Consider the following 225159-nt stretch of genomic DNA (forward strand, 5'->3'; position numbering starts at 1 on the left):
ATGACGCCGACCGTTTCGTCGGCCCCTTCCTGTACGAAGGTGGGTACTGCTCGATGAGGCGAACGGCGTTGTTCATTCGCGGTCGCGATCATCCACTACCGTGGCAGTCGTGCTCAGGCTCGCGAACCTCGCGCCTCTCACGACTGGTGAAGTGGTCGAAGCAGCCCCGGCGCTGCCAAACCTGATCGTCGGTCCGCTGACCATCGCGATTGGAATCGCGGTAATTCGATATCGCGTCGAGATACACCGAAACGTGATCCAGCAGCAGAGGTGGCTGGTCGGCGACACGGTAGCCCGGAGGCTAGAGCGTCTCCAACACCCGTTTTGGATCGGGTTCGTCGGGATATCGACGATTCTCATGGGCATCCACTCAATCGGCTACGGCGTAGTGAAGCTGGTGTCCGATCTCTCGTAGCGGGAGCGTCAGCCCTGATAGCCGATGAGCCAGCGGATGCCGTACCTGTCGCGGACTATGCCGTCGTAGTCGCCCCACGGGCGCTGCTGCAACGCATCCACGATCTCGCCGCCGTCGGCCAGCGCCTCGAACCACGCGTTCAGCTCCTCGGCCGAGGCGGTTCCGAGCAGCGAGAACTCGATACCGGCCATCGCGACGGACTCCTCGCTGGGGGCGGCATCTGAGGCGAACAGGGTCACCAGACCCGAGAGCCCTCCGTGGGCGATCGCGTCCTTGGGCCCATCGGTGCGTGAGAACTCGCCGTAGGTGAACAGCTCCAGCTCTCCGCCAAACACTGATTGGTAGAAGGTCAGCGCCTCTCGCGCGGTGCCGTCGAAGTGCAGGTACGGGACCAGTCCGCTCATGCTGAAGCCTTTCTCGCCAGCGACCGGCGGATCAGTTTGTCTACCTCGACGACGATCGGGGGGATGAGGGCGAGGCCGATCGCCAGCCACCATTGCGCGGCTTCCAGCGGCGTCGTCATGAGCAGCGCGTTCATGAAGTCGAGCTCGACCGAGAGGATCGTCAGCACGATCGGGATCCACATCCACTTCAGGGCGTTGGTGATCGGCGCGGCAAGACCGGATGCGGGATCGCGGCGCATCGCGAACCCGGCGAGGACCATGCCCAGGCTCAGCACGACGAAGGTCATCGTGACGGGGACCGACGGCTCGGTCTGACTCGGGGTTCCCGGCGAGAGCAGCATTGCGGCAAGCGCGGCGCCGAAGATCGCGACGCCGTACAGCAGCCACTGGCCGATCGAGCGGGGGTTGGCCAACGGAATCTTCGTGTTCCGTGGCGGCTGTGACATGAGTCCTGCCGGGCTCGGGTCGAGCGTGATGACGAGCACGGGGAAGAAGGTGATGAAAAAGCTCAGGAACAGCACCATCAGTGGTGTGATCGGTGTGCCGTTGTTGATGTCGAAGATGCTCGAGACCAGGAACAGCAGCACGAGCGAGAACAGGCCCGCCATCTGGTAGCGGATGTAGCTGACGATCTTGTCGTAGATCGTGCGACCGAGCCGGATCGCCTCGACGAGCGTGCCGAAGTTGTCGTCGGTGAGGATCATCTTGCCGGCCTGCTTCGTCACCTCGCTTCCCGAACCCATCGCGACACCGATATCGGCTTGCTTGAGGGCTGCGGCGTCGTTGACGGCATCCCCGGTCATCGCGACGACATCGCCGCGCTCTTGCATGAGGCGGGCGATCCGCAGCTTGTCTTCGGGGGTGACGCGGCCGAACACGTGGAGCTCGGGCAGGCGCGCGGTGAGTTCTTCGTCGCTGAGCGCCCGCAGCTCGGGGCCGCTGATCGCGCCGGGGCCGAGGCCCAGCTCTCGCCCGATTGCGGCTGCTGTCACGGCGTGGTCGCCGGTGATCATCCGCACCTCGATGCCTGCCTCGCCCGCGATGCGGACCGCCTCGATCGCCTCGGGGCGCAGCGGATCGATGATGCCGACGAGAGCGACGAAGGTGAAGTCCTCGGCAAGCGACATCGGGTCTGACTTGGCTGCCGCCTCCTTGCCGGCGAGGTCTCGCACGGCGATCGCAAGAACGCGCAGGCCATTACGGCTGAGCTCGGCGTTCGCTTCCAGGATGCCGTCCTTCGCGTCCGCGATAGGGACGACCCCGTCGGCGGTGACAGCGTGCGAGCAGCGGTCGATCACGACATCCGGCCCGCCCTTCATCGTCGCCAGGAACGTCTCGGTGCCCTGCAGCGGGGCGTGGTGGAAGGTCACCATGAACTTGTAAGCCGAGTCGAAGGGCACTTCGGCTTCGCGCGGGTAGGCGCGGCGGCTCTCTTCGGCATCCACTCCGAGCTTCGCAGCCAGCACGACCAGGGCAGCCTCGGTCGGGTCGCCGACCACGACTCCGGCATCCGAAACCGTCGCGTCGGAGTTCAGGCACAGGCCGTAGGCGAGCGGTGTGAAGTCGGGAACCTCTTTGCCGGCGGCGTGACGAAGCGCGCCTGTCTTGCGGTAGCCCTCGCCCTCGACGGTGAACCACTGCCCGAGCGCGTAGAGCTTGGTGGCGGTCATCTGGTTGAGGGTCAGGGTGCCGGTCTTGTCGGAGTTGATCGCGGATGTCGCACCGAGCGTCTCGACGTCGCTGAGGTTCTTGACGACGGCGCGGTGTTCGGCCAGCTGGCGCGCACCATAGGCGAGCATCCCCTGCACGAAGGTCGGCAGGGCCGACGGGATCGCCGAGACTGCCATCGCGATCCCGACGAGCAGCACCGTCGCAAGAGTCTCGCCGCGCAGGAGACCCAGGATGATCATGATCGCCACGGCACCCCACGCGACGAAGCCGAGCACCTTCGTCAGGCCGTCGAGCTCGCGCTGCAGCGGCGACTTGGAGGGCGCGACCGCGGTGAGCATTGCCGCGATCTGGCCCATCTGGGTCGACATCCCGGTTCCAGTCACGACCATTGCGGCGGTGCCGCGCGTGACGGTCGTGTTCTGCCACAGCATGTTGGCGCGGTCGCCGAGAGCAACGTCGTGGCCGTCGATCGTCGCGACATCCTTGTCGACCGGCGCGCTTTCGCCGGTCAGCGCCGCCTCCTGGGTTTGCAGGTTCGCGGAGCGCAGGATGCGGCCATCGGCCGGCACGAGATCGCCGGCCTCGAGTTGCACGAGGTCGCCCGGCACGATCTCGGGCGCGGGAACCTCGCGCAGCGAACCGTCTCGCACGACCTTCACGTGCGGGATCTGGAGCTTCGAGAGGCCATCGACACTCGCACGGGCGGCGAGCTCTTGCCGCGTGCCCAGGACGACGTTCAGCACGATGAGGGCTGCGACGATGAAGGCGACGGCGAACTGGGCAATGACGATGCTCACCACGACGACCGCGACCAGCATGAGGTTCATCGGGTCGGCGAGCAGGCGCAGGGCAATCGTCCAGGCGCTCGGCGCCGGGGGAGCGGGGATCGTGTTGGGGCCGCCCGTGGCGAGGCGCCGCGCTGCATCCGCCGAGGTCAGACCGGACGCGGCATCCGTCCCGAGACTGCGCACGATGGAGTTCGGATCCAGGGTCCACCACGCAGTGGTGTCGGATGTCCGTACGGGTGCTGCCGCTGTGGTTTGCGGTCTGGTCTGCTCGGTCATGCCGATCCCTTCGCCGCGCCCGATCCTATCGAGGCGTGAGCGTTCGTCGACAGCCTCACCGCCGTGCATTCCCGGTGCAACGCCCAGCATTCTCACGGGTGGTCTCCGAGCCGCTTCATAACTGCCGGTCGTACCGTCGAAGAGTGCGTTTGGCAGTACACGAGTTCGGCAGCGGCGACCGTACCGCCGCCATCGTTCACGGCATCAGCGGATCGGGCCTGCTCTGGCAGGATTTCGCCGAGCGGCTCTCGCGCCGGCACGGGATGCGGGTGCTCGCCGTCGATCTGCGCGGTCACGGATCCAGCCCCCGCTCCGAGCACTATCGCCTGCGCGACTTCACGGATGACCTCGTCGAGACCTTGCCGACGGAGCTCGACCTGGCGATCGGGCACTCGCTCGGCGGGCGAGCCCTCGCCGATGCCGCCGAGCGCCTCCAGCCGCAGCGCGCGATCTACCTGGATCCGGCACTCGACGTCGACGCCGGGGTTGCTGGTCGCCGCCTGCTGACGTACCGGATGGCAGGTCCGGTTGTGGCGCGGATGCTCTCCGTCGTCGACCCCGCAGTGCCGGCGCCGCTGCGTCGCCGTCTCCGGGCCAGCACTCGTCGCTGGGACCGCTTCATGGCTCTGTCGGTCGTGCAGGAACTGGATGCCCACCGCGTCGAACCCGCACCTCCTCCGGTGCCGTCAACCATCGTGAAAGCCACGAAGTCGCGGCTTCTTCGGCCCCGTTACCTCGAGAGGCTAAGAGGATATGGCTGGGACGTGCGGGAGTTCCTCAGCCGCCACGAGATGCAGCTTCTGAAGCCCGAGGCGCTGCTCGACGCTCTCGAGGATGTGCTGCGCGCCCCCGTGCGCGCGCTGACCACCATCTGAATCGTCGCCGCCAGGTCCTCAGTCGAGGTCGATGCGTTGACGTGCCTCCGGAATACCCAACGTGTTGGGTGCAGCATCCGCTGATTCGGTCGCGGCAACCCCGGGGCACCAGCCAGTGATCGCCATCGCCGCGAGCAAGAGCGCGCCAAGTGACGCAGGAAGAGCCAGAGCCCACACGCCCGTGGTCGCCGCGCTCCCGGCGATGGCTGCGACGAAGACGGCCGCCGCCCACCGCGCAATGCGCTCGCCGCGCGTGATCGTGCAGACCCGGAGGAGGCTCACGGTGCGCTCGGCGCGTCCTGTGTCGCGTTCTGCTCCGCGATCTGGCGACGGACGTCATCCATATCCAGGCCTTCGACCGCGGTGATCACCTGCTCGAGCTGGGGAGCGGCCAGCGCGCCCGGCTGAGAGAAGACGAGGATGCCGTCGCGGAAGGCCATGAGCGTCGGGATCGAGGTGATGCGGAAGCCTGCCGCGAGTTGCTGCTGGGCTTCTGTGTCGACCTTCCCGAAGACGATGTCTGGGTGCTCTTCCGACGACTTCTCGAAGACGGGACCGAACATGCGGCACGGTCCGCACCACGCGGCCCAGAAGTCGAGCAGCACGATGCCGGATTCGTTGATGGTCGTCTCGATCGTTTCGAGGGTGATCTCTCGGGTTGCCATGATCTGTATCATACCCTAGGGGGTATACCCCTGGGGCTTCTCCCATGCACTCACATCGGGATGCCGCCCGCGCCGCTCAGAAAGGACACCTCATGCGACGCATCCGTCTGATCCTGGCCGCACTGGCCGCCGCCGTTCTCGCCACGAGTCTCGCCGCGTGCTCGGCGACGCCGTCCGTCGAGGTTCCCGACAGCGCCGTGATCATCGACGTGCGCACGCCTGAGGAGTATGCCGAAGGTCACCTCGAAGGCGCGATCAACGTCAACCTACAGTCGGGCTCGTTTGAGCAGGAGATCGCCGAGCAGCCCCTCGATGGCACATACATCGTCTACTGTCGGACTGGCAACCGCTCAGCGCAGGCCGTGGCGATCATGAACGAGCTGGGCTTCGGTGATGTCACGGATGCCGGCGGCGTCAGCGACGCATCCTCGGCCACGGGCATCCCGATCGTCACCGACTGACGTTCTCAGTCCGCGCGCCCCGACCGTGGCACGAACCGGGGAACCCACCGCACGAACGCCGCTGCACCGACGAGACCGAGCACGCCGACGGCGCCGGTCGCAAGCGACAACGATGACAGTGCGGCGATCCCCGACACCAGCAGCGGTGCCGCGGCCCCACCGGCGTCGGTGAACATGCGCCAGGAGCCGAGGAACGGGGCCGGGTCCGTGCGCGGAGCGACGTCGGCGCCGAGGGTAAGCAGGATGCCGCTGGAAAGCCCATTGCCGACACCGAGGACTGCGGCGAACATCGCGAACCACATCGCCGACGAGTCGAGGTCGTGGGTGAACGAGAGCGCGAGGAATCCGAGGCCCATCAGCAGCATCGCGGGAAGCGCTGCCCACAGTCGCCCGAAGCGGTCCATGACCTGTCCGCTCGCATAGAACAGGGCGAAATCGATCGCGCCCGAGATTCCGACCACCAGCGCAATGCTCTGCGCGTCCAGCCCAATGGACACGCCCCACAGCGGCAGAACCACCTGACGGGCAGACCTCACGGCAGCCAACGACGCCGCCGCAACCCCAAGCCGAGACAGCACCGCGCGGTAGCGCCAGGCGACAGCGAAGACGCTCTCGCGACTCCCTGGAACCCGGATGCTGCCCGTGATCGCCTCGCCGGTGTCCTCTTCCTCGAGCTCATCCGGGTTCGCATCCGATCCGGCGCGTGCTTCGATCGGCGCGAACTGCTGCTCGGGGTCGGGCCCGAAGACGACAAGAACCACGGTTGCGAGAAGGCACACGCCGAAGAACCAGATAGCCGCGTGCTCGTCGCCGAAGAAGGCCAGTAGTGCTGCGGCGACGAACGGTCCCACGAACATCCCGAGTCGGAACGTGCCGCCCAGCAGTGACATGGCGCGCGAGCGGAACGAGAGCGGCACGCGCGTGGTCATGAACGAGTGCCGGGCGAGACCGAACGCCGCCGCGCACAGTCCGATGAGAAGCACGGATGCCGCGAACACGCCGAGCATGGGCGCGACGACCATGCCTGTGACTCCCACCATGGCCAACGCGCCGGCAACGCCCATCGTGATGCGCTCACCGAAACGCGCGACTGCCCAGCCGGCGGGGAGATTCCCCGCGAGTTGGCCAACCACGAGAGCCGATGCGACCAGCGCGGCGCCCGCGACATCGGCGCCCAACTGCGCCGCGATCACCGGAATGAGGGGGATGACCGCTCCCTCGCCCAGAGCAAACAGCACCGTCGGCAGATAGACCATCGGCCCGAATCGCCACAGCACGTCCCGCGCGCGGATCGGGGCTGGGGGATCGGACATCGGTTCCACGTTAGTCTGGACTGTCATGCTCGAACTCGATCTGTCCGCCGACATCCAGGCCCTGCGCTCCACCTTCAACGACATCCAGTCCGTCGTCGACGTCGATGCGCTCGCCGCAGAGATCGCGCGGCTGAGCGATGAGGCCGGCGCGCCCGACCTCTGGGACGACCCCGAGCAGGCGCAGAAGGTGACCAGTGCCCTGAGCCACCGGCAGGCCGAGATGTCCCGGATCACGGCAGTTGCCCAGCGCCTCGACGACCTCGAAGTACTCGTCGAGCTTGCCAACGAGATGGAAGACGAGGAGTCAGCCGCCGAAGCGCGACGCGAGCTTGTCGACCTCGAGAAGGTCATCGGCGATCTCGAAGTGCAGACCCTGCTCGACGGCGAATACGACGATCGCGCCGCCGTCGTGACGATCCGTTCGGGAGCCGGCGGTGACGATGCTACGGACTTCGCCGAGATGCTCATGCGCATGTACCTGCGGTGGGCAGAGCGGCACAAATACCCCGTGAAGGTCATGGACACCTCCTACGCCGAGGGCGCCGGCATCAAGTCGGCGACGTTCGAAATCGACGCTCCCTACGCCTACGGCACGCTCTCGGTCGAGGCCGGAACCCACCGTCTGGCACGCATCAGCCCGTTCGGTGCCGCCGACAAGCGACAGACCTCCTTCGCGGCTGTCGAGGTCATTCCTGTCATGGAAGAGGCGGTTGAGGTCGACATCCCCGAGGGCGACATCCGAGTCGACGTGTTCCGCTCATCCGGTCCCGGCGGGCAGTCGGTGAACACGACTGACTCGGCCGTTCGTATCACCCACATCCCCACCGGGATCGTGGTGTCGATGCAGAACGAGAAGAGCCAGATCCAGAACCGCGCCGCAGCCATGCGTGTTCTGCAGACCCGCCTGCTGCTGCTCAAGCGCGAAGAAGAGGCAGCGAAGAAGAAGGAACTTGCAGGAACCATCACGGCCAGCTGGGGCGACCAGATGCGCTCCTACTTCCTCTACGGCCAGCAGTTGGTCAAAGACCTGCGCACCGGCCACGAGGTCGGAAACCCCGCCGTGGTGTTCGACGGCGACCTCGACGGGTTCATTGCGGCGGGCATCCGGTGGCGCAAGCGCAAGGATGACGACGACTGACGCTCCGCTCCCGCGCCGATGGCTGCGAGCCTGAACGTTCTCGATGAAGACTGAGCCGCCACGGGTGTCGCACCCGGCGGTGCTCGCCTGCGCGCTTAGGCTCAGATCGCCATGATCCGGTTCGAGAACGTCACCAAGCGATACCGGGGCACCGCGAAACCCGCCCTCGACCAGGTGAGCTTCGAAGTGCTCCGCGGCGAGTTCGTGTTCCTCGTGGGTGCGTCGGGATCGGGTAAGTCATCCTGTCTGCGCCTCATTCTGCGAGAGGACATCGCCACCTCCGGCAATGTCCTCGTGCTGGGGCGCGACCTGCGCACCCTCGCAAACCGCAAGGTGCCCTACTTCCGCCGCCACGTCGGCGCCGTCTTCCAAGACTTCCGGCTGCTTCCGAACAAGACAGTTTTTCAGAACGTCGCGTTCACACTGCAGGTCATCGGTTCTTCGCGTGGCTTCATCAAGCAGGCAGTTCCCGAGGCACTCGCCCTGGTCGGACTCGCCGACAAGCAGAAACGGATGCCGCACGAGCTCTCGGGTGGTGAGCAGCAGCGCGTCGCGATCGCCCGCGCGCTGGTGAACCGCCCTCAGGTGCTGTTGGCCGACGAGCCCACCGGAAACCTTGACCCGGCGACATCCATCGACATCATGCAGTTGCTCGCGCGGATCAACGCCGGCGGCACCACGATCGTCATGGCAACCCACGAGGCGGGCTTCGTCGACCAGATGAAGCGGCGCGTCATCGAGCTGCGCGGCGGCCAGATGATGCGTGATGAGCGCCACGGTGGCTACGGCGACACGTCGGGTCTGCCGCGGCTGCAGCCCGAGCAGGTCCGTGGTGCCGCTGCTGCTGCGGCGCTCACCGCGGTGCTCGAACTCCAGCGTGAGGTCGGTATCGAGCCGACCGTGACGGATGCCGAGATTGCCGTCGCCGCTGCGGTGGATATCACCGACGACCCGTCGACGGCATCATTGGTCTCTGCCCTCGCTGCAGTTAGGCCCGCTCCCGTCGATCCCGAGGTGCCCGCTCCGGCTGTCGCCGAGGCCCCGACGGCGGACGCTCCGGCGCCTGCGCCCGCAGAGCGACCGGCTCCCGCGTCGAGCGCACCGTCAGCGCCGCCCGAATGGCAGGTGTCTGCGGCCCAGCCCGCGCCCGCACCGCGACCCACAACCCAGCCCGTGCCGGTCATCGACATCCCCGAAGTCGAGGTCGAAGAGCTGGGACTGGCAGACCGGTTGGGCCTTGCGGGCGAGCACCGCGACGATGAAGTCGGACCTACCTCATGAGGGCCGGGCTCGTCTTCGGTGAGGCGCTCAGCGGCCTGCGCCGCAACGCGTCGATGGTGATCTCCGTCGTTCTTGTCACTTTCGTCTCGCTCACCTTCGTGGGTGCAGCGATGCTCATGCAGCTACAGATCGGCACGATGCAGAGCTTCTGGGCCGATCGCGCCCAAGTGCAGATCTACATGTGCAGCTCCTTGTCTCAGGTCGACACCTGTGCGAACGGGGTTGCGACGCAGGAGCAGATCGATGCGGTCCAGGCCAAACTCGACTCCGATTCGCTCGCTCCGCTGATCAGCGATCTGCAATTCGACAGCGCAGAGCAGGCCTACCAGGATGCGCTCGAGCTGCTCGGTGACGAGTACGACGGCATCCTTACCGCCGATCAGATCGGTGCGCAGTTCCGAGTCACGCTTGCAGACCCGACGAAATCAGCAGTCATCTCCGAGGCGTTCGGGGGGTCGGACGGGGTGGAAGAGGTCAAGAACCAGCTGCAATACCTCGAGCCTCTGTTCTCCGCCCTGACCGTAGCGACCTACGTCGCCGTAGGGATCGCCGGGCTCATGCTCATCGCGGCCGTGCTGCTGATCTCGACGACGATCCGTCTATCGGCCTATGCGCGACGACGAGAACTCGGCATCATGCGGCTCGTTGGAGCATCCAACCGGTTCATCCAAACGCCGTTCATTCTCGAGGGTGTGTTCGCGGCACTTATCGGCTCGGTGCTGGCGAGCATCGCGGTTGTGGCGGGTGTGCAGTTCGGTGTGCAGGACTACCTGCGCTCGCGCATCACGTTCGTGGCGACCTGGGTCGACACCGCTGATGTGCTGGTCGTCATCCCCGTCCTCATCGGGATTGGCATCGTGCTCGCCGCGTTCTCGGCGGGATTCGCGATCCGGCGGTGGCTCCGGGCCTGAGCCGGCAGGAGCGAGGAGAACAGCGATGGCGCAGAATCCGCGAGCAGCACAACCAGTAGGGTCAGCGCCGGCCTGGGGGACTGCCGGCATCATCCTCGGGCTCGGTCCGCTGCTGCTCTTCGGTGTGGCCGCGGCTGCGAACCTCGGTGGCCCGCTCATCTCGGTTGCCGTGTTCGGGCTTCCGGTACTCGCGACGACCGTGTTCGCCGTGCTCGTCATCCGTCGCCTACTGCGGGCCCGACAGATCGGCTGGGGCTATACGGTCGCGGCCGTCACGATCTTCGCCGGCGTCGTCGGATACCTGCTGTGGTTCTTCCTGGCACTCTTGGCGATCCAGTTCGGCAACGGGCCGGGCTGACCCAGCCGACTGCCGCGCGGCCCGCGCTTGGTACACTGGTGGGCTGCCGTCGAAAGGAGGAGCCATGCCACGCGAACGCGGAGAGAAGGTCATCGCGACCAATCGTCGTGCGCGCCACGACTACTCCATCGAGAAGACGTATGAAGCGGGCCTCGTGCTCACCGGCACCGAAGTGAAGTCGCTGCGCCAGGGACGCGCCAACCTCACCGACGGTTACGCGTACATCGACGGCGGTCAGGCGTTTCTGGATGCCGTCCACATCCCCGAGTATTCGCAGGGGCACTGGACGAACCACGCTGCCAAGCGTGTGCGCAAGCTGCTGCTGCACAAGGACGAGATCATCAAGCTCAGCCATGCTGTCTCTGCGGGCGGCTACACGCTCATCCCGATGAAGCTCTATTTCTCGGACGGGCGCGCCAAGGTCGAGATCGCGGTGGCCAAGGGTAAGGCCGAATACGACAAGCGTCAGACGCTGCGCGAGCGCCAAGACAAGCGCGAGGCCGAACGCGCCATGCGCACCAAGAACCGCCTGGGGGAGTAGCTGGCGCGCCCGGTCAGCGGGCGCTGAAACGCGCTTCGACGGCTGCGCTGATCACGATGTCGGCGGGCTGCAGCTCCAGGGCGCTCCCGGAGTCCATCGGGCTCGCCGCGAGCATCATCCGAGGAGATGGGCCGGATGCCGCAGCCGGCGATCCGCCACCGAGCAGGCCCACGTCTGCTACTTCGACCGCGGTGACCTCGGCGAGTCCGAGGGCCGCGGCGTAGTCGGTCGCGCGGGTCATCGCGACCCGGACCGCGTGGGCAGCGACATCCGCCTCGACGACTGCGCGCGTTGCGTCGGTGAGCATCCACTGCACCCCGTCGATGTGGACCGCGTCGAGCTCGGCGATCTCGCCAAGCCAGCCCGAGAGCGCCTCGAGATCGGCGAACGTCGCCGACACGTCGAGGGAGGCGTGGTGCACCAGCGGCAGCTGTTTACCCTCGCTGTTCCAGGGGCGCTCGGAGCGCACGGTCAGGCGACCGGTGGACCACTCGCGGATCTCGCCCGCGTCCTGTCGGGCGGTGAGCGCGGCACGAAGCATGCTCGCGGCATCCGTCGCTCTGCCCATGACGTCGGTACGTTCGCCGCCCTCGGTCCTGATCGTGAGACGTGCCACAGCCTCTTCGGGAGCGACCCGGGTCTCGTGTTCGCCGCGGACGGTGATGATGACATCGCGCATGAGTGCGACTCTACGTCGTGCGGCTGAGGCCGGGGAATGCGCAGGATGCGGCATCCGTTGTATCCTGTAACGCTCGGGTGCTTTGCATCCTGAACCTTCGAAACTCCACAGTGTGACAGCGGCCCTTCGCAAGAAGGACTCACGGGGATGATCGGTTTCGACATCGTCTGCGAATTCGCGAGAAGCGGGCCGAGGATGCGGGGTTATCTCGTAAACGCCCCCTGCAAACAAATAACTGCCAATAAGAAGCAGTCTGACTTCGCCCTCGCTGCCTGAGCAGCGAGCCCGAGTCCGTTAGCCCGTAGGCGATCCCGCTACGGTTCCTAGCGTCATCTAAGGGATCTTGCTGCGTGACGGCGCCTGGACGTCACGCGGGACTTCTCCCAGGCTGGGCTTGTCGACTTAGGTGTCTGTGACAAAGGTCGGAGCCGAGCAGAACGCTTTCACAGAATGCGCCCGGAGAAGGCGCGATGACCCAGCGATGGACGGGGGTTCGATTCCCCCCATCTCCACAACGGCACACAGAAGATGGATGCCGAAGCCGCTGTCACACTGTCGGAGCGAGCCTCCGATTGGATGAGGTTGTCGCTGAGAGCAATTTGCAAAAAACGCAAACTGCTTCCGCGGATAGGGTCGTGACTCTTGGTTTTCCAGCGCGTGCGAGGATGCTGCTATGCCCGGCTCCCCGCTCATCTCAGCCCACGAACTTCACGATCTACTCGAGGCCGGAAGCGGCATCCGGCTTCTTGACGTTCGCTACCGACTCGACAAGCCGGACGGTCGTGACGACTACCGCGCGGGGCACCTCCCGGGTGCCGTATACGTCGACATGGATACCGAGCTCGCGACGCACGGCGCCCCGTCGGACGGCCGGCATCCCCTGCCGTCGCGTGAGACGCTGCAGGATGCCGCCCGCCGCTGGGGTCTGCACGCGGGTGACGCGGTGGTCGTCTACGACGACTACCGCTCGGTCTCGGCGGCTCGGGCCTGGTGGCTGCTGCGCGGCGCTGGGGTGAGCGGCATCCGCGTTCTCGACGGCGGGCTGTCGGCGTGGCGATCGGCTGGGCTTCCGCTCGAGATGGGCGACGTTTCACCCGAACCGGGATCGATCGATTTCGATGACCTAGATCAGGGCATCTCGATCGACGAGGCTGCAGCCTGGCCGCAGCGCGGAGTGCTGCTCGATGCGCGTGCGCCGGAACGCTATCGCGGAGAGTCCGAGCCGTTCGATCCGGTCGCCGGGCACATCCCCGGCGCGGTGAACCTGCCCGCCGACGCAGTGCTCGACGGAGCGAGCTTCGCATCGCCCACGGCGATTCGCGCAGCGTTCGAGAGCGCCGGGGTGAGCGACCTCACACCCGTCGCTGCCTACTGCGGCTCGGGTCTCACCGCAGCGCACACGGCGCTTGCGGGAGCGGTGGCGGGCCTGGATGTTGCTGTGTATCCCGGTTCGTGGAGCCAATGGTCCAACACGGCGGGGCGCCCGGTCGCGACCGGCGCCGAGCCGGGAGCCTGAGGAGGACGCACAGCAGCGAAAGGGCTGGATCGCGATAACGCCCGGTGTCACACTGCCTCCATGACGAAGTTCATGATCTCGTTCCCGAGCTCGGCCATGGTGGTTCCCGACGACGAGTGGGAGGCCGTGGGAGAGGCTGCCCATGCGGTGATTCGGGAGGCGAAGGCCGCCGGAGTGTACGTCTTTGGCGGCGGCATCAATGAGAGCATCCCGCCCGTGACTGTCGACGGTGATGGCGTCGTGACTGAGGGCACCTATCCGATCACCGGTGACCTATTCGGCGGCTACACGATCATCGAGGTGCCGACGGCCGCCGAGGCATACGAGTGGGCCGCGAAGATCGCCGTCGCGTGCCGCTGCCCCCAGGAAGTGCGCGAATTCCAGTACGACCCCGAGTCCTGACGGCCCGCTTCCGCGTCAGCTCCAGAGGGTCTCGATCGGGATGTTGCGGCCGGCGATTCGCTCGGCGGCGCGGTGGCCCGAGAACATCGCGGCGGGGACTGTCGCGGGATCGTCGGTCCAGGTCGCCTCGCCCGCCAGATGCAGCACGCCGCCGATCGGAGTTGCGAGATCGTCGTGGTCAGCGGTGGTCGAACCGAGCGTCATGTAGGCGTACGAGCCGCGCGCGAACGGGTCATCGTGCCACGACGTGATCGCGACACTCGTGGGCTCGACGACGCGATCGCCGTAGAGTCGGCGCAGTTGCGTGAGGATGTCGGCGACGATGCGCTCGGCATCCCACCCGGCGACCTCGCGCGCCGTGGGGCCGGCAGCGAAGGTCAGCAGCGTCGGCGTGCCGTGGAGCGCCGTCAGGTCGTACCAGGAGTGCCAGGCGCGGCTCTCGGGGCCCTGCTGACGAATGGCATACACACCCTCGTCCCAGAACTTCGTCGGGAAGCGCAGAAACACCTTCTCGAACGCGTTCATCGTCAGGCGTGACAGCGCGCCCGCGACGGGCTCGGGCAGCGGCGGACGGATGACGAACTCGTCCGACCGCAGCACGCCGACCGGTACCGTGATCACCGCCGTCTCGCCGCCGAACACGCCCCGATCGGTCGAAACCTCGGCACCGTCATCCGACCACTCGACGCTCGTGACAACGTGTTCGAGACGGATGTCGAGCCCGTCGGCCAGCCGCGTCGCGAGCACGTCATAACCCTCCGGGAACACGACCTCATCTCCCTCGATCGCGTCGTCGTCGAGCCCGTGGGCTGCGAGATCCTCGATCCAGGCGCCGTACTGCTCCTCGGCCCGGTGCTCCAGGTACTCCCGTACCCGCTGGGTGCGCTCGGCACTCCATCCCTGGTCCGCCAACGCCTGCTCGGTGACGTCGCGGTACGAGGCCTCGGGTGCCGATGCCGCGATCACCCCGAGCAACGCCGCGTCGACTGTGTGTACGTCGTCCGCGAAGGCGCGGGCCTCAGCATCCGAGAGTCGCACGCCGTCCGGGCCGTAGTAGGCGATCGGTCGGCTGTCGGGCTGGTAGCCACCGACGGTGAACTCGACCGTGCGCATCCCAAACGCCTCGGCCGCCGCGGCGACGGGGCTGTCGGTGATGCCGTGGATCCAGGACGCGCCGAGGTCGGTCACCTCACCATCCGTGCGATCGGTCTGCACGCGTCCGCCGACGCGATCCCGGGCCTCGAGGACGACGACGGAGCGGCCGGCCGCCACGAGCAGTCGCGCTGCGGTGAGCCCCGAAATCCCGGCGCCGATGACAACAGTGTCGAAGCGTTCCATGCCCTGATTCTGCACTGTTCGGGTGCTCACGGGCAGCAGGATGTCAGGGGCGGCGCCCCAGCAGCGCATCGACCGCGGCCGTGACAAAGGATGCCGCGGCGCCGATCGCCAACGCGACCCCGGCTGTGACCGGGGAGAGCGAGCCACCTTCGAACGGCGGAAGCACGAACATCACGAAGGACGCGACGGTCAGCATCCCGCCGAGGATCACAGTCGAGACGCGGCGGATGACGCCCGTGACGACTCGGCGATCGCGATCGTCGGCGAACAGGCGGATCTTGACGGTGAGTTTGCCGTCGGCAAGATCCCCTACGATCGTTTCGATCCGATCGGGAAGCCGCCGCAAGCGGGGGAACGCGCCGAGCGCGGAGCGCCCGATCGCCCCAGCCAAGGCCCGCGGCCGCAACTGCGACAGGATGAGTGCCTGCGCGGCGTCCCGGGACTCGCCGATGACATCCATCGTCGGCGCTGCGGTGCGGAGGGTCCCCTCGAGGATCGCGAAGGCACGACCGGCGGCGACCAGATCGGGCGGGAGCGCGGTGCCGTATCGGGTGAACAGGTCGCTGGCGTTGTCGATCGTACGCAAGGTGACCCGGGACCCGCTGCCGAGATCGTTGGTGACGAACTCCGCCAGCGCACGCCGGAACGCCGGCTCATCGGCGGGGTTTGCCAGCGGCATGATCGCCAGCGCGGCATCCGCAACGCGCCGCGTGTCGCCCTGCAGGAACGCGATCGCAAGGTCTTGCACCGTCTGGCGCAGGTCCCGGTCGAGCCGCCCGACGGAGCCGAAGTCGATAAGTGCCGGCGTGCCGTCGGGATCGATGATGACGTTTCCCGGATGCAGGTCGGCGTGAAAGACGCCGTCGATCACGAGCTGGCGCAAGAAGCTCCGCAGAACCGTGCGCAGGGCATCCTCGATCTCATCGGTCTGCCCCTCCCGCCGCAGCGCCGTGATCGTCTCGCCCTCGACGAACTCCATCGTGAGCACGCGATCGGTGGAGAGGTCGGGGAAGAACCGCGGGATGCGCACCTCGTCGCGTGCCGACTTCGCCGACTGGGCGAGGCTTTCGAGGTTGCTCGCCTCACGCGCGAAATCGGCCTGATTGCGCAGATCCTGGGCGTACTGCTTGGCGATATCGAGCGCACCGAACTGGCGGGCCTGCTTGATGCGACGCGTCGCCCAGCCAGCCAGGCGCAGCATGATGTCGATATCGCAGTCCAGCAGGGCACGGATGCCGGGGCGCTGCACCTTCACGGCCACGACGGTGCCGTCATCCAGCGTCGCCCGGTGTACCTGGGCGATGGATGCCGCAGCCAGCGGTTCCACGTCGAAGGTTGCGAACCGGCTGCGACGCTCGCCGAGTTCGCGCTCGAGGAGTTCTTCGATCTGCGCGGCCGGAGCAGGGTTGACTTCCTTCTGCAGGCGCGAGAGCTCGCGAACCCATTCGGTCGGCAGGATGTCGTCGCGTGTCGAGAGGAGCTGCCCGGCCTTGATGAAGCCGCCACCTGCTTCTTCGAGCGCTTCGCGAAGCCCCCGTGCCTGGCGCGCGCGAAGATCGGCAGTAGCCGGGTCGTAGCTGAAGTCGAGCTTGCGGAAGGGGAGGAGACCGTGGCGCCGAGCCAGCCCCCAGATCTGCCGGAACCGGGCGCGACGCTGCCGCCAGGTCAGGGGCTTCTCGCCCGCCGCCGCAGCGGCGAGGTCGGAAAACCGAGGTGGCGCAAACAGCGACGAGCTCACGGTTCGATTCTTCCGTGTCTTGCGGTATCCGGGGTCATCCGGGTTACGGTGGGGCGATGACCGATACGCAGACGCAGGTCGGGGTGCGTCGGAATCGGGCATGGAACTCGCCATCGGCGATCTTCCTGCTCGGTGTCGTGATCATCCCGACGATTCTCGCGATAGCGACCACTGCCCGGACCTCGCCGGATGATGCGGACTACGTTCGCATGGCATTCGCGACGGTGATTGGCGCCACCGTTGCCATCGTGACCATCGTCGGGCTCTGGGTCTTCTTCCTGCGACGCCGCAGCCCGTACCTGTTCTGGTACACGCTGGGAGCCCTCGCGGTCGTCGCGTTTCAGATCAGCGCGATATCGTCCGCCGCCGACATGCTCCTCGGCAGATTGGCGATGTCATGACGGATGCCGACACCCAGACATCCGTCACCGGAAGCTCGGTGCTCCCCGGTGTTGAGATCGTCGCGGCCATCCGCCGTGTCGCGACGGTGACGGCTCTCGCTCTCATGGTCTACGTGACGTTCACGCGAGGCAGCGCTGGCACATGTGCCGGCGGGATCGGGGCAGACGGGGGCTACATCGATTCGAACGGCAACCCGACCGACACGGTGCCGCAGTGCATTTCGCTGACGCTGGAGCCGAGCCCGGTGGTGATCATCGCCGTTGTGCTCACCTTCATCGTCGCGCTTACTCTCGTGATTCGACGAGCACAGACAGTCCCGGCGGCGCTGCGGATCCTCGACCGCGCGACCATTGTGATCCTCGCTATCGCGGCGGTGTCGCTGGTCGTTTCGCTCGTCTGGTTCGGACTTCTCCCCATTCGCGACTGGAGCCCCGACGGTCCGTGGGGATTCCTCTTCCCCTTCCCGTTCGGGTCGGTCGATCTCTCGATCAGCCCGATGCAGGCATCCGTTAGCGGTTAGCCTCTGCCCGGTCGCGGTGCGGCGTGGCGAACCACGTCGCAAGGATGAACGCGCCGACCACGCCGAAGACCAGCCAGGTCAGCGCAGCGCCGACCCAGCCGGTGACGAAGAAGCCGAACATGAGCGCGGCGAACCACAGCAGCGCCACCAGCGCGAGCGTCATGAGTGTCAGCAGGATGCCGCGCAGCGGCGCCCGTGCGAAGAGGCCGAAGCCCCACGCCGTGCGCTGCGGAATCCCGAAGACGGCAGGCAGCAGGATGGCGGCGACTGCGAGCGCCGGGATCACGAGCCACGAGGCGACCAGAGCGCTTGCCGAGACGGCGACCGTGAGCAGCAGCACCGCAAGCCACTCGCCCCAGGTTGGCCAACGTCTGCCGCCGCCGAGCGCCGCCCGGTACCCCGCACCAATCAGCGCGACGCTGGCTACGACTCCGGCGAGCGACGCGAGCGCGAGCAGCACGAAGACCACGGATGCCGCGGGCGTCGCGAACGGCACCACGAGTAGCGCCTGCACCGCGGTGTTCAGCAGGGCGACAGGGACCCACACCCGCCAGGCGCGTCCGAGCAGCATCCACGTGCTCACAGGTCACCCCGCACGGCGTCATCCAGGATGTCCCAGTACTTCCCGCTGTAGATCGTCTCGTCGCCGACCGTCACCGTGACGGTGTCGGTTGCGTCGGCAGGCGAGGTGACGGTGATCGCCTGGCCGTCTGCCGTCTCACCCGTGCACGACACCGCCTCGCCGTCCTGCTCACACACGGGCGCAACCAGCACGTCGATGTTCTTCGCAAGCAGAACGTCGATAGCGGCGTACCGGATCTCGGTCATGTGGTTGCCGCCGACGGGCGCCAGAGCCTCGACCTGCGAGCATCCGGCCACCGCCATCAGGCTCGCTGCGAGCACGGATGCCGTGATCAGTCGCCGCTTCACAGTCCACGCTCCGTCTCATACGCCAGAATCCGCGCGTTCTCGGTCAGGTGCTGCTTCTCGAGTGCGGCATCCGTGATTCGCGAGAGATCAAACGGAGCCTTCAGTAGGAGTTCGGTATTGCGATCCAGCGGCGAGCCGCGGCGCATCATCGGGCTTTCTGCCCAGTCGTTCGATGCGAACTCGCGCGAGCGTGAGGCGAGGTCGGCGACGCTGCCGCTGGAGCCGGGAACGGCGGGGGACGCATGATCGAGCACCGTCGTGAACAGCGACAGGGTGCCGTCGCGGTTGTCGACGATCTCGACGACCTGCTGCTGCTGCGGGAAGTCGATGCAGGATGCCGTCGTGATCTCCCAGAAGCCGCGCTCGCCGTCTGAGTGCGCGAGGATCTGGTTCAGATGAGTATGGCCGTTCAGCCATCCGATCACCACGGGGTACTTCAGCAGCATCGCGACGAACTCCTCGGCGCCATAGAGCTTCTGCGGATCATCGAACCGCTGCGCCTTGTTCTCGAGCGTCAGGCTGTTGTGGTGGCTGAAGATGAGCGCCAGCTTTTTCTCGGCCTGCGCCTGCTGCAGCTGCGCCTCAAGCCAGCGGAACTGCACGTCGGGAACCCCGCCGTCGGGCCCGGCAACCTGGTTACAGGTGTCGAGGCCAAAGCCGCGAACGTTCGGGGAGAGGTCTGCTGACCACCAGGTCTCGCCCGAGTCGAGGTTGTGCTGGGTGAAGCCGTGCCCCACGGGGCCGGGGGCCGGTTGGGTGTTGAAGTGCTCGGCCATGAACTCGCGCTGCTCGAACAGGTAGCGCTCGGGGCTGGCGGCGACCTCCTTGAAGCCGGGCCGCCCCCACGCGAGTCCCAGCGCATCGACTGCCTGTTGCAGGATGCCGGTCGCAGCCGCCCACCCGCCGAGTGCCATTCCCGCGGTGCCTTCGAGCGCGTAGGACTTCTGGGCGCCGATCGCCAGGGCGTGCAGCTGTGGGCTGAGATTGAACGTGCCGAGCAGCAGCGTGTCGTGGTTTCCGTACACGGCGTACCAGGGGGCGGGCAGGCCCACGGAGTCCACGGGCTTCGCGATCGCCTGCGCGAGCAGATCGGGTAGCTGCGGGAAGCCGTAGTCGCCGAAGGCCCCGCCGCTCGGGTCACCGGGCCGGTACGCCCAGGTGGCTTCGGCCCAGGCCTGCACTCCCTGGTAGGTCGAACTCGCGTAGGCGGGGTCGACGCTCAGGCCGTCCATGAGATCGATGTACCACCGCAGTTCCATGTGGGAGTGCATGTCCGCGGAGTCGCCCGTGACGATCGCGGCGCTCATGGGCGCGCCCGTGAGGGGGCTGTACCGGGCATCCGAGAACGCCTGCACCATCGCCGCTGTCGCGTGCGGGCTGAGGGGGTCTTGCGGGTGGAACGCGGAGCCCCACGCCGAGTGGTCTTGCACGATCATCGGCTCGATACGCCCGGGGGACTGCGCATCGATGACGTGGAGGTCAGAGAGGTGCCCGAGGTACAGCAGCGACCGCCGCGCGCTCGTGCGCGCGCTCGAGGGCGCGGCACGCAGGATGTCGAGACGAGGGATATAGGGCTCGCCGGGCCCGGTCACCAGTCCTCGGTACGAACCCTGGATGACGCTGCCCTGCAGGATCGTCTGCTGCAGGGTCGTTGGGATGCCGGCAGCGGTCTGTGCAGTGGTCTGCGCACGGGCGGCGAGGCCGCGTCCGAGCACGTCGATGTTGAGTCCGGTGGCGGCAGCGAGCGCTGCGACGCCGGTGAGGAAGTGGCGGCGGGACAGTCCGGGCATCGATGCCGTCCGTTCGGGTCAGGCGACAGTGCCTCTGACTTTATCGGAACAGCACGCGTCCCTACCGGAGCGAACTCAGGCGTCGGGTCGCTCGATCAGTATGAGGCCTTGCTTGGTCAAAGCGACAGTCACCCAGCCGTCGCCGAACAGGTAGGTCATGCCGTACCCGTCCTCATCGACCGCGACCGCGTACTGCGGGTCTGTCGTGATGTAGGTGCCCTGGGCGCCGTCCTCGCGCAGCCAGCCCTGACTGATGAGCTCCGTCTGCAGGCGCGTTGCCTCACTTGCAGCGATCGGGGCCCACCCGAAGACCAGCAGGTTGTCGGTCGCGGGGCCGTCGAAGTCTGCCCACGTGCACTGCAGGCCGCCCTCGACGACCGTTGCGCCGACGAGGAAATCGTCGGCCCGCGAGGTCCACCCGTAGCTGGTGAGTTCGTCGACGAGCGAGGAGGAGATGAGCGTGTCGCACGTCGGTGCTGATGCCTCCGCGCTCGCGCTGGGGGAGGCATCCGGGGTCTCGACCGGCGCTGCGGGAGGGGCAGACTCCGTTGTTGTCGGAGTGGGCGAGGGCGCGGCGCTGGCCGAGCATGCGGCAAGCGCCAGCGCGCCCAGCAGGAGTGGAGCCAGGAGGCTCGCGTGCAGTGCCCGCGAGGTCATGACGCCGCCTCGTCGCCGCGAAGCAGGTCGATGAACGCGTCGTGCAGGATGCCGTTGGTGGCCAGCCCAGATCGATCGCTCAGCGTGTGGGTGCCATCGACAGCCGTGAACCGGCCGCCCGCCTCCTGAAGAATCGGGACGTAGGGGGCGATGTCGTACTCCTTCACGCCGAACTCGGCGACCATCTCGAGGCGGCCCTCGGCCAGCAGCATGTAAGGCCAGGCGTCGCCGTATCCGCGGTCCCGCCACACGGCCCGGGTCAGGCGGATGAGGTCCTCGACACGTCCGACCTCGTCCCACTGCCCGATGCTCTGAAAACTCACGCTCGCCCTGTCGAGGGAGTCGATGTCGGATACCTGCAGCCGAGTCGCTTCACCCGATGGGTTCGCGGTCCACGCACCGAGCCCGGTAGCGCCCCACCAGCGGCGCGCGATCGCGGGCTGACTGACGACGCCGACGCGGGGAACGCCGTCGACGGCCAGGGCAATCAGCGTCGCCCACATCGGGATGCCCTTGAGGTAGTTCGCTGTGCCGTCGATCGGATCGATGATCCACTGCCGCGCCACGTTGCCCGACGACCCGAACTCCTCGCCGAAGATCCCATCCGCTGGCCGTTCGGCCTCGAGGATGTCGCGGATTGCCCGCTCGGTGGCCAGGTCGGCCTCCGTCACGTGCGTGGCATCAGGCTTGACACGGATGTCGAGATCAGCCGCGTCGAACCGGGCCATCGACACCGCGTCAGCAGCATCCGCGAGCCGCAGCGCGAGGTCGAGCTCTGCGGAGAGATCGCCGTCGAACGGTGCGTCGAAGCTGTTCATCGCGGGGGAAGAGATCACAGGATCAAGGATAGGCGGCAGCGCCTCGCGCGATTTCCCGGTGACGTAATCGTGATGCTAGAGTTGACCCTCGGTTCGCCGCGCAATCTGAGCGTCGCAAACCTCTGCACCTCTAGCTCAATCGGCAGAGCAACTGACTCTTAATCAGTGGGTTCAGGGTTCAAGTCCCTGGGGGTGCACCATCTTTTCTCCGCAGTCGCGTGTTCGTTCCGCGAAGGTCGTGCTGCCGCATCCGGCCGCCTCGCGTGAGAGTGCTCTCACATAGCGTTCGCATCGTGGGCGCCAAGGGTAGGTTTGTTAGCAGAGCAACACCTTCGCGGTATTCGGGTAACCGCGAAGATGGCGGCCCGGGTGAGAGTTTCTCCCCGGGCCGCATTTCTGTCCGCGAGCGAACCCGTCGGCAGGATGCCTCAGCCGGCGTCTCCGATGAGCACTGCGGCGCCTTCCTCTTGCGCATCGGCGACGTGACCGTCGATGCGGGTAAGCGCGCCGCGCCCGAGCAGGATGATCAGCCCCGACAGCAGTACCGCGACGGCCGCGACGTAGTACGGAACGCTCGCGGAGAACGCGTGCCATAGGAGTGCGGCCAGCGGGGGAGCCGCAGCGCCACCGAGAAAGCGCACGGCGGAGTACGCCGAGGATGCGACGGCTCGCGGGTGATCTGTGGCTTCCATGACCGACTCCGTGAGCACTGTGTTCATGACGCCCAGAAGCAGGCCGCCGATGACGATGCAGGTGACGAGCGCCGCCGCCGACGAGACGAGCAGCCCGGCGACCAGCAGGTCGACGGCAAGCAGCACCAGGACGATCTGCATGATCGTCGTGCGCGGCATCCGTCGTGCCAAAGCCGGCGCGACCCAGACGCTCGTGACCGCCAGCGCAACTCCCCACCCGAAGAAGGTCAGGCCGATGCCCATGGCACCGAACCCGAGGGGGAATGGCGAGAATGCGAGCAGGATGAAGAACCCGATGTTGTAGAACAGGGCAGCCGTTGCCAGCACGGCAAGGGCGGGGGTGCGCAGTGCGCGAATGGGCGCAGACAGTGGGATGGGAGCCCGGCGCTCGCCGGTCCCGCGAACGAGCACGGCGACCGCGATGAAGGCGATCGCCATGAGCACCACAACACCGAAGAACGGCCCGCGCCAGCTGACCTCACCGAGAAGACCGCCGAGGAGTGGCCCGATCGCGATTCCCAGACCGAGCGCCGCTTCGTAGAGGACGATCGCCGCGCCGCTCCCACCTGCGGCGGCCCCGACGATCGTCGCCAGGGCCGTCGAGATGAACAGGGCGTTGCCCAGCCCCCAGCCGGCGCGGAAACCGATGATCGCGTCGACGCTGCCGGACAGAGCCGACAGGAGAGAGAAGACCACGATGAGTCCGAGCCCCGTCATGAGCGTGGCCTTGGTGCCGATGCGGCTCGAAACCCAGCTGGTCACGAGCATCGCAAGCCCGGTGACCAGCAGATAGCTCGTGAACAGCAGCTCGGTTTCCACGGGCGTTGCGTCGAGCGAGGCGGCGATCGCCGGCAGGATCGGGTCGACCAGGCCGATCCCCATGAATGCGACAACGCAAGCGAACGCGACAGCCCAGACCTGAGCTGGCTGGCGCCAGACCGACGAGGCGGATGTCGGGGCGTGCGTGGATGCGGTCATTGGTTCAGTCCTGAGGTGTTGAGGGGCACATCGATCGTGCGCTCGCGCAGCAGCTGAGCGGTGCGCTCGAGCGCGGCACGGTCGTCGTCGGTGAGATCGGCGAAGAGGGGAGCGAGTGTCTCGCTCAGTTGCACCCGCCAGCGCGCAAGCTCTGCTCGTCCATCAGCGGTGATGCGCACCACGGTCGCCCGGGAGTCATCGGGATCGGGGGATCGGGTCACCAGCGCCTCATCCGCCATCTGGCCGATCAGCCGCGTCATCCCGGGCTGCGTCGTTCGCGCAGCCGAGGCGAGTTCGCCGATCCGAAGCGCACCCTCCCGCTCCAGGGTGGCAAGAGCGCGCCACTGCGCCGCGGGGGTGTCGTTTCCGGTGCGGTGTGCGGCGATGCGACTCAGCGAGTAGGCCGCGCTGATGATCGTTTCGATGGGGCCGGCGTCTGTCACGATCTCGACTATATACCTCATATATATAACTAAGGCATGTAATGCGGATCCGATCGCGAATCGGTAACGGATGCCGACATTCCGCCGCCACGACTTGCCCCTTGTTCGCCTGTCGCTTACTGTAGGTGCCACCTGAATCGGCTTTCAGGTATGCCCCCTTCCAACGGTGAAAGGCACGCAGATGCGGGTTACGAAGAAGTTGCTCCTGGGCACGGTGGTCGCCACCAGCGCCCTTGTTATGGCGGCCTGTGCGCCGCAAACCGGCGGCGACGCCGGCGGCGGCGAGACGGCTGGACCCTCAGAGGTCACTGTCGGCATCGTCTCGAGCGAAAGTGGACCGCTGGCCAGCTACGGCGAGCAGTACCTCTGCGGGTTCCGCGCCGGAATGTCGTACGCGACCGACGGGACCAACGAAATCAACGGCACGACCATCAACGTCGAATACCGCGACGACGCCGGTGATCCTGACAAGGCAGTGACCGCCGTGAAGGAACTCATCGGTGACGGCGTCAACATCATCGCGGGCACCGCATCATCGGGTGTTGCGCTCGCCGTCGCCGAGCAGGCGGCCCAGAACAAGGTGCTCTACATCTCCGGCCCCGCGGCTGCCGACGCGATCACCGGCATCAACGACTACACGTTCCGCTCGGGTCGCCAGAGCTCGCAGGATGTCGCGACCGCCGGAACCTTCCTCGACGACATTTCGGGCAAGACGGTGACCGTCTTCGCACAGGACACCGCGTTCGGGCAGGGCAACGTCGCGGCGGTCGAGACGATCCTCGGTGGCCAGGGCGCGACGGTCAACTCGGTGCTCGTTGCCGAGGACGTCACGGAGTTCACGCCGTTCGCACAGCAGGTGCTCGCCGGCAACCCCGACCTCGTGTTCGTCGCGTGGGCTGGGGCGACCTCGGGTGCGATGTGGCAGGCGATGAGCCAGCAGGGCGTGCTCGACGCGATTCCCGTGGTCACCGGGCTCGGTGACTCCGCCACGTTCGGCGCCTACGGTGAGGCATCCGAAAAGATCAACTTCCTGAACTACTACTTCCCGGGCGCCCCCGACAACGCCGTCAACACCGAGATGATCAGCCTGCTCGAAGAGGACGGCTGCACGCCCGACCTCTTCAGCCCCGACGGCTTCAACGCGGCACTCATGATCGTGCACGCGATCGATGAGGGTCAGGGCGATGTCGACGCGATGATCGCAGCCCTCGAGGGCTACTCCTTCGACGGTCCGAAGGGCACGCTGACGGTGCGCGCTGGCGACCACGCGCTGCTGCAGGAGATGTATCAGGTCAAGCTCGTCGCCGACGGCGGCAGCTTCGTTCCCGAGCTGATCGACACGGTGCCTGCCGACGCGGTAGCCCCCGCCGAAGCGCAGTAAGGCCCAGAACCAATGAGCACTCCGGTTCCGTCCGCGCCCGCGCAGCATCCGGCTCCCTCCGCCCTGCGGGTGGAGAAGCTGGGTCTGCAGATCGGCGGCGCGACGATTCTGAAGGATGTCGACCTCGATGTCGCCCCAGGTTCCCTGGTCGGCGTCATCGGGCCGAACGGCGCAGGCAAAACCACGCTGTTCAACGTCGTCTCCGGCATCATGACCCCCACAGCAGGTCGGGTCCTGATGAACGGCGAAGACATCACGAGGATGTCGGTGCCTGCCCGGGCGCGGGCGGGACTGGGGCGCACCTTCCAAACCTCGAGCCTGTTCCCCAAGCTGAGCGTGCTCGAGAACGTCCGGCTCGCCGCGCAGGTCGCGGTGGGGCGTGACTACTCCCTCTTCCACTTTCCATCGAAGAGCGGTGGCGCGAAGAAGGATGCCGCAACCCAGCGCGCCCTGCAGAATCTCGAAGAAGTGGGCCTGACCCACAAGCTCCTCACTCCGGCGGGAGACATCTCCCACGGCGACAAGCGCAAGCTCGAGATCGCGGTGCTCCTGGCCATGGATTCGAAGATCGTGCTGCTCGACGAGCCGATGGCTGGCGTCGCATCTGGCGATGTGGCGGGCCTCGTCGACAACATCCGCGAGCTGCAGGCGAGAACCGGATGCACGGTTCTCATGGTCGAACACCACATCGACGTACTGATGGGGCTCGTAGAAAAGGTGGCAGTGATGTACTTCGGCTCGATCATCGCGTTCGACTCACCCGCTGAGATCATGGCCAACCCGCTCGTGCAAAGCGCCTACCTGGGCAACGCCGCATGAGCGCCATCCTCGAAGTCAGCGACCTGCGCTGCTCGATCAGCGGCCAGCCGGTCGTCGAGAGCGTGACCTTCTCGGTCCCGGCCACCGGCATCACGGCGGTCCTCGGACGCAATGGTGTCGGCAAGACCTCGACGCTGCGCGGCATCCTGGGATTGATTCATCGCCGCGGCGAGGTGCGCCTTGCCGGAGAGCGGATCGACACGCTCCCCACCCATCGGATCGTCAAGCGGGGCGTCGGCTACGTTCCGGAAGACCGTGAGGTGTTCGCCAAGCTCACGGTCGCCGAAAATCTCGCCCTGGCCGAACGGCAGCGCAATCCGCGCCGTGAGTTCGTCGCCGAGCTCTTCCCCGACCTCGTGAACCGTCGCGACCAGATGGCCGGCACCCTCTCGGGCGGACAGCAGCAGATGGTCTCGGTCGCCCGCGCGCTCATGAACGACAACCAGCTGCTGCTGGTCGACGAACCGACCAAGGGGCTCGCCCCCAAGATCGTCACCGAGGTTGCAGACGCCCTCGAGGAGGCAGCAAAGACGGTGCCGATCCTGCTGGTGGAACAGAACCTCGAGGTCGTCAAACGACTCGCGCACGACGCGATAGTCATCGACAGCGGCCGCGTCGTCCACGTCGGGCCCGCCCGCGAGATCCTCGACGACGAGGAGCTCACCCAGCGACTGCTCGGTGTTCATGCCGAGCGGCCCGCGGATCCCAAGCCTGCACCGTCCTCGGAGGCCCACTCGTGAGCACCATCATCCTGACCCTGGTGACCGGTGTCGGTCTCGGGGCCCTCTACTTTCTCGTCGCCTCGGGCCTGAGTCTGATCTACGGCCTCATGCACGTGCTCAACTTCGCGCACGGGGCGTTCCTGACTCTGAGTGCTTTCCTCGGATGGATGGTCGCGCAGGCGCTCGGGACCGAGTCGTGGTGGTCGTTTCTCGTCTCGATCCTTGTCGGCGCTGCGGTCGGCGCTCTGTTTGCAACCCTGACCGAACTCGTGCTGATCCGCCCGCTCTATGAGCGACACATCGAGCAAGTGCTCGTCACGGTCGGACTCTCATTCGCCGCGGTCGCCCTGTTCGAAGGGGTGTGGGGCACCGACGCGATTCCGATCTCGGGTCCACCCTGGCTCAAGGAGACCACCGAGATCCTCGGAGCCCGGATCCCCAACGTGTACTGGATCCTGATGCTCGCCGCGGGGCTCGTGCTGGCAGCACTGGTGCTGTTCCTCCAGAAGACGCGGTACGGCATGATCATCCGCGCTGGCGTCGAGAACCGTTCGATGGTGACGGCTCTCGGAATCGACGTGCGGCGCTCCTTCACTCTCGTCTTCGCGATCGGCGGGGCAGCTGCCGGCATCGGCGGCGTGCTGGCGATGCACTACTCGACGTTCGTGTCAGCGCACCTCGGATCCACGCTGCTGATCTTCGCGTTCATCGTCACGGTCGTCGGTGGTCTCGGCTCGCTGACCGGGGCCGCAGTGGCATCCGTGCTGGTTGCCGTGTTGCAGCAGTTCGCGAACTTCTACCTCGGCGGCACCGGAGACTTCATCGTCGTCATCCTGCTGGCGGTCGTGCTGCTCGTGCGACCTTCTGGACTCCTCGGGAGGAAGGCATGAGCATCCGTCGATACTGGCCGGCGCTCGTCGGCGTCGGGCTCGTGATCTTCATGGCGGTGCTGCCGCTCCTGAACATCTCGATCCCCGGCATCCTGCCTACCCCCACCTACCAGCCGGGAACCCTGGCGCTGCTCTCGCTGTGCATGGTGTTCGCATCCCTCGCGCTGTCGTACAACCTGCTGCTGGGCACGTCCGGGATGCTGTCGTTCGGGCACGCGCTCTACTTCGGCGCCGGCGCGTATGGCCTCGGCATCGCGCTCGAGCACTTCGGGGTGCCGCTCTTTCCCGGCGTGTTCGCGGCCCTCATCGGCGGGATGATCATCGCCTTCGTCACGGGTGCTGTCGCGATGCGCGTCTCAGGGATTCCCTTCGCGATGGTCACGCTCGCTTTCGCTCAGGCAGGCTCCGTGCTCGTGCGTCGCAACTCCGCGATCACCGGCGGTGAGGAGGGTCTGAGCCTGAACACCGACCAGGTCCCGGACTTCCTCGTCGGCGTGATCAACACGCGAAACCTGTACTGGTTCGCCCTGGCGGTGCTGGTGATCGTGTACCTGGTGACGCTCTGGGTCGACACCTCTCGCCTCGGGCACCTCGCCCGGGCCACCCGCGAGAACGAGCAGCGGGTGCGGGTCCTGGGCCTTCGGCCCTACCGGGTGCGACTCATCGTCTTCGTGATCGCCGCGGTGCTCGCGAGCCTTGCCGGGGTGGCGTACATGCTGCTGCAGTCGGGAACGGTGCCGCGGTCCGTCTCCGCCGATCTCACCATCACCGTGCTGGTCATGGTCGTCCTCGGCGGGGTCGGATTCCGGTGGGGTGCGATCGTCGGGGGAGTGCTGTACACCCTGCTCGATCAGCGGCTCACGGTCCTCGCCGGGTCCGAGGCCATCGAGTCGCTCCCGGATTTCCTGCGCATTCCGCTGTCGGAGCCGCTGTTCCTGCTCGGTGCGCTGTTCATCATCGTGGTGATGTTCCTCCCCGGGGGCATCGCCGGCACGATCGATGGCTGGTGGCGTCGTCGTCACGGCGAACGTCACGTGCGCGATAGTCTGCGGAGCATCGACGACGCGGAGGCAGATGCCGATGCGGTCGGTGCCTCGGAGGTTCGAGCGTGAGCAACGACGTACAAGACGAGTCGCACACGATCGGCCGGTGGCTGGTCGAGCGCGCCGCGCACACACCGCATCGTGTTGCGATCGACGATCGCGGGGTGACGATCACCTACGGCGAGCTGGCCGACCGGGCGCGAGAACTCGCCGAGAGCCTCGCAGGAGCGGGCTTCGGCCCGGGAACGCGCATCGCAACGCTCGTGGGAAACTCCATCGACCACGTCGTGCTCTTCTTCGGATGCGCGCTTGTCGGTGTCGCGTTCGTTCCGCTCTCGTGGCGTCAGAGCACGCGTGAGCTCGTCGACACGCTCGGCCGCAGCGACCCCCAGCTGCTGGTGGTCGATGACGAGTTCGCCGCGTCCGCGGCCGACGCCATCCGTGAACTGGCGGAGCCTCCGCTGGTTGCCGCCCTGGGGACTGCCGGCATTGAGCGCGCCGTCCCCCCGGCGCGCGACCCGCGGCCAGCCCGCGCGGTCCGCGACGATGACCCTTTGCTGATCGTGTTCACGTCGGGGAGCGAAGCTGCGCCCAAGGGCGTCATCCTCACCCACGCCAACTGCTTCTGGAACAACCTGGCCCTCGGGCGCGCGCTGCCACTGGGTGAGGGGGATGTCGTTCTCACCGTCTTGCCGCAGTTCCACGTTGCGGCGTGGAACTGCCAGCCGCTGCTCGCGTGGTGGGGCGGCGCGACTGTCGTGCTGGAGCGTTCGTTCGACACCGAGCGCGTGCTGCAGCTCATCCGAGAGCGCCGGGTCACCGCGATGATGGGCGTTCCGACGCAGTATGCGATGCTCGCCGAATCCCGAGGGTGGGACGCCAGCGATCTGTCGTCGATCCGCCTCGCGCTCGTGGGTGGAGCCACCCTACCCAGCGCGGTTCGAGACGCGTGGCACGCCCGCGGCGTTGAGCTGGTCCAGGGTTACGGACTCACCGAAGCAGGCCCCAATGTGCTGCACTGCCCGACCGGCAGCGCCGGCGGCCACGAGGGCGCGGTGGGGCGACCGTATCCTCACGTCAGCGTCCAGGTCGTCGACCCCCACACGCTGCTTCCGCTCCGCGGGGACGCGACGGGGGAGCTCTGGGTCCGAGGACCGAGCGTGTTCGCGGGCTACCTCGGTGACCCGGATGCCACCGCGCGGGCCATGCACGGCGACTGGTTGCGCACCGGCGATCTCGTCCACCGCGACCGAGACGGCGTCTTCACCGTCGTCGACCGGCTCAAAGACATCTTCATCTCCGGCGGCGAGAACGTCGCCCCCGCCGAGGTCGAGCACGCGCTGTGTCTGCACCCTCTGGTGAGCGGCGCAGCCGTGGTCGGCGTCCCCGATCCGGTGTGGGGCGAACGGGGCGTCGCCTTCGTCACGATTCGCGCGGGAGCGGTCATTTCTCGCGACGAGATCCTCGCGCACGCCCGGCGCACCCTTGCGGCCTTCAAAGTCCCCATTGCCGTCGAGGTCGTCGAACGACTGCCCCGATCCTCGATCGACAAGTTGGCGAGGTCGCGGCTGCGTGAGCGTGCCAGAGCGACCGTGGCATCGACTCAGGAGGTGTCGCATGAGCGTTCCCATTGAGGACGAGGACGTCACGCCGGTCTCGTCGGCGACAGGCCGGCCGTTGACCAAGCGGGGCGAGGCCACGCGGAGCCGGCTGCTCGAGGCGGCCGAGACGGTGTTCGCCGATCAGGGGTACCACGAGGCATCCATCGTCAAGATCACCGAGCGCGCCGGTATCGGGCTCGGAACGTTCTATCTGTACTTCGACAGCAAGCAGACGATCTTCGAAGCACTCGTGATCGATCTGAACCGGCGGGTACGGCACTCGATGTCGGAGGCGATGGCAGGAGCGTCGAGCCGTCTTGAAGCCGAACGCGCGGGGTTTGCCGGGTTCTTCCGCTTCACTGCGGCGCATCCCGCGTTGTACCGGGTTGTGCGCGAGGCAGAGTTCGTCTCACCCGACACTCTGCGACTGCATTACACGCGCATCGTCGAGGGGTATGAGGCGGGGCTCCGTGCCGCCCAGGGAAGCGGGGATGTCGATCGCGCGCTCGATCCCGAGGTCACGGCGTGGGCGCTCATGGGCATGGGAGAGCTCATCGGCATGCGGTTCCTGCTCTGGGAACGGGATGCCGAGGGCAGGCCGCCTGCCGAGCTGGACCCCGCCGTGATGGCGTCGATGTCGACGCTCATCGACAACGCGCTCGCTCCCCGAGCGGAACCGAAGAAGGAGGAGCCTCGATGACCGAGAACGACCTTGCGGGGCGACGCGCCCTGGTCACCGGCGGCGCGAGCGGCATCGGTTTCGCATGCGCGACAGAGTTCGCCTCTCGGGGCGCAAGTGTCGTCGTTGCCGACCTCAACGCGGACGCCGCTCACGCGGCTGCCGAACAGATCGGCGGCGAAGCCTGGGTCGTCGACCTCTCCGAGACCGAAGCGCTCGATGACCTGAGCCTCGAGGTCGACATCCTGGTCAACAATGCCGGCATCCAGCGGGTGAGTCCCATCGCCGAGTTCGACCCGGCGACCTACCGGATGATGATGCGCCTCATGCTCGAATCGCCGTTCCTGCTGGTGCGTGCCGCGCTGCCGCACATGTACGCGAACGGATGGGGCAGGGTCGTCAACATCTCCAGCGCCCACGGGCTGCGCGCCAGTCCCTACAAGGTCGCCTACGTCGCGGCAAAGCACGGCCTGGAGGGACTGTCGAAGGTGACAGCGCTTGAGGGCGGCCCGCACGGTGTCACCAGCAACTGCATCAACCCGGCCTATGTGCGAACCCCGCTCGTCGAGAAGCAGATCGCCGACCAGGCGAAGGTGCACGGTATCCCCGAAGACGAGGTCGTCGAGAAGATCATGCTCACCGAGACCGCCGTCAAGCGTCTCGTGGAGTCTGACGAAGTTGCATCCCTGGCCGGCTGGCTCGTCTCAGACAAGGCCGGGATGGTCACTGGCGCCTCCTACACGATGGACGGCGGGTGGACCGCACGATGAGCGCGCACACCTATCGCACTGTCGACGTCGTCGTCCCCGGGGGTGACCTGCACGTTGGTGTCTGGGATCCGGTGGCCCCGCAGACCGGCCAGGTGCTGCTGGTCCACGGCGTCACCTCGTCGCACCTGGCCTGGCCGTTCGTCGTCGAGGAGCTTCCCGGGATTCGCGCGATCGCGCCAGACCTTCGTGGGCGCGGACGCAGCAACGAGGTAGCCGGGCCAGCTGGGCTTGCTGCGCACGCGGACGACCTGGCCGCTGTGCTCGATCACCTCGGCATTGAGAAAATCCCGGTCGTCGGGCATTCGATGGGCGCTTTCGTGTCTGTCGTGTTCGCTCACCGGCATCCGTCGCGGGTCGAAAGCCTGCTTCTTGTCGATGGTGGGTTGCCCCTCGACGTTCCACCGGGGTTGGATGCGGATGCCGTCGTCGCGCATGTCCTCGGCCCCACCGCGGCGCGCCTGTCGATGCGGTTCGGATCCATCGATGACTATCTCGAGTTCTGGCGGCCCCACCCCGCCTTCGCGCAGGCGTGGTCGCCCGAACTCGAGAGCTACTTCGCCTACGACCTCGTCGATGACGGGTCCGGGATGCTGCGACCGGCCACAAGCTACGAGACGATGGTCGACGACACCATCGACATGAACACGGGGTCTTCGTTGCCGGACGCACTCGCCGATCTGCAGCATCCGACAACCCTTATCACGGTGCCGCGGGGATTGCAGGGTGAGGAGCCGGGGCTGTACGCACCGGAGTACCTCGAGGGGGTCCTCGCGACGTATCCGAGCATCGAGCACACGCGGCTCGATGACCTCAACCACTACACGATCGTGATGAGTGAGCAGGGTGCGCGCGTCGTCGGTGAGGCGGTGCGTTCGGTGCTCGCCCAGCCGCGCAGCGTTGCGTGACCAGCACCGCCGCGCAGCGTTGCGTGACGTCGTGGATCGATCACTGGCGGCCGCGTGCTGACTCGAAGGCGAATCGGCGGTTGCGTGCAGCAGCAAGGACTCGTCCGATTGCCTTTATCACCTCGATGGCGAGGAAGCACGCAAGGGCATATCCAATCGCGGTCGCCCATTGCGCGAGGCTTAGCGGGACGGAGCCGAACCACGCATGGAACGGTGGCAGGTAGGTGTATCCCGTCTGGAGTGCGGCAAGTATGGCGATGGAGATCCAAATCGCGTGATTCCCGGTGAGTGCACGCAGGGTGAAGCTCGATCGGCGTAGGAGGCGAACGTTGAACAACACGGCCACCTGAGCGACCACGAGTACTGTCACTGCTTCGGCGCGCGCCGTCTCGAGGTCAGCACCGCGAGCGAGTTCGGCGAAGAAGGCAATGATCGTCGCGGCTGATACCACAATGCCCATTCCCGCGAGCATGAGCAGCTTTCCTGAGAGGATCGACTCGCCGGCGGACCGGGGTCGTCGTTTCATCGTTCCGGGCTCGACTGGTTCGTAGGCGAAGGCGAGAGAAAGGGTAACGGCGGTAACGAGGTTCACCCAGAGAATCTGAGTGGGCTGCAGAGGGTCGGGGAAGCCAACCACGACGGCGGTGAAGACGACCAGGGCTTGCCCGAGTGTCGTGGCGAGGATGAAGACCACGGACTTGCGCAGGTTGTCGTAGACGCGTCTGCCTTCGCGTACGGCTCGCTCGATGGTGGCGAAGTTGTCATCGGCGAGGACGATATCGGAGGCGTCTTTGGCGGCTTCTGTTCCCTTCATTCCCATGGCGACGCCGACGTCGGCTCGGCTCAGCGCGGGAGCGTCGTTGACTCCGTCACCGGTCATCGCGACCACGCCACCGCGGGACTGGAGTGCAGCGACGATGCGCAGTTTGTGTTCTGGGCTGGTACGCGCGTACACGTCGACGTCCGCGACGACATCCCGCAGCTGTACGTCGTCCATCCCGTCGATCTCGGCCCCGGTCAGCACTGTCGCGCCGTCGTCGACGACCCCCATCTCGGCGGCGATGGCATGCGCGGTGCGGGCGTGGTCACCGGTGATCATCTTCACGCTCACGCCGGCCTCCTGGCATTCGGCGATCGCGGCCGTCGCTTCGGGTCGTGGCGGGTCGGCGATGGCGACGATGCCCAGCAGCACCAGTCCGCGAAGATCCTCAGACTCGACGGTCAGGACATCCGGTGACACGTCACGACGAGCTGCGGCGAGGACCCGCATTCCCTGCGCGGTGTACTCGTCGACGAGCGCCTGCCACCGGTCGTGCTCCACCGGGTCCTTCCCTCCGTCGGTGGCTCGCTGGTGCTCGCAAAGGGTGAGCAGACGGTCGGGCGCACCCTTGACGAAGATGACTTGCCTTCCCGCGATCGATCGGTTGAGGGTGGCCATGTACTTCACGCTGGCTTCGAACGGGATCTCGTCCTGGCGCGCGAAGTCGGAGGCGTCGATGCCAGCCTTGCGACCCAGGGTGATCAGTGCGCCTTCGGTGGGATCCCCCACGACCCGCCACCCGGCGGTCTCTGTGTGGTCGAGCCGCGCGTCGTTGCACAGGGTGAGCGCGAGCGCCAATTCGCGCAGATCCGGCATACCCGCGGAATCCAGGTCGCCGTTTCGCAGGATCGCTCCCGTGGGATCGTAGCCTTCGCCGGTGACCGTGTACCGGGCGGCCGCGGTGGTGGCGGCCCTCACGGTCATCTCGTTCTTGGTCAGCGTGCCGGTCTTGTCGGAGCAGATTACGGTGACCGACCCGAGGGTCTCTACCGCAGCCAGTCGGCGGGTGATCGCCCGCTGTGCAGCCATCTGCCGCACGCCCAGTGCAAGGGTGATCGTCACTACCGCCGGCAGCCCCTCCGGCACCGCGGCCACCGCAAATGCGATGGCGGACGATAGTAGCAACTCCGGGGAGTTCCCGTGCAGGATCGATCCGAGCGCGACCATCACGACGACCAGCACGAGCACGGTGACCGTCAGCTGACGTCCGAGCCGGTTGATCGAGCGGATGAGCGGGGTGTCCGTGCGCTCGACATCGCGAACCAGCTGCTGGATACGGCCGAGTTCAGTACGGATTCCGGTCGCGGTGACCACGGCCACAGCTCGTCCGGCGACCACGATCGATCCGGCGTGTAGCATATTGTGCCGGTCGCCGAGGGCGGCATCGTGCGGCACAGTGTCGGTGTGTTTGGCCGCAGGAACCGCTTCGCCCGTCAGCGCAGCCTCATCTGCCCGCACATCACGCGCTTCGACCAGCCTTGCGTCCGCGGGCGCTCGATCGCCGGCGTGGACTCGAATGATATCGCCGATGACCAGCGTGGCAGCGTCGATGTCGTGCCAGCTGCCATCTCGCCGCACGGTGGCGTGCGGCGAGAGCATCTTGCGGATTCCGCGCAGGGCCTTCTCGGCTTGCCCCTCCTGGACGAACCCGATGATCGCGTTGATAAGTGCGACCGCGAGGATCACCGACGCGTCGATATAGTCACGCGACGCGAGCTTGATCACCGCAGCCGCAAGCAGAACGTAGATGATTGCGTTGTTGAACTGCGCCAGGAACCGCAAGACCGGATGCGTCGGCGACGGTTCTGGCAGACTGTTCGGCCCGAAGTGCGCATGGCGCCGGTCTACCTCCCCCGAGGCGAGCCCCGCACGAGTCGTTTCGAGTCCCTCGAGCACGACACCGGCAGGGTGACCATGGGGATCGTTCGGCGAACCCGATGCCGCGGCCGGGTGATGGGTGAGTTCAGCCGGTGTCCGTCCCCGCGGCGCATGAGGCTCCCGAGACCCTTCGCGGCTCACAGCGGACATTTGATTCTGCTCCCGTCACTCCTCGTCCGGGCGTTCCTTCCACCGTGCCAAACCAGGCGGACGTGAGGTAGGGCCCATGGTCCCCGCCGATGGGACCTCCGCCCCTACCCGAGTGGCGCCCGGCAGGGGATGCTGCGATCAGCAGATCCGGGGCGCGACAGCGCCAACCGGACTCCGGGCCCGAACAAAGGAGTACGAGATGCAGGAGAAGATCATCGTCGGGGTGACGGATGCTGCGGTATCGCGCCGCGCCGTCGACTGGGCCACCGAGCGGGCGACGATCAGGGGCGACCGGCTCGAACTGGTGTCGATCGTCGGCGGTGCCGCCGGTGTCATCGGTGAAGGCAACATCATCGATCATGCGCTCGAGCTGACACAGAACATGCTGGATGAAGAGGCCGAGCGTGTGCGTGCACGTGGCGTGCCCGCCCGGACACGTGTCGCACGCGGCAAGCCGGTCGAACAGCTCATCGAAGCCTCGAAGGATGCCGCGCTGCTGGTCATCGGTAGCGACTACCGCGGCCCGCTATCAGGGCCGGCTCGAGGTCCGCACGGGATCCGCATCACCGCCGCCGCACAGTGCCCCGTGGTCGTCGTGCCCGACCTCGACCTCACTGGCCGGTCCGGGGTGATCGTTGGCGTCGATGGGTCAGACGTTTCCGAGCTCGCTATCGCCTTCGCCGCCGTCGAAGCAGACCGATCCGGAGAACCGCTCACCGCGGTGAGCAGCTGGTCTCCGGTGGCGCTTCCCCTCTACGTTCGGTCATACCCTGACGACTACCTCCAGATCATGCAGAAGCTCACCGAGGAAGCGCTCGCGATTTCGATCGCCGGTATTCCGCAGCTGTATCCCGACCTGGACGTGCGCCGCGTGGTCGAGAGGAGTGATAGTCCGGACACGCTGATCAATCGACTCGCCTCGCAAGCTCGCCTTACCGTCATCGGGTCACATGGCTACGGCCGAGTTGCGCGTTTCCTGCTCGGATCCACCAGCCAGCAGGTACTCGCCCGCCTCGCCACGGTGACAGTCGTCGTACGGTGAACAGACCGCGCTGGAGGCGCAGGTCAATCCGGAGGTCGCCTGAGCGCGGCTGACAGCGCCTGTTGCGGCAGCCCGGGCGGTCTCAGCCCCGGGATGCCGCGACGCGTGTCGTCAGCTGGTGCGCGTGGGCCAGCAGGATGCGGCCGAGCTCGGGGAGCCGGTCGGGTCCGAATCGGAACTCGACTCCCGTGAGACTCAACGCCCACTGCGGGTGCCCTTCGCGTGTGAAAACAGCGGCCCCGACGCCGAAGCTTCCTTCGACGATCAGGCCCGGGTTGACGGCGTACCCGCGCTCGTGCGTCTCGCGCAGACGGCCCCGAAGCCGCGTCGGGGCGTGAGCGGCACCCCACCGCTCCGGGAGCTCAGGATGCCGCTCGAAGTATGCGTCCACATCGTGGTCTGGAAGGAAGGAGAGGATCGCGAGCCCCGCCGACGCGACGCCCAGGGGAAAGCGCACACCCTCGGACAGTACGAAGGATCGGATGGGAAAGCTCCCCTCCTCGCGCAACAGACACACTGTCTCGTCGCCGCGTCGCACCGAGAGGAAGGCGCTTTCTTCGGTGCGGACGGCGAGCGAGCGCACGATGTCGCGAGCGAGGCTCGTGATGTCGTACCGGGATGCTGCGGCCGTACCCATCAGGTAGAGCTCGGGCCCCGGCATCCAGGTGCCGAGTGCTTCGTCCTGGTCGACGAGCCCCTCGTGGCGCAGCGCCGTGAGGAGTCGGTGGGTCGTCGGGCGGGTGAGATCCGCCCGACGGGCCAGCTCCGAAACGGTGAGGCCCGCAGCGCCTCCTGCCGACACCAAGCGCAGCAGAGATGCCGCGCGCGCGATTGCCTGCGCGCCCGGTACGGAGGGAGGGCTGTCCATGATGTGGACGGTAGTCGTGGTGATGTCCACATCGCAAGCGGATGCTGGCGTCGGCGGGCGCCAGGCGGAGACGATGGTGGTGCGGCGAGCCATTCATGATGCGCCCCGCACCCGAACCGGCAGACCGAAGGAGTTCATCCGTGATCGACAAGACGTGGGAGTCGCCGGCCGCAGCCGTGGCCGACATCCCCGACGGCGCTACCCTCGCCGTCGGCGGGTTCGGACTGTCGGGCAACCCGATGGCATTGATCGAGGCGCTGCACGCGCGCGGCGTCGGCGACCTGTCGATCGTGTCCAACAACTGCGGGGTGGATGACTGGGGCCTGGGCATCCTGCTCGCCGACAAGCGCATCCGCAAGATGATCTCGTCGTACGTGGGCGAGAACAAGGAGTTCGAGCGGCAGTTCCTCTCTGGCGAACTCGAGCTCGAGTTGACGCCGCAGGGCACGCTCGCCGAGAAGCTCCGCGCGGGCGGCGCCGGGATCGCCGCCTTCTACACGCAGACCGGCGTGGGGACCCAGGTAGCCGAGGGTGGATTGCCTCGGCGCTATGACGGGTCAGGCGGCGTGGCCGTCGCTTCGCCGGTGAAGGATGTCCGCACCTTCGAGGTGTCGGGGCGCGAGCGTGAGTATGTGCTCGAGGAAGCGATCGTCACCGACTACGCCCTCGTCCACGCGCTGCGTGGTGACCGTCACGGCAACCTCGTCTTCAACAAGGCAGCTCGAAACTTCAACCCCCTCGCGGCGATGGCCGGCCGCATCTGCATCGTGCAGGTCGAGGAGCTGGTCGAGCCGGGCCAGATCGACCCGGATGCCGTGCACCTGCCCGGCGTGTACGTTCACCGCATCGTCGAGGTCGGTTCCGACATCGAAAAGCGCATCGAGCGACGCACCGTCTCGGTGACCCCGGAAGGAGCCTGAGATGGCACTCACCCGCAATGAGATGGCTGCCCGCGCCGCCCAGGAGCTCGCCGACGGCGCCTACGTCAATCTGGGGATCGGACTGCCGACCCTCGTGCCCAACTACGTTCCCGACGGCGTCACCGTCGTGCTGCAATCCGAGAACGGCATCCTGGGCGTCGGGCCCTACCCGCAGGAAGATGATGTCGACCCCGACCTCATCAACGCCGGGAAAGAGACGGTGACGACCCTGCCGGGCGCCGCGTTCTTCGATTCCGCGACGAGCTTCGGCATGATCCGTGGCGGCAAGATCGATGCCGCCATCCTCGGTGCGATGCAGGTGTCGGCCTCCGGAGATCTTGCCAACTGGATGATCCCCGGAAAGATGGTCAAGGGCCCCGGCGGCGCGATGGATCTCGTGCACGGTGCAGCGAAGGTGATCGTCCTCATGGAGCACGTCGCCAAAGATGGCACGCCGAAGATCGTCAACGACTGTTCGCTGCCGCTGACGGGCAAAGGCGTCGTCGACCGCATCATCACCGACCTCGCGGTTCTCGACGTGACACCCGAGGGCCTCGTCCTCGTCGAGCTCGCGCCGGGCGTCAGCGTTGCGGATGTCGCGGCTGCGACAGAGCCCGAGATCACCGTTTCGAGCAACCTTAAGGTGGAGGCATGAACCACGAGGATGTCGTCATCGTCGGTGCCGCGCGCACCCCGCAGGGCCGGTTGAAGGGGCAGCTGTCATCGCTGCCGTCCACGGCGCTCGGCAGCATCGCGATCCGCGGCGCGCTTGAGAAAGCCGGGATCAGCCCCGAGGCCGTCGATGCGGTTCTGGTCGGGCAGGTGCTGCCCGCGGGCGCGGGTCAGAACCCCGCGCGCCAGGCCGCGATCGGCGCCGGCATCGGCTGGGATGTGCACGCATCCTCGATCAACAAGGTGTGCCTGTCGGGACTGACCGCTGTCATCGATGCCGCCCGCATGGTGCGCCTCGGCGATGCCCGGGTCGTCGTAGCGGCGGGGATGGAGTCGATGTCGCAGGCACCGCACCTGCTCATGGGCTCGCGCGAGGGCTGGTCGTACGGATCGATCGAGGTGCTCGACCACATGGCTCACGACGGCCTCACCGACGCCTTCGACCGTGAGAGCATGGGCGGCTCCACCGAGCGCCACAACGCCCGTTACGAGGTCACGCGCGAAGACCAGGATGCCGTCGCCGCTCGCTCTCACCAACGCGCGGCAGCCGCGTGGGAAGCGGACGTATTCGCCGACGAGATCGTTCCGGTGGAGATTCCGCAGCGCAAGGGCGAACCGAAGCTGGTCACCCGCGACGAGGGCATCCGCCCCGAGACGACTGTCGACACCCTCGCGGGGCTTCGTCCGGCGTTCTCGAAGGACGGCACGATCACGGCGGGCAACTCGTCACAGATCTCCGATGGCGCGTCGGCAGTGATCGTCACGAGCCGAGCGCACGCGGACGAGAACGGGTGGCCGGTCCTTGCCGTCCTCGGGTCGGCGGGTCAGGTCGCGGGCCCCGACAACACCCTTCACGCCCAGCCCGCGCGGGCGATCCTCGCCGCCTGCGAGCGGGAGGGGATCGCCGCCGCCGATCTGGACTTCGTCGAGATCAACGAAGCGTTCGGTGCCGTGGTTGCGCGCTCGCAGGCAGAACTCGGACTTCCCGACGACGTCGTCAACATCCACGGCGGCGGCATCGCTATCGGTCACCCGATCGGGGCCTCGGGCAATCGACTTGTGGTTCATGCCGTCCACGAGCTGCTGCATCGCGGGAGCGGCACGGCAGCTGTCGCGCTGTGCGGTGGCGGTGGCCAGGGTGACGCGCTGATCCTCAAGCGCTGAGCGAACCCTGTCACGCAACCAACGCCGACATGCGATGAGCGGATGCCGCAGTTTCGGCATCCGCTCGGTCGTTCCCGCGGCTAGTCTTCGAGGCGTCGCGCGGCGGGGGAGTCGGCCGGAACGGGCTTTCCCTGGTCGATGCGACGCATGTCGACGATCGCGCCGATCGCCAGAGCAACGGTGATGCCCCAGTTGATCCACGCCAGCGCGGTACGCCAGGTGAAGGTGTCCTCCCGGAGCGCGCGAAGGAGCGAGAAGCCTGAGATGACTGCTCCGATGATGCCGGTGCCAAAGAGGTACTTGCCCATGCGAACCACGCTACACATCAGCTCGCCGCTGTCCACCCCCGGGGGTCAACCCGGCGAAGCGACTAGCCTGGAAGTGCCCGCGTCCGCCATTGTGAAGGAGCTCGCGTGTCGCAAGCTGATTTCGTCGTCGTAGCCAACCGCCTCCCTGTGGACCGTGATGACGACGGCGGATGGCGGCGTTCTCCCGGTGGTCTGGTCACAGCGCTCGAGCCCGTGATGCGCAAGACCGAGGGTGCCTGGGTCGGGTGGGCCGGCAAGCCGGGGCTCGAACTGGAACCCTTCGACTTCGAAGGCACACATCTCGTCCCCATTACTCTCAGCGCCGACGAGGTGCAGAACTACTACGAGGGGTTCTCGAACGACACGATCTGGCCGCTGTATCACGACGTGATCGCCGCGCCGCGGTATCGCCGCGTGTGGTGGGATGCCTACGTCGACGTCAACCGACGGTTCGCTGAAGCTTCGGCCACCGCAGCCGCCGAGGGCGCGACGGTCTGGGTTCAGGACTACCAGCTGCAACTCGTGCCGGCGATGCTGCGCCGGATGCGTCCCGACCTCACGATCGGCTACTTCCATCACATCCCGTTCCCGGCATACGGCCTGTTTTCGCAGCTGCCGTGGCGTCGACAGGTCATCGAAGGACTCCTCGGCGCGGATGTCGTCGGGTTCCAGCGGGTGGCGGATGCCGGCAACTTCGCCCGGGCCGTCAGGCGCCAGTTCCACTACACGACCAAGGCCTCGGGCATCACGGTTCCCCTCGAGGACGGCAGTACGCGAAACGTCCTCGCGAAGGCGTACCCGATCTCGATCGACGCGGAGTCGTACATCGAGCTCGCGCAGCGCCCCGACATCCAAGCCCGTGCCAAGGAGATCCGCGAGAGCCTCGGCAACCCCAAGACCGTGATGCTCGGGGTCGACCGGCTCGACTACACCAAGGGCATCCGACACCGCCTCAAGGCGTTCGGTGAGCTCCTCGAAGACGGCAGACTCAGCGTCGAAGACGCGACCCTCGTGCAGGTCGCAAGCCCCAGCCGCGAACGGGTGGAGGCCTACATCCAACTGCGCGACGAGATCGAACTGACGGTCGGGCGCATCAATGGCGACTTCGACACGATGGACCACACCGCCATCCGGTACCTGCACCAGGCCTTCCCGCGCGAAGAGATGGTCGCGCTGTACCTGGCCGCCGACGTCATGCTCGTGACGGCGCTGCGCGACGGTATGAACCTCGTCGCGAAGGAATATGTCGCCAGCCGCATCGACAACCGCGGGGTGCTGCTGCTGAGCGAGTTCGCCGGGGCTGCCGACGAGTTGGGGTCGGCGATCCGCATCAACCCCCACGACATCGACGGTATGAAGGATGCCATCATGCGCGCCGTCGAGATGCCGGGGACCGAACAGGGCCGCCGGATGCGCACGCTTCGCCGCCGCGTGCTCGATCACGACGTGAGCGACTGGTCCAAGTCCTTCCTCGAGGCTCTCGCGGCGGCGAAGCGCTAACCGCGAGTTGTCCTTCCCCCATGCGAGTTGTCCTTCCTGACCGCGAGTTGTCCCTCCCTCACGCGAGTTGTCCTTCCTGACCGCGAGTTGTCCCGCCCGATCACCCGAACGGAAAGAACCGAGATGACGAATCCCGACGCCAATCCCGTCTCCGACGCCCTCCCCGCCCCGGTGCTCGAAGCCCTCTCATCCGTCGCGGGTGTCCCGACCCTGCTGGTCGCCCTCGATTTCGACGGCACACTCTCGCCGCACGTGGAGGACCCGATGACAGCGCGGATGCTGCCCGCGGCCCGTGACGCGGTCCATGCGCTGGCCGCGCTGCCGAACACGGTGGTAGCCCTCGTGTCGGGGCGCAGCCTCGTCGACCTGCGGATCATTGCCGAGCACACGGATGACTCACCGATCACTCTCGCTGCCTCCCACGGTGCTGAATACTGGTTCCCCGGCGAGGGGCCGGTTGAGCCCGCCGAGGATGACGCCGAGCGCGGTCTCCGCGATCTGCTGCGCGCCCGCGCCGAAGAGATCGCCTCGGACTACGAGGGCGTGTGGATCGAGCCGAAGACCTTCGGGTTCGGTGTTCACACCCGCAACGCAACTGAGGAGGCGGGGGAGAAGGCAGCAGCCGCCGTGGATGAGATGGTCGCTTCCGCAGCCCCCGACTGGCGTCGCCGGACCGGCAAGAAGATCGTCGAGTACGCCTTCCGGCACGAGGGGAAAGACAGCGCCATCGCGAACCTCCGCGAGCGGGTTCACGCCGACGCCGTGCTGTTCGCCGGTGACGACACGACCGACGAGGATGCCTTGCGCAGCCTGCAGTCGCAGGATCTCGGCATCCACGTGGGCGACGGCGAGACGGCGGCTCGAGTGAGCGTGCCCGACATCCCCGCGATGGCCGCCACCCTGGCCGAGCTCGCGGATCAGCGGCGCCACGCGCAGGAATAGACTTCGTGCATGGCCCCGCACGACAGCACCATTGACATCAAACCTCGGAGCCGGGTCGTCACCGACGGCATCGAAGCCACCACCTCCCGCGGAATGCTCCGCGCGGTCGGTATGGGTGACGAGGACTGGGACAAGCCCCAGATCGGCATCGCCTCGAGCTGGAACGAGATCACCCCCTGCAACCTGAGCCTGGACCGCCTCGCTCAGGGCGCGAAAGAGGGTGTGCACTCCGGTGGCGGGTACCCGCTCCAATTCGGCACCATCTCCGTCTCTGACGGCATCTCTATGGGGCACGAGGGAATGCACTTCTCTCTCGTGAGCCGTGAGGTCATCGCCGACTCCGTCGAGACCGTCGTCATGGCCGAGCGCCTCGATGGCACAGTGCTGCTGGCGGGCTGCGACAAGTCCATCCCCGGGATGCTGATGGCAAGCGCCCGCCTCGACCTGTCGAGCGTCTTCCTCTACGCCGGCTCGATCGCGCCCGGGTGGGTCAAGCTCTCGGACGGCACCGAGAAGGACATCACGATCATCGACTCGTTCGAGGGTGTCGGCGCGTGCCTGTCGGGCCGGATGAGTGAGGCCGACCTCAAGCGCATCGAGTGCGCCTTCGCGCCCGGCGAGGGTGCGTGCGGTGGCATGTACACCGCCAACACGATGGCATCCGTCGCTGAGGCGCTGGGGCTCAGCCTTCCCGGCTCTGCCGCCCCGCCGTCAGCCGACCGCCGGCGCGACGCGTTCGCCCACCGCTCGGGCGAGGCAGTCGTGAACCTGCTGAAGCTCGGGATCACGACGCGCGACATCCTCACCAAGGAGGCTTTCGAGAACGCGATCGCTCTCGCGATGGCTCTCGGGGGTTCGACCAACGTCGTGCTGCACCTGCTGGCGATCGCGCGCGAGGCTGATGTCGACATCACCCTGCACGACTTCAACCGCATCGGCGACAAGGTTCCGCACGTCGCAGACATGAAGCCGTTCGGGAAGTACGTCATGAACGACGTCGACCGCCACGGCGGCATCCCGGTGGTCATGAAGGCGATGCTCGACGAAGGACTGCTGCACGGCGACGCGCTCACCGTGACCGGCAAGACCCTCGCCGAAAACCTCGCCGACTTGAACCCCGACCCGGTGGATGGCACCGTCATCCACGGGTTCAACAACCCGATTCACGAGACCGGTGGCATCACGATCCTGCACGGCTCGATGGCCCCCGAGGGTGCGGTCGTGAAGTCCGCGGGCTTCGACAGCGACGTCTTCGAAGGCCCCGCACGCGTGTTCGAGCGTGAGCGGGCCGCCATGGATGCGCTCGAGGCCGGGGAGATCTCGGCCGGCGACGTCGTCGTCATCCGGTACGAGGGCCCGAAGGGCGGCCCCGGCATGCGGGAGATGCTCGCGATCACAGCTGCCATCAAGGGCGCTGGGCTCGGAAAAGATGTACTACTCTTGACAGACGGCAGATTCTCGGGCGGCACAACCGGCCTGTGCATCGGCCACATAGCACCCGAAGCGGTCGACGCAGGTCCGATCGCCTTCGTGCGCGATGGTGATCTGATACGGGTCGATATCGCAGCTCGCTCCCTCGACCTACTCGTCGACGAGGCTGAGCTGAGTTCCCGCCGGCAGGGCTGGGAGCCGCTTCCTCCGCGCTATACCCGTGGCGTCCTCGCCAAGTACACGCGACTCGTGCGTTCGGCATCCGAAGGCGCGACGACGAACTAGGCGTTCCTCTCTCGCAACTCTCGACATCCATCGCAAGGAATCATCATGTCTTCCGACATCGCCACGGCCGTGCCCCGGCCCCCCGCTCGCAGCGCCTCGGCGCCTGTGATGACGGGCGCTGAGGCGGTCGTCCGTTCGCTCGACCTCCTGGGAGTGTCCGATGTCTTCGGCCTTCCCGGCGGCGCGATCATGCCCGTCTACGACCCACTCATGGACGACGAGGCAGTTCGTCACATCCTCGTCCGACACGAGCAGGGTGCCGGTCACGCAGCCGAAGGGTACGCGTCGGCATCTGGCAAGGTCGGTGTTGCCATCGCGACGTCGGGGCCGGGGGCCACGAACCTCGTCACGGCGATCGCGGATGCCTACATGGACTCCGTGCCGCTGCTGTGCATCACGGGCCAGGTCTTCTCGAGCCTCATGGGCACTGATGCGTTCCAGGAAGCCGACATCGTGGGGATCACGATGCCGATCACGAAGCACTCCTTCCTGGTCAAGCGTGCCGAAGACATCCCCGGCGCGATCGCGGCTGCCTACGAGATCGCCTCGACGGGTCGCCCCGGTCCCGTGCTGGTGGACATCACGAAGGATGCCCAGCAGGCCGAGGCGCCGTTCATCTGGCCGCCGCAGATCGATCTGCCGGGGTACCGGCCGGTGACCAAAGCCCACGGGAAGCAGATCCAGGCTGCGGCTCAGCTGATCGCGGAGGCCGAGAAGCCGGTGCTCTACGTCGGCGGTGGCATCATCCGCTCCCGCGCTTCGGAGCAGTTGCTCGCCCTGGCAGAGGCTACCGGCGCGCCGGTTGTCACCACGCTCATGGCCCGGGGTGCGTTCCCCGACTCGCACGAGCAGAACCTCGGCATGCCCGGCATGCACGGCACGGTCCCCGCTGTGCTGGCGCTGCAGGAGTCCGACCTCATCGTGGCGCTCGGTGCCCGGTTCGATGACCGGGTCACCGGCAAGGCATCGCACTTCGCGCCGCACGCGAAGGTCATCCACGTTGACATCGACCCCGCCGAGATCTCCAAGATCCGTGCCGCTGACGTTCCGATCGTGGGTGATCTGCGCGAGGTTCTCGTCGATCTGGATGCGGCGTTCCGCGCGAACGCCGACGCGGGCCGTGCCGACACCAGCCAGTGGTGGGCCTACCTCAAGGGTCTGCGCAGCGAGTTCCCGCTCGGATACGCCCCGACGACCGATGGACTCCTGGCGCCCCAGAAGGTGATCCAGCGGATCGGTGAGCTCACCGGCCCCGAGGCCGTCTACGCAGCGGGCGTCGGACAGCACCAGATGTGGGCTGCCCAGTTCATCAAGTACGAGCGCCCCAACGCCTGGCTCAACTCGGGTGGGGCGGGCACGATGGGCTACGCGGTTCCGGCGGCGATGGGCGCGAAGGTTGCCGAGCCCGACCGTGTGGTGTGGGCGATCGACGGTGACGGATGCTTCCAGATGACCAATCAGGAGCTTGCCACCTGCGTTCTCAACAACATTCCGATCAAGGTTGCGATCATCAACAACTCGTCGCTGGGGATGGTGCGCCAGTGGCAGACGCTGTTCTTCAACGGCCGCCACTCCAACACCGACCTGAACACGGGCCACGGCACCGCACGCGTGCCCGACTTCGTGAAGCTGGCTGAGGCTTACGGATGCCTCGCCCTGCGCGTGGAGAAGGAAGACGAGATCGACGACGCAATCCGCACTGCGCTGGAGACCAACGATCGCCCTGTCGTCATCGACTTCGTCGTGTCGGCAGACGCGATGGTGTGGCCGATGGTGCCCCAGGGTGTCGGCAACAGTGAGATCCAGTACGCGCGTGAGCACGCCCCGACCTTCGATCAGGAGGACTGAGCCATGACAAGTCACGTGCTGAGCCTTCTGGTCGAAGACAAGCCCGGCCTGCTCACCCGCGTTGCGGGCCTGTTCGCCCGCCGTGGATTCAACATCGAATCTCTCGCCGTGGGCGTCACCGAGGTGCCGGGCTTGTCCCGGATCACGGTGGTCGTGGATGTCGAAGGGCTCCCGCTCGAACAGGTGACCAAGCAGCTGAACAAGCTCGTGAACGTCATCAAGATCGTGGAGCTCGACCCCGCGGCATCCGTGCAGCGCGAGCACATGCTCGTGAAGGTGCGTGCCGACAATGCGAGCCGTTCCAGCGTGCTCGAGGTCATCAACCTGTTCCGCGCATCGGTGGTCGATTACGCTCCCGAGGCGATGGTCGTCGAGATCACCGGCGATAAGGGCAAGGTTGAGGCGTTCCTGCGCGCGATCGAGCCCTTCGGTATCAAGGAGCTCGCCCAGTCGGGCATGCTCGCGATCGGCCGCGGCGGCAAGAGCATCACCGAACGGGTCCTGCGGGGCTGAGAAGACCACGCCGATCCGCTCCCGGTCGTTGAGCGGGCTCGGCGAGAACAAACGACCACAATCGCACAGTCAAGGAGAGACACCCCCATGGCCGAAATGATCTACGACCAGGATGCCGACCTCGCCCTCATCCAGAGCAAGAAGGTCGCCATCGTCGGCTACGGCTCGCAGGGCCACGCCCACGCGCAGAACCTGCGTGACTCGGGCGTCGAGGTCGCCATCGCGCTGAAGGATGGCTCGAAGTCCGCGCCCAAGGCGCAGGAGGACGGCTTCGAGGTCAAGTCCGTCGCCGACGCCACCGCATGGGCCGACGTCATCATGATCCTCGCGCCCGACCAGCACCAGCGCGGCATCTACAACAACGAGATCAAGCCCAACCTCGCACCGGGCAAGACCCTCGCTTTCGCGCACGGTTTCAACATCCGCTTCGGCTACATCGAGGCTCCCGAGGGTGTGGACGTCATCCTCATCGCCCCGAAGGCTCCCGGCCACACGGTTCGTCGTGAGTACGTCGCAGGTCGCGGCATCCCCGACATCATCGCTGTCGAGAAGGATGCCTCGGGCAGCGCCTGGGAGCTCGCGAAGTCGTACGCGAAGGCCATCGGCGGTACGCGCGCCGGCGTCATCAAGACGACCTTCACGGAAGAGACCGAGACTGACCTCTTCGGCGAGCAGGCAGTGCTGTGCGGTGGTGTGTCGCAGCTGATCCAGTACGGCTTCGAGACCTTGACCGAGGCCGGCTACCAGCCTGAGATCGCCTACTTCGAGGTGCTGCACGAGCTCAAGCTCATCGTCGACCTCATGTGGGAGGGTGGCATCGCCAAGCAGCGCTGGAGCGTCTCGGACACCGCCGAGTACGGCGACTACGTCTCGGGCCCGCGCGTCATCGACCCGCACGTCAAGGAGAACATGGCGGCGGTTCTCGCCGACATCCGTTCCGGTGCGTTCGCCGAGCGGTTCATCAACGACCAGGACAACGGCGCCGTCGAGTTCCTCGAGCTGCGCGAGAAGGCTGCGAAGCACCCGATCGAGGCCGTCGGCAAGGACCTGCGTTCGCTGTTCTCGTGGAAGCAGCAGGACAAGGACTACGTGGAGGGCTCGGCCGCGCGCTGATCTTCACACCCCTCTTCCGCCGAACCCACACCTCCGGCCCCGAACCCACCTGTTCTGCGCGAGCAGCTCAGTGGGTTCGGGCCGGGACGTGTGGGTTCGGTCGTGGGTAGGCTGAACTCGTGAGCACCGACCGCGACGACGACGCCCTCTCGTGGGGGGATGACGACCCGACGCTCGACGCGGGTCCCTCGCTGCCCCCGGGTTACGTCGCCGTCGGCAAGGGGAGCGAGGCGATCGCCCCGACGTCAGCGCCGGCCGCGGATGCCGAATCCGACTCTCGCTCGGATGCTGCAGCTCCCGCGCCGGAAGCGGAGCGGGCGGATGCCGACACCGACGACGCACCCGCAGCAGGCCCGAGCAACGCTGCGCTCATCATCCTCGGCGTCTTCGGCGGCGTGTACGCCCTCGAGAGCATCGGGTGGATCATCGGGGGCCTGCGGCTGCAGCAGTACGCCGAGTTCCTCGTCGCGCCGCTGGCCTATCAGGTGAGTCTGTGGCTAGCGGTGCTGACCCCGCTCATCTGGTTCGTCACGGTGTTGCTGCTGACGCGAGGCGGTCGGTCCTGGGTTCGGATACTGCTTCTTGTCCTCGGGGCGCTGCTCGTGCTGCCGTGGCCGTTCATCATGGTGGGGGCGATCGGACAGTGAGCGAGAACACCAACGAGCCGACCGAAACCTCGGTGTCGTCATCCTCGACGGCGTCTGCACCGGCCGTACGTCGCACCGCCCTCCCGGTGTGGCTCATCGCCACGATCGCCGGCTTCTTCGGCCTGTTCTACGCCTATGCCGTCTGGAACGCCGTCGCCTTCCTGATCTCGCAGGCCACCGGCCCGCTCGGACTCAACGGCGGCGGCTGGGCCCTGCTGCTGACAGCCATCGCCTTCCCGATCATCGTGTTCGCCCTCGCCTTTGCCATCGGGTGGAAGCGACGCGCCGGAGCCTTCGCGCTCATCATGCTGTCGGGCCTGGGGATCGTCGCGGTGTTCTGGATGAACGTCATCGCCTATGCCGCCGTCTACGGCGCATCGCTTCTCGGAGGCTGAGCCGACGGGACCATCGGCACGTCATCTGGTCGGGACGGTGGGCGCGCCCGCGATAGGCTGGCGAAGGCCCGTCGTCATGGCGTGCGGCGTGGCATTACCGTCATCCTGCGTGCGATTCACTCGTGCGCGTCTGCTCCGAAGGATCCACCCGTGTCCAAACCGGTCGTGCTGATCGCCGAAGAACTGTCCCCCGCCACGATCGAGGCCCTCGGTCCGGACTTCGACGTCCGAAACGTCGATGGCACCGACCGGCCCGCATTGCTTGCTGCTCTCGCCGACGCGGACGCCGTCCTCATCCGTTCGGCGACGAAGATGGATGCCGAGGCCATTGCATCCTCGCAGAAGCTTCGCGTGATCGCCCGCGCGGGCGTCGGGCTCGACAACGTCGACATCAAGGCAGCGACTGCCGCCGGCGTCATGGTCGTCAACGCACCGACGTCCAACGTGATCTCGGCCGCGGAACTCACCGTCGGGCACATCCTGAGCCTGGCCCGCCACATCCCCGCCGCCCACGCCTCCCTCGCACAGGGTCAGTGGAAGCGCAGCTCGTTCACGGGCGCGGAACTGTTCGAGAAGACCGTCGGCATCCTGGGCCTCGGCCGGATCGGCGCCCTGGTCGCCGAGCGTCTGCGGGCCTTCGGTGTGCGTCTGGTCGGGTACGACCCTTATGTCACCCCTGCGCGTGCCCAGCAGCTGGGTGTCGAGCTGTTGAGCTTCGACGAGGTTGTGCGCGAGAGCGACTTCCTCACGGTGCACATGCCGAAGACGCCCGAGACGACGGGCATGATCAGCACCGAGCAGCTCGCGGCGATGAAGCCCACGGCGTACGTCGTCAACGTCGCTCGCGGTGGACTGTTCGACGAAGAGGCGCTGCTCGAGGCTCTCACCGCCGGCCAGATCGCCGGTGCCGGACTTGATGTCTTCACCGCCGAGCCGCCCAAGCCCGACTCGGCGGCAGCGAAACTCGTCGCCCTTCCGAACGTCGTCGCAACGCCACACCTCGGAGCTTCGACCGATGAGGCGCAGGAGAAGGCCGGCGTCTCGGTTGCGAAGTCTGTCAAGCTCGCGCTCGAAGGCGATCTCGTCCCGGACGCGGTCAACGTCGCCGGCGGCGTCATCGACCCGTTCGTGCGTCCCGGTATCGGGCTTGTCGAGATGCTCGGGCAGTACTTCACGGGCCTGACCCACAGCGCGTTGACCTCGCTGGACATCGAGGTTCGCGGGGAACTCGCCGCGTTCGATGTCAGCGTGTACCGGCTCGCGGCGCTCAAGGGCATCTTCACGAACATCGTCAGCGAGAACGTGTCTTACGTGAACGCGCCGCTGTTCGCTGAGCAGCGCGGCATCGAAACCCGCATGATCGTCGAGGCCGACAGCCCTCAGTACCGCAACCTCACCGTTCTGCGCGGCACCATGTCGGATGGCACGACGTTGAGCGTCGCGGGAACGCTCGCCGGGACGCGCATGGTCCCGAAGATCGTCGCCATCAACGGCTACGACATCGAGGTACCGATCGCCGGCCACCACGTCGTGATGCGCTACCAGGACCGTCCGGGCATCGTCGCGATCTACGCCAGGAAGCTCGGTGACGCCGGAATCAACATCGAGGGGCTCCAGGTCGCGCATCCGGATGCCACCGGGCGTGCTCTCTCGGTGCTCACGGTCGACGCAGCAGTGCCGGACGAGCTGCTCGACCAGATGCGTGAGGCGGTCGGGGCCGACCTGTTCCGTCAGATCGAGATCGTCGAACCCTAGCGCGGAGCGGTTGCCTGCGCGATGAGCTGAACCAAGGCATCCATCTCGGCATCGCGGGGGACCGGCGTTGCCAGGCCATCGTGCTGGAGCGCGTTGTTGTAGTAGACGCCGTCGCTGATCAGCATGACGAGATCGAGCGCGGTCTTGTCGGCGACATGCGGGCGGAGAGTGTCGGCCCAGCGCTCCCGGACAGTTCGGAGGGCATCGCTCGCGGCGCCCCGGCCGGCCTGCGCGAGGCGAGAGACGGCGAGGATCGCTCTGTCGAGCGCGGTGCCGTCCATCGCCGAGGTGCGCACGTAATAGGCGACGGGACCTTCCTCTGAGGAGGTCATGCGGGCGAGGTCTTCGTCGACGCACTTCTCGAGTCGGATGAGCAACGCCGCCTCGAGCGCCTCCTTCGACGCGAAGTGGTAGAGCAGGCCACCCTTGGAGACCCCGGCGGCGCGCGCGATGGCATCCATGGTGGCGGCGCGCTCGCCCTCGGCGATGAGGAGTGACTCGAATGCGTCGAGCACCTTCTCACGGGCGTGCGGGGGACGACTCATGCGTTCGATGCTAGCCAGGCAGTCTCCATGGCTGTTACTATACCAGCCAGACGGTATAGAAATTCTGACGGTGACATGATGACGACCCTGACCGAAGACATCCGCATCGCCGAAAGCGAGGGGCGTCCGGTGACCTGGCGTGGCTGGGCTGCGCTGGTGGTGCTGATGCTGCCCGTGCTGTTGATCTCGGTCGACAACACGGTGCTGAGTTTCGCACTGCCCGAGATCGCGCTCGCACTCGAACCCACCGCGGCGCAGCAGCTGTGGATCATCGATGCCTACCCGCTCGTGCTCGCCGGCCTCCTGGTGACGATGGGAACCCTCGGCGACCGGTACGGTCGGCGACGGATGCTGCTGATCGGCGCCACCGGGTTTGCCACAGTGTCGGCGCTGTCGGCCTTCGCCCCCTCCGCAGAGTGGCTGATCGCGGGACGCGCCGCGATGGGTCTGTTCGGTGCGCTGATCATGCCCTCGACACTTGCGCTGCTACGCAGCATCTTCACCCTCCGCAGTCAGCGACGCCTCGCGATCGCCATCTGGGCATCGATGTTCTCGGCCGGTGCGGCGCTCGGCCCGATCGTCGGGGGAGTCCTCCTGGAGCACTTCTCGTGGGGATCCGTGTTCCTCATGGCGGTACCCGTGCTCGTGCCGCTGCTGGTGCTCGCGCCGCTGCTGGTTCCCGAGAGCCGCAACCCGGATGCCGGACGCGTCGACGCCGTCAGTATCGTGCTGTCCATGGCGATGATGGTGCCGATCGTGTGGGCCATCAAGGAGTTCGCGGTCCACGGATTCTCACCGACGATCGTCGTCGCTGTGGCCGCGGGCATCGGATTCGGCATCCTGTTCGTGCGGCGGCAGTTGCACGCGCGCTCCCCGATGCTCGACATGCGGCTGTTCACGCGAGGCACCTTCAGCGGTGCTCTGCTGGTGAACCTGCTGAGTGTCATCTCGCTCGTCGGCTTCATGTTCTTCATCGCTCAGCATCTGCAACTGATCGTCGGCCTGTCGCCGGTGCAAGCGGGCTTCGCGCTCGTGCCGTCACTGGCGTCGGTCATCGTCTCCGGGCTTCTCGTCGTGCCCATTGCGTCGTGGATTCCACCGCGCATCGTGGTTCCCGCGGCGCTCATGTTCTCGATGAGCGGCTACCTCCTCGTCGCGGCGACAGCGGGGAGCGGTGACCTCGGCTGGCTCTTGCTGGCCAGTGTGCTGCTCGGCATCGGAATCGGTGCCGCCGAGACAGTGTCGAACGAGCTCGTCATGGCGAGCGCCCCGCCGAGCAAGGCGGGGGCGGCAGGCGCTGTCTCTGAGACGGCGTATGAGCTCGGCGCCGTGCTCGGAACCGCTGTGCTGGGCAGCATCCTCACCGCCTCGTACCGGTCGGGACTCGCGATCCCCGCGGGAGTGCCCACTGACCTCGCCGCGCAGGCGCGGGAAACGCTCGCCGGCGCCTACGTCACGGCGGGCGAGCTCGCTGCCCCCATCGCCGACGCGTTGCGTGCTGCCGCGGCAGCTGCCTTCGACTCGGGCGTTGCGGTCACTGCCGCGGTCGGGGCCGGTCTCATGGTCCTGGCTGCCGTTATCGCGGCCACTACGCTGGGATCGGCGCCGTCATCTGTGAATCAGGCGGCGCGATCCGAGAACGAGGAGAGCAATGTCGCGCGAGGTGAAGCTAGCCGTCATCCCCGGTGATGGCATCGGTGTCGAGGTTGTCGCCGAGGCCATGAAGGTTCTCGATGCGGTGACCGCAGGCGGCGACATCCGGTTCACGAAGACCCCGTTTTCGCTGGGTGCCGCGCGTTACCTCGAGACCGGCGACACGCTCACGGATGCTGACCTCGAGGCCATAAAGCAGCACGATGCGATCGTGCTCGGCGCGGTGGGCGGCGTTCCGGGAGACGTTCGCCTGAAGGATGCGAACATCGAACGCGGACTGCTGCTCAAGCTGCGTTTCGAGCTCGACCACTACGTCAACCTGCGGCCCTCGAAGCTCTACCCTGGTGCGCCGGGCCCGCTTGCGAACCCCGGTGAGGTCGACTTCGTGGTCGTCCGCGAGGGCACAGAGGGTCCCTACGTCGGCAACGGCGGCGCGATCCGCAAGGGCACGCCGCACGAGGTCGCGAACGAGACATCCGTCAACACGGCCTTCGGTGTTGAGCGGGTCGTGCGCTACGCGTTCGCGTTGGCCGAACGACGCCGCAAGAAGCTGACGCTCGTGCACAAGACCAACGTGCTCGTGCACGCCGGCGGAATCTGGCAGAGAATCGTGCGCGAGGTGGCAGAAGAGCACCCCGACGTCGCCGTAGACTATCTGCACGTCGATGCGGCCACCATCTTCCTGGTCACAAACCCTGACCGCTTCGACGTGATCGTCACCGACAACCTCTTCGGCGACATCCTCACCGACTTGGCCGGCGCCGTCACCGGAGGCATCGGCCTTGCCGCTTCGGGGAACATCAACCCCGACGGCGCGTTCCCCTCGATGTTCGAGCCCGTCCACGGATCGGCGCCCGACATCGCGGGTCAGCAGAAGGCCGACCCCACTGCTGCGATTCTGTCCATCGCGATGCTTCTCGATCACCTCGGGTTGCACGACGATTCCGCCCGCGTCACCCGCGCGGTGGAAGAGGACATCGCTTCCCGGGGCGAGGCCGCTCGCACAACAGCGCAGATCGGTGACGCGATCGTCGCCCGCCTGCAGGCGTAGCCTGGAAGCACTCGGCTCCTTGCCGCGCCGGACGGATCCGCCACCGCCGCGCACGAACGACTGGATTTCGACATGACTCTTCTTGACGCCGACCCCGACGCTGGCCTTGCACCCCTGCAGTTCCAGGTGATGCGGAACCTGCAGGCCAAGACGGATGCCGAGCGCGAGGCGATTCTCGCCAACCCCGGCTTCGGTCAGCACTTCACCGACCACATGGTCGACATCTGCTGGTCGGTCGGCGGCGGGTGGCACCGCCCGCAGGTGAAGCCTTACGGTCCGCTCTCGCTCGACCCGGCAGCAGCTGTTCTGCACTACGCGCAAGAGGTCTTCGAGGGCATCAAGGCCTACCGTCACGCCGACGGATCGATCCACACGTTCCGTCCCGACCAGAACGGTCGCCGGCTGCAGCGATCCGCGCGGCGGCTGGCCCTTCCCGAGCTGCCGGTGTCGTACTTCATCCAGTCGCTCGAGGAGCTCGTCGCGGTCGACGGCGCCTGGGTTCCGTCTGGTGAGAACCAGAGCCTCTACCTGCGCCCGTTCATGTTCGCCAAGGAGGCCTTCCTCGGCGTGCGTCCTGCCAACAAGGTCGGCTACTACGTCATCGCCAGCCCCGCTGGCGCGTACTTCAAGGGTGGCGTCACCCCCGTGTCGATCTGGCTGAGCGAGGACTACTCCCGCGCCGGCAAGGGCGGAACCGGGGCCGCCAAGACCGGCGGCAATTACGCGTCGAGCCTGCTGCCGCAGTCGGAGGCCTACGAGAACGAGTGCGACCAGGTGGTCTTCCTTGATCAGGATGGCAACGTGGAAGAGCTCGGTGGAATGAACATCGTGTTCGTCTTCAAGGACGGCACGGTCGTGACGCCGCAGTCGGACTCGATCCTCGAAGGTGTCACGCGCGACTCGATCCTGCAGCTGGCGGTTGACCGCGGGCTTCACGTGCAGGGTCGCAACATCTCGTTGCGAGAGTGGCGCGAGGGTGTGGCATCCGGTGACATTGTCGAGGTCTTCGCATGCGGCACCGCCGCCGTCGTGACTCCGATCGGTGTGCTCAAGGGACGCGATTTCGTCGACCAGCAGCCCGTCGGCTCACTCGCGCTTGAGCTGCGACAGGAACTCACCGACATCCAGTACGGCCACGCCGAAGACCGCCACGGCTGGATGCACCGCCTCGACGCCCGCTCCCAGGCATGAGAATCGCGCGGTTCCGACACGAGGATGCGATCGCCTACGGCATCCTCGACGAGGGCGAGCTCGTGGTGCTCGCGGGTGACCCGATGTTCGCCGGCTACGAGACGACGGGGGAGCGCGTGCCGGTCGGCGAGGTCACGCTGCTCGCTCCGGTCATTCCGCGCTCGAAGGTCGTGTGCGTCGGTAAGAACTACCTCGATCACGCCGCGGAGATGGGGAGCGAGGCACCCGGCGAGCCGCTGCTGTTTCTGAAGCCCAACACGGCGGTGATCGGGCCGGACGAGCCGATCGTGCGCCCGTGGCAGTCGGAGCGCACGGACTACGAGGGGGAACTCGCCGTTGTCATCGGCCGGATTGCGAAGAACGTGTCGGCGGATGCTGCGCTGGACCACGTCTTCGGATACACGATCGGCAACGACGTGACAGCGCGGGACCTGCAGCGTTCTGACGGCCAGTGGTCGCGTGCGAAGGGCTTCGACACCTTCTGCCCGCTCGGACCCGTGATCGAGACCGAGTTCGACCTCGCGGGCGGCGCGACACTGACCACACGCGTCAACGGCGAGGTCCGTCAGCGCGGCGCGATCACCGACATGATCCACTCGGTTCCGGCGATCATCGAGTATGTGTCGGCTGCGTTCACACTGCTGCCCGGGGACGTCATCCTCACCGGCACGCCGGCCGGTGTCGGCCCGTTCGTGTCCGGAGACGTCGTCGAGGTCGAGATCGATGGGCTCGGCATCCTGCGCAACACCGCGCGGGATGCGGAGCCGCGCCGGTGACACTGTCTGACGGCTGGGTCGACGATCGCCAGGAGGCGAGCGAACTCGCCGGCATCCAGCGTCGGACCGTCTGGGTGCTCTCGGCAGGCCAAGTGCTCGGCGGGCTCGGGTTTGGAGCGACAGTCTCCCTCGGTGCGGTGCTTGCCGCCGACATCGCCGGTGACGAGTCGCTCTCGGGGCTGGCTGCGGCGGGTGTGACCCTCGGCACCGCCGCGCTGGCGGTGCCGCTTGCTGCCCTCGCGCGTCGGCGCGGCCGACGGATCTCGCTCGCGTCAGGAATGGCGATCGCGCTCGTAGGCGTTTCGCTGGTCGTGGTGGCGGCGGCCGTTCGGTCGTTCCCGCTGCTTCTGCTGGCCTTCGGGCTCGTCGGAGCGGGTCAGACCGCGAACCTGCAGTCGCGTTTCGCTGCCGCCGATCTCGCCACGGATGCCACGCGTGGCCGCGATCTGTCGATCGTCGTGTGGGCGACGACCATCGGCGCCGTGCTCGGACCGAATCTTGTGCAACCCGGCCAGGCGATCGGAGACGCCCTGGGGATGCCGCCCCTGACGGGACCGTACGTCTTCACGATCGTCGCGCAAGCGCTGAGCATCATTGTGTATCTGTTCGCTCTTCGGCCGGATCCGCTGCTGGTCGCGCAGACGGTGGCGCAGCGGCGCCGCGACCGGGTGGTCGAGCAGATCGTCAAGCCCGACCGTCCGGTGTCGGCTCGCTACGCGATCTTCACGAATGCCGCCGCACACGGCGTCATGGTCTCGATCATGGCGATGACGCCGGTTCACATGCTCCATCACGGCGCGAGTCTGACCATCATCGGTCTGACGATCAGTCTGCACATCGCGGGGATGTACGCGCTCTCGCCGGTCTTCGGCATCCTGGCAGACCGCGTGGGCCGCATTCCGACGATCATGGTCGGTCAGGCGCTGCTCGCGGCATCCCTGGTGACGGTCTTCTTCGGCGCGGAGTCGAACACGGCGGTCACCGTCGCGCTCATTCTGCTCGGCCTGGGGTGGAGCGCTGCGACTGTGGCCGGATCGGCCCTCCTGACCGAATCGTCGTCGGAGGAGCGACGCACCACGCGTCAGGGGCGCAACGACCTCTCGATGAGCCTCGTCGGTGCCGTCGGTGCGATCACCTCGGGCGTCGTCCTCGGGTGGATCGGTTTCACGGGGCTCGCGCTGGTTGTCGGTGTCGCCGTGATCGCGACAGTGCTACTCGCGCCGTACGGCCGCATCCGTCAGGTCGCGTAGTCGTACCGAGGCGCAGGTGCAGCATCCGCGCCGGACTTAGACTTGATATCTATGCCCGGGACGCCGCATCCAGCCACCACGACCGCCACCGGATCCGACATTCGGGTCCGCTTCTGCCCGTCACCGACGGGTCTACCGCACGTCGGGCTGATGCGCACGGTGCTGTTCAACTGGGCCTACGCGCGGCACAACGGGGGAAAGCTCATCTTCCGCATCGAAGACACGGATGCCGCCCGGGACTCCGAAGAGAGCTACAACCAGCTGCTCGACGCGCTGCGGTGGCTCAGGATCGACTGGGATGAGGGCGTCGAGGTCGGCGGTCCCCACGCGCCCTACCGGCAGTCCCAGCGCCACGAGATCTACCGCGGCGTGCTCGACAAGCTCATCGATGCCGGCGTCGTGTACGAGAGCTATTCGACAGCCGAAGAGATCGACGCGCGCAACGAGGCGAACGGGCGTGCCAAGCAGCTCGGCTACGACAACTACGACCGCGACCTCACTGACGAGCAGAAAGCAGCGTTCCGCGCCGAGGGCCGTGAGCCCGCGTGGCGTCTACGCGTACCCGATCACGACCTCACCTACGTCGACCTCATCCGCGGCGAGGTCACCTTCCCGGCCGGGTCCTTCCCCGACTTCGTCATTGTGCGGGCCGGCGGCGTGCCCCTGTACACGTTCGTGAACCCGGTCGATGACGCTCTCATGGGCATCACTCACGTCATCCGTGGCGAAGATCTGATGCCCTCAACCGCACGCCAGCTCGCTCTCTATGACGCGCTCGTGACCGCCGGCGTCACCGACTTCGTGCCCCGGTTCGGCCACATGCCGCTCGTGCTGGGGGAGGAGGGCAACAAGAAGCTCTCCAAGCGCGACCCGAAGGCAGACCTGTTCTTGCAGCGCGAGAAGGGCTTCATCCACGAGGGGTTGCTGAACTACCTCGCCCTGCTCGGCTGGTCGATCGCTCCCGACCGCGATGTCTTCTCGCTCGACGAGCTCGTCGCCGCGTTCGATATCGCCGACGTCAACCCGAACCCCGCTCGCTTCGATCAGAAGAAGGCAGAGTCGATCAACGGCGACCACATCCGGATGCTGGAAGCCGAAGACTTCGCTTCCCGTCTGATTCCGTACCTGGTCGCCGCCGGGGTCGTGTCGGATCCGCTGACTGACGCGCAGCTGGAGATGCTCGCGGCATCCGCCCCGCTCGTGCAGGAACGGATGCAGCTGCTCGGTGACGCTCCCGGGTTGCTCGGGTTCCTCTTCACGGATGCCGTCACCTATGAGGACGACGCCCTCGCGTCTCTGCCTGCCAACGCGGGTGAGGTGCTGGTGGCCGGTGTGGGTGCGATCGAGTTGATTCCCGAGGCGGAGTTCACTGCCGCCGCGATTCAGGAGTCCCTCGCTGCTGCGCTCAGCGAGGGCCTCGGTCTCAAGCCGCGCGTCGCCTACGGACCGCTGCGGGTCGCACTCAGCGGCCGTCGCGTCTCGCCGCCGCTGTTCGAGTCCATGGAACTCTTGGGCAAGGATGCGTCGGTCCGCCGCTTCGGGGCACTCGTCGATCACCTCGCCGCGAGCTGAGACGCGCCGCTGCCGGGTCTGGTTTGGCGGGGCCTTTCGCGTCGTCTAGACTTGACCCTTGGCGCCCGTTCCGGCGGGAACCCTTGGGGTATGGTGTAATTGGCAACACGGCTGATTCTGGTTCAGTTGTTCTTGGTTCGAGTCCAGGTACCCCAGCAGTAGTTTTCGCAGGATTCCGCAGGTTTCGTCGTTTATGATGACCCGCGCGTGCGACGCACCCCCGTCGAGGGCGCGCCGTCGCGAGCCCTCGGGGGCGCCTAGGCTGAGCCCGTGACAAGTCGTGAGTCGCAGGCGTGGGAGTGCCCGACGTGCGGCGACCGGCTACGGTACGAGATCCTCGACGATGAACGTTTCCTCGTCGCATGGTCGTGCGTCAGGTGCGGGCTCGTACGCACGACGGAACCCACCTAGGCCGATCGAACCGGACCGGAACGATCGGGCGCGCGCGGGGTCGACTCTCGCAGGCTGGATGTCGAAGGAGGCCCCATGATCGCGGAACTCAATCGACTGATCGATGTCATCGACGACGATCTATCCGAAGACCTCGATGTCGCGTCGCTGGCGCGGGAGTCGGGCGTGACGGAGTACCACCTGCGGCGGATGTTCTCGTCTTTGGTCGGGATGCCACTGTCGGAGTACGTGCGGCGGCGACGGATGACGGTGGCAGCTGCGGCGGTCGTCGCCGGTGACCCGCTGCTCGACATCGCGGTGCGGTTCGGGTACGGGTCGACCGAAGCCTTTGGCCGGGCGTTTCGCGCCGTCCACGGCTCGACGCCCGCCGAGGTGCGCGTGAGTGGCGGTCCCCTTCGTACGCAACCGAAACTCAGGCTCCGCCTGACCGTCGAAGGGAACACCACCATGGACACGCGCATCGCCGAACGCCCCGCGTTCCGTCTGGTCGGACACGCCGCTCGCGTGCCGCTCATCAACGAAGGAATCAATCCGCACATCCAGACGTACATCGCCGCACTGCCTGAGAGCGAACACGCCCGACTCAAGGGGCTCAGCAGCACCGAACCGAGCGGCTTGCTGCAGGTGAGTGACGGCGTCGATCCGGACTACCGGGAGGGAACCGAGCTCACCTACCTGCACGGCGTCGCACTGGATGCTGAGGCCCCCGTGCCCGACGATCTTGATGTGATCGAGGTCGAGGCAGGGGAGTGGGCGGTGTTCCGCACGTCAGGACCGTACCCCGCAGCGCTCCAGGAGGCCTACGCGGCCTCCGCGTCGGACTGGTTCCCCGCCAACCCCTGGCAGCTGCGTCCCGGTCCCTCGATCGTCGCCGTCCTCGAACGCGCCGACGACTTCAGTACCGCAACGACGGAGCTCTGGATGCCGATCGCACGCCGCTCATAGGTCACCTGCTCGGCGCCTACCGCATCGCGGTCAGCAGTCCTGCGGCATCCAGCTCGAACTCAGCGTCCAGCCTCAGCCGATCCAGGAATCCGCGGTCATGACTGACCACGATGATCGCCCCGCGGTAGGCGCCGAGCGCATCGATGAGTTGCTCCGTGGTCTGAAGGTCGAGGTTGTTGGTCGGTTCATCGAGCACGATCAGCTGAGGTGGCGGGTCGGTGAGGAGCACCTGCGCGAGCGCGACGCGAAAGCGCTCGCCGCCCGAGAGGGCTCCGACGGGCCGATCCACCATGGTGCCGCGTACGAGGAGCCGCGCGAGCCGGTTGCGAAGCTCAACTCGCGGAACGTGGGGGGCGACCCGTGTCACGTTCTCCATAACGGATGCAGCGTCGTCGAGGTTGTCGAGCCGTTGTGAGAGCTTGCCGATGCGGTGAACGTGCGCGACCGCCGCGGCCGTCCCAGGCGCCGCCGCCACGCCGGAAATAAGCCCCTCCAGCAGGGTCGTCTTGCCGACCCCGTTCTGTCCCGTAATCGCGATGCGCTCCGGTCCCTGGATGATGATCGTGCGCCCGTCGCTCCCCGTGAACTCGGCGATCCGCTTGCCTGGAGGGACGGCCGGGTCGGGAAGGTCGATGCCAAGGCGGTCGTCATCACGGATGCGTGACTCGGCCTCCTGCAACGAGCGCTGCGCCGACTGCATCCGATCATCGAGCAACGAGCGCTGCTTTCCTTGGGTCTTTTCGGCAGAGTTGCGTCGGTCATTGACGACGGCGCCGATGTACTTGCGGTTGGCGGCATCCTTCTTCCCCTGCCGCTGGCTGTGCGCGATACGCTCGGCTGCGGCGATGCGCTGCCGCTTCTCGACGCGCACCGCGTGCTCCGCGGAGCGTACCGCGCGCTCGGCCGCCTCCTGGTCCCGCGAGACCTGCTCTCGGAACGCGGAGTACGGACCGCCGTACAGCGTCAGCGAACCGGCCCGCAACTCAGCGGTGTGCTGCATCAGCTCGAGCAACTCGAGATCGTGACTGACGACGATCACCGGACCGCCCCATGCGCCGATGAGGTCGTGGACTCGCGTCCGTCCGTGGGCGTCGAGATTGTTCGTCGGCTCGTCAAGCAGCGCAATGTCGGCTCCACGCATCCGGATGCCGGCGAGCGCGGCGACTGTCGCTTCCCCGCCCGAGATCGTCGTGACGGGTCGGTTCAGGTCGTCGATGTCGACGCCCGCAGCGCTCAGGGTGGCGATCGCTCGCTCTTCGATGTCCCAGTCTGCGCCGATCGTGTCGAACAGGGCGGGGTTGATCGCTCCCCGTTCGATCGCGGCTATCGCGTCCACGATCGAACGGATGCCGAGAAGATCGACGAGGGTATGGCTAGGGTCGGCATCCGTCCGTTGGGGCAGATAGTCGACGACGCCTGCCGCCTGGACGGATCCCGACGTCGGCCGGAGTTTCCCGGCGATCAGGCGCAGCAGCGTCGACTTGCCGACACCGTTGAGGCCGACCAGTCCCGTCGAGCCGGGTGGGAACGAACCCGACACGGCGTCGAGAACGCGGTGGCCGTCGGGCCAGCTGAATGTGAGGTCGTGCAGAACGACGGAAGGAATGGGGGCAGGCATGCGGAACTCCAGAACGTGTCGGTTCCTGACGAAGTCAGGGGTGACGCTGACACGGGTCCGCAGAAAGGGAGGATGGTCCGGTCAGCAGGGGATGCTGAAGCCCGAACCTGTCATGTCTCTTCCTTGCCGTTCACTCCCTCTCACGAGCAGCGGATGCCGCAGGAGTGCGACCTCAGTATGCCACTGCCGCCGCTGTACGCAAACGCGCCTTTCGCGTTCCCTAGTGGGACAGGTGCTTCGCGAGGAACTCACGGCACCGTTCGAAGGCGACGTCACCCTCGGGATGGACACCCGGGAAAAAGTAGAAGCCGTGCGGCATCCCCGCGGGCCAGTAGCCGTCGGTGGGAGAGCCTGCCTTCTCAACCAGGGATGCGAACTCCCGCGCCGAGTCGCCGGCGACGGCGACGCGCGACGGATCGCCGCCGACTCGGCCCGCCTCCCGCACGAGCCACGCATAGACGTCGGCGACATCGTTCAGGGGCGTGGGGAAGGGATACTCCGGAGCCATCCGATAGTTCGTCGACACGACGACGACGGAGTTATCGCGCGCCAGACGCCGAGTGATGTAGGCGGTGTCGAAGTCTGAGCCCACCGTGAACCCGCCGCCATGGGCATACAGGATGACGGGCAGCGCGGCATCCTGGTCAACGGCGTGCGGCCGGTAGACCTGAGCACTGACATATCCGTTGCGCACGGGGAGGTAGACCGTCGTCTCCTCCACGTCGGGGACCGCTTCCTCGGCCGAGGGTGGGATGAGCGCCGGATCGGGCTTGCGGATGCGGTCGGCACCGATGTAGCCCGTGCGCACCGGGAGGATCATCATGTCGCGGAGCGCAACGGGCTGGCGATTGTTCGCAATGACCCGGTATGACGGCATCGCGGGATCGTCGGGGGAGATGTAGCTCAGCCCGTCGATCTCCTTTACGACAGTGACATCTTCGGCAGCGTGAGCAGTGCAGCGTCAATCATGTGACCTCCCCGATCCGGGGCGATGCTATCCGACCTGCGCGGCTGGGTCCATCCCCGCGTCTGGTCCGTCGTGTAGGTCTCAGCGCGTGCCCGCAGCCAGACGGATCTGCACGATGTTCTCGGTTTCGTCGATCTCGGCGACCTGCGGATGCGCCTTGATGAACTCCGTGAAGCTGCGGAAGCCCAGGGCGCGCTCGCTGAAGCCGGGATCCAGGCGCGTTATCAGGCTCTTGACCACGTTCGCGTGCTGCCAGTCCGTGCCCTCGCGGTCGCCCTCCAGCCGCAACGCCCGCTCGAGAAGCTCGGCGCCCGGATCTGCGGACTTCTTGCGGCTGCGGCGCGTCTTGCCGGACGCCTTGTCTTCGGCATCCTTCGCCGGCTGGCGCTCGATGCCGGGGAGAGCGTCATAGGTGTCGAAGCGGTCACAGGCCGCGGCGAGGGAGCGGGCGCTGGAGCCTGCAACGCCGACTCCCACGACGAAGCGACCGAGGCGCTTGCAGCGCTGCGCGAGCGGCACGTAATCCGAATCACCGGCGACGATCACCACGTGCGAAAGGTCGGGCAGCCGAAACATGTCCTCGACGGTATCCACGGCGAGCCGAATGTCGGCACCGTTCTTCGCGTACGCAGCGGCCGGGAACAGCTGCACGAGATCGACCGCGCGAGCAACGAGCTGCGAACGGTACTCGGCGTTGACAGGCGACGACCAGTCCGCGTATGCCCGCGTAAGCACGAGTGTGCCGAAGGATGCCGCGTAGTCGATGATCGCGCCGAGATCCACGGTGGCTGCGGCCAACCGCTCCGCGATCTCCGGTTCGGTCGGATCGGATGCGATGCGCTGCCGGTCCCTGCCGTAGGCGTTGCGGCCATGTACGGTGTCGTACCAGGACATCACGATGTTGTCGAAGTCCAGATACACGGCTACGCGTGGGTCGGTTCTCTCAGCCATGCTCACTCCTCGTGGGTCCACGGGCGCCCGCCTGCTTCCCCCCGAGCCTAGTCTCGACATCCGTCGGCCCACACGGGTCGCGCTTTTCCGCAGATCGCGGAGGATCCGTAGGATGCCAGCATCGGTGGTGGAGCGGAGGACGCCCATGTCGCCCGTGTCTCGCGGTTTCGGTGCTCGTCGGCGCGGAACGAACGACCGGTTGCCGCCGGGGCAGTACCTGACGACCGACTTCCCGGTGCTGTCGGCTGGCCCGACGCCGCGCATCGACACGAGTGCGTGGAGCTTTACTGTTCGTGACGAACGGGGTGGATCGCGGGCATGGACGTGGGATGAGTTCCGTGCGCTTCCGTTCGAAGACATCCACACCGACATCCACTGCGTGACGCGCTGGTCGAAGCTCGACACGACCTGGCGAGGCGTCTCGGTCGACACGCTCCTGGCGGGCGTCGAGACGGATGCCGAGGCGGCGATGGCGCACAGCTTCGGCGGGTACACGACGAACGTGCCGATGTTGGACCTGCTCGGCGGAAACGCCTGGGTGGTGACGGAGTTCGACGGCGCACCGATCGACCCCGAACACGGTGGTCCCGCCCGGCTGCTGGTGCCGCACCTGTACTTCTGGAAGAGCGCCAAATGGGTCAGTGGTCTGTCGCTGCTGCGCCGCGACGAACCGGGTTTCTGGGAGCAGAACGGCTACAACATGCACGGCGATCCGTGGCGCGAGGAGCGGTATTGGTGACGGTTGGGGCCTGGCTTGCGGCATCCGTGCTGGAGGTGCGCCCCGCCGGGTTCGGCGCCCGCACTCTTGTCCTCGACGTTCCTGAGTGGCCGGGGAACCTGCCAGGACAACACCTGGATCTTCGCCTGACCGCCGAGGACGGTTATCAGGCGGTGCGGTCGTACTCGATCGCGTCGTTCGGTTCCGGCACCGCCGTTGAGCTGGGCGTCGACGAGGTCGAGGACGGTGAGGTCTCTCCCTACCTGGTCGAGGACGTGCGCGCCGGTGACCAGATGGAAGCGAAGGGACCGCTCGGTCAGTACTTCGTTTGGGACGCGACCGACCCGTCGCCGGTTCAGCTGATAGCCGGCGGATCAGGAATCGTGCCGCTGATCGCCATGGTGCGCGCGCACGTGGCTGCAGACGCCTCGGCGTCGATGCGTCTCGTGTATTCGGTGAAGGATGCCGACCGGGCGATGTACCGAGACGAACTGCTCGCGCTCGATGCGCCGCGGATCTCGGCAACCTGGGCGTACACGCGCGCGGCTCCCGACGATTGGTCTGGTACCGTCGGCCGGCTCAGCGCTCCTGCGCTCGCCGATGCGCTGCACCCGGCGTCCGTCGACCCGGTCAGCTTCGTTTGTGGGCCGACGCCGTTCGTCGAGTTCGTCGCCGGGGCGCTCGTCTCGTTGGGGTATCGAGCCGAGCGCATCCGCACGGAGCGGTTCGGAGGAGGATCATGACCGCCACCACACATCCGCTGCCCGATCTACCAGCAGCCACGCGGCCGAGCTTGGTCGATGGGAACGCCCTCGTCGGCATTCTCGAGGAGGCCTTTGGCGCTGCAGCCGAAACGCTCACGCTCACCTGCGGGGCATGCGCCGACGCTGTAGCGCTCGCCGAAGCGGCGGTCGAGCTGGCACCGACATCCGCGATCGTGCGGTGTCGCCGCTGCACGCACACCACGCTCACCGTGCGCTGGAGTGCGCACGACCTCGTCATCGATGGCGCAAGCTGTCAGATGACGGTGCAGCGTGGCGCGCGCTGAATCCATGGATCCTCCGCTCCCCGACGGTTACGGAGCGCAGTCGTAGACGACGTCGGGTGCGTCGGCGACCGTCTCGCACGTTGCCTCGACCCACTCGCGGATCTGTGCCGAGGTCGTCGACGTTCCGCCTGAGGGAGTGCTCGCACCCTGTCCTGCCATGCCGGTGGCCAGCACGTACCGCAGGCTGCCGTCGGCGATGAGTGCCCGGAACTCGTCGAGCGTGGGGACTGCATCGTTGCCGTTGAAGCCACCGATCGGCAGCACCGATCCGCCATCGGTCGCGAGAATGATTCCTGCAGCGCTTTGAGCACCGAAGGACGCGACCAGGTAATCCGCGTCATCCTGGTTCTGCTGTAGCCAGGCGATCAGGTCGTTGGATGCCGCGCCGCCCCGGCTGGTTATGCTTCCGGCGGCGCCGTTGGTCGCTTGTCCGGATGCCGCACCTCCCTGTCGCGGCCCGAGCCCGGGGCTTTGTCCCGGAACGCTGTCAGCCTGACCCGGTGCGTTACCCGGGGCCGCTCCCGCCCCCTGTCCCGGACCGCCGCCGGGGACGCTTCCGAATCCGGGTGCTCCACCGCCCTGCCCGCCCGGCCCCATGCCGCCCATGTCTGAGACGCCCCCGGCAACCGGATTGATATCGCTGGGATAGGCGATGGTCACCACCTCGGCGGCCAGGCAATCCAAGACGGACGACACTGCTGACACGCCGCTGACGACGTCCGGCGGCGGCGTGCTCTCAGGGGCAGACGGGGCCGGTGCATGCGATAACCCCTCGCTGGGGACCGAGACTTCAGCCGAGGAGCCGCTGCTGCCGCCTCCGGCAGCAGCGTGGTGGCGGCACCCGGGAGTGTTCGGTGCGGCCGGACTCGCGCTCGCGGTCGGGCTCGGACTCGGGCTTGCGCTACCTGCTGTCTGGACGGATCGACCCGACTTCATTGCCGGCGTCGACCGCGACGCTCCGGTTGACCCGACCGAGGCGTGGATCCGTCAGGCGGAACGGGCTCTTGACGTGGACGCAGGCAACCTCCGGCAGTACGAGCAGGTGCAAGGCGTGACGATGTGGACGGGCACGAACGCTGTCGGTGCACGGTGCCTCATTGTCGCCTGGGGGGAGCTGTGGGGGAACGGGAGTTGCACGCCCGCACCCCTGGACCCGGTCGTCGACTTCCGCGTGAATCCCGACATCCCCATGCCGCTGGCAGCGCCCCTGGACGAGGGCGGCGTCGTGCGCTTTGTCGCTCGCGGCGACGTCGTCGAGATCTGGGTGCGCGAACCCACCGACACGGGAAGCGACCTCAGCGCGAGCTGATCGGGAGCGGCGGCCTCAGATGTCGACCGAGGCTCCGGCATCCAGTTCGAGGAACTCGCCCCCGCCCTGCTCGGTCGCCCACCGCAGACGCTGACGCCCCATCGTGCGTCCGATGATCGAGAGCGTCATGTCGTGTGTTCCGAAGCACATCCGTGGAGCGACAGCGAGGACGAAGTCCATGGCCTCCCCGATCTTCAACCACGGCGCGCCGACAGGAGCCGCCAGAAGCTTCACGTTCCGTCCTTCCGGCACCTCGTACGAGTCGCCCGGATAGTAGAGACGGTCGTTCACCAGCACACCGACGTTGTCGATGACGGGGATCGATTCGTGGATGACGGCGTGCTTGCCGCCGAAGAACTCGAGCTCGAACGGGCCGACTTTCATGCTGTCGCCGGGCGAGACCACCGTGACATCGAACCCCGCGGCGGCGTCGGCGAGGCCCTGGGGCCCGATGATCTGCGCCTTCGGTGCGTTGCTGAGGATGCGACGCAGATGCTCCGGTGTCCAATGGTCGGGGTGCTCATGCGTGAGCACGATGGCCACGACATCGCCGTCATCCGGGAGCGGATCGGTGAACGATCCCGGATCGACGATCAGCGTCTTACCGGAGTCGCGGATCGTGAGGGCAGCGTGCTCGTGCTTCGTGACTCGCATATCCCGAGTCAACCCTCGCGACGGGGCTCGAGGCAACCCCGCTGCGGTCTTCGCGTCGATTTGGCCGGCCGTTCGGATGCATGGCATAATCGAACGGTTGTCTTGCGGCCCCATCGTATAGCGGCCTAGTACGCCGCCCTCTCACGGCGGTAACGCGGGTTCGAATCCCGCTGGGGTCACCAACACACGAAAGCCCGGTCTCGTACCGGGCTTTCGTGCGTTCGGGATGCCTGTTGTTGTCTCGCAACTTATCCGGGTTGGGCCCACGCCGCCGGAGGCTCCGCGAGGCGCGCAGCGGCTCGCGGAGTGGCGGCGGGTTCGAATCCCGCTGGGGTCACCAACACACGAAAGCCCGGTCTCGTACCGGGCTTTCGTGCGTTCGGGATGCCTGTTCGCGCAGCGGCGCCCTCTGCGGATGAATCTCGCAGGTAGGCGAACTCGCGGGCGTAGGACGTTTGAGGGCTCAGTCGTCCTACGCCCAGGATTCCTCCTACCTCGGAAAGTCCATGCGAAGCATCCTGCCTCTGCCTGAGAGCGTCGGAGCGCCGACGTAGGCTGGCGGCCGTGCTGACCACATTGGCAATCGAGGGCTACCGCTCCATCCGAAGCCTGGTCCTGCCGCTCTCGCCGTTGACGGTTGTAACCGGCGCGAACGGAAGCGGAAAGTCGAGCCTGTATCGCTCGTTGCGTCTGCTGGGGGCCGCGGCGCGGGAAGGCGCCATCCGTGCCCTCGCCGCTGAAGGCGGTTTTCCGGGTACGTTGTGGGCCGGGCCTGAGGCCGGCGCACCGACGAGCGGTCCCGTGCAGGGCACGGTGCGGAAAGGACCGATCGCGCTGCGACTGGGTTTCGGGTCGGATGCCGCAGGCTTCGGCTACGCCATGGATCTTGGCATCCCGATCCCCGCCACAACGATGTTCTGGGCAGACCCCGAGATCAAGGCCGAGGCCGTCTGGGGTGGGTCGGTGCTTCGCAACGGCTCGCTCGTCTGCGAGCGACGCGGCGCGATCTACCGTGTTCGCACCGACGCCGGTTGGCAGATGGCGCAGAGAGGGCTCGCACCGTGGGAGAGCATGCTGGCGGAATTCGGCGACATGGATGCCGCGCCAGAGGTCTTGGGCCTTCGCTCAGGCCTGCGCGACTGGCGTTTCTATGACGCGGTCCGTACTGACGCTGACGCTCCCGCTCGACGTCCCGCCATCGGCACACGGACTCCGATCCTGGCGTCCGATGGGAGCGATCTGGCCTCGGCGCTGCAGACCATCCGGGAGCAGGGTGATCCCCACGCACTCGACGCAGCGATTGAGCTCGCGTTCCCCGGCAGCAGGCTTGTCGTCACTGACCACGCGGGGAGGTTCGAACTCTCGCTGCGACAGCCGGGGATGCTGCGGCCCCTGTCTGCGCCCGAGCTGTCCGACGGGACGCTGCGCTACCTCGTGTGGGTGGCGGCTCTCATGAGCACACGGCCCGCGAGCCTCATCGCCGTCAACGAACCCGAGACCAGCCTGCATCCCAGCATCCTGGAGCCACTCGCGGCGATGCTCACGGATGCGGCGACCCGATCCCAGATCATCGTCGTCTCGCACTCGAAGACGCTCGTCGACGCGCTGGAGAGGTCCGGCGCGACGGTTCACACGCTGGAGAAAACAGGCGGGGAGACGCGACTTCGAGGTCAGGGGTCGCTCGACGCTCCTGCGTGGGTCTGGCCCACGCGCTGATCGCCCGCGAGCGGGCGGTGCCCGCGAGTCAGTCCTCCGAAGCCGGGCTGCGTCGCCGGCGAACCAGAACGACGACTCCCCAGACCAGCCCGCCGACTACCGCGACGACGGCAATCCAGGGGACGAGGAAGCCGAGCGCAACAACGATGCCGTTGAGCGTTGCGACCAGACCGTTCCAGCCGGCCACCAGGCCGTCCCAGAACCCCGCGGGGTTGGCGTCGACAGCCTCGTGACGCACGGTGAGTGACACGCTCAGCGACGACATCGCGACCTGGTCCTCGAGCGTCTCGAGCTGCTGCTGGTAGGACTCGAGCGTCGCCTGCCGCTCGGCGAGCGCAGACTCGGCGGCGATCAGGTCCGACACCGACCCCGCCTGCGCCATGAGTTCCACCAGGCGGTCGACTGACGCCTGTGCGGCATCCACCCTCGCCTGCAGGTCGACGACCTGGTCGGTGACATCGAACCGGTCGATCGAGGATGCCGTCACCTCACCCACCTGCTCCAGGTCGGCCATGGCGGCAGTGAGCTCATCGGCGGGTACGCGCACGGTTATCCAGCCGTTGGTCACCGCGACGGTGGGGTCTGCCAGGTCGACGGGCATTCCGGTGTATCCCGATCCAATGCTCATCGACTCGACGTACCCGCCGCGCGCGTCAGCTCCCGCCGCGATCTGGTCTGCGGCGGCGCGCACGTCGTCGACGACGACTGTTGCAGATGAGGAGGCGATGATCGAGCGGCCGGAGTCGTCGACTGCCGATTCCGCGCTTTTGGCGCCGCCCGAACTGTCGACGACCGCTCCGTCCGTGAGCGCGATCTCGCCGCCCGACATGCCGCCATCCATGGACATGTCGGCTGACATCATGCCGCTGTCCGCGCTCTCGTTCGCACTCAGTCCGCTGAGCACGGCAGGCGAGATGATGGCCGCGAGTGCGACAACCGCCGCAGCTGCTGCTCCCGTCATCCATACCCGGCCGCGCCGCACGGAACGGCGAACGGATGCTGCACGCTCACCTTCGATGGCCGTGAAAACATGGTCTTCCATCACTGCGACGCGGTCATCGTCAAGCGGCGGAAGGGCGGGGCGTGTCTCGGTTTCCGGGAGTCGGTCCGCGCCGGAAGGCTGGGGGTTTTCGGTGTTCATGTGCTCTCCTTGGCAACGGTCCGCAGACGCGTGCGGATGCGGGAGAGACGGTTACGGACCGATCCGTGCGGGATGCCGAGCTGTTCGGCTGCCGCACTGTACGCGTAGCCCTCGGCAGCGCATAGGCGAAGGATCTCGCGGTCGGTGTCCGAGAGGGTGGCGATCTCTGCGGCGATCAGGCGGAGGTACTCCTGGTCGATCACCTGCTGCTCGACGTCCACCGTCGCCGGGATGGTTTCATCCACGACGGGCCCGGTGTGATCGCGGTCTTTCCGTTGCGCGCGCATCCGGTTCGCCGACTGGAATCGGCAGATCGTCGCCAGCCACGGCAGCAGCGACTCCGACGCCAGATCGAGCTCCGGAAGCTTGCGCCATGCGACGACGAAGGTCTCCTGAACGACATCCTCGGCATCCGAGGAATCGCCGAGGAGACGGTGGGCGATCCAGTACACCGGTCGGACGTAGGCCCGATAGAGCATGCGGAAGGCCTGCTCGCTGCCGCCGGCGGCGCGGGCGACGAGCTCGGCGTCACCCGTGGTCACTGCATCGGTCATCGCTACCCCTCGCACCGTCCATCGGCGCGCCTCATTGTCTCTCACTCGCTCAGTGTCGGCATCCGGCCATTCGTCTCACGTATCCTGGAGCGGCGAGAGGGAGTATCCCGTTCTTGCGCGTTCGTCATCACGGGCCGACTGCCCCGGGCGCGCACCGCGACACGCGGGGGAGAGACTTTCGGTGACCGCAATGCCCTCCTGCCGCGAAAGGCTCCCGTGGATCTCACCCTCCCGCTCTGGTTCGAGATCGGTTCGCTCGTCGCGCTGACGCTGATCCTTGTGGCCGACCTGCTCATCATCTTGAAGCGGCCCCACATCCCGTCGACGCGGGAATCGACCCTGTGGGTTGTCTTCTATGTGACCCTCGCGCTGATCTTCGCGGGCCTCATGTGGCTGATCGCCGGCGGCGAATATGCGGGTCAGTTCGTTGCCGGGTGGCTCACCGAGTACAGCCTGTCGATCGACAACCTGTTCGTCTTCGTGCTGATCATGAGTCAGTTCGCGGTGCCGCGCCGGTATCAGCAGGAAGTGCTGATGGTGGGGATCATCATCGCTCTCATCCTGCGGGGACTGTTCATCCTCGCCGGCGCCGCGATCATCGAGAACTTCAGCTGGGTCTTCTACATCTTCGGAGCGTTCCTCGTGTGGACCGCGTACCGACAGGCTTTCCCCGGCGCGGACCATGACGAAGACGTGAAAAAGGAGAACTTCGTCGTGCGGTTGGTGCGGCGCACCGTCGACATCAGCGACCACTATGACGGCGCGAAGATCCGCACGACGGTCGACGGAAAGCGGATGTTCACGCCGATGATCATCGTGTTCGTCGCGATCGGCGTGACCGACCTCATCTTCGCGATCGATTCGATCCCCGCGATCTTCGGAATCACCCAGAGCGCCTTCATCGTGTTCACCGCGAACATCTTCGCCCTCATGGGGTTGCGCCAGCTCTACTTCTTGCTCGGCGATCTGCTCGACCGTCTGCGTTACCTGCATTACGGCATCGCCTTCATCCTCGCCTTCATCGGCGTGAAGCTGTTCCTCCACGCGATGCACGTGAACGAGCTTCCATTCATCAACGGGGGAGAGCCGATCGACTGGGCGCCTGAGATCTCGACGCTCATGTCGCTCGGCGTGATCGTGATTTCGATGGTCGTCGCCACCGGGGCAAGCCTCCTGGCGTCTTCGCGCGAGCGTCGAGCTGGGGCCCAGGTAGAGCCCGCGGGGGCGGCGGATGCGGCATCCGTCGTCGCACAGGAGAAGGGCACGCCCTCGACGGTGGACGCCCCCGCACCGACCGAGAGCCCCGACGAGCGCGCCTGACACCGGTGGTAGTCTGAGCGAATGCGGATCGCTCGCCTCCTTCTTAGCGGCCGCGACGGGTCCTAGTTCTCAGGCCATCCCCGTCGCGGAGTTTCGTCGCGGGCTTGAACCACACTTTCCTGGAACGAAAGAGCTCATGAGCGAATCCATTGACGTCGGCATTCCCGATCACCCCCGTACCTTGGCTGAAAAGGTGTGGGACGACCACCTGGTAGTGAAGGGCGAGAACGGCCAGCCCGACCTGATCTACATCGATCTGCACCTGGTGCACGAGGTCACGAGCCCGCAGGCCTTCGATGGCCTGCGGGCCGAGGGGCGTCCGGTGCGCCGTCTTGATCTCACGATCGCGACCGAAGATCACAACACGCCGACGCTCGACATCGACAAGCCGATCGCCGATCTGACCAGCCGCACCCAGATCGAAACCCTGCGTCGCAACGCCGAAGAGTTCGGTGTGCGCCTGCATTCGCTCGGCGACAAGGAACAGGGCATCGTCCACGTCGTGGGACCGCAGCTCGGCCTCACGATGCCCGGCATCACGGTCGTCTGCGGCGACTCCCATACCTCGACCCACGGCGCTTTCGGTGCCATGGCGTTCGGCATCGGCACGAGCGAGGTCGAGCACGTGCTCGCGACCCAGACGCTGCCGCTCAAGCCCTTCAAGACGATGGCGATCACGGTCGAGGGCGAGCTGAAGCCCGGCGTCACCGCCAAGGACATCATCCTCGCCGTCATCGCGAAGATCGGCACCAACGGCGGCCAGGGTTACGTGCTCGAGTACCGCGGCTCCGCCATCCGCGCCCTCTCGATGGAGGGACGGATGACGATCTGCAACATGTCGATCGAAGCCGGTGCCCGCGCGGGAATGGTCGCCCCCGACGAGACGACGTTCGCATACCTCAAGGGTCGTCCGCACGCCCCTAAGGGGCAGGACTGGGACGACGCGGTCGCCTACTGGCGCACCCTTCCCAGCGACGAAGGCGCCGTCTACGACGCTGAGGTCTTCATCGATGCGAACGAGCTCGAGCCCTTCGTGACCTGGGGTACCAACCCCGGCCAGGGCGTCTCGCTGAGCGACCGCGTTCCCGCGCCTGAGTCGTTCACGGACCCGAACGAACGTGCCGCCGCCGAACGCGCCCTCGAGTACATGGATCTGGTTCCCGGCACACCGCTGAAGGATGTCGCCGTGGATGCCGTCTTCATGGGATCGTGCACCAACAGCCGCATCGAGGACCTCCGCGCTTTCGCATCCATCATCAAGGGCCGTACCAAGGCGGAGGGCGTGCGCGTCATGGTCGTGCCGGGGTCTGCCCGCGTCCGGCTGGAGGCAGAGGCCGAGGGTCTCGACAAGGTCTTCACCGATTTCGGCGCAGAGTGGCGGTTTGCCGGGTGCTCGATGTGCCTGGGCATGAACCCCGACCAGCTGGCTCCCGGTGAGCGGTGCGCGTCGACCTCCAACCGCAACTTCGAAGGTCGCCAGGGCAAGGGCGGGCGCACCCACCTGGTGTCGCCCCTGGTCGCGGCGGCGACCGCAGTGCGAGGCACGCTGTCGAGCCCGAGCGATCTCGACCCGATCGAGATCAGCGATTCGGTCGTGACAAGCGGAGCGGAGGCCTGACATGGACAAGTTCGTCACCCACACCGGTGTCGTCGCTCCACTGAAGCGCTCGGCCGTCGACACCGACCAGATCATCCCCGCCGTCTACCTCAAGCGCGTCACGAAGACCGGCTTCGAGGATGCGCTGTTCGCCAACTGGCGTCAGGACCCCGAGTTCATCCTGAACCAGCCGACTTTCGCGAACGCTTCCATCCTCGTTGCCGGCCCCGATTTCGGCACCGGATCCAGTCGTGAGCACGCCGTCTGGGCGCTGCGTGACTATGGCTTCCGGGTGGTCCTCAGCCCCAAGTTCGCGGATATCTTCCGCGGCAACTCGGGCAAGCAGGGCTTGCTCACCGGCGTCATCAGTGAGAGCGATCTTGAGGCGATCTGGGGCGTGATCGATGCCGACCCGGGCGTGCAGATGACCGTCGATCTCGAGGCGCGCACCGCGACGATTGGCGACCTTCAGGTCGCTTTCGACATCGACGATTACACTAGATGGCGGCTCCTGGAGGGGCTCGACGATATCGGGCTCACACTGCGAAACGAAGAAGCGATCACGCAGTTCGAGTCGCGCCGCGCATCCTGGCGGCCGCGAACCCTCCCCGTTCCGTAGCCGACTACCGAGGCATCAGCAGACCCGATCGGTCTCGCGGTGCCGAGATATAAGTGAGGTCCATCCCGGATGAAGACGCTTCTGAGCGACGAAGCCGCGCAGGCGGCAGGCACCGAACCGACCGGCGAGGTGCTGCTGGTGCGCGGCGGGCGCCCGCTGCGCGGACGGGTGACCGTCACGGGCGCGAAGAATCTCGCAACCAAGGCGATGGTCGCATCGTTGCTCGGCGACTCTCCGAGCACCCTGCGTGATGTGCCCCAGATCAGCGACGTCCGGGTGGTCCGTTCCCTCCTCGAAGTCCACGGGGTGAAGGTCACGGACGGAGCAGAGCCGGGCTCGCTCGTGCTCGATCCGACGGATGCCGTCTCGGCCCACATGGAAGAGATCGACGCCCACGCCGGTGCTTCCCGAATTCCGATCCTCTTCTGCGGCCCGCTGCTGCACCTGCTCGGCGAGGCGTTCATTCCCGACCTCGGTGGGTGCCGCATCGGCGACCGTCCGATCAACTTCCACCTGGACGCACTCCGCCAGTTCGGCGCGGTCGTCGAGAAGTTGCCGACCGGCATCCGTCTGTCGGCGCCGGAGGGGCTGCACGGTGCGAACATCGAGCTGCCGTACCCGAGTGTCGGCGCGACCGAGCAGGTGTTGTTGACTGCCGTTCGCGCTGCTGGTGTGACCGAGCTTCGGGGTGCGGCAATCGAGCCCGAGATCATGGATCTCATCGCGGTGCTTCAGAAGATGGGCGCGATCATCTCCTACGAGCCCAATCGCGTCATCCTCATCGAGGGTGTCGATGCGCTCTCCGGCTACGACCACCGGTGCATCTTCGACCGCAACGAGGCCGCGTCCTGGGCGTCGGCTGCGCTCGCGACCGACGGTGACATCTTCGTCGAGGGCGCGAAGCAGCAGGAGATGCTGACGTTCTTGAACATCTACCGCAAGGCTGGTGGCTGGTTTGATGTGCGCGAGGACGGCATCCAGTTCCGTCGCGGTGGGCCACTCAAGCCCGTGATCGTCGAAACGGACGTGCACCCCGGGTTCATGACGGACTGGCAGCAGCCACTGATCGTCGCGCTCACGCAGGCGGAGGGTGAGTCGGTCGTGCATGAAACCGTGTACGAGAACCGGTTCGGGTTCACTGACGCGTTGAACAAGATGGGCGCCAGTATTGTCGTGCACCCCGATGGTCTGGATGCGCCGTACCGTCGCGTTCCGAGGCGCGCTCTGGAGCAGGCTGCTGTCGTGACCGGCCCCACACCGCTGCACGGCGCTGATGTCGTCGTGCCTGACCTCCGCGGCGGCTACAGCCACCTGATCGCGGCCCTGGCGGCCGACGGCGAGTCAACCGTCCGCGGCGTCGGGATCCTGAGCCGCGGCTACGAGAAGCTCTTCACCAAGCTGTCGGCACTCGGCGCAGATTTCGATATCGTCGGCTGATATGGGCGACCCCAAACCGCGAGCCTCCTCGGAGAAGACGCGGCCGAGTCTCTTCTGGCCGCTGGCAGCGATTGTGGTGCCGCTGCTGGGCATCGTGGCGCGGGTAGACATCGAGGATGGGCACAAGCTACCCCGCGCGGGTGCCTTCGTCCTCGCGCCCAACCACATGAGTGAGTTCGACCCGATCATCGTCGCGCGAGCGGTGTGGGGGATGGGGCGGGCGCCGCGCTTCATGGCCAAGGAGAGCCTGTTCCGCGTGCCTGTCCTCGGCGGGATCCTTCGGGCAACAGGCATGATCCCCGTTGCGCGGGCGTCGTCTGCCGGCTCTGCCAAGCAGACCATGGCCCAGGCAGAGCATCTGGTGGAGGAAGGTCGCGGGGTGATCGTTTATCCCGAGGGCAGCCTCACCCGAGACCCCGACCTGTGGCCCATGCGCGGCAAGACCGGCGCGGTGCGGTTGGCCCTGGAGGGCGGCATCCCGCTGATCCCCGTCGCCCACTGGGGCGTGCAGCGCATCCTGCCGCGCTACGGCAAGCTCAGTCTGTGGCCGCTTCGCAAGCGCGTGCGCGTTCTCGTGGGAGACCCGCTGGATCTCTCGGCTTTCGTGGGACGCACCCGCGAGGCATCCGCCCTTGTCGCGGCGACCGACCTCCTGATGGCCGAGATTGCCCGTCTCGAGGGTGTGCTGCGCGAACAGACTCCGCCCGCCGAGCGCTGGGATCCGGCATCCCACGGGCAGAAGGAGACCGGGCGCCTTGAGTCGTAAAGCGGATGCCGCACGTCCTCGGGTGACGGTGGTCGGTGCTGGAAGCTGGGGAACCACGTTCGGCAAGATCCTCGCCGACGGTGGCGCCCAGGTCACGATGTGGGCTCGGCGCCCTGAACTTGCCGCCGAGATCACGGAGGCCAAGCGCAACAGCCACTACCTCCCGGGCATCAATCTCCCTCGGTTCATGACAGCGACCTCTCGCCTGGAGGAGGCCCTCGCGGGAGCAGAGCAGATCTATCTGTCAGTGCCGAGCCAAGCGCTTCGTCAGAATCTCAAGACGATCCGTCCCCTCATCGCCGACGCCGGCGTTCCCGTCGTGTCGCTCATGAAGGGTGTCGAGCGCAAGAGCGGCCTGCGGATGAGTCAGGTGATCGAGCAGGAGTTGCGCTGCGATCCCGATCTCATCGCGGTCGCGTCGGGCCCGAACCTCGCCCTCGAGATCGCGAAGGAACAACCGACCGCGGCGGTGATCGCCTCCCGGAGTCAGGAGACCGCGGATGCTGTCGCCCGTCGCGCGCGGAACGCGTACTTCCGGACCTTCGTGAACACCGATGTCATCGGTACCGAGTTCGGCGGGGTGCTCAAGAATCTCATCGCCGTGGCGATCGGGATCGTCGACGGGGTGGGGTACGGCGAGAACACGAAAGCATCCATCATCACGCGCGGGCTCGTCGAGATGACGGATTTCGCGGTCGCCCAGGGCGCGCACCCCGAGACGTTGCAGGGGCTGGCGGGGCTGGGCGATCTGATCGCCACCTGCCAGTCGCCGCTCAGCCGGAACAACACGGCCGGCCGTCTTCTCGGTCAGGGCTACAGCTTCCAGGACGTGGTGAAGCAGATGGAGCAGACCGCTGAGGGTCTCGCATCCGTCGCCCCGATCCTGTCGCTTGCGGCGGAGGCCGGTGTCGACATGCCGATCGTGGAGCAGGTGAAGATGGTTCTGGACGGCACGATGAACCCCAAGGACATCGCGCCGCACCTGACAACCGATGACGACGAACCCCAGGGTGAGAGGACGCAGAATGGCACAGGCGACGGTGGCGGTGCTGTTTGGCGGTCGCTCCAGCGAGCACTCGATCAGCTCCGTCACGGCGGGCGGGGTGCTGCGGGCCCTCGATCGTGACCGGTTCCGGGTGATTCCGGTCGGCATCACCCGCGACGGCGTCTTCGTCCTCGAGGAGGACAACCCCGACAAGTTCGCCCTGGATGCTGCCCACCTTCCCGACGTCGTCGACAACGGCACCCGGGTGCTGTGGCCCGAGGGCGGTGCCGATCGTGTGCTGCGCGTTCGCCGCGCAGACGGCACTGTTGACACGCTCGGCTCGCTCGACGTGGTCCTGCCGATCCTGCACGGAGTCCACGGCGAAGACGGCACAGTCCAGGGCTTTCTCGACACACTCGGCATCCCGTACGCGGGGGGCGGCGTGTTGGATTCGGCGCTGTGCATGGACAAGCACTTCATGAAGATCGTGCTGCAGGCATCCGGTGTGACTGTCGCGCCGTGGGTGACGATCACGCGCGATTCCTGGGCGGCGGACCCCGCTGCTGCGCGGCAGGCTGCCCGCACGCTCGGCGTGCCGAACTTCGTGAAGCCGTCACGGGCCGGGTCTAGCGTCGGTGTCTCGAAGGTTCACGACTGGGATGAGTTCGACGCCGCAGTCGAGCTCGCGCTCGCCGAGGATGACAAGGCGCTCGTGGAGACCGCCATCGTCGGGCGCGAGATTGAGGTAGCCGTGCTCGAGACGCCGGGAGCCGCGCCCGCGCGTGCGTCGCTGCCGGGCGAGATCGTGCTGACAACACGCGAGTTCTACGACTTCGAAGGCAAGTACCTCGGTGGCGACGGCGCCGAGGTCGTGTGTCCTGCCGTGCTTACGGATGATGAGATCGCTGCCTTGCAGGCGGCGGCGATCCGCGCCTTCGATGCCGTCGGTGGACGGGGACTCGCGCGCGTCGACTTCTTCCTTACTCCGGCGGGGATCTATGTCAACGAGCTGAACACGATGCCCGGTTTCACACCGATCTCGATGTTCCCGAAGTGTTGGATCGCCTCGGGAATGACCTACGCCGAGTTGATCAGCGACCTTCTGGATACCGCCCTCGCTCGCAGCTGACGGCCACGCATCGAGGCCTCCGCGCGGTCAGCCCTCTGCGGATGAGGAACTGGTGACCTGGTCAGTGCATTGCAGGCCGTTGACGGGAAGTGTGTCGACGATGATGTTCCCGAGCACGTCGAGAACTTCCGCGCTCGAAACGGTCTCGCTGTCAAGGTAGACCTCGACGGCAGGATCGGTGCCGAAAGACGTGATCCGGTAATACGGTGCGTCGGCGTCGTCAACGATCCAGTCGACACCGCTGAGCGTTGAGCAGGGGAGTGTTGTGGGACCGGGAACGGCGACACCGCACGCGACGATGATGTTGCTGCCTCCGCCGTCTACTCCCCACGCGCCCGTCGCCTGGGCATCCGTCCAGCGGCGATCGAAACCATCGAGGGTCTGGGGGAACCGCACCGTCACGTCAGCGCAGTGCGGGTTGTTCGCATCGGGCGCCGGCTGCAGCGAAACCGTTGTGCTGCAGGCCGCGAGGGTAACCAGGCTCGTCGCACAGACGACCAGCACGGCGATGGCGCGGCGGGCACGAGGCATTCGTCCAATCTACCGCCGCGGTAGCGTGGGACGATGCAGGATGCGTCGGTCGGTGAGCTCTCCGAGGGCGAGATTCTGTCAGTGATCCTGAACGAACTCGGGCCTTCTGCGGCAGAGGTGGGGCCGGGGGATGACGCAGCAGTGCTGACCGCGGATGACGGACGCGTCGTCGCGACGGTCGACACGCTCGTGCACGGTCCGGACTTCCGCCTTGCCTGGTCGAGCGGGTTCGATCTCGGGTGGAAGGCCGCGGCGGTCAATCTCGCCGATATCGCAGCGATGGGCGCTCGCCCGACCTCGCTTCTGGTCGCCCTCGCGATGCCAGACGCCACCCGAGTCTCTTTCGTGGTCGACTTTGCCCGCGGGCTTCGCGCCGGGTGTGAAGCTCTTGCACCGGGTTGCGTCGTGGAGGGCGGCGATCTCACCGTGTCTGACGTGCTCACCATCGCCGTGACGGCGCTCGGCACCCTTGAGGGTCGCCCCGCGGTGCGTCGATCGGGAGCACGGGTCGGAGACATCGTCGCCGCCACGGGAGAGCTGGGGGATGCCGCTCGCGGCTTGCGCCTGCTTTTCGACCGCTTCCGGGATGCCGCCGGCAACCCGATCGCGGTTGACCGGTCCGGTCTTACGGGCGAGGAAGCTCGGGAGCTCGACGCGCAGCTTCGGCCTTCACCGCACATCGCCGACGGGGTGCGGGCAGCAATGGCGGGTGCGACGGCCATGATGGATCTCTCGGACGGCCTCGTCCTTGACGCCGGGCGCATGGCGGCGGCATCCGGTGTCACCCTCGACCTGCACCGCGAGGCGCTCGGTCCACACCCCGACGACGCGCTCTCCGGCGGCGAGGACCACGGACTCCTTGCGACATTCCCGACGACGGATGCCGTGCCCGATGGCTTCCGGATCATCGGGATGGTCCGGGAGCGCGGGGAGGCTCCGGTCGTGGTCGACGGTGCCCGCTATGAGGGCAACGGCGGGTGGGATCCCTATCGCGACTGGGATGCGTCGCGCGGTTGATCGTCCGCGTCAGCGACGCTGGGTGCGCACCGGAGCCACCAGATCGCGGTGTCACCGTACCGGCGGTGACGCGCGAGCGTGAGTCCGGCCGGAAGAGCGGGTTCGGGCGATCGTGCGGCACGCTCGGTCACGACGATCGCATCCGGCGTGAGCGACGGGATGAGCAGTCCCAGAACCTGGGCGAGGTCCTCCTCGCCCAGGTCGTACGGCGGATCGATGAAGACCAGCGCGTACGGTTCGCGCGCGGCAGCGAGGTAGGCATCCGCTGAGGTTCGGTGCACGCGGTATGCGCCGCCGGCAGCGTGCCGTACCCGCTCGGCGTTGCGTTCGATGACGCTCGCGGCCCGCGGAGATCTCTCGACGAGGTCGACGGATGTCGCGCCCCGACTGAGCGCCTCGAGTCCGAGCGCTCCCGACCCGGCATAGAGGTCGAGCACCCGGGCGTCGGCGATGGCGCCGGCGGCGTCGAGCGAGCCGAAGATCGACTCGCGGACCCGGTCGCTGGTCGGTCGCGTGCCGCTTCCCGGAACCTCGAGGGTCAGGGAGCCGGCGGCGCCGGCGATGATCCGTGTCACCCGTCCACTGTACAAACCGGCACGGCGCCGCCCCGGGCGCAGCCTCGGCATCCGCGCGTCGGATGCTCTGCCTAAACTCAGGAGCATGGTCGCCCTCACGCTGTCGTCGCGGCTGGATGGCGCGCTTGGCGGCAAGACGGCCAAGGCTCTCGAGCGTGCCTTCGCGATGCGAACGGTAGGTGACCTGCTTGAGCATTACCCTCGTCGCTACGCGCGACGGGGAGAACTCACCCCCATTGCGTCCCTGCCCATCGGTGAACCTGTCACGATCGTCGCTGAGGTTCGCCGGGCCTCCGAGCGGCGGATGCAGAACCGCCGGGGATCTCTGCTCGAGGTCGTGATCAGTGACGGCAACGGGGAACTCACCCTGACCTTCTTCAACCAGTCCTGGCGGATGAAAGAGCTGACACCCGGCAGGCGTGGGGTGTTTGCAGGCAAAGTGGGGGAGTACCGCAGGTCGCTGCAGCTCGCGCACCCCGACTATGAGCTGTTCGACGACGAGGACCGCGCGAGGGCGACGGCCGAAGCAACGGCGAATCTTCCCGTCCCGATCTACCCGGCTACGGCGTCCCTGGCGAGCTGGCAGATCGCGAAGTTCGTGGGGATGGTTCTCGACGGGCTCGACGATCTGCCGGAGCCTCTTCCCGAAGATCTGCGGCGGGCTCATGGTCTGCTGTCGTATCGCATGGCTTTCGATCGCATTCACCGGCCCGACTTCCCGGATCAGGTCGAGCCCGCTCGGCGGACCCTGCGCTGGCATGAAGCGCTCGTGCTTCAGACCGCGCTCTTGCAGCAGCGCCAGTTCGTCCGGGCCATGTCGGCGACGCCGAGAGAGCCAGGCGCTCTGCTTGAACGATTCGACGCAGCGCTACCGTTCACTCGCACGCCCGATCAGGTGTCGGTCGGCGATGAGATCTCCCGCGACCTGGTGGGCGAGTGGCCCATGAATCGGCTCCTTCAGGGCGAGGTCGGGTCGGGCAAGACGCTCGTTGCGTTGCGTGCAATGCTGCAAGTAGCCCAGAGCGGCGGACAGTCCGCTCTCATCGCTCCGACCGAAGTTCTCGCATCCCAGCACCTGCGCTCGATCGCGCGGATGCTCGGCCCCGACCTGGCGGTCGAGCTCATGCCGACGCTGCTGACCGGTCAGTTGACAGCGGCCGAGCGGCGTCGGGCGGCATTGCGCGTCGCATCCGGGCAGTCGCGCATTGTCGTGGGCACGCACGCGCTCCTGAGCGAGGCGACAACCTTCGCTGACCTCGGACTGGTCGTTGTTGACGAGCAGCATCGGTTCGGTGTCGACCAGCGTGAGGCGCTGCGAGCGAAGGGGACGACGCCGCACGCGCTCGTGCTCACCGCGACGCCGATTCCCCGAACCGTTGCGATGACGGTCTTCGGTGATCTCGACGTCTCCACGATCCGCTCGATGCCCGCGGGTCGTGCCGGTATCGAATCATTCGTTGCGCCGATAGCCGACCGCCCCGCGTGGTTCGCGCGCGTGTGGGAGCGCGTGGCCGAAGAGGTAGCCCAGGGTCGTCAGGCCTTCGTCGTGTGCCCGTCAATCGATGCCGCTGCAGCGGGCAAGCCAGCAGCAGACGAGGTAGCCGATGTTCCGGCGGGCGACGCTGCCGAAGCGACGGCAGAGGAATCGTCGCGCAAGACGCGCTGGGGCGTTGTCCAGGTCGCTGAACTGCTGTCGCGTCATCCGGCTTTCGAGAACCTCTCGGTCGAGATCCTCCACGGCAAGATGCCGGCGGAACAGAAGGATGCCGTCATGCAGGCCTTCGCCGCAGGGCGCATCGACGTTCTTGTCGCCACGACCGTCGTCGAGGTGGGTGTGGACGTTCCGAATGCCTCGACGATGGTGATCCTCGAGGCTGACCGCTTCGGCGTGTCTCAGCTACACCAGCTGCGCGGACGCGTCGGGCGCGGTTCCGTGCCGGGCCTATGTCTGCTCGTGACCGAGAGCGAGCAAGGAACGTCGGGGCGTGCGCGTGTGGAGGCGGTGGCTGCGACCCTCGACGGGTTCGCCCTCGCCGAAGTCGATCTCGAACTGCGCGGCGAGGGTGACGTGCTGGGTGCGGCGCAGTCCGGCGCAAGGTCGTCGCTGCGCCTCCTGCGCGTCGTGACAGATGCCGATCTCATCGCCCGCGCCCGCGCGGCTGCCGAAGACATCCTCGCGGCTGACCCGGCGTTGCTGTCTCACCGTCCTCTCTCTGACGAGATTGAGCGGCGGGTCGGTCAGCAGGAGCGGGCAGCTCTCGCCAAGAACTGATCCTGCCCCCGATAGGCTTGACTCATGAACAGTCGGATCGCCGTGGTTCCGGGTTCCTTCGATCCGCCGACGAGGGGTCACCTCGACGTCATCCGTCGCGCTGCGCGCCTGTATGACCAGTTGCACGTGGTCGTCGTCCACAACCCGGGCAAAGAAGCAATGTTGCCGATCGCCCAGCGTCTGTCTCTTCTGGAGCAGTCCATCGCCGAGGCTGACATCGAAGGCAGCGTTGTCGTTGCCTCCTGGAGCGTGGGCCTGCTCGTCGACTACGCACGCGACGTCAACGCCGGCGTACTGGTCAAGGGCATTCGTTCGCAGGCGGATGTCGTCTACGAAGTGCCCATGGCCGTCGTGAACCGTGATCTCGCAGACGTGGAGACGGTCTTTTTGCTGCCGGATCCGTCGCACGCGATGGTGTCGAGCTCATTGGTGCGGCAGGTAGCGGCCCTCGGCGGTGACGTCTCGGCGTACGTACCGCCCGCGGTCGCTCGATTCCTGCACACCGGCGGCCACGACCTCTGAGCCGTCATCGAGCCCGTTCCCTCTCACGCGGGTAGCATGGTCCCCCGTGAGTAGGCAGCACTCCGGACCGTTCGTGGTCCCCGTCCGTGACATCACGCACCGTCCCGGCGAGATGCGAGAGTTCTCCCTCGAGATCCCGGCGCCGCAGAAGTGGGGCGAAGGGTTGGTCTCGGTCGCGGAGGGCGAACCGATCGTTCTTGATGTCCGGGTGGAGAGCGTGCACGAGGGGATCCTCGCCACCGGCGAGGTCGACACCGAGTACACCGGCGTGTGCGGACGGTGCCTCAATGAGGTCGCCGAAGGCGTCCGCGTCGCGTTCCAGGAGCTTTTCGCGTATCCTGGGCAGGAAGAAACTGACTTCGAGGTTCAAGACGACCACGTGGATCTTGAAACTCTGGTCAGGGATGCGGTAGTCCTGTCGCTTCCATTTCAGCCGGTGTGTCAGCCGGATTGCCCCGGCCTTGATCCGGTCACGGGTGAGCGACTGACCGAGAGCACCGGTTCGCCCGCGAGCGAACCCATCGATTCCCGGTGGGCGGCGCTCCAGCGCTACACCACCCAGGACGACACCACAGACCACGGCGACCACGACGCACGCGCGTGAGTGGCTGCCGAGAAGAAAGAGAAGAGCTGAACAATGGCTGGTAACCCCCCGAAGCGCAAGGTCTCGCGTTCGAACACCCGCTCGCGCCGTGCGCAGTGGAAGGCCGATGCGCCCACCCTCGTCAAGACCGTCGAGAACGGCAAGACCGTCTACAGCCGTCCGCACCAGGCGAAGGTCGTCACCGACTCGCAGGGCACCGAGCTGTTCCTCGAATACAAGGGCCGCAAGGTCGCCGACGTCTGAGCGTCGCAGAGACGTGACGACTCGCGAGTCCGCTGAACTCGCGCAGAAGCTCGGGGTCGACATCGACCCCGAGCTTCTCGCGCTGGCACTGACCCACCGGTCCTGGGCCTACGAGAACGGCGGAGTGCCCCACAACGAACGGCTCGAGTTCCTCGGCGACTCCGTGCTCGGCCAGGCCGTGACCGTGCGGCTGTTCCGCGCGCATCCCGAACTCGACGAGGGTTCGCTCGCCAAGCGGCGCGCAGCCGTGGTGTCGACTGTCGCGCTGGCAGAGGTTGCCCGCGGCATCGATCTCGGCGCGTACGTCAAGCTCGGGAGAGGCGAGGAGCAGACCGGAGGCCGGGAGAAGGACTCGATCTTGGCCGACACCATGGAAGCCGTCTTCGGGGCCACCTATCTGTCGGCGGGCCCGGATGCGGCATCCGACCTCGTTCTTCGCCTGATCGAGCCGCTGCTGTCCGATCCAGACCGCTACGGAGCCGCCGTCGATCCCAAGACGGCGCTGCAGGAGCTTGCTGCCCGTCGTAGCGTTGCCCCGCCGGCGTATGAGGTCTCATCGACGGGGCCCGATCATGACCGCCGCTTCACCGCGATCGTGGTCGTCGGTGATCACCGCGCTGAGGGCGTCGGGACCAGCAAGAAGCACGCCGAGATGGCTGCTGCCCTCCGGGCCTGGCGCGACCTCACCGCGCGCACGTGATCTCGCTCCCCGAACGCGATGCCTGAGCACGATGCCCGAGAACGATGCCTGAACTTCCTGAGGTCGAGGTCGTCCGCGCCGGTCTCGCGCCGGCGGTTACGGATGCCGTCATCGAGTCAGCCACCGTCATCGATGGTCGCGCGCTGACGCGGCATCCGCCGGGAGCATCGGACTTCGAGGCTCGGCTCCTCGGCCGCACCCTGGGGGGCCCGGCAAGACGGGGCAAGTTCCTGTGGATCCCGCTAGCACCCGGCGCTCCGGGCGCGGTGCCCGCCGAAGCTCTGGTCGCGCACCTCGGTATGAGCGGGCAGATGCTGCTGCGGCCTTCCGGGGCGCCTCCAGAGCGGCACGAGCGCGTGCGGCTCGACATCCGGCATCCGGAGCATGGCGATCTCGCGGTGGTGTTCGCTGATCAACGCACGTTCGGTTCGCTCGCGATCGATCCTCTTCAGGACACTGCCGACGCACGTGCGGGCGGATACGGCACTGACGACGCACTCGTCCCGGCTCAGGTCGCGCACATCGCGCGGGATCCTCTGGATCCGGGATTCGACCTTCGGGCCTTTCGCCGCACCCTGGAGCACAAGGCGTCGGCGATCAAGCGCGTGCTGCTTGACCAAACCGTGGTCTCGGGCATCGGAAACATCTACGCCGACGAGTCGTTGTGGGCAGCGCGAATCCACCCCGACACGCGGGCTTCGGACCTGAGTACTCGCGCCGTCTACCGCCTGATCGCCGAAGTGCGGGCCGTGCTGGAGAAAGCTGTCGCGGAGGGCGGCACGAGTTTCGACGCACAGTACGTCAACGTGAACGGGCAGGCCGGCTACTTCGCGCACTCCCTGAACGCGTACGGTCGCACCGGCCAGCCGTGCGCACGGTGCGGTGCCCCGATCGTGAAGGTATCGTTCACGAACCGCTCAAGCCATTTCTGCCCGCACTGCCAACGACCGCCCCGGCTCACAGCGTAAGCGTCTTCTTCCACGCGCCGATGTAGGCGACCGGGCGGAACCCGATCTCTTCGTTCACGGCCAGCATCGGCCGGTTCTCTTCGGCGTTGTAGGTGAGAATCCGCTGCGTGTGCGGCGCGAGATCACGCCACAGAAGAAGCGCAGCGGTCTTGATCAGCATGCCGAGTCGGTGACCGCGGTGCTCGCGCAGCACGAGCGTGTCCTCCTGGTGCGTCACGGGGTGACCGGGGCTCGACGCCAGCTCGGTGAAGGCCACGAGTCGGCCGGACCCGCGATCGCGTGCCGCGACGATGAGCACGTCGCGGCCCCCGTCGATCCAGTGAGTGTCGTGTTCGACAATCCTGGCAGCGTCCCAGCTCTCCTCCGCCATCTCCATTCCCGCGCTCGGTGCGTCCACACTCATCCGCGACTTCATCCAGGCGTAGTCGGTCACGAACTCCGGAGGAGTCGGTGGGTGCCACGAGACGATGTCGTATCCGGCTGCGGCCGCCGATGCCTGCTCATGGAGCTCGCCCACCAACTCGACGCTGGTGGCCGAAATGTCGAGGATGCTCTTACGTTCGACCTGCTCCAGTGCGTAGCCGTGGCGGAGCGCAAATCGGGCAGCGTGATCGAGGGGAATCCGCCCGAAGCCGGTCGGCGGTGTCACCTGCTGACCGTCTGCCGTTGGATGCTCGATCCACGACTGAATGATGCGGCGGCCGTTCGCTGCGGCGGCTGCCTCCAGGATGCCGAGCGCCGTGCTTCCGATGCCGCGGCTCCACGCGTGGCGGCGGAGTTCGATCTGCGCGTAGGCGACGGTGGCATCGCCATCGTTCGGAAGATCAAGCCCTGCGCGTCCCACGAGCTCGTCGCCGCTCCAGACGCCCCAGATGAGCCGCTGCTCGAACGGGGACGGCTGGTAATGGGGGAGGAGGACGGCGGGTTCGAGTTCCTCGTCGCGATTGCCGCTGATCTCGTCGTAGACGATGTTGCGGACCCTCACCATCTCGAGAAAGTCCGCGGCCTCGGGGGCGTTGAGACTGCTCGGGATGGTGAGGGGCCGGATATCGGCTGTTGCGGTGGTCACGTCGGATCCTTCGATCAGCGGGCGTTCAGGTGCCAAGCAGCCAGGCGCAGGGCGTGAGCCGCACGCTCTTCGCGTGCCCGCTCCTGTTCGTAGCGGAGGCGTGCGACCTCGCGCTGTTCCCGGGAAGCCGCACGACGAAGGTGCTGCGTGAGAACCCAGACGGCGATCCGCAGACTTGCGCGCTCGGCAACCGTCAGATGTCGACGGACCTGGGGGTGGGTGGTGAGAGCCTCGACGGGCTCGAGTGTGGTGTACATGAGAGACCTTTGGTCAGCTGCGGATGCCGGTGTTCTTCCGGCATGCAGCGGGGAGGCATCCGTGGTCTGACGTAACGGTCAGCGCAGATGCGGAGAAGTGAACGGACGGTGGGTCCGTGTGACCGGAACCGATGAGGTCCGGTGGCTCAACCAGCGCGCTTTAGGCGGCGGTGGGAGCGGCGAGCAATCCCGGGGAGGTCAGTCCCATGGGTACGCGCAACGGGGTGTGTCCAAACACTGCAGTGCGAATCATCATGGCTGTCCTCCTCTCGTGACGTGTCGCGATCTGAGACGCTAGCGGGTCGAACCCGTCTTCGTCAAGCAAGCTCCCAGAATTCGTGGTCATCCGGGCGTGTCGCCCGTCCTGGGCCTGGCTCCCTCGGGGAAGCGTCGCAGCAGGGTACCGTAGGTCGACGGTCGGACGTGGGGTCGATACGCCACAGGTCGGGAAGGAACGCGCATGCACCTGAAGAGCGTCACGCTCAAGGGGTTCAAGTCGTTCGCCCAGCCGACCACGTTCGCTTTCGAACCGGGGGTCACCGCAATTGTCGGCCCCAACGGTTCTGGCAAGTCCAACGTCGTCGATGCGCTGGCCTGGGTCATGGGGGAGCAGGGCGCCAAGACCCTGCGCGGCGGAAAGATGGAAGACGTCATCTTCGCCGGTACCTCGACGCGCGGGCCGCTGGGTCGCGCCGAGGTGCAGCTTACGATCGACAACAGCGACGGTGTCTTGCCGATCGAGTACTCCGAGGTCACGATCAGTCGAACGCTGTTCCGCAACGGAGCGAGCGAGTACGCGATCAACGGCGAAGGATGCCGCCTGCTCGACGTGCAAGAGCTCCTGAGTGATTCGGGCCTGGGCCGTGAAATGCACGTCATCGTGGGGCAAGGCCGCCTCGACACGGTCCTGCAGGCTTCACCCGAGGATCGGCGCGGCTTCATCGAAGAAGCCGCCGGCATCCTCAAGCATCGGCGCCGGAAAGAGAAGACGCTTCGCAAGCTCGAGGCGATGGAAGCCAACCTCACACGCCTGAGCGATCTTGCCGGTGAGCTTCGCCGACAGCTCAAGCCTCTGGGGCGTCAGGCCGAGATTGCCCGGGAAGCTGCCACGATCGCCGCCGTTGTGCGTGACGCGAAGGCTCGCCTGATCGCCGATGAACTCGTCGGTCTGCGCGCGGAACTGGCTGACCACATGCGCGCCGAGCACGAGCGCCATGCCGAACGCCTCGTGCTGCAGGACCGCTCGGACCAGCTGCGGATCCGGATCGCGCAGCTCGAGTCGGAACAGCGGTCCGAGGCTGTCGACGGTGCGCGGCGAGTGCTCTTCTCGCTCGAGCGCGTGCAGGAGCGCCTGCGCGGACTGTATTCGCTCGCCGGGCAGCGGCTGACGCTGCTCGGAGAATCGGCCGACGACGACAGTGCGGCAGTTCGTACCGTCACCAGCGCGATGATCGATGACGCGCGGGCTGAGATCGACGAGGTGTCTGCAGGGCTCCTGGAAGCCGAGGATGCGGCATCCGATGCTGCCCGCGACGTCATCCGGGCTCGTGCTGAGCTGGATGCGCTGGACGTCGATATCGCCGAGCAGAGCGCGCTGGTTTCGCAGCATGAGATGAAGCTCACCGCGCTGCGGGGATCCGCGGACGCCGCCGAATCTGCCCTGGCGGCCATCGACGATGCTTTGGCCCGCCAGCAACGCGCGCTGGACGCCGCGACGGCCCGCCGTGAGTCTGCAGCAGCCGAGCTCGCCGGCGTTGATCCAGAGCTCGTTCCCGAGGGCAGCGCAGCGCAGTACGCGGCCGAGTACGACGAAGCGGGCCGCCGGGCGACGGATGCCGAGACCCGGGTTTCGGAGTTGCGTGACCGCCTTCACGGCGCCGAGCGCGAGATCGAAGCGCTCACCGCCCAGACCACCGCGCTGACGCGTGCACTGGGCGTCAAGAACGCCTCTGCCGACCTCATCGCTGAGGGAGCTCCCGGAGTTCGGAGTCTGGTCGGCGACGCCATCCAGATCACGCCCGGCTACGAGGCTGCCATTGCCGCTGTGCTCGGTCCCCGCGCCGAAGGTGTGCTGGTCGACAGCCTCAACGATGGCTTCGCACTTGCCGAGCGCGTGCGCGACGCCGATCGCGGGGTGGTCGACTTCGTCATCGGTGAGCTCTCGGCGCCCCAGGACGATCTGTCAGGTTTCGACCCGTTGCGCCCCGCCGCGGATGTCGTCACGGGTCCCGCCGGCGTGCTGGCGCTTCTGACGCGCGTTCTCATCGCGGATGACCTCGACGCGGTTCGCAGGAGCGCGCCGTCGGTCGTTGCCGACCCCCGCACGATCACCGTCGTCACCCGCGCCGGAGAGGTGTTCACTGGTTCGTCACTGCGCGCCGGTGCCGGAGCCTCACGATCGCGCCTCGAGCTTCTGGCCGAACGGGATGCCGCTGCCGAGCGTCGCGATGAACTCGTCGTGGTGGCCGACTCCCTACGCGAAGCGCTCGCCGATGCGCGGGCCGCGTCCGAAGAAGCCAAACGGTACACCAGTGCTGCGCTGACACGGTTGCGCGAGCACGATGCGGCAGTGGCCGCGCACGCAGAGCACGTCAACCGCGCCACAGTGCAGCTGGAGGCTGCCAGCGCGGAGTGCGAGCGACTGGAGGCAGGGCGCGCGCAGGCGCAGACCGCGCGGGACGACGCAGCCGCTGCCGCCGCATCGGCGCAGACACAATTGCAGCACGCGCTTGAGGCGCCACGCCCCATCCTGGACGCCTCTGCGCGCGACGGGCTACTCGAGGCGCTCGAGAGAGCACGAGAGCACGAGATGCGGGCGCGACTGGAGGTCGAAACGCTCCGCGAGCGTGTTCGTGCCGGGCAGGCACGTGTGCAGCAGCTCGAGCGCCAGCGTGAACGTGAGGCCGCGGCCGCTGCCGAAGCAGCTCGTCGTGCGGTCATCCGTCGACGCCAACGCCAGGTAGCCGCCGACGTCGCCGCAACCCTGCCTGCCGTGCTCGACTCGGTCGACCGGTCGGTCTCGGCGGCGCGTCTCGAACTCGCCGAGGCAGAGTCTGCGCGCTCAGCCGTGACGTCGGAGTTGTCGGCAGTCCGCGCCGACGAGGCGGCGGTGAGGGAGCGACTGGCGGGACTGACCGAGAGCGTTCATGGGCTCGAGCTGCAGATGCACGAGAAGCGCCTGCACGTCACGAGCATTCTCGACCGGGCACGATCAGAACTGAGTCTTGAGGAAGACATTCTGATTTCCGAATATGGTCCCGATCAGCCGATTCCCGCCGATGAGGGCGAGGAGCCGGTGGCTTTCGACCGCGCGAGTCAGCGCAAGCGGCTCCAGGATGCTGAGCGCAAACTCGCCCAATTGGGTCGGGTGAATCCGCTCGCGCTCGAGGAGTTCGCTGCGCTTGAGCAGCGGCATACGTTCCTCACCGAGCAGCTCGCCGACCTCACGAGCACGCGCAAAGACCTCGTGACGATCATCGACGACCTCGACGAGCGGATGCAGACGATCTTCCTCGCGGCATTCGAGGACACACGCATCGCTTTCGACGAGGTCTTCCCCGTCCTGTTCCCCGGGGGGTCTGGAAGCCTGAGCTTGACCGATCCCGACAACCCGTTGACCACGGGAATCGAGGTTTCGGTGCGACCGGTCGGGAAGAAGATCGAACGGCTCTCGCTGCTGTCCGGTGGCGAGCGATCGCTGGCTGCGGTGGCGCTGCTGACGGCGATCTTCAAGGCGAGGCCGAGCCCGTTCTACATCCTCGACGAGGTGGAGGCTGCCCTCGATGACGCGAACCTCGGTCGCCTCCTCGGTGTGTTCGAGCAGCTGCGCGGCAGCAGCCAGCTGATCGTCATCACCCACCAGAAGCGAACAATGGAGATCGCCGACGCGCTCTACGGTGTCTCGATGAGACAGGATGGCGTGTCCGCGGTCGTCGGGCAGCGGATCGCCGATCGCGCGGCCAGCTGACCCTAGGCTGGAGATATGGCCGAATCATCCTGGTCGCTCGGACGAGCGCTTCGCGGCATGTTCGTCAAGCCCACGATCGATGAGACGACGTGGGAGGACCTCGAGACGGCGCTTCTGACTGCCGACTTCGGTCCCGACATCACCGAGCGCATCGTGGATGAGCTTCGCGAGAAGGTCGACCGGTACCGCACCACCGATCCGCGTGACCTGCAGCGGATGCTCAAAGAAACGCTCGAAGAGCACTTCGCGAAGTTCGACACCACGCTCAAGCTCACCGAGCGCCCGGCCGTGGTGCTCGTGGTCGGGGTCAACGGCGTGGGAAAGACCACGACGATCGGCAAGTTCGCGAACTTCTTGCGCCGCTACCAGCGCAGCGTTGTGGTGGGCGCCGCCGACACCTTCCGCGCGGCAGCCGTCGACCAGCTCGCGACGTGGGCTGAGCGCGGAGGCGCGCACATCGTCCGCCCGCAGCACGAGGGGCAAGACCCGGCATCCGTGGCGTATCAGACGATCGAGTACGCGAAGAACACCGGCACCGAGATCGTCCTTGTCGACACAGCAGGGCGCCTGCACACCAAGGGTGGCCTGATGGATGAGCTCGGCAAGATCCGCCGGGTAATCGAGAAGCAGGCGCCGATCAGCGAGGTCCTCCTCGTCCTCGATGCGACAACGGGCCAGAACGGCGTCGTGCAGGCCGAGGCGTTCCTGGAGCACGCCGGCGTCACCGGTCTCGTTCTCACGAAGCTCGACGGCTCGGCAAAGGGCGGCTTCGTGCTCGCCGTGCAGGAGCGCACCGGGATTCCCGTCAAACTCCTCGGGCAGGGCGAAGGAATCGGCGATCTCACCGGGTTCACCCCGCACGTCTTCGCTGCTGCGCTCGTCGATTGACGCCGCGCCGGGCGCTAGGACTATCGGTCTGCGCCTGAGGCTGGTTTCATGGGGATATGGCGATCGAGCACGACTTCTTCGGCCTGCTGGAATCTGGCCCCGACGGTTCGATTTTCTGGTCTGAGAACGTGGAGTTCGCAGATCAGTCGGTCACCGTCGATCTGACTGCGCCCGACCAAGACGACGTCTCGCCGGCCGCGCTCGACGTTGCCGCAAGTCTCATCTCCTCTCTCGAGACGATCGATCGGATCGCTCGCGAGGCGATGGTGTCGCAGCTGAGCGAGCGCACGAGCGAGGTGACCGAGTACATCCTGCAGCAGCAGGAAATACTGGGCGAGGAGTTGGAGTCGTTCCTTGTCGACGTTTCGGGAGACACCCACATCGACGTCATCCGTGCCCTGCAACTGATGAGCATGACGATCCTCGCCGATGAGCACGGCGGATCCGATCCCTTTGCCGTGCTCGAGTACGCACTCGATCCGGACGCCACGGACGACGTGCTGCTGGTGAACATGGCCTCCGACGGCACGGTGCTCTCGGTCACCAGCGCGGACTGACTGCGCGGCGCCTCACACAGCCTGGGCGAAGCTGAGGCCCTCTCGCGCGATGTCATCGGCGAGGTGTGACAGGTTCTCGGGGATCTCCCGCCCCTTCGAGAGCATCGACTGTGCCCACAGTCTGCCGGCCCGGTAAGACGAACGCACGAGGGGGCCTGCCAGCACTCCGAGGAATCCGATGCGCTCGGCTTCCTCCTTGAAGGCGACGAACTCGTCAGGCTTGACCCAGCGCGCGACCGGAAGGTGCCGCGGGGACGGGCGGAGGTACTGGGTGATGGTGATGATGTCGGTACCGGCCTCGTGGAGATCGCGTAGCGCCTGCACGACTTCTTCAGGCTCCTCACCCATCCCGAGGATGAGATTGGACTTGGTGATCAGTCCTGCCCGCCGAGCCTGAGTCAGCACGTCCAGCGAGCGCTCGTAGCGGAAGGCGGGGCGGATCCGCTTGAAGATCCTCGGGACTGTCTCAACGTTGTGTGCGAAGACTTCGGGGCGTGCCGCGAAGACCTCATCGAGCAGCGCCGGCTCTCCGTTGAAGTCTGTCGCGAGTAGTTCGACACCGGTGCCCGGGTTCACGGCGTGAATCTGCCGCACCGTCTCAGCGTTCAGCCACGCACCCCCGTCGGGAAGATCGTCCCGGGCGACACAGGTGACCGTCGCGTAGCGCAGCTGCATCCGCTGCACGCTCTCGGCAACCCGCCGCGGCTCGTCGGTGTCGTACGCCGCGGGCTTGCCCGTGTCGATCTGGCAGAAGTCGCAACGGCGGGTGCACTGGGACCCGCCAATGAGGAACGTCGCTTCGCGGTCTTCCCAGCACTCGTAGATGTTTGGGCAGCCGGCCTCTTGGCAGACCGTGTGAAGACCTTCGTCTTTCACCAGACGCTGCAGTTGGGTGTACTCCGGCCCCATCTTCGCCTTCGTGCGGATCCACTCTGGCTTTCGCTCGATGGGCGTCAGCGCATTGCGGATCTCGAGCCGCAGGAGCTTTCTCCCATCCGGTGCGGTCTGCGTTCCAGCCCCGCCGATGTCGCCCGTCGATCCCGTCCCGCATGTACTCACGCTGCGACCTCCGCGTACTCTCGCTCGAATTCTCTGATGACGGCGGGAAGGATGTCGGCCGGGCTCACCGATGCGCCCGCAACTTCGCTGACGGTCGTGACACCGGCATCCGTGATCCCGCAGGGGATGATGCCGCGGAATCCGGCGAGCGTGTTGTCGCAGTTGACGGCGAATCCGTGCATCGTCACGCCCTTCTCCACACGTACGCCGATGGCCGCCACCTTGTCTTCCGACAGGGGGCGTCGCACCCAGACCCCACTGCGGCCCTCGACCTGGTAGCCCTCGACGCCGTGGTGGGAGAGGGCGGAGATCAGCAGCCGCTCCAGACGCCGCACGTGAGCGACGACATCGATCGGATCGGAAAGTCGCAGGATCGGATAGCCCACGAGCTGCCCCGGACCGTGCCAAGTGATTTTGCCACCGCGATCGACGTCGATCACCGGCGTCCCGTCGGTGGGCCGCTCGTGGGCCTCCGTGCGCTTACCTGCCGTGTAGACCGGGTCGTGTTCGAGCAGGATGAGCGTGTCGGGGCGTGAACCAGCGACGACCTCGCGATGGATGCGGCGTTGCATCTCCCAGCCGTCCAGATAGGGCACCGTCGCGGGAGACAACCCCGCCACCACGACATCGATCACGAAAGCCTCCGGCGTATTATTGGACTCCGTCTAACAATACGCCGGATCCCGGCAACACCGAGCGTGTACCCTTCCCCCATGTCCGGAGGACGACCACACGCGGTATCGCGGGAGTTGATTGCCGAAGCGGCGTGCGAACTCTTCCTCGAACAGGGATATGAGCGCACGACTGTCGCGCACATCGCTCGCCGGGTCGGAGTGAGCCGTTCGAGCTTCTTCAACTACTTCGAGTCGAAGTCCGAGGTCTTCTGGTCGGGCCTGGACGAGAGGATCGGGTTCCTCGACGCGTTCCTTGCCGCTGCGTGCCCGTCATCGCAGCCCGCTGCGGTCGTGGCGGATGCCGTGCGTGAGGCCTTCTCGCGGTTTGCCCCCGATGCACTGGCGCTCGCGCTTGTGAACTCGGACGCGATGGGGATCGTTCCCGAGCTCACGCAGGAGATGGCGACGCGACAGTGGCGCATCGCCACCGCGATCAGTCCTTACCTGCGTCGGACGGGGCAGGATGCGCTCGCAGCCGAAGTATATGCAGCTGCCTATGCGGGCGCGGTGATCGCTGCGCTGCGCGCCTGGGCTCTGGCTGGTGCGGGCCGGGAGCGGCTCGACGATCTCCTTCGTCGCGCCCTGGGAGTGCTTCGCTGATCCCGCAGGGTACCCTCCCGTAGAATCGGACGATCATGGCAACCTTTGGCACGCTCTCGGATCGCCTTACCGAAACCTTCCGCAACCTCCGTACCAAGGGCAAGCTCACGCCTGCGGATGTCGACGGGACCGTCCGTGAGATCCGGCGCGCGCTCCTGGATGCCGACGTCGCCCTGCCTGTGGTGAAGGAGTTCACCGCGAAGGTGCGCGAACGCGCGCTCGGCGACGAGGTCAATCGTGCCCTCAACCCGGCTCAGCAGGTTGTGCAGATTGTCAACGAGGAGCTCATCGCCATCCTCGGCGGGCAGCAGCGCCGACTGCAGTTCGCCAAGACGGCCCCGACTGTCATCATGCTGGCGGGCCTGCAGGGATCGGGAAAGACGACGTTCGCGGGAAAGCTCGCGAAGATGCTCGAGAAGGATGGGCACACGCCGCTTCTTGTCGCGTGTGACCTCCAGCGCCCGAACGCCGTGAACCAGCTCCAGGTCGTCGCCGAGCGGGCCGGAGCCGCGATCTACGCACCCGAGCCGGGCAACGGCGTCGGAAACCCCGTCAAAGTCGCCAAAGACGGCGTCGAGTTCGCGAAGCAGAAGCAGCACGACATCGTGATCATCGACACCGCCGGCCGGCTCGGTGTGGATGCCGAACTCATGAAGCAGGCTGCCGACATCCGGAAGGCGACTGACCCCGACGAGGTGCTCTTCGTCATCGACGCACTGACCGGTCAGGACGCCGTGAACACGGCGAAGGCGTTCCAGGAGGGTGTCGACTTCACGGGGGTCGTGCTTTCGAAGCTCGACGGTGACTCGCGCGGCGGTGCGGCACTGTCCGTTGCATCCGTCACCGGCCGTCCCATCATCTTCGCGTCCACTGGCGAAGGGCTTGATGACGTCGAGCCGTTCCACCCCGACCGGATGGCAAGCCGCATTCTGGACCTCGGCGACATCCTCACCCTCATCGAACAGGCTCAGAGCGCCTTCGACGAGGCCGAGGCGGCCAAGATGGCCGAGAAGCTCGCGACGGAGCAGTTCACGCTCGAAGACTTCCTTGAGCAGATGCAGCAGCTCAAGAAGATGGGCTCGATGAAGAAGATGCTCGGGATGCTCCCGGGCATGGGGCAGATGAAGCAGCAGCTCGACGACTTCGACGAGCGCGAGATCGACCGCACCGAGGCCATCATCCGGTCGATGACCCCGGGTGAGCGGCGCAACCCGAAGATTCTGAACGGATCGCGCCGCCTGCGTATCGCGCGCGGCTCGGGGATGACAGTCACCGATGTCAATCAGCTGGTGCAGCGGTTCGACCAGGCGGCGAAGATGATGAAGACCGTCGCGCGCGGCGGTGTTCCCAACATCCCCGGTATGGGTCCGGTCCCCGGGGGCGGTCGGCCCGGTGCAACTGCTAAGCGCGGTAAGCAGTCCAAGGCACAGAAGGCGCGTCAGGGTTCTCGCTCGGGTAACCCCGCAAAGCGTGCCGCCGAGAACGCCGGGCTCACGACGCAGAATGCAACGCCGACCGGCTCGGGCTTCGGACTGGGCGGAGGATCGCAGGCGCCGAGCGAGGCTGATCTTGCCGAGCTCCAGAAGATGCTCGGCAAGAACTGACGCCCGCGCTGACATCGCGGCGTTGACGCCTCGCCACGGGCCGGCGCTTTCGCTACAATCCGCACGTCATCTGTCTTCATCGGCGAGCGGAACCGAGAATGTCCGTGCTCAGCGGCCAGCACCTGTTCGACCGCGATGTGCCGCGCTTCCTGGAGAGTCCCGCAGGTGTCCTGCCGCCCTATCCTCGGCGCACGTGGCTGCGCTGGACAATGCGCGGCATCCTCGCTCTCCCTCTGGTCATCGCCGTCGTGCGCTACGCGCTGCTGGCTCCCGAGCCGTGGCACGACACTGCCAATCAGTCGCTCCTAGCCCGTGTCCGCGACGGCGCAGGTGCAGCGGATTTCGGGCAGCTCCTCACGACCTTCTCGCCGCCGCTGGGCACACTGCCGGCCGTGGTCCTTCCCTCGGAGTTGCTCCTCGCCCTCGCCGGGGCACTGCTCGGAGGCTTCTTCCTTCAGGGCCTTGATCAGGCGATGTTTCGCCGCGGGCTGCACGGCATCATTCGCCTCGTCGTCCTGGTCTCTCTGCTGATCTCGCCGGTCTTCGTGCTGCTCTCTGCAACCGACATCACGATGTTCGGCGCTGTCGTCCTCTTCGGCTTCGGGCTCATCGACATCGTGCGTTTTGAGAATCTCGCCAACACCCAGGCGGGGTTTCGTGCGGGGCTGCTGCTCGGGGCAGCGGCGATGACCGATGTGCGGGCCATTCCTCTCGTGCTCACCGTCGCGATCGTGGGAACTCTGCTCATCCATTCCCGCCCACAGGCGCGCGCTGCCAACGCGGTAATCGTCGCGTTTCCGACTGTTGCCGTCACCGTCGCGCTTGCCCTTGCCGGCGTGATCATCGGCTCCGGCCCGCTGACCTTCCTCCGTACCGACACGACAAGTGCCGCCCGCGCGATCGAGGCGCTGGTCTCGGATCCGCTCAGCGAGCCGCTCATGCTGTACCTGGCTCCCGTGCTCGTCGTCGCGATCACTGCCGGCGTCTTCGGCTTCGCGCGCTCGGGAGTCATGATGCTGCTGATCGCGGTGGGTGCTCTGGCCGGCGTTCTGGTGGGTTCGCCGCTGATCGCTGTTGCAGCACTCGCCTATCTGCTCGTGCATATTTCGGTCGCCATCCTGCCGACCGAGTCGCCGGCGCAGCACGCGGCGATCGTCGTGATGTGTTCGGTGCTCGTCGGCATCGTCGGGTGGGTTGTCGCCTCGCGACTTCCCGAAGCCCAGGAGTGGTCGGTCGTCTTCACCGGGTTCGGCATCACTTCGCCCAGCGGGGCAACGGATGACAGACATCGATGTGAGCCTCCTGGATGTCGGTTTTCGCGCGGTCGACGCCCGCGAGGGATGGATTCCGCTCGCGGCCGGCGAGGACGGCACGATTCTGGTCGGCGCGTCCCGCGAGCTGAACCCCACGCAGGAGGAAGCGATCTCAGACGATCTTGGGGCGCCGATCGAAGTCGTGCCGGTGAGTCAGCAGTTCATCGTCGACGCCGTGATCGAGGTGTTCGCGGCAGAGTTCGCTGCCGAGGCGGCAGATGGGCTCGCCAACGCGAATCCGGTGCGTTCGGCGCGCACCGTACTCTCGCGCGGCCAGGTGATCGGTTTCGCGATTGTGGCCAGCGTCGCGGTGCTCGGTGCAGTCCTGCTGACCGGAGTGACACTTGTCGTCATCCTCGCCGCCATCAATCTCTTCTTCCTGGCGAGCGTCCTCTTCAAGTTCGTCGTCGCCTTCCGGGGATCCCGCTACGACCTGGTGAACAAGGTGTCGCGGTTCGAGCTGGCGATGCTCGACGAGGACGAGCTCCCGTTCTACACCGTGTTGGTGCCGGTCTTTCGCGAAGAGAAGGTCGTCGCCCAGCTCATGACGAATCTCGGGCGTCTGGACTATCCGCGTGACCGCCTCGAGGTGCTGATCCTCGTCGAAGAGGGCGATGACGCGACCCGGGCGGCGATCGCCCGCTCAGCAGTCCCGGAGCACTTCATCGTCGTGCCCATACCTGCCGGAGTGCCACAGACCAAGCCACGCGCGTGCAACGTCGGCCTCGAGCTGGCGCGTGGCGAGTTCCTCGTGATCTTCGATGCCGAAGATGCGCCTGAACCCGACCAGCTGAAGAAGGCGGTCATCGTGTTCTCGCGCACCGACGAATCGACGGCCGTCGTTCAGGCGTCGCTCAACTACTTCAACGCCCGCGAGAACGCCCTCACCCGCCTGTTCACCCTCGAGTACGGGGCATGGTTCGACTACATGCTCATGGGCCTCGAAGACTCGGACCTCCCCATCCCGCTCGGGGGGACATCGAACCACTTCCGGATGACGGCGCTGCGGCGCCTCGGAGGATGGGACCCCTACAACGTCACCGAGGACGCCGACCTCGGCATCCGCGCCAGTGCGCTCGGCTACCGCGTTGGTGTCGTCGATGCCACGACGATGGAGGAGGCGACCTCGCGCATTCCGCAGTTCATCAAGCAACGCAGCCGGTGGATCAAGGGATATATGCAGACGGCCCTGGTCCACTCGCGGCAGCCCATAGCGCTGATCCGCCGGATCGGCCTCCGCCGGTTCGCTGCGTTCGCGCTGCTGATCGCCGGCACACCCTTCACGTTCCTGAGCGTGATCCCGTTCGCGATCCTGCTCGTGCTCGCCCTTGCGTTGCCGTTCTACGTCGTTCCGGTCGAGGTTCCGCCGATCGTGATCGTCCTGAGCGCTTTGAACTTCCTGCTCGGCTACTCCCTGTTGATCTACATGAACATGATGGGGCCGTACAAGCGGGGGCTTTTCGGACTCGTGCCGTGGGCTCTCCTGAAGCCCCTGTTCTGGATCCTGCACTCGATTGCCGCGTACAAGGCTCTGTGGCAGCTGGTCACCAGGCCGCACTACTGGGAGAAGACCGAGCACGGCACGTCCCGGTTCGCTGCGCCACACGCCGGCCCCGCGGGGCATCCCGATCCGGTGCCGCCCGAGGAGCCATCCGCCGACGAAGAGTCGGAGGTCGAACTCACCCCGGAGGAGCGGGAGGAGCGCAGCGCCGGTGAGCGTCAACGCCGGATGTCGTGGTGACCCGGCCCGCTAACGCAGGGCGTTCAGATGGTCGCGCAGGGTCGGCCCGTCACGGAACTCCGTCACAAGGTGTCGCACTACCGCTCGCAGGTCGCCACCGTTCTCGTCCGCGACCCGCAGTTGCCGCTCGTAGCTCGCTCCGCTGGCGAGGATCTGCTCGACTCCGGCGAATTCTTTGGCGCACTTGAGCTCGACGGAGATCTCGGCGAGATCGTCGAGGACCTCGCGCAGATGCTGGCGAACGGGCGTAAGCGTTCCCTGACGGTCGACGATGATCTCGGCATCCAGGCCGTACCTGGCAGCGCGCCACTTGTTCTCCCTGATGAACCAGGGCTGGATCCCGGTCAGGTCCTCCCCGTCGTCCAGCCGCCGCGAGAAGTGCTCCACCAACACCTGGACGAGGGCGGCGACCGCTGCAAGCTCGGGCAGGGTCGACATCCCGTCGCAGGCGCGCACCTCGATCGTTCCCCAGCGCGGTGCGGGTCGGATGTCCCACCGGACCTCGGTCGCGTCGGCCATGACGCCGGTGCTCACCATGTCACCCAGGTACGCCTCGAAGCTCTCCCAGTCATCGAGCAGCCACGGCAGGCCCGCGGTGGGGAGCTGCTGGAAGACGAGCGCCCGGTTCGAGGCATAGCCGGTTCGGTCTCCTGCCCAGAAGGGACTCGACGCCGATAGCGACTGAAGGTGGGGGAGATAGGTCGACAGGGCACGGATGAGTGGCATGACCTTGTTGACGTCCTCGACACCCACATGGATATGGATGCCCCAGATCATCATGTTCCGACCCCACCACTGGGTTCGCTCGATGAGTGCCTGGTATCGCGTCTTGTTGGTGACCTCCTGGTCATACCATTGCGCGAACGGATGCGAGCCGGCGCACAGCAGGTCGAGGTCTCGCGGCTCGGTCGCTGTCCGCAGGGCGCGGATGCCGTCCACCATGTCTTCGGCTGCTTCGGCCACGGTCGACCCGATCCCGCTGGTCACCTCCACCGTGTTGGTGAGCAATTCGCTTGTGAGCGAAAAACGCTCGAGCTCAATCGTGGGCGCGAGTTCATCGAGGACCTCGGGAGCCCGGCCGGCAAGGTCACCCGTGCTGCGGTCGGCGAGCATGAGCTCCCACTCCAGGCCGACGGAGGAGCGAGCGGATGTCGCAAAGCCGAGCGTCATGGCGTCAGTTTGGCATGCACCGACACTCTCTGACCCGATTGCGACACGGTGCGACGAGTACCCCTCGAGGGCACCTGCGCGTCGTCGGTTCTCGGCATCCGGTCGGATCTGGCAGAATAGAGGGTCGGACCGCGCTCGACCCTCTATCCAGCGCATCCGCCCCCTTTGAGCTTCCGCCGGGTGTGCACCCCACGCTCCAGGCGATCAGTTCGTTCGAATCCACCACACAGGAGAATCGTGGCTGTCAAGATCCGCCTCAAGCGGCTCGGTAAGATCCGTGCCCCGTACTACCGCATCGTCGTCGCAGACTCGCGCACCAAGCGCGACGGACGCGTCATCGAAGAGATCGGCAAGTACCACCCGACCGAGGAGCCCTCGTTCATCGAGGTCGACTCTGCTCGTGCCCAGTACTGGCTGAGCGTCGGCGCCCAGCCGACCGAGCAGGTGCGCGCCATCCTCAAGATCACCGGCGACTGGGGGACCTTCAAGGGTGACAAGAACGCTGTCTCCACGTTGAAGACCGCCGAGGCAAAGCCTGTCTTCGAGGTCGAGACCTCCAAGAAGTCGGTCGTCAAGCCCAAGGCTGAGAAGAAGGCTGAGGAGGCCCCCGTGGGCGACGCCGACGCTGCACCCGAGGCCGCTGAGTCGGCCGAGACCGCAGAAGCCTGAGTCCGTGCTCGCCGCCGCGCTCGAACACGTCGTCAAGGGGATCGTCGACAACCCGGATGACGTGCGTATCCTTTCGTCGGAGTCCTCACGCGGTGAGGTGCTCGAGGTGCACGTGCACCCCGACGACCGAGGACGCGTCATCGGTCGCGGCGGTCGCACGGCCAAAGCAATCCGCACCCTGATCTCGGCACTGGCCGACGGGCGCCGCGTGCGGGTTGACGTCGCGGACGACTGAGGTGGTCGATTCGGACGGGCGCCCCGCGCCGCCCCCTTCGGCAGGAACCCAGCTGCGGGTCGGACGCCTCGTGAAGGCGCACGGCCTGAAGGGTGCGCTGAAGCTTGAGCTGTACACCGACAATCCGGACGGCCGGTTCGTCCCGGGAGCGACGTTCACCCTCCAGGTTCCCGACACCTCGCCCTGGCACGGCAAGCCGTTGACCGTTCGGGAGTTCCGCTGGATGAACTCCCACCCGGTCGCCTTCTTCGAGGGGGTCGACGATCGGACAGCCGCCGAAAGCCTCGTGCGTGCCATCCTCTGGGTCGATGAGGCAGCTGACGCGGCATCCGAGGAAGAGGATGCCTGGTTTGATCATCAACTCGTCGGCCTTGACGTTCGCCGTGATGGCGCCTCGGTCGGCCGCGTGATCCGGGTCGAGCACCTGCCGGCGCAGGACCTGTTGATCGTCCGCGCCGACGCTGATCGCGAGGTGCTCGTGCCTTTCGTCAAGGCGATCGTGCCGGTGGTCGATCCCGCCGCGGGTTACGTCGTCGTCACGCCACCGGCGGGCCTGTTCGAAGACCTCGTCGACGAGGATCCCGAACCGGCGGCATCCTCCGACGATTCCCCCGAGGACCCGGCTGCCGACACCGACGGGAACTGACGTGCGGATCGACGTCGTCACGATCTTCCCCGCGTTCTTCGACGTCCTCGAGGTTTCGCTGATCGGCAAGGCTCGCGAGCGTGGCCTCCTCGATGTCCGCGTTCACGATCTGCGTCAGTGGACGCACGACCGTCACCGCACCGTCGATGACACGCCCTACGGGGGCGGTGCCGGGATGGTCATGAAGCCCGAACCCTGGGGCGAGGCGCTGGACGAACTCGCTCCAGTCGATGCGTCACCTCGGCCGACGATCGTGTTCCCGTCGCCGGCTGGGGAACTGTTCCGCCAGTCGACCGCGCGTGAGCTCGCCCTCGAAGAGCACCTCGTCTTCGGCTGTGGGCGATACGAGGGCATCGACGAGCGCGTGTTCGAGGAGGCCTCCGCGCGCGGCTCGGTTCGCCTCATAAGCCTCGGTGACTACGTTCTCAACGGGGGCGAAGTGGCGGCCATGGCGATGATCGAAGCCGTCGGACGCCTCATTCCTGGGATGGTCGGCAACCCGGCGAGCATCGTCGAGGAGTCCCACGAAAATGGGCTCCTGGAGTATCCGTCGTACACGAAGCCCGCCGTTTGGCGAGATCGCGCCGTGCCCGACATCCTGCTCAGCGGCAATCACGGTGCGATTGCGCAGTGGCGCGCAGAACAACAGATCGAGCGCACCCGGACGCGCCGCCCTGATCTGCTGCCGGAGTGAGGATGTGCCGCTGAGGCGACCCCTCGAGAGCGCTGTGAGTCACCGACTTGTCACACGCGAAAAACCCGCAGGTGTCGTCAGGGCGCCAGAGTGAGAGCGACTCACCCGCCGAAGGGATCGTTGCATGCGCCGCGCCAAGATCGTCGCCACTCTGGGACCTGCGACATCGTCATACGACCAGATCGAGGCCCTCGTTCGCGCGGGGATGGATGTCGCCCGGCTGAATATGAGCCACGGCGAGTGGGACATTCACGAGCAGTCGTACGCCAACGTGCGACGAGCCGCCGACTCCACCGGGCGACCGGTCGGCATCCTCGCAGATCTGCAAGGTCCCAAGATCCGGCTCGGACGCTTCGCCGACGGCCCGCACCATCTCGAGCCGGGAGACATCTTCACGATCACCACCGAGGATGTCGAGGGCACGCGCGAGGTCTGTGGAACGACGTTCCCGCAGCTTGCCTCCGACGTCTTAGCCGGAGACACGCTGCTCATCGATGACGGCGAGTTTCGGCTGCGCGTGCTCGATACCGACGGCATCCGGGTGCGCACCGAGGTCGCGCTCTCGTTCGTGCGCTCGCCCAAGGACGCGCAGCGCGCTCGAATCATCATGGCCGAGGAGAACCGCCGGATCCCGATCATCGCCAAGATCGAGAAGCCGGAGGCTGTCGAGCACCTGCAGGAGATCATCGACGCGTTCGACGGCATCGTGATCGCGCGTGGCGATCTTGGCGTCGAGCTGCCGCTGGAGACCGTGCCGATCGCGCAGAAGAGAGCGATCGAGCTCGCCCGCCGCTGGGCCAAGCCGGTCAGCGTCGCGACCCAGATGCTCGAGTCGATGATCGAGAATCCGGTGCCGACGCGCGCAGAGACCTCGGATGTCGCCAATGCGGTTCTCGACGGCGCTGACGCGGTCATGCTCTCTGGTGAGACAAGCGTCGGCGCGCATCCCGTTACGGTGGTCGAGACCATGGCCCGAATCGTCAGGTCAACCGCGAGGAGACCGGGCTCGAGCGCGTGCCTCAGCTCGGGACGAAGCCACGGACGCAGGGCGGAGCGCTGACCCTTGCCGCCGCCACGATCGCCGACTTCGTCGATGCGAAATTCGTGTGCGTGTTCAGTCAGTCCGGCGACTCGGCCCGACGGATGGCGCGGCTGCGCCACCGCGTGCCGATCCTCGCGTTCACCGATCTGCCGGGAACCCGATCCCGGCTCGCGCTCCGCTGGGGTGTGGAGCCGTTCCTTGTGCCCCGAGCCATCTCGACTGACGGGCTCATCGAACTTCTGGACCGTGTGCTCATCGAGGCCGGTCGGGCCGCGCCCGGGGACGTCGTGATCATGACCGCCGGTGCGCCTCCGGGAACCCCGGGGTCGACGAACAACGTGCGGGTCCACCGCGTCGGCGCCTCCGACGGGTCGTGAACCCGGGTCGAGGTGCAGGCTCAGCTGACCCCGAGGAAGCTCCGGTCGGTGAGGATGACGGGGCCGTCCTCCGTAATGGCGATCGTGTGCTCGGAGTGAGCCCCACGCGAACCGTCGGCGCTGCGTAGCGTCCAGCCATCGGCATCCGTTCGCAGCTGGTCCGTCGACTGCAGAAACCAGGGTTCGAGTGCCAGCACCAGTCCGGCCCGCAGGGGGTACCCCCGGCCGGGCTTGCCGTCGTTGGGAACGTGCGGGTCCCCGTGCATTTCGCGACCGACGCCATGGCCGCCGAAATCCGTGTTGATCGAGAGGCCCTCGCCGTGAGCGACGGCGGCGACGGCGGCCGAAATGTCACCGATGCGGTTACCGATGACCGCTGCACCGATCGCGGCATCCAAGGCTCGCTCGGTCGTGTCGATCAGGGCGAGGTCTTCGTCGCGCGGCGTTCCCACCACGAAAGAGACCGCGGAGTCGGCGACCCAGCCGTCGACGGAGACAGCGAAGTCGAGGGTCACGAGGTCGCCGTCTCGGATGGCGTAGTCGAAGGGAAGCCCGTGGAGCACGGCGTCATTGATCGACGTGCAGATGACCTTGCCGAAGGGGCTCGCACCGAAGGACGGGTGATAGTCGATGTAGCACGACTCGGCGCCGGCCTTGCGGATCATCTCGTGCGCTCGCCGATCGATGTCGAGCAGGTTCGTTCCGACGCGGGTCTCATCGCGCAGGGTCGCGAGCACTTCGGCGACGAAGCGACCAGCCGGTTTCATCGCCTCAATCTCGGCAGGGGTGCGCAACTCGATCATCAGTTTCCTCTCGACCGGTCCATTCTGTCCGATCCGCTCTCGATCGGCTGTGAGGATGCCTCGCATCGCGTGCCTCGGCCACCGGTGGCATGAGCCGGGCGTAGCATCGAAGCATGTGGCTGCGACGCGCCTACTACGGCTGGATGATCCCCGCCGCCTTCGTGCTGCCGCTGTGGCTCTTTGTCGGCTGGATCGCCTTCAATGCCGGCGCGTGGGCCTTGCTGTGGGTCTTGCTCATGGCCATTCCCTCGGTACTCATCGGCCAGCTCGTGCTGACACTTTTGGTCAGGGCGCGTCCCACGGCTCGGGCTGCGCGAGCAGTGTCGTGGTGGGATGTCGCAGGCTTCACGGTGTGGCACGCCCTCACCATCGCGCTCGGCTTCTTCGTGGCTGCCTGGTGGTTCCCGGTCTTCCTGCTCACGGTGGCCGTCGGGCTGTCGCTGTTCTGGCTGATGCTCTGGCAGCTGTGGCGCGAGGCGCGTCCGGGACTGTCGACGCTGCGAAGCGCGTCTGGAGTGTCCTACATCCCGCCGTCGCCGTCGACTCCGCCGCGCCGTGAGGACCCCGAGGTCATCGTCATCACCGAGCAGCAGCCGCGTTCCTGACGGTTTTGTTCGCGGCGGCTGTCGTGGCAGAATAGCTGTTTGTGCCTTGACGGATTCTGCCTCAGGGGAATCCACCGCCGGTCTCGACCGCGGTTCGGCACGCCTCATCCTTTTCTATCCACCCGCGACCGACCTGTGGCGGCCGCAGAGAGTAGCGATCATGCAGACCCTCGATATCGTCGACGCAGCTTCCCTGCGCAGCGACATCCCCGCTTTCGGCCCCGGCGACACCGTCAAGGTGCACGTGAACATCGTCGAAGGAAGCCGCTCGCGCGTCCAGGTCTTCCAGGGTGTCGTGCTCGGTCGCTCGGGCGACGGCGTGCGAGAGACCTTCACCGTCCGTAAGATCAGCTTCCAGGTGGGCGTCGAGCGTACCTTCCCCGTGCACAGCCCGATCATCGACAAGATCGAGCTCGTGACCCGCGGTGACGTGCGTCGCGCAAAGCTCTATTACCTGCGCGAGCTGCGCGGCAAGAAGGCCAAGATCAAGGAGAAGCGCGACAACTGAGTCTGTGCCTCTCCACGTGTGCCCCGGTGCCCCTCGGTGTCGGGGCACACGTGTCTGTCCGGGCGTTGCACGTCCCCCGGAAGACCCATCGTGTGACACCCTTGTCTGAGCGTCCGGTATCACCTCGGACGGATTGGATTGCTGCATGACTTCCGACGCTGAGGCACCCGCGGAACCCGTAACACGGGCACAGCGGCGTCGACAGGGGGGCAGACGCGGCGGTTGGGTTTTCCTGCGCGACGTACTGGTCATCATCCTGATCGCCGTCGTCGTTTCGGCGCTGGTGAAGACGTTCCTGGTTCGCTCGTTTTACATCCCGTCGGGGTCCATGGAGGACACGCTTCAGATCGACGACCGCATCCTTGTCGACGAGCTCACACCGCGCTGGAACGGGTACCAGCGCGGTGACATCGTCGTGTTCCAGGATCCGGGTGGGTGGCTTCCTCCGAGTGTGCGCCCGGCCCAGTCTCCGTTCGTCGAGGGCATCGACTGGCTCCTCACTCTCGTCGGTCTCTCGGTCTCGGATTCCGAAGACCACCTCATCAAGCGGGTCATCGGGGTTCCGGGCGACCATGTCGTGTGCTGCAACGCTCTCGGACAGATCACGCTCAACGGTGTTCCGATCGACGAGTCGGCGTACGTCAAGCTTGACCCGGGTCAGACGGCGCCAAACCCCGTGCCGTTCGATGTCGTGGTTCCCGACGGGAGCCTCTGGGTTCTCGGTGACAACCGAGACCACTCCAAGGACTCGCGATTCAACCAGGACCAACCTGGCGCCGGGTTCGTGCCGATGGAGAACGTCGTCGGTCGCGCATTCGTGACCACGTGGCCGATCTCGCGGTGGGGAATTCTTGCTCCGCACAGTGAGGTATTCGCTGGCGTTCCCGCAGGCGAAGGAACCGGCGCGCAGTGACCGGGGCGTCGCGAGCGGTCCCGCGCCTCACCCTGGAGCGGCAGCTGTTGCGCGAGTACGACCTCGTCATCTCGTGCGACGAGGTGGGTCGTGGTGCCCTCGCTGGTCCGGTCGCCGTGGGTGCCACCGTGACGGATGCCGCGCTCTCGCGCCGCCGGGTTCCCGAGGGCCTGCGCGACTCAAAGCTCATTCCCGAACCGCGCCGCGCGGAATTGGCTCGACGCGCTGCGAGCTGGGTCGTCGACAGTGCTGTCGGGTGGGCCAGTTCAGCCGAGATCGACGAGGTCGGCATCCTGCCCGCCCTCGGGCTCGCTGCCAGGCGTGCGCTGGCGGAGCTCGCCGCCCACGGTGTGGACATGTCGCGCGCGATCGTCGTCCTCGACGGGAACCACGACTATATCTCGCGGGCTGCGGGCCCTCGACTGACGGTCCGCCCCGTGATCAAGGCCGACCGCGACTGCGCCGGCGCGGCGGCAGCATCCGTGATCGCCAAAGTCGCGCGGGACGAGCTCATGGTGGGTCTCCACGGCGATCTGCCCGCCTATCAGTGGATCCGGAATAAGGGCTACGCGAGTTCCGAGCACCGTGCCGCGATTCTCGAGCACGGGGTGAGCGACCACCATCGGGTGTCGTGGGCCTTCGCGGGAGCTCCAACGCTCTTCTGAGGCGCCCGTGCGTGCTCGACCGTGGTCGCGCGCCGCATCCCGGGAACTAGGATGAAAGCACCATGGATGACGAGGTCTTCGAGGACTACGACCGCGAACTGGAACTGGCGCTGTATCGCGAGTACCGGGACGTCGTACACCAGTTCCAGTACGTGATCGAGACAGAGCGACGCTTCTACCTCGCCAATGACGTCAACGTCGTTCGCCGGGACACGGAGCACGACTTCTACTTCGAGATCACGATGAACGACGTCTGGGTGTGGGACATCTACCGCGCCGATCGTTTCGTGAAGTCCGTGCGCGTGCTCACCTTCAAGGACGTCAACGTCGAGGAACTTCAGCGGGGCGACTTCCAGCTGCCCGACGAGCTCACGCTCGACAGCTGAGCGTCCTTCCTCCCCAGGCGCATAGTTCCCGAGCTTCTTCGCGTCTCGCCCCGATCCTCGCTGTCGCCGATGAGCGCGCGGCGACGCTGGAGGAATGGCACGCAAAGACGAACTCGGCAGAGCGGGTGAAGACGCCGCCGAGGCCTACTTTCGGGCTCGAGGCTTCGAGATTCTCGATCGCAACTGGCGCTGCCCCATCGGTGAGATTGACCTGGTGGTCGCCGATGCCGACACTGTCGCGATCGTCGAGGTCAAGACGCGACGATCCGCGGCCTTCGGGCATCCGTTCGAGGCGATCGACGCGCGTAAGCTCCACCGGCTGCATCAGCTGGCGCGCGAGTGGCGCACCGCCCACCGCGATCTAGCCGGCAACCGCCACGTACGCGTGGACGGGCTTGCGATCACCGGTGATCCCGCGGCGCCGCTGCAGATCGAACACCTGCGAGACCTCGCATGAGCCTCGCCCGCACCTGGGCGATCTCGCTCGTGGGAATCGAGGGGGTCGCCGTCGAAGTCGAAGCCGATCTTTCCGATCAGCTTCCCGACTTTCGCATCATCGGGCTTGCCGACCGTGCGCTCGGGGAGTCCTCTCAACGCGTGCGCAACGCCTGCGCCAATAGCGACGTTCCGCTCCCGAGCAGGCGCCTGACGGTCAATCTTTCGCCGGCGAACCTACCGAAACACGGCTCGGGGTTCGATCTCGCGATCGCTGTCGCTGCCCTGGCTACACAACTGCCGCTGTCTGCTGATGCGCTCATGCGTACTGCGCATATCGGTGAACTCGGCCTCGACGGAAGATTGCGACCCGTGCCCGGCATCCTTCCCGCCGTCATGGCCGCAGCTCGCGCAGGTCTCGAGACCGTCGTCGTGCCGCGAGCGAGTGAAGATGAGGCGGCGCTCGTTCCCGGAATCACGGTGGTAGGTGCGACGAGCCTCGGCGATGTGTTGTCGCGCCACGGGATCGATGCGCGACTCCCCGAGGCCGACCCGGTTGACTCGTTTGCCGGCGGCGATACAGCGGAGGAGACCCTGGACCTGTCCGATGTGGTCGGACAGGATGACGCTGTGGCCGCCCTCCTTGTCGCGGCCGCCGGTGGCCACCATCTGCTCATGACCGGTCCGCCGGGCGCCGGAAAGACGATGCTTGCGCGGCGACTCCCCGGGATTCTGCCGCCGTTGGATGACGAGGCCGCCCTGGCTGCGGCATCCATCCGTTCGCTCTCGGGAAGAGCTGTCACCCAGCTCTCGCGCGTCCCGCCGTTTGAGGCGCCGCATCACAGCACAAGTGCTGCAGCTCTCGTCGGGGGTGGATCTCGTACGCCGCGCCCCGGCGCGATAGCACGAGCAAGCGAGGGCGTGTTGTTTCTGGACGAGGCTGCAGAGTTCGCCACCTCGGTGCTTGATGCGCTGCGTCAACCCCTCGAATCCGGGCACATCACCGTCCATCGGGCCGGATACACGGCATCCTTCCCCGCGCGCTTTCAGCTTGTCCTGGCGACCAACCCGTGTCCGTGCGGAAACCGCGGGCTCCGGGATGCCGTGTGCGAATGCCCATCACAGGCGATCAGGCGCTACCAGAACCGACTGTCGGGGCCGCTTCTTGATCGCGTCGATATCGAGCTGACTCTGCTGCGGGTAGGTCGCGTTCCTGAGGCACGAGGATCGCTGGACTCGGCCCAGGCCCGGGCTCTGGTGGTCGAGGCTCGAGATCGGGCTGCGCGACGCCTCTCGAATACCCCGTGGCGGCGGAATGCCGACGTACCTGGCACGTGGCTTCGCTCCGGCGCTGGGGCGCTCCCGCCCGCGGTTCGCGCCCCGCTCGATGGTGCCCTGGCGCGGGGCAGTCTGACGCTGCGCGGCTACGACAGGGTTCTGCGGGTGGCCTGGACGCTCGCCGACCTCGAGGGGGAACGGATGCCGACACCCGACCACATCGGGCGCGCACTATTCCTGAAGAGAGGAACCGTTTCGTGATCGATCCACAGCGCGCTCGCGATGAGCTCGGGCCGCTCGTGACAGGCCCACTCTCCGACGACGACATCCTCGATCGGTACGCCCGCGTGGTCTGGAACAGCCTCACTGAGCCGGGCGACGCGGCAGCCGGGATCCTGACGGGGTCGCTCGGAGCTTTTGACGCGCTCGGGCGGGTGCGGCGAGGGGACATCAGCGACAGCATTCTGGAGCCGAGCGAGGCTCGTGCGGCACTGCAACGGTGGGAACCGAGGATGCGGCCGGGTACGGTGTCCGGGGTCTTGCGCACCGCCCGTGCCGCTCGACTGCGTCTCGTGATCCCTGCCGACGAGGAGTGGCCTGATGCTGTCGACGACCTGGGGGTGCACGCACCCCTGGCGCTCTGGGTTCGCGGTGACCCGCGATCCATCGCGGCGGCGTGCGCTGGTGTAGCGATCGTCGGAGCGCGTGCTGCCACGTCCTATGGCGAGCATGTCGCGGGGGAGTTCGCCGCGGAACTGACCGCTTCCGGAATCCCCATCGTGTCGGGCGCGGCCTTCGGTATCGACGCCGCCGCTCACCGGGCGACCCTCGCCGGTGGCGGCTGCACGATCGCCCTCATGGCTGGCGGTCTGGAACGGGCTTATCCGCAGGCTCACACCGATCTTGTCGAGCGCATTGCCGCGACCGGTGCAGTCGTGAGCGAGGTTGCGCCGGGCTCTGCTCCCACAAAGTGGAGGTTTCTGCAGAGAAACCGGCTTATCGCAGCCCTCTCAGCTGCGACAGTCGTCGTAGAAGCCGGGTGGCGCAGCGGCTCGCTTAACACCGCGCATCACGCGAGCGCCCTGGGCCGCCCGATCGGAGCAGTGCCGGGGCCGGTCACCAGCGCAGCGTCGGCGGGTTGCCACCGGCTCCTGCGCGAACTCGAAGCGACCTGCGTCACCACCGCCGCCGAGGTTCGCGAGCTGATCGGCTGGGGGGAACTCCTTGGCGCAGGCGACGGCGAATCCGCCGCGCGCACCACTGACGCCACCCGCATCCGCGACGCTCTCAGCGTCAGGGTTTCGCGGACGCCTGTCGAGATCGCACGGCGCAGCGGTCTCGCTATCGCCGACGTCCAGTCTCACCTGGGAATCCTGCACCTGGACGGAGTCGTGACGGCTGACGCGGGAGGCTGGCGTCTGGCGTGAGAGGCTCGGGGTGAGGAGGTCAGGCAGCGATGACACAGCAGACAGGCAAACGGTGGCGTCCGGTGATCGCCGCGCTAGCGAACCCCGACGTTCGCGTCGCCTTCGGCTTGTTGCTCATGGCCGGAGACGTTGCTGGCTATCTCGATGCGAAGTCACCGTCGCGGCGCGAGCACATCGTCCGGGTGCTGACCGCGTCGGGCGCAGTTCGCGTGGAAGAGGGCGGGCTGGAGCTTGAGCCGACGGTGTTCGCCGACATCCTTGCCGATGCGTCGCCACGAAAGGCAACGGATATCGGAAGGTTCCTCGTCGACGGGCGCATCACGCAGTACCCGGCGTCGCTACGCGAGCGTGATGATCTGTTGCGATGGGTTGTAGGGCGCGTTCTCGAGCACGGTGAGACGGTCTCGGAACCTGTTCTCACCGGCCGGTTGCGCGTGCTCGTCGATGACACCGCACTCTTACGGCGCTACCTCGTCGATGCCGGCCTTGTTGACAGGAGCCGGGATGGGGCTGCGTACACGCTCCGGGGTGACGCCGCGGATACTCCGCCTTCTTGAGCTGGCGACTGCGGCACCTCGCGCCACACCGCCTTGGCCGCCGTCGCCGCTTAGTCAGCTGAGGCATCCTGTCTGCATGGACATCTCCGAGGCGGCAGAGCGCTACCTGCGCTACGTCGCCGACGTACGCCGGCTGTCTTCCGCAACAGTGCGCGCGTACCGGTCGGATCTCGCCAACCTCGCCGATGCTGTGGGCCCCACCCAGGTACAGGATGTCGATCTCGAGATGCTGCGGAACTGGATGTGGCGCGCGAGCGAGCGCGGCGACGCTCGGTCCACCCTCGCGCGGCGTGCTGCTGCGGTGCGCACCTTCTTTGCGTGGGCACTGGATGCGAACCTCATCGACACGGACCCTGCGGTGCGCCTCGTTGCGCCCAAGCGCGGGCGCACCCTCCCGAAGGTTGCTTCGGCCGACGGGCTCGCGCAGCTGCTCGATGAGCTCGGGCGGTCAGCAGGAGCCGGCGGCGACGCGGTTGAGCTGCGCGATCACGCCATGCTCGAGCTGCTCTACGGGGCAGCGCTGCGCGTCTCAGAGCTGTGTGCTCTGGATCTGACGGATCTCGACAGAGGGCGCCGGACCGCCCGCGTCTGGGGGAAGGGGGCGAAAGAGCGGGTCGTGCCGTACGGGGGGGCTGCGGCGCGCGCACTGGACGCCTACCTTGTGCGAGGCCGGCCGGCACTTGCCGTCACCGAGACCGCCCGCAGTGCCCTCTTTCTCGGCGTTCGCGGTGCACGCATCGGCTCGCGTACGGTCTATGACGTCGTTGCTCGACGCGTCGGCGCGCTTACCGGGGGGAACGTCGGCCCGCACGCTCTGCGACACTCTGGTGCCACCCACCTCCTCGATGGTGGCGCCGACCTGCGCTCGGTTCAGGAGATGCTCGGCCACGCAAGCCTGGGTACGACGCAGATCTACACTCATGTCTCGAGCGAGCGACTGACGGCGAGCTACCGTCTCGCGCACCCACGGGCGTAGGCGGGCATAGCACCACCCACTGCGTCTCGGACGATCCGCACTTCCCGCGTAGGGTTATCGCATGCATGCTCCGCGCCGTACGCTCGGTGTCGCCCTGGCCGCAGGCTTGATTTTCGCGCTCGCCGGATGCATCACGCTCCCGGGACCCCGTGCCACCGTTATTCCGACGCGTGGAGCTGTGACCCCGGTTCCCTCGCCCTCCTGGGAGACGCTGGCACCGACTCCGGCGCCGACAGCAACGGTCTCTCCGACATCGGCGCCAGATGCGCTCTGCGTGAACGGGAGGGCTGTCCTCGCAGGCAACGATGTCGTGTTCTCACTGACGGGCGACTGCGCCGACGTGACGATCGCCGGTAACCGCATCGTCGTGCAGATGAGCGGGTCAGCGGACACCGTGTTGCTCCAGGGAAGCAACAACGATGTCACGATCGGCGCCATGGGCAAGGTACGCATCGAGGGCAACGACAACACCTTCGTCAGCGGCCCGATCGAATCGCTGCAGATCGCTGGAGACCGCATGCGGATCGACGCCGACGGTGCGATCGGCGACATCACGGTCAACGGCAACGACAACACGTTCAGCGCGCCCGGGTACGGCACGATTCAAGACAACGGCGGCAGAAACGTCTTTGGTTGATCCGGTCGCCCACGGCTGATCTTCTCTCGGCTAGCCACAGCACGGGAGCAGAACAGCTCGGGGCACGCCGCCCAGCAGCACCATCGGATTGATGTACTCGCCATTCCAGCGCACACCGAAGTGCACTGCTCCGGCGGGCGTGTGGCCGCCCTCGCTCACGGCACCGACCTCTTCACCTCGCGCGACGCGGTCGCCCGCTGACAGGGGCGAGGTCACGGGTTCCAACGTCGTCACGAGCCCGTCACCGTGGTCGATCGTGATCAGATCCCGGTCGACCACGCGGCCGGAGAACTGCACGACCCCTGCTGCGGGCGCACGGACAGTTCGGACGCCGAACAGCGCCAGATCAACGCCACGGTGACCCGGCCCGTAACGATGCGCCGGGGCGACGTACGCGGTGAGGATGCGAAACCCGGAGACGGGCCAGACCCATTCATCCGCCACCAGCGCAGGGTCCGCTGATCGCATCGCGTGTGTGTCCGCTGCGATCGCTGGCGCAGCCGACGCAGGGACGGATGCTCCTAGTGCGACCGCAAAAGTAAGCGCGAGGACGGTGGGCAGAACGAGTCGAGAGGGTGACATGTCAGTCAGCATTGACGCTGCGCTGATGGCCTCGGGCTGCCGGTGCCGCGCCGGGGAACAGGCGCCGGCGGGAGTAGGGCTGGGGAGGAGGCCTCGCGCCAACGCATCGCGTATCTGGCGGCCGCCGCCGCTGGTACACTGGGAGGGCATCCCGATCTCGGGGTGACTTCGCGTGCCCAGAGCCTGGCTATCAGTCAGGTGGCACGACTTCCATCGGTCTGAGCTCGCCTGAGCACAGCCGAAGCGTGTCGGGCGCCAGGATCGTCGGTCGCCGACTGACGAGATCAACCGTAAGAGACGCGGATCCGCGTCAGCAAAGGAGTACGGCCATGGCCGTCGTTACGATTCGCCAGCTGCTCGACAGCGGCGTGCACTTCGGACACCAGACCCGCCGGTGGAACCCGAAAGTCAAGCGCTTCATTCTCACGGAGCGCAGCGGCATCCACATCATCGACCTGCAGCAGTCGCTGACCTACATCGACAAGGCGTACGAGTTCGTCAAGGAGACCGTCGCCCACGGTGGCACGATCCTCTTCGTCGGCACCAAGAAGCAGGCGCAGGAGGTCATCGCCGAGCAGGCGACCCGCGTCGGTCAGCCCTACGTGAACCAGCGGTGGCTCGGTGGCCTCCTCACCAACTTCGTCACCGTCTCCAAGCGCCTTCAGCGCATGAAGGAGCTCGAAGAGCTCAACTATGACGACCCGGCTGCGAGCGGCTTCACCAAGAAGGAACTGCTCATCAAGAAGCGCGAGCTCGACAAGCTTCACAAGTCGCTCGGTGGTATCCGCAACCTGCAGAAGACTCCCTCGGCAATCTGGGTCGTCGACGCCAAGCGTGAGCACCTCGCGATCGACGAAGCCAAGAAGCTTGGCATCCCCGTGATCGGCATCCTCGACACCAATGCCGATCCCGACGAGTTCCAGTACCCGATTCCTGGCAACGACGACGCGATCCGTTCGGTGGGCCTGCTCACGCGCATCATCGCGGATGCTGCCGCTGACGGTCTCATCCAGCGCCACCAGCCGGCAGGCGAGGCCGAGGCTGCTGAGCCGCTCGCCGAGTGGGAGCGGGAGCTTCTCGAGCAGGGCGCGCCGATCGTGACCGACGTCGCCGAGGTCGAGACCATCGCGACCGAGTCCGAGGCCGACGAGGCCGGCGCAGCGGCGCACGAGGCCGTCGCCGGTGACGCGGACCCCGCCGCCGACACCGAGGCCAAGTAAGCCGATCGACATCGCTCCGGTGGCGCCAATGCGCCACCGGAGCATCCACGAGAACTCACCACGAACAAGGAGCCACCACCCATGGCAAACTTCACGATTGCCGACATCAAGGCGCTGCGCGAGCAGCTGGGCACGGGAATGGTCGACACCAAGAAGGCACTCGAAGAGGCTGACGGCGACGTCGAGAAGGCCGTCGAGATCCTGCGTCTGAAGGGCGCGAAGGGCAACGCGAAGCGTGCCGACCGTTCCACGAGCGAGGGCCTGATCGCCGCCCGCGAGCTGGGCGGCAAGGTCACGCTGATCGAGCTCGCGTGCGAGACCGACTTCGTCGCGAAGAACGAGCGCTTCGTCGCTCTCGCCGACAAGGTCGTCGATGCTGCAGCCGCGATCGGTGCGAACTCTGTCGAGGAGGCCCTGGCTGCTTCCGCAGGTGCGGGAACCGTCGAGCAGCTCATCTCGGACGAGGCAGCGATCATCGGCGAGAAGGTCGAACTTCGCCAGGTGCGGACGATCGAGGGCGAGAAGTTCGAGATCTACCTGCACAAGACCAACAAGGACCTCCCGCCGCAGGTGGGCGTCGTGTTGGCCTACACCGGTGACGACGCAGAGACCGCTCGCGCGCTGGCGCAGCACATCTCCTTCGCGAACCCGTCGTACCTCTCGCGCGATGACGTTCCGGAAGCCGACGTCGAGAAGGAGCGAGAGATCGTCACCGAGATCTCGCGCAACGAGGGCAAGCCCGAGGCTGCACTCCCGAAGATCGTCGAGGGCCGTGTGAACGCCTACTTCAAGCAGGTCGCCCTGCTCGACCAGGACTACGCCCGAGACAACAAGCTCTCGGTCGCCCAGGTGGCGAAGGACGCGGGCCTTACGCTCACTGACTTCGCTCGATTCAAGGTCGGCGCGTAAGCATTATGTCGAAAGGGTCCGCACCATCCAGTGCGGGCCCTTTCTGATGTGCTTCGGTAGGTTGTAGTCGACAAGAGGAGACGTACGTGGCGGATGAATCAACGGGGCGCCGGCGCGTCCTGCTCAAGCTTTCGGGGGAAGCTTTCGGGGGAGGGCAGCTCGGGGTCAATCCCGATGTCGTCAGCCAGATCGCGCGTGAGATCGCTGCGGCGGTCGACGAGGTGGAGATTGCCGTCGTCGTCGGTGGCGGTAACTTCTTCCGTGGTGCCGAACTCAGCCAGCGAGGTATGGACCGCGGCCGGGCTGACTACATGGGGATGCTCGGCACCGTCATGAACGCGCTGGCGCTGCAGGACTTCCTCGAACAGGCCGGGGCGGCGACGCGCGTGCAGTCGGCGATCTCGATGACTCAGGTGGCTGAGCCCTATATCCCGCGCCGAGCAGAGCGTCACATGGAAAAGGGGCGCGTCGTGATCTTCGGAGCAGGCGCCGGACTTCCCTACTTCTCAACTGACACGGTTGCGGCCCAGCGTGCGCTCGAGATCGGTGCGAGCGAGGTTCTCGTCGCGAAGAACGGCGTAGACGGCGTCTACACCGCGGATCCGCGGAAGGACCCGACCGCGACCCGCATCGACCGGATCACATACCTTGACGCGCTGCAGCGAGGCTTGAAGGTCGTCGACTCGACAGCCTTCAGTCTCTGCATGGACAACGGCATGGACATGCGAGTATTCGGCATGGAGCCCGAGGGGAACGTCACGCGTGCCCTCCTCGGCGAATCGATCGGCACGGTCGTCACGGTCGGCTGAAGGCCTGCCGACTAGACTGTGCAGGTCACACGCAGTAAGGAGTCGCCGTGATCGCGGATGTCTTGACCGATGCCGGAACCCGCATGGATCGTGCTGTGGAGGCCGCGAAGGATGACTTCGCGACCGTTCGCACGGGACGCGCAAACCCGCAGCTGTTCCAGCGGATCATGGTCGACTACTACGGCTCGCCGACCCCGCTTGCTCAGCTCGCGTCGCTGAACAATCCTGAGGCACGCACTCTGGTGATCAATCCGTACGACAAGTCAGCGCTCAAGGCAATCGAGCAGGCGATTCGGGATGCCCCGAACCTCGGCGCGAACCCCACGAACGATGGCACGATCGTGCGCGTCACGATGCCGGAGCTGACCGAGGAACGGCGCAAGGAGTTCGTGAAGCTCGTTCGCACCAAGGCCGAGGATGCAAAGGTGCACGTGCGCGGCATCCGTCGTAAGGCCAAGGACGACCTCGACACTCTGAAGAGCGACATCGGGGAAGACGAGCTTGCTCGCGCCGAGAAAGAGCTGGATGCGCTCACGCGCGCCCACGTCGACCAGATCGACGAGGCGCTCAAGCGCAAAGAAGCTGAGCTACTCGAGGTGTAACGGTCGACATGACCGCTGACCGTTCCGAGGCGCGCGTCCCTGGTGATTCTGCCGGGGATGCGACGGAAGACGCCGGCCCCGGCTTCCAGACGCAGATGCGCACTGCGCGAACCGAGTTCGAGCAGCATGTGGCACACGCACGTGCGGAGTTCGAAGAGGCCAACGAGCGCATCAAGAAGCGCACCGGCAGGGACTTGATCCTCGCGATTCTCATCGGTGTGGGTATCGGGGCCGTCGCACTTCTGTCACTGATCTTCATCAAGTGGGCCTTTGTCTTTCTGGCTCTCGGAGTCGTCGTTCTCGGCGTTGTCGAGTTCTCGCGTGCGCTGGCGGGCTCGGACCGCCGCATTGATCTGGCTCCCCAGATCGTGGCGGCAGTCGTCGTGCTCCTGTCTGGCGCATTCCTCGAGCTGTGGCTGCATTGGGTAGCGCTGTTCGCCGCTTTGGCGTTCGTTGTCGTGTGGCGGCTGATCGCTCAGATGGCAGCTGCCGAGGGCCGTCCATACACGGCGGTCACCAGTGACGTGCTCGCGAGCACGTTCGTGGTGTTCTATGTTCCGTTCCTTGCGAGCATGGCGATGGTGCTGCTGCGGCAAGACGGCGGCGAGTGGTGGATCATCGCGTTCATCGCCGTCGCTGTCGTCGCTGACACCGCGGCTTACGCTGCCGGCCTGACCTTCGGGAAACATCCGATGGCGCCTCGGATCAGCCCGAACAAGACCTGGGAGGGCTTCGCGGGAGCCGTCGTCGGCGCCGTTGCTGCAGGCATCCTGCTCGGGATCTTCCTGCTGGGTGTCCCCTGGTGGGCCGGTGCCATCTTGGGGGCGGTGATTCTCGGCACCGCCACGACCGGTGACCTTGGCGAGTCGATGGTCAAGCGGGATCTCGGTATCAAAGACATGAGCTCATGGCTGCCCGGACACGGAGGAGTCCTCGACAGGCTCGATTCGATCCTCCCGTCGGCGACAGCAGCGCTGGCGCTGTACTACCTGTTCGCGCCGCTGGTGGCAGCATGATGTGGTGTAGCAGCGTGAGGCTGGTATTCGAATGACCATGACTACTTCTCCTGAATCGGCAACGCCCGCCGTTCCCGAACCGGCCCGCGCGCTGTTCCCCGTCACCCGCGGACGGGTGAAGGGCTACGAGCGCGCCGCTGTCGACAGCTTCCTCTCGCACGCACGGGATGCCTTCGAGGCTCCGGGACACCCGTCGATGACGTCGGGCCAGATCCGTGCTGCTGCTTTCCCACTCGCGCGTCGCGGGTACGAGATCACGAGCGTAGACGCGGCGCTCACCCGAATTGAGGATGCCTTCGCCCGTCGGGAACGCGATGCTGCCATTGCCCGAGTGGGGACTGACGTCTGGATCGCCCGGACACGGCGGGACGCGCAGACGGTCCTCGACCGGCTGCAGCGGCCCTCTCGTCGTCGCTTCCAGCGGACCGGAGCTCTCCGTTACGGGTACCGGATCGACGAGGTCGACTTCGTCATGAACAAGCTCGCGCGGTATCTCGAGACCGGCAGTGGCGCGACCATCGAGCAGGTCCGTGGTGTCGCGTTCCGTATGCAGCGCGGGGGATACCGCGAGGTCCAGGTCGATGCCGTCCTGGATGCTGTCGTCGAGATCATGCTCGCTGTGGAGTGAACCCGCGCGTGGCTCAGGGCGCAAGCGCGGCTGGGCCTCGATAGAATCGGGTCATTGTGACCGATGAAAGCCGTGGCGCCGAGGTAACCGCACGGGCGAGCGCTGATCTCGCCCAGCGGCGTCCCAGCGTGCCGCCCCGGGCAGCCGCAGCCCCAGTCGGACATTGGTCGAAGCGCCGCGGCGTGCTCGCCGTGTTCGCTGCTTTCGCGGCACTGGGCTTCGTCGCGGCGAACGCCGGCCCCAGCGGGATGGCTTTCGCGACTGCTGAGGATGAGACGCCCGAGGCGGTCTCGCTCTACGCGAGTTCGATCGTCGACGCGCAGTCGATCGTCGTGGATACGGATGCCGAGCCGGTCGCTTTCGATCCCGACCGCGGCAGCTATGAGGTGTACGTCAAGCCCAAGCCCACTCCGACTCCGGTCGTCGCATCCGGCGGCGGGGCAGCGGCGCCGTTGTTCTACTCGGGTGGTGGCTCACCCGCGGAGTGGATGTCGGCGGCGGGGATCGCCGAGAGCGATTGGGGATACGTCGACTACGTCGTCTCGCGAGAGAGCGGTTGGAATCCCAACGCGACGAACCGTCGCTCGGGGGCCTGTGGTCTCGTTCAGGCGTTGCCGTGCAGCAAGGTCCCCGGTAGCGGCTACAACCCGGTCGACAATCTGCGGTGGGCCAATGGCTACGCCGTCGGGCGCTACGGCAGCTGGGCCGGCGCTTACAACTTCTGGGTCAACAACCACTGGTGGTGACCGGCGAGGATGCCACGATCTCATCGTCGCCGACCCGAGCCTGCCGGCGATGACGGGCTCGAGCGCCTGATCGCGGGCTGGAAGCGAACGGAAGTGCGCCGCGGCGTGGAATGGACGGTGCAGCCGGTCTCGGCGGCCCAAGCCACGAAGTCCTATGCGTGCCCCGGGTGCGTCCGCCCTATCGAGCCGGGGACCGCCCACATCGTCGCGTGGCGCGCGGACGGCGTACTCGGTGACGCCGCGGACCTCGCGGCGCGGCGCCATTGGCACTCACATTGCTGGAGGATCAGCTGACATGGAGATTCGCGGACCGATGCTGCTTCCCGCTCGGCGGGAAGAGATCGAGCTTCACACGCACGACGGTTTGCGGCTGGTCGGTGAACTCGCCCTGCCCGCAGAGCGCGCGCCGCACGCGACTCTGGTCACGCTGCATCCGCTGCCGACGGCGGGCGGGTTCATGGACTCGCACATCTTCCGCAAGGCTGCGGCACGACTGCCCGCCCTCGCCGACCTTGCGGTGCTTCGATTCAACACCCGGGGGACGACCTCGCCGCGCGGGACGAGCGATGGCTCCTTCGACGGCGGTGACTCCGAGCGGTGGGATGTCGCCGCGGCGATGTCGTTCGTGGCCGAGCGTGGTCTGCCCCGTCCGTGGATCGTCGGATGGTCTTTCGGGACGGAACTGGCGCTGAAGTACGCCGCCGACCACGATGTCGAGGGAATCATCCTGCTGTCGCCCCCTCTGCACCGAACCACCGATGACGAACTCGCGGGCTGGGCCGAAGACCCGCGGCCGATCATCGTGCTCGTTCCGGAGTTCGATGACTTCTTGCGCCCCGACGAGGCTGCGAAGCGCTTCTCCGTTATCCCGCACGCCACGCTCATTCCGGTCGAGGGCGGTCGTCACCTGTGGGTGGGCGAGAACCAGACCAGGACGGTGCTGACCGAGATCGTCGCGGCCATCAACCTAGACGCTTTGCCGCTGCCGACCGAGTGGGATGGCGATCTCGGCGCGCCCGCCTGAGCATCAGCGCTCGTTCTGCCGGGGGATCACCACCTGGCGGTAGATGATCAGGACGCTTGCCGCCGCCGGGATGGCGATCAGGGCACCGAGGAGCCCGAGAAGCGAGCCGCCGGCGAGGGCCGCGACCACGACGACTGCCCCGGGGATCGCGACGGCGCGACTCATGATGCGGGGCGAGATGACATAGGCCTCGAGCTGCATGTAGATGAGGTAGTAGATCGCGGCGATGAGCGCGATCGTCGGCGAGCCCAGGCCCGGGATCAGACAGGTCAGCACGATGATCGTCGAGCCGGTGAGCGTGCCGACGAGCGGGATGAGCGAGAACAGCAGGGCCACAACGGCAAGCACCGCCGGGAAAGGGGCCTCGATGATGCTGAGGAAGATCCAGCTCAGGATGCCGTTGATGACGCCGAGGCTGACCTGACCGATCACGTAGTAGCCGACCGAATCGGTGATCTGCTCCGCGAGATCGACGAACCGCTGCCGCTTGGATGCCGCGACGAGTTGGTACACGGCCTTCTTGAGCGAGGGGATCGACGCTGTGAAGTAGATCGTCAGGATCAGCACGATGAAGGCGCCGAACAGGCCGCTGGCGATGGTGGCACCGATCGCGAGGATGTTGCCGCCGATCGACCCACCGATCGACGCGAAGTCCAGATTCTGAAGCCACTGCAAGATGTAGGCGAAGATGTCATCCCAGGCGAGCATGGGGAACACCGTCTCGAGCCACGCCTGCAGCTCGTCCGGCCACGAGGGGTTCTGGAGGATGCGGGTGACTTCGACGACCAACTGCGTGATCTGCTCCACGATGATCGGGAGCACCATCAGGATCACGCCGGCGAAGATTCCGAGCACGACGACGATGGTGGTGAGAACCGCTGCCCACCGCGGCACGCGGCGTCGGATCAGCCACGAGACCATCGGTTCGAGGCCGAGCGCGAGAAACAGTGCGGTACCGACGTAGAGCAGGATGGTTGACAGCGTCTGGACGCTCGCGATGAGCAGGAGTCCGAGGCCCACGCCGAGGGTCGCGACGAATGCGACGCGGAAGGGGTTCTGCAGCTTCACGGCACCTCGTTCTCTCTGACGCGACTCGCCTGGCGATCAGAATACGCATAGCCGGGGCTGAGACGGTGATGCGCCCCTTCCCTGGGGACTTTCAGCACATGTTCGCTAGTCTGAAATGTCGAGTTTTCCGGTGTGCGACGACGTCCGCGCGCCGAGGAAGGTTTTTCGTGCGTTTCGTATGGGCTGTGGTCGCGCTGGTTCTGGCGACCGTGATGATCGGGGCGGGAATCGCCCAGCGGACGATCTTCCAAGGCCCCCGGTCGACGACAGCCGATGTTTCGATAACCGAGGACGAGCCGTACCTGGTCATCGACGGTGCGTTGCTGACAGAGAATCCCGGATCCCAGACGCTGCGTGTGCTCGGCGATGGTCCTGTTTTTGCCGCCTACGGTCGGACAGCTGACGTGCAGGCGTGGCTTGCTGACGCTACCTACAACCAGGTCGTGCAAACCGAGGACGGGTCGCTGGTTACCGAGGAGGTCGAGCCGGCTCCTGAGCCCGAGGCGACCGTCGCCCCCACCGCCACACCGGCAACCGAGGCGCCCACCGGTGACGGGGCAGCGACAGGGGATGCAGCAACCGATCAGGGATCCGCCGAGGAAGCGATTCCCGGGCGGAACCCGGCAGGATCTGACCTGTGGCTGGATGAATACCAGCAAGACGACCTTGTCATCGCGCCCCTGCAGCTTCCAGCCGACATGAGCGTCATCATTGCCTCGGATGGAACGGAACCTGCCCCGACGACGGTGAGCGTCACCTGGCCGATCGAGAACTCCACGCCATGGGCGGGCCCCCTGATCGTCGGTGGCGGCATCCTGATGGCCGTCGGTGTCGTGCTGTACGTGCTCGGCATCCGTCACGTGCGCCGTTCGCGCGGTCCACGCCGAAAAGGCTTGCCGCTGCCGGTGACCGAGCCGATCGATCTGTCTGTCGCCGAGGCCGACAAGGGCGTGATCAGCGCCGGCAAGCCGCGTCGCGCGTTGGGACGCGGACGCACCTCCTTCCTGGCGATCCCGGTTGTGGCGGTAACCGTTGGTCTGCTCTCTGGCTGCACGTCTGACGCGTGGCCGCAACTGGTGCCGTCCGAGACACCGAGTCCGACGGCGTCGGTCATCGTGCCCGAGGGTCAGCAGGCTCCAGCCGTCACCAAGCAGCAGGCCGAGCGGATCGTCGAGCAGGTGGCTCAGACGGTAGCGCAGGCCGATGAGGCTAAGGATGCTGACCTCGCAGCGACCCGGCTCGACGGTGCGCTTCTGGCAGAGCGCAAGACGAACTACACCCTGCGGTCAGCCATCGCCGACTATGCGATGCCGACCGCGGTTCCTGGCAAGCCCGTCGAGGTCGTCCTGCCGCAGGCCTTCAACGGCTGGCCCCGGTCGTTCCTGGCTGTCGTCACGGATGACGAGGCCAACACCTCGAGCATCATGGTGCTGACGCAGGCTGATCCGTGGACGCCCTACAAGCTGAGCTATATCGGCAACCTCGGGGGCAACACACTGATGCCCGAGCTTGCGCCGTCGTACATCGGCGCGAGTCAGCTTGCCCCGGATTCACCGTTCCTGCTGCTTCCACCCGATGAGCTTGCAGCCGCATACGCTGACGTGCTCGATAAGGGCGACGAGTCGGCGTTCGCGGGAATGTTCGACGAGCAGAGCGACCTGTTCCGTGCTGGTGTCATTGCCGATCGCAAGGAACGTCTCGACGACTTCAATCAGACCGGTGCTGAGACCGGCAGCCTGACCTTCAGCGCCGCCGCCGGTGAATTCGCTCCGTTCGCGATCGCGACGCTCGAAAGTGGCGCCATCGTCGCGGTGAGCATCGCCGAGACCGACACCGTCAAGCCGACCAACGAAGACGCCGTCATCAAGCTGGACAACAACGCGACGGTGAAGACGCTCGCGGGCGCTGACCAGTCGGCATCCGGGTTCTCGACGACCTTCAGTGACCAGCTCTTCTTCTACGTGCCCGAGAAGGGATCGAGCGAACCGATCCGTCTTCTGGGCTACTCGAGTTCGATTCTGAAAGGCTCTGTGCTGTGACACTTCCCGGCTCCAACGTTCCTCTCCGGGGCGCCGTCGACCTCTCAGCCCTGCGCAACCGTCCGGCGGCTCCATCCCCGAGCGAGCCTGCTGCCGGCGCTCCTGCAGACGGGAACGCCACGCGCCTGGTGATCAACGTCACCGACGCGATGTTCCCCGACGTTCTGGAGCTGTCCAAGACGGTGCCCGTGGTCGTTGACCTCTGGGCCGAGTGGTGCGGGCCTTGCAAGCAGCTCAGCCCGGTCCTCGAGCGCGTTGTCACCGAGTACGCGGGTCGCGTGGTCCTGGCAAAGGTCGACGTCGACGCCAACCCGCAGCTTGCTCAGGCATTCCGCGCCCAGTCGATCCCGATGGTCGTGGCCCTGGTCGGCGGGCAGGCCGTGCCCCTGTTCACGGGCGCCGTTCCCGAGCAGCAGGTGCGCGAAGTCCTCGCCCAGTTGCTGCAGCTCGCTGCGCAGAACGGCGTTACCGGAACAGTCGGGGCAGGAGACCCGGGCGCTACCGATGACGATGCTGCTGTCGAACCGGCGCTGCCGCCGCTTCACGCGGAGGCCTTTGCTGCGATCGAGTCCGGGGATTATGCGGCGGCGATCTCTGCGTACGAGCGTGCTCTCGCCGAGAACCCGCGCGACGCAGAGGCGCGGGCGGGTCTTGCGCAGGTGCAGCTTCTCTCACGCGTCCAGGATGCCGACCTCCAGGCTGCGCGTGCGGCGGCAGCCTCTGCACCCACCGACGTCGATGCTCAGCTCCTGGTCGCCGACCTCGATCTTTCCGGCGGCCACGTTGAGGATGCCTTTGATCGACTGCTGGACCTCTTCGCGGCATTGCCCGACGATGTGCGCGCGCCCGTGCGGGAACGCCTGCTCGAGTTGTTCGGAATCGTGGGCGACGACGACCCGCGCGTCATCCGGGCGCGCAGTCGCCTTGCGTCGCTCCTCTTCTGACCCGTCCCAACAGGTCCGCGCTGTGTCAGTCGCGGATGGTGGAGGGAACCCGCGCCTGCGGGTCATAGCGCAGCCAGATGACACTCGTTGCCGGCAGCACCATCGAGGCTCTGCCGTCCTCGCCGGCAACGACCATCCCGAGATTGCCGACGCCGGCGCCCCCGTATTCGTGCGCATCGGTGTTGAGGATCTCGCGCCAGACTCCGCCGTAGGGTAAATCGAGCGCGTAGTTCGAGAGGGTCGACCCCGAGAAGTTGCACACTGCGGCGACGATGTTGCCGTCCCAGTCCCGTCTGGTGAAGGCGAGCACGTTCGGGTTCCAGGACGGAGCGCCGATGCGAGAGAAGGCAGACCCGTCGTTGTCGCGACTCCACAGGGCCGGGTTCGCGCGGTATGTGCCGTTCACGGCACCGACGAAATCCTGGAGCTGGCGGTGGGTCGGCTGGTCGAGGGTCCACCAGTCGAGCCCGCGTGATTCGGACCATTCCGCCATCTGCCCGAACTCCTGCCCCATGAACAGCAGCTGCTTACCAGGGTGCGCCCACATGTAGGCGAGGAACGCGCGCATGTTCGCCAGCTTGGCTGCGTGATCGCCCGGCATCCGAGAGAACAGACTCCCCTTGCCGTGGACCACCTCGTCGTGGCTGATCGGGAGCACGTAGTTCTCGCTGAATGCGTAGACGAACGAGAAGCTCAGCTCACCCTGGTGGTAGGAGCGGTACAGCGGGTCCCGCTTGATGTACTCGAGGCTGTCGTTCATCCACCCCATGTTCCACTTGAACCCGAATCCGAGCCCGGCGTGGTCTGTGGGGGCGGTGACCCCCGGGAAGCTCGTCGACTCCTCGGCCATCATGCTGATGCCGGGGAACGTCTTGTAACACGTGGCGTTGACCTCTTGCAGGAACCGGATGGCCTCGAGGTTCTCGCGCCCGCCGTGGATGTTCGGTTCCCACTCGCCCGCGTTGCGGGAGTAATCGAGGTAGAGCATGGAGGCGACGGCATCCACGCGAAGCCCGTCGACATGGAACTCGTCGTACCAGTACAGCGCGTTGGCGACCAGGAAGTTACGGACCTCGTTGCGGCCGTAGTCGAAGATGAGCGTTCCCCAGTCCTTGTGCTCACCGCGACGTGGGTCAGGATGCTCGTAGAGCGCCCTGCCGTCGAACTTCGCGAGCGCGAACTCGTCTTTGGGAAAGTGTCCGGGGACCCAGTCCATGATGACGCCGATGTCCGCCCGGTGCAGGCGATCGATGAGGTACTTGAGGTCGTCGGGGCTGCCGAACCTGCTCGTGGGTGCGAAGTAGCCCGTGACCTGATAGCCCCAGGAACCGCCGAACGGATGCTCGGCGAGGGGTAGGAACTCCACGTGGGTGAAGCCGAGTGCGTTGATGTGCTCGATGAGCGGGTCGGCTGCGTCGCGATACGACAGGCCGGGGCGCCACGAACCGAGATGCACCTCGTAGATCGACATGGGCTCAGTCACGGGGCGGCTCTGGGAGCGCCGCGCGATCCAGCCCGAATCATCCCAGCGGTAGGAGGATACGGTGACGACCGATCCGGTGGCCGGTGGAACCTCGGCTCGCCGGGCCAGAGGGTCCGCTTTCAGCCGCCACTGCCCGTCCGGTCCCTGGATCTCGTACTTGTAGACGGTTCCCTCGCCGGCTGCAGGGATGAACAGCTCCCAGACCCCGGAGTCGCCCATCGAGCGCATCGCGTGGGCGGCGCCATCCCATCCGTTGAAATCGCCCACGACGCGCACCGCGCGCGCGTTCGGCGCCCAGACGGCGAACGAGGTGCCATGGCTGTCTTCGTGGGTGCGGACGTGAGAACCCAGGACGTCCCAGAGTCGTTCGTGACGTCCCTCGCGAATCAGGTGCAGATCGAGTTCACCGATCGTCGGGGAGTGGCGGTAGGGGTCGTCAGCCCGGTAGTCGGGCCCGTCGTCGTAGGACGCGTCGATTCGGTACGAACCGAGCGGTCCGGTGACCGTGCCCTCCCAGATGCCCGCAGCGACGTGTTCGAGCCTGGCGCGTTTGCCCCCATCGAACACGGCAGTGACGGTCGCCGCGAGGGGCCGGCGGGTCCGAATCACCCAGGTGTTCTTGCCCGCGGGATGGATGCCGAGAACGCTGTGCGGGTCGTGATAGCTGCCGTGCGCGACGGCGTCGAGCGTGGCGGGGTCGATCGTGGTCATCGCTGTGCCTCAATCCGAAGGATGTGCACGGGCTCGCGGAAAGCGTCGAGCCGCACGTAGTTGTGGTCTGCCCAGGTCCACTGCGCCCCCGTGATCAGGTCGGTGACACCGAACTGCTCGCCCGGCTCGACGCCCCACACGCGAGTGTCCAGGTGGACCGTGGTCTCGCGCACAGAGTGGGGGTCGACGTTCACAACCACCAGGATCGTGTCGGGCTCGCCGGATGGGGAGAGCGCAGCGTCCAGGTGCTTCGAATAGACGAGTATCGCGTCGTCATCGCTCCAGTGGACGGTGAGATTGCGCAGCTGACGCAGCGCCGGGTGTTCGCGGCGGATCGCGTTGAGCCGCGTGAGGAACGGCGCGAGGGACGAGCCCGACGCATCGATCGCGTCCCAGTCTCGGAACTTGTACTCGTACTTCTCGTTGTCGATGTTCTCTTCGGACCCGGGTCGGGCGACGTTCTCGAAGAGTTCGTAGCCGGCATACACCCCGTAGACGGGCGCCGCGGTCGCGGCGATAGCGGCGCGGATGACGTACGCTGCGTGCCCGCCATACTGCAGGTACTCGGTGAGGATGTCGGGGGTGTTCACGAACAGGTTCGGCCGCAAGAAGTCGGCGGTCTCGTGGGCGAGAGAGGAGAGGAACTCCTCGAGCTCCTCCTTCGTGTTGCGCCAGGTGAAATAGGTGTAGCTCTGCTGGAAGCCCGCCATCGCGAGCCCCTGGAGAGGAGCCGGGCGTGTGAAGGCCTCGGCGAGGAAGACGACCTCCGGGTGCTCGGCGTTCACCGTGCGGATCAGCCATTCCCAGAACTGGAGGGGCTTGGTGTGGGGGTTGTCGACGCGGAAGATGCGGACGCCCTGCGCGATCCAGTGGCGAACGATGCGCAGCACCTCTGCGCGAATTCCCTCGGGATCGTTGTCGAAGTTGATCGGGTAGATGTCCTGGTATTTCTTCGGGGGGTTCTCGGCGTACGCGATCGACCCGTCGGGAAGGGTCGTGAACCACTCCGGGTGGCTTGTCACCCACGGGTGATCGGGGGATGCCTGCAGCGCGAGGTCGAGGGCGACCTCGAGTCCCTCGGCGGCAGCCGCTCGGACGAACGCGCGGAAGTCGGCGAGAGTGCCGAGGTCGGGGTGCACCGCGTCATGCCCGCCCTCTGCTGCGCCGATCGCCCACGGTGAGCCGGGATCGCCTGGCCCCGGGGTCAACGTGTTGTTCGGGCCCTTGCGGTTCTTTTGTCCGATGGGATGGATCGGGGGCAGGTACACAACGTCGAAACCCATGCGCGCGACCGCAGGAAGGCGCTTGCTTGCGGTGCGAAAGGTGCCGCTCTTGACGGTGCCGTCCTTGCGGAGCTTCGCGCCCTCGGAGCGGGGGAAGAACTCGTACCACGCCCCGACTCCGGCGCGCTCGCGCTCGACGAGCAGCTCACGGTCGCGGCCGATGGTTACGAGGGACTGCAGCGGGCGAGCCGTGAACGCCGCCTCCAGACGCGGATCGTCGATGAGGCTGAGCGGGTCGCTCACGACATCCGAACGGAACTGGTCTGCCATCTTGGTGAGCATCCGGCGCTCGGCTGCCGGTCGGCCGCGTTCGTCGGCACCCCGCTCGCACAGCAGAGCACCCATCTCCAGCATGAGGGGGACATCGACGCCGGCGAGCACCTTGACGTGGGCCGCGTGGTGCCAGGTGGCGAAGTCGTCGGCGAAGGCCTCGAAGTGGAACCTCCAGATCCCTTCCTCGAGGAGCACGACATCGGTCCACCAGCGGTCGAAACCGTCACCTGCGGGCTCCAGACGGTGAAGGGACTCGTCGCCCGACGGTGAGGTCAGGCGTAGGTGAACACCGATGCGATCATGACCCTCGCGGAATGCCGTGACGCCGAAGGTGACGGCTTCCCCGTGAAAGGCGCTGGGGTTATAGCGTTCGTCAGGGGTGTCGGGGCGGGGGAGCACCATCGGGATGCGTCCCATCGCGGCGTCAGCTGGCGGTGCGAGCGGTGAGGCGGGGCGCACCGGGATTGCGGTGGCGCTTCGCCACGGTCGAGAAACGGGGGAGCGTCTGCTGGTTGCCACGTTTCGAACCTACCCCGCGCACCACCGGCGGGAACAGGTGTGGACAGGCGCCGCGCCGTCGGCAACAATGCGCGCCCGACAGGGCTCAGGCCGGGTCGGCGACGAACAGGCGCATCGAGGTCGGGCCGAGTTCGACGGATGACCCGGGCTCGTGCGAGCTGATCTCGGTCGACGGATGTTCGTCTTCGCTCGACCAGACTGTGCGGTAGCGAGCGACGCCGTCGACGCGCGGCAGCAGCACAGTCGCCGAACGTTCGGTGCCGTGCACCACCAAGAGAGTTCGGTTGGGTTCCTCCACCTCGGGAGTGGAGGTAGCCAGGTACTGCAACGTGCGATGCGTCGGATCAGCCCACCGCGCGCCCGACATCATCTCGCCGTGCTCGTCATACCAGTCCATGACGGATGCCGACGGCGTCTCCTGGTCGTCGCGCGCGAACCGACTCGGACGCAGCGCGGGGTTCTGTGCGCGCAGGGCCAGGAGTCGCTGGACGTGGGCGAAAAGGTCTGCCTGCCACGGCGCGTGCTCCCACGGCAACCAGGTCAGCGGGCCGTCGTGACAGTAGGCGTTGTTGTTGCCGTGCTGCGTTCGTCCGAACTCGTCACCCGCGGTGATCATCGGGACTCCCGCAGAGAGCAGTAGGGTGCCCATCAGATTGCGCATCGCCCGGCGGCGTGTGGCGAGGATGAATGGATCGTCCGTCTCCCCTTCGGCGCCGTGGTTGAACGACCGGTTCGTGTCCGCGCCATCGCGATTGTGCTCGCCGTTCGCAGCGTTGTGCTTGACGTCGTAGGAAACCAGATCGTGGAGGGTGAAACCGTCGTGCGCCGTGACGAAGTTCACACTGGCAAGTGGGCCACGCTCGGCGCTGAACGTATTCGATGAGCCTGCGAGGCGCGTCGCGAACCCGCCGACCCCCACGGGTGCAGTCGTGGCGCGACGGCCATAATCGACATCGCTGAGCCAGAAATTGCGCACGCGATCGCGATAGCGGTCGTTCCACTCCAACCAGCCCCGACCGAAATTGCCGGTCTGCCAACCACCCATCCCGACGTCCCACGGTTCGGCGATCTTCTTGACATCCGCGAGCGCGGGGTCGTCAACAATCGCCCGCAGCAACGGATGCTCGGGCGTGAAGGCATGTTCGCGGTCGCGTCCGAGGGTCGTGGCGAGGTCAAAGCGGAAGCCGTCGACCTGCACGTCGTTGGCCCAATACCGCAGCGAGTCGAGGACCAGGCGGGAGGCGGCATCCGTGGCAGTATCGACGCTGTTCCCGCAGCCAGTGACGTCGATGTAGGAGCCGTCGGCGTGCTGGCGGTAGTACCCGCGGTTGTCGATACCGCGGAAGCTCGACCGCGGCCCGCCGATTTCGGCTTCGGAGGTGTGGTTGTAGACGACGTCGAGGATCACCTCGAGGCCCGCCTCGTGCAGGAGCTTCACCATCCCCTTGAACTCCCGCAGCACCGCCTCAGGACCCTTGCGCCGGTTCTCTTCTGTTGCGTATGCGGCGTGCGGGGCGAAGAAGCCGACCGTGTTGTAGCCCCAGTAGTTCGTGAGTCCCAGTTCGAGCAGGCGAGGCTCGGTCGCGAACTGGTGGACGGGGAGCAGCTCGATGCTGGTGACACCGAGTGTCGTGAAATGCTCGATCATCGCCGGGTGCGCGAGTCCCGCGTAGGTGCCGTGCAGGGCGGGGGGCACCTCGGGATGACGCTTGGTCATCCCCTTGACGTGACCCTCGTAGATGACCGTGCGGTCCAGAGTGATGAGGGGCTTGCGCGCGCCGCACCAGTCGAAGTCGCCGGCGACGACGACCGACCGCCATCCGCTGGAGCCGCTGTGCGCGAGACCGCGCGCATAGGGATCGATCAACAGCGATGACCGATTGAAGGTGTTGCCGGGACCGGCGGGTCCGTCGACCTGGATCGCATAGTGCGTTCCCGGTCGAAGCCTCCGCGAGAATCCTGACCAGATATCCCCGTCGGTCCGCGAGAGCGCAACGGTTTCTATGACCCAATCGAGGTCGTCGCCGTCGAAGATGAGAAGGTCGATCGAGGATGCGTGCGCTGACCAGATTCGAACTGTGCCGCCCCCGTCATGCAGGCGAATACCGAGGTCATCGAACCGCGGCGACAACAGACCGGCGTCGGTCGTGTCGGCACGCGAAAGTACAGCTGACTCGGGGATCGGCATGCGTAGAGCATAACGACGGCGCAGGGCCCCGAGGCGCGCCCTCGGCGGCTGTCGCGCCGCAGTACCGGGGTCGGTGGCACAGTGGATTCCGTGAGTATCTATCTGGATCACGCCGCGTCGACTCCGCTGCGTCCTGAGGCGCGCGAGGCGTGGCTGGAGGCGACTGAGGTCGTCGGCAATGCGTCGTCGATCCACGCGAATGGCCAGAGCGCGCGGCGAGTCCTGGAGGATGCGCGGGAGCGGCTCGCTGCCGCGGTCGGGTGCGATCCGATCGAGATCGTGATCACCTCCGGCGGAACCGAAGCCGTGAACCTCGCCCTGAAGGGGCTCTGGCAGACGCGCCGCCCGGGAACATCTGACATCGTGCTTCCCGACGGCGAGCACCATGCATCGATCGACCCGGTGGAATGGATCGCACGGCGCGACGGGGCCGGCATCCGGAGTGTGCCACTCACGACCAGCGGGGCGATCGACGCCGCCGAGTTCGCGGCGGCTCTCCCAGGCGCTGCGCTGGCGACGGCCCTTGTCGCCAACAACGAGGTGGGTACGGTCAACCCGGTTGCCGCTCTCGCCCAGGCCGCAGCCTCCGAGCGCGTGCCGATGCATCTGGACGCCATCGCGGCGTTCGGACATGTGCCGGTGTCTTTCGCGCAGCTGCGAGGCGACGCTCGCCCCGGAGCCGGGCTGCTCGCCATGAGTGTTTCGGCGCACAAGGTCGGTGGCCCCATCGGAGTCGGCGCACTCGTGGTCGCCCGGTCTGCCCGATTGGATCCGCTGCTGCACGGCGGGGGCCAGCAGCGAGGGTTGCGTTCGGGGACGCAGGATGTCGCTGGAGCCGCAGCATTCGCGGTGGCTGCTGAGCTCGCGGTCGCGGAGCTTGCCGAGGAGTCAGAGCGCCTGTCGGTGATGCGCGACAGGTTGATCGCGGGAGTTCTCGCGACGGTGCCGGGCGCCGAACTGCTGGGCGATCCGGTCGATCGCCTGCCGGGAAACGCGCACATTCTCTTTCCTGGCTCGTCGGGGGAGTCGCTTCTGTTCCTCCTCGACATGGCGGGCGTCTCGGTATCGACGGGGTCGGCGTGTCAGGCGGGTGTTCCCGAGCCGTCCCACGTCGTAATGGCCATGGGCAGAAGCGAGCGGGAGGCGCGCGAGGTACTGCGATTCACGCTGGGGCGCTCGACGACGGATGCCGATATCGCCGCAGTCCTTCGCGTGCTCCCCGATGCGGTCGAGCGCGCGCGGGCGGCATCCGGGCCCCGTCCAGATGGCCGCTCGTAGACTGGGACCATGCGTGTTCTGGCGGCGATGAGTGGCGGAGTCGACTCCGCTGTCGCCGCTGCGCGCGCCGTGGATGCCGGACACGAGGTCGTTGGGGTGCATCTCGCGCTTTCGCGTGCGGGCGGCACGCTGCGTACGGGAAGTCGCGGCTGCTGCACGATCGAGGACGCGATGGATGCCCGTCGTGCCGCCGATCGCCTGGGCATCCCGTTCTACGTGTGGGATTTCTCGGAGCGGTTCCGCGACGAGGTGATCGACGATTTCATCGCCGAGTACCGCGCCGGACGCACCCCCAACCCCTGTATGCGCTGCAACGAGAAGATCAAGTTCGCGGCGCTGTTGGAACGCGCAATCGAGCTCGGCTTCGATGCCGTCTGCACCGGTCACTATGCGACGCTCGTGGAGACGCCAGAAGGCCGCGAGCTGCACCGCGCCTCGGATGCCGCCAAGGATCAGTCGTACGTGCTCGGCGTGCTCAACGCCGAGCAGCTCGCGCACTGCCTCTTCCCGCTCGGATCGACACCCTCCAAGGCTGTCGTCCGCGCCGAGGCCGAGGAGCGAGGCCTGACCGTGGCGCACAAGCCCGACAGTCACGACATCTGCTTCATCCCGGATGGCGACACGAAGGGCTGGCTCGCCGAGCGCGTCGGTATCGCGGAGGGACCGATCGTCGATCGCTCCGGTGCTCAGGTCGGCACCCACGATGGTGCCCACGCCTATACGGTCGGGCAGCGGCGCGGACTCGCTCTCGGCACGCCCGCGCCAGACGGCAAGCCGCGGTTCGTGCTCGAGATCCGACCTGTGACGAACACGGTGGTCGTGGGGCCCAAGGAAGCTCTCGCGACCGCGGAGATCGCCGGATCGCGGGCGAGTTGGGCGGGGCGGACGCCGGATACGGCATCCTTCCCGTGCGACGTTCAGATCAGGGCTCATGCCGATCCCGTGCCTGCACGCGCGGAGATCGTCGACGGCGAGGTCGTCGTCACCCCCGATGAGCCCTTGGACGGTGTCGCGACCGGGCAGACCGCTGTGCTCTACGACGGCACCCGCGTAATCGGCCAGTTCACGATCGATCGCACCCGCTCGGCCGTCCCCGTCGACGCTTGAGGGTCGGCATCCGTCGTCGGCCTGCCATGTCGTGGGTGGTGCCTAAACTGCACTCGTGGCCACGAACGACGTCTCCTCTGCATCTGTGACGACCTCGGATGCGGAGCTCGCGCGGCTCGGGCTCGACGACGCCCGTGCCGAGGCTGCACGGCTGACCGACCTGATCATTGATGCGCGCGACGCGTACTACGGCCGCGATGAGGTTCTCGTCGACGACGCCACCTACGACGGGTGGATGCAGCGACTCGAGGCGTTGGAGCGCCTGTACCCCGAGGTTCAAGGGCAGGACTCTCCGACTCTGTCGGTGGGCGCGGCATCCGGAACGCTCTTTGCGCCGGTCGAGCACGCCGAACGGATGCTGAGCCTTGACAACGTCTTCAGTGAGGACGAGTTCCGCGCTTGGGCAGCGCGGGTAGAGCGAGATGTCGGCGCAGGAGTCGACTATCTCTGCGAACTGAAGATCGACGGTCTCGCCCTGTCGCTGCGCTACGAGCGTGGGCGCCTCGTGTCGGCTGCCACCCGCGGCGATGGGCGCATCGGCGAGGACGTCACCGAGAACGTTCGGGACGTTGCGGGGATCCCGACCGTGCTCGCCGGCTCGGGGCATCCGGAGCTCGTTGAGGTGCGCGGAGAGGTGTTCTTCACCGTGGCTGACTTCGAGTCGCTCAACGCCTACCAGGAGTCGATGGGGGACCGGCTGTTCGCGAATCCACGGAACGCAGCGTCAGGGTCTCTGCGGCAAAAGCGCGAGGGCAAGAACGAGCGCCAACTCGAGGCGATGCACGAGCGGCTCTCGCGATTGCGCCTGACCGTTCACGGCATCGGTGCCTGGCCGGATCCTCCCGTGGCGACCCAGAGCGAGGTCTATGGCCTGCTGGCATCGTGGGGGCTACCGGTGAGTCGGTACTTCACGGTCGCTGAATCAGTCGATGCCGCTGCCGACTACATCCGTCACTACGGCGAGCACCGCCACGACGTCGAGCACGAGATCGACGGGGTCGTCGTGAAGGTCGACGAGTTGGCGCTACACGACGAGCTGGGGGCGACAAGCCGCGCACCGCGGTGGGCGATCGCGTACAAGTACCCGCCCGAGCAGGTGAACACGAAGCTGCTCGACATCGTGGTGTCGGTCGGGCGCACCGGTCGGGCGACACCTTTTGCCGTCATGGAGCCCGCGCGGGTCGCCGGCAGTGTCGTGCGCCAGGCGACCTTGCACAATCAGGACGTCGTTAAGGCCAAGGGTGTGTTGATCGGCGACACGATCGTCATCCGCAAGGCCGGAGATGTCATCCCCGAGGTGCTCGGCCCCGTCGTCGAGCTGCGCGACGGGAGCGAACGCGCGTTCGTCATGCCGACGCACTGCCCCGAATGCGGCTCTCCGCTCGCCCCCGCGAAAGAAGGCGACATCGACTTGCGGTGTCCGAACACGCGGTCGTGTCCGGCGCAGGTGCGGGGGCGGGTGGAGCACATTGGTTCACGTGGTGCTCTCGATATCGAGGGGCTCGGCGAGGTGTCAGCCGCCGCCCTGACGCATCCGCTGCGGCCCGAGGTGCCGCCGCTGGTCACCGAGGCTGCCCTCTTCGATCTGCGCGCCGAGGATCTGTTTCCGATCGACGTCGAAGTCCGGGATGCCGAGACGGGACTGGTTCGTCTCGATGCTGACGGCGAGCCGGATGCGCGCAGCCCGTTCCGTCGTCAGCGCAAGGCTCCCCTGGAAGGCCGTGCGCCGACCGCGTCGCGCCCCGATCCCGTGTTCGATCCCGACGGGCCGTTCGATGGGGATGCCGAGTTCATCCTGTCCGCGGCGGCGCATGAGCTGCTCGACAATCTCGAACGCGCCAAGACGAAGGAGCTGTGGCGCTTTCTCGTCGCGTTGAGCATTCGTCACGTCGGCCCGGTCGCCGCCCGCGCGCTGGCGCAGTGGTTCGGGTCGATCGATGCGATTCGTGCAGCGTCCCGTGAAGAGCTCGCCGCAGTCGAGGGCGTCGGCCCGATCATCGCCGATGCGATCATCGACTGGTTCGAGGTCGACTGGCACGTGGAGATCGTTGAGCGGTGGGCGAATGCCGGAGCGCAGCTTGCCACTCCCGGGCATCCGGGTCCGGGTGCTGCTGTCGCCTCGGGCGGCGTTCTCGAGGGTGTCACGGTTGTGGCTACCGGGACTCTTGAGGGATACACCCGCGAGGGTGCGCAGGAGGCGATCATCGCTGCCGGTGGGAAGGCTGCCTCGAGCGTGTCGAAGAGGACTGATTTCGTCGCGGCGGGGCCAGGCGCGGGCTCGAAGCTCGCGAAGGCCGAGGAGCTCGGCATCCGCATCATCGACGCCGCGCAGTTCCGCGTCCTTGTCGAGCAGGGTCCTGCGGCGCTGGGGGAGTAGGGACTAAACGACGAGGGGTAGTGCTGGCGCTTGAGTGCGCGGGGCGGGATCGCTCGCAAGTCGCGCATGCGTCTCGACGTCGTACCGGTTGTCGCCGTACCTGAGCTTCTCGCGCTCGATTCCTTCGGCGTGATACCCGGCGGCGGTGGCGACTCGGCATGAGGCAGGGTTGTTGACGCGATGCCCGAGTTCGAGGCGGTAGAGACCGGTGCGGAAGGCCCAGTCGGAGACGGCGAGGAGGCCGCCCGTGGCGTATCCCTTTCCGCGAGCTTCGGTTGCAAGCCAGTAGTACACCCAGGCCGTTTCGTGTCGAAACTCGATTGCTGATGCGCCGACGTTTCCGACGGCGATCCCGTCCTCAACGATTGCCCAGTTCTTTGCTGTCGCGTCGAAACGCAGGGACTTTTCAATGAATGTCTCGGCGGCCTCGGGGATGCTCAGGTCGACGCCGCCGAATTGGTGGGCGAGGTCCGGACTGCTCGCGGCGGCTGCAACGAGCGCCGGTGCATCTGCGCGGGTCCAGGGACGCAGCATGACGTTCATCATTCACATCATTGCCCAAGCGCACTGATCTAGGGCAGCGTGCAGCGTCGTGGTGTCGCCGCCGACGTCAGAACGGTGCGGTCTCGTTCAGAATGGCGGTGATAGTTGCGTCGGGTACGAATGTGACGACCCCGGGTGGTCGGTCGCGGTGGGTGCGGCCGGTGGGGCTGGTCCATTCGAGGATGCCACCGGGGAGCTGCTTCACGCGCCATGCGGTTTCGTGTTTGAGGGTGTGGTGTCGTCGGCAGAGGTGGGCGAGGTTCGTGTGTTCGGTCGGTCCGCCACGGGCGGCATCCACGGTGTGGTCGACATCGGTCCCTCGTGCGAGCCTGACGCATCCCGGGCACCGGCATCGTTCGTCTCGGGCGCGGAGGTATTGTTCGAGGTCTTTGTTCTTTCGGTATCGGTCGACGCCGAGCACGGCGCCGGTGTAGGGGTCGGTCATGACCCTGTCCCAGCCGGGTGCGTTCGCGGCCAGGCGGCGGGCGGTTTCGGCGTCGATGGGCCCGTACCCGGCCAGGAGTGCCGGCTGGTTCCCGACCCCCGCAAGGGTCAGGACCGGAACGGTGATGGCTACTTCGCCGCGGATGGCGTCCAGGCCCGCCCCGTGCGCCACCGGTGCGGCGGCTAGCAGCATGTCGGCCAGCAGGTCGGCGCGTTTTTGATCCATCGTCCTCGTGTCCACGACGTGCCGTTCTGGGGTGATGTCGTGAAGTTCGGCGTCACCACGGGCGTCTCCGGCCGGGCCAGTTCGCACGCGCACCACGTTCCCGTTCCGCTGCTCATCAACGGCCGAATCGGTCGCAGCATCCGGCTCCGACCCATCGACCAGCAAGGGGACGGTCGAGGCAGTATCGGGCGCGGCGGTATCGGGTGTATCCGGGACGCCCTTCGCCATGCAGGTGAGCCGGTCGTAGATCGCGTAGATGAGGGTTGCGGGGAGGTCGGCGATTAGCCGCGCCATATCGTCCGGGAGGTCGATGACGCGGATGTGCCGGTCTGCTTTCGCGGCACGCTGGCGGCGGGCCGCAGCCTCGGGGTCAACGCGGGCGGCGATGATCCGGGCGATACTCTTCAAGCGTCCGGCGGACTCGGTTTCCGCGGCAGCAAGCACGCACGTCTCGTACCTGGCCCGCAAGTCGGGGCTGATGCCGGTTCCGGCGTCGAGGATCGCCGCGACATGGGCCGCGTCGATCTTTCCGTGCTCCCACGAGGTGAGCACGTCGGGGTAGTCGGTGACCGTCGTGGATGCGTCGCCCATGCGCCGCTGCACGGCCCGGTCACTGAGCCGCAACGCCGCGCCGATCTCAGCAGCAACCTCCCGCAACGGCAGATCCGCGTGACTGCGACGCCGAAGCCCCGCAGCGTGCTGTTCCGCGGCGCGCTCCAACGCCAGATCCAACGCTGCGGCAAACAGCCGTGCTTCACGCGCCTGTGCCTCCGCAACAGCCCGGTGCGCGTCCTCCAACTCGGTGATGAGCGCGTCCAAAGCACGCCACCGGCCACCAACCGTGGTGTTCGCGTCGTGCCCCATAACCATCTCCGTTCGGACCGCCAGAAGCGGCATCCGCCTCGCACTAAGTGGGCACGTGTGCGATGTGTTCTTACCCTCAACTCTAGAAGGGGCCTCCGACATTGACGCGGGCGGGCCTCGACGGGCTATCCCGAACGCTGCGCGTCGGTGGCGGCTCCTAGGCTGGTGCCGTGGCGACGGTAGACGACGTGCGGGCGGTCGCGGCGCGACTGCCTGGCGGTGAAGAGCGCACGACAATCAGTGGAACGTCGTGGTTCGTGCGGTCGAAGCCGTTCGTGTGGGAGTGTCGTCCGTGGCCGAGTATTCCCGAGCCGATACGCACGGTGATCGCTACCGAGCAGGTAATAGGTCTCAAGGTCGGGGATGCTATCGACGCGCAGGCTCTTCGCCAGATGTATCCGCGCGTCTTCCTATCGCAGACAACACGTTGGGGAGAGCCGAAGGTCGCGTTCCGGCTGGCCGAGATCGGCGCCGAGCACCTTACTGAACTCGTCGTCGAGGCGTGGCGCGTTCAGGCGCCGAAGTACCTGGTGCGTGCGTTCGACGACCAATCCTGACCCCGTGCCAGGCAGAATTGCCGAATGACCCAACGCGCGCTCGACACCGATGGCTTGGTCCCTGCGCTCGAGACTCTGCACGGGCCCACCTTTCACGCTGAGCTCCGGAGGGACGCAGCGCGACGGTGGGGCCATACTCCCGAGACCGCTTTCGCCGAGATGTTCGACAACCTGGACGTGCATCGGTGGTTCGATGTCGCCGGCGTCGGCGAGCCAACGCGCCGGTCGATCGTGTCGTGGCGGGGTGCGCTCGAACCCCGCCAGTGACTGGAGTAGCGCCGCAGGGGAATTCTTACTCGTCGCCCGAGAGCTCCAGGAGCTTCGTGCGCACCTGCCGGCGCAGCACCTTCCCGATCAGCGACTTCGGCAGCTCATCGACGACGAAGATGCGGCGCGGCACCTTGTAGGGGGTGAGGATGCTGCGAGCGAAGTCCCGGATCGCCGTTTCATCGATGTCCTCGATGCTCGGATCGAGCACAATCGCGGCGACGACCTCCTCGCCGGAGTGCTCCGACGGCAGCCCGACGACGGCGACATCGGCGACGGCAGGATGCTGACGCAGCACTCCTTCGACCTCGGTGGGGGCGACGTTGAAGCCACCGGTGATGATGAGTTCCTTGATGCGATCGACGATGCGCACGAAACCGGCGTCGTCGATCGTGACGATGTCTCCGGTTCGGAACCAGCCGTCAACGAAGACCTCTTCGGTCTCCTCCGGACGACCGTAGTATCCCGAGAAGACCTGCGGTCCACGAACGATGAGCTCGCCGCGCTCGCCCGGCGCGACATCCGTAGTCGGGTCATCGGGGTCAACGACGCGACACTCCGTGCCCGGGAGGGGTAGCCCCACTGTTCCGGGGACGCGATTCTCGGCGACCGGGTTAGCCATCAGCACAGGGGAGCATTCGCTCAGGCCGTAGCCCTCGACGAGGTATCCGCCGGTCTCGGCCTCGAACGGCACGACGAGTTCGTGGGGGAGTGCCATCGCGCCGGAGATCGCGATACCGGTGCCCGCGAGCGAGATCCCGGTGCGCTGGGACTCCTTCAGCAGCCGGTCCGCGATTGGCGGAACGAGCGGCAGGAAGGTCGCCGGATGCTTCTTCGTCACCTCCAGCACCATGTCGGGATCGAATCGCGGGAAGAGGACCAGCCGTGCTCCCATCGACATCGCGAACGTGAGGCACAGTGTCAGCCCATAGGCGTGGAACATCGGTAGGACGGCGTAGACGACGCATCCTTCACCGCGATGGATCGTGGGAACCCAGGCCCGCGCTTGCGCCGCGTTCGACAGCAGGTTCCGGTGGGTCAGCGACGCTCCCTTGGGGTTGCCCGTTGTTCCGCTCGTGTACTGGATGAGGGCGAGATCGTCGGTCGAGGGTGACGGATGCGTGACAGGAAGTGGCTCGTGACCGACGACGTCATCCCAGCTGACCGCGCCGCTGACTCGCTCGGTCAGCGCGGTGCGGGCCTCCTTGGCTTTGGCGATCGGGAGCCTCAGCGCCAGCTGCATCGTCCAGGGCATGGCCTTGGTGATGTCTACAGAGATCAGCGTCTTCACCCGCAGGTCGCGCGGGAACTCCTGGACCGTGCGCACTACCTTGCTCCAGACGATCGCGTGCTTGGCGCCGTGGTCTTCGAATTGCTTGCGCAGTTCCCGCGGCGTGTAGAGCGGGTTGTGCTCGACGACAACAGCGCCCAGGCGCAGGATCGCGTAGAAGGCAACGATGTGCTGCGGACAGTTCGGCAACACGATGGCGACAGGGTCGCCTGCTCGAACGCCGTGTGTGTGCAATGCGGCAGCTGCGCGCTGGATCTGCTCGTCGAGCGACCGGTAGCTCGTCGTGCGTCCGAAGAACTGCAGCGCCGGTGCGTCGGGATAGTCCCGGACGGATGCGCCGACGATGTCGATCAGTGACCCACTGACCGGCTCGAGGTCCTCGGGAACTCCCTCCGCGTAGCTGGCGATCCACGGGCGGGGCGGGTCGTAAGAGGTCACGGCACCCAGCCTAGGGGCGTGGCTCGCTGTCCGGGAGAGGGCTCGGCGGGGGCGCGCCATCGCCCCGCCTAGAATGGTCCGGTGTCTGAAATCACCCCCGATCTCGTGCGCCATCTCGGTGTGCTCGCCCGGATCCGCCTGAGCGACGACGAGGTTCAGCGCCTCACCGGTCAGCTCGACGCGATCGTCGACAACATCGCCAAGGTGTCTCAGGTCGCCACTCCCGAGGTGCCCGCGACGAGTCATCCGATCGCCCTGCACAACGTGTTCCGCGCCGACGTTCCCGGCGACATGCTCACGCCCGAGCAGGTGCTGCAGAACGCTCCGGATGCCGCAGACGGCCGCTTCCGTGTGACCGCGATCCTGGGGGAAGAGCAGTGACTGACCTCACCCGACTGACAGCAGCCGAACTCGCATCCTCGCTCGCGTCTGGCGAGGTCTCCAGTGTTGAGGCCACGCGCGCCCACCTGGACCGGATCGCAGCGGTGGATGCCGACATCCACGCCTTCCTCCACGTCAGCGACCAGGCGCTCGAGGTCGCTGCCAGCATCGACGCTCGGCGCGCGGCGGGCGAGGTACTTCCCGAACTCGCGGGAGTCCCTCTCGCTATCAAGGACGTGCTGGTCACGACCGACATGCCCTCGACGAGCGGCTCCCGCATCCTCGAAGGGTTCATGTCGCCCTACGACGCGACTGTCGTTGCTCGCTCACGTGCTGCCGGTCTTGTGCCACTGGGCAAGACCAACATGGACGAGTTCGCGATGGGGTCCTCGACCGAGCACTCGGCCTACGGTCCGACGCATAATCCCTGGGATCTCGAGCGGATCCCCGGTGGGTCCGGCGGCGGTTCTGCGGCGGCGGTAGCAGCGTTCGAGGCGCCGCTCGCGCTCGGCTCTGACACGGGTGGCTCGATCCGCCAACCCGCCCACGTCACCGGCACGGTGGGCCTCAAGCCCACGTATGGCGCCGTCAGCCGCTACGGTGCTATCGCGCTCGCCTCCAGCCTCGACCAGGTTGGACCGGTCACGCGCACGGTGCTCGACGCTGGCCTGCTGCATGACGTGATCGGCGGCCACGACCCGCACGATTCGACCTCGCTCGCCGAGGACTGGCCGTCGTTCGCGGATGCCGCACGCGAGGGTGCTCGCGGTGATGTGCTGAAGGGTCTGCGGGTCGGCGTTATCCGCGAACTGCCCGACAGCGGTTTCCAGAGCGGCGTCTCCGAGTCGTTCCGCGCGGCGCTTGCCCGGATGGAGGCTCAGGGTGCCGAGATCGTCGAGATCAGCGCCCCGCACTTCGAGTATGGCGTCGCGGCCTACTACCTGATCTTGCCTGCTGAGGCATCCAGTAACCTCGCGAAGTTCGACTCGGTTCGTTTTGGACTCCGCATCGACGTTCCCGGGGGAACCGTCGAGGATGTCATGGCCGCGACCCGAGATGCCGGCTTCGGCGACGAGGTCAAGCGCCGCATCATCCTGGGCACCTACGCGCTGAGCGCCGGGTACTACGACGCGTACTACGGGTCCGCGCAGAAGGTTCGCACACTCATCCAGCGCGACTTCGACGAGGCGTTCGCGCAGGTCGACGTCATCGCGACACCCACCGCGCCGACCACGGCATTCCGCCTCGGGGAAAAGGTCGACGATCCGCTGCAGATGTACCTCAACGACGTCGCAACGATCCCCGCGAACCTCGCAGGCGTCCCCGGCATCTCGCTTCCTTCTGGCCTGTCGGCCGACGATGGGCTGCCGGTAGGCATCCAGTTCCTCGCCCCGGCGAGGCAGGATGCCCGGCTCTACCGCGTCGGCGCGGCGCTCGAAGCGCTGCTTGTCGACGAGTGGGGTGGTCCGCTGCTTGATCGCGCCCCGGTTCTGGGCGCCGCAACGGGAGGTCGTGCCTGATGGCTACCGCAAAGCTCATGGACTTCGACAAGGCGCTCGAGTTGTTCGAACCCGTCCTCGGGTTCGAGGTGCATGTCGAGCTGAACACCGAGACCAAGATGTTCTCGGCCGCCGGCAACCCCGCCCACGCGGCAAACCACGACGCTGCACCAAACACCCTCGTCGCTCCGGTCGACATGGGCTTGCCGGGCGCGTTGCCGGTTGTGAACGAGACAGCCGTGCGCTCGTCGATCAGCCTGGGCCTTGCCCTCGGTTGCTCGATCGCGCCCTCGAGCCGGTTCGCGCGCAAGAATTACTTCTACCCCGACCTCGGCAAGAACTACCAGATCTCGCAGTACGACGAGCCGATCGCCTTCGAGGGCAAGGTCGAAGTCGAACTCGAAGACGGCACGATCGTCGAGGTGCCGATCGAGCGCGCGCACATGGAAGAGGATGCCGGAAAGCTCACCCACATGGGAGGCTCCACCGGCCGCATCCAGGGTGCCGAGTATTCGCTCGTCGACTACAACCGCGCTGGCGTCCCGTTGGTCGAGATCGTCACCAAGCCGATCTTCGGCGCTGAGCATCGGGCGCCCGAGATCGCCAAGGCGTATGTCCGGACCATCCGTGACATCGTGCTCTCGCTCGGCATTTCCGAGGCGCGACTCGAGCGCGGGAACCTGCGTTGCGATGCGAACGTCTCGCTGCGCCCGCGGGTCGCGGCCGGCGAGCCGCCGGCGCCGCTCGGCACGCGCACCGAGACCAAGAACGTGAACTCGATGCGTTCGGTCGAGCGGGCCGTGCGCCACGAGATCCAGCGCCAAGCCGCGATTCTTGCTGCCGGCGGCACGATCACGCAAGAGACCCGACACTGGCACGAAGACACCGGCACCACTTCGCCCGGTCGTCCGAAGTCGGATGCCGACGATTACCGCTACTTCCCCGAGCCCGATCTGCTCCCCGTCGAGCCGCCGGCGGAGCTGATCGAGGAGCTTCGCTCGGCACTCCCCGAGGCCCCGGCGGCGCGTCGCCGTCGGCTCAAGACCGAGTGGGGCTTCACCGACCTCGAGTTCCAGGATGTCGCCAACGGCGGCATCCTCGCCGAGGTCGAGGCCACGATCGCCGCCGGTGCATCGCCGGCTGCAGCGCGCAAGTGGTGGACCGGCGAGATCGCTCGGATCGCGAACGCTCAGGACCGCGAAGCGAGCGACCTCGTCTCGCCCGCTGACGTCGCGGCTCTCCAGGGGCTCGTCGATGCAGGAACGCTCACCGACAAGCTTGCCCGGCAGGTGCTGGAGGGTGTCATCGCCGGCGAGGGCACGCCGCAGGAGGTCGTCGCCGCGCGAGGGCTCGCGGTCGTCTCAGATGACGGGGCGCTCATCGCGGCGATCGACGAGGCGCTCGCGTCTCAGCCCGACGTACTCGAGAAGATCCGCGATGGCAAGGTCCAGGCGGCCGGGGCCATCATCGGCGCGGTCATGAAGGCGATGAAGGGCCAGGCCGACGCTGCGCGCGTGCGCGAACTCATTCTGGAGCGCGCTTCGCAGTCCTGACGGGCGAGGATCACCTCGATCAGGCTTGCCGTTCGAACGCCGCCAGATGGTTCTCGGAGCCCCCCAGGAGGCGCGATGTTCGTGAAGACGTTGCCGCCCCAGAGGTCGCCGAGAACGGTGTAGACATCGTGCGCGAGTTTCTCCTCTTCGATGAGATAGAGCAGTTGGGCGTCGACGTCACCGGAGGCGGCGTCGGCGAGCGGGGGCTCGGTCGACGTCGCTGGGTTCTCGGTCGTTGGTGCCGCGGATACGTCTACAGGGGTTCTGGGCGGCAGTGTCGCCGTGCATGCCGTCAGTCCCACCACGGTGAGTGTGGCAGCCGCGACGGCGAGAGAGCGGGTGGAGGTGATCACGGTGTGCTCCTTCAGTTTCGTGTCTCAATACCCCCCAGGGTATTACTTTCTTGCTTGACGTCATCTGTCCGGTCGTGATGGGAATGCCGAGAGAGCACTGTCGGTGGTGCGGGCGAGAATGGACTCATGGGACGAGGGGACGGCAGAAATCGCCTCGTGTCGCCCGACGACGCGGATGACACCGGCGCCGACATCCTGCACGTCGACATGGATGCGTTCTACGCTGCGGTCGAGGTGCTCGATGACCCGACCCTCGCGGGAAAGCCCATCATCATCGGTGCGCCCGAGAGCCGCTCGGTCGTTTCCAGCGCTTCGTACGAGGCCCGCGCGTTCGGCGTCCGCGCCGCGATGCCGGTCGGCCAGGCGCTGCGTCTGTGCCCCCAGGCGATTGTCGTGCCGCCCCACTTCGACCGTTACGTGACGATGTCACGCGAGGTCATGCGCGTCTTCCACGACATCACGCCGGTGGTCGAGCCGCTGTCGATCGATGAGGCTTTCCTCGACGTACGAGGAGTACGGCGCCTATGGGGTTCTCCCGGAACGATCGCGCGGATGCTTCGCGCCCGCGTGCGTGACGAAACCGGCCTGACCTGTAGCGTCGGCGCCGCAGCGACCAAGCACGTCGCGAAGATGGCTTCGACGCTAAGCAAACCGGATGGCCTTCTGATCGTTGCCGAAGCCGACACCGCAGCGTTCCTCGCGCCACGTTCGGTGCGGGCGCTATGGGGCGTGGGTCCGAAGGCTGCCGAGGCACTCGAATCGCGAGGCATCCACACGGTGTCCGACGTGTTGGACACGCCGCAGGCCGTACTCGAGCGCGCCCTGGGTGCAGCGATGGGGGAGCGCGTGTGGAATCTCGCGCGCGGCCGCGACGCACGGGAGGTCACGACGACCCGTGTGGAGAAGAGCGTGGGACACGAAGAGACCTTCCACACCGATATCAGCGACACCGCTGTCTTGCGATCGGAACTGCGTCGCCTGGCAGACCGGGTAGCGGCGCGACTTCGTGCGGCATCGTGGGAGGCCGGAGCGGTGGTGATCAAGGTGCGATTCGCCGACTTCAGCACCGTGTCCCGCTCGCGCAGCCTCCCGGAGCCGAGCTCCGTCGGTCAGCGCCTCGGGGAGGTCGCTCTGGAACTGTTCGACGCGATCGACAGGCGCCTCCCCATCCGGCTCGTGGGCGTCCGTGCCGAGAAGCTACTTACCCTTAGCGAGTCAGCGCCCACCCTGTGGGACGACGACGGAGAGTGGCGGCGCGTCGAATCCGCGCTGGATACTGCGGCTGCCCGGTTCGGTCGAGGGGCGATCACCCGCGCGACGCTGATCAGTGAGCGCGGCGGCGGTACGCTTCCCTCCAACCCCCGCCTGCCTCGCGATGATCCGCGCTGACCAGGATCGGATCGAGGTCGCCCTGTCTTCGAGGGACTCGGGCCGGTAGCGTGGGGCTATGCCCAACATCGCGCTCGAACTCGGCAAGCAGGCAGCATCCTTCGGCGTCTCCGGCATCTACGGAGAACAGCAGGACGTCGACGGCATCAAGATCATCCCCGTCGCCCTCGCGTCCTCTGGGTTCGGCGGAGGCTCGGATGAGGGCGGCAACGGAGGCGGCGGCGCTGGCGGCACGGCGATTCCGATCGGCGCTTACATCCGCCGCGGCGATGACCTGCGCTTCGAGCCCAACCTGATCTCTCTACTCGCCGTCGGCATCCCATTCGTCTGGGTCGCCGGCCACGTTCTCATTCGTGTCATCCGCGCCCTCAAGAAGTGACGACCCAGTCGGTCAGGTTCTGACCGACGCCACCGACGTCCTGCGGGACGACATCCTGGCATGTGCCGCGCCGGCACCCGTCATCCTGATCGATGGGCGCAGCGGGGCCGGCAAGACGAGTCTGACCCGCCTCCTTCTCGACCGCTGGCCGTTGGACGGCACGCCGCAGCTGCTTGCTCTGGATTCGACCTACCCGGGATGGGACGGCCTGGATGCCGCTGTCGAGGATGTCACGCGAAACGTCCTCATCCCGCACGCTGCCGGGCAGCAGGGGCGTTGGCGACGGTGGGACTGGAGCGCGGGTGAGTACGCGGAGTCCCATGGCGTCGACCCCGGCCTCCCTCTCGTGGTCGAAGGATCCGGCATCCTCACCCCGGCGACTGCGGTGCTCGCGGGTGTGCGGGTCTGGGTCGAATCGCCGGCCGACTCTCGACGAGAGAGGGCCCTCGAGCGCGATGGAGACACCTACCGCCCACACTGGGAGCGCTGGGCGCGGCAGGAGGACGACCACATCGCACGCGACGATCCGGCCGCGCACGCCACGCGGGTCTTCGTCGTGCCCTGAGCCGACCCGCGTCGCGTGTCGTCAGGGTTCGTCGGAGTCCGCGTCGATCGCGGTGATGAGGCTGTCGAGGCGGTAGCCGAGCCAGTCGTAGATCCCGAAACGCGGATCAGCGGCGTCGTGGTCGTCGTCGGCCTGAATCCCGAGCCGCGTCGCCAACACGAGACGAATGGCCGACAGCGTACGCAGCAGGGCGCTCACGTCATCGGCGCTCGCGTGCACGACGACCTCTTCCGTGAGTTCCGGGTCGTCGGATGCAACCGGCAAGGTCGGGAGAGTCGGGCGCAGGATGCCGAGGACGGTCTCCGCATCCGCATGGCGGCGATCGAGGAGCTCGCGCTCGGTCAGACGGCGGAACTCGCGGGCTGCGGCGTCGTCGTCGAGATACCCCTCGGGAACGAGGCGTGCCACGGCATCATCGTTTGATGCATCGGTCGTGGCATCGAGGAGGTCCCGGAACTGCTCCGTCATCTGCGAGAGGTGCAGGGCCTCGATGCGCGTGATCGCCATTACGAGTTCGCGGGTCATGCCGGAGCCTTCCGCACTGTCGCCGAAAGCCCGTAGTCATGCATGGCATGAACGTGAAGCTCCATCTGTTCGCGCGCGCCCTCGGCGACCACGGCATGGCCCTCGTGATGCACGGCGAGCATCAGCGACTCCGCCCGCTCAGCGCTGAAACCGAAGTAGCTGCGAAAGACGTGGGTGACGTAACTCATGAGGTTGACGGGGTCATTCCACACGACCGTCTGCCACGGCATGTCAGCGGCGTGGCGTGTGTCGACATCCTCATCTGCCCGAGGGAGTGTCGCGCTATTCATCAAGCCCATCCCAACTCGTGGAGTCGGTCGTCGTCAATCCCGTAGAAGTGCGCGATCTCGTGCACGAGAGTCGTGTGGACCTCAGCGCGAAGTTCGTCCAGATCGTCGCACGCCGCCAGGTGGGCTTCACGATAGACGATGATCCGATCGGGGAGCTCACCAACGCCGTATCGGTCGCGTTCGGTCAGCGCCCACCCGTCGTAGAGGCCCAGGAGGTCGAGAGACCCATCCTCGCCGCGGTCTTCGACCACGAAGATGACGTTGTCGAGTCCGTCGACCATGTCATCGGGCAGCCGGTCCAGCTCCTCGACGACCAGGTGCTCGAACGCGTCGGCATCCATCTCGATCATCGTGCCCCCGCGCCTTCCCGCCACTCATCTGGTGCCCCCGACTGGACTCGAACCAGTAACCGTCGGATTAGAAGGCCGATGCTCTATCCATTGAGCTACGGAGGCGCATCCACCAGATTACCGGGAGCCGCCGCGGTCGCCGTGAGCGCCAGCTCTAGGATGGGCGGCATGGCTTCGAGCGAGAACGACCGACTGGTGTGGATCGACTGTGAGATGACCGGGCTGGATCTCGCCGTCGACGAACTCGTCGAGATCGCTGTCATCGTCACCGACTTCGAGCTGCGCCCGCTGGATCCCGGCTTCCAGATCGTGATCAAACCCGACGCCTCTGCGCTGGCGAACATGAACGATTTCGTCACCGCTATGCACGAGAAGTCTGGCCTGCTCGAGGAGATTCCGAACGGCGTCAGCGTCGCCGAGGCCGAGTTCGAGGTTCTCGAGTACATCCAGCGCTTTGTACCGCTCGAGGGCAAGGCGCCGCTGGCGGGCAACACGATCGGCACCGACCGGATGTTCCTTGCCAAGTACATGCCCCGCGTCGATCGGTGGCTGCACTACCGCAACGTCGATGTGTCGAGCATCAAGGAACTGGCCAGGCGCTGGTACCCACGCGCATACATCCACGCCCCGGCGAAGGATGGCGGCCACCGCGCGCTCGCCGACATCAGCGAATCGCTGCGCGAGCTGGCGTATTACCGCAGCGTCGTGTTCGTTCCCGAACCGGGTCCGACCAGCGATGAGGCCAAGCAGGCAGCGGCTGTCGCCGTGTCGGCGTTCGCCCCCGGCGTGTGAGAGAATCTTTTGGTTGCGCACTCCGGTGTGCACATGGTGGCTATAGCTCAGTTGGTAGAGCACCGCGTTGTGGTCGCGGGGGTCGCGGGTTCAAGCCCCGTTAGCCACCCCACGTATTCCTACCTCGGTGACGCGAGGGGAGTGGTCGGCGCCGCTACCAGCCGCGATGTCGCCCGCGTGCGAGCGGTGTCGAACAGCGGCAAGGTGAGGTGTACCAGCGGGCCGATGGTCGCCGCGAACAGGACGGTCCCGAGCCCGACGGTGCCTCCCAGCAGCCACCCGATTACCAGCACGGTGAGCTCGACGCTGGCGCGAGCTGCCCAGATCGGCATCCCGAACCGGCTGCGCAGGCCGGTCATCAGGCCGTCGCGGGGACCCGGCCCGAAGTGCGCGCCGATGTACAGCCCCGAGGCGACGGCGACGAGCAGGATGCCGCTTACGAGCACCGCAAGCTGCGCGAGGAATCCCGTGATCGGTGGCAGGACCCAGAGGGTGACCTGCATCGCGGTTCCGACGACGAGGATGTTGGCCACGGTGCCGATGCCGGGGCGTTGGCGCAGCGGAATCCAGAGAAGCAGGATCAACAGGCCGAGGATGTTCGTCATCCACCCGACGCCGATACCGGTTCTGATCGACAGGCCCTCGGCCAGCACAGTCCAGGGGTCGACGCCCAGTCCAGCATCAACCGTCAGCGCAGCTCCGGCCCCGTAGAGGGGGAGCCCGATGAGAAGTTGCAGGATGCGGCGCGGCATGGCACCATCCAAGACCAGAAGTGGACTGACGTGACCAGTCCAATCGGGAAGGAGTGGCCGTGGAGTCCCGAATGTCCGCGCGATCACTGACCCTCGCACTGGGCGGATGGCGCACGCGCGAACCGGCTTACGAGGCGCTCGCCGACGGCATCCGTCTGCTCTGCTTGGACAACCGCATCGCGCCCAGGACCGCGCTTCCGGCTGAGCGCGAACTCGCCACCGCACTTCGAATCAGTCGCAGCACCGTCTCGATGGCCTATCAGAGCCTTCGCGACTCCGGGCACATCAGCAGCCTGCGGGGGTCGGGAAGCGTCACCCTTCCGCTCGGCCGGCGCGAGGTCGCGAGGGTGCTCGGAACTGACGGCACCATCGACCTCCAGCAGGCGAGCCCCCCAGCTTGGCCCGGGCTTGCGGGTCACATGGCCGAGGTTGCGGCCGATGCCGCGACCCTCGCCTCGCGCTCGGGGTACGACGTCCTCGGTCGCGCTGAGCTGCGCGAAGCCATCGCCGAGCTGTTCCGCGCTCGGGGACTGCCGACCGAGTCTCGCCAGATCATGATCACCGCCGGTGCCCAGAGCGCGATCCACCTGCTTGCGAGCGTGCTCATCGGACGCGGCGATCGCGTCGCGATCGAGACCCCCACGTATCCGCATGCAGCCGACGCACTCCGTCGCGCCGGCGGGCGGCTCGTCGGCATCCCGGTAGCGGCCGAAAGCGGATGGGATCTCGAGCGCGTCGCCGAGTCCTTCGCTCGCACCCGCCCCTCCCTTGCCTACCTCATGCCCGACTTCCAGAACCCGACGGGCCGCAGTATGTCGGCGTACGAGCGCGAGACCATCATGACGGCTGCACAGCGCTCTGGAACCCTCCTGGCGATCGACGAGACGACCGCCGACCTCGACATCGATCGAGGATCCCAGGACCGCGGTTTCCAGGCGACCGATGAATCCCTCGTGGTGCGCGTCGGGTCGCTCGGCAAGACCGTGTGGGGAGGTTTGCGTGTCGGGTGGATACGGACCGACCATGACCTCATCGACCGGCTCGTGCAGGAACGCCCGGCGTACGACCTCGGTACACCGGAGTTCGAACAGGCAGTGGCAACCGGGCTGATTCCGCGGCTGCCCGAGATCGCGCGACATCGCGGTGAGTTCCTGCGCGAGGGACGGGATGCGCTGGTCTCAGCGCTGGCGGAACGGCTGCCGGAGTGGCGCGTGCCCTCGGTTGATGGGGGAGTCGCCCTCTGGGTCGAGCTGAACGCGCCATTGAGTTCGGCGCTGGTGCTCCAAGCCAGGACGGCCGGACTGCTCCTGTCGGCCGGTCCGAGGTTCGCGCCAGATGGCGGAAACGAACGGCACCTACGCATTCCGTTTACCGCACCCCCCGGCGACCTGCGCCGGGCCGTCGAGATTCTTGCGGACGTCTGGCCGGGCGTGCTTCGAGATGCTCCGCACGGTGTCCGGGACCTCTGGAGCTCACCGGTCTGAGTCGCCGACCTCGGGACAGACGTCAGGTCGACAGCAGGAGGGCCTCGACGGCGTCATCGCGGCTCCAGAACCGTCCGAGCGCATGGAATTGCCTGTCACTCGGGTGGAAGCGTTTCACCGCGAAGTGCTCACCCTGAGCGTCGCGATCGACGCGCAGGTGACCGATCGGCCCGCGGCCCGCATCAACGACGCGCCAGGCGTCGATCCCGATCGGCACGAGCTGTATGCGTGATGCCTGCATCTGGGTCTCCCTGAGATCGAACATAGATCCGACCTCCGACACATCGCAGGGAACAGCAATACGCGCGAGACTGTTGTTGCCAGTGGCGCCGAGAACCCGGCGCCACAACAAGGAGAAATCATGCACACGTTCGTTCTCGCAGGCGGCTGCTTCTGGTGTCTCGACGCGGCGTACCGCGCTCTTCGCGGAGTGTCGTCGGTCGTTTCGGGGTATGTCGGCGGCACCGTCGAGAACCCCTCCTATGAGCAGGTCTGCACGGGCCGTACCGGGCACGCCGAGGCCGTCGCCGTCACCTTCGATCCCGACGTCATCTCGGACGACGTCATCCTGGATGCCTTCTTCACGATGCACGATCCGCGACAGCTGAACCGACAGGGAAACGACATCGGAACCCAGTACCGCAGCGCGATGTTTCCCGCCGACGACCAGCAGCGCGAGCTCTTCGAAGCAGCCCGCGATCGCGCGGCCGAGTGGTGGGATGGCGGCATCGTCACCACGATTGAGCCCCTCGGTGAGTTCTATCCCGCAGAGGAGTACCACCAAGACTTCTTCGCGAAGAACCCCACGCAGGGCTACTGCCTCGCTGTTGCAGTGCCCAAGGTGAATAAGGTTCGTGCGCGCTTCGCGGAGTATGTGACGGCCTGAGTTTTCCTCCCCAGCCACGCCGGTGCGCGGTCTGTCCACGGCTCAATGGGGCGGCGGACGTCGGTTAGCGATGATCGGCGAGCCTGATCTCGGCGCTGGTACCCGACGGGCACTCGGGTACCAGCGCAGCCCGGAACCGCTCCGGGCGGGAAAGGGAGAAATGCAGGACATCATCACCGTCACGGGAAACGTTGCGGGCCCTCCGGAATTCAAGATCACGGCGGGAGGTCTGCCCGTCGTCAACTTTCGGCTCGGGAGTGCGCAGCGCCGTCTCGATCGCTCGACCGGCACCTGGGTCGACGACGGGACGAACTGGTACAACGTCTCCGCGTTCCGGGGTCTTGCCGAGCACATCGCCGCCTCGGTCACGAAGGGGGAGCCGCTGGTGGTCACCGGCCGTCTGCGGCTTCGTCCCTGGGAGGCCGGCGGCAAGAAGGGTGTCAGCATCGATATCGACGCCGACACTGTCGGTCACGACTTGCGGTGGGGAACCACGACCTACACCAAGCAGGCAACCGCGCAGGGGACCGCATCCGCCGCTCCGGTGAGCCCCGATGACGGTCAGGACTCGTGGGCTGCACCGGGACTCGACGGCGCCGCCGCTGCCCCAGCGGTCGGCAGCGAGACACCGTTCTAGGCTCCCAGGGAGCCGAGGGGAGTGGGGCTCTAGACTCCTCAGCGTGTGTGCCGCTGAAATGACCGCTCCGCCCCCTGTCAGGGGAGGCTCTCGCTTGGGCGGATTCGCCTCCATAGTCAGCGCGGCACTGGTGGTCGGGATGCTCGCGGGGTGTACCGCGACTCCGGAACCATCGCCGACGCCGACTGTCACTGCCATACCCACCCCGACTGAAACAGCGTCTGCGGCACCGGCTCAGGTCAGTGAGGCGACGACCGCCGACGAGGCGCTGCCGTTCTTCGCCGACGTCGTCGCAACCGTATGGGCAACCGACCAGCGTTTTCAGGGGCGCGCCTATATCGATGGCCTCACCCAGGCGGGTTTCGACAAGTCGGCAATGGAAGTCACGTACGACGAGTCGACCGTCGGCAACCCGGCTGAGAGCATCCAATTCTCGGTTCGGTGGGGCGAAGAGTGCCTTGTCGGCCAGGTCGGCCCTTCGACGGGAGACCCCGTGGTAGCCGTCATGCCGGGTCTTCAGACCGGCCGTTGCCTCATCGGGGACACCCGACCCATCGATTGGTGAGGCGCGGGCGACACTCGGGCGGCCCGTAGACTGGTCGGGCTATGGCTGAGTACATCTATCAGATGGTCCGCGCCCGCAAAGCTGTGGGCGAGAAGCTGATCCTCGACGACGTGACGATGGCGTTCCTCCCGGGAGCGAAGATCGGAATGGTCGGCCCCAACGGTGCCGGAAAGTCGACGATCCTGAAGATCATGGCGGGTCTTGACGCCCCGTCCAACGGTGAGGCGACCCTCAGCCCGGGGTTCAGTGTCGGCATCCTGATGCAGGAGCCGGAACTCGACGAATCCAAGACCGTTCTCGAGAACATCCAGGACGGGATCGCGGTCAAGGCCAAGCTGGATCGGTTCAACGAGATCTCGGGCCTGATGAGTGACCCCGATGCCGACTTCGACAGCCTGCTGGCTGAGATGGGGACGCTGCAAGAAGAGATCGATGCGGCAGACGCATGGGACCTCGACTCGCAGCTGGATCAGGCGATGAACGCGTTGCGCACCCCGCCGGGCGATGCGCAGGTCGCGCACCTGTCGGGAGGCGAGAAGCGCCGCGTCGCGCTCACCAAGCTCTTGCTGCAAAAGCCCGACCTGCTGCTGTTGGACGAGCCGACGAACCACCTCGACGCCGAAAGCGTGCTCTGGCTCGAGCAGCACCTCCAGAAGTATGCAGGCGCGGTGATCGCAATCACTCACGACCGGTATTTCCTCGACAACGTCGCCGAATGGATCGCGGAAGTCGATCGCGGCCGGCTCATCGGGTACGAGGGCAACTACTCGACGTATCTGGAGAAGAAGGCCGAGCGCCTCGACATCCAGGGCAAGAAGGACGCCAAGCTTGCCAAGCGCCTCAAGGACGAACTCGAGTGGGTCCGCTCCAACACCAAGGGGCGCCAGGCGAAGTCGAAGGCACGTCTGGCCCGCTACGAGGAGATGGCAGCCGAGGCCGAGCGCACCCGCAAGCTCGACTTCGAAGAGATCCAGATTCCGCCGGGTCCCCGCCTGGGAAGCGTCGTCATCGAGGCCAAGAAGCTGAAGAAGGGGTTCGACGGCCGATCCCTCATCGATGGACTGAGCTTCAGTCTTCCGCCCAACGGCATCGTCGGTGTCATCGGACCCAACGGTGTCGGCAAGACCACGCTCTTCAAGACCATCGTCGGTCTCGAACCGCTTGACGGCGGTGACCTGAAGATCGGCGAGACCGTCAAGATCAGCTATGTGGACCAGTCGCGCTCCAACATCGACCCCACCAAGACGCTGTGGGAGGTCGTGTCGGACGGGCTCGACATCATCACGGTGGGCAAGACTGAGATCCCGTCCCGCGCCTACGTGTCGAAGTTCGGCTTCAAGGGGCCCGACCAGCAGAAGAAGGCCGGCGTGCTCTCCGGTGGTGAGCGCAACCGCCTCAACCTGGCGCTCACCCTCAAGGAGGGTGGCAACCTGCTGCTGCTCGATGAGCCGACGAACGACCTTGATGTCGAGACCCTTCAGTCTCTTGAGAACGCTCTGCTCGAGTTCCCGGGCTGCGCTGTGGTCATCACCCACGACCGGTGGTTCCTGGACCGGATCGCGACCCACATCCTGGCGTACGAAGGCACCGACGAGAACCCGGATGCGTGGTACTGGTTCGAGGGCAATTTCGAGGCATACGAGAAGAACAAGCTTGAGCGCCTGGGGCCGGACGCGCTCAACCGCGCGAGTTCCACGTACCGCAAGCTCACGCGCGACTGATCCGGCGATGCCCGATACTGACACGTCCAAGGGCGGGAGAACCCGGGTTCACCTGCCGATCCACCTGCGCTGGGGCGATCTCGACGCCTTCAACCACGTCAACAACACATCGATGCTGAAGCTGCTCGAGGAGGCGCGGGTGCGAGCATTCTGGCGCCCCGGCACCGGCGAGAACGCGCCGCCGACCGCGGTCATGGACTCGAGCCTGCACTCCGGCGTCCTCACGCTTATCGCCCGTCAAGAGATCGAGTACCTGCTTCCGGTTCCCTACCAGCGGCATCCGCTCGACGTTCAGCTCTGGTTCGGCAGGCTCGGCGGCTCCAGCATCGACGTGTGCTACGAGGTCTGCAGCCCACGGGAGACTGCCGGCGAAGATGGACAGCAGATCTACGCGCGCGCCACGACGGTAGTGGTCAAGGTGGATGCCGAAACCGGCAGGCCGCTGCGTCTGAGCGAGGTCGAACGAGAAGCCTGGGCGCCCTACGTCGGTGAGCCGCTCCGGTACGGGCACCGTCGCTGAGGCGATCAGGGTTTCTGCCGAGCGTGTCAGTCCCGGTCGTGTGGCAGGCGGATCGTGATCTCCTGCGCGACGCTCGCCACCAGTATTCCCTCTGAGGAATAGATCTTCCCGGTGGCAAGACCGCGGCCTCCGCGCGCACTCGGGGACTCCTGTACGTACAGCAGCCATTCGTCGACTCGCGCGTAACGATGCCACCACATGGCATGGTCGAGACTGGCGACCTTTAGCCCGGGCGCGGACCACGCGACGCCGTGAGCGCGCAGCACGGACTCTTGGATCGTCATGTCGCTCATGTACGCGAGCGCGGCGCGGTGCAGATCGGGATCGTCGGGCAACGACCGGCGCGTGCGAAGCCACACCGCCTGGTGGGGGACGTGCTCACCATCCACGTGCAGATATATGGGGCCGGGGACGTGGCGCACGTCGAGCGGCCGGTCAGTGAACATGCGCTTGCTCATCGGATGCAGGCCGATCAAGTGATCTTCAAGGTCGGGCAGCTCGTCGGCGTGCGGGATGCCGTCGGGCATGGGCACCGCGTGTTCCAGACCGGGGCCCTCATCCTGGAACGACGCGATCATCGAGAAGATCGGCACCCCGTCCTGGTAGGCCTGCGTGCGCCGGGTCGAGAACGACCGACCGTCGTGAATCCGATCGACGGCGAACGTAATGCCCGCCGAAGAGTCGCCCGGGCGCAGGAAGTATCCGTGCATCGAGTGGACGGTTCGTCCCGGCGGCAGCGTATGGGAGGCCGCCACGATGGATTGGGACAGCACCTGACCGCCGTACACGCGCCCGAGCGGCATTGATTGCGAGACACCGGTGAAGATGTCCTCGGTGGTCCGTGCCCCGCTCGAGGACAGGGTGAGAACGGCCAGGAGTGCGGCGACCGGGTCCGCCTCCACGACCTCGCCGGGGGTGTTCGTGGCGCCGTCGGTCATCGGTTCTCCCGGAGCTTGCTGATGTCGCCGCGGCCGCGGCAGCTGTTCCGCTTGGTAGTTTAGGTCGAATGCCGACGCCCCTGAATCTCGCCGACGCCGAGACCGCTGTGGACGCGCAGACCTTCGCCTCACGCGCCGCACGCGTCGGAGACGGTGCCGTGCGTCTGCGCGCAACGGGCGGCATCCTCGTCATGACCTGCGCCCCCATCGCGCCGCGCGGGATCCTGGACACAGCCCCGACAATCCTCGGCGTGCGGGTTCTCGCCGCCGACCCGGAACTCGCCTGCGACCTGGTCGTCGATGGTGCTTCCCTGCGGGCGCAGGGCGTGACACTCGAATTGCCCGACGCGGGCATGCGCGCCGCCTGGGCCGGCATCTCCCCACCAGTGTCGGGGTGGGCAGTACGCGGTGAGATCTCGTCGACTGAGCTGGCTGGGGCAGCCCACCGCGGAATGGAGGAGGTTGCGAAAGCTGTGCCGACGAGCGCCGGTGAGGATGTGGTCCGTCAGGTCCGGACCGCGGTGTGGGGAGCGCCGGATCCGGAGCTTGACGGGCTGCCGCGCGGAGTGGGATTCGTCGCTCAGGTGCTCGGCTTTCTGGGGCAGGATGCCGAGACCGTGCCGCTGCGCGAAGCCGGCGCCTGGCTGCGGCTGTCGCTTCGCCGCGGGCACGTTCTGGTGCGCAGATCCGGAGTGAACTCGCGATAGTTCCGTGCCGGGAGCATCCCCGGCTAACCGCCGCTCGAAACATATGCTTGACCGCGAATTCGCGGTGCTCCTACGGTGACGGAATGGCGACTGCACCGATTACCTTCACGGCACCTGAGGGAAAGGGTCTCGCCGCAGGCACGCTCGGCCTCTGGGGTTCGACAGTCATCGGACTGGCATCTACGGCGCCGGTGTACTCGCTGGTTGCGACGCTCGGGTTCATCGTCATCGCGGTGGGTGCGCAGGCGCCGATCATTTTCGTGCTGGCCTTCGTGCCCATGCTGTTCATCGCCTACGCCTACCGGGAACTCAATCGCGAGATACCGGACTGCGGCACCACATTCACGTGGGGAACCAAAGCCTTCGGCCCGTGGGTGGGATGGATGGGTGGTTGGGGCGTCGCCGTGGCCGGGATGGTCGTGCTGGCAAACCTCGCCCAGATCAGCGGCATCTATCTTTGGGCGCTCATCGACGGGATCGTCGGAAGCCCTCAGGATGCGCTTCTGGCCGATAACGCGGTATTGGTTACGGCAACTGGCGTCGTCTTCATCGCCGCGATGACGTGGATCAGTTGGCGCGGCGTCGAGATCGGCGAGAGGGTTCAGAACATCCTGCTGGCGGTGCAGTACCTCGCCCTCGCCATCTTCATCGTCGCAGCACTGTGGCACTTCTTCGGGGGCAGCGCGCCAGATCCGACACCCTTCGAGTGGTCGTGGCTGAACCCCTTCGCGATCGGCGACTGGAGCGGCTTCGTTCAGGCCATTCTGCTCGCGCTGTTCATCTACTGGGGCTGGGACACGACGCTGGCCTTGAACGAAGAGACGAAGGATCCCCGGCGAATCCCCGGCCGCGCAGCGCTGCTCACGACAGTCATCCTGCTGTTCACCTACGTTGCGGTGACTATCGCGGCCATGATGTACGCCGGGCTGGGCGATGGACCGACGGGCCTGGGCAACGCAACCAACGCCGATGACTTCTTCATCGCGATCAAGGACGGCCTGCTCGGCCCGCTCGGCTGGGTGCTCGTGGTCGCGGTCATGGTGTCTGCGATCTCGTCGACGCAGACGACGATCCTCCCGACAGCGCGCGGCACCCTCGCAATGGCCGCCTACCGCGCTCTCCCCAGGAGGTTTGCGACGGTGCATCCGCGCTTCAAGACGCCATCGTTCTCGACCCTCGTCATGGGGATCGTCGCGGTCGTGTACTACGTCGGGATGACGCTGATCAGCGACAGCATCCTGCAGGACTCGATCCTCTCGCTCGGGCTCGCTATCGCGTTCTACTACGGAATCACGGGCTATGCGTGCGTCTGGTACTTCCGTCGCGAGCTGTTCACCTCACGGCGGAACTTCTTCTACAAGTTCCTGTTCCCGTTGCTCGGTGCGCTGATGCTGACCTACGCATTCGTCCAGTCGGCCATCGACATGTACAACGTCGACTACGGCTATACGGTGCTCTTCGGTGTCGGCGGCACGTTCGTTCTCGGCGTCGGCGCACTCGCTTTCGGCGTGTTGCTGATGTTCCTGTGGTTCCTCTTCCCGCGCGCGAAGTCGTTCTTCCGCGGCGAGAGCCTCAACCGCGATACACCGGTCATGGTCCGAGACGAGCCGTCAGCGTACGGTCGCTCGGTGGACGGCGGACTGACCTGACGTCAGGCCGCGTGACTCGGTCACACGGCCGCTGCTGCGCCCCGTCCAGCCGCGCGGCCCGAGAACAGGCATCCTCCGACGAAGGTGCCTTCGAGCGCGCGATAGCCGTGCACGCCGCCGCCGCCGAACCCGCTGGCCTCGCCCGCGGCGAACAGACCCTCGATCGGCTCGCCGCCGGCTCCGAGCACACGCCCGGACAGGTCAGTCTCGATGCCGCCGAGCGACTTGCGCGTCAACACGTGAAGCTTGACCGCGATGAGCGGACCTGCGTCGGGGTCGGTGATGCGGTGCGGTGCGGCGGTTCGCACGAGCCGATCGCCGCGGTACGCGCGCGCCGATCGCAGCATCGCCACTTGTGCGTCCTTGGTGAAGTCGTTGTCCATCTCGCGGTCGCGCGCCTCGACCTCAAAGCGGACGCGGTCGGCATCCAGCGCCTGACCGCCGGGCAGCGCCCGCATGCCCTCGATGAGGCTGTCGAGGTCGTCTCGGATGACGAAGTCGGCGCCGTGGTCGAGGAACGCTTGCACGGGTCCCGCAGCCCCTTTTCCGAGCCGTGACCGCAACAACAGCCGCACGTCTTTGCCGGTGAGGTCGGGGTTCTGCTCGCTGCCCGAAAGTGTGAATTCCTTCTCGACGATCCGCTGTGACAACACGAACCAGGAATGGTCGTGGCCGGTCGCGCGAAGGTGCGCGAGGGTCCCGAGCGTGTCGAAGCCCGGAAACAGTGGCACGGGGAGGCGCGCCCCCGTGGCATCCAGCCAGATCGAGGACGGACCGGGCAGGATGCGGATGCCGTGCAGCGGCCAGATCGGATCCCAGTTCTGGATGCCCTCGACGTAGTGCCACATGCGGTCGCGGTTGATGAGGTTTGCGCCCGCGGCCTCGGTGACGTCGAGCATGGCGCCGTCGACATATGCGGGCACACCCGTGACCATGTCTGCGGGGGCCGTCCCCAGTCGCTCGGGCCACCACCTGCGCACCAGGTCGTGGTTCCCGCCGATGCCTCCGGACGCGACGACCGTCGAGCCAGCCTCGATCTCGAAGCTTCCGACGACATCGCGTGACGTTGCCACGCCACGGGCGGCGCTGGAGGGCGCGAGAACATCGCCGGCAGCGCCCGTCACGGCACCGTCTCGCACCGTGAGCGAGGTCACGCGGTGCCGTGGGAGCACTGTCAGCATCCCGGCCCGCTCGGCATCCTCGAGTGCCGCTTGGAAGGGTGCGACAAGCCCGGGGCCGGTACCCCATGTGATGTGGAAGCGGGGCACGGAGTTCCCGGGGCCCCCGGCGGTGTAGCCGCCGCGCTCCGCCCACCCGACTACCGGGAAGAAGCCAACGCCGCGTTGGCGGAGCCAACTGCGCTTCTCACCCGCGGCGAACTCGAGGTAGGCCTCGGCCCAGCGGCGGGGCCAGGCATCCTCGGGGCGGTCGAACCCCGCCGTGCCGAACCAGTCCTGTCGTGCCAGTTCGAGGCTGTCGCGGATTCCCATTCGCCGCTGCTCGGGCGAATCGACGAAGAACAGTCCACCAAACGACCACCACGCCTGTCCGCCGAGGTTCGTGCGCGGCTCCTGGTCGAGGACTGTGACGCGCTTGCCGGCCGCAGTAGCCTCAGCTGCGGCGACAAGTCCAGCCAACCCCCAGCCGATCACGAGGACGTCGGTTCGGTGAACGGATGCTTCGGTCATGCGACTCCCTTGTCGTGTACGTCTGTGGTCGTGCGCGTCAGTTCTCGGACGTCAGCGGGATATCTGTGCGAGCGCCCGCCCCCGGCCCGATCTCGGTTCGCTCGAACGTGTTCACCATGGCATGCGCGGCCCGACTGAGGTAGTCCCAGAGGAGTTCTTCGTGCAGGGGCGACAATCCGACCTCGTCGACGGCAGCGCGCATGTGTGCGAGCCATCTGTCGCGCGCGTCGGGATTGACGTGAAACGGCGCGTGCCGCATTCGCAGGCGGGGGTGACCGCGCTGCTGACTGTAGGTCGTCGGTCCGCCCCAGTATTGCTCGAGGAACATCAGCAGACGCTCCTTCGCCGGCCCGAGATCCTCTTCGGGGTACATGGGTCGCAACACGGGGTCATCCGCGACCCCGCGGTAGAAGCCGTCGACGATACGCACGAACGTCTCGTGTCCGCCCACCGCCTCGTAGAACGACTGCTGCTCGGGCGTGCTCACTTCTCTGCTTCCTCGGATGCTTCAGAGTCGGCATCCGTCTTCTTGCCCGTTCGCTTGGCGCGCCAGACGGGCCGATCCGGGACACCATGATGCGCGACCGGGGTCGGTTTGGTTCGGGGCGGGTTGGCGCCGCGCACCCGGCCGGCAGTCTCAAGACCCGACAGCATGATCGAGTTCATCTGCGGCAGGGTGAGGCCCAGGTCGTCGATCGCGCGCTTGAGTCTCATGCGCAGTTCGCGCGCGACGTCATCCTTCGCTCCGGCCCTCGTTTTGACCACGATGCGGATGACCAGCGCGTCTCCCGACACCGACTCGAGCCCCCACACCTCGGGGTCCTCGATGATGCGGCTGCGCCACTTCGGCTCCTGTGCAAGAGCGCGGGCGGCATCCAGCATCGCCTGTTCCACCTCGTCCACGTCGGCATCGACGGGAACGGCAAGGTCGATGATCGCGCGCGACCACCCCTGCGACATGTTTCCAATGCGGGTGATCTCGCCGTTTCGCACGAACCACAGGGTTCCGTTGACGTCACGGACCTGGGTGATGCGGACGCTCACGTATTCGATGACGCCGGTAGCAGGTCCGAGGTCCGCGACGTCGCCGATACCGACCTGGTCTTCGGCGACGATGAAGATCCCGTTGAGCACATCCTTGACGATGTTCTGCGCGCCGAAGCCGAGACCTGCGCCGATGGCTGCGCTGAGCAGCGTGAACGAGCCCATCACCTGCGGACCGGCAAGGATGAGGATGATCAGCAGAATCGCGACGATCACCACCGTCACGTTGACGATGTTCTGCAGGATGGATCCGAGGGTGCGGGTGCGCTGGACGAGGCGCACCGAGGCCAGCGGCGACCGCTCGAGTGCCTGCGTATCGTCAACGCGAGCACGAGACTTGGCGCCTTCGACGACCCGACGAACGACGCGCCGGATGATCAGGCGCAGCACCCAGACGACCACCACGGCGCTCGCGAGGACGATGACGATCTGCAGAAGCGTGCCGCCGATCTCGCCGAGCAGCCCCAGAAAGCCATCCCAGAGGCTCGTATCTGCGGCGGGGGCCGTATCGAATCTGTGCATCAGACGAATCCTAGAACCTGCGCCCCGAGCGATGCCGGATCACTCGGGGCGCAGGTGGTGCCACTGTGGCTTAGCTCGCGTCCCGTTCCTGGACCGCCAAGGCACGCTCGACCCCGGCGAGGTTCTCCGCCACGAGTCTGCGCAGTGCCGCCGGCGCTTCCGCGTTGGCGGTGAGCCATGCGCGTGTCGCATCGCGAAGCTTCGCGTTCGCCAAGGGCGCGGGGTACAGGCCGAGCACAAGGTACTCGGCGATCTTGTAGGTGCGTGATTCCCAGACGGGAAGCAGCATCGCGAAGTACTGGTCCACGAACTCATCGAGAAGCAGCACACCGGCGGGGTGCGTGAAGCCGAGACCCGCGGCGCGTACGAGCGTATTGGGCAGGCGATCGGAGTCGACCAACGACGACCACGCAGCGCTCTTCGCTTCGGGGGTCGGCAGTGCAGCCTTGGCCTGGGCCGCGAACTCGGCGCCCTTGGCCGTGTTGTCTGCAGCCAGCGCTTCGTCGATGACGCCCTCGGTGATGACCCCGCCTGCGGCCAGCGATACCAACAGCTGCCATGACAGGTCAGTGTCAATGGTGAGCCCGTCGAGGCTGATCTCGCCAGCACGCAGGGCTCGCACTGTCTCCCAGTGTTCGGGAGTGGCTGCGGCGCTCGCAAATGCTGTGACGAACTGCAGTTGGCTGTCGCTGCCGGCATCCGCTGCCTGAGCAAGGGCCCACAGCCCGTCGGCCACCTTCTGACGCGACGTGTCGCGCTTGTCGGGGGTCACGTAGGAGTTTGCCGCCAGCTGAAGCTGCGCGAGAGTCGTTCGCACGGTGGTCGACTCGGTCTCGGAGGCTATGTTGCCGAGGACCAGGTCGATGTAGTCGGATGCCGAGGCCTCGGCATCCCGCGTCTGATCCCACGCGGCGCCCCACACCAGCGACCTGGCGAGGGGGTCGGAGATCTTCGAGAGATGGTCGATCGCCGTCTGCAGGGAGCGCTCGTCGAGACGGATCTTCGCGTACGCGAGATCGTGGTCGTTCAGGAGCACCAGATCGGGTCGGGCGAGGCCCACGAGTTCGGGGACGTCAGTGAGGTCGCCATCGACATCCAACTCCGTGAAGCGGGTGCGCACGAGCTCACCGTTCTGGAGGTCGTAGAAGCCGACGCCGAGTCGATGGGGGCGGATGGTCGGGTAGTCAGACGGGGCGGTCTGGACGATCTTGAACGCTGAGATCGTGCCGTCCGCGGCTTCTGCGATCGCGGGGGAGAGGGTGTTGACGCCCGCGGTCTCGAGCCACTTCTTCGACCACTCGGTCAGCTCGCGGCCGCTGGTGATCTCCAGCTCGGTCAGCAGGTCGCGAAGCTCCGTGTTGCCGTACTCGTGCTTGCGGAAGTACGCGCCCACCCCGGCGAAGAACTCGTCGATCCCGACCCAGGCCGCCAGCTGCTTGAGGACCGAGCCGCCCTTGGCGTAGGTGATGCCGTCGAAGTTCACCTGGACGTCTTCGAGGTCGCGAATCTCCGCGACGACGGGGTGCGTCGAGGGGAGCTGATCCTGGCGGTAGGCCCAGGTCTTCTCCATGGCGTTGAACGTCGTCCACGCCTCGGTCCACTCGGTGGCCTCAGCTGTCGCGATGGTCGAGGCCCACTCCGCGAAGGACTCGTTGAGCCACAGGTCGTTCCACCACTTCATCGTGACGAGGTCACCGAACCACATGTGGGCGAGCTCGTGCAGGATCGTGACGACCCGGCGCTCCTTGACGGCATCCGTCACCTTGCTGCGGAAGACGTAGACCTCGGTGAAGGTGACTGCTCCCGCGTTCTCCATCGCCCCGGCATTGAACTCCGGGACGAAGAGCTGGTCGTACTTCGCGAACGGATAGGGGTAGTCGAACTTGTCCTCGTAGTAGGCGAAGCCCTGACGCGTCTTCTCGAAGATGTAGTCGGCATCCAGGTACTGCCACAGGCTCTTGCGCGCGAAGATCCCGAGCGGGATAACGCGGCCCGACGCGCTCGTCAGCTCCGAGAACGTTGACTCGTAGGGGCCGGCGATCAGCGCCGTGATGTACGACGAGATGCGCGGGGTCGGCTCGAATTCCCACGTCGCGATGCCTTCGCCGCTGGGCACAGGCGCGGGGGTGGGGGAGTTGGAGATGACCTTCCACGACGCGGGAGCGGTAACCGTGAACTGGAACGTCGCTTTCAGGTCGGGTTGTTCGAAGACGGCGAAGACTCGCCGGGAGTCGGGCACTTCGAACTGCGTATAGAGATACACCTCGCCGTCCACCGGGTCGACGAACCGGTGCAGGCCCTCGCCGGTGTTCGTGTACTCGCAGTCGGCGACGACGACGAGCTCGTTCTCGAGTGCGAGCTGGTCCAGTGCGATCCGGGAGTACGCGAACGCGGATGTCGGAATGCTGCGCCCGTTGAGCGTGATCGAGTGGACGGCCCGCGCGATCAGGTCGATGAACGTGGAGGCGCCCTCGGTTGCGGTGAAACGCACCGTTGCGGTGGAGCGGAACACCTCCGGGCCGGTGGTCAGATCAAGCTCGACCTCATAGGACTGCGTGTCAAGGACGCCGCGACGTTCCTGCGCTTCGATGCGGGTGAGGTTTTCTCCAGGCACTTTCGGATGCTCCCAAGTGTGTGAGGGGTCAGGGATGCCGCGACACGGCCTCGCGCATTGTGGGCGCGATAACCCCCAAGCCTACGCCGCGAGCTCTCGCGCGATGTGACTGCGGGCGTGGGTAATCGCTGCGGGAAGGTCGGTGAAGAGGTGATTGTGGTGGCGCAGGGAATCCAGGACCCCGACCCGCCGGAACAGACCGTCGTGAAGCGGCTGCACACCTTTGATCAACACCGTGATGCCGCGTCTTTCGAGCGACTGGATGATGTCGGCCAGCATTCGTGCACCCGTGGCATCCACCAGCTCGAGCTGAGACATCCGGAGCACGACGACCGAGACATCGGTGAGTGAGGCGACCTGCTCGAAAACGCGGTCGGCGGAGGCGAAGAAGAGCGGGCCGTCAATGGCGATGATCGCGATCCGTTCGTCTCCGTCGACCGCTTCGCCGCTGATTGCTTCGCGACGCACGCCGGTCTGGCGCGAGAGGCTGCGCACCGCGATGACTCCCGCGAACAGAACGCCGATGATGACCGCCACGATGAGGTCAAACGACACCGTCACAAGCGCGGTGATGACGAAGGCGATCGCATCGGCGCGTGTCGAGGTGATGATCGCTCGCACGGTCGAGGCATGCACCATTCGCACGGCCGTCATCATCAGCACGCCTGCGAGAGCGGCGAGGGGGATGGCGCCGACGGGCCGAGAGATCACGAGGACGACGAGCAGGAGGACGAGAGCGTGCGTGATCGCGGCGACACGGGTGCGTCCGCCCGAGCGCACGTTGACGGCGGTGCGTGCGATGGCGCCGGTGGCAGGCATCCCGCCAAAAAGTGCTGAGCCGAGTGAGGCGATGCCCTGGCCGACGAGTTCGCGGTCGGGGTCATAGGGTCCGGTGTCGGCGAGGGACGCTGCAACACGAGCCGAGAGCAGTGACTCGATGGCCGCAAGTGCTGCCACCGTCAGGGCGGGCAGCAGCAGTTGACCGATGACACTCGGGTCGAGCGAAGGGAAAGACGGCGAGGGCAGGCTCGACGGAAGGGCGCCGATCGTCGCCAGTGGCGTAGCGATGATCAGGGCAAGCGCCGTCACGACGGTGATGCCGATCAGGGAGCCGGGAAGAGCGCGGTGGATCCGGGGCGCGATGAGCATGACGAGGGACACGATGGCGGCAGCCCCCAGCGACCACGGGACGTAGGACCAGTCCGCCTCCGCGACCGATTGGACCGCGGCGATGATCGCGTTCGAGGAGTGGTCGCCGGCATGAACAGTGTGCGGTGAGGTGAGCAGCGGCACCTGCTGGAGGAAGATGATGACTGCGATCCCCAGGGTGAAGCCTTCGATGACGGGCCAGGGGATGAACGAGACGGCGCGACCGAGCCGCAGAGCGCCGGCAGCGACGACGATGACGCCCGCGATCGCCGTGACGGCGACCACGGCACCGGCACCATGGGTTGCGACGATGGGAACCAGGACGACGACCATCGCTCCGGTCGGCCCCGAGACCTGTACGTTCGATCCGCCGAAGACGGCGGCCAGGATGCCCGCGACGATCGCCGTGACCAGGCCCGCCTCAGCGGAGAGGCCGGAGCTCACTCCGAAACCGAGAGCGAGTGGGAGCGCGACGATTCCGACCGTGACGCCGGCAACGAGATCTCCCCGCCATGTGCGGGGCAGCAGGCGGTAATCCTGGATGCTCGGCAAGAGTGCTCGCGCCGATTGTGCGAGCGACCGCGCCGAGCGGCGTGCCCGACTCATGGCGCTGCCGTGCCGAACGTGGGCAGTGTGTCGACGTGCGCCAATTGAGCGCTGTCGGCTTCCAGCAGGCTCAGGAGCAGCGCCCGCGCGACAGCGAGCAGGTCGGCGACGCGGGGATCAGCAAGTCGGTAGAACACGTGGCTGCCTCGACGCTCCGACTGCACGAGGCGATGGCGGCGCAGCACTGCCAGGTGCTGCGACAGATGCGACGCCTCCAGCGCCGTCTCACCCTGGAGATCGGCCACGCTCACTTCGGGGCTTGAAGACAGCAGTTCAAGGATGCGGATGCGAAACGGATGCGCGAGCCCTTTGAACAGGTTCGCCTTGACTTCGTAGAGCGGCCGCTGAGCGTCATTCAATGGCATGATGAAAACATCATATCGGCGAAGATCGGTCCGCGCCGTTCACCCGCGCTTCCCTAGGATGGGAGCCATGCGCATCCATATCGCCACCGACCACGCCGGCATGGAGTTCTCCACGCAACTTCAGCACCATCTGGCTGAGGAGGGTCACGAGGTCATCGACCACGGCCCGATCGAGTACGACGCCGTCGATGACTACCCGTCGTTCTGCATCCGTGCCGCCCTCGGTGTCGTCGCCGATCAGAGCGCGGGAGTCGAGGCCCTCGGGATCGTATTCGGCGGTTCGGGAAACGGTGAGCAGATCGCTGCGAACAAGGTTCGCGGGATCCGTGCAGCCCTCGTCTGGAGCATCGCGACTGCGGAGCTCGCGCGACAGCACAACGACGCGAACGTCATCGCCATCGGAGCCCGGCAGCACTCTTACGACGAGGTCGTGACCTTCATCGACCGGTTCATCGAGACGCCGTTCTCGAACGAGGAACGTCACGTGCGCCGCATCGGCCAGATCGCGGCATACGAGGCCGACGGTTCCCTGCTGCCCGACCCGCGGGATGTCGCGAACACCGCGGCGACGGACTCGTTCGACCCAGAAGCTGGTTGATGCCCGAGGGTCATTCCGTTCACCGGATCGCCCGGCAGTTCGCGCGGAACTTCGTCGGTCGCACGGTTGTCGCATCCAGTCCGCAGGGCCGCTTCGCCGAAGGCGCAGCTGCGCTCGCTGGACGAGAGATGCTCGAGGCCCGTGCTGTCGGCAAGCAGATGTTCCTCCGTTTCGATGGCGACATCTGGCTGCGCGTGCACCTGGGCATGTATGGCGCGTGGGACTTTGCGGGCGTGATCGACGCCGACCCAACGATCGCCTCTGCGAACGGGCGGATGGGACAGACGAACCAGCGCGGCACGGTTCTCGACGAGCCGATCATGGATGCCGCGGGCGAGAACTCCCTCACCTCGATCGGGGCACCCCGGCGCGCCCGCGTCCACGTGCGGATGTCGGAGCAGACGACGGGTCTGCCCGATGAGGAGGGCACGTGGCCGCCGCCCGTGGTCGGTCAGGTGCGGCTGCGGTTGCTCACCGACGAGACGTGCGCTGATCTGCGGGGACCGACAGCATGCGAGCTCCAGACGCCGGATGAGGTCGCCGCCTCAATCGCAAAGCTCGGGCCGGATCCGCTCGTCGTCGACCTCGCTGAGGGTGAGGAGCGGTTCACCGCCCGCGTGCGGCGTGCCCCCACACCGATCGGACTGCTGCTGATGGACCAGTCGGTCGTCAGCGGAATCGGCAATGTCTATCGGGCTGAGCTTCTGTTCCGGGCGCGGTTGAACCCGCATACCCCAGGGCGTGACGTGCCCGAGGAGACGGTCAGATCGCTGTGGCGAGACTGGACGCGACTGCTTGCCATCGGCGTCGAGACCGGCCAGATGATGACGATGGACGACCTGGATGCCGACGCCTACCGTCGCGCCATGGCACACCGCGACGACCGTCACTGGGTCTACCACCGTGCCGGGCTGCCGTGCCGAGTCTGTGGGACCGCAATCGTTGTCGAAGAGGCAGCGTCACGGAAGCTGTACTGGTGCCCCCGGTGTCAGGCGTGACGCTGAATCCTCCCGTCATAGGCTGAACGCATGCGTCAGAACCCGAGCTTCGCCATGACCGACGTCGGCGAGTTGCGGCGGGTCGTCGAACACAACCCGTGGGCGACACTCGTCGGTTCGACGGATGACGGTCTCGTTGCCTCCCACTACGCGGTCCTCTTGGATGACACCAGGGACGACCTCACCGTCGTCGGTCATGTCGGCAAGCCCGATGACCTGATCCTGGGGCTCGGAGAACGCGAGCTCCTCATCGTGTTCCAGGGTCCGCACGGCTACATCTCGCCCAGCTGGTACGGTGACCGGCCGAGCGTCCCGACCTGGAACTTCGTGACAGTCCACCTGCGGGGCGTGCCGGAGCTTCTGTCGACCGAGGAGAACCTGCGCGTCTTGGATCGTTTGGTTGCGCGTTTCGAGAGCCCGATGCCCGAGCCTCGGATGCTGTGGGAGCGTCCGAACGACGCGGATTTCGTCGAGCGACTCGAGCGCGGCACCGTCGGCTTTCGCCTCACACCGACGTCGGTGACGGCCAAGCGCAAGCTCAGTCAGAATCGTCCCGTCGAGCTCGTCGATCACGTCATCCGTGAGCTCGAGAACGACGGCCCGCATCACAATCCGCTGCTTGCCGCGGAGATGCGCCGCGCGAACGACGCTCGCGCATGAGTGCCGTCGACGCAACGGCGTCGACCATTGTCGGCGTGCAGATCACAGGACCGGGAAGCGAGCTCTTGCCCGTCGACGGCGCGTATGACGTCTTCATCGAGGGTGGCCGTATCAGTGATCTTGCCCCCGCCGGCGCTGTTCGTCCGGTCGGCGAGGTGCTGCAGGCAGATGGTGCCTGGCTCATCCCGGGGCTGTGGGATCACCACGTGCACACGGTGTCCGCCGCTCTCACCCGACAGCGTGAGCCGCTCGGTGCTGCCGAATCAGCGTTTCATGCCGCTCACATCATGGCGGGCGCCCCGCTCCTCGGTCGCGGCATCCGTGTGGGTGCCGGCTTTCGGGATGCCTTCTGGCCCGACGAACCGACGCTCGAGATGCTGGATGCGGCTACCGGCGCCGTCCCCGCGTATCTGATCAACGCGGACCTGCACAGCGTGTGGCTGAACTCCGCTGCCTTCGCGCGCGAGGAGATCACGCCTCCTGACGCATCGGGGATGCTCCGGGAGGAGCCGGCGTTTGAGATCACTCGTCGGCTGGCGGCTGCGAGCCCCGATGATGCCGACGAGGCAGTTGCCGACCTCGCACGACACGCCGCATCCCGTGGGGTCGTCGGGATCGTCGACCTCGACATGGCCTGGAATGCGGATGCCTGGTCACGCCGCGTCGCTGCGGGCTTCGACACGCTGCGCGTCGAGTTCGGTACCTACCCGTCGCATCTGAGCCGACTCATCGAGACGGGATGGCAGAGCGGCGACCGGCTGAGCGAGCTGATCACGGTCGGGCCGCTGAAGGTCATCACTGACGGGTCGCTGGGAACGCGGACGGCCGCGTGCTCGCATCCGTATCCGGATGACCCCCACAATCACGGCGTTCTGACGATCCCGCCCGCTGAACTGGTCGCACTCATGACGGATGCCGCGGCCCACGGCATTTCATGCGCGATTCACGCCATCGGTGACCTGGCGAACACCCATGCCCTTGACGCCTTTGCGGTGACGGGCGCGGCCGGAACGATCGAGCACGCGCAGCTGGTTTCAGCCGTCGACATCCCGCGCTTTGCTCGCCTCGGTGTCGGGGCGAGTGTCCAACCGGAGCATGCCCTCGATGATCGCGACCTCTCTGACACGATCTGGTCTGCCCAGATCGCCAGGCCCTACCCCTTCCGCGCGCTGGTAGATGCGGGAGCGAATCTGCTGTTCGGTTCTGATGCGCCGGTGGCGCAGCTCGATCCGTGGGCGGCGATGGCGTCGGCGATCTATCGCACCCGCGACGGGCGGTCACCGTGGCAGGTCGAGCAGGCCGTTGACGCAGGTGTCGCGCTGGCCGCCTCGACACACGGCGGATCCACCGCTCCCAGTCGCATCGAACCGGGAGCCGTTGCAGACCTCGTGCTGTGCGGGGAAGACCCGCTGGTGGCATCCGAGACCGAGCTACGTGCGATGGATGTGCGCGCGACGCTGCTCGGGGGTCGCGTGACCCATCTGGCCTAGCCCGGTGACGCTCCGCTGCCCTACTGTCGAGGCATGAACTCCGACGCTGCATCCGTTCTTTCCGTTGGAGGCTCGACACCCGTGATCGATGACTCCGCCTTCCTTGCGGCAGGCGCGCGCGTGATCGGCGACGTGCGCCTCGGTGCGCAGTCGAGCGTCTGGTACAACGCTGTGCTTCGCGGCGACAGCGCCTCGATCACGGTCGGCGCCGGGTCGAACCTGCAAGACAACGTTTCGGTGCATGTGGATGCCGACAGCCCGGTGGTCGTCGGTGAGAACGTCTCGGTGGGACATAACGCCGTGGTCCACGGTTGCACCGTCGAAGACGGATGCCTCATCGGTATGGGATCCGTGATTCTCTCCGGAGCCGTCATCGGCGCCGGGTCGCTCGTGGCCGGGGGAGCACTCGTGTTAGGCGGGACGATCGTGCCGCCCGGGTCGATGGTCGCCGGCGTCCCCGCGAAGGTACGCCGGGAGCTCACGGAGGAGGAGAGGCTCGGCATCCTGCGCAACGCCGAGGTCTACCGAGAGCACATCGTCGAGCACCGCGAGGCCCGGGACGCAGGGTAGTAGGGCGGCCTCGGTCGGATCGCTTCGCTTCCGTCGGATGAATAGGTCGACCCGATCCGACAGATGCTCACCTATCCGACGCGGCCGCACGTGAGAGCGATGGAGGGGGCGACGGGAATCGTCCCCACCGCCACTCCACGCGCCGCTGCGCGCCGCGCGGAGCCTCGGGCGGCGTGGGCCCACCCGCGGGCGGGTCGGTTCCTACGGCACCCACACGAATGGCCCGCTGCACCGCCTGCGGCGGCACATCGGGCCATTGGAGGGGGCGACGGGAATCGAACCCGCACAACCAGTTTGGAAGACTGGGACTCTACCATTGAGCTACGCCCCCGCAGCGGCCGGAGCCGCAGCATCCGACAGTCTATAGGGCAGCGCGGCCGGTCGTCGCACTCGCGGCCCACCGGCGCCTCTTGGCGGTAAGAGAAATCGCCGCGGTAGGACGGATGCCGGGGCAATCGTCCTGCGTTGGGGAGAGGTCCTACGCCCGGGAGATCGTCGGCGGCCGCAACGTCGGCGCGCGCGTCAGCTAGACTTCTGTGGGCCGTCTGTCGCACAGCGCGTGAGATCCCGCCCGGGGCGTAGCTCAGCTTGGTAGAGCGCCCGCTTTGGGAGCGGGAAGTCGCAGGTTCAAATCCTGTCGCCCCGACGTCACGGTCCTACACACCCAGACCTTCGCCGCGTAGCTATGCGGTGCAGCACGAGGAGAACAACACAGGCATGGTCACCAGCACTGTCGAGAAGCTCAGCCCGACCCGCGTCAAGCTGCTGCTCTCGATCACCCCCGAAGAACTCAAGCCGAGCATCGCGCACGCGTACGAGCACATCGCGAAGGATGTCCAGATCCCCGGCTTCCGCAAGGGCAAGGTGCCTGCGCCGATCATCGACCAGCGCATCGGCCGTGGCGCCGTGCTCGAGCACGCCGTCAACGATGGGCTAGACCGCTTCTACCGCGAGGCAGTCGAGGCGCAGGAACTGCGCGTCATCGGACGCCCGAGCGCCGACATCACCGAATGGCCCAACGAGAAGGACTTCTCGGGCGACCTGAAGGTCGAGATCGAGGTCGATGTTCGCCCCGAGGTCACCCTCCCCGCCCTTGACAGTCTCACCGTGGAGATCGAGGCAGTCGAGGTCGACGACGCTGCGGTGGATGCCGAACTCGACAAGCTTCGTGGCCGCTTCGGCACGCTCATCACCGTCGACCGCCCCGCCACCTCGGGTGACTTCGTCGAGCTCAACCTCGTCGCCACCATCGACGGTTCCGAGATCGACCGTGCAGAGGGTGTGTCGTACGAGGTTGGTTCGGGCGAGCTGCTCGAGGGCATCGACGAGGCCATCGAGTCGCTCACCGCCGGTGAAGACACGACGTTCCGTTCGAAGCTCGTCGGTGGCGACCACGCCGGTGAAGAGGCCGAGGTTGCGGTCACCGTGACCAGCGTCAAGGAGCGCGAGCTGCCCGAGGCAGACGACGACTTCGCGCAGATCGCCAGCGAGTTCGACACCATCGCGGAGCTCCGCGAAAGCCTGCGTTCCACCGCTTCGCAGCAGTCCGGCCTGCAGCAGACCTCAGCAGCGCGCGACAAGCTCGTCGACATGCTGATCGAGCAGGTTGAGATTCCGGTGCCCGCCGGCCTCATCGAAGACGAGGTTCACCAGCACCTCGAGGGCGAGGGTCGCCTGGAAGACGATGAGCACCGCGCCGAGGTCACCGAGGCATCCGAGAAGCAGTTCCGCACGCAGATGATCCTCGACAAGCTCACCGAGACCTATGACGTCAAGGTGTCGCAGGATGAGCTCACGCAGTACCTCATCCAGTCGGCTGCACAGTACGGTATGTCGCCGCAGGACTTTGTGAACGCGATCCAGCAGGGCAACCAGCTCCCGGCCATGGTCGGCGAGGTTGCACGCAGCAAGGCGCTCGTCCACGCACTGCGGGACGTGAAGATCGTCGACACGACCGGCGCTGCCGTAGACCTGTCCGCGCACCTCATTCTCGGTGAAGACGAGGCAGAGGCTGAGGAAGAGGTCGTTGAGGAGGCTCAGGACATCGCGGATGCCGCAGCCGACGCCGACGAGATCATCGAGGCCGAAGAGAAGCCGGCGCCCAAGAAGCGCGCACCGCGCAAGTCTGCCAAGACCGACGCGGAGTAAGACAACGGAACACGCCGAGGGGCGGATGCTGCAAACGCGCGGCATCCGCCCCTCGGCGTAGCAAAGGGGTCAGTGGTGCAGACCTGGGATGAGCGGGTGGCCGCTGTGTGGGCCGACGATTCCGTCACCGACGACGAACGAATCGTGCTCATCGATGCGTTGGCAGCCGACCGGGGTGGGGACGATCCTCGAGCGCTGTTCGAACGCGCCGGCGCCCGGGATGCCGCCGGGTTGGAGCGCGATGCAGAGCCCCTCTACCGTGCAGCTATTGCCGCGGGCCTTTCGGGCCCTGAACTCGCGCAAGCCGTCATCCAACTCGCGAGCACACTGCGAAACCTCGGCCGCGTCGAGGAGGCTCTCGACCTGCTGCGGCCCGAGTACGAGCGTGGTGCAGCGGGCGCACTGCCTGACGAGGTAGCCGCGTTCTATGCCCTCGCACTTGCTTCGGCAGGTCAGCCGGATGCCGCGGCATCCGTCGCCGTGACTGCCCTCGCACCGCACCTGACCCGCTACCGTCGCTCGGTCGAGGCATACGCCCGGGAGGTCACCGAGCCGCACGATCTGCCCACGGCGAACACGAGCGGGTCGTCCGAACCCCGCCGGTAGATTCGATTCCACGCAACGAACACAGGAGCACACATGGCTGAACCACTGGTCGCGACGAGCGTCTTCGACAGGCTGCTGAGAGACCGCATCATCTGGCTGGGGTCGGAGGTGCGCGACGAGAACGCGAACGAGATCTGCGCAAAGATTCTGCTTCTTGCTGCGGAGGACTCGCAGAAGGACATCTACCTCTACATCAACTCGCCCGGTGGCTCGATCACGGCGGGTATGGCGATCTACGACACGATGCAGTTCGTTCCCAACGACATCGTGACCGTGGGTATCGGCATGGCTGCCTCGATGGGTCAACTGCTGCTGACAAGCGGCACCAAGGGCAAGCGCTACATCACGCCCAACGCGCGTGTGCTGTTGCACCAGCCGCACGGTGGCTTCGGTGGAACCGCCAGCGACATCCAGACGCAGGCCCAGCTGATCACCTCGATGAAGAACCGTCTCGCTGAGATCACTGCCGCGCAGACCGGAAAGTCCGTCGAGCAGATCAACGAGGACGGCGACCGCGACCGCTGGTTCACCGCCGACGAGGCGCTCGAATACGGGTTCGTCGACCACATTCGTGAGCACGCAGCCGATGTTTCCGGCGGCGGCGGAACCGACACGAAGTAACCAGCGGCGCGAGCGAAGAAGAGAGTAAACGCATGAACACCCCGAACCTCCGCCTCCCGCAGGCCTCGCCCTCGGCGCTGCAGATGCCCGGTAGCCGCTACGTCCTCCCGCAGTTCGAGGAGCGCACGGCCTACGGCTACAAGCGTCAGGACCCGTACAACAAGCTCTTCGAGGACCGCGTCATCTTCCTGGGTGTCCAGGTCGACGACGCCTCGGCCGATGACGTCATGGCGCAGCTGTTGGTGCTCGAGTCGCAGGATCCTGACCGCGACATCATCATGTACATCAACTCGCCCGGTGGATCCTTCACGGCGATGACCGCGATCTACGACACGATGCAATACGTATCGCCGCAGATCCAGACCGTCGTGCTCGGCCAGGCAGCTTCGGCGGCCGCCGTGCTGCTGGCGGCCGGCGCTCCCGGTAAGCGTCTCGCACTGCCCAATGCCCGCATCCTGATCCACCAGCCCGCCATGGGTGAGGCCGGTCACGGACAGGCGTCGGACATCGAGATCCAGGCTGCGGAGATCCTCCGTATGCGCACGTGGCTGGAAGAGACGCTCGCGAAGCACTCGCACCGCAGCGCCGACGAGGTCAACCGCGACATCGACCGCGACAAGATCCTCTCCGCGGAAGAGGCAGTGACGTACGGCCTGGTCGACCAGGTGCTCACGACGCGCAAGCGTCAGCCCGCGTTGCCCGCAAAGTAGGACCAGAGACCGGGCCCCGGCATCCGTCACACGACACGGATGCCGGGGCCCGGCGCTGTCGGCACGAGCTGCGCGCAATCCCACCGGATGTCGCCGGCCTCAGTTAGGCTCGGACCACAGCCGCCCGGAACGAGGAGGACCCCTGATGGCACGCATCGGTGAGAGCGCTGATCTGTTCAAGTGCTCTTTCTGCGGTAAGAGCCAAAAGCAGGTGCAGCAACTCATCGCCGGACCCGGCGTCTACATCTGCGACGAGTGCGTCGAACTCTGCAACGAGATCATCGAAGAGCGCATGGCAGAGTCTGGTGACGGTGTTGTCGCCGATTTCGACCTTCCCAAGCCCCGCGAGATCTTTGCGTTTCTCGAGGAGTACGTCGTCGGCCAGGAGCCTGCCAAGCGGGCGCTGTCGGTTGCCGTCTACAACCACTACAAGCGTGTTCGTGCGCACTCGACGTTGCAGCCCGCCGAGCAGCGTGCCGAAGACATCGAGATCGCGAAGAGCAACATCCTGCTTCTCGGACCCACGGGATGCGGAAAGACCTACCTCGCCCAGACACTTGCCAAGCGCTTGAATGTGCCGTTCGCGGTTGCTGATGCGACGGCACTGACCGAGGCCGGCTACGTTGGTGAGGACGTCGAGAACATCCTCCTGAAGCTCCTGCAGGCGGCCGACTTCGACACCAAGCGCGCTGAAACCGGCATCATCTACATCGACGAGGTCGACAAGATCGCCCGCAAGGCCGAGAACCCCTCGATCACGCGGGATGTCTCGGGCGAGGGTGTGCAGCAGGCCCTGCTGAAGATTCTTGAGGGAACGGTTGCTTCGGTGCCGCCGCAGGGCGGTCGCAAGCATCCGCACCAGGAGTTCATCCAGATCGACACGACGAACGTGTTGTTCATCGTGGCTGGTGCCTTCGCTGGGCTGGAAGACATCATCTCGTCGCGCGTTGGAAAGCACGGGGTGGGCTTCGGGGCGCCCCTTCACAACAAGGGCGACGACCTCAGCCTCTTCAGCGAGGTTCAGCCCGAGGATCTGCACAAGTTCGGCCTGATCCCCGAGTTCATCGGGCGTCTTCCTGTTGTCGCATCCGTGTCGCCGCTTGACCGCGAAGCCCTCATCGAGATCCTCACCGCTCCGAAGAACGCGCTGGTCAAGCAGTATCAGCGGATGTTCGAGATCGACGGGGTCGACTTGGAGTTTGACGACGAGGCGCTCGTTGCTATCGCCGATCTCGCGGTGGCCCGCAAGACCGGGGCCCGCGGCCTGCGCGCGATTCTCGAAGACGTGCTGGGGCCGATCATGTTCGAGATTCCGTCGGCCGAGAACGTGGACAAGGTCATCGTCACGCGCGCTGCCGTCGAGGATGGCGCAGCCCCAACCCTCGTGCTTCGACAGGCTCGTAAGTCGGCCTGAGCTGGGGTCCAGTCCCGCCCGCGGGTGGATGTCGGAACTCCCGCGTAGCGTCGCGGTGTGACGCGATTCATCTACGACACCGCGACCTGCTTCACCGGCTGGATCGCTGACTCCGACCATTCCCTGCAGTGGCTCTTCGACGTGCCCGGCGGTACGGAGCCCGATCCGGAGCTGCTCCCGCCCACTGATGCGCTGATCGTCGAAGGCTCATCCACCTACGAGTGGCTCCTGCGCGAGTCTGACCTCGTCGAGCACCCTGAAAAGTGGCAGGAGCTGTTCGGCACTCGGCGCACGTTCGTCTTCACAACGAGGAACCTCCCCGTGCCGGTTGGCGCAGACGTGACATTCGTGTCAGGACCCGTGTCGGCCGTGTTGAGGGATCTCCGCGAGGCGGCAGGCGAGTCAGATGTGTGGATCGTCGGCGGCGGGGAACTTGCCGCACAGTTCTACGACGCCGGCGCGCTCGACGAGATCGCGATATCGATCGCGCCCGTCGCTCTGACCACCGGAGCGCCCCTGTTTCCGCGTCGGGTCGAGTCGGATCGGCTCCGCCTCGTCGAAGCTCGCCAAGTGGGGCAGTTCGCGCGACTGCGGTTTCTCGTTACGCCTTCATAAGCGTGTGCGGGATGCTCGCTACGGGCGTCAGGTGTCGAGGCCTCGGCGACTCAGGAGGGGAGCGATCTCCGCATCCCTGCCGCGGAAGTCCCGGTACGCCTCGAGGGGATCCTTTGACCCTCCGACGCCGAGGAGCCGGTCACGGAATCGGTCGCCGTTCGCCCGAGTAAGACCGCCGTTCTCACGGAACCACGCGACTGTGTCGGCATCCAGTACTTCGCTCCAGATGTACGAGTAGTACCCGGCGCTGTAGCCGCCGGAGAAGATGTGGGCGAAATACGTGGATGAGTACCGCGTCGGGACTGCGGGGTTATCGAGCCCGATCTCGGCGAGGGCGGATGCTTCGAACGCTGCGACATCACGGTCGCTCGCTGCGTCGGCTGCCGAGAGTGAGTGCCATGCCTGATCGAGCCAGGATGCTGCGAGGTACTCGCTCGTCGCGAACCCCTGGTTGAAGCTCTCAGAGGCGTTCAGTCGCTCCACGACCTGGGCCGGGAGCGGCTCGTCGGTCTCGATGTGGCGCGCATAGGCCGCCAGGATCTCGGGCCAGAAGATCCACATCTCGTTGACTTGGCTCGGGAACTCGACGAAGTCGCGGAACACGTTGGTGCCGGCGAAGTGCGGGTACGTGACTGTCGCAAACAGGCCGTGCAGCGCGTGGCCGAACTCGTGAAAGAAGGTCGTCACTTCATCAAGCGTCAGCAGTGTCGGAGTTCCGGTCTCGGGTTTCACGACGTTGAGATTGTTCACAACGACCGGCGCCGTGCCGCGCAGGCGCGATTGGGACACGATGGAGTTCATCCATGCCCCACCGCGCTTCGAGTCCCGCGTGTAGAGATCCAGCAGGTAGAGCCCGAGTGCTGACCCATCGGCGTTGAATACTTCGAACACCCGGACGTCGGGGTGGTAGCCGGGCAGATCGGGGCGATCGGTGAAGGTGATGCCGTAGAGCTCCGTAGCCGCGCGAAAGACGCCGTCGTGGAGCACGCGTTCGGCCTCGAACCAGGGACGGAGCGCGGCGGCGTCGATGTCGTACTCGGCTGCTCGGACCTTTTCAGTGAAGTAGGCCCAGTCGTGGGCTTCGATCGTGAAAGGCTCGGGTTCGGCATCCGCCATCGCTTGAAGCGCCGCCTGCTCGGTGCGCGCGTTTCGGGCAGCGGGCGCGGCAAGACGGAAGAGCAGGTCGCGGACAGCTTCCGGGTTTCCCGCCGTCTCATCTGACGTGACGTAGTCCGCGTGCGAGCGGTAGCCCAGAAGCTCGGCGCGCTCGGCTCGCAGCCGCACGATCTCGCGAAGAACGGGGCGGTTGTCGTTTCCGTTGTCACGTGCGCCCCGAGCCCTCGATGCCGCCATGATGCGCGCCCTCGAGTCGCGGTTGCGCAGCGATCCCAGATAGGGGTGTCCGGTGAACAGCGTGAGAGAGACGAGCCAGGCGCCCGCGGTGCCGCGGTCGGCAGCGGCGCGGGCAGCGGCAGAGATCTCGCCGTCGGCGAGTCCGTCGAGCTCGGTGACGTCGTCGAACACGACGGCGAGATCATTCGTGTCGTTGAGCAGATTCTTTTCGAAGGTTGTCGTGAGTGTTGAGAGGCGTCCATTGATCTCCGTGAGGCGCGCCTTCTGGGTCTCGTCGAGGCCTGCTCCTGCGTGGGTCATCTCGCGGTAGTGGCGCTCGACAAGGTAGCGATCCTCGGGCGCGAGACCGAGGTCATCCAGCTGGGAATGCACGCTCGCTATGCGTCGATAGAGCGCAGCGTTCAATTGCACAGCATCCGTGTGCGCTGCCATCAAGGGAGCCAGCGCTTCTTCGATCTCTTGGATCTCTGGCGTCGCGTCCGCGGAGGACACCGTGTAGAACGCCGATGCGACGTCGTGGAGAAGCTCCCCGCTGCGCTCCAGCGGCACCAGCGTGTTCTCAAAAGTTGGGGCCGCGGTGACATTGGTGATCGCGTCGATCTCACGCCGATGCGCGGCGAACGCCTCGGTGAACGCCGGCAGGTAGTGCTCCGGCCGGATTGCCCGGTAGTCCGGGAGTCGGTAGGGGAGCGAGCTTGCGGCGAGAAGAGGGTTCGACATGTCGACGTCGGTCATGGACCCAACCTATCTCCTCGGATCTGTACCGCAAACCAACCTTTGCAAAACAACACTTGCAAAGAAAGCTTTGCGGTCGTATTGTGGTGATGTGAACACATCGCCAGACGACGCGGGTGACGCGCCCCCGCGCATCGGTGAGGCCCGAGAACTGGATGTCGGCGCGCTGCGCGCGCTAGCGCATCCGCTTCGTGTCGAGATCTACGACATCCTCAGCCAGTTCGGTCCGCAAACGGCGAGCTCGCTGGCGGAGCAGTTGGGGGAGTCGTCTGGGGCGACGAGTTACCACCTGCGTGCTCTCGCCAAGCACGACCTCATTCGCGAGGTTCCTGATCGAGGCACGGGACGCGAGCGCTGGTGGGAACGCCCCAAGGGCGCGGTGTCGATGACCGGCCAGACAGCCGTCAGAAGTCCTGCGGGTCGAGCCGCGAGCCAGGTTGTGATCAGCGAGTTCTATCGACGCCGCAACAGGCAGCTCGAGGAGTTCATCGCTCGTCAGATCCGCAAGGACCCCGACGAGTGGACGGCCATGCTCAGCACCGCCACCGTGCGACTGACGGATGCGCAGTTCGAGGAGCTCGGACATGAACTCGAGGCCGTCATCGACGCGTATGTCGCGCGCTACCGCGAACAGCAAGGCGAGGGCGTGCGACCGTTCACCATCCGAACCGACGTGTTCCCCCTCACAGACCCGGAGTAATCATGACCACCATCAGCACTGTGGCGGCGACCCACTGCGAGCAGGTGCAGCCAAGCGCGGTCGAGCGGGCGGCGCTGGTCATCTTGCGAGCACTGGAACGAGACATCGAGGCGCGGGTTCGACGGCGTGCATCGACCCGTCCGGTCCGGCACGCCGCACAGAGCGCCTATGCAGAGGCCCGTGCTGATGCCTGCGCCGGCGCCCATGTCGGCATCCTGCCGCGATGACTGTCGCATCGAGTCCAGTCCGGCGTCAGCTTCCGCTCGGCCGGGACTTCGGGAAGCTCTGGACCGCTGCGGCATTCAGTAACCTCGCTGACGGCGTGGGACGCACGGCAGTTCCGCTCATCGCAACGACGCTGACTCGTGACCCGGTCGCCATTGCCGCGGTGGGCGCGCTGGCCTTCGTTCCGTGGCTGTTCTTCGGGCTTCCGGCGGGCATGATCGTCGATCGGTGTGATCGACGACGCGTGATGGCGTCTGCAAACGTGCTGCGCGGCGGCGTTGCGGTTGCCCTCGCCGCGCTGACCGCGACCGGCCAGCTCCAGCTGTGGCACCTGCTTGTCGCGACTGTCGTGTTCGGCATCGGAGAGACTCTCTTTGACAACGCGACCAATGCCGTGATTCCCTCACTGGTCGGCAGGCCGGGGCTGGACCGGGCGAACAGCCGCATTCAGGCCGCACAGATCACCATCGACAGCTTCGTTGCCCAGCCCATCGCCGGGGTCCTGTTCGCGATCTCGCTCGTGCTCCCGCTCTGGGTTGGCTCGGTGGGGTATCTGATTCCGATCGTCCTGGCACTCATGCTGCCGGTTTCTGCTGCCCATGCGCTCCGGGGGTCGCCCGCGGAAGCAGAGTTTGCGACCGACAGGGTGGCGGTGCCTGTGGAGCGACTTCCCGCATCGGACACCCCGCGGGTCTCGACCAAAGATGCAGCGCTGTACCTCTGGCGTCACCGCTATCTGCGCGCTCTCGTGGTGTTCACTTCGATCCTCGGTGGTGCTTTCTCCTTCGCGCAGGCGCCGACGATTCTCTACTTCCTCGAGACACAGGGTGTAGCGCCCGCGGCGATCGGATTCGTCACCGCCGGAATCGGCGCCGGCGCGCTGCTGGGCTCACTGGTCGCCCCTGCACTTGTGCGCCGCTTCGGCCGCGGCGCTGTCATGCTGGGCGCGAATCTGGGTGCAGGGGTGTGCCTCGCGCTCGTGGGGATCGCCCCCGAGGTGGTCAGCGCGATCGTGGCCTACGCCGGAATGGCCTTCGCGGTGTCGCTCTGGAACGTCCCCTGGGGAGCGCTCCGGCAGATGATCATTCCCGGCGATATCTTCGGGCGGGTGCTCGGGATCATCCGCAGTCTCACGTGGGGCCTCTTCCCGATCGCCACGATGCTCGGCAGCCTGGTTGCCCGCGTGGACCTTCGCCTTCCCTATCTGATCGCTGCAGCGGTGACGATCATCGCTGCCCTCGCCGCCGCGCGACTTCTTCTGGCAGCGAGCCGCGTCTCACAGAACGAGGAGTGATCTGAGTTCAGGCGAACTCGTCGTCGGGGTCGTGGTGCACGACCGCCTCGCCGTCGGCGTCGAGCGTCACGATCACGCCGGTGTCGAGTTCAGCGATGGGTCGACCCTCGAGCCACGTGAGCGTCCAGCGCGGCGTCGGTTCCTGAGCGAGCTGCCCGGCAGAGATCAGGTCTTCGACAGCCGCGATTTGGGCTCGCAAGACCTCGGGAACGGCCTGCGGTGGCACTGTGCCCAGGGCCCACCGGGTTCCGAGCTGCATGTCACACCTCTCCGAGTTCGATGGCTGCGACGGTCGTGCTGTCGGCATCCGTGTACGTGATGGTCTCGATGCGACCCACGGCCTTGAGATCGCCCTCTGCCGTCTTGAGTCGCTCTACCGTCGCAGCCGGTGCGCCGAGTGTGATCGAGGTGACCGGCGTTTTCTGGGATGCCTTCGCCTCGGTCTTCGCGCGACGGATGCCGACAAGCGCCTCACCGACAGCGGTGAGCACGGCGGGGTCGCCCTCGATGCCGAGCGGCTCGGGCCATGCTGCGGTGTGAATCGACCCCTCCTCGAACCACGACCAGGCTTCCTCTGTTGCGAAGGAAACGATGGGCGCGAGCAGGCGCAACTGCGTCGACAGCGCGATACGCAGGGCAAGGGCAGCGGATGCCTGGCCGACGTCGGTCTGGTCGTAAGCCCGCTCCTTGACCAGTTCGAGGTAGTCGTCGCAGAACGTCCAGAAGAAGGATTCGGTCAGCTCGAGCGCGCGGGCGTGATCGTAAGCATCCAGCGCTGCGGTCGCATCGCGCACCACACCATCGAGCGTCGCGAGCATCGAGGCGTCCAGCGCATGCGTGATCTGCGCGCCCACGGGGACCGGGAACGAGAGGACGAACTTCGCGGCGTTCAGGATCTTGATCGCCAGGCGCCGGCCGATCTTGATCTGCGTCGGGTTCTGCGGATCGAACGCGGCATCCGTGCCCAGTCGGCTGGATGCCGCCCAGTAGCGCACGGCATCCGACCCGTGCTGTTCCAGGATGTCGGCAGGCGTCACCACATTGCCCTTGGACTTGGACATCTTCTTGCGGTCGGGATCCACGATGAACCCCGAGATCGCGGCGTCGGTCCACGGTGCGCGGCCATCTTCGAGCGCGCTGCGCAGCATCGTCGAGAACAGCCAGGTGCGGATGATGTCCTGACCCTGCGGGCGCAGGTCGAACGGGGCGACGAGCTCCCACAGTTCGGGGTCGCGTTCCCAGCCGCCCGCGAGCTGCGGCGTCAGCGATGAGGTCGCCCAGGTGTCGAAGATGTCGCGCTCGCCCTCGAAGCCGCCGGGAACGCCGCGCTGATCTTCGGTGTAGCCAGGGGGGACGTCACTGGTCGGGTCGACAGGAAGCTGCTCGTGAGTGGGGAGCAGGACGCGGTCGTAGTCGCGCTCACCGCTTTCGTCGAGGCCGTACCAGACCGGGATCGGCACACCGAAGAAGCGTTGGCGCGAGACGAGCCAGTCACCGGTGAGTCCGCCGACCCAGTTCTCGTAGCGCACGCGCATGAAGTCCGGATGCCACGCCAGCTCCTTGCCGAGAGCGATGAGCTTCTCGCGCAGCGCCTCGTCGCGGGCTCCGTTTCGGATGTACCACTGACGCGTCGAGACGATCTCGAGCGGGCGGTCGCCCTTTTCGAAGAACTTGACGGGATGGGTGAAGGGCTTGGGGTCGCCGATCAACTCGCCCGACTCCTGCAGCAGCTCCACGACGCGTTTCTTGGCGCTGAAGACGGTCTTGCCGGCAAGCTCCGCGTAGGCAGCACGCGCGGCATCCGTCGTGATGACGTCGGGAGCCTCGGCGATGATGCGGCCGTCCATGCCGATGATCGTGCGGTTGGGGAGGTCGAGCTCACGCCACCAGATGATGTCGGTGACATCGCCGAACGTACAGATCATCGCGAGACCCGAGCCCTTGTCGGGCTGGGCGAGCGGATGCGGCAGCACCGGCACCTCGACATCGAACAGTGGGGTGCGCACTGTCGTCCCGAAAGCGGGCTGGTAGCGCTCGTCGTCAGGGTGGGCAACGAGTGCGACACACGCGGCCAGCAGCTCCGGGCGCGTGGTTTCGATGTGGATGTCGCCGCTGCCGTCGCTCTTGTGGAAGGCGAGGCGGTGGTAGGCCGCTGGCTGCTCACGGTCTTCGAGTTCTGCCTGCGCGATCGCGGAGCGGAAGTCGATGTCCCACAGGGTCGGTGCGAGCGACTGGTAGGCCTCGCCACGTTCGAGGTTGCGCAGGAACGCGAGCTGGCTCGTGCGCATCGTCTCGTCCGAGATCGTGCGGTAGGTCTGGGTCCAGTCGACCGAGAGTCCCAGCATCCGCCACAGGTCTTCGAAGTGCTTTTCGTCTTCGACAGTGAGCTTCTCGCACAGCTCGATGAAGTTGCGGCGGCTGATCGGCACCTGGTCGGCGGCCTTGCTGCTCTTGTTGTCGCCTCCCTCGTAGGGGGGAGTGAAGTCCGCGTCGTAGGGGAGCGAGGGATCGCAGCGCACGCCGTAGTAGTTCTGGACGCGGCGCTCGGTCGGCAGCCCGTTGTCGTCCCAGCCCATCGGGTAGAAGACGGTCTTGCCCCGCATCCGTTCGAAGCGCACCTTCACGTCGGTGTGGGTGTAGCTGAACACGTGGCCGATGTGGAGCGACCCGGATGCCGTGGGCGGGGGAGTGTCGACGGAGTAGACCCCGGCGCGGCCTACCTCTACGGCGCGCGTGCGGTCGAAGCCGTACGTGCCGGCATCCGTCCACGCGGCATCCCACTTCTGTTCGAGACCCTCGAGGGCGGGCTTGTCGGGAACTGCGGCCATGGGGTCTCCTTGGGCGATATGTGCGGCACTGTGTGAGCGTGCCTGAGTGTGGGATACGCCTCGATTCTACCGGCCCGGGGCGGTGAGCACCGGGCCCGCGGGTACACCCGGGAGGTGATGCGCATTCCGGAGGGCCGAAGCTGGAGTCTCGTCCTCCCAAGCGTGCATCGCCTCCCGAGTGTCCGGCGAAAGTCGTACTACGTTCCTCCCCTGCCGCGCTGGCCGGGCGCAATTTCCACGGATGCCGCCGATCGATACCCCCGTGCCAGCACCGTGCGATGGGCTGGTGGGATGGATCTCAGCGCGTTCGTCGCGACTCACGGGGGTGTCATACCGTCGTCGTGGCTCAGAGCTCGGCGCGTCTCGTCGCGACGCCTCACTGATGCCCTCCGCTCGGGCGTTCTCATCCGGCCGCGGCGAGGGTGGGTTGCCGTGCCGACCGCCGATCCCGAGCTCATCCGTGCCGCGGGGGAGGGCGTGGTCATCACCTGCATCTCGCTCGCGCGCCGACGCGGGCTGTGGGTTCTGAAGGAACCGGAGTGGCACGTGGCCGCTCCATCCCACGCCGGTCATGTGGGGCTGCCCGGCGCGGTGACGCACTGGCGGACGCCACTCGTGCCTCGACCACCCGGCTCCTTGGAAGATGAGATCGAGAACATGCTGGTTCAGGTCGCCCTGTGCCAACCGGATGACGCGGCGCTGGCCATCTGGGAATCTGCGCTGCGCACGGGGCGAGCAGACATTGATCGGCTGCGAAACCTCCCACTCCCAGAGCCGGCCTCTCGACTTCTCGATCAGGTGACGCCCTGGTCGGATTCGGGGCTCGAGACGATCGCCGTCGTGCGGTTGAGGTGGCTCGGGCTCCCGCTGCGCTCGCAGATCTGGATCGCCGGGCACCGTGTCGATCTGCTCATCGGCGACAGGCTCGTTCTCCAGATCGATGGCGGGTCCCATGTTGGCGCACAACGGGACAGTGACAATCGGCACGACGCCGAACTGCGTCTGCGTGGCTATCACGTCATCCGGGTGGGTTACCGGCAGGTCGTCGACAACTGGCCGGAGGTACAGGCGCTTGTCATGGCTGCCGTCGCGGCAGGCCTCCACCGTCGTCCGCGCTAGGCATCCGGCTGGTTAGGGCTGTCGCAAACCGGGTTCACTCGGGAGGCGATGCGCGATCGGGAGGGCCCAAGTGGAGTACCTGGTCCTCCCGAGTGGTCACGCCCTCCCGAATGAGCGACCGTCAGGGCGACGGATGCCGAGAGCGCCAGGCCGCGCGCGAGATCGCGAAAGCCAGGTGCGGCATGTCGATGTCGCGGTAGTGCTTGACGAAACGCTCGCGGACCGTCATCCCGAGCCGGATCGCGACGTTCATCGACGCGAGGTTCGTATCGCGCACTATCGCGTAGATCTCCGGCACAACGACGTTCGCGAAGCCCCAATCGAGGCACGCGGACGCAGCCTCCGTGGCATATCCGAGACCCCACCGCTGCCGCAGGAGGTGATATCCGACCTCGACGACCTCTGCCGTTGCAGTGCGCTGAACGGTGAGACCGCAGTCCCCGATGACCTCGTCGGTCTCCGCATCCGTCACGGCCCACAGCCCGAACCCGTCGTCGCGATAGCGGCGGAGTTGGCCCTCGATCCAGGTGGCCGTCTCCGCCGGAGAGAAACCATGCTCGTACGCGCTCATCGCGACCTCGTCGCCGAGCACACGATGCAACGCCGAATGATCCTGCGGCGTGAGCTCTCGCAACCCGAGCCGAGCCGTCTGTATGCCCGAGAAGGCAGTCGCCGGCTGGGGAATCACTCGAGGACCCGGATGCCGAGAGCCATGGCCAGGGGCGTCGAGTGCTGCTCGACCTGCCGCGTCGTGAGCGTCGCGCCGCTCAGTCCTGCCGGACTGGTGAACGACAGCGCCTCGAGCCCGCGGAGGTCGAGGTGCTGCGAACGCAAGCCCCGCGAGTCGACCTCATCGGCGTGACATCCCTCGAAGGTGACGCGGGTGAGCGCTGCCTCAGGGAGGTCCAGAGAACCGAACCGGCAGTCCACGAATCGAACATCGGTCACGGTAGACATGCTGAGGTTCGCGTAGTCGATGCGCATTCCACGGAACTCGACGCCGTCGAGCTCGGCGCCGCTGAGTTCGAAAGTCGCGAGTCGCCCGCCGTCGATCGTCACGGTGCGCCAGGCGCTGTTGGGTGCGATCAGCCGCGTCGCACGGATGCCACTGATGAGAACATCACGCACCGAGGCGCCGGTGAGAGTCAGGGAGTCGAGGTCGACATCCGGAATCTCACACTCCGCGATTCTCGCGAACGAGCCGTCTACCTCGCCGCGAAGCGTACCCACACGCACGCCGAGAAGGTCATCGTGACGATCGATCGCCGCAACCGATTCGAGACTCGCCGGAAGGTCGGGGCTGCTCACGCGGGGAGGCAGCGGTTCGGTAGATCCAGAACGAGGCACGCATCCACCCTAGGCGCCGCTAGAATTGAGCAACCAGCACCGATCCGGCCATCACCGGGGAGCTCTCGGAAGAACCGCCCTGCGAGGGGCTCAGTAGAACCGAGCGGGTCAGGCCCGTCATAGCCGCAGTGAGAGGGGTTCGACCGGACGCAGACCGGAAGAGCACGCAGGGTGGTACCGCGGTCCGCGAGGATCGTCCCGGCGCAACAGTCCGTGACCCTTGCGAGATGACATGAGCTATCCCCGCCCCTCCGCCTTCGGCCCCGCTGCCGACGTTTCGCCGAGCCCCCGCTTTCCTGCGATCGAACGCGACGTGCTCGCGTTCTGGAAGCAGGACGACACCTTCCGCGCCTCGATCGCGCAGCGCGACGGCTCCGAGGAGTGGGTCTTCTACGACGGCCCGCCGTTCGCGAACGGTCTTCCGCACTATGGGCACCTCCTCACGGGATACGCGAAAGACCTCTTCCCGCGGTTCCAGACCATGCGCGGCAAGAAGGTCGATCGCGTCTTCGGATGGGACACGCATGGTCTTCCCGCCGAGCTCGAGGCGATGAAGCAGCTCGGCATCACCGAAAAGGCTGAGATCGAGCAGATGGGCATCGCCGCATTCAACGCGAAGGCTCGTGAGTCGGTGCTGACCTACACGCGCGAGTGGGAGGACTACGTCACCCGCCAAGCGCGCTGGGTCGACTTCGAGCGCGGCTACAAGACTCTCGACACGGGATACATGGAGTCGGTGCTCTGGGCCTTCAAGAGTCTCTACGACAAGGGGCTCGCATACGAGGGCTACCGCGTGCTGCCGTATTGCTGGCGCGACGAGACGCCGCTGTCGAGCCACGAGCTGCGCATGGATGACGACGTCTACAAGATGCGCCAGGACCCCTCGGTCACGGTCACCTTCCCGCTGGTCGGCGCGAAGGCCGAGGCGCTCGGGCTCACCGCCGTTCGGGCGCTCGCCTGGACGACGACCCCGTGGACCCTGCCGACGAACCTCGCGCTCGCAGTGGGCCCCGACATCCGGTACGTCGTCGTTCCCGGCGGTCCGAACGGAGCTGCCGATGTGCACCGCACTCCCGGTGGGGAGGCGGATGACGCCGTCGAGGCGACCGCGCACGAGTACCTGCTGGCCGAAGACCTGCTCGCGGGCTACGCGAAGGACCTCGGCTACGAGAGCGTCGAGGATGCTCGCGCGGCGGTCTCGAGCAGCATCCTGGGGTCGGAACTCGCCGGCGTCTCGTACGACCGGCTTTTCGACTACTACGCGGATGCCGAGACCTGGGGCACCCAGAACGCGTGGCAGATCCTCGTTGACGACTACGTCACGACCAGCGACGGTACCGGCATCGTCCACCAGGCTCCGGCCTACGGCGAGGATGACCAGCGAGTCTCGGAAGCAGCCGGCATCCCGACGATCCTCTCGCTCGACGAGGGAGGCAAGTTCCTGCCGCAGGTGACGGATGTCGCCGGCGAGCTCTGGATGGACGCGAACCGCCCCCTCATCCGCCTGCTGCGCGACGGTGGCCGGTTGCTGCGCGAAGCCAGCTACGAGCACTCGTATCCGCACTGCTGGCGGTGCCGGAACCCCCTCATCTACAAGGCAGTCTCGAGTTGGTTCGTGCGGGTGACAGAGATCAAGGACCGCCTGATCGAGCTCAACGAGCAGATCACCTGGGCGCCCGAGAACGTCAAGCACGGCCAGTTCGGCAAGTGGCTCGAGGGCGCTCGGGACTGGTCAATCAGCCGCAACCGGTACTGGGGTTCGCCGATCCCGGTGTGGAAGAGCGACAACCCGGAGTACCCGCGCGTTGACGCCTACGGGTCGCTGGAGGAGCTCGAGCGCGACTTCGGCACGTTGCCGCGTAACGAGGCCGGCGAGGTCGACCTGCACCGGCCGTACATCGACGATCTCACGCGCCCAAACCCCGACGATCCCACCGGTCAGTCGACGATGCGCCGCATCGAGGATGTCTTCGACGTCTGGTTCGACTCGGGGTCGATGCCCTACGCGCAGGTGCACTACCCGTTCGAGAACCACGAGTGGTTCGACGAGCACGCGCCTGCCGACTTCATCATCGAGTACATCGGTCAGACGCGCGGCTGGTTCTACGTCATGCACGTGCTCTCGGGTGCCCTCTTCGACCGTCCGGCCTTTACGGGCGTCTCGTGCCACGGCATCGTGCTGGGTTCGGACGGCCAGAAGATGTCGAAGTCGCTGCGCAACTACCCCGACGTGTCGGAGGTGTTCGACCGTGACGGGTCGGACGCGATGCGCTGGTTCCTCATGTCGAGCTCGGTGCTGCGCGGCGGCAACCTCGTCGTCACCGAAGAAGGCATCCGTGCCGGGGTCCGCGAGTTCCTGCTGCCGCTGTGGAACGCGTGGTACTTCTTCGCCACCTATGCCAACGCGGCATCCGGGCCCGACGGCGCCGGGTACGAGGCATCCTGGCGGACCGACTCGACCGATGTGCTCGACCGATACATCCTGGCTCTGCTGGGCGACCTCGTCACGGGCGTCGCGGCCGACCTCGAAGTACTCGACTCGACGAGCGCTGCCGAGAAGCTCCGCGACTTCGCCGAGGCGCTCACCAACTGGTACATCCGTCGTTCGCGCGACCGGTTCTGGGAGGGCGTCACCGACGACCCGCGCTCACGCGAGGCTTTCGACACCCTCTATACGGTGCTCGAGACGCTCACTCGCGTGGCTGCACCGCTCATCCCGCTGGTGGCCGAGCGCGTCTGGCAGGGGCTCACCGGTGGACGCAGCGTGCACCTGCAGGACTGGCCGGATGCGGCATCCTTCGCCCCCGCGACCGACATCCGCACCGCGATGGATGCCGTCCGCGAGGTCTCCAGCGTCGCCAACGCTCTGCGCAAGAAGGAGGGCAAGCGCGTGCGCCTGCCCCTCTCGCGCTTGACGGTGGCGGTCGCTGATGCCGCATCGCTCGGCCAGTTCGAGGGAATCCTGCGCGATGAACTCAACGTCAAGAGCGTGGAGCTCGTCGAGCTCACTGAGGGTCTGGCGGAGTCCTACGGCATCAGCCAGCGCCTCGCGGTCAACGCGCGGGCAGCCGGACCGCGCCTGGGCAAGCAGGTGCAGCATGTCATCGCTGGGGCGAAGGTGGGCCTGTGGAGCGAGCAGGACGGCGTGATTGTCGTCGACGGCATCGCCCTCGAGCCCGGCGAATACGAACTCACCCTCGAAGCCGGGGGTGTTGCGGAAGGCACGGCGATCGCGCTGCTCGGTGGCGGCGGGTTTGTCCTGCTCGACACGACCACCACGCCCGAGCTTGAGGCTGAAGGGCTCGCGCGTGATGTCATCCGGGCTGTGCAGGACACGCGCAAGGCGGCAGGGTTCGACGTGAGCGACCGCATCCGTCTCGAGGTGGAGTTCGAATCTGAGAGCGACGCCACCGCGGTTGTCGCTGGTTTCGATGCTGCTGACGTCGCGGGGGAGACGCTTGCTGTGGCCTACGCCATCTATGGACCCGGCGAGCAGACCTTCCTCAAGAACTGGTCGCCCGTGGGCGGGATCGAGCACACGGAGCGCGTCGCAGCGGGCACCTATGCAAACGCCGGTGGATTCCGCGTGATCGTCGGCAGGGCCGGAGGAACCGCATGAACGAGCGAGAGCGCGCAGACGCCGTCTACGAGATCCTGCTGAGCCGACAGGGAGAGCAGTGGGTGCAGCCTCGGATCGAGCGGACGCAGAAGCTGCTGGACTATCTCGACAACCCGCAGCGCACGTATCGCGTTGTGCACGTCACCGGTACGAACGGCAAGACCTCAACGAGCCGCATCATCGAGAGCCTTATCCGCGCTCACGGGCTGCGGACGGGCCTATTCACGAGCCCGCATCTCGAGCGATTCACCGAGCGCATCCTCATCGACGGCGAACCGGTCACCGATGAGGCGCTCGTGGCGGCCTGGGATGAGATCGCCCCGTTCATCGACCTCGTGGATGCCGAGCTCACGGCATCCGGTGATGCGGAACTGACCTTCTTCGAGCTGCTGACGGTGCTGGCCTTCGTCGTCTGCGCCGATGCGCCCGTCGATGTGCTGGTTCTCGAGGTCGGCATGGGCGGGCTGTGGGACTCGACCAACACCGCCGATGGCGATGTCGCCGTCTTCGCCCCGATTGATCTCGACCATGCCGCGCGGCTCGGTGACACGATCGAGCAGATCGCCACCGTGAAGGCAGGCATCATCAAGGAGGGCGCGGCTGTCGTGTCAGCGCGGCAAGCGCCATCAGCTGAGGCGGTGCTGCGCGGACAGGCCGGCAGGCGAGACGCCACGTTCGCGATCGAGGGCGACCAGTTCGCGCTTCAGCAGTCTGCCCTGGCCGTCGGCGGTCAGCTGATCTCGGTCCGCGGGCTTGCCGCCGAGTACGCCGATCTGTACCTGCCGCTGTATGGCTCGCACCAGGGCTTCAATGCCGCGCTGGCGGTCGCCGCCGTCGAGGCATTGATCGGGGGCGGTCGCCTGCCGATTGCGGCCGACGTGCTGGTGGAAGGGCTGTCCAGCGTCACGTCACCGGGAAGGCTCCAGCTGATCGGCACGGAGCCGACGGTTCTCGTCGATGCTGCACACAATCCGCACGGCGCGCGAGCTCTCGCCCAGGCCCTCGGCGAATCGTTCGACTTCGACGAGTGGGCACTGGTCATCGGCGTGCTCTCTGACAAGGATGCCGACGGCATCGTGTCGGCGTTGAGCGAGGTCGCGACAGCGTTCTTCGTCACGGCACCCGATTCCGATCGGGCAACGGATGCCGACGCTCTGGCCGACCTGCTCGAGGCGCGGGAGCTCCCCGCCGCCGTCTTTCCTGAGCTCGAGTCGGCTGCCGAGGCCGCGAGGAATTGGGCGAGCTCGGCGCCGCGCCGCGCTGTCATCATCACCGGGTCGGTTGTTCTCGCGGGCGAAGCGATCACGCTCTCGGCAGACAACGAGTGGAAAGCGGGGTCCGGGGCGTGAGCGCGGCCGATCCTGCGTCATCCTCGCGCCCGCGCCGCGCCCGTGGCGCCCGGGAATCCCTCGGATCGGTCGTTCTCGGCTTCGAGTCGATCATCGTTTTCCTCGGCGGGCTCGTGGTCTATGGCCTTCGCGTGCTGCCTGACGGGATCGAGCCGTGGTGGGGGATCGTCGGAGGTTCGGTCCTGGCGCTGTTGATGGTCATCACCGCCGGGCTGCTGCGTCACGCGTGGGCGATCGCTGTGGGCTGGGCTTTGCAGGTCGTCGTTCTGCTGGGCGGCTTTCTCGTGCCCGCACTCGTTATTGTGGCGATCATTTTCGGTGGGATGTGGGCGTATGCAACGATCAAAGGGGCATCCCTCGATGCTCGCAACGCCCGACGCGCGGCACCCCCCGAACCCTCGAACGGAGAATAACGATGTCGACCGAAGAGACCCTCGTTCTGGTGAAGCCCGACGGTGTTGCGAGAGGCCTGACTGGCTCGATCCTCGCGCGCATCGAGGCGAAGGGATACGCCCTCGTCGACATCCGTCTGGTCGAGCCCGACCGCGACCGACTCGAGAAGCACTACGCCGAGCACGCAGGCAAGCCCTTCTACGAGCCGCTTCTCGAGTTCATGATGTCGGGTCCGTCGGTCGCCATTCGTCTTGCCGGCAATCGGGTCATCGAAGGCTTCCGGTCCCTGGCCGGCACGACCGACCCCACGACGGCAGCGCCGGGAACGATTCGCGGTGATTTCGGCCGCGACTGGGGGCTCGCCGTCCAGCAGAACCTCGTCCACGGCTCAGACAGCCCTGAGTCGGCCGCGCGCGAGTTGGAGATCTGGTTCGGCTGAGAACGCCGCGGTGCCGGGTCTGGCCTGCGAGATCCTAGCTACCGTGCGACGGTGAACTCCACCTCGGCAGCGGCGCACGACGCACCCTCAGGACACGTCGCGATGTCCCAGTAGTTCGAGATCGACGCTACGGCCTGACCGGGGCGGATGGTCGGTGGGACAGTGATCGCGACCGAGAACGACCCGTCCGGTTCTGGCGTGACCCGCGCTTGCGCGAGGGGAATCGTCTCGCCGGCGGGATGGATTCGAACGGCCAGCTCCGCGCCGTCGGGCAGCGGGCACGCATCCGTCGTCGAGACTGTCACGATTTTGCCGGGTCGCGGGTTATCGGGTTCAACGGTCAGCGTCGGCACGCAGACTCGTGACGGTTCTGCCATACATGCTGTGAGTGGAGCGCCTGCGATCACCAGGAGCGTTGCCGTCGCGGCGATGCGAATGCACCGATTCATGGCGCAACGCTAGACGTGTAGGCCACAACCCGTCCAGGGATTGCGGAGAGGCTCACAGGCCGAAGATGTTTGTCAGCGCGCGCGTCGGTGCGAGCTGCGCGACGATGACGATGATGCCGTAACTGACAATGGTTGCCAGCGGCACCCACCGCATGAGTCCTTGCGAGAACCGCAGCAGGCCGGGCGATGTTCCGAATGCCCCTGAGCGCATGGCGTGCACGGTGACGGCATAGAACGTCGGAATCGTCACACTCCACGTGACCATGCACCAGGGGCACAGGGTTCCGAGTACGAACAAGCTCTGGCTGATGAGCCAGATCACGAACCCGAACGCGAACAGCATCCCTGCCCAGAACAGGAGCCAGAACCACCGGGCGAAGCGCGCGCCGGCCAGCAGCGCGGCACCGACGACGATCGGTGCGACCCAGCCGCTGAGCCCCAGGATGGGGTTCGGAAAGCCGAAGACGCTGCCCTGCCAGGACTGCAGGTTCGCCGTGCACTGCACCAGGATGCTGAAGTCGCACGACGCGGTCGCGTTCGGGTCTGCGAGCAGATGGAACCGTTCGACGGTCAGACTGAAGGCTGCGTACCACCCGACGATGCCGGCGATGATGAGCCAGATGGCGAGGCCGACAGGGCGACGTGCGGATGCGGCGGGCATGGGTCGATTCTGGCATCCGTCTGGTTAGGAGTCGCCTGAAAGCGCGGGTCTTCGAACCAATGGAGTGTTTGTGCGCCGATAGTGCGATAATTGCGGGGACGAGTCCGCGGCCGCGCCGCGCGACATGTCGTCACAGACTTCCGGGCAATGGCTGCCCGTCGCAGCGTGAGCTTCGAGCCTGCTGCACACCGAGTTGATGAGCGACCTTCGGGTCGCGGAGATGTCGTCGGGCGACGCGCGGGTCGCTCGACAAGGAGTACGCCGACATGGGCGATGAGAACGATGTACAGAACACGACCGAAGCCGACACGGAAGGCGTGCGGGACGACCTGATCGAGGCCGCCATCGCCCCCGAGGTAGAGGAGCAGACGGTCACGGAAGAGTCTCCGGTGGAAACGGCGCCCGCTGAGGTCTCCGTGGAGCAGCCCGCAGCCCCGGCTGCCGACATCGATGATGCTCCACCTGCCGCCGAGCAGATCGACTCCGCCGACGCGCAGGGCGTTGCTGAATCCGAGTCTGTGGAGGAGGGCGTTACGCAGCAGCCCGAGTCCGTCGAACCGGAGAGCACCGACGAGGCTGAGGCGGCCGAGGAGCCGACGGGTCCGCCCACCGCTGTGAGCCTGGGGTTGCTGCCCGAGAACTTCGTGTCTGCGGTTTCGACCGCGCTGATGTTCTATGCGCCTGAGGTCGCGCCTCTCCCCGCACTGCCGGAGGACGAGCCTGACGACTCGGAGCCCTCCGGATCATCGCGGCGCCGCAACCGTCGTCGTGGTGGGGGAGAGCCCCGCGAGGACAACAGGCCAACCGGTTCGCGCCAGCGTCCTGCCGAGGTGATCACCGAGCCCCAGCGGATCAAGGGGTCGACCCGGCTCGAAGCGAAAAAGCAGCGTCGCCGTGACGGCCGCGAAGCGGGCCGTCGTCGCACCGTCGTCACCGAGGCAGAGTTCCTCGCGCGCCGTGAAGCCGTCGACCGCGTCATGGTGGTGCGTTCGAAGAACGGACGCGTGCAGATCGGGGTGCTCGAAGACAACGTGCTCGTGGAGCACTATGTCGCGCGCAGCCAGGATGCCTCACTCATCGGCAACGTCTACCTCGGCCGTGTGCAGAATGTGCTTCCGAGCATGGAGGCCGCCTTCGTCGACATCGGTCGGGGACGCAACGCCGTGCTCTACTCCGGCGAGGTGGACTGGGACTCTGTCGAGACTGGCAACCAGCCGCGCCGCATCGAACTAGCGCTGAAGTCCGGCGACAAGGTTCTTGTTCAGGTGACGAAGGATCCGGTCGGACACAAGGGAGCCCGTCTTACGAGCCAGATCTCCCTGCCCGGCCGCTACCTCGTCTATGTGCCCGGCGGCGCGATGAACGGCATCTCACGCAAACTTCCTGACACCGAGCGTGCGCGACTCAAGAAGATCCTCAAGGAAGTCCTCCCTGAGTCATCCGGCGTCATCGTGCGCACCGCAGCTGAGGGCGCGACCGAAGACCAGCTGACGCGCGATGTTCAGCGTCTGACCGCGCAGTGGGAACACATCAACCGTCAGGTCGAGACCACAGGTGCTCCGGCACTCCTGCACTCCGAGCCCGACCTGCTGGTGAAGATCGTCCGTGACGTCTTCAACGAAGACTTCTCTCGGATGCTCATCCAGGGTGAGGATGCGCTGCACACCATCTCGCGCTACCTCGAGGGTGTTGCGCCCGATCTGCTCGAGCGCGTCTCGGAGTACGACGGTGACGCTGATCCGTTCGACGAGTTCCGGATCACAGAGCAGATCGAGAAGGCGCTGGACCGCAAGGTGTGGCTTCCTTCGGGTGGTTCGCTCGTGATCGACCGCACCGAGGCCATGACGGTCATCGACGTGAACACCGGAAAGTTCGTCGGCTCCGGCGGCAACCTCGAAGAGACCGTGACCAAGAACAACCTCGAGGCCGCTGAGGAGATCGTTCGTCAGCTGAGACTGCGCGACATCGGTGGAATCATCGTTGTCGACTTCATCGACATGGTGCTCGAATCGAATCGTGACCTCGTGCTGCGTCGTCTCGTGGAGTGCCTGAGCCGCGATCGGACGAAGCACCAGGTCGCCGAGGTCACATCCCTCGGCCTCGTGCAGATGACCCGAAAGAAGCTTGGCCTCGGCCTGCTCGAGACCTTCAGCGAGCCCTGCGAGGTTTGCGCGGGTCGAGGAGTCATCGTTCACCACGATCCCGTCGTCAAGCATCGCGCCGCCGCGCCCGGCAATGGTTCGCCGCGTCGGAGTCGAGGTGCGGCATCCGGGAACGGTGCTTCGTCGTCGACGCCTTCGCAGGCGGGCAACGGCACGCACGTGATCACCGAGGGCGTGAAGTCGGCCCTCGCGCAGATTGCGGCATCCACGATTCACGCCCCGGTCGATGCGGCGACCGTTGAGGAAGTCGTCGTGGCGGCGGTGCAGGAAGCGAGTGAGTCGGCACCCGAGAAGCCCAAGCGCCGCAAGAAGAAGACAGAAACCGAGAAGCCCAAGTCCGAGAAGGAACTGCTCCTCGATTCTGTGCTCAACGCCCTTCCCGAGCCCAAGGCACCGGGTCAGGGCCGGGGCCGGCGTCGCGTGACGACCGCCGCGCTGACAGGCACTCCCGTGTCTGCGACGCCAACGGGGTCGGACGACGAGTCCTGAGAGTCGTCGCTAGCCGCCGTGGCGGCGCTCGCGTGCCGTCACACGTAGCCCTGACGCGATGAGGGCACGCACGAGGGTGTGGCCGTCGACCGGCGTGGCGCCGGCCGCTACGAGCTTCTCGTGCGCCTCGGCGGGAACGTCGTAGTGGTCACGGTCGAAGCCGCGGCGGGGGATGTCATTCCGCTCGGCGAACTCATGGAGCTCGGCGAGGTCACTATCGCTGATCAGGTGCGACCACAGCCTGCCGTGCGCCGGCCAGCGCGGGTCGTCGATCAGAATTGTCACGCGCCGATCATAGGCGGTGGTCGGCTCGGCTCAGCGGTGGTGCGCGTCGCTTTGCGAGCATGGTGGGGCATCAGGTAAAGTATTCCTTTGGTGCGTCGTGTGCCGCGTTCCGGACGGCGGCACGTCAGGGCCTCGGTTCCGCACCGCAGCGGTCATCCCCACGGATGGCCCCTCAGACAGACCGGAGCACTGTGCTCCCAGAAGAAACAGGTGTGAAGTGGTTTACGCAGTAGTGCGCGCCGGCGGCCGCCAGGAGAAGGTTTCGGTCGGCACGATCGTCGTTCTCGACCGTCTCGCCGCCAAGGTCGGCGACAAGGTCGAGCTTCCGGCAGTGCTGCTCGTGGACGGCGACACCGTCACGACCGACGCTGCGAAGCTTTCGAAGGTGAGCGTGACAGCCGAGGTTCTCGGCGAAGAGCGCGGCCCGAAGATCGTCATCCAGAAGTTCAAGAACAAGACCGGCTACAAGAAGCGCCAGGGGCACCGCCAGGACCTCACGCGCGTCAAGGTCACCGGCATCAAGTAAGACCCAGGAAGAGGCGCAGTAATGGCACACAAAAAGGGCGCAAGCTCTACCCGTAACGGTCGTGACTCCAACGCCCAGCGACTGGGCGTGAAGCGTTTCGGCGGCCAGGTCGTGAGCGCGGGCGAGATCCTCGTTCGTCAGCGGGGCACGCACTTCCACCCCGGCGCGAACGTTGGTCGCGGCGGAGACGACACGCTCTTCGCGCTCTCTGCCGGCGCTGTGGAGTTCGGCACCAAGGGCGGCCGCAAGGTCGTCAACGTGGTGGCCGCCGCGGAGTGATCTGCAGCTGACACATCAGTTTTCGGAAGGGGCGGGCTTCGGCTCGCCCCTTCCCGTCATCCGGCCCTGATAACCACCCGAAGACAGGAGAAAGCGCATGGTCACTTTCGTCGACCGCGTCACCCTGCACCTTCGTGCGGGCAAGGGCGGAAACGGATGCGTGTCGGTACGCCGAGAGAAGTTCAAGCCGCTCGCTGGCCCTGACGGAGGTAACGGTGGTCACGGCGGCGACATCGTGCTCGTCGCCGACCCGCAAGTGACGACCCTGCTGTCGTACCATCATTCGCCGCACCGGTCTGGTGGCAATGGCGGATTCGGGATGGGCGATAACCGGTCGGGCGCTGCTGGCGAATCCATCGAACTTCCGGTTCCTCTGGGCACCGTCGTGAAAGACCCGTCGGGCGAGGTACTTGTCGATCTCGTTGAGCCGGGAATGCGTTACGTGGTTGCGCCGGGTGGTCTCGGCGGTCTCGGCAATGCCTCGCTCGCCTCACCGAAGCGCAAGGCGCCCGGTTTCGCACTTCTCGGCACTCCCGGCTGGGAAGGCGACGTCGTCCTCGAGCTGAAGACCGTGGCTGATGTTGCACTGGTCGGTTTTCCCTCCGCGGGAAAGTCCAGTCTGATCGCCGCTATCTCAGCCGCACGCCCGAAGATCGCGGATTATCCCTTCACAACGCTCCACCCAAACCTCGGTGTCGTCGAAGCCGGTGACGTGCGCTTCACTGTCGCCGATGTGCCTGGACTGATCGAGGGGGCAGGTAGTGGTCGCGGGTTGGGTCTGGAGTTCCTCAGGCACGTCGAGCGCTGCACGGCGCTCGTTCATGTCTTGGACTGCGCGACGCTCGATCCGGGCCGCGATCCGCTCACAGATCTCGATGTGATCCTTGCGGAACTCGCCGCCTATCCCGTTCCCGAGGGGCAGCTGCCGTTGCTCGAGCGACCCCAGGTCATCGCTCTGAACAAGGTCGATGTGCCCGAGGCTCAGGATCTCGCCGATTTGGTGCGCCCAGAACTCGAGGCACGTGGATACCGGGTCTTCGAGATCTCGACGGTGAGCCGGTCCGGCCTGCGTGAACTGAGCTTCGCGCTGGCATCCATCGTCGCCGAGCACCGGGCCGCGGAGGCCAACACACCAAAGCCCGAACGTGTCGTCATCCGCCCGCGTGGTGCTGAGCAGGATTTCTCGGTTCGCGTCGAGGGTGGTACGTACGGCCCGATCTATCGCATTCTGGGTGCCAAACCCCTTCGATGGGTCCAGCAGACCGACTTCCAGAACGACGAAGCGGTCGGATATCTTGCCGACCGGCTCGAGAAGCTCGGCGTCGAAGACGAGCTGTACCGCCTCGGAGCAACACCGGGCGCGACCGTCGTCATCGGCGGGGACGACGGAGTGATCTTCGACTGGCAGCCCTCGCTGAGTTCGGTGGCAGAGCTGATGACGGCACCGCGCGGCACGGATCCTCGCCTCGACCAGAACTCGCGGCGTACGACCGCGCAACGGCGCGAGCGCTACCACGAGCGGATGGATGCCAAGGCCGAGGCGCGAGAGGAACTCGAGGCCGAACGGCTGGCAGCACGGAGCGGGGCGGAGGACGACGAGCAGTGAGTGTGACCGAGCGCGAAGGTCTCTTCGGCTGCAGACGAGTTGTCGTCAAGGTCGGATCATCGTCGATCAGCGGTGAACATGCCTGGCGCATCGACGCAATCGTCGCGGCGATCGCCGCAGCTCACGAGCGTGGCACCGAAGTCGTTCTCGTCTCTTCGGGAGCTATCGCGACAGCTCTTCCGCTTCTGAAGCTCGACGGCCGCCCGGATGACTTGGCTACCCAGCAGGCGTCGGCTGCGGTGGGTCAGAACGTGCTCATGTGGCGGTACCAGACGAGCCTCGACAGATTCGGCATCCTCGCCGGGCAGGTCTTGCTCACTGCCGGCGATCTCGAGAACGCGACCCACCGCTCGAACGCCCGGCGAGCCATGGAGCGACTGTTGGGACTTCGGATCCTTCCGATCGTCAACGAGAACGACACTGTCGCGACTCACGAGATCCGCTTCGGTGACAATGACCGACTTGCTGCGCTGGTGGCCCAACTCGTGGGAGCAGATGCGCTGGTGCTTCTCAGTGACATCGAAGCTCTCTACACGCGGCCGCCGGACGAGCCTGGCGCAACCCCCATTCACCGTGTGGAACCCGGCGATGATCTGCACGGCTTCCAGTTCGGATCGGTGGTCGTCAACAGCGTCGGGACCGGGGGCGCTGCCACGAAGGTCTCCGCGGCGCGGCTGGCTGCCGGTGCCGGGGTTGGCGTTCTCGTCACCAGCGCCGATCGCGTTGACGAGGCGCTGCGCGGCGAGAACATCGGCACGTGGTTTGCTCCGAACCCACACCCGGTTGCCTCTGCTCTCACCGGGCCCATCACCGTCGATCGGTAGGCTGGCTCTCATGTCAACCACGCTGATGTCACCGACGGATGCCGTCACCGGCGCTCGGGAACGGATGCAGCACGCCAAGCGAGCGGCGCGCACGGTGGGTCTTCTCACTGCGGCGCAGAAGGCCGAGATGCTGAACGCCGTGGCTGACCGACTCGAAGCCGATACCGGCGTGATCGTCGAGGCAAACACGGCAGATGTGGACCGCGGACGGGAGACCGGGCTTTCGGAGGCGCTCCAGGATCGGCTGCGGCTCGATCCTGCCCGCGTCGCGGCACTGGCGGCAGCGGTGCGCGAGGTCGCTGAGCTTCCGGATCCGGTTGGTAGGGTGCTTGAGGAGCGTCGGCTCGACAACGGCCTGTCGCTGACCAAGGTAGCGGTGCCGTTCGGTGTGGTCGGGTCCATCTACGAAGCGCGCCCCAACGTGACTGTCGACATCGCGGCGCTTGCGCTGCGCTCGGGCAACGCCGTGGTGTTGCGCGGTGGCTCGGCCGCCGAGAACAGCAACCGGGCGCTCATCGCGAGCATGCGGGCTGCCCTCGAAAGCGTCGGTGTTGATGCCGACGCGATCCAGACCGTGGACGACTTCGGTCGTGATGGCGCACGGGCGATGATGCAGGCTCGTGGCCTGATCGATGTGCTTGTGCCACGGGGGAGCGCCCAACTCATCGAGACGGTTGTCACCGAATCAACCGTGCCCGTCATCGAGACCGGAGCCGGGCTCGTTCACATCGTTCTCGACGAGAGCGCGCGAGCTGACTGGGCACGGGATATCGTCGTCAACGCCAAGGTGCAACGGCCGAGTGTCTGTAACGCGGTCGAGACGGTGCTGGTTCATCGTGGCGCCGCTGACCGCCTCGTGCCGGATCTTGTCGGTGCCCTCCAGGCCGCTGGCGTGACCGTACATGGTGACGCCGACGTGTCGGCTCGCGCCGAAGGCGTCGTTCCTGCCACGCCCGACGACTGGGCAACCGAGTACCTGAGCCTCGATGTCGCCATCCGCGTCGTCGATGATCTGGATGCCGCGCTCGAGCACATCCGGACGTACTCGTCGCAGCACACCGAATCGATCATCACCGAGGATCCTGCTGCGGCTGAGCGCTTCCTCGCGGAGGTGGACTCTGCGGTGGTGATGGTCAACTCCTCGACGCGCTTCACAGACGGAGGCGAGTTCGGCTTCGGCGCCGAGGTCGGGATCTCGACGCAGAAGCTTCACGCGCGGGGGCCTATGGGCCTGCCCGAGCTCACCAGCACGAAGTGGCTGGTGCGCGGTGCCGGTCAGGTACGCGGCTGAGAGCTAAGCTGGGTAGGCGCACTTGTCGCCGCAGCCACGAACGGAGTTTCAATGACCCTCGTCTCGCTTCTCGCCTTCGCCGCAGAAGAGTCGGAGCACCACGGAAACGTGGCATTGGAGACCGTCATCTTCGGGATCATCGCCCTTGCTGTCTTCGGACTTCTGGCGCTCGTGACTGCGTCATACCGCAACGTCGCCAACCGCCACGCACACAAGGCAGAGGCGTACGCGGAGACCCACGCGGCTGAGCTGCAGCGATCGGGGCACGGCCACTAGGCATCCGATGTCGGCAGCACGAGCACGCCGAATCGGGGTGATGGGCGGGACGTTCGATCCCATCCATCACGGGCACCTGGTCGCGGCAAGCGAAGTTGCCGACTCCTTCGGGCTGGACGAGGTCGTCTTCGTTCCCACAGGACAGCCGTGGCAGAAGAAGAACGAGGTCACGGAGTCTGAGCACCGGTATTTGATGACGGTGATTGCAACGGCATCCAATCCCGGCTTCTCGGTCAGCCGTGTCGATATCGATCGAGACGGCCCGACCTACACGATCGACACCCTGCGCGACGTTCAGCGACTCAATCCCGATGCGGATTTGTACTTCATTACCGGCGCGGACGCCATAGCGCAGATCCTCAGCTGGAGAAATCATGATGAACTGTGGGAGTTGGCGCATTTTGTCGCCGTCTCTCGACCCGGGCACGTTCTCAACACCGACGGGCTTCCCGTCGAGGACGTCAGCCAATTGGAGATCCCTGCGCTGGCGATCTCGTCGACGGACTGTCGGGAACGGGTTCGTGGGGGACACCCCGTGTGGTACCTCGTTCCTGACGGAGTCGTCCAATACATTGCGAAGCACCATCTGTATCGGAGCAACGAATGACGAATGAGCAGCAACCGAACCAGCCGTTGACGCGTCGGCAGCTTCGGGAGCTCCGCAGCACGGGCGCAACCCCGATCCTGACGCCCGAGGGCACACCGATCATGCCCCCGTCAGAGAACGCGTCGCCCGCTCCAGCGCCGGTTCAGACGTCGGCCGACACTGACGATCACCAGGATGCCGAGCAGGCGCCGGTCTCGGCTGATTCTGCGAGCGACCAGGCATCCGCCAGCGGCGGAACAGCAGACGCTTCCGAGCCTGCAGCGCCAGCTGACTCCTCGAGCGAGTTCACGTCCGCGGCAGCTGAGGGGTCTTCATCGGCTGACGAGCTTCCGACTTCGAGCCCGACCGGACCGACGGTCGCAGCCGACGGGGCGCCGCTGACCCGCCGACGTGTGCGGGAGCGCACCGGGAACACGGATGCCCTGACTGTGAGCGGTACTGACGGTGACCACAGGGCGCCCTTCGTTTCGGTTCCGCCGGCGTCGCCGGCGGAGCATCCGATCTCGCAAGCCGCCGCGGGGCTCGCCTCTGACGAACCCGTAGAGCGCGGCACGGTGAGTCCGCAGCTTGGCTCTGCACTGCTTGCGGGCATGGCCACCGAACCCGACCCGCGCCCAAGTTTTGACCAGCTCATCTCCCGTCCGAGCGCGGGATCGACCGGTACTGGCAGCGCGTTGATCGTGACAGATTCACCGCCGCAGGGTATAACCGCGCCTGTCAACGCGACAGGAGAGGTGCTGGTCACCGGCAGCTTGGCCCTTCCCGACCTTTTCGCGACGACCGGTCAGATGCCTGGCACGTCCGAGGCGCTCGACATCGACGCGACGTTTGCCGACGGGGAGCTCCCGCAGCACTCGTCGCCGACGCCGATTGCTGCCAGCGCGGCGATCAGCACCGTCAAAACGACAGCCGAGATCATCAAACCCCCTGTGCCCGAGAAGGGATCGCGACTCATGCTGACCCTGGCGATCACCGCCGGGGTACTTGCACTGGCACTCGTAGGCGTCCTGATCCTCGCCTTCGCAACCGGAGTCTTCTCATGACGCGCTGCTCAGGTCGGTTGGGTCACGCGAGTGCAGGAGTGCGCGCGTGACGGCTACCGACGAATCGAAGCAGATGCTCGCGGTCGCGGCAGCGGCGGCTGAGGCGACAGGTGCCGAGGATCTTGTCGCGCTGGATGTCTCGGAGCCGCTCCCTCTTGTCGACATCTTCTTGCTCGCTACCGGTCGCAGCGAGCGAAATGTCGCGGCGATCGCCGACGAGATCGAAGAGAAGCTGCTCGAGGCCGGACACAAGCGTCTGCGTCGCGAGGGGCGCCAGGAATCCCGGTGGATTCTCCTGGACTTCGGCGATCTGGTCGTTCATGTGTTCCACGAGCAGGAGCGGGCTTTCTACGGCCTGGAGCGGCTCTGGAAGGACTGCCCGGTCGTGCCCATCGATCGGCCGGCGCGGGCGGTAACCGACTGAGGACGGATGCTGCGTCGGTTCGGCTGCCGCCCGCCGATGTAGTAATCTGTTCTAGTTGCCTCTCGGGGCAGCATCCGGGCCTGTGGCGCAGCTGGTAGCGCACCTGCATGGCATGCAGGGGGTCAGGGGTTCGAGTCCCCTCAGGTCCACCAAACGGACGCCCGATTGGGACATACGTAAGTCTGTCTGATCGGGCGTTTGCTTTCGCGTCTTCGGTACCGGGTTCGGTCGCGCTTCCGCGACCGTGGGTACACTGCGAGAGGTACATGTGCCGGGTACCGGAGTACCTCCCGTCAGGTGACATCCGGCGCGACCGCTGTTCATGTACAGGGCAGGATCGTTACCCGCTCTCGCGCGGATCTGAGCCGCGACGCCAGCGATGCGTCGAGGCCCGTCGCTATGGTGTCTCCATGGCTACGGCTGTCGAACAACCTATGGAGACGCGGACTCGCAGCTCGCTCGACCGGGCGATCACCTGGACCGGTGCTGGTGCAGCAACTGCGGCCGCCGCGTTGGCGCACATGTTCGCCGTCGTCGGATTCCTGCTCTCGATCCCGGCCGCCGATAACGTCGGCGAAGAAGGTGCCGGCGTGATGATCGGCGCGGCATGCCTTGTGGTCGCGCTGGCGATCGCGTTGCCGACCGGCTGGGTGCTCGCACGCAAGGTCGGGCGATCGAAGTGGCTGCGGGCGCTGCCGCTCGCGGTCAGCGTCGCATGGACGTTGCTTGCTGGGCTTCTATTGCCCTTCGGGGTTGCGGCGTTGGCAGCCGCGCGCCTCGGTGCGCTGTCGCAGTTCGTGACTTACTCCGTCCTTACGGCGGGGGCGCTCCCGATCGGGATCGTGCTACTCGTCACGTACCTCGTCCTGTTGGTGGTGCGTGCGGCTCGGAAGGCGTGACGCAGTACTGCCAATGCGCGGATTGGATCCCTATACGGGCACCGAACGCTGACGGAACCCGTTCGGGCAAAGGCCAGTTCTACGGGCCTGGCGGTCGCTCAGGCCTTCGAAGCCGTCACGACCCCACGTGTCCGCTTGATCGCGATGGACAGCACGGCGGCGATGGCGCAGAGGGCAGCGCCTCCCCACCAGGCGTACGTGTACTCGCCGAAGGAGTCGCGGATGACGCCCGCAACGAGTGCTGCGATGGCAGCCCCGATTTGGTGTGCGGCGAAGACCCACCCGAAGACGATCGTTCCTCTGTCGCCGAAGATCTCCCGACAGAGCGCCGCGGTGGGCGGGACGGTGGCCACCCAGTCCAACCCGTAGATCACGACGAACAGCACGATGCTCGGATGGATCGTCTCGGCGAGCAACCACGGCAGTAGGAGGAGGCCGACGCCCCGAAAGGAGTAGTAGATGATGAGCAGCTTGCGGGGGTCGAACTTGTCGGTGAGCCAGCCGGACGCGATGGTTCCGACGATGTCGAAGACTCCGACGACGGCCAGCAGGCCCGCCGCAGTCGTGGTCGCCATGCCGTGGTCGTGCGCGGAGGGGATGAAGTGGATGCCGATCAGCCCGTTGGTGGTCGCTCCGCAGATGGCGAATGCGATCGCGAGTGCCCAGAACGCGCGGGTCTTCGCGGCGAACAGCAGACCTTCGATCGCGCGCTGCGCTGCTCCTCCGGTGACTCGCGCGGGCGGCACGTACTGTTCCGGGTCGGCGCCGTAAGGAAGGGCACCGCGGTCTTCTGGATGATCACGAAGCACGAACCAGACGAGTGGTACGGCGAGAAGCGCGGCCGCGGCGACGACGAGGGAGGCTGGCCGCCAGCCGGTCGTCTCTGCGAGCAGCGCCACGGGGGGAAGGAAGATCAGCTGCCCTGTGGCGGATCCGGCTGTGAGGATGCCCATGACGAGACCGCGGCGATGGACGAACCATCTATTGGCGATGGTCGCGGCGAACACGAGCGCCATCGATCCGGTGCCGAGCCCGATCAGCAGTCCCCAGAAGATGAGCAGCTGCCAGGATGCCGTCATCAGTACGCTTCCGCCGGCGCCGAGGGCGACCAGGGTGAGGGCGGCAGCAACGACCTGTCGAATCCCGAAGCGGTCCATGAGTGCCGCGGCGAACGGAGCGGTCAGGCCGAACAGAAGCAGGTTGATGCTGACGGCGAGCGACATGACGCTCGTGGACCAGCCGAACTCCTCGTGGAGCGGCACCATGAGCGCCCCCGGGGCGGCGCGGAAGCCCGCCGCGGCGAGCAGAGCGACGAAGGCGACCGCGGCGACCCACCAGGCAGGATGGATCCGCGCTCGCGCTGGCTGTGCGGTGTCAGCGTCGAGGGTCGACCGTGTCATCGCTCGGCCAAGGGGGTGGGGTCCACGTTGCCGCCGCTGGCGATGACGCCGACGATCTCGTCGGAGGCGGGTGCGTAGGCACCGCTGAGGATGGCCGCGAGGGCGGTGGCGCCGCCGCCCTCCAGTCCGATTCGCAGTTCGTTCCAGGCGGTCCGCTGTGCTGATCTGATCGATTCGTCGGGGACCTCCACCCGTGGCGCGTGATGAGCGGTGACGGTGTCGAACGCGATCCGCCCGACACGCGCCGGGCCGAGGCTGTCGACGGCGGCACCTGAGACCGCGACATCGATCGGTGAACCGGCGTCGAGCGCGGCCCCGAGGCATCGTGCGGTGACGGGCTCGACCCCGACGGCGGTGGTGTGCAGTCCGGCCAGAGCGGTGAGCGCACCTGCGAACAGCCCGCCGCCGCCGACCGACATCAGCACGGTGCGCAGGGAGGGCACCTGCTCGAGGAACTCCGTCGTGACGGTGCCCGCACCGGCGACGGTCATCGGCTGGTCGAATGGGTGGATCAACCGCGCCCCGGTCTGATGGGCGTATGCCTGAGCGATGACGAGGCTCTCGTCGTAGACATCGCCGGTGACGGTGACGTTTGCGCCGTATTCGGCGAGTCGCTGCAGTTTCACCGGCGGGCACGTCGTGGGCACGAATACGGCAGCTGGCACGCCGAGGAGTCGTGCCGCCCAGGCGACGGCCTGCCCGTGATTTCCTCCGCTCGCCGCGCACACGCCTGCCGCGGGGATCGGAGATGCGAGCATGCTGTTCAGCGCGCCCCGCGCTTTGAACGCGCCTGTCACCTGAAGGGACTCGAGCTTGAGCCAGAACGCCGGATGCGTCGAGCCGAGGGAGTCTTCGTCGATCCAGATGACCGGGGTTCGTCGGATCCTGTCGGCGAGACGCTCGCTGGCAGCGTGGATATCGTCCGGCGTGAGGTGCATCGAGGTTGCGACGTCAGCGGGCATGGACGGCGACGGCCTGGATCTCGATCTTGCAGCCGAACGGCAGTGCGCCGGCCTGGAACGTGAATCTTGCCGGAGCCGCCGCCGCGTCGGGGAACTGGCGTCGCCACCAGTCGTTGAGCGCAGAGTAGTCGTCGATGTCAGCGAGGACGCACTGCACGTAGGCGATCTCGGTCTGCGTGAACCCCGACGCCGTCGCGATGCGTGTGATGTTGCTCCACGCGAGGGCGACCTCCTCGGCGAACGTACCCGGTTGATACTTTCCGTCGTCGCCGAGAGCGGGCATACCGCTGATGAAGCACGTGCCGTTGGCTGTGGTCGCCAGGCTGAAGGGGAAGCCCGCCGGCAGGTCGGGTCCGTCGAGGGTGCGGGTGATGCTCATCATGCCTCCTTCAAGGGTTGTGGTTGTGCGATCGCGATGTGACGCATGGTCTGGTCACCGACCGTCGTCTCGATGACGTCGCCGGGGACGAGGTAGCTCGGCGGTGTTCTTCCGAGTCCGACGCCGGAGGGTGTTCCGGTGAGGATGACGTCACCCGGAAGCAACGGGAGCACCGCCGAAAGGTAGGCGATGAGCTCCGGGACCGAGAAGATCAGGTCGGCAGTCGTGCTCTCCTGAACGATGACGTCGTTGATGACGCACTTCACCGGAATATCGTCGGGATCGCCGAACTCGTCGGGTGTCAGGAGCGTGGGCCCCAGGGGCGTGAAAGCCGGGTAGGACTTGCCGAGGCTGAACTGCGGCGTGCCCGCGGGCCTCATCTGCACGTCACGAGCCGAGAAATCCTGCGCCGCCGTCACACCCGCGACGTGGGACCAGGCATCCACTTCGGCGACGCGATAGGCGGTCGCCCCGATGACGACAGCTGCCTCCACTTCCCAATCGACCTGATCGGTGAACAGCGTCACGTCGCCGACGGGGCCGGCGACCGAGGAGACGAACTTCGTGAACACCATCGGCTCCGACGGCTCGGCGAAGCCCGACTCGACCTGGTGTGCGCGATAGTTGAGACCGATTGCGAAGATCTGCCGCGGTGCCGGGGATGGCGCGTCCGCCTGCGCGGGATCGAAGGTCGTCCCTCCGCTCAGTAACGCCGAGTCCATCCACCCACGAAACGAAGCCCACTGCTCGTAGACGGCGGGAGCGGCCGGCCCGAACCGCCCACCACTGTTTTCGGCGACGTCGAATGCCGTCGCCCCGCGGATGATCTTGGCGCGCCCCCCGACGACCGCAAGCCTCACGAGTCGGTTCCCTCGGGAGTGGCGCGAGCGCGCTGCGCCAGACCACGACCGAACGAGATGTTCGCGAGTCCGATCTCGGTGATGGTGACGAAGACGTCGTCGGGGCTGACGACTCCGGCCGTGACCAGGTTGCGGTTGATGTCAGCGAGGAGCGCCTTCTTCACGTCGTCGCCTCGACCGACGAGGAATGTGATCTCGATGATCAGCAACTGTCGCGTGTACGTGAGACCCAGGTACCCGTCGGTGTGACGGAAGTTGTCCGAGGACAGCTCGTTGAAGATCTGATAGAGATCCTCATCCGGGACACCCAGATTCTCCACCAGCGCCGCCTGGACGGCGGCACCAATCGCCTCCTTCTCGGCAGCGCTACGGCCCTCGAGCAGATTGACTTTGACAAGTGGCATATCATTGATCCTTCGAGTTGAGCGCCGGGATCCAGCTCAGAGCGCCAGCGCCAGTCGACGCAGCTCAGCGGCCGAGTCGGCAGTGAGAATCTCTTCAATCTCCGCCTGGGCACTTCGCCACAGCGGCAACGCCTCCGCCGTGACAGCGACGGCATTCTCCGTCAATCGAAGAGCGGATGCCCGGCGATCGTCACGCGAGGTCGTCATCTCGACCAACCCGAGCTTCACGAGGACGCGAACGTTCCGAGCGACCGTCGAGCGCTCGAGCTCGGCCCGCTCCGCCAAGGCCTGAATCGTGATCGGCTCCGCATCTGGAGGAGGCAACCGGCGCAACAGCCCCCACTGAGCGACATTGACGCCGACCGGCTCGAGCGCACGATCATAGATCGCAGACGCCCGCCGCGCCGCCACACGAAGACTCGTGCAATAGCAGTCCGTTTTCACAGAAACGAGTATATACACGTATTAGTCGACCTCACCAGCCAACGATCCCTATACGGGCGCTGCCCGTGCGAGGGACGGCTGCGCGCAATCCAAAGACGGGTACTGCGACGTCAGCGGGCGATTCTGTCCGTTGGCAACGCGCGCGTAGTCCGCCCGAGAAGAGGCGCGGAGCGGGTGCGTCAACTGCAACATGCCTTGACCGCCCACGCGTGACCGCATGCCTCGTCCGAGTCCCTGGGCGTTGGTGTCGGGCCCAGCGGTACGGGCTGGCGCGGCGCCGGTTCGTCGCTCATCGGACACTTGACCAGGAGTTCCCTGACGCCTTGGACCGTACTCGACGCCGCGCGCCGGGAGAAACCATGCGCGTCGAGCGAACTACCGCAGTGCTCTGACGGGCGTGAGGAACGGATTGGTGACAACTGATCGTTAGTGCCGGGAGGCGCTGACGGGGAGGATGTCATCATGCCCGGCCCCTATCCCAGAGAGTTCCGCGAGGACGTTGTTGCGGTTGCTCGCAGCCGCGAGAGCGGCGTCACCATCAAACAGATCGCCGCCGACTTCGGTATCAGCGAAGCGACGTTGCAGAACTGGCTCCGTCAAGCCGACGTCGAAGACGGTAACCGTCCCGGCCAGACCGCCGCGGACGCCGCCGAGGCGCGGGAGTTGAAGAAGCGGATCCGGTTGCTCGAGCAGGAGAACGAGGTCCTCCGCCGTGCGGCGGCGTATCTGTCGCAGGCGAACCTGCGGCTTGGTGGCTCCCCAAAATGACGTACCCGCTCGTATCTGAGCTCGCCGACGCGGGGATCCCCGTGACGGTGTCGTGCCGGGTTCTCAAGCTCGCCCGCCAGCCCTACTACCGGTGGCGCAACGACCCCGTCCGGGACGCGGACGTGCTCCGCGCATATCGGATCAACGCGCTGCATGATGCGCACCACGAGGACCCGACGTTCGGCTACCGATACCTCGCCGACGAGGCCCGCCGAGCGGGGTGGCGGATGAGCCGGCGGACGGCGTGGAAGCTGTGCTCGCAGGCGGGGATTCTCTCGTCCGCGCAACGCCGGCGACGCGGGAAGGGGAAGAAGGCCGGGCCGCCCGTGTTCGACGACCACGTCCAGCGCGTGTTCCGCGCCGATGCACCGAACCGGCTCTGGCTCGCGGACATCGAGCGCCACGAGGCGCTCTTGAACCTTGCGGTGGTGAAAGGACACCGCTCGGCGCCTGTCGCAGCAGGCGTGTGATAGCTGGAGGACGATCTGGCCCGTTGGCGTGAGCGGGTTGGGTGGAGCAGTCCTCGACAACGACGAGTCGTGCCAGAACTGCCAGATGGTGCGGGCTCGGCTAGCGAGACGGAGAGGCATACGGATAGGAACCAGTGGCTGAAAGCCTCTCAATACGAGACCACCGACTCCAACCTGGCGGATGCGGGTCGGGTTGCATCGCGCACCTTCACGGCTTCGGCGGTGAGGGGAACTCCTGGGCTGGGTGATGTCGCCGGTCGGGAGGCCACGGTGAAAGCCTGCGGCGTAGCCGTGGCGAGGATGCTGGGGCATAACTGGGTGCCGATCCCGTCGAAGGGTTCGAGAGTGAACGTGGGAACTATCCCGGCCTCGCCGGAGGTGCGTCGCCGCCAGCGACGACACCGAGGGCTGAGCGCACGGCCTGCTGATCGGGCCGGGATGGGACGGAGGGCCCGTAGTAGTCCGAGGCCGGGAAAGCCGGCCGCATGGCGAAGGGGTCCAGTGTGATCGCAGGATCGACAAGCAGTAAGGGAGACACAACCGTGAATGCGGATGTTCCGTGGCCAGCCGATACTCAGGAGGCGTGGGCGCGGGTACTGAGAATGCAGACGAAACTGCACCAATGGGCGACGACCGACCCCGGTCGTCGCTTCGATGATGTGTTCAACCTGGTCTATGACCCCGGGTTCCTCGTTGCGGCGTGGAGCCGGGTGGCGGGCAACAAGGGAGGCCGCACCGCCGGAGTCGACGGAATCGCCCCGCGATCCGTCCCGCCGGAGAAGGTGCACGGGATGCTCGCCGAGCTGCGCGAGAGCGTGAAGCACGGCGAGTTCGTCCCAGAGCGGGTGCGTCAGAAGTCGATCCCGAAAGCGAACGGCAAGGTCCGCAAGCTCGGGATTCCGACGATGACGGACCGGATCGTTCAGGCCTCTTTGAAGCTGGTGCTGGAACCGATCTTCGAGGCCGACTTCCAGCCGTCCTCGTACGGGTTCCGGCCGCGCAGGCGGGCGCAGGACGCGATCGCGGAGATCCACTACTACGCCTCACGTGGCTACGTGCAGGTGTTCGAAGCGGATATCACCGCGTGTTTCGACGAGATCGACCACGACGCGCTCATGCAGCGCGTCAGGGCGCGGGTCGTCGACAAGCGTGTGTTGCGTCTGGTCCGCGGGTTCCTGAGAGCGGGCGTCCTCAGTGAGGACGGCGTGAACAGGGACACGTTCACCGGCACCCCGCAAGGCGGGATCTTGTCGCCACTGCTGGCGAACATCGCCCTGTCCGTGGTGGACGAGCACTTCCAACGCAAGTGGGACATGCTCGGCCCGCAATGGTCGCGCACGAAGCATCAACGCGCCGGGGGCGCGACGATGAAGCTGGTCCGCTACGCGGACGACTTCGTCGTCCTCGTCCGCGGCACCCGCGAGGATGCCGAAGCGCTCTGGGACGAAACAGCCACCGTGCTCGCGCCGATGGGTTTGCGCCTGTCGGTCGAGAAGACGACGGTCACGCACATAGACACCGGGTTCGACTTCCTCGGGTGGCGCATCCAGCGCCGCCGGATCAGAGGTCATGGCGGGAAGACCGCGATCTACACCTACCCGTCACGGAAGTCGCTGGCTTCCATCCGGGACAAGGTGCGGACGCTGACCCGCCGGGCATCCCATCGAACGCTCGCCGACCTGCTGCGCCGCCTCAACCCGGCGCTGCGGGGCTGGTGCGCCTACTTCCAGCACGGCGTGGTCAAACGCGTCTTCACCGTCATCGATCACTTCGCCTTCTGGCGGATCGTGGGCTGGCTGAAGAAGCGGCACCCGAAGCTGAATATGCGCACCCTCGTCAGACGGCACCTGCCCCGGTGGCAGATCCGCGCCGAGGGGATCGAGTTCTTCCGTGCCTGGCAGGTCCCCGTGACCCGCTACCGCTACCGAGGAACCCGCATCCCGAACCCCTGGGCGAGCGTCACGGCGTGATCGCATGGAGAGCCGGATGCTCAGGAATGGGCACGTCCGGTTCGGAGGGCGGCCAGCAGAAACCCACCCGGCGCAAGCCAGACAGGGCGCTGCTGGCCGACCCTACACGGAGCACTGGACGAGCGAAGGCAAGCTCTACTGCTGCGCGATCAAGGACGTGTTCTCCAACCGAATCGTCGGGTACTCGATCTCAGATCGGATGACCGCGAAACTCGCCGTAGACGCCGTCCGAAATGCTGTCGCGCGCCGCGGTGAGGTCGCCGGCTGCATCCTGCACGCCGACAGGGGCAGCCAGTTCCGCAGCCGCGCGATGGCCCGCGAGTTGCGCCGCCACGACATGGTCGGATCGATGGGAAGAGTCGGCGCTGCGGGGGACAACGCGGCCATGGAGTCGTTCTGGTCACTGCTGCAAACGAACGTCCTCAACCAGCAGCGGTGGGCGACCCGGCAGGAGCTGCGACTCGCCATCGTCGTTTGGATCGAGCGGAAGTATCACCGCCAGCGCGCCCAGGACACCCTCGGCGGCTTGACGCCCATCGAGTTCGAAGCCAAGCTAGCCGAGCCGCTCACACTCGCGGCCTAAACCGAACCTGTCACCAGTTCGTTCCTCACGCCCGACCACTGTGTGCGGGCTGAATCCGATCATGCGGGCGATGCTGTTTACGGACTTGCCTGCTTCGTGGGCTTCGCGAGCGCGAGCGATGTCGTCGTCACTCATCCGCCGGGTGGTGACGAAGCCGAATTCTGAGAGGTACTTACCCGCGGTCTGCCGTGTGATGCCGACAGCCTTCGCTGCCGCGGTGACGCTGCCGTTCTCGCGGTATTGCGCGATGAGCGTCTCGAGCTCTTCCGGCCGTAGTTGCCTCGCTCGCTTCACAGCACCCGCGCTACCGACCCGACGCTTGGTTTCACGGGCCCTGTCGGCGAGACCCTGAACTGGGGGAATGTCGCCCGATTGTTTCGAGTAGTGATGCAGTAGGTCCACCAAACGAAGAAGGGCGCCCCATGTGGGCGCCCTTCTTGGTTCCTGCGGAGAGGTCGACGCGTCCGCGCTAGAACCAGGTGAAGGGGACGATCACGGTCAGTCCGAGGGCAAGCAGGAAGATTCCGCTGCTCACGCCGATGAGAATCCACTGAGCGCGGCGGTTCCGGATCACGGCAGCGATACCGAGAAGGAAGAGCGCGATTGCCATCAACACGGTATTCAGCGTCAGTCGATCACTGTACTGATTAGCCTCGTCACCCTGGGCGAGCAGGGCCTCAGCCTCGGCGTCCGCGTCCGACCAAGCGCCGAACAGCGCGTCCTGGTAGTCCTCTGAACCCTGCGGATCGGTGTATGTGCTCGGGTCGGCCTCGTTCTCGGCCTGGGCCCACGCGATGGCGGCGTCGAGATCCTCCGAGACGCTCGTGAAGTACAACTGGTCGTACTTCTCGGCTGCCGCAGCCGCGACGTCCGGGTCGGCGCCATCCATCTCGATCTGATACTCCGAGAGGCGCGTCAGGGTCTCGGCATCCTGCATGTACTGCTGATTTGCCTCCAGGTAGATGGACTCCGCCTCGGTCTGGGCCGCCCCACCGCGAGAGTACGCGGCTGCCTGCTGACCGCCGTAGAGAGCGGCCTGGAAGGAGACGTACGCGGTGGCAACAGAAACCACGCCAAGGAGGATGACGATGAGCAGCTGCAGGTCCTCTAAGAATGAGCGTCGGCGCGACGATACTGCGTCGGGAGATTCGGGCATGAGCGAGATCGTACTGCCTCGCCGAGGTCGCCGATGTCACCCCGGGCGCGGTGGGAATCGTGCTCAGCTGTAGACCGAGGTGATGCCCAGATATTCCTCTAGTGAGAGCCCGCTGTTGTACACCGCAGTGGCGATGTCGACGCCGAGGTACCGCAGGTGCCAGGGCTCCCAGATGTATCCGGTCACGCCCTCTTTACCCTGCGGATAGCGCACGATGAAACCGAAGCGGTGCGCGTTAGCGGCAACCCATTGACCCTCGGGCGTGTATCCGAACGCTTCTGTGATGGTGTTCAGATCGAACGCGAGGCCCGACTGGTGCTCACTATGCCCGGGCCGCGCCGAGTAGCGGTCGGCAGCGGCCGAACCGTCGCGGGAGGCGTAGCTGTTGTAGACCTTGACCTGCGTCGCATAGGAGCGGAACCCGCTCGCGATCCAGAGGTTGTGCCCGAGTGAGGCCGCTTCGGCACGCATCCGCTCGAACGCGGCGAGTGTGTCGCCGGTCAGTCCGTTCCCGTACCAGCTCGGCAGGCGATAGGTCTTGTTGGCGATGAGGATGCCGTTGATGTAAGTCGGCTGAATGTCGTCGCCCCCGTCACCGCCCCCGCTGTTGCCCCGCGCCTGCGCGGCCTCGGCCTGGGCTTGCGAGTCCTGGACCGCGGTCCAGGACTGCTGGTACGCGCCGATCCGCTGCGACGCGCTACCAGCAGCGGGGTCGCCGAGCGCTGCGACCGCCGCAGCGTACGCATCCTTGGTCTCCTGCGAGGCGAGACTCGGCACCTCGACCGCCGCTCCGTGAGCTGCAGCCGACGCGACGACGGCGTCGATGTCGGCCAACGCCGCAGTGGTGGCGGCCTCAAGCTCCGAGGTCGACTGCTCGGATGTCTCGGCAGTCTCGAACAGGTGGGCCGCATCCTCGGCGAGCGATCCCGCCTGCGCGAGCTGAGCCTCTCGGCCCTCGGGTACGTCTGGTGTCGAGCGCGGATCGGGTGCGGTTGTCGTAGCCGTCACCTCACCCGGCGAGGCGATGGTCAGCAGCCCCGCTGCGACCAGTGCATCCAACGACGCTCGCAGCGCGTCGAGCGTCGCTGACTCCTGCAGCATCTCGGCGTTCGTGACCTCGATGACCGTCGATGCCTCAGCCGCCGCAGCGATGGCATCCGTCTGGGCGGCGCTGAATCCAGCGGCCGATTGGTCAACCGCGTCTCCGGAGGCCACCCACTGAGCGAGGGCGTCATCGAACGCGGCGCGGGCCTTGGCGTTGTCGGTCGTGATCGTTCCGACGACGCCGGCCGTCGTGAACACTGCCGCGAAGCCGAGGAACGTCCGGCGCGCGATCGCTCGGTCTTTGCGGCTTGCCCCCATGAAGACAAGGGTAGTGCGCGTGAGAGCGGGTACCGTGAACACGTGAGTTCGGCACGTCGCCATCGATTCCGCGGGGTCCGCCGAGAATCCACGGGCACGCTCGCGCCTGTGACACGCACGGGTATCGCGACGGCAGCTGTGTCCTGCTTCGTGCTCGGCGGTCTCGGCCTCGCGTCCGCGGCAGATGCGTCGAGCTCGCCATCCGTGGCCGCGCAAGCGCCGGCAGGCGAGGTTGTCGTCGTCCCCGGCACAGCCGAGAGCGTCACCGCCCGAGCCACCGCGGCCGTTGCAGCGATGAGTCTCAGCGAGCGCGCCGCGAGCGTGATCATGGGGCACATCTCGACGACCGACCCCGGCGTGCTTCGCGACTACATGTCGACTACCGGCGTCGGCGGCTTCATCCTCATGGGTGCGAACATCCCGGGCTCCGAAGACCAATTACGAGGGATCACCGCGGCGCTCACGGTAGACCCGGCGGTTCCACCGTTACTGGGCATCGATCAGGAAGGTGGGGATGTGTCGCGCCTGCCGTGGGACGACTTCCCGTCGTCGATCACGCTCAAGAATGAGCCGCCAGAGGCTACCGAACTCGCGTTCGCCGGGCGCGGTGCACTCGTGCAGCGCGCGGGAATCTCGGTCAACTTCGGGATCGTCGCCGACATCACCAACGACACCAGCATGTTCATCTACCGCCGCGCGCTGGGGACAACGCCCGAAAATGGCGCCTCACATGTTGCTGCTGCAGTGGTCGGCGAGGAACCTGAGTCGCTGTCGACCCTCAAGCACTTCCCGGGCCATGGCGCAGCCCCCGGAGATTCGCACCGCGGCATCCCGTCGACGACAGAGACATATGATCAGTGGCGTCAAACGGACGCCGTTCCCTTCGCGGCAGGCATCGACGCCGGCGCCCCGTTACTCATGTTCGGGCACCTCGCGTACACATCGGTCGACGAGAAGCCCGCGACCCTGTCGAGCGAATGGCACCGCATCGCGCGGGAGGAACTCGGCTTCGACGGCGTGGCGATCACCGATGATCTCGGGATGCTGGAGGCGTCAGGTCTGTCCGAGTATCGGGACCCCGTGTCCAATGCGGTAGCCGCCCTCGCCGCGGGCAACGACATGCTGCTGTCGGTGTTGGGAACGAACTCTCAGACCGCGGCGGAGCTGACGGCGGGCATCGTCGCCGCCGTTGAGTCCGGGGCGCTTCCCGCGGAGCGCCTGGATGAAGCCGCGGTGCGAGTGATGACGTTGCGGCTGCAGACTGCAGGTGCCGGTCGCGGTCTCATGCCCTGCCCGTCCTGTGCGCCCGCTGCCTGATCCCCGTGACCTGAGCCCGGTCGCTAGGGGAGCGGCGGTCCTGGAACGGGCTCGATCAGTGAGGGTGAGTTGTTCCGGACGTTTCCCACGTCTGAGCTGACCGGATACACCTCCAGGGTGTCGGCGACCATCTCGGCAGCATCGACGGCGGCATCCAGGATGTCTCGCGGGTAGTCGACAGTGGGGTCGAGCCAGGCGTCAGCGTGATCGGGATCCATGAAGACCGGCATCCTGTCATGGAGCGATCCGAGTCCACCCGATGACGCGCGGGTGAGAATCGTGAACGAGAGTACCCACCGGTCGTCAGCGTCCTCGGGCTTCGACGGGTCCTTCCACCATTCGTAGAGCCCGGCGAACAGCAGGGGCTCGTCGTCGGCGGGGTGGATGAAGTACGGCGTCTTGCCTGCATCCGTGCGATGCCACTCGTAGTAGCCGGTCACGGGGACGATCGCGCGCCGCTTCTCGAGCGCGGCCCGGAACATCGGCTTGTCTTCGAGCTCCTCGGAGCGAGCGTTGAATGCTCGTGCCCCGATCGAGAGGTCCTTCGCCCACCCGGGGACCAGGCCCCAGCGGGCGCTCTCCAGCCGCCGAATAGGGGGTTCGGACTTCGCCGAGTCGAGGACGATCGCGGCCCTGTCGGTCGGTGCGATATTGAACGACGGTCCGGGCAGGTCATCGCCGACGAGGTCGACGCGAAGCATCCCCACCAGTTCGGTTCCAACGCTTGCCACCACGAACCGTCCGCACATGCGGCAAGACTACGCGGGGGATACCCCAGCAGCTTGGAGCCGGTCGAGCAGCCCCGCCCCGTCGGATGCCGTCACCCACGGCACTTCGGCTGCCGAGTGGTCGTTCACTGCGGTTCGTCCGCCAGCGAGCACGGCTTCAGCAGGGGAGAGGCGGCGGATCGCGACAGCCGCGACGTGTCCGGGGTTCTCGCTGGCGAAGGCCGTGTAGATCGCGTCGTCGTGCTGCCCGTCATCGCCCACGAGCAGCCAGCGGATGTCGGGGAACTCCTCGGCGAGGCGCTGCAGGCTGTGCTCTTTGTGGGCTCGTCCGCTGCGGAACCACCGGTCATGGGTGGGACCCCAGTCGGTGAGAAGGAGCGCTCCGGGCGGGAAGAGGTGGCGTCGCATGAAGCGCACCAGCGTCGGCGCGACGTTCCATGCCCCCGTCGACAAGTACACGACAGGACAGCCCGGATTCTCGCGCGCAAGCCGCTCGAGAAGCACAGCCATCCCAGGAACCGGCTGCCTGGCGTGTTCGTCGACGACGAAGGAGTTCCACGCCGCAAGCAGCGGACGCGGCAGTGCTGTGACCATGACGGTGTCGTCGACATCCGAGACGATGCCAAAGCGCGCATCCGGCGCAACGACGAACACGCGGGATTCAACGGGAGCGCTGCCTTCGACGGTCATCGTGAACGTTTGCCATCCGGGCGACAGCGCGGCATCCAGCACGACATCCACGACACCGCCCCGGTCCGCTTTCACTGTGTGCGTGTGGCCCGCGACAGTGACGTCCACACGAGCGAAGCCGACCGGAACCGCGAGAAAGCTGCGCCAGCCTCGAACCGAGGCATACTCCCCGCCGCCGCGCGGCTTACGCGGCGGAACGATCAGCACGCGTCCGAGAACCCGAATCCAGCCATCGCCGCCGTACCCCGCAAACGGGGTCACGGTGGGCTTGAGGCCGCGCGCGCGGGCGCGTCGCTCCCGCCAGGTGTGAAAGCGTCGCTCAAGTCGTGCGAGCCACAGGATCTTGGGGGGCGCGGGGGTTTCCTCCGGTCCGGGCACCCGTTCAGTCTGTCATGCCATCGAGGGTCGGGTTTCGTGGGGCATCTTCCGACGGAGTGCGCTCGTCACCCGCATCCATGTGCCGCCGCTCGATGCGGTGCAGCACTTTCTTGCCCACGTAGATCGCCAGGATGAACAGCGCGATGGCGGCGACGAAGATGTATCCGGCGTAGTGAGCGCTGTCAGCGAGGTCGCGGTAGGTCCCCGCTGCGGCCGACGCGACCGAGACGTAGATCGTCGCCCACAGGATGCAGGCAGGCGCTGTCCACGCGAGGAACCGCCGGTACGCGAAGCCGGTCATCCCGACCGTCAACGGCACCAGGGAATGCAAGACCGGCAGGAATCGGCTCAGGAAGATCGCGATCCCACCACGCCGGTTGACGTACAGCTCGGCCCTGATCCACGAACGCTCACCGATGCGGGCACCGAGGCGTGAGTATCGGATGCGCGGGCCGAGGAATCGTCCCAGCCAGAAACCGATGCTTTCGCCGATGAGCGCGCCGATCACGACTGCGACCCCCAGCGCCACCCCCTCCCACGGGCTGCCGACAGCGGTGCCGGCGATGATCACAATCGTGTCGCCCGGAACCACGAGTCCGACCAGAACACTGGTCTCGAGCATGATGGCAAGACCTGCCACGAGGGTGCGCACCACCGGATCGACTGCCTGCACCGTATCCAGCAGCCACGTGAGCCACTCGTTCATCCTTGAAGCGTAGAGCCGCCGACAGCGTTTAGCCTGTGAGGCGTGACCACGCCGCCGTCGAACGTTCCGCTGGCGGCGTGGCGTGACCCCGAGCAGGTCTTCTGCGGATGGGCGCATCGGTACGAGAACGCGTTCTGGCTGGATGCCGGCCCCGGTGCGACCACCGGGAAGAGTTGGGTTGGTATTGGTGAGCCCGTCGCCTCGGATGCTGTCGAGCGGGTGGTCTTGCGGGGGAGTGCTGCCGAGGACGACTCGCGCTCGGGTGAGCGTGGCCCGCGGCCCGGGGCATGGGTTGGCTGGTTCGACTACGACGCCGGTGCGCGGCGGGCGGGGGCGCCATCGTTCCCGGACTCGGGCGGCGACGCCCGATGGATGCAGGTGCGCGCTGTCGTCGAGTTCGACCATGCGGCATCCATCGCGACAGTGTTTGCGGCGGGTGACGCTGGAGAGCTCGCTGCGGGCCTCCTGGACCTGCCGCGTCGGGGTGAGATTCCCCAGCCGACGCCGGTGGTGGCGTCAGCACGACACGACGCGACCACCTATGCCGCTCTGATCGAGGAGTGCCGCGAGCAGATCCGCCAGGGAAACACCTACCAGCTGTGCCTCACGACGCGATTCGAGGTGCAAGGCGCCGTCGATGCGCTGGCTGCATACCGGCGCCTGCGACGAGGAGTCAGTGCTCACCATGGTGGCTTCGTGCGGATCGCCGACCGAGCGCTCTTGAGCGCGAGTCCCGAGCAGTTTCTGGAGGCCGACCACGGCCGCATTCGGACTCACCCGATCAAGGGAACCCGTCCTCGCTCGGTTGACGCGGAAGTCGATGCCGAACTCGCTGAAGATCTGCGCGCTGACGTCAAAGAGCGGGCCGAGAACGTCATGATCGTTGACCTGATGCGAAACGACCTCTCGCGCATCTGCCAGACCGGCACCGTCACTGTCGAGCGACTCTTCGACGTCGAGTCCTATCCAGCCGTGCATCAACTCGTGAGCACGGTTGCGGGCGACCTCCGCCCCAACATCCAGGTCGGCGACCTGCTCGGCGCGACATTTCCTGCCGGCAGCATGACGGGTGCGCCGAAGCTTTCAGCGATGTCAATTCTGCACCGACTCGAGGGTGCGCCGCGGGGTCTCTTCGCCGGATGCTTCGGTTGGATTTCACCGCAGGGAGACCTGGACCTCGCGATGGTGATTCGATCGATTGTCATCGAGCAGGATCACGCCTACGTCGGCGCGGGCGGCGGCATCACCTGGCTCTCGCAGGCATCGTCGGAGGTAGCGGAGGTCGTCGTGAAAGCGCGTGGACCACTCGCCGCTCTCGGCGCATCAGTCCCGCCGAGCTGGGCGACAGCGGCCCCGGGCGCGTGATTCCAGGCATCCGGTAGCCTGGATGGTGCGCTTTCGCGCGTCTTCCCTGCATCCCGATTGGTACCCGTTACGTGAGTCAGATGGCCCCTACCGACACCGTTGCCGCCCACGGTCCCGAAGGCGGGTATGACCCGCAAGCGGTCCAGGCCAAGTGGCAGGAGCGCTGGGCGGCCGCCGATCCGTTCCGCGCGGGCGGGGCCGATGACACGCGTCCACGCAAGTACGTGCTCGCGATGTTCCCGTACCCGTCGGGTGACCTGCACATGGGGCACGCCGAGAACTACCTCTACTCCGACATCGTCGCCCGCAGCTGGCGGCACCGCGGCTACAACGTGCTCAACCCGATCGGGTGGGATTCGTTCGGTCTGCCGGCAGAGAACGCGGCGATCAAGCGCGGGGCTGACCCGCGTGAGTGGACCTACGCGAACATCGACCAGCAGAAGGCCGGTTTCCGTTCCTACGGGGTGTCGTTCGACTGGAATCGGGTGCTGCACACCAGCGACCCGGAGTACTACCAGTGGAACCAGTGGCTGTTCCAGCGGCTGTTCGAGCGCGGGCTGGCGTATCGCAAGGAGAGCCCGGTCAACTGGTGCCCGGTCGACCAGACGGTGCTGGCAAACGAACAGGTCGTTGACGGCCACTGTGAGCGTTGCGGCGCTGAAGTCATCAAGAAGAAGCTCACGCAGTGGTACTTCCGCATCACCGACTACGCCGATCGCCTGCTCGATGACCTGAACCAGCTTGAGGGCTTCTGGCCTCACAAGGTCATTCAGATGCAGCGCAACTGGATCGGCCGTTCAGTAGGTGCCGATATCGACTTCGAGATCGAGGGTCGCGCCGAGAAGGTCACGGTCTTCTCGACCCGGCCCGACACGCTGTACGGCGCAACCTTCATGGTTGTCGCTCCCGACAGCGATCTGGCTGCGGAACTGGCATCCGGCTCAACGCCCGAGGTACGGATGCGGTTCCAGGACTACCTCGAGACCGTGCAGAAGCAGACCGAGATCGAGCGTCAGAACACGGATCGCCCCAAGACCGGCGTGTTCTTGGACCGCTACGCGATCAACCCGATCAACGGTGAGCGTTTGCCGATCTGGGCCGCCGACTACGTGTTGGCCGACTACGGCCACGGCGCGGTCATGGCAGTCCCAGCACACGATCAGCGTGACCTCGACTTCGCGCGGGAGTTCGGTCTCCCCATCCGTGTTGTGGTCGACACGACGGCACCTGCCACCGGCGCGATTCCGGTCATCGCTGAAGACGGGCCGCTGTCGGAGGATGCCGATGACATCGAATCGATCGATCCCGCGAAGACGGGTGTGGCGCTCACCGGTGAGGGGCGTCTGATCAACTCCGGGTCGCTGGATGGGCTGAGTAAGCGCAATGCCATCACGCGGATCACCGAGGAGCTGGAAGCTGCCGGAACCGGTCGCGCGTCAAAGTCCTATCGCCTGCGCGACTGGCTCATTTCCCGCCAGCGCTTCTGGGGAACGCCGATCCCGATGGTGCACACCGAGGACGGTCGGATCGTGCCGGTGCCCGAGGACGAGCTGCCCGTGCGGCTTCCCGACGCACACGGCCTCGACCTGGCGCCCAAGGGAACGTCGCCGCTGGGCGCAGCATCGGAGTGGATGGCCACCACCGACCCCGAGACCGGTGCCGCGGCTCTCCGTGACCCCGACACGATGGACACGTTCGTCGACAGCTCGTGGTATTTCCTCCGGTTCCTGTCTCCGGGCAATGACTCGGTGGCGTTCGACCCGACAGAGGCACAGCGTTGGGCGCCGGTGGACTTCTACATCGGAGGCGTCGAGCACGCCATCCTGCACCTGCTCTACGCGCGGTTCATCACCAAGGTCCTCTTCGACATGGGACTTGTCGACTTCACCGAACCCTTCTCAAGCCTCATCAACCAGGGCATGGTGATTCTGGGCGGCACGAAGATGTCGAAGAGCAAGGGCAATCTCGTGCTCTTCCACGAGGAGCTCGCGACGCACGGCGCCGACGCGCTGCGCGTGGCTCTTGCTTTTGCGGGCCCCGTCGAGGACGACAAGGACTGGGCTGACGTTTCCACGACGGGTGCGCAGAAGTTCCTCTCGCGTGCGTGGCGGATCGCGCAAGACGTCACGAGCGAACCGGATGTCGTGTGGGCTGAGGGCGATGTTGCGCTGCGCCGCGTCACCCACCGCCTCTGGGCCGAAGCCCCGGGTCTGATCGAGCAGACGAAGTTCAACGTCGTCGTCGCTCGCCTGATGGAACTGGTCAACGCGATCCGTAAGACCATTGACACCGGTGCGGGACCCGCGGACCCTGCCGTCCGGGAAGCGGCCGAAGCGGTGGCGATGATTCTCGACCTGTTCGCCCCGCACACGGCAGAGGAGATGTGGGAAGCGCTCGGCTACGAGCCCTTCGTCGGACTAGTCGGGTGGCGTCAGGCCGATCCGACGCTGCTGGTCGAGGACACGGTCACGGCAGTTGTGCAGATCGACGGAAAGGTGCGTGGAACGCTCGAAGTCTCGGCCAAGATCGACGGTGCCGACCTGGAGGCGCTGGCTCGCGCAGACGAGCGGGTCGTTCGTTCGCTGGCCGGGCGCGAGATCACGCGAGCCATCGTTCGCGCTCCGAAGGTCGTCAGCTTCAGCACGAACTGACCCTTCCTCCCCACGGCAGGTCTGCGAGAGCTTCCGCACCGCTCGGGTCGCCACGTTCTTCACGGGCTCGGCGGTCGGCCTAGCGTCGCGGTGTGGGTGGGCTTGCGCGCGAGGATCGTCGGCGCTGGGGTGTCGGTGCGGTCGTCATCCTCGCCCTTGGCGGTCTCGCGATTGCCGTGATCGTCGGCGTTGTCCGGGGCGCGGCATCCGCTCAGTCGATGACTTCGGCGCCGGTGACGGTGGCCACGGCGTCCGTCTCGCTCTACGTTCACGTCTCGGGGGCCGTGAACGCCCCCGGGTTGTATGTGTTGCATCCCGATGCGAGGGTCGTCGATGCCGTGGCCGCGGCAGGTGGGTTCGCCGATGATGCTGAGTCCTCTGGAGTGAATCTTGCGCGCCCCGTGTCGGACGGCGAGCAGCTGATCGTGCCGCGGGTGGGGGAGGTGTCGGCGGCTGGACCCGCGGGTGTCGCGGCGGACGGCCGCGTGAATCTGAACACTGCGGATGAGGCAGCCCTCGACACGCTTCCAGGCGTGGGGCCGGCTATTGCCGGACGGATCATCGAGTGGAGGGAGGCGAACGGGCGGTTCGCGAGCGTCGATGACCTGTTGTCGGTGTCGGGGATCGGACCCAAGATGCTCGAGTCCATTCGTGATCTCGTCACGGTGTGAGCGGGGCGTCGTGTGCTGAGGGGAGGGCGGCGGTGGCGGGCCGCGCGGCTCGTGCCGGCCGCAGTGGTGGCGTGGGCGACGGCTTTCGTGCTGGTGAACGCTCCTGCGCTGGCGCCGATGACGGTCGGGGCGCTGGCGGCGGCCGGCATCGGCGGGGGCGTTGTGCTCGGTGCGCTCCCGCGACGGCGTGCGTCGACCGTTGCGCCGGAGTTGGGTGGCGTGACTCGGCGTGCCCCGGCCAGCGTGGGCGTTTTGTCTGTTGTTGTCGTGGCCCTCGCGGCGGGCGCTGCGGTCGGCATCCATGTGTTGTTGGCGCAGCCTGGGCGGGATGCCGCGCTCGAAGCCTTCGGGAGCGGCTCGCGTGTGGTCGAGGTCGAGGCGATCGTCAGCGGGAAAGTCGAGCCACGCGCTGGCGGCCAGCGCGCGTTCGATGCCTCGATTCGACTCCTCGGAACCGATGGAGGTGCTCTCACCGGGTGGATTGACGCGGCAGTTCGCGTGTCGGGCGAGCAGGCCAGCAGCGCGCTGGATGTCGGCGCACGTGTGCGCATGAGCGGAACGAGCAGGCCGGCGTATCCGGGCGATCGTGCTGTTGTGCAGATCCTGGCGCACGAGACAGAGATCGTCGAACCGCCAACCGGCATCCTGCGCGTCGCAGCCGACCTGCGGCAGTCGCTCGTCCGCGCCGCGGCGGGGCTTCCCGGCGGCGGGGGAGA

The 225159-nt window shown here is 66.5% G+C and carries 225 protein-coding genes, 8 tRNA genes, 1 other RNA gene and 3 pseudogenes (1 of these 237 only partly in view); 159 read left to right on the forward strand and 78 right to left on the reverse strand.

The annotated features are described in order from the left end of the window. The first annotated feature begins 100 nt into the window (after positions 1–100). Positions 101–415 (forward strand): hypothetical protein, encoded by a 315-nt coding sequence (locus AADH62_RS06405; RefSeq protein WP_341578762.1) that lies wholly within the window; start codon positions 101–103, stop codon positions 413–415. An 8-nt stretch (positions 416–423) separates the two neighbouring features. Here the strand turns inward: AADH62_RS06405 and AADH62_RS06410 are convergent, their stop codons facing one another. Next, a complete protein-coding gene (locus AADH62_RS06410; protein ID WP_341578763.1) occupies positions 424–819 on the reverse strand; it encodes a VOC family protein in 396 nt (131 codons plus the stop codon). Then, positions 816–3554: a cation-translocating P-type ATPase gene (locus AADH62_RS06415; protein ID WP_341578764.1), complete on the reverse strand. Its 2739-nt coding sequence runs from the start codon at positions 3552–3554 to the stop codon at positions 816–818. Before AADH62_RS06415 ends, AADH62_RS06410 begins: the two co-directional genes overlap by 4 nt. Positions 3555–3697: 143 nt before the next feature. Between AADH62_RS06415 and AADH62_RS06420 the strand changes: the two genes are divergently transcribed. Continuing rightward, positions 3698–4429, forward strand: coding sequence for an alpha/beta fold hydrolase (locus AADH62_RS06420; protein WP_341578765.1), 732 nt, complete (start codon positions 3698–3700; stop codon positions 4427–4429). 18 nt (positions 4430–4447) lie between these two features. Here AADH62_RS06420 and AADH62_RS06425 read toward each other — a convergent pair whose 3' ends face one another. Both AADH62_RS06425 and trxA read right to left on the reverse strand, forming a co-directional pair. Next, on the reverse strand, positions 4448–4711 hold the full coding sequence (locus AADH62_RS06425) for a hypothetical protein (RefSeq protein ID WP_341578766.1): 264 nt from the start codon (positions 4709–4711) through the stop codon (positions 4448–4450). Beyond that, the gene (gene trxA, locus AADH62_RS06430) at positions 4708–5094 is read right to left on the reverse strand and encodes a thioredoxin (RefSeq protein ID WP_341578767.1); all 387 of its coding nucleotides are present in this window, start codon (positions 5092–5094) and stop codon (positions 4708–4710) included. The genes AADH62_RS06425 and trxA overlap by 4 nt, the downstream gene beginning before the upstream one ends. A gap of 92 nt (positions 5095–5186) precedes the next feature. Here trxA and AADH62_RS06435 point away from each other — a divergent pair, with 92 nt between their 5' ends. Then, entirely contained in the window at positions 5187–5555 is a 369-nt protein-coding gene (locus tag AADH62_RS06435; protein ID WP_341578768.1) for a rhodanese-like domain-containing protein, read from the forward strand. Positions 5556–5560: 5 nt separating this feature from the next. On the opposite strand, the gene AADH62_RS06440 is transcribed toward AADH62_RS06435, so the two are convergent. Next, complete coding sequence (locus AADH62_RS06440; RefSeq protein ID WP_341578769.1) at positions 5561–6868, reverse strand: MFS transporter; 1308 nt, start codon at positions 6866–6868, stop codon at positions 5561–5563. A 25-nt stretch (positions 6869–6893) separates the two neighbouring features. Between AADH62_RS06440 and prfB the strand changes: the two genes are divergently transcribed. The 5 genes from prfB (at position 6894) to smpB (ending at position 11097) form a co-directional block, all read left to right on the forward strand. Beyond that, positions 6894–8006, forward strand: a complete 1113-nt coding sequence (gene prfB, locus AADH62_RS06445; RefSeq protein WP_341578770.1) for a peptide chain release factor 2 — start codon at positions 6894–6896, stop codon at positions 8004–8006. A 111-nt stretch (positions 8007–8117) separates the two neighbouring features. Then, entirely contained in the window at positions 8118–9287 is a 1170-nt protein-coding gene (gene ftsE, locus AADH62_RS06450; protein WP_341578771.1) for a cell division ATP-binding protein FtsE, read from the forward strand. Further along, the gene (gene ftsX / locus AADH62_RS06455) at positions 9284–10198 is read left to right on the forward strand and encodes a permease-like cell division protein FtsX (protein ID WP_341578772.1); all 915 of its coding nucleotides are present in this window, start codon (positions 9284–9286) and stop codon (positions 10196–10198) included. The genes ftsE and ftsX overlap by 4 nt, the downstream gene beginning before the upstream one ends. Positions 10199–10223: 25 nt before the next feature. Next, a complete protein-coding gene (locus AADH62_RS06460; protein WP_341578773.1) occupies positions 10224–10556 on the forward strand; it encodes a hypothetical protein in 333 nt (110 codons plus the stop codon). Between the two features lie 64 nt (positions 10557–10620). Next, a complete protein-coding gene (gene smpB / locus AADH62_RS06465) occupies positions 10621–11097 on the forward strand; it encodes an SsrA-binding protein SmpB (protein WP_341578774.1) in 477 nt (158 codons plus the stop codon). A 13-nt stretch (positions 11098–11110) separates the two neighbouring features. Here smpB and AADH62_RS06470 read toward each other — a convergent pair whose 3' ends face one another. Further along, positions 11111–11776: an SIMPL domain-containing protein gene (locus AADH62_RS06470; protein WP_341578775.1), complete on the reverse strand. Its 666-nt coding sequence runs from the start codon at positions 11774–11776 to the stop codon at positions 11111–11113. 143 nt (positions 11777–11919) lie between these two features. Here AADH62_RS06470 and ssrA point away from each other — a divergent pair. From ssrA to AADH62_RS06485, 3 genes are all read left to right on the forward strand, one after another. After that, positions 11920–12291, forward strand: a transfer-messenger RNA (tmRNA) gene (gene ssrA, locus AADH62_RS06475). Positions 12292–12449: 158 nt separating this feature from the next. After that, positions 12450–13292, forward strand: coding sequence for a sulfurtransferase (locus AADH62_RS06480; RefSeq protein ID WP_341578776.1), 843 nt, complete (start codon positions 12450–12452; stop codon positions 13290–13292). A 60-nt stretch (positions 13293–13352) separates the two neighbouring features. Further along, positions 13353–13694, forward strand: a complete 342-nt coding sequence (locus AADH62_RS06485; protein WP_341578777.1) for a YciI family protein — start codon at positions 13353–13355, stop codon at positions 13692–13694. A 15-nt stretch (positions 13695–13709) separates the two neighbouring features. Here the strand turns inward: AADH62_RS06485 and AADH62_RS06490 are convergent, their stop codons facing one another. After that, positions 13710–15032 (reverse strand): NAD(P)/FAD-dependent oxidoreductase, encoded by a 1323-nt coding sequence (locus AADH62_RS06490; RefSeq protein ID WP_341578943.1) that lies wholly within the window; start codon positions 15030–15032, stop codon positions 13710–13712. Between the two features lie 43 nt (positions 15033–15075). Beyond that, positions 15076–16770 carry an ABC1 kinase family protein gene (locus tag AADH62_RS06495; RefSeq protein WP_341578778.1) on the reverse strand — a complete coding sequence of 565 codons (1695 nt, stop codon included), beginning with the start codon at positions 16768–16770 and terminating at the stop codon, positions 15076–15078. Between the two features lie 56 nt (positions 16771–16826). On the opposite strand from AADH62_RS06495, the gene AADH62_RS06500 reads away from it, so the two are divergent. Both AADH62_RS06500 and AADH62_RS06505 read left to right on the forward strand, forming a co-directional pair. Next, the gene (locus AADH62_RS06500; protein WP_341578779.1) at positions 16827–17171 is read left to right on the forward strand and encodes a hypothetical protein; all 345 of its coding nucleotides are present in this window, start codon (positions 16827–16829) and stop codon (positions 17169–17171) included. Further along, positions 17168–17692, forward strand: a complete 525-nt coding sequence (locus AADH62_RS06505; RefSeq protein WP_341578780.1) for a hypothetical protein — start codon at positions 17168–17170, stop codon at positions 17690–17692. Before AADH62_RS06500 ends, AADH62_RS06505 begins: the two co-directional genes overlap by 4 nt. Here the strand turns inward: AADH62_RS06505 and AADH62_RS06510 are convergent. From AADH62_RS06510 to AADH62_RS06530, 5 genes are all read right to left on the reverse strand, one after another. Further along, positions 17682–18275, reverse strand: a complete 594-nt coding sequence (locus AADH62_RS06510) for a hypothetical protein (RefSeq protein ID WP_341578781.1) — start codon at positions 18273–18275, stop codon at positions 17682–17684. The two genes, AADH62_RS06505 and AADH62_RS06510, sit on opposite strands and share 11 nt — an antisense overlap. Continuing rightward, positions 18272–18622 (reverse strand): hypothetical protein, encoded by a 351-nt coding sequence (locus tag AADH62_RS06515; RefSeq protein ID WP_341578782.1) that lies wholly within the window; start codon positions 18620–18622, stop codon positions 18272–18274. The genes AADH62_RS06510 and AADH62_RS06515 overlap by 4 nt, the downstream gene beginning before the upstream one ends. Further along, positions 18619–20412 (reverse strand): TIGR03767 family metallophosphoesterase, encoded by a 1794-nt coding sequence (locus AADH62_RS06520; protein ID WP_341578783.1) that lies wholly within the window; start codon positions 20410–20412, stop codon positions 18619–18621. Before AADH62_RS06520 ends, AADH62_RS06515 begins: the two co-directional genes overlap by 4 nt. A 75-nt stretch (positions 20413–20487) precedes the next feature. Then, complete coding sequence (locus AADH62_RS06525) at positions 20488–21069, reverse strand: hypothetical protein (RefSeq protein WP_341578784.1); 582 nt, start codon at positions 21067–21069, stop codon at positions 20488–20490. Further along, positions 21066–21887: an inositol monophosphatase family protein gene (locus AADH62_RS06530; RefSeq protein WP_341578944.1), complete on the reverse strand. Its 822-nt coding sequence runs from the start codon at positions 21885–21887 to the stop codon at positions 21066–21068. The genes AADH62_RS06525 and AADH62_RS06530 overlap by 4 nt, the downstream gene beginning before the upstream one ends. Positions 21888–22011: 124 nt before the next feature. On the opposite strand from AADH62_RS06530, the gene AADH62_RS06535 reads away from it, so the two are divergent. Next, positions 22012–22087 (forward strand) — tRNA-Lys (locus tag AADH62_RS06535). Between the two features lie 228 nt (positions 22088–22315). Here AADH62_RS06535 and AADH62_RS06540 read toward each other — a convergent pair. Both AADH62_RS06540 and AADH62_RS06545 read right to left on the reverse strand, forming a co-directional pair. Then, the gene (locus AADH62_RS06540) at positions 22316–23557 is read right to left on the reverse strand and encodes an MFS transporter (RefSeq protein WP_341578785.1); all 1242 of its coding nucleotides are present in this window, start codon (positions 23555–23557) and stop codon (positions 22316–22318) included. Further along, the gene (locus AADH62_RS06545; RefSeq protein ID WP_341578786.1) at positions 23554–24000 is read right to left on the reverse strand and encodes a MarR family winged helix-turn-helix transcriptional regulator; all 447 of its coding nucleotides are present in this window, start codon (positions 23998–24000) and stop codon (positions 23554–23556) included. The genes AADH62_RS06540 and AADH62_RS06545 overlap by 4 nt, the downstream gene beginning before the upstream one ends. A gap of 181 nt (positions 24001–24181) precedes the next feature. Between AADH62_RS06545 and AADH62_RS06550 the strand changes: the two genes are divergently transcribed. From AADH62_RS06550 to AADH62_RS06590, 9 genes are read left to right on the forward strand one after another with little or no spacing between them, the layout of a single operon-like run. Next, positions 24182–25381, forward strand: coding sequence for a substrate-binding domain-containing protein (locus AADH62_RS06550; RefSeq protein ID WP_341578945.1), 1200 nt, complete (start codon positions 24182–24184; stop codon positions 25379–25381). A 12-nt stretch (positions 25382–25393) separates the two neighbouring features. After that, positions 25394–26200, forward strand: coding sequence for an ABC transporter ATP-binding protein (locus AADH62_RS06555; RefSeq protein WP_341578787.1), 807 nt, complete (start codon positions 25394–25396; stop codon positions 26198–26200). Further along, positions 26197–26940 carry an ABC transporter ATP-binding protein gene (locus AADH62_RS06560; protein ID WP_292729721.1) on the forward strand — a complete coding sequence of 248 codons (744 nt, stop codon included), beginning with the start codon at positions 26197–26199 and terminating at the stop codon, positions 26938–26940. The genes AADH62_RS06555 and AADH62_RS06560 overlap by 4 nt, the downstream gene beginning before the upstream one ends. Continuing rightward, entirely contained in the window at positions 26937–27812 is an 876-nt protein-coding gene (locus tag AADH62_RS06565) for a branched-chain amino acid ABC transporter permease (RefSeq protein ID WP_228178065.1), read from the forward strand. The genes AADH62_RS06560 and AADH62_RS06565 overlap by 4 nt, the downstream gene beginning before the upstream one ends. Next, entirely contained in the window at positions 27809–28924 is a 1116-nt protein-coding gene (locus tag AADH62_RS06570) for a branched-chain amino acid ABC transporter permease (RefSeq protein ID WP_292729726.1), read from the forward strand. The genes AADH62_RS06565 and AADH62_RS06570 overlap by 4 nt, the downstream gene beginning before the upstream one ends. Beyond that, complete coding sequence (locus AADH62_RS06575) at positions 28921–30489, forward strand: class I adenylate-forming enzyme family protein (RefSeq protein WP_341578788.1); 1569 nt, start codon at positions 28921–28923, stop codon at positions 30487–30489. The genes AADH62_RS06570 and AADH62_RS06575 overlap by 4 nt, the downstream gene beginning before the upstream one ends. Then, a complete protein-coding gene (locus tag AADH62_RS06580) occupies positions 30473–31156 on the forward strand; it encodes a TetR/AcrR family transcriptional regulator (RefSeq protein ID WP_292729732.1) in 684 nt (227 codons plus the stop codon). The genes AADH62_RS06575 and AADH62_RS06580 overlap by 17 nt, the downstream gene beginning before the upstream one ends. After that, positions 31153–31905: a 3-hydroxybutyrate dehydrogenase gene (locus tag AADH62_RS06585; protein ID WP_292733491.1), complete on the forward strand. Its 753-nt coding sequence runs from the start codon at positions 31153–31155 to the stop codon at positions 31903–31905. Before AADH62_RS06580 ends, AADH62_RS06585 begins: the two co-directional genes overlap by 4 nt. After that, entirely contained in the window at positions 31902–32810 is a 909-nt protein-coding gene (locus AADH62_RS06590) for an alpha/beta fold hydrolase (protein WP_292729738.1), read from the forward strand. The genes AADH62_RS06585 and AADH62_RS06590 overlap by 4 nt, the downstream gene beginning before the upstream one ends. Positions 32811–32850: 40 nt before the next feature. Here AADH62_RS06590 and AADH62_RS06595 read toward each other — a convergent pair whose 3' ends face one another. Next, complete coding sequence (locus AADH62_RS06595; RefSeq protein ID WP_341578789.1) at positions 32851–35658, reverse strand: HAD-IC family P-type ATPase; 2808 nt, start codon at positions 35656–35658, stop codon at positions 32851–32853. 199 nt (positions 35659–35857) lie between these two features. On the opposite strand from AADH62_RS06595, the gene AADH62_RS06600 reads away from it, so the two are divergent. Beyond that, positions 35858–36700 carry a universal stress protein gene (locus tag AADH62_RS06600; RefSeq protein ID WP_292729744.1) on the forward strand — a complete coding sequence of 281 codons (843 nt, stop codon included), beginning with the start codon at positions 35858–35860 and terminating at the stop codon, positions 36698–36700. A gap of 82 nt (positions 36701–36782) precedes the next feature. On the opposite strand, the gene AADH62_RS06605 is transcribed toward AADH62_RS06600, so the two are convergent. Then, on the reverse strand, positions 36783–37568 hold the full coding sequence (locus tag AADH62_RS06605) for an IclR family transcriptional regulator (protein WP_292729747.1): 786 nt from the start codon (positions 37566–37568) through the stop codon (positions 36783–36785). Between the two features lie 140 nt (positions 37569–37708). Between AADH62_RS06605 and AADH62_RS06610 the strand changes: the two genes are divergently transcribed. The 3 genes from AADH62_RS06610 to AADH62_RS06620 are packed head-to-tail and all read left to right on the forward strand — an operon-like array spanning position 37709 to position 40324. Beyond that, positions 37709–38488, forward strand: coding sequence for a CoA transferase subunit A (locus AADH62_RS06610; RefSeq protein WP_292729750.1), 780 nt, complete (start codon positions 37709–37711; stop codon positions 38486–38488). Position 38489: 1 nt separating this feature from the next. Further along, complete coding sequence (locus tag AADH62_RS06615; RefSeq protein WP_341578790.1) at positions 38490–39143, forward strand: CoA transferase subunit B; 654 nt, start codon at positions 38490–38492, stop codon at positions 39141–39143. Further along, entirely contained in the window at positions 39140–40324 is a 1185-nt protein-coding gene (locus AADH62_RS06620) for an acetyl-CoA C-acetyltransferase (protein WP_341578791.1), read from the forward strand. Before AADH62_RS06615 ends, AADH62_RS06620 begins: the two co-directional genes overlap by 4 nt. 80 nt (positions 40325–40404) lie before the next feature. Here the strand turns inward: AADH62_RS06620 and AADH62_RS06625 are convergent, their stop codons facing one another. Then, positions 40405–40632 carry a hypothetical protein gene (locus AADH62_RS06625; RefSeq protein WP_228178077.1) on the reverse strand — a complete coding sequence of 76 codons (228 nt, stop codon included), beginning with the start codon at positions 40630–40632 and terminating at the stop codon, positions 40405–40407. Between the two features lie 105 nt (positions 40633–40737). Between AADH62_RS06625 and AADH62_RS06630 the strand changes: the two genes are divergently transcribed. The 9 genes from AADH62_RS06630 (at position 40738) to serA (ending at position 51061) form a co-directional block, all read left to right on the forward strand. Next, positions 40738–42132, forward strand: a complete 1395-nt coding sequence (locus tag AADH62_RS06630; RefSeq protein WP_228178078.1) for an alpha,alpha-trehalose-phosphate synthase (UDP-forming) — start codon at positions 40738–40740, stop codon at positions 42130–42132. Between the two features lie 123 nt (positions 42133–42255). Next, positions 42256–43074: a trehalose-phosphatase gene (gene otsB / locus AADH62_RS06635; RefSeq protein WP_228178079.1), complete on the forward strand. Its 819-nt coding sequence runs from the start codon at positions 42256–42258 to the stop codon at positions 43072–43074. Positions 43075–43083: 9 nt separating this feature from the next. After that, positions 43084–44790 (forward strand): dihydroxy-acid dehydratase, encoded by a 1707-nt coding sequence (gene ilvD, locus AADH62_RS06640; RefSeq protein WP_228178080.1) that lies wholly within the window; start codon positions 43084–43086, stop codon positions 44788–44790. A gap of 45 nt (positions 44791–44835) precedes the next feature. Beyond that, entirely contained in the window at positions 44836–46638 is a 1803-nt protein-coding gene (locus AADH62_RS06645; RefSeq protein ID WP_228178081.1) for an acetolactate synthase large subunit, read from the forward strand. Between the two features lie 3 nt (positions 46639–46641). Then, the gene (ilvN, locus tag AADH62_RS06650) at positions 46642–47151 is read left to right on the forward strand and encodes an acetolactate synthase small subunit (RefSeq protein WP_228178082.1); all 510 of its coding nucleotides are present in this window, start codon (positions 46642–46644) and stop codon (positions 47149–47151) included. 87 nt (positions 47152–47238) lie between these two features. Beyond that, a complete protein-coding gene (gene ilvC / locus AADH62_RS06655) occupies positions 47239–48264 on the forward strand; it encodes a ketol-acid reductoisomerase (RefSeq protein WP_228178083.1) in 1026 nt (341 codons plus the stop codon). 119 nt (positions 48265–48383) lie between these two features. Next, on the forward strand, positions 48384–48911 hold the full coding sequence (locus AADH62_RS06660; protein ID WP_341578792.1) for a DNA polymerase III subunit gamma/tau: 528 nt from the start codon (positions 48384–48386) through the stop codon (positions 48909–48911). Next, positions 48908–49306, forward strand: coding sequence for a bacitracin resistance protein (locus AADH62_RS06665; protein WP_341578793.1), 399 nt, complete (start codon positions 48908–48910; stop codon positions 49304–49306). Before AADH62_RS06660 ends, AADH62_RS06665 begins: the two co-directional genes overlap by 4 nt. Before the next feature lie 150 nt (positions 49307–49456). Next, positions 49457–51061 (forward strand): phosphoglycerate dehydrogenase, encoded by a 1605-nt coding sequence (serA, locus tag AADH62_RS06670; RefSeq protein ID WP_341578794.1) that lies wholly within the window; start codon positions 49457–49459, stop codon positions 51059–51061. Here the strand turns inward: serA and AADH62_RS06675 are convergent. Further along, entirely contained in the window at positions 51058–51606 is a 549-nt protein-coding gene (locus AADH62_RS06675; RefSeq protein ID WP_341578795.1) for a helix-turn-helix domain-containing protein, read from the reverse strand. The genes serA and AADH62_RS06675 overlap by 4 nt on opposite strands. A 78-nt stretch (positions 51607–51684) precedes the next feature. Here AADH62_RS06675 and AADH62_RS06680 point away from each other — a divergent pair, with 78 nt between their 5' ends. The 8 genes from AADH62_RS06680 (at position 51685) to AADH62_RS06715 (ending at position 60455) form a co-directional block, all read left to right on the forward strand. After that, the gene (locus AADH62_RS06680; protein WP_341578796.1) at positions 51685–53295 is read left to right on the forward strand and encodes an MFS transporter; all 1611 of its coding nucleotides are present in this window, start codon (positions 51685–51687) and stop codon (positions 53293–53295) included. After that, a complete protein-coding gene (locus tag AADH62_RS06685; RefSeq protein WP_228178089.1) occupies positions 53258–54310 on the forward strand; it encodes a 3-isopropylmalate dehydrogenase in 1053 nt (350 codons plus the stop codon). The genes AADH62_RS06680 and AADH62_RS06685 overlap by 38 nt, the downstream gene beginning before the upstream one ends. Positions 54311–54382: 72 nt before the next feature. Next, positions 54383–55501: a branched-chain amino acid aminotransferase gene (locus AADH62_RS06690; protein ID WP_341578797.1), complete on the forward strand. Its 1119-nt coding sequence runs from the start codon at positions 54383–54385 to the stop codon at positions 55499–55501. Continuing rightward, positions 55498–56277: a fumarylacetoacetate hydrolase family protein gene (locus AADH62_RS06695; protein WP_228178090.1), complete on the forward strand. Its 780-nt coding sequence runs from the start codon at positions 55498–55500 to the stop codon at positions 56275–56277. The genes AADH62_RS06690 and AADH62_RS06695 overlap by 4 nt, the downstream gene beginning before the upstream one ends. A 2-nt stretch (positions 56278–56279) precedes the next feature. Continuing rightward, positions 56280–57527 (forward strand): MFS transporter, encoded by a 1248-nt coding sequence (locus tag AADH62_RS06700; protein ID WP_341578946.1) that lies wholly within the window; start codon positions 56280–56282, stop codon positions 57525–57527. Between the two features lie 51 nt (positions 57528–57578). After that, positions 57579–59099 (forward strand): glutamate--tRNA ligase, encoded by a 1521-nt coding sequence (gene gltX / locus AADH62_RS06705; RefSeq protein ID WP_341578798.1) that lies wholly within the window; start codon positions 57579–57581, stop codon positions 59097–59099. A gap of 84 nt (positions 59100–59183) precedes the next feature. Further along, a tRNA-Gln gene (locus tag AADH62_RS06710) sits at positions 59184–59255 on the forward strand. Positions 59256–59585: 330 nt separating this feature from the next. Further along, positions 59586–60455 carry an AraC family transcriptional regulator gene (locus AADH62_RS06715; protein ID WP_228178093.1) on the forward strand — a complete coding sequence of 290 codons (870 nt, stop codon included), beginning with the start codon at positions 59586–59588 and terminating at the stop codon, positions 60453–60455. 16 nt (positions 60456–60471) lie between these two features. Here the strand turns inward: AADH62_RS06715 and AADH62_RS06720 are convergent, their stop codons facing one another. From AADH62_RS06720 to AADH62_RS06730, 3 genes are all read right to left on the reverse strand, one after another. After that, positions 60472–62073 (reverse strand): ABC-F family ATP-binding cassette domain-containing protein, encoded by a 1602-nt coding sequence (locus AADH62_RS06720; protein WP_292728471.1) that lies wholly within the window; start codon positions 62071–62073, stop codon positions 60472–60474. 220 nt (positions 62074–62293) lie between these two features. Then, entirely contained in the window at positions 62294–62950 is a 657-nt protein-coding gene (locus AADH62_RS06725) for an alpha/beta hydrolase (protein WP_341578799.1), read from the reverse strand. A 171-nt stretch (positions 62951–63121) separates the two neighbouring features. Next, on the reverse strand, positions 63122–63991 hold the full coding sequence (locus AADH62_RS06730; protein WP_292728481.1) for an NYN domain-containing protein: 870 nt from the start codon (positions 63989–63991) through the stop codon (positions 63122–63124). Between the two features lie 145 nt (positions 63992–64136). Between AADH62_RS06730 and AADH62_RS06735 the strand changes: the two genes are divergently transcribed. The 3 genes from AADH62_RS06735 to AADH62_RS06745 are packed head-to-tail and all read left to right on the forward strand — an operon-like array spanning position 64137 to position 65757. Next, a complete protein-coding gene (locus AADH62_RS06735) occupies positions 64137–64730 on the forward strand; it encodes a sulfite oxidase-like oxidoreductase (protein ID WP_292733981.1) in 594 nt (197 codons plus the stop codon). Beyond that, complete coding sequence (locus AADH62_RS06740) at positions 64727–65452, forward strand: FAD-binding oxidoreductase (protein ID WP_292733987.1); 726 nt, start codon at positions 64727–64729, stop codon at positions 65450–65452. The genes AADH62_RS06735 and AADH62_RS06740 overlap by 4 nt, the downstream gene beginning before the upstream one ends. Beyond that, positions 65449–65757 carry a DUF6510 family protein gene (locus AADH62_RS06745; RefSeq protein WP_292733978.1) on the forward strand — a complete coding sequence of 103 codons (309 nt, stop codon included), beginning with the start codon at positions 65449–65451 and terminating at the stop codon, positions 65755–65757. Before AADH62_RS06740 ends, AADH62_RS06745 begins: the two co-directional genes overlap by 4 nt. 27 nt (positions 65758–65784) lie before the next feature. On the opposite strand, the gene AADH62_RS06750 is transcribed toward AADH62_RS06745, so the two are convergent. Continuing rightward, positions 65785–66417: a hypothetical protein gene (locus tag AADH62_RS06750; protein WP_292733976.1), complete on the reverse strand. Its 633-nt coding sequence runs from the start codon at positions 66415–66417 to the stop codon at positions 65785–65787. On the opposite strand from AADH62_RS06750, the gene AADH62_RS06755 reads away from it, so the two are divergent. Continuing rightward, complete coding sequence (locus AADH62_RS06755; protein WP_292733974.1) at positions 66410–67066, forward strand: hypothetical protein; 657 nt, start codon at positions 66410–66412, stop codon at positions 67064–67066. The genes AADH62_RS06750 and AADH62_RS06755 overlap by 8 nt on opposite strands. 15 nt (positions 67067–67081) lie before the next feature. On the opposite strand, the gene AADH62_RS06760 is transcribed toward AADH62_RS06755, so the two are convergent. Beyond that, positions 67082–67720 carry an MBL fold metallo-hydrolase gene (locus AADH62_RS06760; protein ID WP_228178103.1) on the reverse strand — a complete coding sequence of 213 codons (639 nt, stop codon included), beginning with the start codon at positions 67718–67720 and terminating at the stop codon, positions 67082–67084. 106 nt (positions 67721–67826) lie between these two features. On the opposite strand from AADH62_RS06760, the gene AADH62_RS06765 reads away from it, so the two are divergent. Both AADH62_RS06765 and AADH62_RS06770 read left to right on the forward strand, forming a co-directional pair. Beyond that, positions 67827–67902: transfer RNA gene (locus tag AADH62_RS06765), tRNA-Glu, on the forward strand. Between the two features lie 382 nt (positions 67903–68284). Further along, entirely contained in the window at positions 68285–69436 is a 1152-nt protein-coding gene (locus AADH62_RS06770; protein WP_341578800.1) for an AAA family ATPase, read from the forward strand. A gap of 28 nt (positions 69437–69464) precedes the next feature. Here the strand turns inward: AADH62_RS06770 and AADH62_RS06775 are convergent, their stop codons facing one another. Next, a complete protein-coding gene (locus AADH62_RS06775) occupies positions 69465–70577 on the reverse strand; it encodes a DUF4349 domain-containing protein (RefSeq protein WP_341578801.1) in 1113 nt (370 codons plus the stop codon). Next, on the reverse strand, positions 70574–71131 hold the full coding sequence (locus tag AADH62_RS06780) for a sigma-70 family RNA polymerase sigma factor (RefSeq protein WP_331791508.1): 558 nt from the start codon (positions 71129–71131) through the stop codon (positions 70574–70576). The genes AADH62_RS06775 and AADH62_RS06780 overlap by 4 nt, the downstream gene beginning before the upstream one ends. Positions 71132–71347: 216 nt before the next feature. Here AADH62_RS06780 and AADH62_RS06785 point away from each other — a divergent pair, with 216 nt between their 5' ends. The 7 genes from AADH62_RS06785 to AADH62_RS06815 all read left to right on the forward strand — a co-directional run bounded on the left by AADH62_RS06785 (position 71348) and on the right by AADH62_RS06815 (position 78984). Further along, positions 71348–72451 carry a TerC family protein gene (locus AADH62_RS06785; protein WP_331791509.1) on the forward strand — a complete coding sequence of 368 codons (1104 nt, stop codon included), beginning with the start codon at positions 71348–71350 and terminating at the stop codon, positions 72449–72451. A gap of 136 nt (positions 72452–72587) precedes the next feature. After that, the gene (gene leuC / locus AADH62_RS06790; protein ID WP_341578802.1) at positions 72588–74069 is read left to right on the forward strand and encodes a 3-isopropylmalate dehydratase large subunit; all 1482 of its coding nucleotides are present in this window, start codon (positions 72588–72590) and stop codon (positions 74067–74069) included. Position 74070: 1 nt separating this feature from the next. After that, positions 74071–74667 (forward strand): 3-isopropylmalate dehydratase small subunit, encoded by a 597-nt coding sequence (gene leuD / locus AADH62_RS06795; RefSeq protein ID WP_341578803.1) that lies wholly within the window; start codon positions 74071–74073, stop codon positions 74665–74667. Positions 74668–74736: 69 nt separating this feature from the next. Next, a complete protein-coding gene (gene murA / locus AADH62_RS06800; RefSeq protein ID WP_341578804.1) occupies positions 74737–76104 on the forward strand; it encodes a UDP-N-acetylglucosamine 1-carboxyvinyltransferase in 1368 nt (455 codons plus the stop codon). 1 nt (position 76105) lies between these two features. Next, positions 76106–76870 (forward strand): lysophospholipid acyltransferase family protein, encoded by a 765-nt coding sequence (locus AADH62_RS06805; protein WP_341578805.1) that lies wholly within the window; start codon positions 76106–76108, stop codon positions 76868–76870. After that, on the forward strand, positions 76860–77996 hold the full coding sequence (locus AADH62_RS06810; protein WP_341578806.1) for an NAD(P)H-dependent glycerol-3-phosphate dehydrogenase: 1137 nt from the start codon (positions 76860–76862) through the stop codon (positions 77994–77996). The genes AADH62_RS06805 and AADH62_RS06810 overlap by 11 nt, the downstream gene beginning before the upstream one ends. Further along, positions 77896–78984, forward strand: coding sequence for a D-alanine--D-alanine ligase family protein (locus tag AADH62_RS06815; RefSeq protein WP_341578807.1), 1089 nt, complete (start codon positions 77896–77898; stop codon positions 78982–78984). Before AADH62_RS06810 ends, AADH62_RS06815 begins: the two co-directional genes overlap by 101 nt. Positions 78985–79011: 27 nt before the next feature. On the opposite strand, the gene AADH62_RS06820 is transcribed toward AADH62_RS06815, so the two are convergent. Continuing rightward, positions 79012–79515 (reverse strand): DUF3515 family protein, encoded by a 504-nt coding sequence (locus AADH62_RS06820; RefSeq protein WP_341578808.1) that lies wholly within the window; start codon positions 79513–79515, stop codon positions 79012–79014. Positions 79516–79548: 33 nt separating this feature from the next. On the opposite strand from AADH62_RS06820, the gene thiL reads away from it, so the two are divergent. Next, positions 79549–80532, forward strand: a complete 984-nt coding sequence (thiL, locus tag AADH62_RS06825; RefSeq protein ID WP_341578809.1) for a thiamine-phosphate kinase — start codon at positions 79549–79551, stop codon at positions 80530–80532. Here thiL and rsmD read toward each other — a convergent pair. After that, a complete protein-coding gene (gene rsmD, locus AADH62_RS06830) occupies positions 80502–81107 on the reverse strand; it encodes a 16S rRNA (guanine(966)-N(2))-methyltransferase RsmD (protein WP_341578810.1) in 606 nt (201 codons plus the stop codon). The two genes, thiL and rsmD, sit on opposite strands and share 31 nt — an antisense overlap. 85 nt (positions 81108–81192) lie before the next feature. On the opposite strand from rsmD, the gene AADH62_RS06835 reads away from it, so the two are divergent. The 6 genes from AADH62_RS06835 (at position 81193) to mutM (ending at position 86416) form a co-directional block, all read left to right on the forward strand. Next, entirely contained in the window at positions 81193–83379 is a 2187-nt protein-coding gene (locus tag AADH62_RS06835) for an ATP-dependent DNA helicase RecG (RefSeq protein ID WP_341578811.1), read from the forward strand. Positions 83380–83403: 24 nt separating this feature from the next. After that, complete coding sequence (coaD, locus tag AADH62_RS06840; protein ID WP_228178124.1) at positions 83404–83901, forward strand: pantetheine-phosphate adenylyltransferase; 498 nt, start codon at positions 83404–83406, stop codon at positions 83899–83901. A 112-nt stretch (positions 83902–84013) separates the two neighbouring features. Further along, positions 84014–84505 carry a YceD family protein gene (locus tag AADH62_RS06845; RefSeq protein ID WP_292712454.1) on the forward strand — a complete coding sequence of 164 codons (492 nt, stop codon included), beginning with the start codon at positions 84014–84016 and terminating at the stop codon, positions 84503–84505. A 33-nt stretch (positions 84506–84538) separates the two neighbouring features. Next, complete coding sequence (gene rpmF / locus AADH62_RS06850) at positions 84539–84748, forward strand: 50S ribosomal protein L32 (RefSeq protein WP_195691641.1); 210 nt, start codon at positions 84539–84541, stop codon at positions 84746–84748. 13 nt (positions 84749–84761) lie between these two features. After that, entirely contained in the window at positions 84762–85448 is a 687-nt protein-coding gene (rnc, locus tag AADH62_RS06855; RefSeq protein ID WP_331791520.1) for a ribonuclease III, read from the forward strand. Between the two features lie 44 nt (positions 85449–85492). Then, positions 85493–86416, forward strand: a complete 924-nt coding sequence (gene mutM, locus AADH62_RS06860) for a bifunctional DNA-formamidopyrimidine glycosylase/DNA-(apurinic or apyrimidinic site) lyase (RefSeq protein ID WP_331791521.1) — start codon at positions 85493–85495, stop codon at positions 86414–86416. Here the strand turns inward: mutM and AADH62_RS06865 are convergent. Together AADH62_RS06865 and AADH62_RS06870 are read right to left on the reverse strand one after the other, a co-directional pair. After that, complete coding sequence (locus tag AADH62_RS06865) at positions 86406–87485, reverse strand: GNAT family N-acetyltransferase (RefSeq protein ID WP_331791522.1); 1080 nt, start codon at positions 87483–87485, stop codon at positions 86406–86408. The two genes, mutM and AADH62_RS06865, sit on opposite strands and share 11 nt — an antisense overlap. A 14-nt stretch (positions 87486–87499) precedes the next feature. Continuing rightward, entirely contained in the window at positions 87500–87742 is a 243-nt protein-coding gene (locus AADH62_RS06870) for a hypothetical protein (protein ID WP_292712411.1), read from the reverse strand. Between the two features lie 460 nt (positions 87743–88202). Here AADH62_RS06870 and smc point away from each other — a divergent pair, with 460 nt between their 5' ends. The 3 genes from smc to AADH62_RS06885 are packed head-to-tail and all read left to right on the forward strand — an operon-like array spanning position 88203 to position 93154. Next, on the forward strand, positions 88203–91709 hold the full coding sequence (smc, locus tag AADH62_RS06875) for a chromosome segregation protein SMC (RefSeq protein ID WP_341578812.1): 3507 nt from the start codon (positions 88203–88205) through the stop codon (positions 91707–91709). 15 nt (positions 91710–91724) lie between these two features. Then, on the forward strand, positions 91725–92597 hold the full coding sequence (gene ftsY, locus AADH62_RS06880) for a signal recognition particle-docking protein FtsY (RefSeq protein ID WP_292712407.1): 873 nt from the start codon (positions 91725–91727) through the stop codon (positions 92595–92597). 56 nt (positions 92598–92653) lie between these two features. Then, positions 92654–93154 (forward strand): DUF2004 domain-containing protein, encoded by a 501-nt coding sequence (locus tag AADH62_RS06885; protein WP_341578813.1) that lies wholly within the window; start codon positions 92654–92656, stop codon positions 93152–93154. 12 nt (positions 93155–93166) lie between these two features. Here the strand turns inward: AADH62_RS06885 and lipA are convergent, their stop codons facing one another. Next, on the reverse strand, positions 93167–94180 hold the full coding sequence (lipA, locus tag AADH62_RS06890; RefSeq protein ID WP_341578947.1) for a lipoyl synthase: 1014 nt from the start codon (positions 94178–94180) through the stop codon (positions 93167–93169). A 29-nt stretch (positions 94181–94209) separates the two neighbouring features. Continuing rightward, positions 94210–94848 (reverse strand): lipoyl(octanoyl) transferase LipB, encoded by a 639-nt coding sequence (gene lipB / locus AADH62_RS06895; RefSeq protein ID WP_341578814.1) that lies wholly within the window; start codon positions 94846–94848, stop codon positions 94210–94212. Between the two features lie 78 nt (positions 94849–94926). Here lipB and AADH62_RS06900 point away from each other — a divergent pair, with 78 nt between their 5' ends. Beyond that, positions 94927–95487, forward strand: coding sequence for a TetR/AcrR family transcriptional regulator (locus AADH62_RS06900; protein WP_341578815.1), 561 nt, complete (start codon positions 94927–94929; stop codon positions 95485–95487). Positions 95488–95522: 35 nt separating this feature from the next. Beyond that, positions 95523–97091 carry a signal recognition particle protein gene (gene ffh, locus AADH62_RS06905; RefSeq protein ID WP_341578816.1) on the forward strand — a complete coding sequence of 523 codons (1569 nt, stop codon included), beginning with the start codon at positions 95523–95525 and terminating at the stop codon, positions 97089–97091. 305 nt (positions 97092–97396) lie between these two features. Here ffh and AADH62_RS06910 read toward each other — a convergent pair whose 3' ends face one another. Continuing rightward, the gene (locus tag AADH62_RS06910; protein WP_341578817.1) at positions 97397–98380 is read right to left on the reverse strand and encodes a hypothetical protein; all 984 of its coding nucleotides are present in this window, start codon (positions 98378–98380) and stop codon (positions 97397–97399) included. On the opposite strand from AADH62_RS06910, the gene AADH62_RS06915 reads away from it, so the two are divergent. After that, the gene (locus AADH62_RS06915; protein WP_341578818.1) at positions 98370–100145 is read left to right on the forward strand and encodes a glycosyltransferase; all 1776 of its coding nucleotides are present in this window, start codon (positions 98370–98372) and stop codon (positions 100143–100145) included. The two genes, AADH62_RS06910 and AADH62_RS06915, sit on opposite strands and share 11 nt — an antisense overlap. A gap of 9 nt (positions 100146–100154) precedes the next feature. On the opposite strand, the gene AADH62_RS06920 is transcribed toward AADH62_RS06915, so the two are convergent. Then, positions 100155–101315 (reverse strand): glutamate--cysteine ligase, encoded by a 1161-nt coding sequence (locus AADH62_RS06920; protein WP_331791529.1) that lies wholly within the window; start codon positions 101313–101315, stop codon positions 100155–100157. A 237-nt stretch (positions 101316–101552) separates the two neighbouring features. Between AADH62_RS06920 and rpsP the strand changes: the two genes are divergently transcribed. From rpsP to AADH62_RS06945, 5 genes and pseudogenes are all read left to right on the forward strand, one after another. Continuing rightward, entirely contained in the window at positions 101553–101984 is a 432-nt protein-coding gene (gene rpsP, locus AADH62_RS06925; protein ID WP_331791530.1) for a 30S ribosomal protein S16, read from the forward strand. 4 nt (positions 101985–101988) lie between these two features. After that, complete coding sequence (locus AADH62_RS06930) at positions 101989–102219, forward strand: RNA-binding protein (RefSeq protein WP_228178146.1); 231 nt, start codon at positions 101989–101991, stop codon at positions 102217–102219. 1 nt (position 102220) lies between these two features. Further along, positions 102221–102865, forward strand: coding sequence for a ribosome maturation factor RimM (gene rimM, locus AADH62_RS06935; RefSeq protein WP_341578819.1), 645 nt, complete (start codon positions 102221–102223; stop codon positions 102863–102865). 1 nt (position 102866) lies between these two features. Further along, complete coding sequence (trmD, locus tag AADH62_RS06940; protein WP_228178148.1) at positions 102867–103559, forward strand: tRNA (guanosine(37)-N1)-methyltransferase TrmD; 693 nt, start codon at positions 102867–102869, stop codon at positions 103557–103559. 124 nt (positions 103560–103683) lie between these two features. After that, positions 103684–104978 (forward strand): annotated as a pseudogene (locus tag AADH62_RS06945) (pyruvate kinase). Between the two features lie 20 nt (positions 104979–104998). On the opposite strand, the gene map reads toward AADH62_RS06945, so the two are convergent. Continuing rightward, positions 104999–105781, reverse strand: a complete 783-nt coding sequence (gene map, locus AADH62_RS06950) for a type I methionyl aminopeptidase (RefSeq protein ID WP_341578820.1) — start codon at positions 105779–105781, stop codon at positions 104999–105001. Positions 105782–105894: 113 nt separating this feature from the next. Here map and AADH62_RS06955 point away from each other — a divergent pair, with 113 nt between their 5' ends. From AADH62_RS06955 to AADH62_RS07005, 11 genes are all read left to right on the forward strand, one after another. Continuing rightward, entirely contained in the window at positions 105895–106386 is a 492-nt protein-coding gene (locus tag AADH62_RS06955) for an MFS transporter permease (protein ID WP_341578821.1), read from the forward strand. 160 nt (positions 106387–106546) lie between these two features. After that, the gene (gene rplS / locus AADH62_RS06960; protein ID WP_228178152.1) at positions 106547–106894 is read left to right on the forward strand and encodes a 50S ribosomal protein L19; all 348 of its coding nucleotides are present in this window, start codon (positions 106547–106549) and stop codon (positions 106892–106894) included. Positions 106895–107039: 145 nt separating this feature from the next. Continuing rightward, positions 107040–107807: a signal peptidase I gene (lepB, locus tag AADH62_RS06965; RefSeq protein WP_341578822.1), complete on the forward strand. Its 768-nt coding sequence runs from the start codon at positions 107040–107042 to the stop codon at positions 107805–107807. Continuing rightward, a complete protein-coding gene (locus AADH62_RS06970) occupies positions 107804–108472 on the forward strand; it encodes a ribonuclease HII (protein WP_341578823.1) in 669 nt (222 codons plus the stop codon). The genes lepB and AADH62_RS06970 overlap by 4 nt, the downstream gene beginning before the upstream one ends. A gap of 62 nt (positions 108473–108534) precedes the next feature. Further along, complete coding sequence (locus AADH62_RS06975) at positions 108535–108858, forward strand: DUF2469 family protein (RefSeq protein ID WP_195691615.1); 324 nt, start codon at positions 108535–108537, stop codon at positions 108856–108858. 94 nt (positions 108859–108952) lie between these two features. Then, entirely contained in the window at positions 108953–109315 is a 363-nt protein-coding gene (locus AADH62_RS06980; protein WP_341578824.1) for a YraN family protein, read from the forward strand. Further along, positions 109312–110832 carry a YifB family Mg chelatase-like AAA ATPase gene (locus tag AADH62_RS06985; protein ID WP_341578825.1) on the forward strand — a complete coding sequence of 507 codons (1521 nt, stop codon included), beginning with the start codon at positions 109312–109314 and terminating at the stop codon, positions 110830–110832. Before AADH62_RS06980 ends, AADH62_RS06985 begins: the two co-directional genes overlap by 4 nt. Next, positions 110829–111998, forward strand: a complete 1170-nt coding sequence (gene dprA / locus AADH62_RS06990; protein ID WP_341578826.1) for a DNA-processing protein DprA — start codon at positions 110829–110831, stop codon at positions 111996–111998. Before AADH62_RS06985 ends, dprA begins: the two co-directional genes overlap by 4 nt. A gap of 29 nt (positions 111999–112027) precedes the next feature. Continuing rightward, the gene (locus AADH62_RS06995; protein WP_341578827.1) at positions 112028–112555 is read left to right on the forward strand and encodes a DUF2087 domain-containing protein; all 528 of its coding nucleotides are present in this window, start codon (positions 112028–112030) and stop codon (positions 112553–112555) included. Positions 112556–112631: 76 nt separating this feature from the next. Continuing rightward, positions 112632–113531: a tyrosine-type recombinase/integrase gene (locus tag AADH62_RS07000; RefSeq protein WP_341578828.1), complete on the forward strand. Its 900-nt coding sequence runs from the start codon at positions 112632–112634 to the stop codon at positions 113529–113531. Between the two features lie 61 nt (positions 113532–113592). Beyond that, positions 113593–114168: a DUF3060 domain-containing protein gene (locus AADH62_RS07005; RefSeq protein ID WP_341578829.1), complete on the forward strand. Its 576-nt coding sequence runs from the start codon at positions 113593–113595 to the stop codon at positions 114166–114168. Between the two features lie 30 nt (positions 114169–114198). Here AADH62_RS07005 and AADH62_RS07010 read toward each other — a convergent pair whose 3' ends face one another. Continuing rightward, a complete protein-coding gene (locus AADH62_RS07010; RefSeq protein WP_341578830.1) occupies positions 114199–114612 on the reverse strand; it encodes a M23 family metallopeptidase in 414 nt (137 codons plus the stop codon). Between the two features lie 467 nt (positions 114613–115079). Between AADH62_RS07010 and rpsB the strand changes: the two genes are divergently transcribed. The 9 genes from rpsB (at position 115080) to AADH62_RS07055 (ending at position 121704) form a co-directional block, all read left to right on the forward strand. After that, positions 115080–115970, forward strand: coding sequence for a 30S ribosomal protein S2 (gene rpsB / locus AADH62_RS07015; protein ID WP_341578831.1), 891 nt, complete (start codon positions 115080–115082; stop codon positions 115968–115970). 81 nt (positions 115971–116051) lie between these two features. Continuing rightward, on the forward strand, positions 116052–116879 hold the full coding sequence (gene tsf, locus AADH62_RS07020) for a translation elongation factor Ts (RefSeq protein WP_341578832.1): 828 nt from the start codon (positions 116052–116054) through the stop codon (positions 116877–116879). Between the two features lie 86 nt (positions 116880–116965). Beyond that, positions 116966–117688 carry a UMP kinase gene (gene pyrH / locus AADH62_RS07025; protein ID WP_292712555.1) on the forward strand — a complete coding sequence of 241 codons (723 nt, stop codon included), beginning with the start codon at positions 116966–116968 and terminating at the stop codon, positions 117686–117688. A gap of 47 nt (positions 117689–117735) precedes the next feature. Beyond that, the gene (gene frr, locus AADH62_RS07030; protein ID WP_341578833.1) at positions 117736–118290 is read left to right on the forward strand and encodes a ribosome recycling factor; all 555 of its coding nucleotides are present in this window, start codon (positions 117736–117738) and stop codon (positions 118288–118290) included. Positions 118291–118298: 8 nt separating this feature from the next. Next, on the forward strand, positions 118299–119306 hold the full coding sequence (locus tag AADH62_RS07035; RefSeq protein ID WP_341578834.1) for a phosphatidate cytidylyltransferase: 1008 nt from the start codon (positions 118299–118301) through the stop codon (positions 119304–119306). A 37-nt stretch (positions 119307–119343) separates the two neighbouring features. Next, positions 119344–119934: a DivIVA domain-containing protein gene (locus AADH62_RS07040; RefSeq protein WP_341578835.1), complete on the forward strand. Its 591-nt coding sequence runs from the start codon at positions 119344–119346 to the stop codon at positions 119932–119934. Positions 119935–119990: 56 nt separating this feature from the next. Next, complete coding sequence (locus tag AADH62_RS07045) at positions 119991–120680, forward strand: transglycosylase SLT domain-containing protein (protein WP_341578836.1); 690 nt, start codon at positions 119991–119993, stop codon at positions 120678–120680. 9 nt (positions 120681–120689) lie between these two features. Continuing rightward, complete coding sequence (locus tag AADH62_RS07050) at positions 120690–120974, forward strand: hypothetical protein (protein ID WP_228178168.1); 285 nt, start codon at positions 120690–120692, stop codon at positions 120972–120974. A 1-nt stretch (position 120975) separates the two neighbouring features. Next, the gene (locus AADH62_RS07055) at positions 120976–121704 is read left to right on the forward strand and encodes an alpha/beta hydrolase (protein WP_341578837.1); all 729 of its coding nucleotides are present in this window, start codon (positions 120976–120978) and stop codon (positions 121702–121704) included. A 3-nt stretch (positions 121705–121707) separates the two neighbouring features. Here the strand turns inward: AADH62_RS07055 and AADH62_RS07060 are convergent, their stop codons facing one another. Then, entirely contained in the window at positions 121708–122772 is a 1065-nt protein-coding gene (locus AADH62_RS07060) for an AI-2E family transporter (RefSeq protein WP_292712568.1), read from the reverse strand. Between the two features lie 167 nt (positions 122773–122939). On the opposite strand from AADH62_RS07060, the gene AADH62_RS07065 reads away from it, so the two are divergent. Next, positions 122940–124811, forward strand: coding sequence for a glycosyl transferase (locus AADH62_RS07065; RefSeq protein WP_341578838.1), 1872 nt, complete (start codon positions 122940–122942; stop codon positions 124809–124811). Further along, a complete protein-coding gene (locus AADH62_RS07070) occupies positions 124808–125755 on the forward strand; it encodes a tetratricopeptide repeat protein (protein WP_341578839.1) in 948 nt (315 codons plus the stop codon). The genes AADH62_RS07065 and AADH62_RS07070 overlap by 4 nt, the downstream gene beginning before the upstream one ends. A 25-nt stretch (positions 125756–125780) precedes the next feature. Here AADH62_RS07070 and glgB read toward each other — a convergent pair whose 3' ends face one another. From glgB to glgX, 3 genes are all read right to left on the reverse strand, one after another. Then, positions 125781–127949, reverse strand: a complete 2169-nt coding sequence (gene glgB, locus AADH62_RS07075) for a 1,4-alpha-glucan branching protein GlgB (protein WP_341578840.1) — start codon at positions 127947–127949, stop codon at positions 125781–125783. After that, positions 127946–129907 (reverse strand): maltotransferase domain-containing protein, encoded by a 1962-nt coding sequence (locus tag AADH62_RS07080; protein WP_341578948.1) that lies wholly within the window; start codon positions 129905–129907, stop codon positions 127946–127948. The genes glgB and AADH62_RS07080 overlap by 4 nt, the downstream gene beginning before the upstream one ends. Before the next feature lie 202 nt (positions 129908–130109). Continuing rightward, a complete protein-coding gene (gene glgX / locus AADH62_RS07085) occupies positions 130110–132212 on the reverse strand; it encodes a glycogen debranching protein GlgX (RefSeq protein WP_341578841.1) in 2103 nt (700 codons plus the stop codon). 90 nt (positions 132213–132302) lie between these two features. Here glgX and AADH62_RS07090 point away from each other — a divergent pair, with 90 nt between their 5' ends. The 3 genes from AADH62_RS07090 to ligA all read left to right on the forward strand — a co-directional run bounded on the left by AADH62_RS07090 (position 132303) and on the right by ligA (position 136974). Continuing rightward, a complete protein-coding gene (locus AADH62_RS07090; RefSeq protein ID WP_341578842.1) occupies positions 132303–133490 on the forward strand; it encodes a cysteine desulfurase family protein in 1188 nt (395 codons plus the stop codon). A 9-nt stretch (positions 133491–133499) separates the two neighbouring features. Next, positions 133500–134597: a tRNA 2-thiouridine(34) synthase MnmA gene (gene mnmA, locus AADH62_RS07095; RefSeq protein ID WP_341578843.1), complete on the forward strand. Its 1098-nt coding sequence runs from the start codon at positions 133500–133502 to the stop codon at positions 134595–134597. A gap of 85 nt (positions 134598–134682) precedes the next feature. Further along, a complete protein-coding gene (ligA, locus tag AADH62_RS07100; RefSeq protein ID WP_341578949.1) occupies positions 134683–136974 on the forward strand; it encodes an NAD-dependent DNA ligase LigA in 2292 nt (763 codons plus the stop codon). A gap of 3 nt (positions 136975–136977) precedes the next feature. On the opposite strand, the gene AADH62_RS07105 is transcribed toward ligA, so the two are convergent. Together AADH62_RS07105 and AADH62_RS07110 are read right to left on the reverse strand one after the other, a co-directional pair. Next, positions 136978–137508: a GNAT family N-acetyltransferase gene (locus AADH62_RS07105; RefSeq protein WP_341578844.1), complete on the reverse strand. Its 531-nt coding sequence runs from the start codon at positions 137506–137508 to the stop codon at positions 136978–136980. 76 nt (positions 137509–137584) lie between these two features. Continuing rightward, positions 137585–139051, reverse strand: coding sequence for an HNH endonuclease signature motif containing protein (locus AADH62_RS07110; protein ID WP_341578845.1), 1467 nt, complete (start codon positions 139049–139051; stop codon positions 137585–137587). A 170-nt stretch (positions 139052–139221) separates the two neighbouring features. On the opposite strand from AADH62_RS07110, the gene AADH62_RS07115 reads away from it, so the two are divergent. After that, on the forward strand, positions 139222–139608 hold the full coding sequence (locus tag AADH62_RS07115) for a hypothetical protein (RefSeq protein WP_341578846.1): 387 nt from the start codon (positions 139222–139224) through the stop codon (positions 139606–139608). 24 nt (positions 139609–139632) lie between these two features. Next, positions 139633–139875, forward strand: a complete 243-nt coding sequence (locus AADH62_RS07120; protein ID WP_341578847.1) for a hypothetical protein — start codon at positions 139633–139635, stop codon at positions 139873–139875. Positions 139876–139900: 25 nt separating this feature from the next. Here the strand turns inward: AADH62_RS07120 and AADH62_RS07125 are convergent, their stop codons facing one another. Next, on the reverse strand, positions 139901–141604 hold the full coding sequence (locus tag AADH62_RS07125; protein ID WP_341578848.1) for a long-chain-fatty-acid--CoA ligase: 1704 nt from the start codon (positions 141602–141604) through the stop codon (positions 139901–139903). An 81-nt stretch (positions 141605–141685) separates the two neighbouring features. On the opposite strand from AADH62_RS07125, the gene gatC reads away from it, so the two are divergent. The 3 genes from gatC to gatB are packed head-to-tail and all read left to right on the forward strand — an operon-like array spanning position 141686 to position 145037. Then, complete coding sequence (gene gatC, locus AADH62_RS07130) at positions 141686–141985, forward strand: Asp-tRNA(Asn)/Glu-tRNA(Gln) amidotransferase subunit GatC (RefSeq protein WP_228178178.1); 300 nt, start codon at positions 141686–141688, stop codon at positions 141983–141985. After that, a complete protein-coding gene (gatA, locus tag AADH62_RS07135; RefSeq protein WP_341578849.1) occupies positions 141982–143505 on the forward strand; it encodes an Asp-tRNA(Asn)/Glu-tRNA(Gln) amidotransferase subunit GatA in 1524 nt (507 codons plus the stop codon). The genes gatC and gatA overlap by 4 nt, the downstream gene beginning before the upstream one ends. Beyond that, entirely contained in the window at positions 143505–145037 is a 1533-nt protein-coding gene (gatB, locus tag AADH62_RS07140; RefSeq protein WP_341578850.1) for an Asp-tRNA(Asn)/Glu-tRNA(Gln) amidotransferase subunit GatB, read from the forward strand. Before gatA ends, gatB begins: the two co-directional genes overlap by 1 nt. 83 nt (positions 145038–145120) lie before the next feature. Here gatB and AADH62_RS14575 read toward each other — a convergent pair. Continuing rightward, positions 145121–145390, reverse strand: a pseudogene (locus tag AADH62_RS14575) (hypothetical protein); the annotation flags it as partial. A 126-nt stretch (positions 145391–145516) separates the two neighbouring features. Between AADH62_RS14575 and AADH62_RS07145 the strand changes: the two are divergent. The 3 genes from AADH62_RS07145 to AADH62_RS07155 are packed head-to-tail and all read left to right on the forward strand — an operon-like array spanning position 145517 to position 147723. Beyond that, positions 145517–146779 (forward strand): DNA polymerase IV, encoded by a 1263-nt coding sequence (locus AADH62_RS07145; RefSeq protein ID WP_341578851.1) that lies wholly within the window; start codon positions 145517–145519, stop codon positions 146777–146779. A 58-nt stretch (positions 146780–146837) separates the two neighbouring features. Next, positions 146838–147158 (forward strand): hypothetical protein, encoded by a 321-nt coding sequence (locus tag AADH62_RS07150; RefSeq protein ID WP_195691589.1) that lies wholly within the window; start codon positions 146838–146840, stop codon positions 147156–147158. Beyond that, positions 147133–147723: a hypothetical protein gene (locus AADH62_RS07155; RefSeq protein WP_341578852.1), complete on the forward strand. Its 591-nt coding sequence runs from the start codon at positions 147133–147135 to the stop codon at positions 147721–147723. The genes AADH62_RS07150 and AADH62_RS07155 overlap by 26 nt, the downstream gene beginning before the upstream one ends. Positions 147724–147744: 21 nt before the next feature. Here the strand turns inward: AADH62_RS07155 and AADH62_RS07160 are convergent, their stop codons facing one another. The 4 genes from AADH62_RS07160 to AADH62_RS07175 form a co-directional block, all read right to left on the reverse strand. Further along, positions 147745–148248 (reverse strand): DUF2017 family protein, encoded by a 504-nt coding sequence (locus tag AADH62_RS07160; RefSeq protein ID WP_341578853.1) that lies wholly within the window; start codon positions 148246–148248, stop codon positions 147745–147747. Then, positions 148245–148547, reverse strand: coding sequence for an ATP-dependent Clp protease adapter ClpS (clpS, locus tag AADH62_RS07165; protein WP_341578854.1), 303 nt, complete (start codon positions 148545–148547; stop codon positions 148245–148247). Before clpS ends, AADH62_RS07160 begins: the two co-directional genes overlap by 4 nt. Beyond that, positions 148538–148888, reverse strand: a complete 351-nt coding sequence (locus tag AADH62_RS07170; protein ID WP_300593556.1) for a metallopeptidase family protein — start codon at positions 148886–148888, stop codon at positions 148538–148540. The genes clpS and AADH62_RS07170 overlap by 10 nt, the downstream gene beginning before the upstream one ends. A gap of 29 nt (positions 148889–148917) precedes the next feature. Next, positions 148918–148993 (reverse strand) — tRNA-Arg (locus AADH62_RS07175). Positions 148994–149056: 63 nt separating this feature from the next. Here AADH62_RS07175 and orn point away from each other — a divergent pair. Beyond that, complete coding sequence (gene orn, locus AADH62_RS07180) at positions 149057–149680, forward strand: oligoribonuclease (RefSeq protein ID WP_341578855.1); 624 nt, start codon at positions 149057–149059, stop codon at positions 149678–149680. Positions 149681–149716: 36 nt separating this feature from the next. After that, positions 149717–149792 (forward strand) — tRNA-His (locus tag AADH62_RS07185). A gap of 7 nt (positions 149793–149799) precedes the next feature. Here the strand turns inward: AADH62_RS07185 and AADH62_RS07190 are convergent. Beyond that, on the reverse strand, positions 149800–150432 hold the full coding sequence (locus tag AADH62_RS07190; protein WP_228178187.1) for a YczE/YyaS/YitT family protein: 633 nt from the start codon (positions 150430–150432) through the stop codon (positions 149800–149802). 59 nt (positions 150433–150491) lie between these two features. On the opposite strand from AADH62_RS07190, the gene AADH62_RS07195 reads away from it, so the two are divergent. Further along, the gene (locus AADH62_RS07195) at positions 150492–151916 is read left to right on the forward strand and encodes a PLP-dependent aminotransferase family protein (protein WP_228178188.1); all 1425 of its coding nucleotides are present in this window, start codon (positions 150492–150494) and stop codon (positions 151914–151916) included. A 22-nt stretch (positions 151917–151938) separates the two neighbouring features. On the opposite strand, the gene AADH62_RS07200 is transcribed toward AADH62_RS07195, so the two are convergent. Next, entirely contained in the window at positions 151939–152157 is a 219-nt protein-coding gene (locus tag AADH62_RS07200) for a hypothetical protein (RefSeq protein WP_341578856.1), read from the reverse strand. A gap of 120 nt (positions 152158–152277) precedes the next feature. On the opposite strand from AADH62_RS07200, the gene msrA reads away from it, so the two are divergent. The 5 genes from msrA (at position 152278) to AADH62_RS07225 (ending at position 156245) form a co-directional block, all read left to right on the forward strand. Next, complete coding sequence (gene msrA / locus AADH62_RS07205; protein WP_341578857.1) at positions 152278–152802, forward strand: peptide-methionine (S)-S-oxide reductase MsrA; 525 nt, start codon at positions 152278–152280, stop codon at positions 152800–152802. Positions 152803–152962: 160 nt separating this feature from the next. After that, positions 152963–153439 (forward strand): single-stranded DNA-binding protein, encoded by a 477-nt coding sequence (locus AADH62_RS07210; protein ID WP_341578858.1) that lies wholly within the window; start codon positions 152963–152965, stop codon positions 153437–153439. Positions 153440–153533: 94 nt separating this feature from the next. Continuing rightward, a complete protein-coding gene (locus tag AADH62_RS07215; RefSeq protein WP_292734593.1) occupies positions 153534–154004 on the forward strand; it encodes a DUF6993 domain-containing protein in 471 nt (156 codons plus the stop codon). Positions 154005–154045: 41 nt separating this feature from the next. Next, positions 154046–155725, forward strand: coding sequence for an energy-dependent translational throttle protein EttA (ettA, locus tag AADH62_RS07220; RefSeq protein ID WP_292734595.1), 1680 nt, complete (start codon positions 154046–154048; stop codon positions 155723–155725). Positions 155726–155732: 7 nt separating this feature from the next. Next, the gene (locus AADH62_RS07225; protein WP_341578859.1) at positions 155733–156245 is read left to right on the forward strand and encodes a thioesterase family protein; all 513 of its coding nucleotides are present in this window, start codon (positions 155733–155735) and stop codon (positions 156243–156245) included. A 26-nt stretch (positions 156246–156271) separates the two neighbouring features. Here the strand turns inward: AADH62_RS07225 and AADH62_RS07230 are convergent, their stop codons facing one another. Beyond that, positions 156272–157183, reverse strand: a complete 912-nt coding sequence (locus AADH62_RS07230; protein ID WP_341578860.1) for an acyl-CoA thioesterase II — start codon at positions 157181–157183, stop codon at positions 156272–156274. A 68-nt stretch (positions 157184–157251) separates the two neighbouring features. Here AADH62_RS07230 and AADH62_RS07235 point away from each other — a divergent pair, with 68 nt between their 5' ends. Next, on the forward strand, positions 157252–157890 hold the full coding sequence (locus tag AADH62_RS07235) for a hypothetical protein (RefSeq protein ID WP_292727751.1): 639 nt from the start codon (positions 157252–157254) through the stop codon (positions 157888–157890). A gap of 83 nt (positions 157891–157973) precedes the next feature. Beyond that, positions 157974–159539 (forward strand): APC family permease, encoded by a 1566-nt coding sequence (locus AADH62_RS07240; protein WP_341578861.1) that lies wholly within the window; start codon positions 157974–157976, stop codon positions 159537–159539. Between the two features lie 20 nt (positions 159540–159559). Here AADH62_RS07240 and AADH62_RS07245 read toward each other — a convergent pair whose 3' ends face one another. From AADH62_RS07245 to AADH62_RS07270, 6 genes are all read right to left on the reverse strand, one after another. Then, positions 159560–161227, reverse strand: coding sequence for an FAD-binding dehydrogenase (locus AADH62_RS07245; protein ID WP_425355653.1), 1668 nt, complete (start codon positions 161225–161227; stop codon positions 159560–159562). A 37-nt stretch (positions 161228–161264) separates the two neighbouring features. After that, positions 161265–161714, reverse strand: a complete 450-nt coding sequence (locus AADH62_RS07250) for a globin (protein WP_341578862.1) — start codon at positions 161712–161714, stop codon at positions 161265–161267. Next, positions 161711–162793, reverse strand: a complete 1083-nt coding sequence (locus tag AADH62_RS07255; protein ID WP_331791564.1) for a mechanosensitive ion channel family protein — start codon at positions 162791–162793, stop codon at positions 161711–161713. The genes AADH62_RS07250 and AADH62_RS07255 overlap by 4 nt, the downstream gene beginning before the upstream one ends. 70 nt (positions 162794–162863) lie before the next feature. Further along, positions 162864–165407 (reverse strand): aminopeptidase N, encoded by a 2544-nt coding sequence (pepN, locus tag AADH62_RS07260; RefSeq protein ID WP_341578863.1) that lies wholly within the window; start codon positions 165405–165407, stop codon positions 162864–162866. Between the two features lie 81 nt (positions 165408–165488). Next, the gene (locus AADH62_RS07265; protein ID WP_331791566.1) at positions 165489–167162 is read right to left on the reverse strand and encodes a SulP family inorganic anion transporter; all 1674 of its coding nucleotides are present in this window, start codon (positions 167160–167162) and stop codon (positions 165489–165491) included. Beyond that, positions 167159–167527, reverse strand: coding sequence for a metalloregulator ArsR/SmtB family transcription factor (locus AADH62_RS07270; RefSeq protein WP_331791567.1), 369 nt, complete (start codon positions 167525–167527; stop codon positions 167159–167161). Before AADH62_RS07270 ends, AADH62_RS07265 begins: the two co-directional genes overlap by 4 nt. Before the next feature lie 67 nt (positions 167528–167594). On the opposite strand from AADH62_RS07270, the gene AADH62_RS07275 reads away from it, so the two are divergent. From AADH62_RS07275 to AADH62_RS07295, 5 genes are read left to right on the forward strand one after another with little or no spacing between them, the layout of a single operon-like run. Beyond that, positions 167595–168125, forward strand: coding sequence for a ribose-5-phosphate isomerase (locus AADH62_RS07275; protein WP_331791568.1), 531 nt, complete (start codon positions 167595–167597; stop codon positions 168123–168125). Further along, the gene (locus AADH62_RS07280; RefSeq protein ID WP_331791569.1) at positions 168125–169123 is read left to right on the forward strand and encodes an Fpg/Nei family DNA glycosylase; all 999 of its coding nucleotides are present in this window, start codon (positions 168125–168127) and stop codon (positions 169121–169123) included. Before AADH62_RS07275 ends, AADH62_RS07280 begins: the two co-directional genes overlap by 1 nt. A 30-nt stretch (positions 169124–169153) precedes the next feature. Beyond that, the gene (locus AADH62_RS07285) at positions 169154–169783 is read left to right on the forward strand and encodes an FMN-binding negative transcriptional regulator (protein ID WP_331791570.1); all 630 of its coding nucleotides are present in this window, start codon (positions 169154–169156) and stop codon (positions 169781–169783) included. After that, on the forward strand, positions 169780–171273 hold the full coding sequence (locus tag AADH62_RS07290; RefSeq protein WP_331791571.1) for an amidohydrolase: 1494 nt from the start codon (positions 169780–169782) through the stop codon (positions 171271–171273). Before AADH62_RS07285 ends, AADH62_RS07290 begins: the two co-directional genes overlap by 4 nt. Before the next feature lie 33 nt (positions 171274–171306). Beyond that, complete coding sequence (locus AADH62_RS07295; protein WP_341578864.1) at positions 171307–171843, forward strand: gamma carbonic anhydrase family protein; 537 nt, start codon at positions 171307–171309, stop codon at positions 171841–171843. Between the two features lie 257 nt (positions 171844–172100). Here AADH62_RS07295 and AADH62_RS07300 read toward each other — a convergent pair. Beyond that, a tRNA-Gly gene (locus tag AADH62_RS07300) sits at positions 172101–172174 on the reverse strand. 241 nt (positions 172175–172415) lie between these two features. Here AADH62_RS07300 and AADH62_RS07305 point away from each other — a divergent pair. The 7 genes from AADH62_RS07305 (at position 172416) to AADH62_RS07335 (ending at position 177957) form a co-directional block, all read left to right on the forward strand. Continuing rightward, a tRNA-Pro gene (locus AADH62_RS07305) sits at positions 172416–172489 on the forward strand. A gap of 71 nt (positions 172490–172560) precedes the next feature. Then, a complete protein-coding gene (tig, locus tag AADH62_RS07310; protein ID WP_341578865.1) occupies positions 172561–173991 on the forward strand; it encodes a trigger factor in 1431 nt (476 codons plus the stop codon). 96 nt (positions 173992–174087) lie between these two features. Beyond that, on the forward strand, positions 174088–174597 hold the full coding sequence (locus AADH62_RS07315; protein ID WP_341578866.1) for a tetratricopeptide repeat protein: 510 nt from the start codon (positions 174088–174090) through the stop codon (positions 174595–174597). A gap of 33 nt (positions 174598–174630) precedes the next feature. Next, on the forward strand, positions 174631–175218 hold the full coding sequence (locus AADH62_RS07320; protein WP_292709283.1) for an ATP-dependent Clp protease proteolytic subunit: 588 nt from the start codon (positions 174631–174633) through the stop codon (positions 175216–175218). Positions 175219–175250: 32 nt separating this feature from the next. Then, complete coding sequence (locus tag AADH62_RS07325) at positions 175251–175928, forward strand: ATP-dependent Clp protease proteolytic subunit (protein WP_341578867.1); 678 nt, start codon at positions 175251–175253, stop codon at positions 175926–175928. Between the two features lie 145 nt (positions 175929–176073). Next, a complete protein-coding gene (gene clpX, locus AADH62_RS07330) occupies positions 176074–177342 on the forward strand; it encodes an ATP-dependent Clp protease ATP-binding subunit ClpX (protein WP_292709287.1) in 1269 nt (422 codons plus the stop codon). A 57-nt stretch (positions 177343–177399) separates the two neighbouring features. Then, complete coding sequence (locus AADH62_RS07335) at positions 177400–177957, forward strand: dihydrofolate reductase family protein (RefSeq protein WP_341578868.1); 558 nt, start codon at positions 177400–177402, stop codon at positions 177955–177957. Positions 177958–177984: 27 nt separating this feature from the next. Here AADH62_RS07335 and AADH62_RS07340 read toward each other — a convergent pair whose 3' ends face one another. After that, a complete protein-coding gene (locus tag AADH62_RS07340; RefSeq protein ID WP_341578869.1) occupies positions 177985–180045 on the reverse strand; it encodes a M3 family metallopeptidase in 2061 nt (686 codons plus the stop codon). Between the two features lie 91 nt (positions 180046–180136). On the opposite strand from AADH62_RS07340, the gene AADH62_RS07345 reads away from it, so the two are divergent. Genes AADH62_RS07345 through AADH62_RS07355 form a run of 3 tightly spaced genes read left to right on the forward strand, consistent with a single transcriptional unit; the run spans position 180137 to position 182264 of the window. Further along, entirely contained in the window at positions 180137–180745 is a 609-nt protein-coding gene (locus AADH62_RS07345) for a helix-turn-helix domain-containing protein (protein ID WP_341578870.1), read from the forward strand. 2 nt (positions 180746–180747) lie between these two features. Beyond that, positions 180748–180972 carry a hypothetical protein gene (locus AADH62_RS07350; RefSeq protein ID WP_341578871.1) on the forward strand — a complete coding sequence of 75 codons (225 nt, stop codon included), beginning with the start codon at positions 180748–180750 and terminating at the stop codon, positions 180970–180972. Further along, on the forward strand, positions 180969–182264 hold the full coding sequence (locus AADH62_RS07355) for an MFS transporter (protein ID WP_341578872.1): 1296 nt from the start codon (positions 180969–180971) through the stop codon (positions 182262–182264). The genes AADH62_RS07350 and AADH62_RS07355 overlap by 4 nt, the downstream gene beginning before the upstream one ends. Before the next feature lie 7 nt (positions 182265–182271). On the opposite strand, the gene AADH62_RS07360 is transcribed toward AADH62_RS07355, so the two are convergent. Further along, a complete protein-coding gene (locus AADH62_RS07360) occupies positions 182272–182523 on the reverse strand; it encodes a hypothetical protein (RefSeq protein WP_341578873.1) in 252 nt (83 codons plus the stop codon). A gap of 1 nt (position 182524) precedes the next feature. Continuing rightward, a complete protein-coding gene (gene valS, locus AADH62_RS07365) occupies positions 182525–185092 on the reverse strand; it encodes a valine--tRNA ligase (RefSeq protein ID WP_341578874.1) in 2568 nt (855 codons plus the stop codon). A 432-nt stretch (positions 185093–185524) separates the two neighbouring features. On the opposite strand from valS, the gene AADH62_RS07370 reads away from it, so the two are divergent. Beyond that, positions 185525–186211 (forward strand): endonuclease domain-containing protein, encoded by a 687-nt coding sequence (locus AADH62_RS07370; protein WP_341578875.1) that lies wholly within the window; start codon positions 185525–185527, stop codon positions 186209–186211. Between the two features lie 121 nt (positions 186212–186332). On the opposite strand, the gene AADH62_RS07375 is transcribed toward AADH62_RS07370, so the two are convergent. Together AADH62_RS07375 and AADH62_RS07380 are read right to left on the reverse strand one after the other, a co-directional pair. Next, positions 186333–186899, reverse strand: coding sequence for a GNAT family N-acetyltransferase (locus AADH62_RS07375; protein WP_292729257.1), 567 nt, complete (start codon positions 186897–186899; stop codon positions 186333–186335). Then, positions 186896–187519, reverse strand: a complete 624-nt coding sequence (locus tag AADH62_RS07380; protein ID WP_341578876.1) for a pentapeptide repeat-containing protein — start codon at positions 187517–187519, stop codon at positions 186896–186898. The genes AADH62_RS07375 and AADH62_RS07380 overlap by 4 nt, the downstream gene beginning before the upstream one ends. Positions 187520–187790: 271 nt before the next feature. On the opposite strand from AADH62_RS07380, the gene ileS reads away from it, so the two are divergent. Genes ileS through ndk form a run of 4 tightly spaced genes read left to right on the forward strand, consistent with a single transcriptional unit; the run spans position 187791 to position 193358 of the window. Next, positions 187791–191177: an isoleucine--tRNA ligase gene (gene ileS, locus AADH62_RS07385; protein ID WP_341578877.1), complete on the forward strand. Its 3387-nt coding sequence runs from the start codon at positions 187791–187793 to the stop codon at positions 191175–191177. Then, complete coding sequence (locus AADH62_RS07390) at positions 191174–192526, forward strand: folylpolyglutamate synthase/dihydrofolate synthase family protein (RefSeq protein WP_341578878.1); 1353 nt, start codon at positions 191174–191176, stop codon at positions 192524–192526. Before ileS ends, AADH62_RS07390 begins: the two co-directional genes overlap by 4 nt. Then, positions 192523–192939 carry a DUF4233 domain-containing protein gene (locus AADH62_RS07395; protein ID WP_341578879.1) on the forward strand — a complete coding sequence of 139 codons (417 nt, stop codon included), beginning with the start codon at positions 192523–192525 and terminating at the stop codon, positions 192937–192939. Before AADH62_RS07390 ends, AADH62_RS07395 begins: the two co-directional genes overlap by 4 nt. A gap of 2 nt (positions 192940–192941) precedes the next feature. Next, positions 192942–193358, forward strand: coding sequence for a nucleoside-diphosphate kinase (ndk, locus tag AADH62_RS07400; protein WP_228178224.1), 417 nt, complete (start codon positions 192942–192944; stop codon positions 193356–193358). A 38-nt stretch (positions 193359–193396) separates the two neighbouring features. Here ndk and AADH62_RS07405 read toward each other — a convergent pair whose 3' ends face one another. Both AADH62_RS07405 and AADH62_RS07410 read right to left on the reverse strand, forming a co-directional pair. Next, the gene (locus tag AADH62_RS07405; protein WP_341578880.1) at positions 193397–193807 is read right to left on the reverse strand and encodes a hypothetical protein; all 411 of its coding nucleotides are present in this window, start codon (positions 193805–193807) and stop codon (positions 193397–193399) included. A 52-nt stretch (positions 193808–193859) separates the two neighbouring features. Beyond that, positions 193860–194468 carry a vitamin K epoxide reductase family protein gene (locus AADH62_RS07410; RefSeq protein WP_341578881.1) on the reverse strand — a complete coding sequence of 203 codons (609 nt, stop codon included), beginning with the start codon at positions 194466–194468 and terminating at the stop codon, positions 193860–193862. A 266-nt stretch (positions 194469–194734) separates the two neighbouring features. Between AADH62_RS07410 and AADH62_RS07415 the strand changes: the two genes are divergently transcribed. Beyond that, on the forward strand, positions 194735–197119 hold the full coding sequence (locus tag AADH62_RS07415) for an Rne/Rng family ribonuclease (protein WP_341578882.1): 2385 nt from the start codon (positions 194735–194737) through the stop codon (positions 197117–197119). 9 nt (positions 197120–197128) lie between these two features. Here AADH62_RS07415 and AADH62_RS07420 read toward each other — a convergent pair whose 3' ends face one another. Further along, complete coding sequence (locus AADH62_RS07420) at positions 197129–197404, reverse strand: DUF4031 domain-containing protein (protein WP_341578883.1); 276 nt, start codon at positions 197402–197404, stop codon at positions 197129–197131. 217 nt (positions 197405–197621) lie between these two features. Here AADH62_RS07420 and rplU point away from each other — a divergent pair, with 217 nt between their 5' ends. The 11 genes from rplU (at position 197622) to AADH62_RS07475 (ending at position 205179) form a co-directional block, all read left to right on the forward strand. Then, complete coding sequence (gene rplU, locus AADH62_RS07425) at positions 197622–197930, forward strand: 50S ribosomal protein L21 (protein ID WP_195691534.1); 309 nt, start codon at positions 197622–197624, stop codon at positions 197928–197930. 21 nt (positions 197931–197951) lie between these two features. Next, positions 197952–198209: a 50S ribosomal protein L27 gene (rpmA, locus tag AADH62_RS07430; RefSeq protein WP_292709323.1), complete on the forward strand. Its 258-nt coding sequence runs from the start codon at positions 197952–197954 to the stop codon at positions 198207–198209. A 97-nt stretch (positions 198210–198306) separates the two neighbouring features. Next, the gene (gene obgE / locus AADH62_RS07435; RefSeq protein WP_341578884.1) at positions 198307–199815 is read left to right on the forward strand and encodes a GTPase ObgE; all 1509 of its coding nucleotides are present in this window, start codon (positions 198307–198309) and stop codon (positions 199813–199815) included. Next, positions 199812–200639, forward strand: a complete 828-nt coding sequence (gene proB / locus AADH62_RS07440; protein WP_341578885.1) for a glutamate 5-kinase — start codon at positions 199812–199814, stop codon at positions 200637–200639. Before obgE ends, proB begins: the two co-directional genes overlap by 4 nt. Before the next feature lie 10 nt (positions 200640–200649). After that, positions 200650–201930: a glutamate-5-semialdehyde dehydrogenase gene (locus AADH62_RS07445; RefSeq protein WP_341578886.1), complete on the forward strand. Its 1281-nt coding sequence runs from the start codon at positions 200650–200652 to the stop codon at positions 201928–201930. 51 nt (positions 201931–201981) lie between these two features. Further along, complete coding sequence (locus AADH62_RS07450) at positions 201982–202206, forward strand: hypothetical protein (RefSeq protein ID WP_341578887.1); 225 nt, start codon at positions 201982–201984, stop codon at positions 202204–202206. A 7-nt stretch (positions 202207–202213) separates the two neighbouring features. Next, the gene (gene nadD / locus AADH62_RS07455) at positions 202214–202813 is read left to right on the forward strand and encodes a nicotinate-nucleotide adenylyltransferase (protein WP_341578888.1); all 600 of its coding nucleotides are present in this window, start codon (positions 202214–202216) and stop codon (positions 202811–202813) included. After that, a complete protein-coding gene (locus tag AADH62_RS07460; protein ID WP_341578889.1) occupies positions 202810–203856 on the forward strand; it encodes a hypothetical protein in 1047 nt (348 codons plus the stop codon). The genes nadD and AADH62_RS07460 overlap by 4 nt, the downstream gene beginning before the upstream one ends. Positions 203857–203929: 73 nt before the next feature. Then, positions 203930–204280: a ribosome silencing factor gene (gene rsfS / locus AADH62_RS07465; RefSeq protein ID WP_425355654.1), complete on the forward strand. Its 351-nt coding sequence runs from the start codon at positions 203930–203932 to the stop codon at positions 204278–204280. Between the two features lie 76 nt (positions 204281–204356). Continuing rightward, positions 204357–204432, forward strand: a tRNA-Ala gene (locus AADH62_RS07470). 258 nt (positions 204433–204690) lie between these two features. Beyond that, entirely contained in the window at positions 204691–205179 is a 489-nt protein-coding gene (locus tag AADH62_RS07475; RefSeq protein ID WP_341578891.1) for a hypothetical protein, read from the forward strand. 98 nt (positions 205180–205277) lie between these two features. On the opposite strand, the gene AADH62_RS07480 is transcribed toward AADH62_RS07475, so the two are convergent. Genes AADH62_RS07480 through AADH62_RS07505 form a run of 6 tightly spaced genes read right to left on the reverse strand, consistent with a single transcriptional unit; the run spans position 205278 to position 209628 of the window. Further along, a complete protein-coding gene (locus AADH62_RS07480) occupies positions 205278–206579 on the reverse strand; it encodes an MFS transporter (protein ID WP_341578892.1) in 1302 nt (433 codons plus the stop codon). Next, positions 206576–207541, reverse strand: a complete 966-nt coding sequence (locus AADH62_RS07485; RefSeq protein ID WP_341578893.1) for a threonine/serine dehydratase — start codon at positions 207539–207541, stop codon at positions 206576–206578. The genes AADH62_RS07480 and AADH62_RS07485 overlap by 4 nt, the downstream gene beginning before the upstream one ends. Next, positions 207531–207920 (reverse strand): RidA family protein, encoded by a 390-nt coding sequence (locus AADH62_RS07490; protein WP_341578894.1) that lies wholly within the window; start codon positions 207918–207920, stop codon positions 207531–207533. The genes AADH62_RS07485 and AADH62_RS07490 overlap by 11 nt, the downstream gene beginning before the upstream one ends. Further along, a complete protein-coding gene (locus AADH62_RS07495) occupies positions 207920–208780 on the reverse strand; it encodes a fumarylacetoacetate hydrolase family protein (RefSeq protein WP_341578895.1) in 861 nt (286 codons plus the stop codon). The genes AADH62_RS07490 and AADH62_RS07495 overlap by 1 nt, the downstream gene beginning before the upstream one ends. Continuing rightward, positions 208777–209184 carry a tautomerase family protein gene (locus tag AADH62_RS07500; protein WP_341578896.1) on the reverse strand — a complete coding sequence of 136 codons (408 nt, stop codon included), beginning with the start codon at positions 209182–209184 and terminating at the stop codon, positions 208777–208779. The genes AADH62_RS07495 and AADH62_RS07500 overlap by 4 nt, the downstream gene beginning before the upstream one ends. Before the next feature lie 36 nt (positions 209185–209220). Beyond that, entirely contained in the window at positions 209221–209628 is a 408-nt protein-coding gene (locus tag AADH62_RS07505) for a MarR family winged helix-turn-helix transcriptional regulator (protein WP_341578897.1), read from the reverse strand. Positions 209629–210090: 462 nt separating this feature from the next. Between AADH62_RS07505 and AADH62_RS07510 the strand changes: the two genes are divergently transcribed. The 4 genes and pseudogenes from AADH62_RS07510 to AADH62_RS07525 all read left to right on the forward strand — a co-directional run. Further along, positions 210091–210396, forward strand: coding sequence for an IS3 family transposase (locus AADH62_RS07510; RefSeq protein ID WP_006902631.1), 306 nt, complete (start codon positions 210091–210093; stop codon positions 210394–210396). Next, the gene (locus AADH62_RS07515; RefSeq protein ID WP_341578898.1) at positions 210393–210866 is read left to right on the forward strand and encodes an IS3 family transposase; all 474 of its coding nucleotides are present in this window, start codon (positions 210393–210395) and stop codon (positions 210864–210866) included. Before AADH62_RS07510 ends, AADH62_RS07515 begins: the two co-directional genes overlap by 4 nt. Positions 210867–211408: 542 nt before the next feature. Continuing rightward, on the forward strand, positions 211409–212836 hold the full coding sequence (gene ltrA, locus AADH62_RS07520) for a group II intron reverse transcriptase/maturase (RefSeq protein ID WP_228179573.1): 1428 nt from the start codon (positions 211409–211411) through the stop codon (positions 212834–212836). Positions 212837–212942: 106 nt separating this feature from the next. Continuing rightward, positions 212943–213419: pseudogene (locus AADH62_RS07525) on the forward strand (IS3 family transposase); the annotation flags it as partial. Here the strand turns inward: AADH62_RS07525 and AADH62_RS07530 are convergent. From AADH62_RS07530 to AADH62_RS07540, 3 genes are all read right to left on the reverse strand, one after another. Next, the gene (locus AADH62_RS07530) at positions 213390–213713 is read right to left on the reverse strand and encodes a helix-turn-helix domain-containing protein (RefSeq protein WP_341578899.1); all 324 of its coding nucleotides are present in this window, start codon (positions 213711–213713) and stop codon (positions 213390–213392) included. The pseudogene AADH62_RS07525 and the gene AADH62_RS07530 overlap by 30 nt on opposite strands. 175 nt (positions 213714–213888) lie before the next feature. Further along, positions 213889–214575 (reverse strand): hypothetical protein, encoded by a 687-nt coding sequence (locus tag AADH62_RS07535; RefSeq protein ID WP_341578900.1) that lies wholly within the window; start codon positions 214573–214575, stop codon positions 213889–213891. 63 nt (positions 214576–214638) lie between these two features. Next, the gene (locus AADH62_RS07540; RefSeq protein WP_341578901.1) at positions 214639–215937 is read right to left on the reverse strand and encodes a M15 family metallopeptidase; all 1299 of its coding nucleotides are present in this window, start codon (positions 215935–215937) and stop codon (positions 214639–214641) included. A 42-nt stretch (positions 215938–215979) separates the two neighbouring features. Between AADH62_RS07540 and AADH62_RS07545 the strand changes: the two genes are divergently transcribed. Beyond that, complete coding sequence (locus tag AADH62_RS07545) at positions 215980–217254, forward strand: glycoside hydrolase family 3 N-terminal domain-containing protein (protein WP_341578902.1); 1275 nt, start codon at positions 215980–215982, stop codon at positions 217252–217254. 23 nt (positions 217255–217277) lie between these two features. Here AADH62_RS07545 and AADH62_RS07550 read toward each other — a convergent pair whose 3' ends face one another. Genes AADH62_RS07550 through AADH62_RS07560 form a run of 3 tightly spaced genes read right to left on the reverse strand, consistent with a single transcriptional unit; the run spans position 217278 to position 219756 of the window. Further along, positions 217278–218003, reverse strand: a complete 726-nt coding sequence (locus AADH62_RS07550) for an SOS response-associated peptidase (RefSeq protein WP_341578903.1) — start codon at positions 218001–218003, stop codon at positions 217278–217280. Between the two features lie 9 nt (positions 218004–218012). Then, on the reverse strand, positions 218013–219050 hold the full coding sequence (locus AADH62_RS07555; protein WP_228178942.1) for an App1 family protein: 1038 nt from the start codon (positions 219048–219050) through the stop codon (positions 218013–218015). Positions 219051–219054: 4 nt separating this feature from the next. Further along, the gene (locus AADH62_RS07560) at positions 219055–219756 is read right to left on the reverse strand and encodes a DedA family protein (protein ID WP_228178941.1); all 702 of its coding nucleotides are present in this window, start codon (positions 219754–219756) and stop codon (positions 219055–219057) included. 42 nt (positions 219757–219798) lie between these two features. Here AADH62_RS07560 and AADH62_RS07565 point away from each other — a divergent pair, with 42 nt between their 5' ends. The 4 genes from AADH62_RS07565 to AADH62_RS07580 form a co-directional block, all read left to right on the forward strand. Next, positions 219799–221121 carry an anthranilate synthase component I family protein gene (locus tag AADH62_RS07565; RefSeq protein ID WP_341578904.1) on the forward strand — a complete coding sequence of 441 codons (1323 nt, stop codon included), beginning with the start codon at positions 219799–219801 and terminating at the stop codon, positions 221119–221121. A gap of 80 nt (positions 221122–221201) precedes the next feature. Continuing rightward, positions 221202–223772 (forward strand): leucine--tRNA ligase, encoded by a 2571-nt coding sequence (leuS, locus tag AADH62_RS07570; RefSeq protein ID WP_228178940.1) that lies wholly within the window; start codon positions 221202–221204, stop codon positions 223770–223772. A 92-nt stretch (positions 223773–223864) separates the two neighbouring features. Beyond that, positions 223865–224443: a ComEA family DNA-binding protein gene (locus AADH62_RS07575; protein ID WP_341578905.1), complete on the forward strand. Its 579-nt coding sequence runs from the start codon at positions 223865–223867 to the stop codon at positions 224441–224443. A 51-nt stretch (positions 224444–224494) separates the two neighbouring features. Next, positions 224495–225159, forward strand: the 5' portion of a protein-coding gene (locus AADH62_RS07580) for a ComEC/Rec2 family competence protein (RefSeq protein WP_341578906.1). Its footprint extends 1684 nt past the window's final position; 665 of the gene's 2349 nt are visible here — the first part of the coding sequence; the start codon lies at positions 224495–224497; its stop codon lies beyond the right edge, outside the window.

Origin of the sequence: Microbacterium schleiferi (genome assembly GCF_038150145.1) — a bacterium.
GTDB lineage: Bacteria > Actinomycetota > Actinomycetes > Actinomycetales > Microbacteriaceae > Microbacterium > Microbacterium schleiferi_B.

Bases quoted from the DNA above. Each gene is read 5' to 3' on its own strand.
- AADH62_RS06835 (WP_341578811.1), top strand. From the start codon at position 81,193: ATGGTCGCCCTCACGCTGTCGTCGCGGCTGGATGGCGCGCTTGGCGGC.
- gltX (WP_341578798.1), top strand. From the start codon at position 57,579: ATGCCCGGGACGCCGCATCCAGCCACCACGACCGCCACCGGATCCGAC.
- glgB (WP_341578840.1), bottom strand. From the start codon at position 127,949: ATGACCACGATCGACCCCGCCACGCTCGACGCCGTCGCGCACGGCAGC.
- coaD (WP_228178124.1), top strand. From the start codon at position 83,404: ATGAACAGTCGGATCGCCGTGGTTCCGGGTTCCTTCGATCCGCCGACG.
- AADH62_RS07105 (WP_341578844.1), bottom strand. From the start codon at position 137,508: ATGCTGCGTCCCTGGACCCGCGCAGATGCACCGGCGCTCGTTGCAGCC.
- AADH62_RS07240 (WP_341578861.1), top strand. From the start codon at position 157,974: ATGGCGACTGCACCGATTACCTTCACGGCACCTGAGGGAAAGGGTCTC.
- AADH62_RS06900 (WP_341578815.1), top strand. From the start codon at position 94,927: ATGTCCGGAGGACGACCACACGCGGTATCGCGGGAGTTGATTGCCGAA.
- AADH62_RS06490 (WP_341578943.1), bottom strand. From the start codon at position 15,032: ATGGAACGCTTCGACACTGTTGTCATCGGCGCCGGGATTTCGGGGCTC.
- AADH62_RS06555 (WP_341578787.1), top strand. From the start codon at position 25,394: ATGAGCACTCCGGTTCCGTCCGCGCCCGCGCAGCATCCGGCTCCCTCC.
- AADH62_RS06520 (WP_341578783.1), bottom strand. From the start codon at position 20,412: ATGCCCGGACTGTCCCGCCGCCACTTCCTCACCGGCGTCGCAGCGCTC.
- tsf (WP_341578832.1), top strand. From the start codon at position 116,052: ATGGCAAACTTCACGATTGCCGACATCAAGGCGCTGCGCGAGCAGCTG.
- AADH62_RS06620 (WP_341578791.1), top strand. From the start codon at position 39,140: ATGAACCACGAGGATGTCGTCATCGTCGGTGCCGCGCGCACCCCGCAG.
- rplS (WP_228178152.1), top strand. From the start codon at position 106,547: ATGCAGACCCTCGATATCGTCGACGCAGCTTCCCTGCGCAGCGACATC.
- ilvD (WP_228178080.1), top strand. From the start codon at position 43,084: ATGGCCCCGCACGACAGCACCATTGACATCAAACCTCGGAGCCGGGTC.
- AADH62_RS06845 (WP_292712454.1), top strand. From the start codon at position 84,014: ATGCGAGAGTTCTCCCTCGAGATCCCGGCGCCGCAGAAGTGGGGCGAA.
- valS (WP_341578874.1), bottom strand. From the start codon at position 185,092: ATGGCCGCAGTTCCCGACAAGCCCGCCCTCGAGGGTCTCGAACAGAAG.
- AADH62_RS06435 (WP_341578768.1), top strand. From the start codon at position 5,187: ATGCGACGCATCCGTCTGATCCTGGCCGCACTGGCCGCCGCCGTTCTC.
- AADH62_RS06715 (WP_228178093.1), top strand. From the start codon at position 59,586: ATGATCGCGGAACTCAATCGACTGATCGATGTCATCGACGACGATCTA.
- clpX (WP_292709287.1), top strand. From the start codon at position 176,074: ATGGCACGCATCGGTGAGAGCGCTGATCTGTTCAAGTGCTCTTTCTGC.
- AADH62_RS07450 (WP_341578887.1), top strand. From the start codon at position 201,982: ATGACCCTCGTCTCGCTTCTCGCCTTCGCCGCAGAAGAGTCGGAGCAC.
- AADH62_RS07110 (WP_341578845.1), bottom strand. From the start codon at position 139,051: ATGGGGCACGACGCGAACACCACGGTTGGTGGCCGGTGGCGTGCTTTG.
- AADH62_RS06560 (WP_292729721.1), top strand. From the start codon at position 26,197: ATGAGCGCCATCCTCGAAGTCAGCGACCTGCGCTGCTCGATCAGCGGC.
- AADH62_RS07285 (WP_331791570.1), top strand. From the start codon at position 169,154: ATGCGTCAGAACCCGAGCTTCGCCATGACCGACGTCGGCGAGTTGCGG.
- ftsE (WP_341578771.1), top strand. From the start codon at position 8,118: ATGATCCGGTTCGAGAACGTCACCAAGCGATACCGGGGCACCGCGAAA.
- rpsB (WP_341578831.1), top strand. From the start codon at position 115,080: ATGGCCGTCGTTACGATTCGCCAGCTGCTCGACAGCGGCGTGCACTTC.
- AADH62_RS06595 (WP_341578789.1), bottom strand. From the start codon at position 35,658: ATGTCCGCTGTGAGCCGCGAAGGGTCTCGGGAGCCTCATGCGCCGCGG.
- AADH62_RS06920 (WP_331791529.1), bottom strand. From the start codon at position 101,315: ATGACGCTCGGCTTTGCGACATCCGCTCGCTCCTCCGTCGGCCTGGAG.
- AADH62_RS07535 (WP_341578900.1), bottom strand. From the start codon at position 214,575: ATGCCCGAATCTCCCGACGCAGTATCGTCGCGCCGACGCTCATTCTTA.
- AADH62_RS06480 (WP_341578776.1), top strand. From the start codon at position 12,450: ATGCCCGGCTCCCCGCTCATCTCAGCCCACGAACTTCACGATCTACTC.
- AADH62_RS06460 (WP_341578773.1), top strand. From the start codon at position 10,224: ATGGCGCAGAATCCGCGAGCAGCACAACCAGTAGGGTCAGCGCCGGCC.
- tig (WP_341578865.1), top strand. From the start codon at position 172,561: ATGGTCACCAGCACTGTCGAGAAGCTCAGCCCGACCCGCGTCAAGCTG.
- AADH62_RS07040 (WP_341578835.1), top strand. From the start codon at position 119,344: ATGACTACTTCTCCTGAATCGGCAACGCCCGCCGTTCCCGAACCGGCC.
- ilvC (WP_228178083.1), top strand. From the start codon at position 47,239: ATGGCCGAAATGATCTACGACCAGGATGCCGACCTCGCCCTCATCCAG.
- AADH62_RS07445 (WP_341578886.1), top strand. From the start codon at position 200,650: ATGTCAACCACGCTGATGTCACCGACGGATGCCGTCACCGGCGCTCGG.
- AADH62_RS06580 (WP_292729732.1), top strand. From the start codon at position 30,473: ATGAGCGTTCCCATTGAGGACGAGGACGTCACGCCGGTCTCGTCGGCG.
- AADH62_RS07355 (WP_341578872.1), top strand. From the start codon at position 180,969: ATGACTGTCGCATCGAGTCCAGTCCGGCGTCAGCTTCCGCTCGGCCGG.
- murA (WP_341578804.1), top strand. From the start codon at position 74,737: ATGAAGACGCTTCTGAGCGACGAAGCCGCGCAGGCGGCAGGCACCGAA.
- AADH62_RS07170 (WP_300593556.1), bottom strand. From the start codon at position 148,888: ATGATCGAGATGGATGCCGACGCGTTCGAGCACCTGGTCGTCGAGGAG.
- AADH62_RS06725 (WP_341578799.1), bottom strand. From the start codon at position 62,950: ATGCCGTCATACCGGGTCATTGCGAACAATCGCCAGCCCGTTGCGCTC.
- ftsX (WP_341578772.1), top strand. From the start codon at position 9,284: ATGAGGGCCGGGCTCGTCTTCGGTGAGGCGCTCAGCGGCCTGCGCCGC.
- AADH62_RS07005 (WP_341578829.1), top strand. From the start codon at position 113,593: ATGCATGCTCCGCGCCGTACGCTCGGTGTCGCCCTGGCCGCAGGCTTG.
- AADH62_RS06760 (WP_228178103.1), bottom strand. From the start codon at position 67,720: ATGCGAGTCACGAAGCACGAGCACGCTGCCCTCACGATCCGCGACTCC.
- AADH62_RS06820 (WP_341578808.1), bottom strand. From the start codon at position 79,515: ATGCCTCGTGCCCGCCGCGCCATCGCCGTGCTGGTCGTCTGTGCGACG.
- AADH62_RS07340 (WP_341578869.1), bottom strand. From the start codon at position 180,045: ATGACCGACGTCGACATGTCGAACCCTCTTCTCGCCGCAAGCTCGCTC.
- ettA (WP_292734595.1), top strand. From the start codon at position 154,046: ATGGCTGAGTACATCTATCAGATGGTCCGCGCCCGCAAAGCTGTGGGC.
- smc (WP_341578812.1), top strand. From the start codon at position 88,203: ATGCACCTGAAGAGCGTCACGCTCAAGGGGTTCAAGTCGTTCGCCCAG.
- orn (WP_341578855.1), top strand. From the start codon at position 149,057: ATGGCTTCGAGCGAGAACGACCGACTGGTGTGGATCGACTGTGAGATG.
- AADH62_RS07230 (WP_341578860.1), bottom strand. From the start codon at position 157,183: ATGACCGACGGCGCCACGAACACCCCCGGCGAGGTCGTGGAGGCGGAC.
- AADH62_RS07190 (WP_228178187.1), bottom strand. From the start codon at position 150,432: ATGCCGCGCCGCATCCTGCAACTTCTCATCGGGCTCCCCCTCTACGGG.
- AADH62_RS07120 (WP_341578847.1), top strand. From the start codon at position 139,633: ATGACCCAACGCGCGCTCGACACCGATGGCTTGGTCCCTGCGCTCGAG.
- AADH62_RS06915 (WP_341578818.1), top strand. From the start codon at position 98,370: ATGACAGACATCGATGTGAGCCTCCTGGATGTCGGTTTTCGCGCGGTC.
- AADH62_RS06955 (WP_341578821.1), top strand. From the start codon at position 105,895: ATGTGGCTGCGACGCGCCTACTACGGCTGGATGATCCCCGCCGCCTTC.
- AADH62_RS07210 (WP_341578858.1), top strand. From the start codon at position 152,963: ATGCAGGACATCATCACCGTCACGGGAAACGTTGCGGGCCCTCCGGAA.
- AADH62_RS07480 (WP_341578892.1), bottom strand. From the start codon at position 206,579: ATGACACGGTCGACCCTCGACGCTGACACCGCACAGCCAGCGCGAGCG.
- AADH62_RS07245 (WP_425355653.1), bottom strand. From the start codon at position 161,227: ATGACCGAAGCATCCGTTCACCGAACCGACGTCCTCGTGATCGGCTGG.
- obgE (WP_341578884.1), top strand. From the start codon at position 198,307: ATGGTCACTTTCGTCGACCGCGTCACCCTGCACCTTCGTGCGGGCAAG.
- AADH62_RS07320 (WP_292709283.1), top strand. From the start codon at position 174,631: ATGGCTGAACCACTGGTCGCGACGAGCGTCTTCGACAGGCTGCTGAGA.
- AADH62_RS07460 (WP_341578889.1), top strand. From the start codon at position 202,810: ATGACGAATGAGCAGCAACCGAACCAGCCGTTGACGCGTCGGCAGCTT.
- AADH62_RS06720 (WP_292728471.1), bottom strand. From the start codon at position 62,073: ATGCCTGCCCCCATTCCTTCCGTCGTTCTGCACGACCTCACATTCAGC.
- AADH62_RS07485 (WP_341578893.1), bottom strand. From the start codon at position 207,541: ATGCCCGCTGACGTCGCAACCTCGATGCACCTCACGCCGGACGATATC.
- AADH62_RS06885 (WP_341578813.1), top strand. From the start codon at position 92,654: ATGGCGATCGAGCACGACTTCTTCGGCCTGCTGGAATCTGGCCCCGAC.
- ilvN (WP_228178082.1), top strand. From the start codon at position 46,642: ATGACAAGTCACGTGCTGAGCCTTCTGGTCGAAGACAAGCCCGGCCTG.
- AADH62_RS06550 (WP_341578945.1), top strand. From the start codon at position 24,182: ATGCGGGTTACGAAGAAGTTGCTCCTGGGCACGGTGGTCGCCACCAGC.
- AADH62_RS07280 (WP_331791569.1), top strand. From the start codon at position 168,125: ATGCCCGAGGGTCATTCCGTTCACCGGATCGCCCGGCAGTTCGCGCGG.
- AADH62_RS07405 (WP_341578880.1), bottom strand. From the start codon at position 193,807: ATGAATCGGTGCATTCGCATCGCCGCGACGGCAACGCTCCTGGTGATC.
- AADH62_RS07200 (WP_341578856.1), bottom strand. From the start codon at position 152,157: ATGCAGGCATCACGCATACAGCTCGTGCCGATCGGGATCGACGCCTGG.
- AADH62_RS06500 (WP_341578779.1), top strand. From the start codon at position 16,827: ATGACCGATACGCAGACGCAGGTCGGGGTGCGTCGGAATCGGGCATGG.
- AADH62_RS07160 (WP_341578853.1), bottom strand. From the start codon at position 148,248: ATGACCCGCGAACTCGTAATGGCGATCACGCGCATCGAGGCCCTGCAC.
- AADH62_RS06745 (WP_292733978.1), top strand. From the start codon at position 65,449: ATGACCGCCACCACACATCCGCTGCCCGATCTACCAGCAGCCACGCGG.
- gatB (WP_341578850.1), top strand. From the start codon at position 143,505: ATGGCTACCGCAAAGCTCATGGACTTCGACAAGGCGCTCGAGTTGTTC.
- AADH62_RS07265 (WP_331791566.1), bottom strand. From the start codon at position 167,162: ATGAGTCGGGCACGCCGCTCGGCGCGGTCGCTCGCACAATCGGCGCGA.
- ndk (WP_228178224.1), top strand. From the start codon at position 192,942: ATGTCGACCGAAGAGACCCTCGTTCTGGTGAAGCCCGACGGTGTTGCG.
- AADH62_RS07000 (WP_341578828.1), top strand. From the start codon at position 112,632: ATGGACATCTCCGAGGCGGCAGAGCGCTACCTGCGCTACGTCGCCGAC.
- AADH62_RS06410 (WP_341578763.1), bottom strand. From the start codon at position 819: ATGAGCGGACTGGTCCCGTACCTGCACTTCGACGGCACCGCGCGAGAG.
- AADH62_RS06605 (WP_292729747.1), bottom strand. From the start codon at position 37,568: ATGGACAGCCCTCCCTCCGTACCGGGCGCGCAGGCAATCGCGCGCGCG.
- AADH62_RS06995 (WP_341578827.1), top strand. From the start codon at position 112,028: ATGACACAGCAGACAGGCAAACGGTGGCGTCCGGTGATCGCCGCGCTA.
- glgX (WP_341578841.1), bottom strand. From the start codon at position 132,212: ATGCCGATCCCCGAGTCAGCTGTACTTTCGCGTGCCGACACGACCGAC.
- AADH62_RS06775 (WP_341578801.1), bottom strand. From the start codon at position 70,577: ATGAACACCGAAAACCCCCAGCCTTCCGGCGCGGACCGACTCCCGGAA.
- AADH62_RS07270 (WP_331791567.1), bottom strand. From the start codon at position 167,527: ATGCCATTGAATGACGCTCAGCGGCCGCTCTACGAAGTCAAGGCGAAC.
- AADH62_RS07415 (WP_341578882.1), top strand. From the start codon at position 194,735: ATGGGCGATGAGAACGATGTACAGAACACGACCGAAGCCGACACGGAA.
- AADH62_RS06585 (WP_292733491.1), top strand. From the start codon at position 31,153: ATGACCGAGAACGACCTTGCGGGGCGACGCGCCCTGGTCACCGGCGGC.
- AADH62_RS06570 (WP_292729726.1), top strand. From the start codon at position 27,809: ATGAGCATCCGTCGATACTGGCCGGCGCTCGTCGGCGTCGGGCTCGTG.
- AADH62_RS06505 (WP_341578780.1), top strand. From the start codon at position 17,168: ATGACGGATGCCGACACCCAGACATCCGTCACCGGAAGCTCGGTGCTC.
- AADH62_RS06675 (WP_341578795.1), bottom strand. From the start codon at position 51,606: ATGAGTCGTCCCCCGCACGCCCGTGAGAAGGTGCTCGACGCATTCGAG.
- thiL (WP_341578809.1), top strand. From the start codon at position 79,549: ATGCAGGATGCGTCGGTCGGTGAGCTCTCCGAGGGCGAGATTCTGTCA.
- AADH62_RS07360 (WP_341578873.1), bottom strand. From the start codon at position 182,523: ATGCAGCTCGGAACCCGGTGGGCCCTGGGCACAGTGCCACCGCAGGCC.
- AADH62_RS07035 (WP_341578834.1), top strand. From the start codon at position 118,299: ATGACCGCTGACCGTTCCGAGGCGCGCGTCCCTGGTGATTCTGCCGGG.
- AADH62_RS07255 (WP_331791564.1), bottom strand. From the start codon at position 162,793: ATGCACAGATTCGATACGGCCCCCGCCGCAGATACGAGCCTCTGGGAT.
- AADH62_RS07290 (WP_331791571.1), top strand. From the start codon at position 169,780: ATGAGTGCCGTCGACGCAACGGCGTCGACCATTGTCGGCGTGCAGATC.
- AADH62_RS06910 (WP_341578817.1), bottom strand. From the start codon at position 98,380: ATGTCTGTCATCCGTTGCCCCGCTGGGCGAAGTGATGCCGAACCCGGT.
- AADH62_RS06525 (WP_341578784.1), bottom strand. From the start codon at position 21,069: ATGACCTCGCGGGCACTGCACGCGAGCCTCCTGGCTCCACTCCTGCTG.
- AADH62_RS06625 (WP_228178077.1), bottom strand. From the start codon at position 40,632: ATGGGCAAGTACCTCTTTGGCACCGGCATCATCGGAGCAGTCATCTCA.
- AADH62_RS06870 (WP_292712411.1), bottom strand. From the start codon at position 87,742: ATGTACACCACACTCGAGCCCGTCGAGGCTCTCACCACCCACCCCCAG.
- AADH62_RS06975 (WP_195691615.1), top strand. From the start codon at position 108,535: ATGGATGACGAGGTCTTCGAGGACTACGACCGCGAACTGGAACTGGCG.
- ftsY (WP_292712407.1), top strand. From the start codon at position 91,725: ATGGCCGAATCATCCTGGTCGCTCGGACGAGCGCTTCGCGGCATGTTC.
- AADH62_RS07560 (WP_228178941.1), bottom strand. From the start codon at position 219,756: ATGAACGAGTGGCTCACGTGGCTGCTGGATACGGTGCAGGCAGTCGAT.
- AADH62_RS07325 (WP_341578867.1), top strand. From the start codon at position 175,251: ATGAACACCCCGAACCTCCGCCTCCCGCAGGCCTCGCCCTCGGCGCTG.
- AADH62_RS06695 (WP_228178090.1), top strand. From the start codon at position 55,498: ATGAGAATCGCGCGGTTCCGACACGAGGATGCGATCGCCTACGGCATC.
- AADH62_RS07145 (WP_341578851.1), top strand. From the start codon at position 145,517: ATGGGACGAGGGGACGGCAGAAATCGCCTCGTGTCGCCCGACGACGCG.
- map (WP_341578820.1), bottom strand. From the start codon at position 105,781: ATGATCGAGTTGCGCACCCCTGCCGAGATTGAGGCGATGAAACCGGCT.
- smpB (WP_341578774.1), top strand. From the start codon at position 10,621: ATGCCACGCGAACGCGGAGAGAAGGTCATCGCGACCAATCGTCGTGCG.
- AADH62_RS07490 (WP_341578894.1), bottom strand. From the start codon at position 207,920: ATGAGCATCACCCGCACCCTCGACGGACCCGACCTGCCGGCGGGCTTC.
- AADH62_RS06815 (WP_341578807.1), top strand. From the start codon at position 77,896: ATGGCACAGGCGACGGTGGCGGTGCTGTTTGGCGGTCGCTCCAGCGAG.
- AADH62_RS06590 (WP_292729738.1), top strand. From the start codon at position 31,902: ATGAGCGCGCACACCTATCGCACTGTCGACGTCGTCGTCCCCGGGGGT.
- AADH62_RS06615 (WP_341578790.1), top strand. From the start codon at position 38,490: ATGGCACTCACCCGCAATGAGATGGCTGCCCGCGCCGCCCAGGAGCTC.
- AADH62_RS06690 (WP_341578797.1), top strand. From the start codon at position 54,383: ATGACTCTTCTTGACGCCGACCCCGACGCTGGCCTTGCACCCCTGCAG.
- rsfS (WP_425355654.1), top strand. From the start codon at position 203,930: ATGCTCGCGGTCGCGGCAGCGGCGGCTGAGGCGACAGGTGCCGAGGAT.
- AADH62_RS07080 (WP_341578948.1), bottom strand. From the start codon at position 129,907: ATGGTGCTCCCCCGCCCCGACACCCCTGACGAACGCTATAACCCCAGC.
- AADH62_RS06805 (WP_341578805.1), top strand. From the start codon at position 76,106: ATGGGCGACCCCAAACCGCGAGCCTCCTCGGAGAAGACGCGGCCGAGT.
- AADH62_RS06780 (WP_331791508.1), bottom strand. From the start codon at position 71,131: ATGACCGATGCAGTGACCACGGGTGACGCCGAGCTCGTCGCCCGCGCC.
- AADH62_RS07410 (WP_341578881.1), bottom strand. From the start codon at position 194,468: ATGCCCGCCGCATCCGCACGTCGCCCTGTCGGCCTCGCCATCTGGCTC.
- AADH62_RS06530 (WP_341578944.1), bottom strand. From the start codon at position 21,887: ATGAACAGCTTCGACGCACCGTTCGACGGCGATCTCTCCGCAGAGCTC.
- AADH62_RS07550 (WP_341578903.1), bottom strand. From the start codon at position 218,003: ATGTGCGGACGGTTCGTGGTGGCAAGCGTTGGAACCGAACTGGTGGGG.
- AADH62_RS06645 (WP_228178081.1), top strand. From the start codon at position 44,836: ATGTCTTCCGACATCGCCACGGCCGTGCCCCGGCCCCCCGCTCGCAGC.
- lepB (WP_341578822.1), top strand. From the start codon at position 107,040: ATGACTTCCGACGCTGAGGCACCCGCGGAACCCGTAACACGGGCACAG.
- AADH62_RS07225 (WP_341578859.1), top strand. From the start codon at position 155,733: ATGCCCGATACTGACACGTCCAAGGGCGGGAGAACCCGGGTTCACCTG.
- nadD (WP_341578888.1), top strand. From the start codon at position 202,214: ATGTCGGCAGCACGAGCACGCCGAATCGGGGTGATGGGCGGGACGTTC.
- AADH62_RS06600 (WP_292729744.1), top strand. From the start codon at position 35,858: ATGCAGGAGAAGATCATCGTCGGGGTGACGGATGCTGCGGTATCGCGC.
- AADH62_RS07235 (WP_292727751.1), top strand. From the start codon at position 157,252: ATGCCGACGCCCCTGAATCTCGCCGACGCCGAGACCGCTGTGGACGCG.
- AADH62_RS07050 (WP_228178168.1), top strand. From the start codon at position 120,690: ATGCCACGATCTCATCGTCGCCGACCCGAGCCTGCCGGCGATGACGGG.
- otsB (WP_228178079.1), top strand. From the start codon at position 42,256: ATGACGAATCCCGACGCCAATCCCGTCTCCGACGCCCTCCCCGCCCCG.
- mnmA (WP_341578843.1), top strand. From the start codon at position 133,500: ATGCGTGTTCTGGCGGCGATGAGTGGCGGAGTCGACTCCGCTGTCGCC.
- AADH62_RS06540 (WP_341578785.1), bottom strand. From the start codon at position 23,557: ATGACCGCATCCACGCACGCCCCGACATCCGCCTCGTCGGTCTGGCGC.
- rpmA (WP_292709323.1), top strand. From the start codon at position 197,952: ATGGCACACAAAAAGGGCGCAAGCTCTACCCGTAACGGTCGTGACTCC.
- AADH62_RS06730 (WP_292728481.1), bottom strand. From the start codon at position 63,991: ATGGCTGAGAGAACCGACCCACGCGTAGCCGTGTATCTGGACTTCGAC.
- AADH62_RS06485 (WP_341578777.1), top strand. From the start codon at position 13,353: ATGACGAAGTTCATGATCTCGTTCCCGAGCTCGGCCATGGTGGTTCCC.
- leuS (WP_228178940.1), top strand. From the start codon at position 221,202: ATGGCCCCTACCGACACCGTTGCCGCCCACGGTCCCGAAGGCGGGTAT.
- AADH62_RS07150 (WP_195691589.1), top strand. From the start codon at position 146,838: ATGCCCAACATCGCGCTCGAACTCGGCAAGCAGGCAGCATCCTTCGGC.
- AADH62_RS07510 (WP_006902631.1), top strand. From the start codon at position 210,091: ATGCCCGGCCCCTATCCCAGAGAGTTCCGCGAGGACGTTGTTGCGGTT.
- AADH62_RS06755 (WP_292733974.1), top strand. From the start codon at position 66,410: ATGGTCACCACCTCGGCGGCCAGGCAATCCAAGACGGACGACACTGCT.
- mutM (WP_331791521.1), top strand. From the start codon at position 85,493: ATGCCTGAACTTCCTGAGGTCGAGGTCGTCCGCGCCGGTCTCGCGCCG.
- AADH62_RS06985 (WP_341578825.1), top strand. From the start codon at position 109,312: ATGAGCCTCGCCCGCACCTGGGCGATCTCGCTCGTGGGAATCGAGGGG.
- leuC (WP_341578802.1), top strand. From the start codon at position 72,588: ATGAGCGAATCCATTGACGTCGGCATTCCCGATCACCCCCGTACCTTG.
- AADH62_RS06680 (WP_341578796.1), top strand. From the start codon at position 51,685: ATGACGACCCTGACCGAAGACATCCGCATCGCCGAAAGCGAGGGGCGT.
- AADH62_RS07540 (WP_341578901.1), bottom strand. From the start codon at position 215,937: ATGGGGGCAAGCCGCAAAGACCGAGCGATCGCGCGCCGGACGTTCCTC.
- AADH62_RS06470 (WP_341578775.1), bottom strand. From the start codon at position 11,776: ATGCGCGATGTCATCATCACCGTCCGCGGCGAACACGAGACCCGGGTC.
- AADH62_RS06415 (WP_341578764.1), bottom strand. From the start codon at position 3,554: ATGACCGAGCAGACCAGACCGCAAACCACAGCGGCAGCACCCGTACGG.
- AADH62_RS06440 (WP_341578769.1), bottom strand. From the start codon at position 6,868: ATGTCCGATCCCCCAGCCCCGATCCGCGCGCGGGACGTGCTGTGGCGA.
- AADH62_RS07500 (WP_341578896.1), bottom strand. From the start codon at position 209,184: ATGCCACTTGTCAAAGTCAATCTGCTCGAGGGCCGTAGCGCTGCCGAG.
- AADH62_RS07055 (WP_341578837.1), top strand. From the start codon at position 120,976: ATGGAGATTCGCGGACCGATGCTGCTTCCCGCTCGGCGGGAAGAGATC.
- prfB (WP_341578770.1), top strand. From the start codon at position 6,894: ATGCTCGAACTCGATCTGTCCGCCGACATCCAGGCCCTGCGCTCCACC.
- leuD (WP_341578803.1), top strand. From the start codon at position 74,071: ATGGACAAGTTCGTCACCCACACCGGTGTCGTCGCTCCACTGAAGCGC.
- msrA (WP_341578857.1), top strand. From the start codon at position 152,278: ATGCACACGTTCGTTCTCGCAGGCGGCTGCTTCTGGTGTCTCGACGCG.
- AADH62_RS06735 (WP_292733981.1), top strand. From the start codon at position 64,137: ATGTCGCCCGTGTCTCGCGGTTTCGGTGCTCGTCGGCGCGGAACGAAC.
- AADH62_RS07515 (WP_341578898.1), top strand. From the start codon at position 210,393: ATGACGTACCCGCTCGTATCTGAGCTCGCCGACGCGGGGATCCCCGTG.
- clpS (WP_341578854.1), bottom strand. From the start codon at position 148,547: ATGGGCTTGATGAATAGCGCGACACTCCCTCGGGCAGATGAGGATGTC.
- trxA (WP_341578767.1), bottom strand. From the start codon at position 5,094: ATGGCAACCCGAGAGATCACCCTCGAAACGATCGAGACGACCATCAAC.
- AADH62_RS07275 (WP_331791568.1), top strand. From the start codon at position 167,595: ATGCGCATCCATATCGCCACCGACCACGCCGGCATGGAGTTCTCCACG.
- AADH62_RS07350 (WP_341578871.1), top strand. From the start codon at position 180,748: ATGACCACCATCAGCACTGTGGCGGCGACCCACTGCGAGCAGGTGCAG.
- AADH62_RS06685 (WP_228178089.1), top strand. From the start codon at position 53,258: ATGTCGCGCGAGGTGAAGCTAGCCGTCATCCCCGGTGATGGCATCGGT.
- AADH62_RS07295 (WP_341578864.1), top strand. From the start codon at position 171,307: ATGAACTCCGACGCTGCATCCGTTCTTTCCGTTGGAGGCTCGACACCC.
- AADH62_RS07475 (WP_341578891.1), top strand. From the start codon at position 204,691: ATGGCTACGGCTGTCGAACAACCTATGGAGACGCGGACTCGCAGCTCG.
- ffh (WP_341578816.1), top strand. From the start codon at position 95,523: ATGGCAACCTTTGGCACGCTCTCGGATCGCCTTACCGAAACCTTCCGC.
- ileS (WP_341578877.1), top strand. From the start codon at position 187,791: ATGAGCTATCCCCGCCCCTCCGCCTTCGGCCCCGCTGCCGACGTTTCG.
- AADH62_RS07390 (WP_341578878.1), top strand. From the start codon at position 191,174: ATGAACGAGCGAGAGCGCGCAGACGCCGTCTACGAGATCCTGCTGAGC.
- AADH62_RS06980 (WP_341578824.1), top strand. From the start codon at position 108,953: ATGGCACGCAAAGACGAACTCGGCAGAGCGGGTGAAGACGCCGCCGAG.
- rpmF (WP_195691641.1), top strand. From the start codon at position 84,539: ATGGCTGGTAACCCCCCGAAGCGCAAGGTCTCGCGTTCGAACACCCGC.